The sequence below is a fragment of the Mycolicibacter sp. MU0083 genome (assembly GCF_963378075.1).
Classification (GTDB): domain Bacteria; phylum Actinomycetota; class Actinomycetes; order Mycobacteriales; family Mycobacteriaceae; genus Mycobacterium; species Mycobacterium kokjensenii.
Genome location: NZ_OY726394.1, coordinates 1721626 through 1950458, shown reverse-complemented (window position 1 = coordinate 1950458; position 228833 = coordinate 1721626). Strand labels below are relative to the sequence as shown.

209 protein-coding genes, 2 tRNA genes, 3 rRNA genes and 5 pseudogenes (2 of these 219 only partly in view) are annotated in these 228833 nt (G+C 66.8%); 72 read left to right on the top strand and 147 right to left on the bottom strand.

What is annotated here, in order from left to right; genetic code table 11:
* The 7 genes from eccD to eccB all read right to left on the bottom strand — a co-directional run.
* Window positions 1-573: the 5' portion of a type VII secretion integral membrane protein EccD gene (gene eccD, locus RCP38_RS08980; RefSeq protein WP_308476815.1), read on the bottom strand. It extends 942 nt beyond the left edge of the window; 573 of the gene's 1515 nt are visible here — the first part of the coding sequence; its start codon is at window positions 571-573; its stop codon lies off the left edge, out of view.
* 184 nt (window positions 574-757) lie between these two features.
* Entirely contained in the window at window positions 758-1657 is a 900-nt protein-coding gene (locus RCP38_RS08975; protein ID WP_308476814.1) for an ESX secretion-associated protein EspG, read from the bottom strand.
* Between the two features lie 164 nt (window positions 1658-1821).
* Window positions 1822-2106: a WXG100 family type VII secretion target gene (locus tag RCP38_RS08970; protein ID WP_308473006.1), complete on the bottom strand. Its 285-nt coding sequence runs from the start codon at window positions 2104-2106 to the stop codon at window positions 1822-1824.
* A gap of 20 nt (window positions 2107-2126) precedes the next feature.
* Window positions 2127-2411, bottom strand: coding sequence for a WXG100 family type VII secretion target (locus RCP38_RS08965; protein ID WP_308477142.1), 285 nt, complete (start codon window positions 2409-2411; stop codon window positions 2127-2129).
* 167 nt (window positions 2412-2578) lie between these two features.
* Window positions 2579-2878, bottom strand: coding sequence for a PE family protein (locus tag RCP38_RS08960; RefSeq protein WP_308476813.1), 300 nt, complete (start codon window positions 2876-2878; stop codon window positions 2579-2581).
* Window positions 2879-3241: 363 nt separating this feature from the next.
* Window positions 3242-7456: a type VII secretion protein EccCa gene (eccCa, locus tag RCP38_RS08955; RefSeq protein ID WP_308476812.1), complete on the bottom strand. Its 4215-nt coding sequence runs from the start codon at window positions 7454-7456 to the stop codon at window positions 3242-3244.
* A complete protein-coding gene (gene eccB / locus RCP38_RS08950; RefSeq protein ID WP_308476811.1) occupies window positions 7453-8964 on the bottom strand; it encodes a type VII secretion protein EccB in 1512 nt (503 codons plus the stop codon). Before eccB ends, eccCa begins: the two co-directional genes overlap by 4 nt.
* 466 nt (window positions 8965-9430) lie before the next feature.
* Between eccB and RCP38_RS08945 the strand changes: the two genes are divergently transcribed.
* Window positions 9431-11320 carry a molybdopterin-dependent oxidoreductase gene (locus tag RCP38_RS08945; protein WP_308476810.1) on the top strand — a complete coding sequence of 630 codons (1890 nt, stop codon included), beginning with the start codon at window positions 9431-9433 and terminating at the stop codon, window positions 11318-11320.
* Window positions 11321-11618: 298 nt separating this feature from the next.
* Here RCP38_RS08945 and RCP38_RS08940 read toward each other — a convergent pair whose 3' ends face one another.
* The 6 genes from RCP38_RS08940 to fabG are packed head-to-tail and all read right to left on the bottom strand — an operon-like array spanning window position 11619 to window position 16400.
* Window positions 11619-11915 (bottom strand): hypothetical protein, encoded by a 297-nt coding sequence (locus RCP38_RS08940; RefSeq protein WP_308476809.1) that lies wholly within the window; start codon window positions 11913-11915, stop codon window positions 11619-11621.
* Window positions 11916-11937: 22 nt separating this feature from the next.
* Entirely contained in the window at window positions 11938-12501 is a 564-nt protein-coding gene (locus RCP38_RS08935; RefSeq protein ID WP_308476808.1) for a hypothetical protein, read from the bottom strand.
* A gap of 14 nt (window positions 12502-12515) precedes the next feature.
* Window positions 12516-13238 carry a GntR family transcriptional regulator gene (locus tag RCP38_RS08930; RefSeq protein WP_308476807.1) on the bottom strand — a complete coding sequence of 241 codons (723 nt, stop codon included), beginning with the start codon at window positions 13236-13238 and terminating at the stop codon, window positions 12516-12518.
* Between the two features lie 5 nt (window positions 13239-13243).
* Window positions 13244-14437, bottom strand: a complete 1194-nt coding sequence (locus RCP38_RS08925) for an acyl-CoA dehydrogenase family protein (protein WP_308476806.1) — start codon at window positions 14435-14437, stop codon at window positions 13244-13246.
* A complete protein-coding gene (locus RCP38_RS08920; protein ID WP_308476805.1) occupies window positions 14434-15654 on the bottom strand; it encodes an acetyl-CoA C-acetyltransferase in 1221 nt (406 codons plus the stop codon). Before RCP38_RS08920 ends, RCP38_RS08925 begins: the two co-directional genes overlap by 4 nt.
* Window positions 15651-16400, bottom strand: coding sequence for a 3-oxoacyl-ACP reductase FabG (fabG, locus tag RCP38_RS08915; RefSeq protein ID WP_308476804.1), 750 nt, complete (start codon window positions 16398-16400; stop codon window positions 15651-15653). The genes RCP38_RS08920 and fabG overlap by 4 nt, the downstream gene beginning before the upstream one ends.
* A gap of 83 nt (window positions 16401-16483) precedes the next feature.
* Here fabG and RCP38_RS08910 point away from each other — a divergent pair, with 83 nt between their 5' ends.
* Together RCP38_RS08910 and RCP38_RS08905 are read left to right on the top strand one after the other, a co-directional pair.
* Entirely contained in the window at window positions 16484-17650 is a 1167-nt protein-coding gene (locus tag RCP38_RS08910) for an acyl-CoA dehydrogenase family protein (RefSeq protein WP_308476803.1), read from the top strand.
* A 326-nt stretch (window positions 17651-17976) separates the two neighbouring features.
* Window positions 17977-18648, top strand: a complete 672-nt coding sequence (locus RCP38_RS08905; protein WP_308476802.1) for a C40 family peptidase — start codon at window positions 17977-17979, stop codon at window positions 18646-18648.
* Window positions 18649-18655: 7 nt separating this feature from the next.
* Here the strand turns inward: RCP38_RS08905 and RCP38_RS08900 are convergent, their stop codons facing one another.
* Entirely contained in the window at window positions 18656-19225 is a 570-nt protein-coding gene (locus RCP38_RS08900; protein WP_308476801.1) for a class I SAM-dependent methyltransferase, read from the bottom strand.
* Window positions 19226-19229: 4 nt separating this feature from the next.
* On the opposite strand from RCP38_RS08900, the gene RCP38_RS08895 reads away from it, so the two are divergent.
* On the top strand, window positions 19230-19826 hold the full coding sequence (locus RCP38_RS08895) for a diacylglycerol-binding protein (RefSeq protein ID WP_308476800.1): 597 nt from the start codon (window positions 19230-19232) through the stop codon (window positions 19824-19826).
* Between the two features lie 30 nt (window positions 19827-19856).
* On the opposite strand, the gene RCP38_RS08890 is transcribed toward RCP38_RS08895, so the two are convergent.
* On the bottom strand, window positions 19857-20252 hold the full coding sequence (locus tag RCP38_RS08890) for a hypothetical protein (RefSeq protein WP_308476799.1): 396 nt from the start codon (window positions 20250-20252) through the stop codon (window positions 19857-19859).
* A gap of 110 nt (window positions 20253-20362) precedes the next feature.
* Here RCP38_RS08890 and RCP38_RS08885 point away from each other — a divergent pair, with 110 nt between their 5' ends.
* From RCP38_RS08885 to RCP38_RS08875, 3 genes are all read left to right on the top strand, one after another.
* A complete protein-coding gene (locus tag RCP38_RS08885) occupies window positions 20363-20677 on the top strand; it encodes a DUF732 domain-containing protein (protein WP_308476798.1) in 315 nt (104 codons plus the stop codon).
* A gap of 79 nt (window positions 20678-20756) precedes the next feature.
* Window positions 20757-21446, top strand: coding sequence for a VldE C-terminal domain-containing protein (locus tag RCP38_RS08880; RefSeq protein WP_308476797.1), 690 nt, complete (start codon window positions 20757-20759; stop codon window positions 21444-21446).
* 116 nt (window positions 21447-21562) lie between these two features.
* Window positions 21563-21979, top strand: a complete 417-nt coding sequence (locus RCP38_RS08875; protein ID WP_308476796.1) for a DUF6319 family protein — start codon at window positions 21563-21565, stop codon at window positions 21977-21979.
* On the opposite strand, the gene RCP38_RS08870 is transcribed toward RCP38_RS08875, so the two are convergent.
* Window positions 21980-22612: a TetR/AcrR family transcriptional regulator gene (locus tag RCP38_RS08870; RefSeq protein WP_308476795.1), complete on the bottom strand. Its 633-nt coding sequence runs from the start codon at window positions 22610-22612 to the stop codon at window positions 21980-21982.
* 115 nt (window positions 22613-22727) lie between these two features.
* Between RCP38_RS08870 and RCP38_RS08865 the strand changes: the two genes are divergently transcribed.
* Genes RCP38_RS08865 through RCP38_RS08850 form a run of 4 tightly spaced genes read left to right on the top strand, consistent with a single transcriptional unit; the run spans window position 22728 to window position 27247 of the window.
* Complete coding sequence (locus RCP38_RS08865) at window positions 22728-24305, top strand: bifunctional 3-(3-hydroxy-phenyl)propionate/3-hydroxycinnamic acid hydroxylase (RefSeq protein ID WP_308476794.1); 1578 nt, start codon at window positions 22728-22730, stop codon at window positions 24303-24305.
* The gene (locus RCP38_RS08860) at window positions 24302-25183 is read left to right on the top strand and encodes an alpha/beta fold hydrolase (protein ID WP_308476793.1); all 882 of its coding nucleotides are present in this window, start codon (window positions 24302-24304) and stop codon (window positions 25181-25183) included. Before RCP38_RS08865 ends, RCP38_RS08860 begins: the two co-directional genes overlap by 4 nt.
* Window positions 25183-26199 (top strand): VOC family protein, encoded by a 1017-nt coding sequence (locus RCP38_RS08855; RefSeq protein ID WP_308476792.1) that lies wholly within the window; start codon window positions 25183-25185, stop codon window positions 26197-26199. The genes RCP38_RS08860 and RCP38_RS08855 overlap by 1 nt, the downstream gene beginning before the upstream one ends.
* A 16-nt stretch (window positions 26200-26215) precedes the next feature.
* Window positions 26216-27247 (top strand): amidohydrolase family protein, encoded by a 1032-nt coding sequence (locus RCP38_RS08850; protein ID WP_308476791.1) that lies wholly within the window; start codon window positions 26216-26218, stop codon window positions 27245-27247.
* Window positions 27248-27254: 7 nt separating this feature from the next.
* Here RCP38_RS08850 and RCP38_RS08845 read toward each other — a convergent pair whose 3' ends face one another.
* Complete coding sequence (locus RCP38_RS08845; RefSeq protein WP_308477140.1) at window positions 27255-27779, bottom strand: TetR/AcrR family transcriptional regulator; 525 nt, start codon at window positions 27777-27779, stop codon at window positions 27255-27257.
* Window positions 27780-27998: 219 nt separating this feature from the next.
* On the opposite strand from RCP38_RS08845, the gene RCP38_RS08840 reads away from it, so the two are divergent.
* The gene (locus RCP38_RS08840) at window positions 27999-28853 is read left to right on the top strand and encodes an SDR family NAD(P)-dependent oxidoreductase (protein ID WP_308476790.1); all 855 of its coding nucleotides are present in this window, start codon (window positions 27999-28001) and stop codon (window positions 28851-28853) included.
* Window positions 28854-28877: 24 nt separating this feature from the next.
* Here the strand turns inward: RCP38_RS08840 and RCP38_RS08835 are convergent, their stop codons facing one another.
* From RCP38_RS08835 to RCP38_RS08820, 4 genes are all read right to left on the bottom strand, one after another.
* Window positions 28878-31241, bottom strand: coding sequence for an AAA family ATPase (locus tag RCP38_RS08835; RefSeq protein ID WP_373692474.1), 2364 nt, complete (start codon window positions 31239-31241; stop codon window positions 28878-28880).
* Entirely contained in the window at window positions 31214-31561 is a 348-nt protein-coding gene (locus RCP38_RS08830) for a hypothetical protein (protein ID WP_308476789.1), read from the bottom strand. Before RCP38_RS08830 ends, RCP38_RS08835 begins: the two co-directional genes overlap by 28 nt.
* Window positions 31558-34011, bottom strand: a complete 2454-nt coding sequence (locus RCP38_RS08825; RefSeq protein ID WP_308476788.1) for an AAA family ATPase — start codon at window positions 34009-34011, stop codon at window positions 31558-31560. The genes RCP38_RS08830 and RCP38_RS08825 overlap by 4 nt, the downstream gene beginning before the upstream one ends.
* A gap of 127 nt (window positions 34012-34138) precedes the next feature.
* On the bottom strand, window positions 34139-35146 hold the full coding sequence (locus RCP38_RS08820) for an oxygenase MpaB family protein (protein ID WP_308476787.1): 1008 nt from the start codon (window positions 35144-35146) through the stop codon (window positions 34139-34141).
* 218 nt (window positions 35147-35364) lie between these two features.
* On the opposite strand from RCP38_RS08820, the gene RCP38_RS08815 reads away from it, so the two are divergent.
* Entirely contained in the window at window positions 35365-37581 is a 2217-nt protein-coding gene (locus RCP38_RS08815; RefSeq protein ID WP_308476786.1) for a molybdopterin-dependent oxidoreductase, read from the top strand.
* Between the two features lie 8 nt (window positions 37582-37589).
* Here the strand turns inward: RCP38_RS08815 and RCP38_RS08810 are convergent, their stop codons facing one another.
* Complete coding sequence (locus RCP38_RS08810; RefSeq protein ID WP_308476785.1) at window positions 37590-38396, bottom strand: A1S_2505 family phage non-structural protein; 807 nt, start codon at window positions 38394-38396, stop codon at window positions 37590-37592.
* 114 nt (window positions 38397-38510) lie between these two features.
* Here RCP38_RS08810 and RCP38_RS08805 point away from each other — a divergent pair, with 114 nt between their 5' ends.
* Entirely contained in the window at window positions 38511-39443 is a 933-nt protein-coding gene (locus RCP38_RS08805) for an ARPP-1 family domain-containing protein (protein ID WP_308476784.1), read from the top strand.
* 31 nt (window positions 39444-39474) lie between these two features.
* Here the strand turns inward: RCP38_RS08805 and RCP38_RS08800 are convergent, their stop codons facing one another.
* Window positions 39475-40182, bottom strand: a complete 708-nt coding sequence (locus RCP38_RS08800) for an exonuclease domain-containing protein (RefSeq protein ID WP_308476783.1) — start codon at window positions 40180-40182, stop codon at window positions 39475-39477.
* Between the two features lie 30 nt (window positions 40183-40212).
* Entirely contained in the window at window positions 40213-40794 is a 582-nt protein-coding gene (locus RCP38_RS08795) for a chymotrypsin family serine protease (protein ID WP_308476782.1), read from the bottom strand.
* Here RCP38_RS08795 and RCP38_RS08790 point away from each other — a divergent pair.
* The gene (locus RCP38_RS08790) at window positions 40793-41845 is read left to right on the top strand and encodes a DnaB-like helicase C-terminal domain-containing protein (RefSeq protein WP_308476781.1); all 1053 of its coding nucleotides are present in this window, start codon (window positions 40793-40795) and stop codon (window positions 41843-41845) included. The two genes, RCP38_RS08795 and RCP38_RS08790, sit on opposite strands and share 2 nt — an antisense overlap.
* A 34-nt stretch (window positions 41846-41879) precedes the next feature.
* Here RCP38_RS08790 and RCP38_RS08785 read toward each other — a convergent pair whose 3' ends face one another.
* The 4 genes from RCP38_RS08785 to RCP38_RS08770 all read right to left on the bottom strand — a co-directional run bounded on the left by RCP38_RS08785 (window position 41880) and on the right by RCP38_RS08770 (window position 44962).
* Window positions 41880-42515 carry a sensor domain-containing protein gene (locus RCP38_RS08785; protein WP_308476780.1) on the bottom strand — a complete coding sequence of 212 codons (636 nt, stop codon included), beginning with the start codon at window positions 42513-42515 and terminating at the stop codon, window positions 41880-41882.
* Between the two features lie 34 nt (window positions 42516-42549).
* Window positions 42550-43827, bottom strand: coding sequence for a C40 family peptidase (locus RCP38_RS08780; protein ID WP_308476779.1), 1278 nt, complete (start codon window positions 43825-43827; stop codon window positions 42550-42552).
* A 3-nt stretch (window positions 43828-43830) separates the two neighbouring features.
* Window positions 43831-44160, bottom strand: a complete 330-nt coding sequence (locus RCP38_RS08775; protein WP_308476778.1) for a WXG100 family type VII secretion target — start codon at window positions 44158-44160, stop codon at window positions 43831-43833.
* Between the two features lie 133 nt (window positions 44161-44293).
* Window positions 44294-44962 (bottom strand): class I SAM-dependent methyltransferase, encoded by a 669-nt coding sequence (locus tag RCP38_RS08770; RefSeq protein WP_308476777.1) that lies wholly within the window; start codon window positions 44960-44962, stop codon window positions 44294-44296.
* An 80-nt stretch (window positions 44963-45042) separates the two neighbouring features.
* On the opposite strand from RCP38_RS08770, the gene RCP38_RS08765 reads away from it, so the two are divergent.
* The 4 genes from RCP38_RS08765 to RCP38_RS08750 all read left to right on the top strand — a co-directional run bounded on the left by RCP38_RS08765 (window position 45043) and on the right by RCP38_RS08750 (window position 50521).
* The gene (locus tag RCP38_RS08765; protein ID WP_308476776.1) at window positions 45043-45273 is read left to right on the top strand and encodes a hypothetical protein; all 231 of its coding nucleotides are present in this window, start codon (window positions 45043-45045) and stop codon (window positions 45271-45273) included.
* A 61-nt stretch (window positions 45274-45334) separates the two neighbouring features.
* The gene (locus RCP38_RS08760) at window positions 45335-45952 is read left to right on the top strand and encodes a class I SAM-dependent methyltransferase (protein WP_308476775.1); all 618 of its coding nucleotides are present in this window, start codon (window positions 45335-45337) and stop codon (window positions 45950-45952) included.
* A gap of 81 nt (window positions 45953-46033) precedes the next feature.
* A complete protein-coding gene (locus RCP38_RS08755) occupies window positions 46034-46819 on the top strand; it encodes a DNA methyltransferase (protein ID WP_308476774.1) in 786 nt (261 codons plus the stop codon).
* 486 nt (window positions 46820-47305) lie between these two features.
* Window positions 47306-50521, top strand: a complete 3216-nt coding sequence (locus RCP38_RS08750; RefSeq protein WP_308476773.1) for a P-loop NTPase family protein — start codon at window positions 47306-47308, stop codon at window positions 50519-50521.
* A gap of 1035 nt (window positions 50522-51556) precedes the next feature.
* On the opposite strand, the gene RCP38_RS08745 is transcribed toward RCP38_RS08750, so the two are convergent.
* Window positions 51557-52030, bottom strand: a complete 474-nt coding sequence (locus RCP38_RS08745) for a hypothetical protein (RefSeq protein ID WP_308476772.1) — start codon at window positions 52028-52030, stop codon at window positions 51557-51559.
* Window positions 52031-52116: 86 nt separating this feature from the next.
* On the opposite strand from RCP38_RS08745, the gene RCP38_RS08740 reads away from it, so the two are divergent.
* Complete coding sequence (locus tag RCP38_RS08740; RefSeq protein WP_308477137.1) at window positions 52117-52359, top strand: tyrosine-type recombinase/integrase; 243 nt, start codon at window positions 52117-52119, stop codon at window positions 52357-52359.
* A gap of 85 nt (window positions 52360-52444) precedes the next feature.
* Here the strand turns inward: RCP38_RS08740 and RCP38_RS08735 are convergent.
* Window positions 52445-52518: transfer RNA gene (locus RCP38_RS08735), tRNA-Pro, on the bottom strand.
* Window positions 52519-52726: 208 nt separating this feature from the next.
* Here RCP38_RS08735 and RCP38_RS08730 point away from each other — a divergent pair.
* Window positions 52727-54364, top strand: coding sequence for a patatin-like phospholipase family protein (locus RCP38_RS08730; RefSeq protein ID WP_308476771.1), 1638 nt, complete (start codon window positions 52727-52729; stop codon window positions 54362-54364).
* Between the two features lie 7 nt (window positions 54365-54371).
* Here the strand turns inward: RCP38_RS08730 and RCP38_RS08725 are convergent, their stop codons facing one another.
* Window positions 54372-55154, bottom strand: a complete 783-nt coding sequence (locus RCP38_RS08725) for a sulfite exporter TauE/SafE family protein (protein ID WP_308476769.1) — start codon at window positions 55152-55154, stop codon at window positions 54372-54374.
* A 61-nt stretch (window positions 55155-55215) separates the two neighbouring features.
* On the opposite strand from RCP38_RS08725, the gene RCP38_RS08720 reads away from it, so the two are divergent.
* Window positions 55216-55650, top strand: coding sequence for a hypothetical protein (locus RCP38_RS08720; protein ID WP_308476767.1), 435 nt, complete (start codon window positions 55216-55218; stop codon window positions 55648-55650).
* Window positions 55651-55671: 21 nt separating this feature from the next.
* On the opposite strand, the gene der is transcribed toward RCP38_RS08720, so the two are convergent.
* From der to RCP38_RS08690, 6 genes are read right to left on the bottom strand one after another with little or no spacing between them, the layout of a single operon-like run.
* A complete protein-coding gene (gene der, locus RCP38_RS08715) occupies window positions 55672-57072 on the bottom strand; it encodes a ribosome biogenesis GTPase Der (RefSeq protein ID WP_308476765.1) in 1401 nt (466 codons plus the stop codon).
* Window positions 57069-57758 (bottom strand): (d)CMP kinase, encoded by a 690-nt coding sequence (cmk, locus tag RCP38_RS08710; protein WP_308476763.1) that lies wholly within the window; start codon window positions 57756-57758, stop codon window positions 57069-57071. The genes der and cmk overlap by 4 nt, the downstream gene beginning before the upstream one ends.
* Window positions 57755-58510, bottom strand: a complete 756-nt coding sequence (locus RCP38_RS08705; protein ID WP_308476761.1) for a pseudouridine synthase — start codon at window positions 58508-58510, stop codon at window positions 57755-57757. The genes cmk and RCP38_RS08705 overlap by 4 nt, the downstream gene beginning before the upstream one ends.
* Window positions 58510-59274: an SMC-Scp complex subunit ScpB gene (gene scpB, locus RCP38_RS08700; protein ID WP_308476759.1), complete on the bottom strand. Its 765-nt coding sequence runs from the start codon at window positions 59272-59274 to the stop codon at window positions 58510-58512. Before scpB ends, RCP38_RS08705 begins: the two co-directional genes overlap by 1 nt.
* A gap of 14 nt (window positions 59275-59288) precedes the next feature.
* On the bottom strand, window positions 59289-60137 hold the full coding sequence (locus tag RCP38_RS08695) for a segregation/condensation protein A (RefSeq protein ID WP_373692472.1): 849 nt from the start codon (window positions 60135-60137) through the stop codon (window positions 59289-59291).
* Window positions 60134-60988 (bottom strand): ParA family protein, encoded by an 855-nt coding sequence (locus RCP38_RS08690; RefSeq protein ID WP_308476757.1) that lies wholly within the window; start codon window positions 60986-60988, stop codon window positions 60134-60136. Before RCP38_RS08690 ends, RCP38_RS08695 begins: the two co-directional genes overlap by 4 nt.
* 123 nt (window positions 60989-61111) lie before the next feature.
* Here RCP38_RS08690 and RCP38_RS08685 point away from each other — a divergent pair, with 123 nt between their 5' ends.
* On the top strand, window positions 61112-61867 hold the full coding sequence (locus RCP38_RS08685) for an O-methyltransferase (RefSeq protein ID WP_308476755.1): 756 nt from the start codon (window positions 61112-61114) through the stop codon (window positions 61865-61867).
* Window positions 61868-62008: 141 nt separating this feature from the next.
* Here RCP38_RS08685 and xerD read toward each other — a convergent pair whose 3' ends face one another.
* The 11 genes and pseudogenes from xerD to RCP38_RS08630 all read right to left on the bottom strand — a co-directional run.
* Window positions 62009-62944 (bottom strand): site-specific tyrosine recombinase XerD, encoded by a 936-nt coding sequence (xerD, locus tag RCP38_RS08680; protein ID WP_308477133.1) that lies wholly within the window; start codon window positions 62942-62944, stop codon window positions 62009-62011.
* A gap of 17 nt (window positions 62945-62961) precedes the next feature.
* The gene (locus tag RCP38_RS08675) at window positions 62962-63585 is read right to left on the bottom strand and encodes an NUDIX domain-containing protein (RefSeq protein WP_308476753.1); all 624 of its coding nucleotides are present in this window, start codon (window positions 63583-63585) and stop codon (window positions 62962-62964) included.
* The gene (locus RCP38_RS08670; protein ID WP_308477132.1) at window positions 63578-65359 is read right to left on the bottom strand and encodes a CTP synthase; all 1782 of its coding nucleotides are present in this window, start codon (window positions 65357-65359) and stop codon (window positions 63578-63580) included. Before RCP38_RS08670 ends, RCP38_RS08675 begins: the two co-directional genes overlap by 8 nt.
* A gap of 138 nt (window positions 65360-65497) precedes the next feature.
* Complete coding sequence (locus tag RCP38_RS08665) at window positions 65498-66448, bottom strand: copper transporter (protein WP_308476751.1); 951 nt, start codon at window positions 66446-66448, stop codon at window positions 65498-65500.
* Window positions 66449-66485: 37 nt separating this feature from the next.
* A complete protein-coding gene (gene steA, locus RCP38_RS08660) occupies window positions 66486-67667 on the bottom strand; it encodes a putative cytokinetic ring protein SteA (protein WP_308476749.1) in 1182 nt (393 codons plus the stop codon).
* Between the two features lie 91 nt (window positions 67668-67758).
* Window positions 67759-69573, bottom strand: a complete 1815-nt coding sequence (gene recN, locus RCP38_RS08655) for a DNA repair protein RecN (RefSeq protein ID WP_308476747.1) — start codon at window positions 69571-69573, stop codon at window positions 67759-67761.
* A gap of 12 nt (window positions 69574-69585) precedes the next feature.
* Entirely contained in the window at window positions 69586-70518 is a 933-nt protein-coding gene (locus tag RCP38_RS08650; protein ID WP_308476745.1) for an NAD kinase, read from the bottom strand.
* The gene (locus tag RCP38_RS08645; protein ID WP_308476743.1) at window positions 70515-71321 is read right to left on the bottom strand and encodes a TlyA family RNA methyltransferase; all 807 of its coding nucleotides are present in this window, start codon (window positions 71319-71321) and stop codon (window positions 70515-70517) included. Before RCP38_RS08645 ends, RCP38_RS08650 begins: the two co-directional genes overlap by 4 nt.
* Window positions 71322-71328: 7 nt before the next feature.
* On the bottom strand, window positions 71329-71505 hold the full coding sequence (locus RCP38_RS08640; protein ID WP_308476741.1) for a hypothetical protein: 177 nt from the start codon (window positions 71503-71505) through the stop codon (window positions 71329-71331).
* A gap of 28 nt (window positions 71506-71533) precedes the next feature.
* Window positions 71534-72520: an HAD-IIA family hydrolase gene (locus RCP38_RS08635; RefSeq protein ID WP_308477131.1), complete on the bottom strand. Its 987-nt coding sequence runs from the start codon at window positions 72518-72520 to the stop codon at window positions 71534-71536.
* Window positions 72521-72556: 36 nt separating this feature from the next.
* Window positions 72557-73273, bottom strand: a pseudogene (locus RCP38_RS08630) (tetratricopeptide repeat protein); the annotation flags it as partial.
* Between the two features lie 369 nt (window positions 73274-73642).
* On the opposite strand from RCP38_RS08630, the gene RCP38_RS08625 reads away from it, so the two are divergent.
* Window positions 73643-73816: a hypothetical protein gene (locus RCP38_RS08625; RefSeq protein ID WP_308477469.1), complete on the top strand. Its 174-nt coding sequence runs from the start codon at window positions 73643-73645 to the stop codon at window positions 73814-73816.
* A gap of 180 nt (window positions 73817-73996) precedes the next feature.
* On the opposite strand, the gene rrf is transcribed toward RCP38_RS08625, so the two are convergent.
* The 7 genes from rrf to RCP38_RS08590 all read right to left on the bottom strand — a co-directional run bounded on the left by rrf (window position 73997) and on the right by RCP38_RS08590 (window position 84772).
* Window positions 73997-74109, bottom strand: a 5S ribosomal RNA gene (gene rrf / locus RCP38_RS08620).
* A 141-nt stretch (window positions 74110-74250) separates the two neighbouring features.
* Window positions 74251-77370: ribosomal RNA gene (locus tag RCP38_RS08615) — 23S ribosomal RNA — on the bottom strand.
* Window positions 77371-77724: 354 nt separating this feature from the next.
* A 16S ribosomal RNA gene (locus tag RCP38_RS08610) occupies window positions 77725-79259 on the bottom strand.
* Together the 16S, 23S and 5S rRNA genes form the textbook arrangement of a ribosomal RNA operon.
* A 389-nt stretch (window positions 79260-79648) precedes the next feature.
* Window positions 79649-80917, bottom strand: coding sequence for a tyrosine--tRNA ligase (gene tyrS / locus RCP38_RS08605; RefSeq protein WP_308476740.1), 1269 nt, complete (start codon window positions 80915-80917; stop codon window positions 79649-79651).
* 17 nt (window positions 80918-80934) lie between these two features.
* Window positions 80935-81546, bottom strand: a complete 612-nt coding sequence (locus RCP38_RS08600) for a DNA-3-methyladenine glycosylase (RefSeq protein ID WP_308476738.1) — start codon at window positions 81544-81546, stop codon at window positions 80935-80937.
* Window positions 81547-81560: 14 nt separating this feature from the next.
* Window positions 81561-81785 carry a Trm112 family protein gene (locus tag RCP38_RS08595; RefSeq protein WP_308476736.1) on the bottom strand — a complete coding sequence of 75 codons (225 nt, stop codon included), beginning with the start codon at window positions 81783-81785 and terminating at the stop codon, window positions 81561-81563.
* Window positions 81786-81787: 2 nt separating this feature from the next.
* A complete protein-coding gene (locus tag RCP38_RS08590) occupies window positions 81788-84772 on the bottom strand; it encodes an acyl-CoA synthetase (protein WP_308476734.1) in 2985 nt (994 codons plus the stop codon).
* Window positions 84773-84889: 117 nt separating this feature from the next.
* Between RCP38_RS08590 and RCP38_RS08585 the strand changes: the two genes are divergently transcribed.
* Complete coding sequence (locus RCP38_RS08585; RefSeq protein WP_308476732.1) at window positions 84890-86671, top strand: ABC-F family ATP-binding cassette domain-containing protein; 1782 nt, start codon at window positions 84890-84892, stop codon at window positions 86669-86671.
* A 21-nt stretch (window positions 86672-86692) separates the two neighbouring features.
* Here RCP38_RS08585 and RCP38_RS08580 read toward each other — a convergent pair whose 3' ends face one another.
* The gene (locus tag RCP38_RS08580; RefSeq protein ID WP_308477129.1) at window positions 86693-87340 is read right to left on the bottom strand and encodes a M15 family metallopeptidase; all 648 of its coding nucleotides are present in this window, start codon (window positions 87338-87340) and stop codon (window positions 86693-86695) included.
* A gap of 138 nt (window positions 87341-87478) precedes the next feature.
* Here RCP38_RS08580 and RCP38_RS08575 point away from each other — a divergent pair, with 138 nt between their 5' ends.
* Window positions 87479-87961 carry an MPT63 family protein gene (locus tag RCP38_RS08575; RefSeq protein ID WP_308477128.1) on the top strand — a complete coding sequence of 161 codons (483 nt, stop codon included), beginning with the start codon at window positions 87479-87481 and terminating at the stop codon, window positions 87959-87961.
* 4 nt (window positions 87962-87965) lie between these two features.
* Here the strand turns inward: RCP38_RS08575 and argH are convergent, their stop codons facing one another.
* The 9 genes and pseudogenes from argH to RCP38_RS19965 form a co-directional block, all read right to left on the bottom strand.
* Window positions 87966-89381, bottom strand: a complete 1416-nt coding sequence (gene argH, locus RCP38_RS08570) for an argininosuccinate lyase (RefSeq protein ID WP_308476730.1) — start codon at window positions 89379-89381, stop codon at window positions 87966-87968.
* Complete coding sequence (locus RCP38_RS08565; protein WP_308476728.1) at window positions 89378-90574, bottom strand: argininosuccinate synthase; 1197 nt, start codon at window positions 90572-90574, stop codon at window positions 89378-89380. Before RCP38_RS08565 ends, argH begins: the two co-directional genes overlap by 4 nt.
* Window positions 90575-90614: 40 nt before the next feature.
* Entirely contained in the window at window positions 90615-91103 is a 489-nt protein-coding gene (locus RCP38_RS08560; RefSeq protein WP_308476726.1) for an arginine repressor, read from the bottom strand.
* Entirely contained in the window at window positions 91100-92035 is a 936-nt protein-coding gene (argF, locus tag RCP38_RS08555; protein WP_308476724.1) for an ornithine carbamoyltransferase, read from the bottom strand. The genes RCP38_RS08560 and argF overlap by 4 nt, the downstream gene beginning before the upstream one ends.
* Window positions 92032-93210: an acetylornithine transaminase gene (locus RCP38_RS08550; RefSeq protein ID WP_308476722.1), complete on the bottom strand. Its 1179-nt coding sequence runs from the start codon at window positions 93208-93210 to the stop codon at window positions 92032-92034. Before RCP38_RS08550 ends, argF begins: the two co-directional genes overlap by 4 nt.
* Window positions 93207-94082: an acetylglutamate kinase gene (argB, locus tag RCP38_RS08545; RefSeq protein WP_308476720.1), complete on the bottom strand. Its 876-nt coding sequence runs from the start codon at window positions 94080-94082 to the stop codon at window positions 93207-93209. Before argB ends, RCP38_RS08550 begins: the two co-directional genes overlap by 4 nt.
* Window positions 94079-95281 (bottom strand): bifunctional glutamate N-acetyltransferase/amino-acid acetyltransferase ArgJ, encoded by a 1203-nt coding sequence (argJ, locus tag RCP38_RS08540; protein ID WP_308476718.1) that lies wholly within the window; start codon window positions 95279-95281, stop codon window positions 94079-94081. Before argJ ends, argB begins: the two co-directional genes overlap by 4 nt.
* Window positions 95278-96336, bottom strand: a complete 1059-nt coding sequence (gene argC, locus RCP38_RS08535; RefSeq protein WP_308476716.1) for an N-acetyl-gamma-glutamyl-phosphate reductase — start codon at window positions 96334-96336, stop codon at window positions 95278-95280. Before argC ends, argJ begins: the two co-directional genes overlap by 4 nt.
* Before the next feature lie 125 nt (window positions 96337-96461).
* A pseudogene (locus RCP38_RS19965) lies at window positions 96462-96584 on the bottom strand (hypothetical protein); the annotation flags it as partial.
* Between the two features lie 269 nt (window positions 96585-96853).
* Here RCP38_RS19965 and RCP38_RS08530 point away from each other — a divergent pair.
* Complete coding sequence (locus RCP38_RS08530; protein WP_308476714.1) at window positions 96854-97417, top strand: MDR/zinc-dependent alcohol dehydrogenase-like family protein; 564 nt, start codon at window positions 96854-96856, stop codon at window positions 97415-97417.
* Window positions 97418-97420: 3 nt separating this feature from the next.
* On the opposite strand, the gene RCP38_RS08525 is transcribed toward RCP38_RS08530, so the two are convergent.
* The 5 genes from RCP38_RS08525 to RCP38_RS08505 form a co-directional block, all read right to left on the bottom strand.
* Complete coding sequence (locus tag RCP38_RS08525) at window positions 97421-98869, bottom strand: dihydrolipoyl dehydrogenase family protein (RefSeq protein ID WP_308476712.1); 1449 nt, start codon at window positions 98867-98869, stop codon at window positions 97421-97423.
* Window positions 98870-99051: 182 nt separating this feature from the next.
* Window positions 99052-101535, bottom strand: coding sequence for a phenylalanine--tRNA ligase subunit beta (gene pheT / locus RCP38_RS08520; protein ID WP_308476710.1), 2484 nt, complete (start codon window positions 101533-101535; stop codon window positions 99052-99054).
* Window positions 101535-102587 (bottom strand): phenylalanine--tRNA ligase subunit alpha, encoded by a 1053-nt coding sequence (gene pheS, locus RCP38_RS08515; RefSeq protein ID WP_308476708.1) that lies wholly within the window; start codon window positions 102585-102587, stop codon window positions 101535-101537. Before pheS ends, pheT begins: the two co-directional genes overlap by 1 nt.
* 111 nt (window positions 102588-102698) lie before the next feature.
* The gene (locus RCP38_RS08510; protein WP_308476703.1) at window positions 102699-106847 is read right to left on the bottom strand and encodes a PE family protein; all 4149 of its coding nucleotides are present in this window, start codon (window positions 106845-106847) and stop codon (window positions 102699-102701) included.
* 142 nt (window positions 106848-106989) lie between these two features.
* Window positions 106990-107895: an adenylate/guanylate cyclase domain-containing protein gene (locus tag RCP38_RS08505; protein ID WP_308476702.1), complete on the bottom strand. Its 906-nt coding sequence runs from the start codon at window positions 107893-107895 to the stop codon at window positions 106990-106992.
* A gap of 155 nt (window positions 107896-108050) precedes the next feature.
* Here RCP38_RS08505 and RCP38_RS08500 point away from each other — a divergent pair, with 155 nt between their 5' ends.
* Window positions 108051-109166, top strand: coding sequence for an oxygenase MpaB family protein (locus RCP38_RS08500; protein WP_308476701.1), 1116 nt, complete (start codon window positions 108051-108053; stop codon window positions 109164-109166).
* Here the strand turns inward: RCP38_RS08500 and RCP38_RS08495 are convergent.
* Genes RCP38_RS08495 through infC form a run of 4 tightly spaced genes read right to left on the bottom strand, consistent with a single transcriptional unit; the run spans window position 109163 to window position 111273 of the window.
* Window positions 109163-109945, bottom strand: a complete 783-nt coding sequence (locus RCP38_RS08495) for a TrmH family RNA methyltransferase (RefSeq protein WP_308476700.1) — start codon at window positions 109943-109945, stop codon at window positions 109163-109165. The genes RCP38_RS08500 and RCP38_RS08495 overlap by 4 nt on opposite strands.
* A 14-nt stretch (window positions 109946-109959) precedes the next feature.
* Entirely contained in the window at window positions 109960-110349 is a 390-nt protein-coding gene (rplT, locus tag RCP38_RS08490; RefSeq protein WP_308476699.1) for a 50S ribosomal protein L20, read from the bottom strand.
* A 57-nt stretch (window positions 110350-110406) separates the two neighbouring features.
* Window positions 110407-110601, bottom strand: a complete 195-nt coding sequence (gene rpmI / locus RCP38_RS08485) for a 50S ribosomal protein L35 (protein WP_308476698.1) — start codon at window positions 110599-110601, stop codon at window positions 110407-110409.
* 27 nt (window positions 110602-110628) lie between these two features.
* Window positions 110629-111273, bottom strand: coding sequence for a translation initiation factor IF-3 (gene infC, locus RCP38_RS08480; protein ID WP_308477126.1), 645 nt, complete (start codon window positions 111271-111273; stop codon window positions 110629-110631).
* Window positions 111274-111669: 396 nt separating this feature from the next.
* Here infC and RCP38_RS08475 point away from each other — a divergent pair, with 396 nt between their 5' ends.
* The 3 genes from RCP38_RS08475 to RCP38_RS08465 all read left to right on the top strand — a co-directional run bounded on the left by RCP38_RS08475 (window position 111670) and on the right by RCP38_RS08465 (window position 113879).
* The gene (locus RCP38_RS08475; RefSeq protein WP_308476697.1) at window positions 111670-111909 is read left to right on the top strand and encodes a hypothetical protein; all 240 of its coding nucleotides are present in this window, start codon (window positions 111670-111672) and stop codon (window positions 111907-111909) included.
* Between the two features lie 3 nt (window positions 111910-111912).
* Window positions 111913-113094 carry a winged helix DNA-binding domain-containing protein gene (locus RCP38_RS08470; protein WP_308476695.1) on the top strand — a complete coding sequence of 394 codons (1182 nt, stop codon included), beginning with the start codon at window positions 111913-111915 and terminating at the stop codon, window positions 113092-113094.
* Window positions 113095-113600: 506 nt separating this feature from the next.
* Window positions 113601-113879, top strand: a complete 279-nt coding sequence (locus RCP38_RS08465; RefSeq protein WP_308476694.1) for a hypothetical protein — start codon at window positions 113601-113603, stop codon at window positions 113877-113879.
* A gap of 44 nt (window positions 113880-113923) precedes the next feature.
* Here RCP38_RS08465 and uvrA read toward each other — a convergent pair whose 3' ends face one another.
* Window positions 113924-116839, bottom strand: coding sequence for an excinuclease ABC subunit UvrA (uvrA, locus tag RCP38_RS08460; RefSeq protein WP_308476692.1), 2916 nt, complete (start codon window positions 116837-116839; stop codon window positions 113924-113926).
* Between the two features lie 57 nt (window positions 116840-116896).
* Here uvrA and RCP38_RS08455 point away from each other — a divergent pair, with 57 nt between their 5' ends.
* From RCP38_RS08455 to RCP38_RS08435, 5 genes are all read left to right on the top strand, one after another.
* A complete protein-coding gene (locus tag RCP38_RS08455) occupies window positions 116897-117583 on the top strand; it encodes an MBL fold metallo-hydrolase (RefSeq protein WP_308476690.1) in 687 nt (228 codons plus the stop codon).
* A 93-nt stretch (window positions 117584-117676) separates the two neighbouring features.
* Window positions 117677-118264: a hypothetical protein gene (locus tag RCP38_RS08450; protein ID WP_308476688.1), complete on the top strand. Its 588-nt coding sequence runs from the start codon at window positions 117677-117679 to the stop codon at window positions 118262-118264.
* A gap of 52 nt (window positions 118265-118316) precedes the next feature.
* A complete protein-coding gene (locus tag RCP38_RS08445; RefSeq protein ID WP_308476686.1) occupies window positions 118317-118577 on the top strand; it encodes a hypothetical protein in 261 nt (86 codons plus the stop codon).
* 191 nt (window positions 118578-118768) lie between these two features.
* The gene (locus tag RCP38_RS08440; protein WP_308476685.1) at window positions 118769-118981 is read left to right on the top strand and encodes a hypothetical protein; all 213 of its coding nucleotides are present in this window, start codon (window positions 118769-118771) and stop codon (window positions 118979-118981) included.
* A 213-nt stretch (window positions 118982-119194) separates the two neighbouring features.
* The gene (locus RCP38_RS08435) at window positions 119195-122299 is read left to right on the top strand and encodes an ATP-binding protein (protein ID WP_308476683.1); all 3105 of its coding nucleotides are present in this window, start codon (window positions 119195-119197) and stop codon (window positions 122297-122299) included.
* A gap of 12 nt (window positions 122300-122311) precedes the next feature.
* On the opposite strand, the gene RCP38_RS08430 is transcribed toward RCP38_RS08435, so the two are convergent.
* Window positions 122312-122758, bottom strand: a complete 447-nt coding sequence (locus tag RCP38_RS08430; protein ID WP_308476681.1) for a universal stress protein — start codon at window positions 122756-122758, stop codon at window positions 122312-122314.
* Window positions 122759-122994: 236 nt separating this feature from the next.
* Between RCP38_RS08430 and RCP38_RS08425 the strand changes: the two genes are divergently transcribed.
* Window positions 122995-124566, top strand: a complete 1572-nt coding sequence (locus tag RCP38_RS08425) for a glycosyltransferase family 39 protein (RefSeq protein ID WP_308476679.1) — start codon at window positions 122995-122997, stop codon at window positions 124564-124566.
* On the opposite strand, the gene RCP38_RS08420 is transcribed toward RCP38_RS08425, so the two are convergent.
* Together RCP38_RS08420 and uvrB are read right to left on the bottom strand one after the other, a co-directional pair.
* A complete protein-coding gene (locus tag RCP38_RS08420) occupies window positions 124556-125983 on the bottom strand; it encodes an MFS transporter (RefSeq protein WP_308476677.1) in 1428 nt (475 codons plus the stop codon). The genes RCP38_RS08425 and RCP38_RS08420 overlap by 11 nt on opposite strands.
* Before the next feature lie 70 nt (window positions 125984-126053).
* Window positions 126054-128234: an excinuclease ABC subunit UvrB gene (gene uvrB / locus RCP38_RS08415; RefSeq protein WP_308476676.1), complete on the bottom strand. Its 2181-nt coding sequence runs from the start codon at window positions 128232-128234 to the stop codon at window positions 126054-126056.
* Window positions 128235-128313: 79 nt separating this feature from the next.
* Here uvrB and RCP38_RS08410 point away from each other — a divergent pair, with 79 nt between their 5' ends.
* On the top strand, window positions 128314-128817 hold the full coding sequence (locus tag RCP38_RS08410; protein WP_308476674.1) for a ribonuclease FAU-1 family protein: 504 nt from the start codon (window positions 128314-128316) through the stop codon (window positions 128815-128817).
* Between the two features lie 11 nt (window positions 128818-128828).
* Window positions 128829-129254 (top strand): hypothetical protein, encoded by a 426-nt coding sequence (locus RCP38_RS08405; RefSeq protein ID WP_308476672.1) that lies wholly within the window; start codon window positions 128829-128831, stop codon window positions 129252-129254.
* A gap of 17 nt (window positions 129255-129271) precedes the next feature.
* Here the strand turns inward: RCP38_RS08405 and coaE are convergent, their stop codons facing one another.
* Both coaE and rpsA read right to left on the bottom strand, forming a co-directional pair.
* Window positions 129272-130489, bottom strand: coding sequence for a dephospho-CoA kinase (coaE, locus tag RCP38_RS08400; RefSeq protein ID WP_308476669.1), 1218 nt, complete (start codon window positions 130487-130489; stop codon window positions 129272-129274).
* Between the two features lie 42 nt (window positions 130490-130531).
* Window positions 130532-131968 carry a 30S ribosomal protein S1 gene (gene rpsA, locus RCP38_RS08395; protein ID WP_308476667.1) on the bottom strand — a complete coding sequence of 479 codons (1437 nt, stop codon included), beginning with the start codon at window positions 131966-131968 and terminating at the stop codon, window positions 130532-130534.
* 164 nt (window positions 131969-132132) lie between these two features.
* Between rpsA and RCP38_RS08390 the strand changes: the two genes are divergently transcribed.
* Complete coding sequence (locus RCP38_RS08390; RefSeq protein ID WP_308476665.1) at window positions 132133-133269, top strand: PrsW family intramembrane metalloprotease; 1137 nt, start codon at window positions 132133-132135, stop codon at window positions 133267-133269.
* 93 nt (window positions 133270-133362) lie between these two features.
* Here RCP38_RS08390 and polA read toward each other — a convergent pair whose 3' ends face one another.
* A complete protein-coding gene (gene polA, locus RCP38_RS08385) occupies window positions 133363-136059 on the bottom strand; it encodes a DNA polymerase I (protein ID WP_308476663.1) in 2697 nt (898 codons plus the stop codon).
* 95 nt (window positions 136060-136154) lie between these two features.
* Here polA and RCP38_RS08380 point away from each other — a divergent pair, with 95 nt between their 5' ends.
* From RCP38_RS08380 to RCP38_RS08360, 5 genes are all read left to right on the top strand, one after another.
* Complete coding sequence (locus RCP38_RS08380; RefSeq protein ID WP_308476662.1) at window positions 136155-136598, top strand: Zn-ribbon domain-containing OB-fold protein; 444 nt, start codon at window positions 136155-136157, stop codon at window positions 136596-136598.
* On the top strand, window positions 136595-137794 hold the full coding sequence (locus RCP38_RS08375; RefSeq protein WP_308476660.1) for a lipid-transfer protein: 1200 nt from the start codon (window positions 136595-136597) through the stop codon (window positions 137792-137794). The genes RCP38_RS08380 and RCP38_RS08375 overlap by 4 nt, the downstream gene beginning before the upstream one ends.
* Window positions 137795-137947: 153 nt before the next feature.
* A complete protein-coding gene (locus RCP38_RS08370; RefSeq protein ID WP_308476658.1) occupies window positions 137948-138214 on the top strand; it encodes a type II toxin-antitoxin system Phd/YefM family antitoxin in 267 nt (88 codons plus the stop codon).
* Window positions 138202-138603, top strand: coding sequence for a PIN domain-containing protein (locus RCP38_RS08365; protein ID WP_308476656.1), 402 nt, complete (start codon window positions 138202-138204; stop codon window positions 138601-138603). The genes RCP38_RS08370 and RCP38_RS08365 overlap by 13 nt, the downstream gene beginning before the upstream one ends.
* On the top strand, window positions 138600-138836 hold the full coding sequence (locus RCP38_RS08360) for a DUF167 domain-containing protein (protein ID WP_308476654.1): 237 nt from the start codon (window positions 138600-138602) through the stop codon (window positions 138834-138836). The genes RCP38_RS08365 and RCP38_RS08360 overlap by 4 nt, the downstream gene beginning before the upstream one ends.
* Here RCP38_RS08360 and RCP38_RS08355 read toward each other — a convergent pair.
* From RCP38_RS08355 to arc, 7 genes are all read right to left on the bottom strand, one after another.
* Window positions 138833-140116 (bottom strand): isoprenylcysteine carboxylmethyltransferase family protein, encoded by a 1284-nt coding sequence (locus tag RCP38_RS08355; RefSeq protein ID WP_308476652.1) that lies wholly within the window; start codon window positions 140114-140116, stop codon window positions 138833-138835. The genes RCP38_RS08360 and RCP38_RS08355 overlap by 4 nt on opposite strands.
* Window positions 140113-141069, bottom strand: a complete 957-nt coding sequence (locus tag RCP38_RS08350; RefSeq protein WP_308476650.1) for an SRPBCC family protein — start codon at window positions 141067-141069, stop codon at window positions 140113-140115. The genes RCP38_RS08355 and RCP38_RS08350 overlap by 4 nt, the downstream gene beginning before the upstream one ends.
* A gap of 80 nt (window positions 141070-141149) precedes the next feature.
* Complete coding sequence (prcA, locus tag RCP38_RS08345; RefSeq protein WP_308476648.1) at window positions 141150-141875, bottom strand: proteasome subunit alpha; 726 nt, start codon at window positions 141873-141875, stop codon at window positions 141150-141152.
* The gene (prcB, locus tag RCP38_RS08340) at window positions 141872-142732 is read right to left on the bottom strand and encodes a proteasome subunit beta (RefSeq protein ID WP_308476646.1); all 861 of its coding nucleotides are present in this window, start codon (window positions 142730-142732) and stop codon (window positions 141872-141874) included. Before prcB ends, prcA begins: the two co-directional genes overlap by 4 nt.
* Window positions 142729-142923 (bottom strand): ubiquitin-like protein Pup, encoded by a 195-nt coding sequence (locus RCP38_RS08335; RefSeq protein WP_308476644.1) that lies wholly within the window; start codon window positions 142921-142923, stop codon window positions 142729-142731. Before RCP38_RS08335 ends, prcB begins: the two co-directional genes overlap by 4 nt.
* Window positions 142924-143006: 83 nt before the next feature.
* Window positions 143007-144515 carry a depupylase/deamidase Dop gene (dop, locus tag RCP38_RS08330; protein ID WP_308476642.1) on the bottom strand — a complete coding sequence of 503 codons (1509 nt, stop codon included), beginning with the start codon at window positions 144513-144515 and terminating at the stop codon, window positions 143007-143009.
* 119 nt (window positions 144516-144634) lie between these two features.
* Window positions 144635-146458 carry a proteasome ATPase gene (gene arc, locus RCP38_RS08325; protein WP_308477125.1) on the bottom strand — a complete coding sequence of 608 codons (1824 nt, stop codon included), beginning with the start codon at window positions 146456-146458 and terminating at the stop codon, window positions 144635-144637.
* Between the two features lie 171 nt (window positions 146459-146629).
* Here arc and RCP38_RS08320 point away from each other — a divergent pair, with 171 nt between their 5' ends.
* Genes RCP38_RS08320 through RCP38_RS08310 form a run of 3 tightly spaced genes read left to right on the top strand, consistent with a single transcriptional unit; the run spans window position 146630 to window position 148030 of the window.
* The gene (locus RCP38_RS08320) at window positions 146630-147124 is read left to right on the top strand and encodes an MTB12 family secreted protein (protein ID WP_308476640.1); all 495 of its coding nucleotides are present in this window, start codon (window positions 146630-146632) and stop codon (window positions 147122-147124) included.
* Window positions 147125-147143: 19 nt separating this feature from the next.
* Window positions 147144-147734 (top strand): lipoprotein LppK, encoded by a 591-nt coding sequence (gene lppK / locus RCP38_RS08315; RefSeq protein WP_308476638.1) that lies wholly within the window; start codon window positions 147144-147146, stop codon window positions 147732-147734.
* Between the two features lie 2 nt (window positions 147735-147736).
* Entirely contained in the window at window positions 147737-148030 is a 294-nt protein-coding gene (locus RCP38_RS08310) for a DUF503 domain-containing protein (protein WP_308476636.1), read from the top strand.
* A 46-nt stretch (window positions 148031-148076) separates the two neighbouring features.
* On the opposite strand, the gene RCP38_RS08305 is transcribed toward RCP38_RS08310, so the two are convergent.
* Entirely contained in the window at window positions 148077-148910 is an 834-nt protein-coding gene (locus RCP38_RS08305) for a tRNA (adenine-N1)-methyltransferase (protein WP_308476634.1), read from the bottom strand.
* Between the two features lie 65 nt (window positions 148911-148975).
* On the opposite strand from RCP38_RS08305, the gene RCP38_RS08300 reads away from it, so the two are divergent.
* Complete coding sequence (locus RCP38_RS08300; protein WP_308476633.1) at window positions 148976-149788, top strand: RecB family exonuclease; 813 nt, start codon at window positions 148976-148978, stop codon at window positions 149786-149788.
* Complete coding sequence (locus tag RCP38_RS08295) at window positions 149785-150555, top strand: thioesterase family protein (RefSeq protein WP_308476631.1); 771 nt, start codon at window positions 149785-149787, stop codon at window positions 150553-150555. Before RCP38_RS08300 ends, RCP38_RS08295 begins: the two co-directional genes overlap by 4 nt.
* A gap of 10 nt (window positions 150556-150565) precedes the next feature.
* Here RCP38_RS08295 and RCP38_RS08290 read toward each other — a convergent pair whose 3' ends face one another.
* The 5 genes from RCP38_RS08290 to metH all read right to left on the bottom strand — a co-directional run bounded on the left by RCP38_RS08290 (window position 150566) and on the right by metH (window position 156826).
* A complete protein-coding gene (locus RCP38_RS08290; RefSeq protein WP_308476629.1) occupies window positions 150566-151048 on the bottom strand; it encodes a DUF4126 family protein in 483 nt (160 codons plus the stop codon).
* Window positions 151049-151118: 70 nt separating this feature from the next.
* On the bottom strand, window positions 151119-151979 hold the full coding sequence (gene hisG / locus RCP38_RS08285) for an ATP phosphoribosyltransferase (RefSeq protein ID WP_308476627.1): 861 nt from the start codon (window positions 151977-151979) through the stop codon (window positions 151119-151121).
* 2 nt (window positions 151980-151981) lie between these two features.
* Window positions 151982-152263, bottom strand: coding sequence for a phosphoribosyl-ATP diphosphatase (locus RCP38_RS08280; protein ID WP_308476625.1), 282 nt, complete (start codon window positions 152261-152263; stop codon window positions 151982-151984).
* Between the two features lie 79 nt (window positions 152264-152342).
* Window positions 152343-153071 carry an HAD family hydrolase gene (locus RCP38_RS08275; protein WP_308477124.1) on the bottom strand — a complete coding sequence of 243 codons (729 nt, stop codon included), beginning with the start codon at window positions 153069-153071 and terminating at the stop codon, window positions 152343-152345.
* A 29-nt stretch (window positions 153072-153100) separates the two neighbouring features.
* Window positions 153101-156826 (bottom strand): methionine synthase, encoded by a 3726-nt coding sequence (gene metH, locus RCP38_RS08270; protein ID WP_308476624.1) that lies wholly within the window; start codon window positions 156824-156826, stop codon window positions 153101-153103.
* A 203-nt stretch (window positions 156827-157029) separates the two neighbouring features.
* Here metH and RCP38_RS08265 point away from each other — a divergent pair, with 203 nt between their 5' ends.
* Window positions 157030-157896: a PAC2 family protein gene (locus RCP38_RS08265; protein WP_308476623.1), complete on the top strand. Its 867-nt coding sequence runs from the start codon at window positions 157030-157032 to the stop codon at window positions 157894-157896.
* Window positions 157897-157905: 9 nt separating this feature from the next.
* Here the strand turns inward: RCP38_RS08265 and RCP38_RS08260 are convergent, their stop codons facing one another.
* The 8 genes from RCP38_RS08260 to RCP38_RS08225 all read right to left on the bottom strand — a co-directional run bounded on the left by RCP38_RS08260 (window position 157906) and on the right by RCP38_RS08225 (window position 164281).
* Window positions 157906-158781: an SDR family oxidoreductase gene (locus tag RCP38_RS08260; protein WP_308476622.1), complete on the bottom strand. Its 876-nt coding sequence runs from the start codon at window positions 158779-158781 to the stop codon at window positions 157906-157908.
* Window positions 158782-158811: 30 nt separating this feature from the next.
* On the bottom strand, window positions 158812-160047 hold the full coding sequence (gene mshC / locus RCP38_RS08255) for a cysteine--1-D-myo-inosityl 2-amino-2-deoxy-alpha-D-glucopyranoside ligase (protein ID WP_308476620.1): 1236 nt from the start codon (window positions 160045-160047) through the stop codon (window positions 158812-158814).
* Between the two features lie 55 nt (window positions 160048-160102).
* The gene (locus tag RCP38_RS08250; RefSeq protein WP_308476618.1) at window positions 160103-160888 is read right to left on the bottom strand and encodes a 3'(2'),5'-bisphosphate nucleotidase CysQ; all 786 of its coding nucleotides are present in this window, start codon (window positions 160886-160888) and stop codon (window positions 160103-160105) included.
* 67 nt (window positions 160889-160955) lie between these two features.
* Window positions 160956-161777: an SCO1664 family protein gene (locus RCP38_RS08245; RefSeq protein ID WP_308476616.1), complete on the bottom strand. Its 822-nt coding sequence runs from the start codon at window positions 161775-161777 to the stop codon at window positions 160956-160958.
* Entirely contained in the window at window positions 161761-162354 is a 594-nt protein-coding gene (locus RCP38_RS08240; RefSeq protein ID WP_308476614.1) for a DUF3090 domain-containing protein, read from the bottom strand. Before RCP38_RS08240 ends, RCP38_RS08245 begins: the two co-directional genes overlap by 17 nt.
* A 50-nt stretch (window positions 162355-162404) precedes the next feature.
* Complete coding sequence (locus tag RCP38_RS08235; protein ID WP_308476613.1) at window positions 162405-163091, bottom strand: histidine phosphatase family protein; 687 nt, start codon at window positions 163089-163091, stop codon at window positions 162405-162407.
* Complete coding sequence (locus tag RCP38_RS08230; RefSeq protein WP_308477123.1) at window positions 163088-163942, bottom strand: undecaprenyl-diphosphate phosphatase; 855 nt, start codon at window positions 163940-163942, stop codon at window positions 163088-163090. The genes RCP38_RS08235 and RCP38_RS08230 overlap by 4 nt, the downstream gene beginning before the upstream one ends.
* A gap of 45 nt (window positions 163943-163987) precedes the next feature.
* Window positions 163988-164281, bottom strand: coding sequence for a hypothetical protein (locus RCP38_RS08225; protein ID WP_308476611.1), 294 nt, complete (start codon window positions 164279-164281; stop codon window positions 163988-163990).
* Between the two features lie 130 nt (window positions 164282-164411).
* Here RCP38_RS08225 and RCP38_RS08220 point away from each other — a divergent pair, with 130 nt between their 5' ends.
* Genes RCP38_RS08220 through RCP38_RS08210 form a run of 3 tightly spaced genes read left to right on the top strand, consistent with a single transcriptional unit; the run spans window position 164412 to window position 166724 of the window.
* The gene (locus tag RCP38_RS08220; RefSeq protein ID WP_308477122.1) at window positions 164412-165392 is read left to right on the top strand and encodes an SMP-30/gluconolactonase/LRE family protein; all 981 of its coding nucleotides are present in this window, start codon (window positions 164412-164414) and stop codon (window positions 165390-165392) included.
* The gene (locus RCP38_RS08215) at window positions 165389-165652 is read left to right on the top strand and encodes a DUF5703 family protein (protein WP_308476610.1); all 264 of its coding nucleotides are present in this window, start codon (window positions 165389-165391) and stop codon (window positions 165650-165652) included. Before RCP38_RS08220 ends, RCP38_RS08215 begins: the two co-directional genes overlap by 4 nt.
* A gap of 4 nt (window positions 165653-165656) precedes the next feature.
* Window positions 165657-166724, top strand: coding sequence for a quinone-dependent dihydroorotate dehydrogenase (locus RCP38_RS08210; protein WP_308476608.1), 1068 nt, complete (start codon window positions 165657-165659; stop codon window positions 166722-166724).
* A 98-nt stretch (window positions 166725-166822) separates the two neighbouring features.
* Here RCP38_RS08210 and RCP38_RS08205 read toward each other — a convergent pair whose 3' ends face one another.
* Window positions 166823-167353: a YbhB/YbcL family Raf kinase inhibitor-like protein gene (locus tag RCP38_RS08205; protein WP_308476606.1), complete on the bottom strand. Its 531-nt coding sequence runs from the start codon at window positions 167351-167353 to the stop codon at window positions 166823-166825.
* Window positions 167354-167374: 21 nt separating this feature from the next.
* Complete coding sequence (locus RCP38_RS08200; protein WP_373692470.1) at window positions 167375-168721, bottom strand: M20/M25/M40 family metallo-hydrolase; 1347 nt, start codon at window positions 168719-168721, stop codon at window positions 167375-167377.
* A 126-nt stretch (window positions 168722-168847) separates the two neighbouring features.
* Here RCP38_RS08200 and RCP38_RS08195 point away from each other — a divergent pair.
* A tRNA-Leu gene (locus tag RCP38_RS08195) sits at window positions 168848-168933 on the top strand.
* Here RCP38_RS08195 and RCP38_RS08190 read toward each other — a convergent pair.
* From RCP38_RS08190 to RCP38_RS08175, 4 genes are all read right to left on the bottom strand, one after another.
* Window positions 168915-170561, bottom strand: coding sequence for a recombinase family protein (locus tag RCP38_RS08190; RefSeq protein ID WP_012394803.1), 1647 nt, complete (start codon window positions 170559-170561; stop codon window positions 168915-168917). The genes RCP38_RS08195 and RCP38_RS08190 overlap by 19 nt on opposite strands.
* 186 nt (window positions 170562-170747) lie before the next feature.
* Complete coding sequence (locus RCP38_RS08185; protein WP_095562670.1) at window positions 170748-172277, bottom strand: replication initiator; 1530 nt, start codon at window positions 172275-172277, stop codon at window positions 170748-170750.
* Complete coding sequence (locus RCP38_RS08180) at window positions 172274-173707, bottom strand: FtsK/SpoIIIE domain-containing protein (RefSeq protein ID WP_046284113.1); 1434 nt, start codon at window positions 173705-173707, stop codon at window positions 172274-172276. The genes RCP38_RS08185 and RCP38_RS08180 overlap by 4 nt, the downstream gene beginning before the upstream one ends.
* A gap of 89 nt (window positions 173708-173796) precedes the next feature.
* Complete coding sequence (locus RCP38_RS08175; RefSeq protein ID WP_011893911.1) at window positions 173797-174141, bottom strand: SCO3933 family regulatory protein; 345 nt, start codon at window positions 174139-174141, stop codon at window positions 173797-173799.
* Between the two features lie 240 nt (window positions 174142-174381).
* Here RCP38_RS08175 and RCP38_RS08170 point away from each other — a divergent pair, with 240 nt between their 5' ends.
* Together RCP38_RS08170 and RCP38_RS08165 are read left to right on the top strand one after the other, a co-directional pair.
* On the top strand, window positions 174382-175200 hold the full coding sequence (locus tag RCP38_RS08170; RefSeq protein ID WP_012394806.1) for a hypothetical protein: 819 nt from the start codon (window positions 174382-174384) through the stop codon (window positions 175198-175200).
* Between the two features lie 5 nt (window positions 175201-175205).
* Window positions 175206-175673, top strand: a complete 468-nt coding sequence (locus RCP38_RS08165) for an NUDIX hydrolase (RefSeq protein ID WP_012394807.1) — start codon at window positions 175206-175208, stop codon at window positions 175671-175673.
* Window positions 175674-175683: 10 nt separating this feature from the next.
* Here the strand turns inward: RCP38_RS08165 and RCP38_RS08160 are convergent, their stop codons facing one another.
* Complete coding sequence (locus RCP38_RS08160; protein WP_012394808.1) at window positions 175684-176220, bottom strand: HD domain-containing protein; 537 nt, start codon at window positions 176218-176220, stop codon at window positions 175684-175686.
* A 356-nt stretch (window positions 176221-176576) separates the two neighbouring features.
* On the opposite strand from RCP38_RS08160, the gene RCP38_RS08155 reads away from it, so the two are divergent.
* The gene (locus tag RCP38_RS08155) at window positions 176577-177056 is read left to right on the top strand and encodes a transposase (RefSeq protein ID WP_081288816.1); all 480 of its coding nucleotides are present in this window, start codon (window positions 176577-176579) and stop codon (window positions 177054-177056) included.
* A gap of 135 nt (window positions 177057-177191) precedes the next feature.
* Here the strand turns inward: RCP38_RS08155 and RCP38_RS08150 are convergent, their stop codons facing one another.
* The 10 genes from RCP38_RS08150 to RCP38_RS08105 all read right to left on the bottom strand — a co-directional run bounded on the left by RCP38_RS08150 (window position 177192) and on the right by RCP38_RS08105 (window position 189654).
* Complete coding sequence (locus tag RCP38_RS08150) at window positions 177192-178313, bottom strand: acyl-CoA dehydrogenase family protein (RefSeq protein ID WP_016889182.1); 1122 nt, start codon at window positions 178311-178313, stop codon at window positions 177192-177194.
* A gap of 66 nt (window positions 178314-178379) precedes the next feature.
* Window positions 178380-180005 carry a fatty acid--CoA ligase gene (locus RCP38_RS08145; protein WP_046286959.1) on the bottom strand — a complete coding sequence of 542 codons (1626 nt, stop codon included), beginning with the start codon at window positions 180003-180005 and terminating at the stop codon, window positions 178380-178382.
* Window positions 180006-180019: 14 nt separating this feature from the next.
* The gene (locus RCP38_RS08140) at window positions 180020-180673 is read right to left on the bottom strand and encodes a transglutaminase-like domain-containing protein (RefSeq protein ID WP_012394811.1); all 654 of its coding nucleotides are present in this window, start codon (window positions 180671-180673) and stop codon (window positions 180020-180022) included.
* Window positions 180670-182127, bottom strand: coding sequence for a cytochrome P450 (locus RCP38_RS08135; RefSeq protein ID WP_047037865.1), 1458 nt, complete (start codon window positions 182125-182127; stop codon window positions 180670-180672). The genes RCP38_RS08140 and RCP38_RS08135 overlap by 4 nt, the downstream gene beginning before the upstream one ends.
* 115 nt (window positions 182128-182242) lie before the next feature.
* On the bottom strand, window positions 182243-183778 hold the full coding sequence (locus RCP38_RS08130) for a flavin-containing monooxygenase (RefSeq protein ID WP_046285470.1): 1536 nt from the start codon (window positions 183776-183778) through the stop codon (window positions 182243-182245).
* Between the two features lie 61 nt (window positions 183779-183839).
* Window positions 183840-184805 carry an alpha/beta hydrolase gene (locus tag RCP38_RS08125; RefSeq protein WP_046285469.1) on the bottom strand — a complete coding sequence of 322 codons (966 nt, stop codon included), beginning with the start codon at window positions 184803-184805 and terminating at the stop codon, window positions 183840-183842.
* Complete coding sequence (locus RCP38_RS08120; protein WP_046285468.1) at window positions 184802-186319, bottom strand: flavin-containing monooxygenase; 1518 nt, start codon at window positions 186317-186319, stop codon at window positions 184802-184804. Before RCP38_RS08120 ends, RCP38_RS08125 begins: the two co-directional genes overlap by 4 nt.
* A gap of 47 nt (window positions 186320-186366) precedes the next feature.
* Entirely contained in the window at window positions 186367-187866 is a 1500-nt protein-coding gene (locus RCP38_RS08115) for a flavin-containing monooxygenase (RefSeq protein WP_046285467.1), read from the bottom strand.
* Window positions 187863-188786 carry a hypothetical protein gene (locus tag RCP38_RS08110; protein ID WP_046285466.1) on the bottom strand — a complete coding sequence of 308 codons (924 nt, stop codon included), beginning with the start codon at window positions 188784-188786 and terminating at the stop codon, window positions 187863-187865. Before RCP38_RS08110 ends, RCP38_RS08115 begins: the two co-directional genes overlap by 4 nt.
* A 1-nt stretch (window position 188787) precedes the next feature.
* The gene (locus RCP38_RS08105) at window positions 188788-189654 is read right to left on the bottom strand and encodes an SDR family NAD(P)-dependent oxidoreductase (protein ID WP_046285465.1); all 867 of its coding nucleotides are present in this window, start codon (window positions 189652-189654) and stop codon (window positions 188788-188790) included.
* Window positions 189655-189782: 128 nt separating this feature from the next.
* Between RCP38_RS08105 and RCP38_RS08100 the strand changes: the two genes are divergently transcribed.
* Window positions 189783-190415 carry a TetR/AcrR family transcriptional regulator gene (locus tag RCP38_RS08100; protein ID WP_095562669.1) on the top strand — a complete coding sequence of 211 codons (633 nt, stop codon included), beginning with the start codon at window positions 189783-189785 and terminating at the stop codon, window positions 190413-190415.
* A gap of 166 nt (window positions 190416-190581) precedes the next feature.
* On the opposite strand, the gene RCP38_RS08095 is transcribed toward RCP38_RS08100, so the two are convergent.
* A complete protein-coding gene (locus RCP38_RS08095; protein WP_046285464.1) occupies window positions 190582-191451 on the bottom strand; it encodes a metal-dependent hydrolase in 870 nt (289 codons plus the stop codon).
* Between the two features lie 73 nt (window positions 191452-191524).
* Here RCP38_RS08095 and RCP38_RS08090 point away from each other — a divergent pair, with 73 nt between their 5' ends.
* Window positions 191525-192211, top strand: a complete 687-nt coding sequence (locus RCP38_RS08090) for a TetR/AcrR family transcriptional regulator (protein ID WP_046285463.1) — start codon at window positions 191525-191527, stop codon at window positions 192209-192211.
* 165 nt (window positions 192212-192376) lie between these two features.
* Here the strand turns inward: RCP38_RS08090 and RCP38_RS08085 are convergent, their stop codons facing one another.
* The gene (locus RCP38_RS08085) at window positions 192377-192754 is read right to left on the bottom strand and encodes a PaaI family thioesterase (RefSeq protein ID WP_073916453.1); all 378 of its coding nucleotides are present in this window, start codon (window positions 192752-192754) and stop codon (window positions 192377-192379) included.
* Here RCP38_RS08085 and RCP38_RS08080 point away from each other — a divergent pair.
* Complete coding sequence (locus RCP38_RS08080) at window positions 192722-193003, top strand: hypothetical protein (RefSeq protein WP_163648679.1); 282 nt, start codon at window positions 192722-192724, stop codon at window positions 193001-193003. The two genes, RCP38_RS08085 and RCP38_RS08080, sit on opposite strands and share 33 nt — an antisense overlap.
* 335 nt (window positions 193004-193338) lie before the next feature.
* Here the strand turns inward: RCP38_RS08080 and RCP38_RS08075 are convergent, their stop codons facing one another.
* The 7 genes from RCP38_RS08075 to RCP38_RS08045 all read right to left on the bottom strand — a co-directional run bounded on the left by RCP38_RS08075 (window position 193339) and on the right by RCP38_RS08045 (window position 201138).
* The gene (locus RCP38_RS08075; protein WP_046285460.1) at window positions 193339-194439 is read right to left on the bottom strand and encodes a BtrH N-terminal domain-containing protein; all 1101 of its coding nucleotides are present in this window, start codon (window positions 194437-194439) and stop codon (window positions 193339-193341) included.
* Between the two features lie 277 nt (window positions 194440-194716).
* Window positions 194717-195823: an NDMA-dependent alcohol dehydrogenase gene (locus tag RCP38_RS08070; RefSeq protein WP_046188899.1), complete on the bottom strand. Its 1107-nt coding sequence runs from the start codon at window positions 195821-195823 to the stop codon at window positions 194717-194719.
* A 46-nt stretch (window positions 195824-195869) separates the two neighbouring features.
* On the bottom strand, window positions 195870-197486 hold the full coding sequence (locus tag RCP38_RS08065) for a fatty acid--CoA ligase (RefSeq protein WP_081288818.1): 1617 nt from the start codon (window positions 197484-197486) through the stop codon (window positions 195870-195872).
* A 48-nt stretch (window positions 197487-197534) separates the two neighbouring features.
* Window positions 197535-197945 carry an SCP2 sterol-binding domain-containing protein gene (locus tag RCP38_RS08060; protein WP_016889191.1) on the bottom strand — a complete coding sequence of 137 codons (411 nt, stop codon included), beginning with the start codon at window positions 197943-197945 and terminating at the stop codon, window positions 197535-197537.
* Window positions 197946-198206: 261 nt separating this feature from the next.
* Complete coding sequence (locus RCP38_RS08055; RefSeq protein ID WP_046285459.1) at window positions 198207-199409, bottom strand: NAD(P)/FAD-dependent oxidoreductase; 1203 nt, start codon at window positions 199407-199409, stop codon at window positions 198207-198209.
* Window positions 199406-200746 carry a cytochrome P450 gene (locus tag RCP38_RS08050; RefSeq protein WP_046285458.1) on the bottom strand — a complete coding sequence of 447 codons (1341 nt, stop codon included), beginning with the start codon at window positions 200744-200746 and terminating at the stop codon, window positions 199406-199408. The genes RCP38_RS08055 and RCP38_RS08050 overlap by 4 nt, the downstream gene beginning before the upstream one ends.
* Window positions 200747-200817: 71 nt before the next feature.
* Window positions 200818-201138 carry a 2Fe-2S iron-sulfur cluster-binding protein gene (locus RCP38_RS08045; RefSeq protein WP_012394830.1) on the bottom strand — a complete coding sequence of 107 codons (321 nt, stop codon included), beginning with the start codon at window positions 201136-201138 and terminating at the stop codon, window positions 200818-200820.
* Between the two features lie 162 nt (window positions 201139-201300).
* Between RCP38_RS08045 and RCP38_RS08040 the strand changes: the two genes are divergently transcribed.
* Window positions 201301-202266 carry a helix-turn-helix transcriptional regulator gene (locus RCP38_RS08040; RefSeq protein WP_059087303.1) on the top strand — a complete coding sequence of 322 codons (966 nt, stop codon included), beginning with the start codon at window positions 201301-201303 and terminating at the stop codon, window positions 202264-202266.
* A gap of 68 nt (window positions 202267-202334) precedes the next feature.
* Here the strand turns inward: RCP38_RS08040 and RCP38_RS08035 are convergent.
* From RCP38_RS08035 to RCP38_RS08015, 5 genes and pseudogenes are all read right to left on the bottom strand, one after another.
* Window positions 202335-202759 (bottom strand): annotated as a pseudogene (locus tag RCP38_RS08035) (IS1380 family transposase); the annotation flags it as partial.
* A gap of 147 nt (window positions 202760-202906) precedes the next feature.
* On the bottom strand, window positions 202907-203485 hold the full coding sequence (locus tag RCP38_RS08030) for a TetR/AcrR family transcriptional regulator (protein WP_174682934.1): 579 nt from the start codon (window positions 203483-203485) through the stop codon (window positions 202907-202909).
* Between the two features lie 92 nt (window positions 203486-203577).
* The gene (locus RCP38_RS08025; RefSeq protein WP_046286740.1) at window positions 203578-204489 is read right to left on the bottom strand and encodes an alpha/beta fold hydrolase; all 912 of its coding nucleotides are present in this window, start codon (window positions 204487-204489) and stop codon (window positions 203578-203580) included.
* Window positions 204489-204926 (bottom strand): PaaI family thioesterase, encoded by a 438-nt coding sequence (locus RCP38_RS08020; protein ID WP_046286743.1) that lies wholly within the window; start codon window positions 204924-204926, stop codon window positions 204489-204491. Before RCP38_RS08020 ends, RCP38_RS08025 begins: the two co-directional genes overlap by 1 nt.
* A gap of 53 nt (window positions 204927-204979) precedes the next feature.
* Window positions 204980-205504, bottom strand: a complete 525-nt coding sequence (locus RCP38_RS08015) for a TetR/AcrR family transcriptional regulator (RefSeq protein WP_008256180.1) — start codon at window positions 205502-205504, stop codon at window positions 204980-204982.
* Between the two features lie 275 nt (window positions 205505-205779).
* On the opposite strand from RCP38_RS08015, the pseudogene RCP38_RS08010 reads away from it, so the two are divergent.
* The 5 genes and pseudogenes from RCP38_RS08010 to RCP38_RS07990 form a co-directional block, all read left to right on the top strand.
* A pseudogene (locus RCP38_RS08010) lies at window positions 205780-206148 on the top strand (acetyl-CoA acetyltransferase); the annotation flags it as partial.
* Complete coding sequence (locus tag RCP38_RS08005) at window positions 206145-207281, top strand: zinc-dependent alcohol dehydrogenase (RefSeq protein WP_046286738.1); 1137 nt, start codon at window positions 206145-206147, stop codon at window positions 207279-207281. The pseudogene RCP38_RS08010 and the gene RCP38_RS08005, both read left to right, overlap by 4 nt.
* Window positions 207278-207856, top strand: coding sequence for a carboxymuconolactone decarboxylase family protein (locus tag RCP38_RS08000; RefSeq protein ID WP_036428816.1), 579 nt, complete (start codon window positions 207278-207280; stop codon window positions 207854-207856). Before RCP38_RS08005 ends, RCP38_RS08000 begins: the two co-directional genes overlap by 4 nt.
* A 487-nt stretch (window positions 207857-208343) precedes the next feature.
* Window positions 208344-208798, top strand: a pseudogene (locus RCP38_RS07995) (type II toxin-antitoxin system Phd/YefM family antitoxin).
* Between the two features lie 3 nt (window positions 208799-208801).
* Window positions 208802-209236 (top strand): type II toxin-antitoxin system VapC family toxin, encoded by a 435-nt coding sequence (locus RCP38_RS07990; RefSeq protein WP_046286737.1) that lies wholly within the window; start codon window positions 208802-208804, stop codon window positions 209234-209236.
* Window positions 209237-209488: 252 nt separating this feature from the next.
* Here RCP38_RS07990 and RCP38_RS07985 read toward each other — a convergent pair whose 3' ends face one another.
* Window positions 209489-210475 (bottom strand): isopenicillin N synthase family dioxygenase, encoded by a 987-nt coding sequence (locus tag RCP38_RS07985; protein WP_308476577.1) that lies wholly within the window; start codon window positions 210473-210475, stop codon window positions 209489-209491.
* A gap of 19 nt (window positions 210476-210494) precedes the next feature.
* The gene (locus RCP38_RS07980) at window positions 210495-211565 is read right to left on the bottom strand and encodes a class I SAM-dependent methyltransferase (RefSeq protein WP_308477121.1); all 1071 of its coding nucleotides are present in this window, start codon (window positions 211563-211565) and stop codon (window positions 210495-210497) included.
* Between the two features lie 209 nt (window positions 211566-211774).
* Here RCP38_RS07980 and RCP38_RS07975 point away from each other — a divergent pair, with 209 nt between their 5' ends.
* On the top strand, window positions 211775-212401 hold the full coding sequence (locus RCP38_RS07975; RefSeq protein ID WP_308476575.1) for a GntR family transcriptional regulator: 627 nt from the start codon (window positions 211775-211777) through the stop codon (window positions 212399-212401).
* 29 nt (window positions 212402-212430) lie between these two features.
* Here the strand turns inward: RCP38_RS07975 and RCP38_RS07970 are convergent, their stop codons facing one another.
* The 3 genes from RCP38_RS07970 to RCP38_RS07960 all read right to left on the bottom strand — a co-directional run bounded on the left by RCP38_RS07970 (window position 212431) and on the right by RCP38_RS07960 (window position 215086).
* Window positions 212431-213048, bottom strand: coding sequence for a TetR/AcrR family transcriptional regulator (locus RCP38_RS07970; protein ID WP_308476573.1), 618 nt, complete (start codon window positions 213046-213048; stop codon window positions 212431-212433).
* Complete coding sequence (locus RCP38_RS07965; protein WP_308477120.1) at window positions 213041-214294, bottom strand: cytochrome P450; 1254 nt, start codon at window positions 214292-214294, stop codon at window positions 213041-213043. The genes RCP38_RS07970 and RCP38_RS07965 overlap by 8 nt, the downstream gene beginning before the upstream one ends.
* A gap of 192 nt (window positions 214295-214486) precedes the next feature.
* The gene (locus RCP38_RS07960; RefSeq protein ID WP_308476571.1) at window positions 214487-215086 is read right to left on the bottom strand and encodes a TetR/AcrR family transcriptional regulator; all 600 of its coding nucleotides are present in this window, start codon (window positions 215084-215086) and stop codon (window positions 214487-214489) included.
* Window positions 215087-215250: 164 nt separating this feature from the next.
* Here RCP38_RS07960 and RCP38_RS07955 point away from each other — a divergent pair, with 164 nt between their 5' ends.
* From RCP38_RS07955 to RCP38_RS07945, 3 genes are read left to right on the top strand one after another with little or no spacing between them, the layout of a single operon-like run.
* Window positions 215251-215697 carry an MmpS family transport accessory protein gene (locus RCP38_RS07955; RefSeq protein WP_308476570.1) on the top strand — a complete coding sequence of 149 codons (447 nt, stop codon included), beginning with the start codon at window positions 215251-215253 and terminating at the stop codon, window positions 215695-215697.
* Complete coding sequence (locus tag RCP38_RS07950) at window positions 215694-218564, top strand: MMPL/RND family transporter (RefSeq protein WP_308476568.1); 2871 nt, start codon at window positions 215694-215696, stop codon at window positions 218562-218564. Before RCP38_RS07955 ends, RCP38_RS07950 begins: the two co-directional genes overlap by 4 nt.
* 39 nt (window positions 218565-218603) lie before the next feature.
* Complete coding sequence (locus RCP38_RS07945; RefSeq protein ID WP_308476566.1) at window positions 218604-219293, top strand: phosphoribosyltransferase; 690 nt, start codon at window positions 218604-218606, stop codon at window positions 219291-219293.
* Window positions 219294-219301: 8 nt separating this feature from the next.
* Here RCP38_RS07945 and RCP38_RS07940 read toward each other — a convergent pair whose 3' ends face one another.
* A complete protein-coding gene (locus RCP38_RS07940) occupies window positions 219302-219700 on the bottom strand; it encodes a hypothetical protein (RefSeq protein WP_308476564.1) in 399 nt (132 codons plus the stop codon).
* Window positions 219701-219765: 65 nt separating this feature from the next.
* Window positions 219766-220575 carry a DivIVA-like cell division protein Wag31 gene (gene wag31 / locus RCP38_RS07935; RefSeq protein WP_308476562.1) on the bottom strand — a complete coding sequence of 270 codons (810 nt, stop codon included), beginning with the start codon at window positions 220573-220575 and terminating at the stop codon, window positions 219766-219768.
* Between the two features lie 524 nt (window positions 220576-221099).
* On the opposite strand from wag31, the gene RCP38_RS07930 reads away from it, so the two are divergent.
* Window positions 221100-221885 (top strand): DUF2249 domain-containing protein, encoded by a 786-nt coding sequence (locus RCP38_RS07930; protein ID WP_308476560.1) that lies wholly within the window; start codon window positions 221100-221102, stop codon window positions 221883-221885.
* A 10-nt stretch (window positions 221886-221895) separates the two neighbouring features.
* Here the strand turns inward: RCP38_RS07930 and RCP38_RS07925 are convergent, their stop codons facing one another.
* The 7 genes from RCP38_RS07925 to murG all read right to left on the bottom strand — a co-directional run.
* Window positions 221896-222186: a YggT family protein gene (locus RCP38_RS07925; RefSeq protein WP_308476559.1), complete on the bottom strand. Its 291-nt coding sequence runs from the start codon at window positions 222184-222186 to the stop codon at window positions 221896-221898.
* Window positions 222187-222256: 70 nt separating this feature from the next.
* Window positions 222257-222922 carry a cell division protein SepF gene (locus RCP38_RS07920; RefSeq protein WP_308476558.1) on the bottom strand — a complete coding sequence of 222 codons (666 nt, stop codon included), beginning with the start codon at window positions 222920-222922 and terminating at the stop codon, window positions 222257-222259.
* A gap of 155 nt (window positions 222923-223077) precedes the next feature.
* Window positions 223078-223785 (bottom strand): peptidoglycan editing factor PgeF, encoded by a 708-nt coding sequence (pgeF, locus tag RCP38_RS07915; protein WP_308476556.1) that lies wholly within the window; start codon window positions 223783-223785, stop codon window positions 223078-223080.
* Window positions 223786-223800: 15 nt separating this feature from the next.
* Complete coding sequence (gene ftsZ / locus RCP38_RS07910; RefSeq protein WP_308476554.1) at window positions 223801-224964, bottom strand: cell division protein FtsZ; 1164 nt, start codon at window positions 224962-224964, stop codon at window positions 223801-223803.
* Between the two features lie 250 nt (window positions 224965-225214).
* Window positions 225215-226267: a cell division protein FtsQ/DivIB gene (locus RCP38_RS07905; protein WP_373692468.1), complete on the bottom strand. Its 1053-nt coding sequence runs from the start codon at window positions 226265-226267 to the stop codon at window positions 225215-225217.
* Window positions 226264-227748, bottom strand: coding sequence for a UDP-N-acetylmuramate--L-alanine ligase (gene murC, locus RCP38_RS07900; RefSeq protein WP_308476552.1), 1485 nt, complete (start codon window positions 227746-227748; stop codon window positions 226264-226266). The genes RCP38_RS07905 and murC overlap by 4 nt, the downstream gene beginning before the upstream one ends.
* A gap of 61 nt (window positions 227749-227809) precedes the next feature.
* On the bottom strand, window positions 227810-228833 hold the 3' portion of the coding sequence (murG, locus tag RCP38_RS07895) for an undecaprenyldiphospho-muramoylpentapeptide beta-N-acetylglucosaminyltransferase (protein WP_308476550.1). Its footprint extends 122 nt past the window's final position; the window shows 1024 of its 1146 coding nt (coding positions 123-1146); its start codon lies beyond the right edge, outside the window; the stop codon is at window positions 227810-227812.

The window sequence follows — 228833 nt, the reverse complement described above, 5'->3', positions numbered from 1 at the left end:
CATCAGGATCAGCGCGGCGGCGATCAGCACCAGGAAGGCCAGGCCCGCACTGAAGCCGGCCGTCAGCCAGCCCTCGTGCTCCACCCGCCAGGCCGACAGCAGTCCGGTGGCCAGCAGCACACCCAACACCAGGGTCGACACGCCGACCCGGACGGCGGTCTTCGCGTCGACCGGGGCGAAGCGCTTCGCCAGGTTCACCGATACCGCGGTAGAGATGTGCTCGATGACCGGCGAGCGCTTCTCCCGGTCTTCGATGAAGCGCAGCCACAGCCGGTCACCGTCGTAGACCTCTTGTTCGGTCAACGACTGGTTCGGCCGCAACGCGGTGCCGTCGACCAGACACAGCACCCAGCGGCCTCGGCCCTCGGCCTCCAATGCGGGTTCTTCGAGCTCCCGGAGGCGGCCGTTGATCACCTTCAGCAGCGGGTCGAGCATCACCGAGACCGGTGCGTCGGCGTCCAGCAGCGTTCCGATCTGGATGCCCTCGCCGGCCATGACACCGACCACCACGGCCCGCGGCCCCGACGGTGCGAGCTCACCGCCGGCCTGCGCCCCCTCGATCGCCGCGGTCACAGTTGCTCCACTCGGTCGCCGAATACTGACCCCGCAAAACTCATTGGTGTCGCCTCGCAATTTGTCATTTTTAAAGTCTGTCCAATTCTAAAGGCACTTCATGCTATTCGCACGATTGCGTATACCGGCCGTTTTCCGATACGTCACATGACTTTCGGCGCCCAGTGTTCCCCCACGCAGGCCCCTAGACCCTCCGATGCGTTTTCCAGGCCCCGTAGGGCAGGGTGTCGAGCACGGTCTTGACGCCCACCTGGACCAGTTGGGGGGTGGCCGGGCAGATCGCCAGCCAGGCTTCACCCGAGCCCGCGGTGCGCGCCTGCTGGTAGAGCGCGATCCGGCCGCCGGATCCGTCTTTGAGTGACAGCACCGAGGCGCTGGGCCCCTTGGCGTCGTCGCGGTACTGCCGCGCGTAGACCGCAGCCTCGGCGGCCGGCTCCGACAGCGCCTGGCCCAGTGCTGCGACGGTGGCCGCGCTGATACCCATCCGGCGCAGGTCTCCCCCGGTGAAGATGTTGAATCCGGAGTCCTGCCAGCTCTGGGTGGCCTCCAGCATCTCTTCCATCGGCACGTTGACCGCGGTGATCTGGGCGGGGTCGGCGTGGTGGATGGATTCCATGCCGTCGATCACCAGCGCCGCGATCGACGCCGCGTCGGTCACCGATACGTCGTCGACGGTGATATCGGTACCCACCCGCACCGCCGACACCCAGTGCTCGCCGCGCCGCGCGAGGAGCACGCGGAACTCGTTGTCGGGGATGTCGCGGGTTCCCGGCTCCTGGTCTTCGTCTTCGATGACGCCGTACCGCAACTTGCCCAGCGACAGCAGTGCGATCACTTCGAGGTCGGGGGCGGCCAGCACCTTCATCCGTGCCGCGACCGTCTCGTTGACCTGGTCGTCGACGACGATGCCCTGTTCGCGCATCACGGCCATCCCGGGATGTTCGGACAACCAGTCATTGGAGTCGGTGGAAACGTAAGGACGACACCGCAATTCGGGCGCGACATGGCGAATGTCCAGCAGCGCCTGCAGCATCCAGAAGCCCTCGACGTTGACGGTGATGTCGGTGCGGGTGCTCGGGTCCATCACTACCCTCCTCTACCGGGTTGGTCGCTGTAGTTGGCTAGTGGCGTACGTGGCTATTGGACCACGTGACGGGGCGAGACCGCTCGGCACCACCCGCCGATTGCAGCAAGCGGCAGCACACCCACCGATCGGGTGTGCTGCCGCGCTGCGCGATATACGGGCGCTCAGGCCCAGCTGGAACCGACGGAGGCGTCGGTGTTGGCCATGTTGTTGCCGGCGGTCTGCACCTTCTGACCGTGGGCGTTGGCCTGCTCGTAGATCAGCGCGAAGTTGCGACCCAACTGCGTCACGAACTCCTGGCACGCCACCGAACCCGAACCACCCCAGAAATCACCGGCAGCCATCACATCGTGCACGATCGCCTGATGCTCGGCCTCCAACGACGCCGCCTGCGCACGAATCAACGCACCATGAGCATTGACATCACCGAACTGATAATTGATCGACATCTCTGGACTCCCTCTCGCCTCTAGCTGCCCGACAGGATCTGCTGCGACGCAGCTTCCTGCTGCTCGTAGTGATTCGCATCCCGAATCAACCCATCACGCACGCTGTGCAACATCGTCACAATGTTGCGAAACGCCGTCTGCATCGTCCCCATGGTGTCCATCGAGGTCCGCTCGGCCAGACCACCCCAACCCGCACCGGAGATGTTCGTCGACGACGCCCACATCCGACGCGCCTCATCCTCCACCGTCTGCGCATGCACATCGAAACGACCCGCCATCGCGCGCATCGCATCCGGATCCGTCATAAAACGTGCCACTGTGATTTCTCCTTCTCTGAAGTTCGTTGTTTGTGGTTGGTTTTCTTGGATTGACGTCTTATTGGCACCGATTACATCGGTAGCCGACTACCTGCCTCGAACCTGCGAATGGCTCCCCCTCGACGGTTTCGGCCGGTAATTCGGGTGTCTCCCGATCAGCCCGCCGCGGCGGCGTTGGCCGCCTCGGTGGCCGCGTAGGAGCTCGCACTGGTGTTCAGGGTCGCCACGAACATCTCGTGGATTGCGGCCGCCTGAGCACTGACCTGCTGGTACATCGCAGCGTGCGCGGCGAACTGCGCCGCGGTCAGAGCCGAGACCTCGTCCGCGGCGGCGGGAACCACTCCGGTGGTCGGCCCCGCAGCGGCAGCGTTCTGAGCGTTCAACGCCGACCCGATACCGCTGAGATTCGCGGCGGCCGCCGACAACGCTTCGGGCTGCGCATTCACAAACGACATTCGAATTCCCTCCTCTGGATCGCGGTCAGCAATCACTCCGCTACCGATGGTAGAGGTTCGGCGCACCCGACATGGCCTGCAATGCCGAGTGTTCATCTGCTGATAACAAGTGTTCACCTGGGGTAACGAAGAGGTAACCGGATCGGCGGTCGAAACCGCCGATCACCCCTCCCAACTGCCGAAACACAAAGTTGTCAGCACCGGTGCGGCATCGCACCGCAGAGCCCTCCGGCATCGGGGGGCCGTCGGCCCGGTTAAAAATCAGGCCGCGACAAATCTCGGCCATCGATTCCGGACATGACGTGGCCGACCGCCGCCGCGACACCGTGGTCGGTGTCCTCGGCGATGGCCGGCCACGATCGGTCAACCCGCCGGGGTGGTCGCGCGCTCCGGCGGCGCCGCGCGCCGCAGTTCGGTGGCTGCGACCTGGACGAACACCCCGGTGTCCTCGGCCATCAGCAGGCCGCGGCCGCGGGGCAACGGGCCACCCTTCATCTTTCCGCGGATGAAGCCCTCGTCGGGGTCGGCGTCCATCACCAGCAGCGGCGCGTTCGCCTGGTGCAGGGCCCGCAGCAGCGGGTCCGCGCCCGCCGACGACCAGCCACCGAAGGTGCGGGTGGCGATCACGTGCAGACCGACGTCGGCAGAGCGGGTGACCCAGGGCGCCGCCTTCTGGAACGGCGAGTCGAAGCCGGGCGGGAACTGCTGGATGTCGTCGATGATCAAGAAGATCTCCGGCCCACTCCACCAGGTCCGCGACAACAGCTCCTCGGCCGACAGCCCCGGAGGTGGTTCCCGGTTGGCCAGCGTGGCGGCCAGTTCGTTGACCAGGGCGACGGCCCCGTCCATGTTGTAGGCGAACTTCTCCACGTAATCCGACCCCAGCGTGGTCAGCAGCTGCCGGCGCGGGTCGATCAACCAGACCTGTGCCGAAGGCCGCCCGTCGGGGCTGGGTGCCGGCGCACTGCTGGAACCGGGCGCGTACAGCCGCTCGATCTCGCTCATGATGGTGGCCAGCGTGGTGGTACGACCGCATTCGCGGCGTCCGGTCACCATCAGGTGCCCGTTCTCGGCGAAGTTCAGGTAGACCGGCTGCAGGTCGAGTTCGGAGATCGCCCAGGCGATGCCCCCGGCCCCGACGCCTTCGCGCTGGTCGTTGGCGGCGACCGCGCGTACCTCGTCCAGGCCGAACCGGGCGGGCAGGCGCCGCACCGGGCGGACCCGGCCCACCGCCACCTGGCTGACCGCCGCGGCGACGCTGTCGGACTCGAACACCTTCGCGTCGGTGTCGGCCATCGCGGGCCGTGCGATCAGGGTGTGCAGGCCCGACTGCGGATCGCTGTCGAGGCGTACGTAGTTGACGGCGACCATGCCGCGCCCCGGCTTCACCGGAACGTCCTTGGCGAAGCGAGATCGGACCAGCTTGGCGTCCTCCACCGCGGCCAGACGCAGTTCGACCCGCGACCCGAATCCGCTGCGGACCGGCGGGCGGAGTTCGGATTCGCGGTCGGCGGTCACGATTACGTGCACACCGAACGACGGCCCCTGGTTGATGATCTGGTTGACCTGTTCGACGAGCACCTCGTTGTCCTCCGAGAGCGCACGGTAGTTGTCGACCACCAGGTAGACGTCGCCGAATCCGTCGTTGGGCACGGACCCGGGGGCGCCGTCAAACTTGCGGCGCCGGAACACCTCCATCGACGCGACGTCGTTCTCCAGGAAGCTGCGCTTGCGGGTCCGCACCAAGGCCAGCAGCTCGGCCACCGTCCGGCGGACGCCGTCCGGGTCGGTCGGTCCGCAGACACTGCCGACATGGGGCAGACCGGCGACCGTGGTCAGCGAGGTGCCGCTGTAGGCGAGGCAGTAGAACTGGACCTGTTCGGGGGTGTGGGTCAACGCGGCGGCGCTGATCAGGGTCTGCAACGCCGTCGTCTTGCCCGAACCGCCGGCGCCCAGGATCAGGACGTTGGCGCCGGGACCGGAGGTGTCCACCGTCCACGGCGGCTGGTCGTGTTTGAACGGCCGGTCGATGACCCCGATCGGGAACACCAGGTCCTTGCGGGTGCCGTAGTCCTGTCGCCACGGGTGGCCCAGGTAGCGGTCGACCAACTCTTCGACCGTGACGGGGACGTCCAGCGGCGGCTGCCAGAGCCGGTAGGGCTCGAAGTCGATCTGCCGAAGCTGGTCGATGATGACCGTGCCGACCTTGGGGGTCCGGATGAAGTCCTCTTCTTCGACGGTCTCGGTCGGCGGCCCGGCGGGTTTGGAGTCGAGCGCCGCGATCTCCTCGGCGGCTTCGATCTCCGGCGTGCTGACGCTGACCTCCAGCGGGGTGAACTCGGTGGTGAACAGCTGCGGCCGGATGTAGTCCACGGAGTGCGTCAGCGGCATCTGCTCGTCATCGATCAGTCCGCCGCGGTGGTAGTCGCGCCACAGGAACTCCGCCTGGAAGCGGATCACCTCTTCGCCGCTCTTACGGAAGTAGCCCAGGCCGGCCTTGGCCGGCAGGTTCACCGCGTTGGGGACCCCGGCCGCCTGCGCCGCACCGGCGGTCTGCGCCTTGAGCACCAGGCGGTAGCCCATGTTCTCCATCAGCTTCTCGGCGCGGCTCTCGATGGTCTGCGAGGCCATCATCAGGTGCACCCAGTAGGCGCGGCCCTGCCGGCCGATCGAGTCCAGCACCTCCACCGCGGTCGGCATGATGCGGAACCACTCGTAGAACTCGTCGATGACGACCACCAGCATGGGCAGCGGCGGCAGACTGTCGTCACCGCGTGCCCGCATCCGGGACCGGACCTCGTTGTATTCCTTGGCTCCGTCGACGCCGGCGTTGTCACACATCGTCTTCCGGCGGGCGATCTCACCCCACATGGCCTCCAGGAATCGCTCCATGAGGGCCTGGTCGTCTTCGAGGTCGGTGATGATCCGCGAGACGTGCGGTACCCCGGCGAACGGCTTGACGGCCGATCCACCCTTGAGGTCGGCCAGCACGAACTGCAGCTCGTCCGGCGGGTGGGCCAGCAGCAGTGACTCGATGACCGTACGCACCAGGGTCGACTTACCGGAGCCGGTGGTTCCGGACATGACCCCGTGCGGGCCGTCGCCGCCCTCGTCGAGGGATTTCATGTCCAGGAACAGCAGTTCGCCGTTGTCGGAGCGGTTACCGAACGGGATCCGCAGCCGGCCACGGGTGCCGGAATCGCGCCGGCTGGCCCACAGTTCCTGGAAGTCGATCCGTCCGGCGTCGTCGATGCCGTAGTAGGCCATGATGTCGCGCGCACCGATCTGGTGCGTCACCTTCTGACCGATCTCCTCGTAGGCGGCGGCCAGGCGCCAGTGCGCCATCCGCTGCGCGAACTGTTCGGCGTCGGTGGGGCTCACCTGGTCGGCCAGTGCGAAGAACCACTCGTTGTCGTCGATCACCATCCAGGTGTCGCGGTCGCGGGGCAGCGCGTTGATGATGCCCTTCTCGTCGAAGCGCAGCACCCGCTGCGAGACTCCCCGCCATTCCGGAGCACCGGTGAGGTCGAAGAACGTCACCCCGTCGATGCCCTCGGTGGTGTAGACGTACTCCCACTCCGGGTCCGAGCCGTCGACGATGATCAGGTGGTGCGGGGTCGGGGTCTCCGCCGACGAACTGGCGTGGCGCGGCATGAACGAGCCGCGGCCGGAGAACAGGTCGCCGTGCTCGGCGGCGAAGCCCTGCAGCGAGCTGTACACCATCCGGGCGTTGCCGGCCGCGTCCTGGCGGCGTGGGTCACCGAAGTGCGGCAGCCACTTGACCCAATCCCATTGCGCCACATCAGAAGTCACCACCACCATGCGGAGGTGGTCGGGGCCGTGCGAGAAGGCCAGCTGACAGATGATGGCACGCATCAGCCCGAGCACGTGCTCACGATCGCCCACCAGCGAGTACCACGGCTCGACCAGCAGCGAGATCATCTTGGGCAGGTTGTAGACCACGCTCTGGTAGCGGCCGAACTCCTGCAGTGCCTTACCGGTCACCGGCTCGAGTTCGATGTCGGTGGGCATGTTCTGCGGCTCGCCCCAGGTGACCTCCGGCCGGGTCATTCCCACGCCGACTCGGGCCAACCCGAAGTTGAGGTCTTTGCCGTTGGGCTGGCGCTCCCACATCCGGGCAGAACCCACCGCGGCAGCCAGGGTGGACGGGGCCGGGTGGTACCAGCGGTAGTTGGCGTCCATGCTGTCCGCCGACTCCGCAGCCGACTCCCGCAGCCGGTCCAGCATCAGCATGAACTGGGCCCGCATGGCGTCGAGCTTGGGCCGGCTCAGCTGCTGGGCGCCGCCGCCGAAGCGGCCGCCGAACATCATCATGGCGACGCCGCCGATCATGAAGATCGGGAAGATCGAGCCGGCGCCCAGGAACATCCGGGAGCCACTGGCGACGGTCATCGCGACCATGCCGACCAGCAGGCCGACCACCAGCACGCCGACCACCACCAGCCACCACGGCTTGCCCTCGGGCGGCGGCACGCTCAGCGGCGTGGGCAATACGATGTTCTCCGGCTTGACCACCGGCGGACGTTCCGGCGTCGGCCGGGCGAATCCACGTTTCACTTGGGCACCGCCAATTCTGCTGGGCTCATATCCGTGGGCAGGGTGTCGTGACGCACCAGGGCGTCCTGGCGCGACAGGGTCGGTCCGTGCGCGAGCAGGCGCAACGCCACCGACGGCGCCAGCGCCGGCTCACCGAGCAGGCCCAGTGCCTTGCGCTCGTCGTCGCCGGGGACGCCGAATCGCACGCCCGACGCCGACAGCCACCACAGCGATTCGCGGGTGGAGGCGTCCGGGTCGTTGCCGGTCACGGCGACGAAGTTGCCGAAGCCGGGGCCGAAGTAGACCCGGTCGGCTTGGGGAATGCCGTTGTCGTTGGTCTTCACCAGGGAAACCACGCGGTTCATCTGGTTCTGCGCCACCGGAATCGTGGGGCCGGAGACCACCTGCACCCGGGCCCGGCTGTCACCGGTGGACCGCTCCCACCACCAACAGGTGGACGGGTTCTCCTTGATGTCGACGACCTTGAGCGGGGCGTCCGGGTAGGCCGACAGATCCAGCCCGGTGACCACCGGCATCTTCGCCAGATCCTGCGGCGTCACCACTTTCGGTGCACCGCCCCCGGTGGCGCCGGCGTTCTGCAGAATGCGGGCGACCACCGGCGAGACCGTCTGCACGCCGTTCATCAGCACCACCGAATACTGTTGCGGGCCCGCCAACTGCGGCGTGGTGAACACCGTCCCCACCGGCCCCGGGGCGTCCGGGAATGCGGGCGGCAGACCGGCGTCGGGAACCTGCGGCACGCCCAGCTCCGGTCCGACCGGCAGGGCGTCGAACAACGCCTGGCTCATCGGGCGGGCGTGGTCGACCTGCTCGGGGGTCAGGCCCAGCGGCAGCAGCACGGCCCGGTCGGCGGCGTCGATCAGCGACCGGCGGCCCTGCCGGACCACCCAGGAGTCGTTGCCGTACCGCAACACCACCGCGTCGGGGCCGTCGAGCACCCGGCGGCGGGAGTTGAGTTCGGGGCTGCCGTCGATCACCGTCACCGTCACCGGCGAGGGTGCGCCGACGCCCTGGACGTTGGCGACGGTGTCGCAGATCAGCCAGGACGAGGTGCTGGGGCTGGTGGGCAGGATGTCCGACGGGGCGCCCGGGATACCGACCAGCGGTCCGTGCGGCTGTTCGGCGATCTGCGCGGAGCGCACTTTGTGCGGATTGTCGGCCCGCCCGGCGATCAGCCGCGCCGACGCGAGATTCAACGCCGGATATAAGGTGTCGCCGACCCGGACGTACAGCGCTCCGGAATCGCGGTCGGCGATGATCGGCGATTCGTTCAACTGGCCCGAGGGGCTCAGGAACGACCACAGCAGCGCGCCGAGGCAGACCATCGCACCTGCGGACACCGAGGCGACCACCGCCAGCGCCTGCCGGCGGCCCGGTTCCACCTCCATGCGGACCTGCCAGCGGGTCAACGCCATCGCGGTCCGCCGGGCCAGGAACTGGTACCCGGTCATCTGGGTACGGGTCGACAACCCCAGGCCGTAACCGGGCCCCCGCTGTTCGTCAGCCACGGCGCGCCCCGATCTCCGCCCGTTGCACTGCCCGATCAGAGCGCCGTGCCGATCCCCTGTTGGTCGTCATCTACCCCTGCCTGGTCCCATGATTCTTCTCTGCGCATGCTAGCTGTGTCGCGCAACGACTGCCGGGAGTGCAGATTGCAATCTGGCGGCGATGGCGAATCTCGGTTCGCCGGTACTTGGCCGAAGTATGACCGGGTTAGGTGAACAGTCTGTTAAGCACGAGTTCCCCGGGAGCACCACGCGGGCCGCGCCGGTGGCCGCCGTGGCGGAGACGCAGAAACAATCGTCGCGATCGAAATGCCGGCCCGGTCGGTGCCCCTTGCCCCGCACCCCATCGCACGCACCGCGGGACGACCCCCGAAATTCCGCATCTGCGGTACCTGGCATTCCTGGGAATCGGCTGCACATCTGGTGTCAGAATATCGGGTCACGTCATTTTTCGCGCTAACGTCGAAGTATGACGGCGATTGACGGCACCGGTGCGCACCGACGACTCGACCCGAGAGGTCCGGCCACCTCACCAGCGACGGAAGAGACCACCCACCCTGTTGACCTGCCCGTCGACGTCGTCGACGTCGAACTGGAGTTGGAGCAGGGGTACCGGTCGGAGATTCACAAGAACCACGACGACACCGTCGACGTCGAGACCTACGGCGGCGGTTTCGACCTGAGCCGACGAGCGGTCGCCCCGCACCTGCGCATCGGCAAGGACAGGTGGTTCAACCTGCTGTGGCTGATCCCGATCGGGTTCGTCGGCCTGATCGCGATGATCGCGATCGGCAAGGGCGTCCGTCACATGCCCGGCGTCGAGGAATTCATCGCCCAGTACCCGGGCAGTAGCCCTTCCACGGAAGTCCCCGGCGGTCTGCCCGCGTGGGCGGGCTGGACGCACTTCTTCAACCTGTTCATGATGATCTTCATCATCCGGGCGGGCATCCAGATCCTCTGCGACCATCCGCGGCTGTACTTCAGCCGCAACTCCACCCCCGGTAAGGACGAGTGGCTTCGGGTGGGCCCGCCGGTTCCGGATGACCCGTATTGGACCGCAAACGCCGACACCGTCGCGTTGCCGGCCCAGTTCGGGCTGCCGGGCTTCCGGCATTCGATCGGCCTGGCCCGCTGGTGGCATATGGGTCTGGGGGTGCTGTGGCTACTCAACGGCGCGGTGTTCTACGTGCTGTTGTTCACCACCGGCCAATGGCGTCGTATCGTCCCGACCAGCTGGGACATCATCCCGCACGCCGCCTCGGTGATGATCCAGTACGCGTCTATGGACTGGCCGGATGACCACACCTGGACCAACTACAACGCGCTTCAGCTGATCTCGTACTTCGTCACGGTGTTCATCGCTGCGCCGGCGGCCTTGATCACCGCGCTCGGCATGTCACCGGCACTCTCCCAGCGGCTGGGGGTGGTCAGCAAGCACATGCGGCTCAACCTGCAGATCGCGCGATCCCTGCACTTCGTGGTGCTGTGCTACTTCCTGATGTTCATTCTGGTGCACGTCACGATGGTTTTCGCCACCGATGCGTTCGACAACCTCAACCACATGTTCGCCGCCCGCGGCTGCAATGTCGGCGACGGACCAGAGTGCCACAGCTCGATGGGCTTCTGGGTCTTCGCGCTGGCGTTCGTGATCTGCGCCGTCGGCTGGATCGCGGCCACTCCGCTCACCCTGCGGTACCCGCGTGTCATCCAGAAGATCGGCTACGCGCTGATCGGCCCGTTCCAGCGTGCACTGGAGAAGCTCGACCCCGAACCCGGCACCTTCACCGAGGACGACATCTCCCCGTTCCACTGGCGCAACGGTCGGCTGCCCGAGACCGTGGAATACAAGGAATATGAGGCGAACGATTTCAAGGACTGGCGACTGAAGGTCTACGGCCTGGTGGAGAACCCCATGGAGTTCTCACTCGAGGACCTCAAAGCCCTGCCCTACCACGACCAGATCACCCAGCACATGTGTGTGCAGGCCTGGTCGGGTGTGGCCAAATGGGGTGGCGTCCAGATGTCGACGATCATGGAGATCGTCAAGCCGTTGCCGCAGGCCAAATGGGCGATCTTCTACTCGATGGGTCTGGGTGCCACCGGCGGCATCTTCTACAACGCGCACCCGGTGGACCAGATGTGGCATCACATGTCGATGTTGGCCTACAACATGAACGACCAGCCGCTGCCCTACATGCACGGCCGGCCGCTACGGCTGCGCAACGAGCTACAGCACGGCTACAAGCTGGTGAAGTGGATCAAGGGCATCGAATTCGTGGAGAGCTACAAGGAGATCGGTAGCGGCCACGGCGGTTACAGCGAAGACCACAAGTTCTTCGGTCGTCACCAGACCATCTGATCCACGCCCCTGGGCTGGGCCTGTGTGTCCGGTTGCCGGCTGCCAGGCAACGGCGGTCTTGCGCTGCCGCAGCTGCGGAAGGACCACGCCGCCGGTGCAGGTTCTGTCCGTTGTCCTCGGCAGTGCCACCGAAACCGCCCCCGCGTCGTAGGGTGACAGCAGGCAACCGAACAACGGGAGAACCCATGCGGAATCGCGGTATCGGAAAGTCCGTGGTGTCGATGATCGCGGTCGGTTTCGCTGTCGGTGCGGTGGCGACCGCCTGCGGCGACTGCGACGGCGAAGACGACGGCGGCGCCTACAGCGAGGTCACCCAGGCGCCGCCGGCGCCGGTTGCTCCGCCGGTGGACAGCGGCACCGAACCGGGAACGACAGCCGTCCCGGAGACTCCGCTGACCAGTGCAGCGCCCGCCGTAGAGCCAGCACCGGCCGCTCCCGCCGCACCGGCCGCCCCGGCACCACCTCGGGCACCGTCGGCACCGTCCGTACCTGCGGTGCCGGCAGTGCCAGCGGTTCCGCCTATTCCGGCGATCCCGGCCATCCCCGCGATCCCGCCCATCCCGGCCATCCCGGCGATTCCCCACCCGTAGGGCATCGTCGGCGCCCGCCGGTCAGGGTCAGATCCCGGTCCAGGCCTCGTCCAAGCGTTCGGCCACGTCGATGACCTGCGCTCGTTGTGACTGCGGACTGTCGATCTCGTCGGCGACGTAGGAGGCGATGAAGCGGCGGATTTCGCCGTCGACGCCGGCGAAGATCCGCAGCAGTTCGCCCCGCAGCGACGTCGAGGAGACTTCGACGGTGATATCCGACGGCCGCGGTTTGGGCACGTCGATCACCAGCAGCAACGGCTCGGCGGCCCGCGCCGTGGCCCGCAACGCGATATCGCCGGCCACGGTGAACCGCTGCTTGTCCAGACGCAGGTCGATGAGCAGGTCGATTTCGAGGGGAATGTGAATGGCGAACGTCAGCAGGTCGCCCAGATCTCGCGACACCCGCGGTTGCTGGACCCGGACCTTGGCGGTCACGCGGGCGATCCCGCCCGGCCCCTGGCGCATCGAGGGCATCTCGAATTCGTCACCGGCGATGTCGGCGAACGCAGCGGCCACCCGTTCTTCGGTGACGGCGATCTCGAAGAACTTGCGACCGAACTCTTCGTAAGTCAGGAAGCTGTGGTTCTGCATAGGTTGATACGGTCTCACGTCCCCGCGGGCGACGGGCGTTGATCTGCCTGCGCGTCGCCGCCGTCTTCACACTCGACCACCCCGCGGCAGCTCAGGTGTTCGATCAGCGGAACCACGCCGGCGGCCAGGTGCTCGGCCATCGCGGTACGGGCCCCGGTCTCATCACGGGCCGCCAGTGCGGCCAATACCCGACGGTGGTCCGCCATCGACTGCTCGGGCCACCCGTCGATGACCGGGAACACCGCCTCGGGCGCGTACCGGGTTATCTGCGACATGATCTGGGCCAGTTTCGGTGAGGCGGCGGCGACGTTGATCGCCCGGTGGAAATCGTGGTTGAGCCGCACGGTGCGCTCTTCGTCGTCCCCGGCGTAGGCCTGTTCGAGCTGTTCCTGGATCTCGTGCAGTTCGTTGAGTTGTTCGTCGGTGACGGCCGCGGCGGCGCGCGCCGCCAGTTCCCCCCCGACGAACGCCTGCACCTCGGATACATCGGCGAGGTCACGCCTGGTCACCGGTAACACCACGAAGCCGCGGTGCGGTTGCTGGTCGAGCAGGCCTTCGGCACGCAGTTCGAACAGCGCTTCGCGAACCGGGGTGACGCTGATCCCCAGTTCCGTTGCCAACTGGTCCAATCGGACGTACTCCCCCGCGGCGTATTCGCCGTCGAAGATCCGCTTGCGCACGAAGCGCGCGACGGCCTCCGACAGCTGCGGGCGGGCACTGAAATCGGGCACGGACATGTCGTTCAGATGCGGTAGTCGGCGAGCAGTCGCTTGCTGATGATCTGCTTCTGGATTTCGCTGGTGCCCTCGCCGATCAGCAGGAACGGCGAATCGCGCATCAAGCGTTCGATCTCGTATTCCTTGGAGTAGCCGTAGCCGCCGTGGATGCGGAAGCTCTGCTGGGTGACCTCCGAGCAGAACTCGCTGGCCAGGTACTTGGCCATCCCCGCGGCGACATCGTTGCGCTCGCCGGAGTCCTTGAGCCGGGCCGCATTGACCATCATCAGGTGTGCCGCTTCGACTTTGGTGGCCATCTCGGCCAATTGGAAGGCGATGGCCTGGTGCTCGGCGATCGGCTTGCCGAAGGTCTCCCGCTGCTGGGCGTAGCGGGCGGCGAGTTCGAAGGCGCGGATGCCCACCCCGCAGGCGCGGGCCGACACGTTGACCCGACCCACCTCGATGCCGTCCATCATCTGGAAGAAGCCCTGCCCGGGGGCGCCGCCGAGGACGTCGTCGGCGCCGGCCCGGTACCCGTCGAAGATCAGCTCGGTGGTGTCGATGCCCTTGTAGCCGAGTTTGTCGATCTTGCCCGGAATGGTCAGGCCGGGTGCGACTTCGCCGAAGCCGACCGGCTTTTCGACCAGGAAGGCGGTGAGGTTGCGGTGTGGCCGGTCGGCGCCCTCATCGGTGCGCACCAGAACCGCTACCAGAGTGGAGCTGCCGCCGTTGGTCACCCACATCTTCTGTCCGGTGATGCGGTAGTCGCCGTCGGCTTCGCGGGTGGCGCGCGCTCGGATCGCCGCGACGTCGGAGCCCAGTTCGGGTTCGGACATCGAGAAGGCCCCGCGGGTCTCGCCGGTCGCCATCCGCGGCAGGAAGCGCTGTTTCTGTTCGTCGGTGCCGTGCTGCCGCAGCATGTAGGCGACGATGAAATGGGTGTTGAGCACACCGGAGACGCTCATCCAGCCGCGGGCGAGTTCTTCCACGCACAGCGCATACGTCAGCAGCGATTCACCCAGTCCCCCATATTCTTCGGGGATCATCAGGCCGAACAGGCCCATCTCGCGCATCGTGTCGACGATGGCTTGCGGGTAGGTGTCGCTGTGCTCGAGGTCCGCTGCCGCGGGGATGACCTCTTTGTCCACGAATCGGCGGACCGTCTCGAGGATTTCGGTCTGGACCTCGGTCAGTCCCAGGGTTTGGGCAATTCGTGTCATGAACCGACTCTCTCGAATACGGCGGCCAGTCCCTGGCCGCCACCGATGCACATGGTTTCCAGTCCGTAGCGGGCTTGGCGGCGGTTCAGCTCACGGGCCAGTGTCGCCAGCATCCGCCCGCCGGTGGCGCCCACCGGGTGGCCCAGTGAGATCCCCGAACCGTGCACGTTGGTGCGTTCCCGGTCGGCGGCGCTGAACTTCCACTCCGCCATGACGGCCAGCGCCTGGGCGGCGAACGCCTCGTTGAGCTCGATCAGGTCCATGTCGGCGAGTCGCAGGCCGGCTTTGGCCAGCGCGACCTCGGTGGCCGGGACCGGCCCGATACCCATCACGTTCGGCTTCACCCCGGCGACTCCCCAGGAGACCAGCCGTACCAACGGGGTCAGGCCCAGCTGCGCGGCCTGCTCCGGGGTGGTCACCACGCACATCGAGGCGGCGTCGTTCTGCCCGCTGGAGTTGCCGGCGGTGACGGTGGCCTCCGGATCGCTTTTGCGCAGCACCGGTTTGAGTTTGGCCAGCGACTCCATCGAGGTGTCGGCCCGGGGATGTTCGTCGGTGTCGATCAGTTCCTCGCCGCTGCGGGAGTGCACGGTGACACCGATGATCTCGTCGGCCAGCACACCGCTGCGTTGCGCCGCCACCGCCCGCTGATGCGAGGTGACCGCCAGCTCGTCCTGCTCGGCGCGGGAGATCCCATACTGCCGACGCAGGTTCTCGGCGGTCTCCAGCATTCCGCCGGGCACCGGGTGGTACTTCCCGCCGGCGGTGGTGCGACCGCGTGCCAGGCCGTCGTGCACCCGGATTCCGCCGCGGGATCCGCCCCAGCGCATATCGGTGGAGTGGAACACCACGTTGCTCATGCTCTCCGCGCCACCGGCGATCACCACGTCGTGTGCGCCGCTGCCGACCTGCAGGCAGGCCTGGATCACCGCTTGCAGACCCGACCCGCACCGCCGGTCGACCTGCATGCCCGGAACGGTCACCGGCAGACCGGAATCCAGGGCTACCACCCGCCCGATGGCCGGGGCCTCACTGCTGGGGTAACAGTGGCCCAGCACCACGTCGTCGATGACGTCGGCGGTCAGGCCGGTGCGCGCCAGCAGTCCGGTCAGTGCCGCCACACCGAGTTCGACGGCGGTCAACGACGCGAACATCCCGCCGTAGCGACCGATCGGCGTCCGGACGGGCTCGCAGATCACCGTCTCGCGCAGCGTCATAGGTGCCGGCCTCCGGTCACCTCGAGCACGGTGCCCGTCATATATGAGGAAAGGTCCGACGCCAGAAACAGCGCTACGTTGGCCACCTCGTCGGGTTCGCCGGCACGGCCCAAGGGCACCTCGGCGACCTTCGAGTCCCAGATGCGCTGCGGCATGGCCTCGGTCATGGCCGAGCGGATCAGCCCCGGCTGGATCGCGTTGACCCGCACCCCGAGGTAGGCAAGCTCCTTGCTGGCGGCCTTGGTCATGCCGACGATCCCGGCTTTGGCAGCCGAATAGTTGGTCTGCCCGATCATGCCGACCTTGCCGGATATAGAGGACATGTTGACGATCGCGCCGCGCTTCTGTTCCCGCATGATGGCCGCGGCCGCGCGCAGTCCGTTCCAGGTCCCCTTCAGATGTACCGAGATCACCTGGTCGAAGTCGTCCTCGGTCATCTTGCGCATGGTGGCGTCACGGGTGATCCCGGCGTTGTTCACCATGATGTCCAGCCCACCGAACCGCTCGACGGCGACTCCGACCAGTGCGTCGATCTCGGCGGAGCTGGTCACATCGGTACGCACCGCCACCGCGACGTCGGAGCCGAGTCGCTGCGCGGCGTCCTCGGTGGCCTCCAGGTTCAGGTCGCCCAGCACCACGCGGGCACCTTCGGCGACGAAGCGTTGTGCGATCGCGAAGCCCAGTCCCTGCGCACCTCCGGTGATCACCGCGGTCTGCCCGTTGAGTAATGCCACTGTCGAATCCATTCTCTGTGTGTCGTACCCACCCACCGTCGGGCACATCATATTTCATATATGATTTGTCGGCCAGTGCCGAAAGGGGCCGTGTCATGACGACCGCATCCGTCGACGACGACGTTTTCGCCGACATCCTGTCCCAGACCCGCCGATTCGTCCGGACCGTGGTCGTGCCGCGGGAACAGGAGATCCTCGACACCGATCAGGTCCCCGACGACCTGCGGCAGGCCGCCAAGGATCTCGGCCTGTTCGGCTATGCGATCCCCCAGGACTGGGGCGGCCTGGGGCTGAACCTGGCCCAGGACGTCGAACTGGCCATGGAGCTCGGTTACACCTGCCTGGCGGTCCGGTCCATGTTCGGCACCAACAACGGCATCGCCGGACAGGTGCTGGTCGGGTTCGGCACCGACGAGCAGAAGCAGCGCTGGCTGCCGGCCATCGCCTCCGGCGCGGTCGCCTCGTTCGCACTCACCGAACCCGGCGCGGGCTCCAACCCCGCGGGACTGCGCACCAAGGCCGTCCGGGACGGCGACGACTGGGTGCTCGACGGCCAGAAGCGGTTCATCACCAATGCACCGCTGGCCGACCTGTTCGTGGTGTTCGCCCGCACCCGCCCCGCCGACGAGCACGGGGCCGGAATCGCAGTGTTCCTCGTGCCGGCGGATGCCGCGGGAGTAACAGTCGGCAGCAAGGACGCCAAGATGGGCCAGGAGGGCGCCACCACCGCCGATGTCACCTTCTCCGGCGTGCGCGTGGGCTGCGACACCCTGGTCGGCGGTAGCGAGGACATCGGCTACCGGGCGGCGATGACGTCGTTGGCGCGCGGACGCATCCATATCGCGGCGCTGGCGGTCGGCGCGGCGCAGCGCGCACTGGATGAATCGGTGGCCTACGCGGCCAGCGCCACCCAGGGCGGCAGTGTCATCGGCGACTTCCAGTTGGTTCAGGCGATGCTCGCCGACCAACAGACCGGGGTGATGGCCGGCCAGGCCCTGGTGCGCGATGCGGCCCGCAAATGGGTCGCCGACGAAGACCGGCGCATCGCGCCCTCGGTGGCCAAGGTGTTCTGCACGGAGATGGCGGGCAAGGTCGCCGATCTGGCGGTACAGATTCACGGCGGCACCGGGTATATGCGTGGCGTGCCCGTCGAGCGCATCTACCGGGACGTCCGCCTGCTGCGGCTCTACGAGGGCACCAGCGAGATCCAGCGGCTGATCATCGGATCGAATCTGGTTAAAGGCGCAAAACGCGGATTGTAAGCAGCATCACTTTTTTCCGGCGAGAAACTCGCAACGTGAGTCACATTTTTCACTGGGACCGGCGGTATCGGGTATCCTGAACGCACCCATTGAGCAGGTGATTTGATGGATAAAGTGCAAATTGAGACATGCTTGTGACCATGCGCAACAAACTCATACACAGCCTCTACCAGCACTTACGCCAATAGATCGTGCCTCCCGCGCATTTATGTCGATCTACCTGGTGTTTTCAGGATTAAAAGTTGTGTTTGGCAACATGAATGTCAAACGTGATGGGCACCACAGATTTTGGTAAGTGCAGTTATCCATTGTTAACGTGCTCGCTCATGTTTGGTCTCGAAGCACTGATGGCGCTCATCCACCAGGTTTCCGGCACCCCGTACATCCCCGGTGGGAACACCGCCGCGGGCACGGACTGCTCGGGTCTGGCCTCCTGGGTGTCCAACGTCGCCAGCGGCCGGCCGGCCTTCAGCGGCCGTTTCCACACCGCCAACGAAGAGCAGGCTCTGCTGGCCCGCGGCTTCCGCTACGGCACCGCCCCCAACGCGGTCGTGGTGGGCTGGAACAGCTATCACACCGCGGTGACGCTGCCCGACGGCACGCCGGTCTCCAGCGGTGAACGCGGCGGCGTCCGGATCGGTGGCGGGGGCGCCTACCAGCCGCAGTTCACCCATCACATGTACCTGCCGATCGACGAGGCTCCGGTCGAGGAAGCTCCGGTGGTGGAGTTCGCCGCCATGGTGGAGCCGGCACCCGAGCCCGCGCCCGAACCGATGATCGAGCCGATGGCCGTCGAGTTCGCCCCGCCGGCCGATGCCCCGCCGATGGAGGCTCCCGCCCCCGAGGCGCCCGTCGAGGCCCCCGTCGAAGCACCGGTGGACGGCCCGATCGACGCACCCCCCGCCGAGGCCGCTCCGCTGGATGCCCCGCCCGCCGACCAGGCCCCCGGCGAGCCCGGTCCGGCCCCGGCCGACCGCGAGGCACCCGCCCCCGCGTAATCCCCGCCTAGCCCGCCGGCCGCTCCGCCGTCCGGCGGCGCGCCAGCAACCAGGCCAATCCGTCGGCTTCGCCGTCGGCGATCACCTCGAGGTCGGCGAACGCCACGCGCAGTTCACCGGGTGCGGCCCGGAACCGCCCCGCGGCCCCGCCGACCTCGCTCAGCGCGGTGACCGCCAGCAGCCCCCCGGGCGCCAGGCGTTCCACCATCGGCGTATCCAGTCGGGGGTCCCGGAACCGGGCGCAGTAGACGACGTCGGCGGGCGGCCCCGCCGGGAGACCCTCGTCGAGGTCCACGACTTCGAACCGGCATGTCGCCGCACTGCCGCTGCGCATTGCCAAGGCGCGCGCCTGCTCGATGGCGACCGGCGAGACGTCGTATCCGGTGACCTGCAGACCGCGCCCGGCCAACCAGACCGCGGCGGTACCGGGACCGCAGGCGATGTCGAGCGCCTGCCCGCCGGTCGGGAAATCCTGCGCGAACGGCGCGAACACCGCCGCCGGGCCGATCGCCTCCGGCGCGGGCAGGGCTCGGCCCGCGTATTTGGCATCCCAACGGCTGCGGTCCTGGTCACTCATCGCCATGGACGATACTGCGGTGGTGAAACTGCGCCTCCCGATCGCATTGTTGCTGTTCGTTCTCGGCGGAGCGGCCGGTCTGATCGGTGACCACTCCCACGTGGTCACCGGAACCACCGAATACCTGCCGCGCTCGCAGGCGCTGCCCTTCATCTGGAGCAGCCCGATCTATTTCCCGATCCTGGTCGGGTCGGCCACGGTGTTCCTGGCCGAGTTGCGGCTGCATCTGCCGTCCCCCCGGACCCGGGTCACCCTGCGCCAAGGCGTGGCCGGGGTGGCCGCGGTGCTGGGCAGCTACGTGGTCACCGCAATGCTGCACACCGCGCCGATCGTTCCCATCATGACGCTGATCTGCGCGTTCGCCGCAATCACCTTCTGCGCCTTGGGAGATCGACCGGCGATCCTGTGCGGGACGCTGATCGCATTGGTCGGGCCGGCGGTCGAGATCGGGATCGCCGCGGCGGGCCAGTTCCGCTATGCCCCCGGTTCGGATGGACTGTTCGGGGTTGCGCCGTGGCTGGTCCCGCTGTATTTCGCGTTCGGCGTCATCGCGGCACTGTTCGGTGAGATCGCTTCCGCAGCAACGGATTCACGTCGGTAGGGCTATCCATCCACCGGCGGCGGCCGGGGTTCAGCCCAGTGTCGTCGCCGACGGACAGATATTGGTGCGGGCCGCCTCGACCACCTCGCCGGCGAGGGGCTTGGCGATCTGTAGGTACACCGCTACCTGATCGATGATCAGGCCGGTCGGATGTTTCGGGAACTCCAGGCAGGCGGTACGTCCGGCGGCCAGCCGACGGGCTTCGCTGCCGGGCGGGAACTTCCCGCGGATCGCGTTGAGGTACGCCATCTCGGCGGGGCTGGGGTAGGTCGACTTCTGGTCGTTGCAGACCAGGACGTCGGGACTGTTGCCGCAGTAGTCGGGGTCGCGGGGATTGAGCGGATCGGCCTGAGCGGATGAGGCGGTACCGATCAGTCCGGCCAGCACGCTTGCGGCCAAGACCGCCGCCAGTCCGATTGATTTCACGTCCAGCGCCTTTCTGTCGCCGCTGACGCTAGCAGCAATGCGGGACCGGTCGGCAGCACTTGCCGGGTCTTGTTCACCACCGGCGCCGTGCCGCACGTAGCATCGCCGACATGAGTTGGGCTGCCCGGTTCACCGCGCCTCTTGCCGTCGTCGGCATGGCGGCGGGAGGAGTCTTGCTGGACGCGGCCCCGGCGCATGCCGACGACGCCGGGTTCATGAACTATCTGAACACGCACGGCTACACCGCACGTTATGCCGGCGACGAACCCATCGCCGAGCCCAGCGTGCGCGCACTGGGCCACATGATCTGCGAGAACCTGCGGGTGGGCTGGTCGGTGGAGATTCAGCAGCCCAACTATCCGGCGTGGCCGCAGTTCGGCTTGATCGCCGACGCCGCCCGCCACGAACTGTGCCCGGGCGTGTGACGGTGTCACCCGCTCACCCGGGCCCACCGCTGTGCACCGGTCCTGCGCCGTTCGGCGTCCGTTAACTAAAGTGCTCTAGGTGGACGGACGAAAGATCGCGCGCTTCTGCGGTCGCAGTCTGGCCATTGTGACCTCGCTGGCGGTCTCGGCGGCGCTGATCTATGCGCAGCACACCGACGACGCGGCACCCCAGCCCACGGAGACCGCCACCGCCGCGCCGCCGCCGCCGTCGCTGCCGCATGCGCAACCCTTCGAAGGGATGCGCATCGCCAATCCCGCCGAGGCCGCAGCGCTGGCCGCCAATGTGCCGATGCCCACCGAGGGCCAGCAGTTCGCCTTCCCCCTTCCGCCCGGACCGGCGCCGGAGAACGGCCTGCAGGTCAAGACCATCTGGGCCGCCCGCACCCTGAGCGTGCTGTTCCAAGAGATCAAGACCATTTACGGCTACCGGCAGGACCCGCTGAAATGGCATCCCAACGGGCTGGCCATCGACGTGATGATCCCCGACTATCACAGCGAGTCCGGGATCGCGCTCGGCGACCAGATCGCCGGTTACGCCCTGGCGAACGCCAAGCGCTGGGGGGTCAACCACGTCATCTGGCGCCAGAAGATCTACCCGGGTGTCGGCGGCGGCGATTGGACGTCGGACCTGGGCAACGAAACCGCCAACCACTACGACCACGTCCACATCGCCACCGACGGCGGCGGTTATCCCACCGGGCAGGAGACCTACTTCGTCACCTCGATGACCCCGGCCCCACCGGATTGACCGGCGACCCTCGCCACGCCCGCGCCGCGGACCCCAAATTTGTCGAACGTGTGTTCTAATCTTTGTCGCAGGGCAGCCCGCGCTCGGCGGGCGCCGACGAGAAGGAGTTCGACGCAATGACCGCACCCGCATTCGCCGTAGCTGCGCCGGCCACCGCCCCCGACGACTTCCCGGTGCACCCGACGCCGCAGCCGGGGCCCGCCCCCGAACCCGCACCCGCCGACCCTCAGCCCAAAGCCTCGGGCAGAAAGGGTGCCGGCAAGAAGGCCAAGACGTTCGAGTTGACCCTGGCCGTCACCGGCACCGCCGACGGCGAATGGCGCGGCGAGATCAAGCAGGGCAGCACCTATCTGGTGCGCAACCTCGCCATCTCGGCCGCTGCGGTGTCGCGCGCCGCCAAGGAACTGCACGAGGAGATCTTCGGGCCCATCGAATCGCTGATGAACGAGGCCCGGTCGCAGCAGGCGGCCCGGGTGGCGGCACTGGAAGCCGAGCTCGAGGCTGCCCGCAAAGCGCTGGCCGACTTGGACTGATCAGCCGGCCGTCTCCCGCAGCATGGCCTGGGCGGTGGCATAGACCGCGCGGGCGTGCAGTTCGAACATCGCCACCAGATCGACCGAGTCGCCGCCGATCTCCTTGGTGATGAACAATCCGTCCGCGCCCGCCAAGGCATACGTGGCAACCTGCCGAACCTGGGCGTCGGTCAGGCCAGGGGTCAGTTCGCCGAGGCCGGCGACCAGGGCATCGTGCGCCTGGGCGCGAACGGTCAGGAATTTGGCGCGGGCACGTGGCTCGACGGGACGCCGCTCCAGAGCCAACATCAGGCCGAGCCGGATGAAGTCCGGCGAATCCAGCAGCGCCTTCGCGGTCTGGGCGGCCACGACCTCCAGGCGTTCGCGCGCCGAACCGTCGGCGGGCAGCTCCCACCCGGTGAGCCACGTCGCGAAACTTCGCTCGATGACTGCGGCCAGCAGATCGTCTTTGTCCTTGAAGTGCCAATAGATCGAACTGGCCGGCAGTCCGCATTTGGCGCTGACGGCACTGATGCTGGTGCCCTCGTAACCACGCTCGGCGGCGATCTCGCCGGCTGCGTCCAGGATCCGTCGCCGGGAGATGTCACCATCGGCGCGCCGGCGCCGGGTCGGGGTTGCTTCGTTGTCGGCCATCGCCCCCCCATTCTCTACACACCCTTGACCCTGTAGCGATCACTACATTACCGTAGCGATCACTATAGGCCAAGTGTCGGCGGACGCACGGCTCCGAACGAAATGGACCAGGGGCGTGAGCGAGAAAACCTACGACGTCGCGATCATCGGCTACGGCCCCACCGGCGCCACCGCTGCCAATCTGCTCGGCCAGCTGGGCTTGGACGTCCTGGTCGTGGAACGCGACAGCGACATCTACCAGCGTGCGCGAGCGATCTCCACCGACGAAGAGGTACTACGGATCTGGCAGGCGGTGGGATTGGCCGACCGGTTACAGCGCGACATGCTGCCGGATCGACCCGTCGCCTTCGTCGACGCCCACGGGGTGCCGTTCATCGAGACCACCATCACCTCGCGCGGTAGCGGGCATCCACCGCAGCAGTTCCTCTACCAGCCGGCCGTCGACCGGGTGCTGCGTGCCGGTGTTGCACGGTTCCCGAACGTCGAGGTGCTGCTCGAGCACGAGGCCGTGCAGACCGTGAACGGCGCCGAGCACGTCACGCTGGTACTGGCCTCCGCGGATGGCTCCCGCACGGTGCGTGCCCGCTACGTTATCGCCGCCGACGGCGGATCGTCTCCCACCCGCGGACGGCTCGGCGTCGGTTACTCCGGGACCACCTATGCCGAACGCTGGGTCGTGATCGACACCAAGGTTCACCGGGAATGGGATGCCCACGACCGCTTGCGGTTTCATTGCAATCCGTCCCGTCCCACCGTCGACTGTCCGACCCCGCTCGGACACCACCGGTGGGAATTTCCGGCCCGTGCCGACGAAGACACCGCGACCCTGGTCAGCCATGACTCGGTCTGGAAGGTGCTGAGCGAGCAGGGCATCACCGAGGACCACGTCGACGTGCTACGCGCCGTGGTCTACAGCCATCACGTTCGGGTCGCCGACCGCTGGCGCGTCGGGCGGATCTTCCTTGCCGGTGACGCCGCCCATGCGATGCCGCCCTGGATAGGGCAGGGCATGTCCGCCGGGGTCCGCGACGTGGCCAACCTGTGCTGGAAGATCGCGGCGGTCTTGCGTGGACAGATCTCCGAGCCGCTGTTGGATTCCTATGAGGCCGAACGCAAACCACACGTCATCGAGGTCACCCGCCGAGCGGTGTTCGTCGGACGCGTCATCACCGAACGGCGCCCGATGATCGCGGCGCTGCGCAACCACTCCCTTCGTGCCCTGACCAAGCTGCCCGGCGTCCTGGCCGGCGGCCAGAAGCTCTACTGGATTCCCGACGCCCGCTACCGGGAGGGGTTCTTCGTCCGCACCGGCCGCCGGTCATACCGAAACCGGCAGAGCGCCGCGGGCTGGCAGATTCCCCAGCCCCGAGTGGTCGACCGAATCACCGGGGCCACCGTGCGCCTGGATCAGATCCTGGCGGGACGGTGGATCCTGCTGCACCTCGGCGATCCTCCCGTCGGTGCAGCCGCCTGGTCGACGATCGGCGTTCCGATCTTGCAGATCGGCGGCGAGATCGGCGACCACGACGGCACCCTGACCGCATGGTTGCGCGGCAAAAACGCTGCTGCCCTGGTGATCCGACCGGATGGATTCGTCTATGCCGCGGCCGCGTCGGGACGTCCCCTTCCCCCACCGCCTTGCCAGGTCACCGATCCCATCCGCATGCTCACCCGAGACGGAGTCCGCACATGACCGCGACCGCACTGACCGAACACACCGTCACCGTCGACGGGCGCCCGCTGTTCTACGCCGAAGCCGGCCACGGGCCGGCGGTCGTGCTGCTGCACGGCGGGGGGCCGGGCGCATCCGGGGTATCGAACTACTCCCGCAACATCGATGCGCTCGCAGCCCATTTCCGGGTGGTCGTCCCCGATATGCCCGGTTACGGCCGGTCCACCAAGACACTCGACCAGCGCGACCCTTTCGGTGCTCTCGCACGCGCTGTCTGCGGGCTGTTGGACTCTGTCGGGGTGGACGCCGCGCACCTGGTCGGCAATTCCTACGGTGGTGCGGCCGCCCTGCGTCTGGCTCTCGACGATCCCGACCGGGTAAACAAGCTGGTGCTGATGGGGCCCGGCGGTATCGGTACCACCCGCGGCCTGCCGACCGCCGGACTCAACAGCCTGCTCGGTTACTACCGCGGTGATGGACCCAGCCGGGCCAAACTGGAATCCTTCATCCGCACCTATCTGGTCTACGACGGTTCCTCGGTCCCCGATGAACTGATCGACCTGCGCTACAACGCTTCCGTCGACCCCGAGGTGGTCGCCGAGCCGCCGTTGCGTCGCCCGTCGGGCCCCACCGCGCTGCGCACGCTGTGGCGGATGGATCTCACCCGGGATCCGCGGCTGAAACGCTGCACCGTTCCGACCTTGGTGCTGTGGGGCCGCGACGACAAGGTCAACCGGCCCTCCGGTGGACCGCTGCTGCTCAACACGATGCCGAACGCGGAACTGGTGATGACCTCGCACACCGGACACTGGATGCAATGGGAACGCGCGGAGCTGTTCAATCGGCTGGTCGTCGACTTCCTGCGGCCCGACTCCACGCTTACCCACCGGGAACCGTGATGTCTGAGCCGCAGCAGCGCATCCCGGTTTTCGGCAACGTCCGCCTCGGCTATGTCGTGATCGAAACCCGAAGGTTCGCCGACTGGCGCCGCTTCGGCCGCGACGCCATCGGCATGCACATCGACGAAACCCTGCCCGACGCCATGCGTTTCCGTCTCGACGACCAGCCGTGCCGCTTCCTGTTGCAACGCGGACCCGCCGAAGACGTCACCGCGCTGGGTTGGCAGGTCGACGATCACGACACCTTCACCGAGATCCTGGCCCGCGTCACCGGCCGCGGCGTTCCCGTCGCTGAAGCAAGCGCCGAACAGCGGGCGTTACGTGGCGTCGAACGGCTCGTCCGCTTGCCGGGCCCGAACGGTCTCGCACAGGAGATCTTCACCGGGGGCTGCGGGGACAAGGTTGCGTTGCGCATGGTCAATGTCGGCGGGTTCGTCACCGGCGCATCGGGGATCGGACACGTAGCCCTCACCACCAAGCACCCCCACCAGATGCGCGGCTACTTCAGCACCGTGTTCGATGCACGACTGTCGGACTATATCGATGAGACCATCAGCGGTGTGGGGGTCAAGATCCGATTCCTGCGAGTCAACCAACGCCACCATTCGATCGCGATCGCCGCGGTGAACCGGTTGCCAATCAACCCGATCCGAACCCGCGTCCAACATCTCAACATCGAAGTCGCCGACCTCGAGGACTTGGCCACCGGCTACCGACGGGTCAAGGAGCTGGGCTTCTCGATTGCGCTGGGTATCGGCCAACACACGAATGATCGGGAGTTGTCTTTCTATGCCAAGACACCGTCCGGTTTCGAGTGGGAGGTGGGGTGGAATCCGATCGTCGTCGATGAACGCACCTGGACGCCGACCACCCACCGGGGGATCAGCAGCTGGGGCCATCGTCCCGAAGGCTGGAACCTGATCGACAAACTCGCCCAGGCCAGGAACGGCGCCCAGTCGCTGCTACGCCGGGAGGATCCGGTCCCCGCCCTTTCCGGCGCCGGTATCCCGGACTAAGGAAAGGACACCGACGATGAGTCGCATCGACACCCACCACCACTGCCTGCCGCCGTTGTACCGGGCGGCACTGCAGCGAGCCGGGATCACAGACGCCGGCGGGCGGGAATTGCCGCAGTGGAGTGCCGAGGCATCACTAGAGACGATGATCGCACTCGACATCGATACCGCCATCTTGTCGGTGTCGACGCCGGGCACCACATTTCTGCCCGAGCCCGCCGATGCCACGGCCCTGGCCCGTGACATCAACGATTACTCCGCGGCACTGGTCGCCGAGCACCCCGCCCGGTTCGGCTTCTTCGCCACCGTGCCACTGCCCCATGTCGATGCCGCGGTCGACGAAGCCATCCGGGCCCTCGATGTCCTCGGCGCCGACGGGGTGGTACTGCTGGCCAACAGTTCGGGGACCTACCTCGGCCGGCCGGGACAGGACGACCTGTTCGCCGCACTCGACGCTCGCGCGGCTGTGGTGTTCATCCACCCTGCTCATCTGCCCGGACGCGGGGTCGACGGGATTCCCGCGTTTGCCGCGGATTTTCTACTCGACACCACCCGCGCCGCATACCTGTTGGTACGCAACGGAATCAAACGCCGCTATCCGAACATCAAATTCATGCTCAGCCATGGCGGCGGATTTGTGCCCTACGCGGCCCACCGGATGGCGGTATCCCTGCTAGGCGATACCGGTGCCAGCCCCGCCGACAGCCTCGATGACTTCGCGGACTTCTACTTCGACACCGCACTGTCCTCCAGCCCCGCCGCCCTGCCCAGTCTGTTGGCTTTCGCCAAGCCGGGCCACGTCACGTTCGGTTCGGATTGGCCGTTCGCCCCGTTGGCCGCCTCACAATTGTTCGCGGCCGACCTGGAGAACTATCCGCTGGATCCCGGCACGCGCACTGCCATCGAGCGCACCAATGCGTTGGCGCTGTTTCCCCGGTTGGGGCCTGGCCCCCAGCTACCCAACTCCGTACCGTTACCCGCTCGAATACGGCGCAATGCCGGCCGGGTAGTCATGCGCACGGTGGCACGGATGATGGCTACCCGCTGACCGCCCGTCATCCCCGCGGGGCGCGCAATCCCAGCGTCCGCCGGCAGGTGGACAGCAGTTCGTCGCGAAGCCCGTCGTCGTCGAGCCCGTTGAAGGGCAGTCCGACCGTCGAACTGATTCCCGCCATCACGAGGGCGGCCCGTACCTGGCCGGTCACCCCGGGTTCCGCCCCGGCCAGGATCTCCAACTGCCGACGCACCATGGCGTCCCATTCGGGCCGGGTGCGCAGGTAGGCGACGACGCCGGGATCGCCGCGCAGGATCGGGATGAGCCGGCGATTGGCCACGGCCAGAGAGACGTAGCCGACCAGCATCCGGTCCGCCCGCGCCCGCGCCCCCCGCACGTCGTCGACCGCCTGCAGCAATTCGGCGAGCTGGGCGACGAGCGGCTCCAGAATGGCTCCGAGAAGTTCGTCGCGGGTGCGGAAGTGGTGGTAGATAGCGGATTTCGTCAGGCCCAGCGCATCGGAGATCATCTGCAACGAGGTTCCGGCGACGCTGTGGCGGCCAAAGAGATCCACGGCGGCATCCATCAGTCGCCGACGGGTGAGCCCGTGGGCCGACGGTGGCGTGTCCGACGGGAACCGTCCCGGTGTTGCGTTGCTAACACCGCGCACTTTACTGACCATTCGTACAGGTTACTACTGTACGGTTGGTCAGGTATTGCCTTTACGATTGGTCAGTTTTTGTAGCGGGCGAAGCGCCCGAAGACAGGCGCGGCGCCACCGCCCGAGGAGTCCGAAAGAAGGAACATGTCAGCGCAATTCGGCAACATCGATCACACTCCCTTCGACCTGTCGGGCAAGGTTGTCGTCGTTGTCGGCGGCGGCCAGATGCCGGGTCCCCAGATCGGCAACGGGCGCGCCAGCGCCATCATGGCGGCCCGCCACGGTGCCGAGGTGGTGGTGGTCGACAAGAACGAGGCCGCCGCCCGCGAGACCGTCGACATGATCGCCGCCGAAGGCGGTACGAGCTACCCGGTGATCGCCGACGTCTCCGACAAGGAGGACTGCCGCCGGATCTTCGACGTGACGATGCAGCGCAGCGGCCGCGTCGACGGAATGGTCTACAGCGTCGCGATCAATCCGCCGTTCGACGCCGAAACCGACACCATGACCACCGCCGACTTCGATCACGGCATCAACGTGAACATGCTCGGGGGCTACTACTGCAATCTGTTTGCGGCGCAATGCATGGAACGCAACGACGGCGACACCACGGGCAGCATCGTCAACATCTCGTCGATCGCCAGTGTGAAGAACGAGATCGGCCTGAACATCCGCATCATGCCCTACGCGCTGGGCAAATGCGGACTGAACTACATCACCGAACTGACCGCCGCACAGTTCGCCGCGTCGGGAGTCCGGGCCAACACCTTGATGCTCGGCCCCATCGACTCGAACCTGGCCAACCATGACTGCCAGACCCTGTTCGAGCAGACCCCCGCCGAAGCGGAGCAGGCCCACCGGGACGTGGTGAAACTGAAGATGGGTCGGGCCAGCGCATGGGAGACGGCCTATGCGGTGCTCTACCTGCTGGCCGACGAGTCGCGGTTCATGACCGGCCAGCAGATCCGACTCGACGGCGGGGCCGCACTGCTCCGCTGATCTCCCGGCGCCGGCGGCCGGCGCTCAACGGCGGGTGAGCCACTCCAGGAACTCGTCGACGGTGAACACCGGCTTGCCGTACTCCTGCGCCTTGCGGGCCTTCCCGGACTGCGTCCCGGCCTCGGCGATCACCAACACGTCGCACCGCGTCTTGGTCACCGTGCGCACCGGCGCCAGCCCGGCCGAAGCGGCCAGCCGTTCCGTCTCGTCACGCTCCATGATCCGGCCGTGTCCGTCGACCGCGGTTCCGGTGAAGCAGATCCGGGCGCCGGGCACCAGCACCGTGTCGATTTTCTCCGCCGTCGACGCCGTTGCAACCAGCTCGGCGCTCAACTCGCCGGCGCCCAACGCCTGCAATGCATCCTGCAGACGGGCCAGCACCTCGGCGGGTAACCGGTTCCGGGTTGCCGCCAGCATGAGTTGATCGGCGGCCGATCGGCGGGCGGTGTGTTCCCAACCGGTCTCGGCCTCCGGTGTCACCGCGTCGGCGTGCGCGGTGCCCAACAGGATCGACCCCAGTCCGCGACTGACCCGCAGCAGTGCGGACAGCGCCGGAAGGTGTTCGGCGGCAGGGGTGCTGATGTCGGGATCACGACTGATCAGAAGTCCAGCCACCGCATCGTCATCGTCGGGATCCTCGAACGGCGACGAGCCCCCAACCAGGTCCACGGTATCGAGTGCGGCCAGCGCCGCCGTGGCCCGCTGCAGCGCCGTTTCACCGGTTCCCCGGCTTCCCCGCAGTTCGATTCCCAACGGCATGGGTACGACGCGACCGAGCCGTTTGAGTTCGAAGTCGATCAGTCCCAACGTCTCATCGAGTTTGGGGCCCACCGGCGTGCATCCGGCCAGCATCGGTGCGATCACCGCCCAGGCTTCGCGCAGAGTCGGCGCCAGCAGCACATCGGCCACACCGATGCCGTAGGCCTGCCGGGCGTCGGCCAGATCGCGCTGCGGGTTGATCAGGGTCGAGATCGCGGTGCCGTCGTCGAACGCCACCGCCAGTTCGACCGGGCGCGGTCGCGACATCCGGCCCTCGTCGCCGACGGTCAGCAGACCGATCGCGCAGAACCGCCTCGACCGTTGCGGATCGGTCGAGGCGCGCAGGAACCGGGCGATGCGGCGGTCGACCTTGAGGTCCTTGGGCAGCACCGGGCGTTTGAGCACCAGACCGGCCAACGAGGTGCAGCGGCTCAACGCCACATACAGCTGGCCGGTGGAGAACATGCCGCCGGACAGGTCCACCACCAGCCGGTCCAGCGTCTGTCCCTGGCTCTTGTGGATCGTGATGGCCCAGGCCAGTTTGAACGGCAGTTGGGTGAAGGTGCCCACCACATCGCGACGCAGCGTCGCGCCCTCGATCACCGGGCGGGTGGCCTCCCAGGTGAACGGGGTGACCTCGGCGACGTCGCCGTTGGGGAACTCGACCTCGACCACCGCACCGTAGCGGTCGTAGCCCACCCCGAGCACGCGCCCGATCGAGCCGTTGACCCAGCGGTCGGCCTGGTCGTTGTTGAGCATCATCACCTGGGCGCCGACCTTGAATCGCAGTTCGTCCTCGATCGGCTTCTCGAACAGCGACAGGTCACCGGATTCGGTGGCGCGATGCACCAGTTCGTCGCCGGGCAGGCGCTCCAGGTGTTGGCGGTTGCGGGCGGTCACCAGTCGGTTGGTCGGTGCCAGGGTCAACCAGAATTCGTCGTCGGGTGGGACGAAGTCGGGGTCCACCCGCGCATCCAGGTGTTGCTGGGCGTGTCCCAGCAACACGCCTTCCCGAATCTCGTTGAGGATCGCGGTCATCCGGTCGTCGCCGAGTTGACGGAACACCGTCGTCAACGACACGCTCGGGAAGTCCGCGCGGTTGAACGCCTTGGCCGAGAAGAAATACGGCGTGTCGTAGGTGGTCGAGAAGTGGTGCTGTTCGCCCTCGGTGACCACCGGCGGCAACTGGTAGAGATCGCCGACCAACACCACCTGGACACCGCCGAACGGTGTTCCCGGTTCGGGGCCGAACCGCTGCAATGCCGCGGCGATCATGTCGAACACGTCGGCGCGCACCATGGATGCCTCGTCGATGATCAGCGTCTGCAGCTTGCCCAAGGTGCTGGCGAACCGTCCGGGCCGGTAGCCCCCGCCCAGCACGTCGGCGAGCGTGGTGGTGGGCCGAAACCCGAACAATCGGTGGATGGTGTGGCCGTCGACGTTGAGGGCGGCGATCCCCGTCGGGGCTACCACCACCACGTTGCGGTCGGTGTCGGCCATGAAGTGCCGGATGAGCGTCGACTTACCCGTGCCGGCCTTACCGGTGAGGAACAGGTTCTGCCCTGCCGCCAGCAGTCCCAGCGCCTCGCGGAACTCCTCGGTCAGCAGCACCGCGCCACCGCGTCGCACTGGGACCGGACCTCGCCCACCGTCGGAGACAGTTGATAGGCGTGCTGGTGGCAGAAGCCGGTCAACTGGTGCCAGGCGCCGATCAGGATTCCCCCGGCCGGTGAGGTGTCGAGCGACTTGAGCACGGCCAGTTTGGATTTCCAGCGCCCGCCGATGGCCGGCACACCGCAGAGTTCGGCGCAGCGCGCATCGATGAGGTCCTCCACCGCCTGGCGGGCCAGCACCGCCGCCAGGCGTGCCGAGTTGCCCACTGCCCCACCGTCGGATGCGGCGAGCAGTTCCTCGGCGCGGGCGAGCAGCGCTTTGGCGGTGTCGGTCATCGGTCCGCGATGATGTCGAGGACCGTTCGCCGCAGATCCGCGATGGCCCCGTCGCCGAGTGCCGCACCCGTGTGGACGCCCGAACCGCAGATGTCCAAGGTGGGGCGCCGGTGTTGCCGGTAGACCGACCACCCGGATATGTCGCCGTCGGCGTCGCCGGTGAGGGCCAGCGCGACGCGCTGCCTGGTCTTCTTCGTGTTCTCCCATACTTGTTCGGACTGTTGATAGTTCGCCCCCGCCCGAGCCTGGTCGGTGAAGAAGCGTTGATGTGCGGCGGCCTCGACGGCCATCCGGAACAAGCCCGGGGTCGCCTTCCTCTTCACCGTGTCATCGAGGTTGTCGTCGCGGATGACGGCCTCGGCGTCGGCGATGTAGCGGTGCGCCGGCGAATCGTTCTCCTTGACCATCACCACCGATCCCGGCTCGCGGGTGACGTCGAGGAGCTGCGCCGGCAGGGAGCGGGCACGGATCGCGGCGGGCAATCGATCGTCGTGGGAGAACACGATCACCTGGCGTGTCTGGGCCAGTTCGAGAAGCACGTCGAGGAAGCCGTTGATCTTGGCCGGGTCCATGGCCTGGATCGGGTCGTCGAGCACGATGAAGCGGAACGGGCTGGCCGGCGTCGTCGCACGAGGGATGAACAGGGCAAGCGCCAACGCGTGCAGCTCGCCTTGGCTCATCACCGACAACGCACCGGCGGGCACACCGTCGACGGTTCCTTCCACCACGGCTTTCCGCCGGGTGGCCGTTCCCTCCAGGGAGATACCGCCGAGGTCGACGTTGCTCTCATGGCGCATCTGGCGCCAGATGTCTTGGGCCTGAGTCACGACCGGGGCGATCCGGCGGGCGCGCAACGTCTCGGCGTTGGTGCGTAGCCATTTGACCGCGGTCGTGACCTTGCCCAACCGGTCGTCATCGGTGCGGGCCGCGCTTTCCTGATCCACCCAGGCGGCCACGGCCCGGGCCACCGGCGCCCAGGCGTCTTCCAGCTCACCGGCACGCTGCGCCGCCTCCTCGCGCAGCAGTTCCGCCGCATCGGCGAGCTTCACCGCGGCCGATTCCAGGTGCGTCGGAAGATCCGACAGGCTTTCGGTCCTGGCCTGCGCTTGCGTGAGCGCGTCGTCGAAGAGCGACAGCGCCACCAGCTCGACACCGTCGACCGCCGGGACGGCCGACACCTTCCCGAAAAAGCTCTCCGCCGCCTCGCGTGCCCGCACCAGTCGTTGCGTCACGGCTTGATGCTCGGCGGTGCCGGCGTCGAGTTCCTGCAGCCGCCCCACCGCGGCGTCGTACCACTGCTGGTCGAGGGTGCCGGTCTCACACACCGGGCAGGGCCCACCGGCGATGTTCTGGTGCAGATGCAGCGCTTCGCGCAGCAGGGTCGCCCGCGCCGTCAGCGCCTTAACCGCCGCGTCTGTGCCGGATACGTTGGCGTCGATGGCCGCTCGTAGCTCGTTGGCCACGCCGGCGGCGGTGGCCGGATCGGGCACGACGACTTCGGCGATCGTCCGAAGCCGTGCGATGGCAGCGGCCTGGTCGGTCGTGGTGCCCAGCACGATCGCCGAGACTGCCTCGAGGTCGTAGGGTTTGCGGGCGATCAGCTTCTTAATCTGGTCGGCGCGGGGATCGGCGGCCGCGTCCAGCTGCCGGACCAGTTGTGTCCGTGCGTCGTTGGCGGCTTTGCGCCGCAGGCCGAGTCGTCTTTCGGCGTCCTTGAGACGACGGTCGGCGTCGGCGATCTCGTCGAGGCCCAACAGTCGGTTGAGTGCGTCGTAGAGCGTCGACGGCGCATCCTCCAGCAACCCGCCGAGTTCGTCGTAGGACATCAGCGGCCGGTGGGTCAGGAGCGCCTGCTCCCAGCCGAGTGCTTCGATCCCGGTCTTCTTCTGCCCCTTGATCTGCGCCCAGCGCTGGGCGTCGTCGAGCTCGGCGTCGGCGGCCCAGTCCACGCCGATGGTGGCCGTGGTCCCGGCGCGCTCGTCGTCGGGTTCCATGGCGAACTCCACCCGGACCGCGGCGCCACCGGTGTCGTGCAGGTTGCGCCACGAGTCGCGCCAATGCTTGGACTTCTTGGAGAATCGGTAGCTCGCACCGGTCAACGCGTATTCCATGGCCTCGGCGAAGCTGGACTTCCCCGAACCGTTGCGCCCGCTGACGACCGTCAGCCCGCAGTACGGCCGCAGTTCCAGGGTCGCGCTGGGCCCGATTCCGCGGAAGCCCTCGACGGTGATCGACCGCAGGAAAGCCCGCAGCGGTGTGACCTGTGCCGGCGGCTCGGACTCGGGCCGTTGGGACATGGGCTGGTCACTGCCGAGCTGGTCGACGAGCTCTTCGTCGCCCTGCAACGCCGCGGCCACCAGATAGACGGTGTCGTCGCTGACCGAGTCGTCGGCCTCGAACAGCTTCCAGACTTCCGCCTCGACCGACGTGTCGGGGCCATCGACTGTCACCTCATGCACCTCCTGCTGTGCAGGCAGCTTCGCACATGGTTCCGACACGGTGAGCAGCGTGCAGCGCTGGGATCGGCGGCCGGCTCAGGCCGGGTCGAGCTAGCAGACCGTGCGGCCTGCGCGCGGCTCAGTCCACCTTCGGGCAGTAGAAGTGCGGGTCGTTGCGGTAGGCGACCGGCGGGAGATTGCGCGCCGGGGTCTGCACCAGCGGCGCGTCGATCGGCAGACGGCCCGAGGCGCGGTCCAGCGCCGACCGCTTGCGCGGATGCATCAGCGCACGCTGGGGACCGTACTTGGAGACCAGGGTGATCGCCTTGCACAGATAGTCGTGCAACCGCTGCCGGCCCGGAGACCAGGTATAGCCCATCAGTTCTCGGACCGGCGGGTCGTAGAGGGCCACCGTCATGAACGTCAGGAAGTGCTGCATGACCTTGAGGTTCTGCGCCCACAACCAGTCTGGAATCCATTCCAGCGAAGGATGTTTGGGCATGGTCGACAGATCCATCACCTCACGGGCGGCCCAGGTGTTCTCCAACACCTCGGTGCACATGTGGTCCCAGTACGCTTCGAAGTCCTCCCAGGTCTTGGGCACCGGCCGCATGCTCATGCCGTACATCCGATACCACTGGATGTGCTCGTCGAACAGTTGCCGTTTGTCGGCCTCGGTCAGGCCGCCGCCGAACTTCTCGGCGGCCAGCAGCGTCGACTTGAAGAACGTCGCGTGCGCCCAGTAGAAGACGTCGGGGTTCAGCGCGCTGTAGCGGCGTCCCTGTTCGTCGACGCCCTTGATGCCGATGTGGTAGTCGCGGACCTCCGCGCCGGTCTGCGGGGCCCGGTAGCCGTCGAACACCACGCCGCCGATCGGGTAGATCGACCGCATCAGTCGCGGGATGCGTTCCATGAAGAAGATCGAGTGGTCTTTGACCGCCGCGCCCAGTTGCGGGTGCATGTTCTGCATCGAACCCGCCCAGGTGCCCTGGAACAGCCCGGTCCATTGCCCGAAGTACTTCCAGGTCAGCGAGTCCGGGCCCAGGGGGATCGCCGGTTCGTCATACCCTCCGGTGCTCACCGGACATCCCGCGGCGATCGGCGCTTCTTCGGCGGCCGGGCAGGTGTCCGAGGTCTCTTGAGTCATGAAGGCGTACTCCCCCGTCATTGTCGACCGTTTCTGACAACGTGCGTTATCAATCTCGGCTAGTGTAGGAGCACCCCTAACTGCGGTCAACGACGGAGTCGGCCACCGGACCGCAGCTCAAAGCATGGCGCGGCAGGCAGCGGTGATGCCAGAATTCTCATCGGTGCGCACACCGGAGGCGCGATGATCCGCGATGATCGCCGAGGACGGAGACACCCATGACGACGACCGACCTGCCCCTGCCGAGCACGCGCGGCGCGACGGCCGAGGGCGCGAGCACGACCCACAACACCCAGTGCACGCTGTGCGAGTCGCACTGTGGCATCCAGGTCACGGTGACCGACGGGAAGGTCAGTCGCATCCAGGGCAATCCCGACGACGTCTTCTCCCACGGATACATCTGCCCGAAGGCGACCGCCCTGGCGGGTCTGCACGAGGACCCCGATAGGCTCCGGACGCCGATGCGGCGGGTCGGCGACGGATTCGAGCCGGTGGGATGGGATGAGGCCTTCGCCGACATCGGCGCCCGACTGCGCCGCATCCGCAAGGCGCACGGCCGCCGAGCCTTCGGGATGTATCTCGGCAACCCGTCGGCGCACAGTTCCGCGGCGATCTACGGCCTGCTGCTGCGCGAAGCGCTGAAGACCCCCAACTTCTTCTCCGCATCCTCGATCGACCAGATGCCGCACGAGTATGCGGCGTGGAAGGTCTTGGGCTCCAACGTGTTGGTCCCGATCACCGATATCGACCGGACGCAGCGTCTGGTGATCATCGGCGCCAACCCCGCGGTGTCCAACAGCTCCATCTCGATCATGCCCGGCGCCAAGCGACGCATCAAAGCAGTCCAGGATCGCGGGGGAACCGTCGTCGTCATCGACCCGCGGCGCACCGAAACGGCGAAACTGGCCGACGAATACGTCTCGGTGCGTCCCGGCGGAGACCTGTATCTGTTGCTGGGCATGCTGCATGTACTGATCGAGGAAGACCTCTGCGACACCGCGGCGATAGCCCGGCAGGCGGTGGGGCTTCCACAACTGCGCCGGTTGGTCGCCGACGCCACCCCCGAAGCCGTCGCCGAGCGCGCCGGCGTCGACCCGGAAACGATCTACACCCTGGCGCGCGACCACGCCGCGGCGGAGTCGGCGGTGCTGTACTGCCGCATCGGTGTCTGCCAGCAGGAGACCGGCACGCTGGTGAGTTGGCTGGTGACGGTGATCAACGCGGTCACCGGAAACCTGGACCGCGCCGGCGGCGCGATGTTCTCCACCCCGGTCATGGACGTGCCGCGGCTGGCCAAGTACATGTCGGCGGGCCACGGGGCGTGGACCGACCGGTCGGGCCGCTACAAGTCGTTTCGCGGTGAGCTACCCGCGGTCATCATGGCCGATGAGATCCTCACCGACGGCGACGGCCAGATCAAGGCGATGATCACCGTTGCCGGCAATCCGGTCTCGTCGATCCCCCAGAAGGGCCGGCTGGACGAGGCGATGGCTTCGCTGGATCTGTATGTGGCGGTGGATATGTACATCACCGAGACCTCCCGCCATGCGGACTACATCCTGCCGCCGGTCTCACCGCTGGAACGCGAAGACGTCGGATTGTTGATGCCGGTCTTCGCCGTGCGCAACAACATCCGCTATCAGCACCGTTCCTTCGAACCGCCGGCCGGCACCAAGGACGACTGGGAGATCCTCAGTCTGCTGATGCTGGAGCTGCTTCCCACGCCGCTGCGGCAGATCATCACGCCGCTGCGCAAACCCCTACTGGGGGCGATGAATCCGCTGCGGATGGCCGCTTTCGCCGTGAGCTCCGGACCGTACGGTTGGATCCGAAAGGGGCGCAAGGGAATATCGATGAAACGCCTGCGCGACAGCATCGGCGGACTCGACCTCGGACCGCTGCAGCCCCGGCTGCGCCAGATCATCGCCACCCGCGACCGCAAGGTCCAGCTCGCGCCGGACGAGTTCGTCGACGCCGCGACCGCGCTGCTGGACCGGCCGTCGGGGCCCACCAGCGCCTACGACCTGCAGCTCATCGGGCGACGCCTGTTGCGCAGCAACAACTCCTGGTTGCACAACGTGCCGTCGATGACCAGCGGGTCCAATCAGTGCACCCTGCACATGCACCCCGACGATGCCAAGCTCCGGGGATTGGACCAGGGCGACATGGTGCTGGTGACCTCCGACGTCGGCAAGGTCGAGGTTCCGCTGCACATCAGCGATGACATGCGGCCCGGCACCGTCTCGATGCCGCACGGCTGGGGGCACCGCAAGACCGGGTGGCGCCACGCGGATTCACTGCCCGGCGCCAATGTGAACGATCTGCACGATCCGGGCCGGGTGGACACCTTCACCGGGACGGCCGCGGTCAACAACACCTGGGTGACCGTCGCCGCCTCCACCGCGGTCGATGCGGGGGTTGCCGCGCAGGCATAGGGCGCGTTTCAGGCCTCGCCTTTACCGGCCTCGCGCTGCTTGAGGTCGTCGAGCACCGCGGTGAACTCCGCGGGCAGCCGCACGTTCTCCGGCGCGTCGGCGAACAACGGTGCGACCTGACCGACACGGTAGCCGGCGACGCCGGTACCGATCGGGGTGACCAGGAAGCGGAGTTGGGACTGCCGACGCGCATAGCCCAGGAAGGTCTGCACTTCCTCGGCGAGCGTTGGAAAGTCGCTCATGGTGTCGATGGCATACGACTGGCCGTGATGGCCGTGGCCTTCGCCCCACTCCGCGCCGAATTTCTCGTAGGCCTGCCGTGCCGCTCCCCCGTCGTGTATGCCGTCCTTGTTCGAGCCGAAGACGAACACTTCGTTGGGTTCCAGGCGTTCAATCAAGCGGGTCGATGTCAGACCGCGCACGACGCTCAGCTGGATCTGATTGAGCGCATCCAGGCGTACCGCACTCGGCAGGGACTCGATCTCTGCTACCGCACGGGCGACGGCCGTGCTCAGCGCCGAGCGGTTCGGAGCGGAGACTTCGGGCGTGACAGCCGATACCTGTACCTGGTCCCGCAGTTCTTCCGGCGCGAAGAGTTCATCGAGGCTGACGCCGAGCGCGGTGGCGATGGCCACTTGCTGGCGGTATGAAGCGTTGCGGTACCCGGTCTCGAGCTGGGAGATGTAGGGGTAGGAGACGCCCGCCTCTTCGGCAAGTCGTTTGCGGTCCCATTCGAGTTCTTTACGTCGGGCCGCGATCCTCTGTCCGACGGCATGGTCACCCCGGCGGGAGTCGGGCTTGGCGCGTTCCGTCATGGTCCCCAAATTACCAGGCGTTATGCCACTGGCGAGGTAACGGTTGCGCCACATGCTCGTTTCGATCTATGCTTTGTGCATAGTTTAAGTATTGCCATTGGCATAGGGGGAGCGATGAACCACACCACCGACCCGACCGTCTGCGTCCTCCACGTGGGCAAAGGCACCCAGTACGGGGCTTTGACCCTCTTTCCGGTCTGGGCTGAAGCCGGCGCGGCCCCCGGCCTCACCTGGGATCTCGATGCTCTCGATATCGGCGAACGACACGGCGGCGGGCAGGTGAGTTCCCTGGCCGCGCAGAACCTCGGCGACACACCCGTCGTACTGCTCGAAGGCGACCTGGTCGAAGGCGGCTGGCAGACCCGGATGGTGGCGCGCTCGACGATCCTCGGGCCGCGCGAGTCGTCCACCGTCGAGGTGCTGTGCGTCGAAGAGAAGCGGTGGCACGGCGACCGCGGCCACCGGGCCGCCGGCCGACGTGTCTCCGCTCCCCTGCGGGCGGCCCGGGACCACGCCTACCGGCGCGGCGAGAGCGCCCAGCACGCGATCTGGCACGGCATCACCGCACGCTACGAATCCACCGCGGCGACGGCGACGAGTTCGTTCGCCGACCACCTCGACCGGGTCGCCCGCGAACAGGGCCGGCGCGGTGAACGGCCGCTGCCGACCGAACCGCTGGACGGCCAGCGCGGGGTGATCATCGGTGTCGGCGGCCGGGTGCTCGGAATGGAACTGCTGGCCACGCCCGCCGCGTTGGCCACGCGTTGGACCGGCATCGTCGAAGCCGCCCACTTCGATGCCGCGCACGCCCCGGAGGTGGCGACACCCGGTCAACGGGCCCGTGACTTCGCGGTCAAGGTCGAGCAGACGCACCTGTCGGCAAATAGCGATTCCCCGACGTTCACGGCTCTGGTAGCGACCCGGAACTCCCTGCACCTCAACGGGATCGCACTGCCGGAACCGCAACGCTCGATCGACGGGGAGTTCTGGCGGATCGTCCACCTAGCCGCCCGGGATCCGCGGCACCCGTTGCTGGTGGAGGCATAGTCGGTGCCGACGCCCGCACGTTCTCCGGCCGTCAGCGCGACTCGGTCGGCCATCCGTAGCGCATGGACTGCACGGCATCGAGATAGCCCTGACGCTCGAAGTAGTTCGCCAGGCTGAGCTGGTGCTCCTTACGCCAGAGCTGTTGCGCATCGTGCAGTTCATCGAGCGAATAGGCGCCCAACGCCGGGTAGCGTGCGGTGAGCTCGGGCACCAGCAAGGCGGCGGCCACCGCATCGGCGTCTGATGAGTGCGCGCGTTCCAGTGCGACACCGTAGAGGTCCGCCAAGACGGGCAGGGTCCGTTTGCCGCGCCGATAGGTATCCATCTCCTTGTCAAGAACGAGTGGATCGATCACGGGCCGAATCTCGCTCAGTCGTTGCACGAGGGTGGGGATGCCGTGCCGCGCGTTCTCGGCTTCGAGCATCGTCAGATCGAACGAGGCGTTGAACGCGACGACGGGTTTGGCGGCGGCCAGCCATGCCGCGACTCGTGCGGTGATTTCGGCCAAGGCATCTGCCGGTGCGACGCCCCGTGCGACCGCCTGCGCCGTCGAGATGCCGTGGACGGCTTCGGCACCTGCCGGAATCGGGATGCCGGGATTGAGCAGCCAGGACGCGGTGGCCGGTTTCGCACCCACCGTCACTTCGACGAGCGATGCGGTGACGATGCGATCGGCCCAGGGATCGGTACCGGTGGTCTCAAGGTCTAAGGCCAGAAACGGGCCCGCAGTCCATGTCATGGTCGCAAGCTAACAGCGTGCGCCGACAGGTCAGCCGCCGATCGGCACGAAGCCGCTACCGGGCCCGTCGCCGGCGTTGACGTCCTCGAGGATCGCGCGGAATTTCGTCAGGAACGTGACGAACATCGGCGGGGCGTACCTACCGCGCCAGAGGAGGTCTCCGTGGTAGGCCATGCCGGCCAGCCGACCGTCCATGGTGATTGGGGCGCCCACGTCGCCGGCCTCGAATCGCCCGTACATCGTCGCGTCCGGCCAGCCGTCGCGCCAGATGTGGTTGCAGATGCCGGGGGTGGCGGGTCCCCACTTGCACACGTACGAATCGGCGACCGGGTCCGGTCCGATGCCGTGGATCGCCGCACCGGCGTAGTCCGACACCGGGAGCAGATCAGGGGCATCGAATCGGATCACCGCGTAGCCCAGCCCGCCGTTGGCGGCCACCACGGTGCCCACGGTGGTGTCCGAACCTTCGAGTGCGACGGTCGCCCCGGGACCGCCGCACCGAGACGAGGTGAAACCCACCACGTCACCGGTCCGGTCGTGCCCGATGGTGGTCAAGGTGCAGTGGTTGACACCGTCGACGAGGATGCCGGCCCCACCTCCCACAATCACCATGGCCGCCGCCGGCGAAACCGTGAGCAGGCCTGCGGCAACGATCAGCGCTAGGACAAGCCGGGGCCACCAACGAGTCAGTTGCACGGTGTCTCTCCGTTCGCCGTCGGCCGGTGTCGATGCAGGTCCGGTCGAGACCAGCCTGAATCACCGTAGCCAGGTCCGCGCAGTCGGGTCCGCCGCGGCTTGTCGGGGCTTGTCATACCGGCCCGTTACGGTCCCGCACATGTGCCCACCCCACGACGATCAGCCGGGTAGCCAGATCGGCCCCATACCTACCGGGTTTCGTGATATCGACGCGGCGCTCGACGGCGGACTGCAGCCCGGATCGTTGACCGTGATCGCCGGTCACACCGGGTCCGGTGTCACCGCCCTGGCGACACATGTTGCGACACAGTTGGTCACCCTTGGTGACGGTGCCGCCAACATCCACTCCCTCGACTGCCCCGTGTACCGACTGGATCTTCGGATCAGGACGATCACCGTTCCACCGGCCGACCAGTCCTATGACGACAACCGTCGCGATCTGTACGGCGGACGCCTGCGAATCCTGGGGGGCCACGACCGGAAACCGTGGGACATCCTCCGCAACCTCACCCTGGACCTGTGGACGAGCAAACCGCGAGCGAATCTGATCGTGGTCGATTCCCTCAACATGGTGGGCGTCGTCGGCGACGATCTCGCCTTCCCCCGATCACCGAAGACTCATTCGCCGGTGATGATCGACTTCTGCCGCCACCTCAAAGGCCTTGCCCTGGATGAGAACATAGCGATAATCGCCACCACGACGTTCGGGGTGGACGCCAGAACGGGGACGGAGCCGGACCAGTGGATCCAGCATCTTCCCGCGGTCGGCCCCGCGGCAGTCGCCGCCGACAACGTCCTGCTGCTCTACCGTCCGGACAGGTGGGACCGTCGCACACCGCGCGCAGGAGAAGTCGATTTCGTCCTGGCCAAAGGTTCATTCTCACCGAAGCTGTGCACCGTCGGGCACCAGATCACCCGAGGAAAATTCATCGACTTCCCGATCGGTCCGCAACCCGGGACGACGTGATCGTCGGTGATGCTGCGCAGGTACCTGAGTCCCCTCAGCCACCGACCTGGGCACGCAGCTTCCCCGCGAAAACGCTGACCACGGCAGCGGGCAACGACGAGGAGACCCCGATGATCGATGCACCGACCAACTCGTACTGCACAGCCACGTCGTGGCGGTTGGGAAGCGAACTGTTCGCGCCGGCCTGCCGCTGCCCGAAATGCGCCGATTCTGCCGTGATGTCACCGACCGAGAGGGCCAACGTCGCGTTGCGGTCACGGCCCAGCAGCTCTGCGCACGCCGGAATCTCATGCGCGAGTTGCGCAAACTTCGTCGCGGCCGCCTCGACACTGGCATACCGCGCCACGAGTTGACTGACGAACGTGTTGCCCGCCCCCGCCGTCCACGCACTCGCGTATTCGTCGAACCGAGGCTCACCGCCGCCGAAGTACAACGGCAACACCTGGACACACGGCAGCGGCAGATCCGCCGGCGCGGAATCGGGCTGTCGACGAACGGGATCGAAGTTGGCAAACGGCGGGGTCTGCGGAGCGTGTTGGGCGACGATCGCGTTGACTTCCTCTCGCGTCAACAACACCGACTCGGGATCGGCCCCGGCCGGCCCCGCGCCGGTCAGACTCGCCGTCATCATCGCCATCAAGATCGCAGCGGCGAGGGTCGTCGGTCTCATGGTTCTCCTTGCGGGTCGGTCGATAACGACGGTGTCACGGATTCGGTCGCACCACTCGTACCGATCCGCCGCTCATCGACGGCGTCACCGCCTGCGAGTGCACGGGGGTCCCTGATTCGCTGGTTTCGACGCTCACGCCGTTGCCCATGTAGATCGCGACGTGTTGTCCGGCGACGCCGGAGCTTCCGTCGTAGTAGATGACGTCGCCGGGCTTAAGCGTCGAGGCGTCGAGCGTCTGCCCTGTCTGCAGCACTTGACCGGCCCCGTCAGTCGTCCAGTTGTGGAACTGCGTCCAGGTCCCTTTACCGGGGTCGTAGCCGGTGGCCTGGTAGATCGCGTATTCCGACAGGCCGCTGCAGTCGAAGCCGGTGTGTTCGTAGTCGTGGCGCCGGTCTCCAAGGCCGCCGTCGCGGGTTCCGGGACTGGTGGTGCCGTTCTGGTTGCCGCCGCCCCACACGTACCGGGTGCCCTGCTGGTTTTCGGCGGCCCCGACGATCTTGAGTCCCTTGTCCTGCACCGAATCGGGACGTGGATAGGCCGCCGGCGGTACGCCCGCAGGCCGCATGCTGCCGTCGGCGTTCTTGCCGCTGAGATAGTCCGACCAGTTCTGATCACGTTGCTCCCCCGGCGGCATCGGTGGGTAGCCGGGCGGGTTGACCATTGGCTGCGCGTCGCTCTTCCACCCGGACTCACTGGGATAGTCGGCGGGATCGCCCGGCGCGTGCGGCACCGGGTATCCGGGGTCGCCGGGCTTCTCATTCGGTCCCGGAACCGGGTCGTCGGTGTCCTGTTCATCGGTCGGTGATTGCGGCAGCTCGCGGCCGTCGGGGGTGAGTTTGATGTCACCGACGACGGCACGGATCGCGGTGGCCAGGTCCTGGTCGGTCCGATCCGCCTCCGTCATCAGCTTGGTCAGCCGACGCTGCAGGGTGTCGAAGTCAGCGCGGTTGCGTTCGGTGACCTGCCCGCTCAGTTGTCCGGTCGGGCTGATCGACCAGTTATTGCCGGCCGCAATCGATTTGACGGTGCCCCACTCGTTTTTACAGGCCGCAACCTCGGACCTCGCATAGGTGAAGGCATTCGCGATCGCCGTCGCCTCCACCTGCTGATCGGTGATGTCGACACGGTGCTTACCGAGTTCCTGGCGGAAAGCGTCCCCGCCCTTGCCTTCCCAGTCTTTGAGTCCGTTGCCGGCAGCATCGAGGGCCGCACCGAAGTCGGCCTTACGCGCAGACCGTTCCGTGGCGATCTCAAAGACGGTGTCCAACGTCGTCAGATTCCACCTCTCGATACCGTCGGTGGTGATCGTCATCGGCTACTGCGCGCTCGGCGCCCGCGGAACCAGCACGGTAAAAGCATGGGCGTGCTGCTCTTCCATCGCGGTATAGAGACGGCCACCCTCGCGCATCGCGACAGCGAACTCCCCGACCCGTCTGTGCACCTGCGCGTCGGCCGATTGCCAGTGCGTGCCGAGCTCGGCCAACGCCTCCGCGGAGTCACCCGCCCACGCTGCGGCACATTCCCCCAGGTAGGTGATGTGCCGAGCGGAGAACGTCGCCGACACGTCGGTCGCGTCGGCCAGGCGGGATGCGTGGGTGTCCAGCAGCGCCGGGCGAACCGACAACGTCGCAGGATCGATCGGCACCGCCGCCACGCTCACACCTCCCCGTCCGAGCCCCTAGACAAAAGTTAACAGCGGCTCGGAGCGGACGCTAGGCATACCGGCCTCGGGAACTCGCGCTGCTCCGCGCCAGGGGGTACCACGTCGGACCATCCCGTCACGAAGGCCGGTGGGTGTCGAAATGCAGGATTGCCCCGGTGCACTCCAATGTATCGATCACCAGACCCGCCTCAACGAACCACCGCTCAGCATCGGATCGCGTACCCGACGGTCCAAATGCACCCACAGCACGAAGCGCGATCATGTACACATCAGCCCGTCGCAATTGGCCACGGACAGCGAACTCACCGAGCACCCGGCCGCCGGGACGCAGACACCGCGCGATCTCGGCCACCGCGACCGCCGGATCAGGCACGCAGTGCAAACCGTTGAAGCACACGCACAAATCGAACTCGCCGTCATCGAACGGCATACCCTCGATACTGGCCTTGATGAGATGGATCCGGTCACCGAGTCGCGCCGGAATCCGCCGCTGGGCTCGCTGCAACATCGGTGCTGAAACGTCTACACCCACGTACCTGATGTCCTGATCGGGCCGTATGCGGAGCATCGCAATCCCGCCACCGCACGGTACATCGAGAATCGCTGCGCCATCGGGTATTTCCCCGACCACACTCATCGCCCGGTATACGCGCTCAACATCGGCACCCATCACAAGACGCCCAAACCGGCGCGCAACCGCTTCCTGGCCCATCGCCCAGTCATACGACGCGCCCACGGTCTTCACGAACGCGGGATGCTGCCAAACCCGGCTGACATTGACCACGATGACCAACCTAGCCAGGTGTCCCCTTAGCGCGATGTACGACACAGCGCCTTTCCCGAGACTGCGGACGGCTGCTGCCATTGAGGTGGCTGTCGTTCTACATCAGCGTGCTGTTCGCCTTGTTCGCCGACTCCAGCAACGACTACGCCGACGGATGGAGATCTATCATCCCGTTCGCCGTCGCGACGGGTGGGCTGTTCCTCGCCGGAATCCACCGTCGCCACGAGCCGAGCAGCCAGGACGCCAGTCAGTCAGCGGCGGGCGCGCCCGGCGTGGCCGAAACGTCGATTGCCCGCTGGTCGCGCGCGTGAAACTCCAGTTTTCCCCTGGAGGCAGTCAACCGACACTACGCAGTGGCGTATAATTAAATGTGTGGTCGCACCACCATATCGCGTTAAATTCTCCCCCGATAATCCAGAATTCTCCACCGAAGATTCGGTTGAATTCGGGTTCGCCACCGACGATGACGTGCAAATATTGCAGTTTGACGACTATTCCGAAATCCATAAGATTCCAGGCCGTTGCGAGGAGCCCTTCTACAGTCGGTTGCGGTGTCATTCGCCGGGCGAGGTGATGGACCTGCTCGAGCGAGCGTTACAGACCGACCGGGAGTCGCCGACCGAGTTGCGAATCCTGGACCTGGGAGCCGGCAACGGCATCATGGGTGAGACCCTCACCCGTCATGGCGTGGCCCGGTTAGTCGGCGTCGACCTGGGCAGGATCGGCGGACGCCTGCACGACGCGCTTAAGGAGCGGGACTTCGATTGCCTGACGTGGGTGGCAGCGCCGGGCTCCGGAGACATTCCGGTGCGCGCATTTTCGATGCGATCTGGCTCATCAAGCCGGGCGGTTGGCTCGCGTGCAACATCAAGCATTCATTTCTGGATATCGACGACCGGACCGGGTTCCCCCGTCTGGTGCAGGCCCTCGTTTTTTCGAAATACTTCGATGTCTATCACCTCGAACTACACCGGAATCAGCTCTCAATGAAAGGCCGAAAGCTGTTCTACTACGCGCTGGTCGGGCGATTGACGGCGCCTCTTCCCGACGATTTCCTGGAAAGTCACGACATTGCCGACTAGCACTTTCAGCCAGCCTGCACGGTTCGTCGATGCGGAAAATCCTCTGCCGCTGGATAAGCCGCCAACCGGTGCAGCCATCACGTCCCCGCTGGATTTCGAACTATTCGCCACGCATGACGCGTTTTTGGCTGAACGTCCGCCGGGTGCGGATGAAGATGTGCACATGCTTCCGGCCGTTGTGGATCATGTGATCGAACGGTGCAGCGAGCCGGGCGACTTGGTATTCGACCCATTCGCCGGGTTCGGCACCACGCTTGATCGCGCCGTCGCACTCGGGCGGAAAGCACTCGGTATCGAATTGCTTTCTGAGCGTGTGGATTACGTGCAAAAGCGGGTGCCCCGTGCTCGCGTTCTCCAAGGCGATGCGCGGGAACTCATCACCGTGATACGCGAGAGCGGATGGCAGGTACCCGACGCCGGTGTCGCCCTTATCGTCACCTCTCCGCCCTACATGACCCGGGAGCATCAGGATGCTGATCCGCTCACGGGCTATCGGGAATTCGACATTGGCTACGGCCGCTACCTGGCCCAACTCGGCACGGTTGCGGCTCAGTGCGCGCGTCTGCTGGCGCCCGGCGGTTTCGCCGTATGGAACGTGGCAGATATCCACCACATGGGCTGTACGACACATTTGATCGCCGACTGCGCACACGTTCTCGAACAACACCTCACCCCGGCGGGCCTGACGAAGGTGCGGTGGGATCGGTACCCGCACGATCTGATCGACGACGCATTGCTGGTGTTCGAGCGGACTCCGGTGCCTCAGCACGGATGAGCGCGTCGCGCTTTGCCCCTCGTTTGGACGAGTGCGGCGACCATCGGGCACTGGGCGCCGAGCATCATCGAAGGCGTGCCGTCGAGGACTTGGATCTGACGAATTGACGACTCAGGGCACCAGCTGCAGCACCGAAGACACACCACTTTCCGACGTGCAGCATCGTGCCGCGCAATCCATACAATGCTCCAAAGTCACACATCGGATAAGGCAACAATGAACCTAATCGACCGGATCGCCGCGGCACTCGACAACTCCCGCGCAAAGATCAACCCAGACGTCTTTGAAGAATGTGCCACTGATCTACTTCAAGATCGGTATCCCAACCTAGTCCCCGTCAGGGGCGGATCCGACAGCGGGCGCGATGCCGATTCGCTCGAGCCAGCGGGAGTGCCACCCGTTCGAATGGCGGTAACGTCCTCGCGGACGTACGAAGGCGCAAGAGAAAACTTGCGCGGCGCCATAGCATCGCTGCAAACGCACGGTATGACTGGAACAAAAATCATATCCGTTAGCCTTGCGGAACTGAACCAAGATAAGCGGAAAAAACTAGAGAAGCTAGCTTCTGAGAAAGGTTACACTCTCGAAGCGGTTGTCGACCGTGCATTCTTCGCGGACCGCCTCCGGCAGAATGGCGAGTGGCGAGAGAAGCTCCTCGGCCTTCCTGGCGGTCCGTTCTCACTTTCCAAGTACTCCATACGCGGTGACATCAAGGCACGCAATTTTGACCTTATTGGCCGTGCGGACGAACTTGAAGACATAAACAATTCGCCCGACGACTTGCTTCTGTACGGTGTTCCAGGCGTCGGCAAATCGGCACTACTTGAAAGCGTTCCGGGACTGTACTTCGTTGACGGAAACCCGTCTGTCGAGAGGCTGATGGATGACATCCTAGCGACGCAGCCCGGCATCCTTGTTATCGACGACACGTTACGTCGGACCGATGCCCTGGAGAATCTTCAACTAATCCGTCGCCAGGAAAGTCTTGCATTCCGAATAGTTGCGGTCTGTTGGCCGCACCAGCTCGAAGAACTAAAGGTCCATATTCCTGCGGCTGCTGAAATGCAGATCTTGCCGCTAATTCGGCAAGATATTGGTGCAGTCGTCCGGAACGCAGGTATAAGTCGCGAGTCGATCATTGCGCGGATTCTTGACCAAGCGCAAGGTCGGCCAGCGTGGGCGGCGCGCCTGACTGACCTATTGAAGGACGATGTCGAGTGGCGTCAGGTTCATACTGGCGAAGCCATACGCGGCGAGGTTTCGCAGTACCTGACACGCTCCGGCCTCTCCAAAGAGGCGAAAGACGTGCTCGCTGCGATCGCAGTCCTGGGCTCACTTGCTGAGAGCGAGATAAGCACGCTGGCAGGACAATTAGGTGTTGCTCGATTGACCGTAGTGCACCTGATCGACGACCTAGCAGTCGGCGGCCTTCTCGATGTTCGACAGCAGTGGACCCAACATGGGAGTCAGGAAAATGTGTATGGCGTAGCTCCTCAGATCCTTGCGACGAGCATCGTCATAGACGCGTTCTTCGGTTCGGGGCCAGCTATGTTGCCTGTAGCTGAGCTCTTCGAGTCGTGGCCGGCAAAGCGGACGTCCATAGCTGTCCATTGCATCAGCGCAGCACTCCTGGGCGAACAGGGTGCCTATCCTCTTGCTCGCTTCTTTTTCAACGCACTAGTGGAGCAAGGCGCAATCGGAGTCGATTCTGACGTCTACCGCTACTATCTACATCTCGGCGCGGAAGAAACTCAGGAGATCCTGCAGAGGTCTATAGGGGAGTTTAGCGAAATAGCGCCCAATGAAAGTGACTATCAACGCAAGGCGACATTAGAGCGTCTTGCTATCTTCGTAGCGGACGCAATCCGCGATACGCATAATGTAGCCGTCGTTGGCAGCTTTCTTGATTTCGCTGCTGCCATCGATAAGCCCCCGCTCGTGCAGCTATTTCTCTCTAATATCATTAACGGCATCCGCAATGCCCATATCCCTGATGGCTCGATCAACTTGGGGCCGTTATTCCGGATCTGGGACGCAGCCGTGGCGTGGTTTGCAGCTTCATCTTCGTCACATAAAACTGACACCCTGACGATGCTTGTTAACGAACTACTACGCCCCGCTTTCGAGGCGAACAGTCTCAGCCCCGAGGATAATCGACTACTAAGATTGATATCGGTCGTACTACCTCCCGAATCGATGCGGCAGTTTAGAGATAAAGTATGGACTTCGTTCATCTCACTGGTGACAGAGCCGGGTCACGACGAACTGTCTGCCCTGACCAGTCTCTTTAAACCCTGGGTACAGATTGCGCGAGGATTCAACCCTGTCTTTGGTAAAGAGATCTCGGCAGATCAGATCTCAGAAGCGAAGATTGTCGCCGCAGATATGGCCGATTATATAATCGCGCATTCCGACGATTTTCCGGGCCTGAGAGCTAGCGTCAGAAAGCATTCAGACGCTATTGATCGGGAGTTCCCGGAACCCGATCCTCTGGTTGCGGCGGTCTTCTTTGTATCTGAAGAAGAAGACTGGCATGAACGGAGGGAACGCTTCGAAAACACCCTCCGCGAACAGGTGCGTCAAGGCATGACCCAACCCTTGGAGTTCTTTAGTCGTCTTGCGGCGCTTCGACCTCACATGAACGACTGGGATCAACCGCTAACCAATCCCCTTCATACGATCTTCCGATTGGTCGCAGATGTAGACACGGACTTTCTCCCTCTGCTGTTGTTCGCGAAGGACAATGGGATGTTCCCCGAAGCTGGGCCCCTCGTCGCCCCAACCCTCAACCAATCGGATATCGATGAGACTGCCCTATCGGCATTGCTCGACGACGGAGACACTAGGCCTCATGTCGTGCAGTACGTACTGACGACGGCCTTGGCAGAACGGTATCTCGGCCAAATCGCTGACCAACTAACGCCAGAAGACGTAGCCAACGTGGTTGTTCCTGCGCCAGTTGCCGACCGCCTCCTTCGGCATACCGATTCCGGGGTTCGCGCAAGTGCGGCTGCGACAATTCTTGTCAGCACGGACGGCGAGTTGGGATCCAACCTCCCCGGCGACACCGTGGCCTTAGTTGTTGACGCGCTGAAAGACCTGACGTTGCCAATTCCAATTCATGGGCGGGATTCGACATATTTCTTCGATCGACTCATCGCGTGCGCTCCCGACATCTACGAACATTTGCTTGCCAAGGCTATCACTACGACTCCCGGCGAGAATCTTCATAAGGCTCTGCGCCCGTTCGAACATACGGCGCCGATGCTCACCGCCGACGCCAAGACGCGTTTGCTTGTCAAGTGCGAACCGGGCACGAGGGAGAGAAACCACGTACTCGCGGTGCTGCGCGGCAACGATACGGACTGGCTTGAAAGCTTGCTCGACGCCGATCTGATTAACACTGACCAGGTGGAATCCACATTCAATAGGCCAGGCGCACCGGCACCGATCGAAGCCCTGGCTCGCATACTCGTTCCTCGGGGGGCCGACCCACTGACGATTGCTGCGAAGGTAGAACTTGGTACCCATTGGGGCGAAGATCACGAGCGATTGGAGGGTTATGTTGACCGTATGCGCGGTCTAGCGCAATCGAGCGAACCACCCATTGCTGCGGTGGGCAAAGCCGGCTTGGAGCATTATCTGCCGCGGGTGGAGGCTGCGCGGCTGCGGTTCCGAGAGAGCCAAGTGAGGGGCCGTTAACAAACCCTTGGATCTCTGCTCGACGCAATTACTCATGTATTTTTCGCAGCGCTCGAAAAAATTCTGACTACCGCCGCGGCAGTCAGGACCCCCCCTCAAGAAAAACGGGGTGGGGGGGGTGGTGCCGGGCCCACGTCGGGGAGATAGGCCGACGGAGCGCAACGGGCCCGGCACCGCCGCGTCTGTCAGGTAAGGAACGGCGACGCCGGCGCAGAGGTAACCCGACGAGAACCGGCTCGGGTCACTGCTCGCGAGTGGCGGTGTTCCGCTAAGCGGGCATCCGTTGGCGTGGTCGTCGGGATCGTATGACGGAGTGCCACAGGTGCACCGGGCGAACTCGCGGGGGAACTCGGGCTCCCGGCTCGGCTCAGTAGAACCATCCATCCTCGTGGCCAGCTTCGAGCCGAACCGTTCCGGCTCACCGAGTCACACGGGCTGGTAGCAGACGCGGCACCGGGACCAGTCACCCCAAAGATGAATGAAGTCCAAGTCGTACCGCTCAATGGCGACGTGGGCGATTTCATCGGTGGCCATGCCACTCTCCTTCTGCAAAACCCCGGGATAGATCGGAGGGTGGGGTGACTGCAAGTCCTCCCGGGTGAGTGGCCGCTCAAATTTACGTCCACCCTCCTATTCAGAGACGAGCGCTAGCGGCCGACAGGTTCCACATCTATACACGCCGCTGACCTCGTTCTTTGCCTCCCGGACGAGCTATCCACCAACCCCCGCCGCATCCTTCTGCGCTGACCTCGCCGGTCTCCCGCAGCAACCGCCACCAGCGCCGCTCCGACGCGAAATACTCCACCACCCACGCTGGCAGGTCGACCTCGGGCTCACTCATGTTGGTTTAGACGCGCGGGCACCCCGACCGGCCCCCACCGTCACTCACCCCGGCGCACAATCGAACCGTGCTCCCCGTCGCCGCCACGATCAGCGCCGCCATCGCCGCTGCCTCCTCCCCTGAGCTGCCCCAGTTCGACACCGAACTGTCCGCCGCCGCGGCGACTGCCGCGGGTTCCTGACTCGTGACGGTGACTAGGGCAATTCGGGTGTCTGACCCGCCAGCAAGCGGTCCATTACCCTGTCGAGTTCGTACTGGGCGAAGTCTGCTTCGACACCCACCACGCGGCCACGGGGTTCTTCGAGATTCCAATACAGTTGAACGCCAGGCGAAGCCGGGCGTGACCGCTCCAGCGCTTCATCGATGGGCAACATCCATGCGCGATCACGAGACAGATCGACGACAGCAAGCCACTCCGCTTTGCAGTCAGCGGGGAATGGCCACGCGACCTGCAACTGCCCGCTGGGGCCTACAGAGTAGGGCCTATGTGTCGCCTTCACCTGCACCGTTTGCGCGATGCGCGTTCCGGGCACGTACATCGCGAGATCGATCCCGGAGTCGGTGGTCAATCGTGCGCTGTCGATACCTCGCTTGATCAAACGGTATTGCACAAACAGTTCACCAGCGGCACCGATCGCTTGGGTTCCGAGCTTTGCTTCGGATGCCATCGATTCCTCCCGCAGTTGTGTGGACAGCAAGTCAGGCCGAACCCTATCGCCAGGGTCTGCTGCACGGATAGGTGACATCTTGACCTATCCGTGCAGCAGACCCGATCGCCACACGCAAAGCAGGACTCGATGACATCGGCGTGCGCACTCTGAGGCACGGAGTCGCTGTAGCGCTATTGGAATCGGGTGTGCATATCAAAGCGGTCGCAGACATTCTCGGCCACTCATCCGTCGCAATAACCCGCGAAATCTACGGTCATACCAGCGACGCCGCCGCACGGACAGCCATAGATGGACTCTCGAGCAGGATCAGGATAGCGAGCCTCTAGGCATACGTTGCTATCCAACCGAAAACCAACCGCTACGAATCGTTTATCTCGGCCGAGAAAACACTCCTGACCTGGTAAAACTCTGTCGGGCTGACAGGATTTGAACCTGCGACCACTTGACCCCCAGTCAAGTGCGCTACCAAACTGCGCCACAGCCCGCCACCGCCGGAGTAACCCGGCAGCAGGTCGAAAGCCTACCGCACGCGCCGCGGTGTCCCGAATCGGCGTGAGGACACCTTGACGGGTTAGGCTCGCCACGCGAGCCTGCCTTCCCCCCTCGGCAGCGCCACGACCCTCAGGAATCCCCACTGATGCAGCTTTCCCTGTCACAGCACTGTTCGGCGCCCCCGACCCTGCGCGTGTCCCGATGAGCGCCCCGCAGCCCGGACCCGGGCCCGAGAGCACCGACGAAGTCGTCGACGTCGACACCGGTGACACCGTCTTGCTGCTGCAGAAGATGGAGAACCGGCTGATCCGGCACTCTCTGCGCCATCCCGACGTGTTGACCGCCGAGCAGCTGCGCAAACTGCGCTATCTGCTCAACTTCGCCCGCCTCGACGACTTCGAGCCGGGCGCGGCGGGCCCGGGCGGAACCCGCGGGCGCGGGGACGTCTCGGTGGGTGCGGAGCTGGCGCCGTGGCGGGCCAAGGTGGCCGACGCGCTACGCGGCCCACTGCGCGTCGAACGCGACCCGGTGATGGCGTTGACCGCGGCCCGCGACGCCCTGGGCGTGCTGACCGCCGAACAGGACGCCCAGCGTCGGCAGCTGGCCGAGCGCCATGCCAACGACTTCTCCCTGGCCGAACTCGACGCCGAGGTCGGCCACAAGAAACTGGTGACCGTCCTCGGGGGTGGCGGTGGCGCCGGGTTCGTCTACATCGGCGGGATGGAGGCACTGCTGGAGTCCGGGGCGGTGCCGGACTACCTGATCGGCTCGTCGTTCGGGTCGATCCTGAGTTCGGTGGTCAGCCGCACCCTGCCGGTGCCCATCGAGGAATACATCCAGTGGGCCAAAACGGTGTCGTTCCGCGCCATCCTGGGACCCGAGCGCCAACAACGCAAGCACGGCCTCAGCGGCGTGTTCGCGTTGAACTTCGACCAGTTCGCCGATGCGATGTTCCGCCGCGACGACGGCGAGCGCATGCGGATGTCGGATCTGGCGATCCCGTTCGACGCGGTGGTCGCCGGGGTGCGCAAGCAGCCCTTCGCCGCGCTGCCGTCGCGCTACCGCAACCAGCGCCTAGCCGGCCTGCAGTTGCGGTCCTTCTCCTACCTGCCGATCGGTCTGGGCCCGCAACTGGCGACCCGGCTGTGGCAGACCGCCGCGTTCATCGATCCGCGGATGGTGACCCCGATCGTCATCGGCGGCGACAACCCCGACCGCGACGTCAACGTCGTCGACGCGGCGTCGTTCTCCTCAGCGATCCCCGGTGTGCTGCACCACGAGACCAAGGACCCGGCCATGGAGCCGATGTTCGACGCCTTGTTGGCCGACAACGACGTCGGCGCGCTGGTGGACGGCGGCGCAGCCAGCAACGTGCCGCTGGAGCTGGCGTGGAAACGTATCCGGGCGGGCCGGCTGGGCACCCGCAACGCCTGCTACCTCGCCTTCGACTGCTTTCACCCGCAGTGGGATCCCAAACACCTGTGGCTGGTGCCGATCACCCAGGCCATCCAGTTGCAGATGGTGCGCAACGCGCCCTATGCCGATCACCTGGTGCGGTTCTCCCCGACCCTGTCGCCGGTCAACCTGGCCCCGTCGGCGGCCACCATCGACCGGGCCTGCACCTGGGGACGCAACAGCGTCGGGCATGCGATCCCGGTGGTCTCCGCACTGCTGCAACCCGTCTGGTGGGAGGGCACCGAGCCGGCGACGGTGGCTCCCAAAGCCGTCGAGGTCACCGGGTCCGAGCACCCGCACGCGGCATCGATGGATGCGGTGATGGCGTCGGTCCCGCCGCCGCGTACCCGCTGGGAGCGGTGGCGCCGGCAGAGCACCGCCTGAGGCGGCGCTACACGGTCAGCAGCCGGTACAGCCCGATCAGTCCGACCACCAGGATCACCGCACGCAGCGCATTCGGCGACAACCGGCGCCCGTAATGGCCACCCAGGTATCCTCCGATCAGCGAACCTACAGCGATCAATCCGGCTGCGGCCCAACTGATCCGGTCGAAGGCGGTTCCGATATAGGCCAGCGCGGCGACCACGTTGACCAGCAGCACCAGTAGCACTTTGGCGGCGTTCATCCGCTGCATCGATTCCGGCAGCAGCACACCCATCACACCGATCAGCAGAATGCCTTGCGCTGCAGAGAAATACCCGCCGTAGACCGCGACACCGAAGGTGCCCAGGCTCAATGCGACCATCCGGCCTCGGCTCAGGCCCGTCATCGATCGCCCGGACTCCTCGGCGCGGCGCTGGGCGATGGCCTGAATCTTGGGCCCCACCACCACCAACACCAGCGCCCCCACCAGCAGCGCCGGCACCACCCGGTTGAAGACGCTCTCGGGCAGGTGCAGCAACAGGTAGGCGCCCAGCATCGCGCCCAGGACCGAGCCGGGAATCTGCCAGCGCAGCCGCTCCCACTGGCCGCGCAGCTCACGCCGATAGGCCCAGGTCCCCGAGATTCCCCCGGCCACCAGGCCGATCGCGTTGGAGATGGTCGCGGTCAGCGGCGCAAAGCCCAACGTCACCAGGGTCGGAAAGGTGATCAGCGTGCCCGAGCCGACCAGGGAGTTGATCGCGCCCGCCCCCACCCCGGCCAGAACGATCAACACCATCTGTGAAACCGGCATTTGCAGCACCCTACGCTGGTACTGCAAACGATCAGGACAGCTGAGTTGAAGGGTTGGTGCGATGGTCGGCATTTCGGGAAGGCTGCTCGTCGGTGCCGCCGGTGCGGCGCTGGTGGCTCTGGGGACGGCTCCGGCGGCCCAGGCCGACCCCGAGGTGCCGTCGGGTCCGTACACCTTCACCGCCGAGCACGGGCCGTCGCAGCGGACCTCGACCTGGACGTTCACCCCATGCGGGCCGACCTGCGTCACCGTCGACGGGGAGCGCTGGCTGCAGAACGCGGAGTTTCATCTCAACGGCGACCGCTGGGAGTACAGCGGCCGCGGCTCGATGGACTGCCCGGTCGATCACACCCCGCTGCCGGTGTCCAAGACCGCCAGCTTCGACGCGGCGACCCTGACCGGTCAATGGACCACGGCCACGTTGGAGCAGTGCGGGCGCGGGCCGGCCGGCGGTGTGGTCGGCCAGTGGGATTTCCGGTTGACCAAGGCCGGCTGATCTCGGCCGCGGGCCGGCGCCTCAGCGCTTGGGGCCGCGCTTCTCACGCATACGCACGTTGATCCGGATCGGGCTGCCCTCGAATCCGAACGTCTCACGCAGCCGGCGCTCCAGGAAACGCCGATAGCCGGCCTCCAGGAAACCCGTGGTGAACAACACGAAAGTCGGTGGCCGCGACGCGGCCTGGGTGGCGAACAGGATGCGCGGTATGCGCCCGCCGCGCGCCGGCGGCGGGGTCGCCGAGACGACTTCCTTGAGCCAGGTGTTGAGCTGGCCGGTGGAGATCCGCCGGTCCCACGACGCCAGGGAGGTCTCCAGTGCGGGCACCAGCTTCTGCACGGCCCGACCGGTCTTGGCCGAGATGTTGACCCGGGGGGCCCACGCGATCCGGTGCAGATCGCGGTCGATCTCCTTGTCCAACAGGTAACGCCGGTCTTCGTCGACCAGGTCCCACTTGTTGAAGGCCAGCACCAGGGCGCGGCCCGCCTCGATGACCATCGCCAACACCCGCTGGTCCTGTTCGGTCAGCGGCTGCGACGAATCCACCAGGATGATCACCACTTCGGCGGCGTCGATGGCCCCGTGGGTGCGCACCGAGGCGTAGAACTCGTGTCCGCTGGCCTGCCCGACCTTGCGGCGCAGCCCGGCGGTGTCGACGAACCGCCAGACCTTGCCGTCCATTTCGATCAGCGAGTCGACCGGGTCGACGGTGGTGCCGGCGACGTCGTGCACCACCGAGCGCTCGTCGCCGGAGAGCCGGTTAAGCAGCGAACTCTTGCCGACGTTGGGCTTTCCGACCAACGCGACGCGACGCGGACCGCCTCCGCCGCCGGCGATTTCGGCCACCTCGGGAAGTTTCGCGATCACCTCGTCGAGCAGGTCGGCCACGCCGCGGCCGTGCAGTGCACTGACGATGTGGGGCTCGCCCAGGCCCAGCGACCACAATGCCGCCGCGTCGGCTTCGGCGCGCTCACTGTCGACCTTGTTGGCGGCCAGGAACACCGGCTTACCGGAGCGGCGCAGAATCCGTGCCGCGGCTTCGTCGCCGGCAGTGGCGCCCACCACCGCGTCCACCACCAGGATGATCGCGTCGGCGGTGCGCATCGCCACCGCGGCCTGCTCGGCCACCAGTTGCTGCAGTCCCTTGGCGTCGGGTTCCCAACCGCCGGTGTCCTGCACCACGAATCGGCGTCCGGTCCACAGCGCGTCGTAGGACACCCGGTCGCGGGTGACGCCGGGCAGGTCCTGCACGACGGCTTCGCGGCGGCCCAGGATCCGGTTGACCAGAGTGGATTTGCCGACATTGGGACGGCCGACGACGGCGACGACCGGCGGCGGGCCGGCGTCTTCGACGAGGTCGTCGAATCCGCCTTCCTCGCCGATCTCCCAGTCGCTTTCGTCGTACCAGGTTCCGTCACTCATCGGATCGCCCCGCAATGCTGTTCGACCAGGTTCCGCAGGTGGTCGATCACCTGCTCCTGGTTCATGTCTCCGGTGTCCACGATCACCGCGTCGTCGGCGGGCCGCAGCGGCGACACCGCCCGCGTGGAATCCAACTCGTCGCGGCGTAGCACGTCGGCCAGCACGCCGGCGTAGTCGTCACGCTGCCCGGCCGCGATGTTCTGCTCGTTGCGCCGCTGGGCGCGGACCTCGGGCGAGGCCGTCAGGAAGATCTTCACGTCGGCGTCGGGCAGCACCACCGTGCCGATGTCGCGGCCTTCCACCACCACACCGCCGCTGCCGGCGGCCGTTTGCTGCAGGGCCACCAGTCGGGAGCGGACCGCGGCCACCGCCGCCACCGCCGAGACCGCGCCGGTCACCTCGTCGCCGCGGATCTCCCGCGAAACATCTTCTCCGCCAAGGAACGCACGGTCACCGTCGGGACCGGACTCCACCGACAACTCGACGCCGTCGGCTACCGCGGCGATTCCGTCGGCGTCATCGAGGGCCACCCCGGCGCGCAGCACCGCCAGCGTGACCACCCGGTACATCGCGCCGGTGTCCAGGTAGCGCGACCCCAGCCGCGACGCCAATCCCCTGGCGACCGTGGACTTTCCGGTTCCGGCCGGACCGTCGATCGCGACGACGGCCGCGCTGCCCGCGCTCACAACCCGACTGCCTTGTAGAGTTCCCCGATCTCCTTGCGGGTCAACGCCCGAATGCTGCCGACCCGCTGCTCGCCCAGGGCCACCGTGCCGATGTCGGTACGGACCAGCTCCTGCACCGGGAAGCCGACCGAGGCCAGCATCCGCCGCACGATCCGCTTACGCCCCTCGTGCAGCGTCACCCGCACCAGCGATCTGCCGGGGACGGCGTCGACGACGGCGAAATCGTCGGCCTTGGCCGGACCGTCGTCGAGTTGGACACCCTCGCGCAGCTTCTTGCCCAACCCGCGCGGGACGGCCCCGAGCACGGTGGCGACATAGGTCTTGGGGATCTTGTACGACGGATGCATCAGCCGGTGCGCCAACTCGCCGTCGTTGGTCAGCAGCATCAGTCCCTCGGTGTCGGCGTCGAGTCGGCCCACGTGAAACAGCTTGGCGTCACCGCGAACCCGATGTTCGACGTAGTCGCCGATACACGGCCGCCCGAGTTCGTCGGACATCGTCGAATGCACACCGCGGGGCTTGTTCAGCGCCAGATAGACCCGGGACTCGTCGACGGTGACCCGCGCCCCGTCGACGCGGATCACCGCGGTGTCGGGGTCCACCCGGGTGCCCAATTCGGTCACCACCCGGCCGTCCACCTCGACGCGGCCGTCGCGGATCATCCGCTCGGCGACCCGGCGCGAGGCCACGCCGGCCTGCGACAGCACCTTCTGCAGGCGCACGCCGTCCTGTTCTTCGTCCGGCCACGCCATCAGAGGTGATCCACATCGAAGGCCAGCGGCTGATCGGCCGCCGGTGCGCCACCGAGTTTCATGAAACGCGGTTCACTGTCAAGGGATTCACTCAAATCGTCGATCACGTCCACATCCGGGAGCAGCGGGGCAATGTCGGGAAGATCGGCCAGTGACGACAGTCCGAGCCGCTCCAAGAACAGCTCGGTGGTGGCGAACGTCACCGCACCGGTGTCGGGATCGGCGCCCGCCTCGGTGATCAGTCCGCGCGCCACCAGGGTTCGGATGACGGCGTCGACGTTGACGCCGCGCACCGCGCTGACCCGGGCCCGGGTCACCGGCTGGCGGTAGGCGACCACCGCGAGGGTCTCCAGTGCGGCGCGGGTCAGCTTGGACCGGGCTCCGTCGAGCAGCAGTCGCTCCACATAGGGCGCGAACCGGGCTCGGGTGTAGAGCCGCCAGCCGCCGCCGGCCTCGCGCAGGTCGATTCCGCTGTCGCGGGCGGCGAACTCCTCGGCCATCGTCCGCAGTTTCGCGGTGATCCGGTACACCGGTTGGTCGGTGGCCGCGGCGAGCGCGTCGACGGTCACCGGGGTGTCCACCACCAGCAGCAGCGCCTCGAGCACCGCCCCCAGTTCGGAGTCCTCGAGTTCGGGGGCCACGGCGACGTCGATACCGAGGTTGGAGCCCGACGGGCCGGGTTCCGCCGTCGTGTCGGGATCGGTCGCCGCGGTGTCCTCCGGTGCCTCCTGCGGCACCTCGGGGTCGGGCGTTGGGTCAGTCATCACTTCGTCTCGCACTACTCGGCCAATTCTGCTTTCGCCAGGTCTTCATTGGTGGGGCGTTCCCCCGTCCACGACACCTGGAGCACACCAAGTGGTTCTGACTGCTCAAATGCTACCGCCCGGGCTCGATACAGTTCGAGCAGCGCCAGGAAGCGTCCGACGATCTCGATCGGCACGGTGCAGTCGGCCACCAGTTCGGTGAACGACGCCCACTGGCCGGTTCCGCGGGCCTCCAGCAGGCGCAGCACCACACCGGCCTGCTCGGGCACCGACACCATCACCCGATGCAGGTGCTCGGTACCCACCGTCGGTACCGGGCGCGGGGTGAACGCCGCGGCCGCGATCTGGGCGAACGAATCGGCGTCGACGCCCAGCATCACCTCGGGCAACAGGTTGGCGTAACCGTCTTCGAGCGCCACCGCGCGCGGATAGCTGCGCAGTGCGGCGGCTTCCAGTTCGGCGAACATCTGCGCGACGTGCTTGAACGCCCGGTACTGCAGCAGCCGCGCGAACAGCAGGTCGCGGACCTCCAGCAACGCCAGGTCCTCTTCGTCGTCGACCTGTCCGGCGGGCAACAGCCGCGCCGCCTTGAGGTCGAGCAGGGTGGCGGCGATCACCAGGAAGGCCGTCGTCTCCTCGAGTTCCAGCTGCGAGCCGACGTCGCGGGTGTAGGCGATGAAGTCATCGGTGACCTGGTGCAGCGCCACTTCGGTGACATCGAGGCGATGGGCGAAGATCAGCTGCAGCAGCAGGTCGAACGGCCCCTCGAAGTTGGTCAGCCGGACCTGGAAGCCGTGCGTGTCGGCGGGCGCCTCTGCCGTCGCGTCGGCGGGCGCGTCGGCCGTCTCGGTGTCGACGTTCACGCGCCGAAGCGGTCGATGACTTCGCGGGCCAACGCACGGTAGGCCTGTGCGCCCCCGGACTTGGGGGCCCAGGTGGTGATCGGCTCGCCGGCCACCGTGGTCTCCGGGAACCGCACCGTGCGGGTGATCACGGTGTCGAACACCAGATCGCCGAAACGCTCCACCACCCGCGACATCACCTCGCGGGAGTTGACCGTGCGCGGGTCGTACCGGGTCAGCAGGATGCCGCTGATCGCCAGCTTGGGGTTGAGCCGGTCGCGGACCTTCTCGACGGTGTCGGTCAGCAACGCCAGTCCGCGCAGCGAGAAGTATTCACACTCGGTGGGGATCAGCACTCCGTCGGCGCAGGCCAGACCGTTGACGGTGAGCAGGCCCAGCGACGGCTGGCAGTCGATCAGCAGGTAGTCGTAGCGGTCCAGCACCGGCCGCAGCGCCCGCGACAACGAGTGCTCGCGCCCCACCTCGTTGACCAACTGGATCTCGGCGGCGGACAGGTCGATGTTGGAGGGCACCAGGTCGAGGTTCTCCACCGCGGTGTGCACCAGCACGTCGTCGATGTCGACGCGCGGCTCGACCAGCAGGTTGTGCACGGTGTGCGCCAGCTCGTAGTGCGGCACACCCAGCCCGGCGGACAGCGCACCCTGCGGGTCGAGGTCCACCAGCAGTACCTTGCGGCCGTATTCGGCCAGTGCGGCACCGAGATTGATGGTCGACGTCGTCTTGCCGACGCCGCCCTTCTGGTTGCACATCGCGATGACCTTGGCCGGACCGTGCGTCGAACGGGGCTGCGGCTCGGGGATGTTCCGCGGCGGACGCCCGGTCAAGCCGACACTGGGGTTCTCGTCTTTCATGGCCGATCCGGCGCTGTGGTGGCGGACATCCGCTGAAGTCTAGTAGGTGACCGGGCTCGGTATTGCCCTGTATTGACCACATGACCAGTGATAGTCGGCGCAAAGCGCCATAAACTCGCACCCATGGATCTGAAAAAACGTCTTCCGTTCCTGCGGTGGTCGTTTCTGCGAATCGCGACGGGGGCTCGCAACATCGTCACAACCGGCCAGATCGGCGATGGTCGCGAGGCTGCGGCGGTCGAGTATGTGCTGGCCAACGCCCGTCCCGGTGACGTCGACGACGTTCTGGCCCGCATCGACGAATTCGCCTACGAGAAGTCGCTGCTGATCAATATCGGTGATGAGAAAGGCCTGTTGCTCGACGCCGCGGTGCGTCGCGTCGACCCGGCGCTGGCGCTCGAATTGGGCACCTACTGCGGATACAGCGCACTGCGGATCGCCCGCGCCGCCCCGGCCGCCCGGATCTATTCGATCGAGCTGGCCGAGGCCAACGCCGCCAATGCGCGGCAGATCTGGGAGCACGCCGGGGTGGCCGACCGGATCACCTGCGTGGTGGGCACCATCGGTGACGGCGGGCGCACCCTGGACGCCCTGACCGCCCGGCACGGTTTCGGCGCCGGCGCGCTGGACTTCTTGTTCATCGATCACGACAAGGACGCCTACCTGCCGGATCTGCACGCCATCCTGGATCGGGGCTGGCTGCATCCGGGTTCGGTGGTGGTGGCCGACAACGTCAAGTTGCCCGGAGCACCGCGGTACCGCGAGTACATGCAGGCCCAGCAGGGGGCGCGCTGGGACACCGTCGAACACAAGACCCACGTCGAGTACCAGAGCCTGTTGCACGATCTGGTGCTGGAGTCGACCTATCTGGGCAGTTAGCGAGCCTCGACGGAGGAGAGCCGAAACTGGACCGCCGTATCAACCGAGCGGTTGATGTGCTGCGCGAGCGTGCGCAGAATGCCGGCTTTCGCGGCGTGTCGCCGGACAGACACGCACGCTCGCGACAAGGTGGCCCCGTGGTTAACGGGCGCGGGGGTGGGCCCCGGCCCACACCTCGCGCAGCGCGTTGACGGTGACCAACGTATAGATCTGCGTGGTGGTCACCGAGGCGTGGCCGAGCAACTCCTGCACCACCCGCACGTCGGCGCCGCCGTCGAGCAGATGGGTGGCGAACGAGTGCCGCAGCGTGTGCGGGGACACCTTCGAGGTGATCCCGGCCCGCTCCGCCGCGTCCTGCAACACCTGCCAGGCGCTCTGCCGCGACAGCCGCCCACCGCGCGCATTGAGGAACACCGCCGCGGTCCCACGGCCGCGGCCGCTGAGTTCCGGACGACCCCGCACCAGGTAGGCGTCCAACGCCGCTACCGCCGGTCGGCCCACCGGCACCAGGCGCTGCTTGCCGCCCTTACCGCGCAGCAGCACCGAGCGGTCGGTGACGTCGATGTCGTCGATGTCCAGGCCGACAGCTTCGGAGATCCGGGATCCGGTGGAGTACAACAGTTCCAGCAGCGCACGGTTGCGCAATGTCAGCGGCCCGTCCGAGGCGCTGTCGCCGCCGGCCCCGGCCAGCAGCGCCGTCACCTCGTCGACGGTCAGGCTCTTGGGCAGTCGCCGCCCCGGTGTCGGCGGCTTGACCGCCCGCGCCACATCCACCGGCACCAGTCCCTCGGCGACGGCGAACCGGTGCAGGCCGCGCACCGCGATCAGCGCGCGCCCCGCCGAGACCGCCGACAACTCGGGGATCCCGTTGTCGGGGTCGCCGCGCCGCAGCGCCACCAGGAAGTCGGTGACATCGTGTTCACCGACCGCGGCCAGGTCTTCGATGCCGCGTGCCGACAGGTGCTCCTGGTAGCGACGGAGGTCGCGCCGGTAGGAGCTCAACGTATTGGCGGCGACCCCGCGCTCGATGGTCAGGTGGTCCAGATACCCCTGCAACTGCCCGGCCAGCGGGCCCACCGGCCGGGTCGCGGTGGTCATGGCCGGTTCTGCCTTGCCGCGAACGCGGTCGGCCGGTCCACCCACTCGGCGTCCAGATCGCGCAGGTCGGCAAAGCCCTGAGCGTGGGTGTAGGCGGCCAGAATGCCTGCTACCGCAATGGCATTGACGATCTCGCCGCGAAACACCATCCGGGCCGCCTCGGCGATCGGATACCAGGCCAGGGTGAGGTCGGCTTCCTCGTCGTGGGCTTCGGGACGCTCCACCTCGGTCAGCCCGGTGGCCAGATACACCCGCACCGACTCGTCGGAGAAGCCCGGCGTGGAGTCCAGGTCGACCAGCACCCGCCAGGTGCTCGCCGTCAGCCCAGCCTCCTCGACCAGTTCGCGTCCGGCGGTCAGGTGGGCCGGTTCGCCCCCGACGTCGAGCAGGCCGGCCGGCAGTTCCCACAGTCGCCGTCCCAGCGCGTGCCGGTACTGGTAGATCAGCGGGATCCGGCCGTCGGCGTCCATCGCGACCACGCCGACCGCCCCGAAGTGCTCCACCACGTCCCGGGTCGCCGTCGCCCCGCCGGGCATCAAGACCTCGTCGCGGCGCAGCGCAAAAATCTTGCCGCTGTGCAGCAGCTGCGATGATGTGGTCTCGAAGACGTGGTCAGCCACGGGTGACGTGTTCCGGCAGCGCTTCTTGCAGTGGGTCGGTCAACGGCTGAGCACTTCCGCCCCGCGCCTCGGTGCTCGGGGCGTCGTGGTGCTGCTCGGGGATCTCCACCGGCAGACGCTCGGCGGCCTTGTAGTCCATCACGGCGCCCACGAAGGCCGCGAACAGCGGATGCGCCCGGGTGGGCCGGCTCTTCAGTTCCGGATGCGCCTGGGTGCCCACCAGGAACGGGTGCACCTCGCGTGGGTATTCGACGAATTCGACCAGCTTGCCGTCCGGGGAGGTGCCGGAGAACCGCAGCCCGCTCTCGGCGATCTTGTCGCGGTAGGCGTTGTTGACCTCGAAACGGTGCCGGTGCCGTTCGGACACCTCGGTCGCCTGGTAGGCCTCGGCCACGATCGAATCCGCCTCGAGCACAGCCGGATAGGCACCCAACCGCATGGTGCCACCGAGGTCGGCGGTCCCGGCGACCGCATCCTGCTGGTCGGCCATGGTCGCGATGACCGGGGCCGGGGTGTCGGGGTCGAACTCCGCCGAGCTGGCGTCGGTGATCCCGGCGGTCCGGGCCGCGTCGATGACGATGCACTGCAGGCCCAGGCACAGGCCCAGCACCGGCAGTCCGTGCGTGCGGGCGTAGGAGATAGCGCCGATCTTGCCCTCGATGCCCCGGATGCCGAAGCCGCCCGGGATCAGCACCCCGTGCATATCGCCGAGTGCGGCCGCCGCTCCGGCCGGGGTCTCGCACTCATCGGAGGCGACCCAGTTGATCTCGACCTTCGCGTAGTGCGCGAAGCCGCCGGCCCGCAGCGCCTCGGTCACCGACAGGTAGGCGTCGGACAGGTCGATGTACTTGCCCACCAATGCGATTCGAACGGTCTCGTGGGGTTCGTGGACGCGACGCAGCAGTTCGTCCCACTCGGTCCAGTCGACGTCCTTGAACGGCAGGTTCAGCCTGCGCACCACGTAGGCGTCCAGTTCCTCGCGGTGCAGCACCTTGGGAATGTCGTAGATCGACGGCGCGTCGGGAGTGGAGATCACCCCGTCGACGTCGACGTCGCACATCAGCGCGATTTTGTTCTTCAGCGCCTCGGGCACCTCGCGGTCGCAGCGCAGGATCAGCGCGTCGGGGGTGATGCCGATGCTGCGCAGCGCGGCGACCGAGTGCTGGGTGGGCTTGGTCTTGAGCTCGCCCGACGGGGCCAGGTACGGCACCAGCGACACGTGCAGGAAGAACACGTTGTCGCGGCCGACGTCGTGGCGTACCTGCCGGGCCGCTTCCAGGAACGGCTGGGACTCGATGTCGCCGACCGTGCCGCCGATCTCGGTGATGACGACGTCGGGGCGCCGGCCGTCGGCATCGGGTTCGGACATCGACAGGATGCGCCGCTTGATCTCGTCGGTGATGTGCGGGATCACCTGCACGGTGTCGCCGAGGTATTCGCCGCGGCGTTCCTTGGCGATGACGGTCGAATACACCTGCCCGGTGGTGACGTTCGCCGAACCGGACAGGTCGCGGTCCAGGAAACGCTCGTAGTGGCCGACGTCGAGGTCGGTCTCGGCGCCGTCCTCGGTGACGAACACCTCGCCGTGCTGGAACGGGTTCATGGTTCCGGGATCGACGTTGAGGTAGGGGTCCAGCTTTTGCATGGTGACCTGAATGCCTCGGGCAATCAGCAACTGGCCCAAGCTACTTGCGGTCAAACCCTTACCCAGCGAGGACGCAACTCCGCCCGTGACGAAGAGATGCTTCGGCTCGGTTTGCGGATGCTTTCGCAGTGGTGGCAACACCAACCTCCGTGACGGCGCAGGAACTGAGGGCCTGCCGACCCACGGAATCTCACCCTAACATCGACCGGGCGACTCGGCTCCAGACACGCCCGGACCGGCCTGTGGCGGCGGCCTCACCGGTCGCCGCTAATGCGCCACCGTGACCGATGCGGCGCCGTGGCCGATGCCGTACTGGCCGGGCTGCCCGCCGTTGATCAGGCTGCTCAGCGCCATGACGGTGGTGATCCGCCCCGATTCGATATCCACGTCGTCGACCGTGCTGACGGCGCCGGCCACCGCGGGATCGGTGCGGGCCATCGCCACGGCGGCGGTACCCGAGGCCGACCCGTCCCGGCCGGCCAGCACCGTTCCCGCGCCGTGCGGGGCCAGCGCCGCGGCGAACCGGGCGACGCTCAGCCCTCCGGCGCCGGCGTCCTCGGGCAGCGCTCCCCCGGTGACCACCACCGCCGCGTTGGCCGCGGCGAGACGCGGCTGCGGGTAGGTGATGAACCCGGTGTCGCGCAGCGCGGCCAGCACGGTGTCGCGTTGGGTGTCGTCGACCGGTGCGGCCGGCGGCTCGGAACGGCGGGGGTTGGTCAGCAGCGCGATCCCCAGCAGGTCACCGGTCTGCGCGTCCTGATCGACCAGGGTGGTGCTCAGTTGGGCGCCGGCCGGAACGATCCCTGATTCCAGGACCGCCCGCAGTTTCTCCTCGGCGTTGCCCTCGACGAACTGGGCGGTCAGGCTCACCGTTCCGGTGACCGCTCCCCCGGCCTGGCCGATGATCCGCGATACCGCGTCGACGTCGTCGTCGGAGGCGTCCGGGGCGCGGAAGATCACCACCGATTTCCCGTTCAGTGCGTCGTGCACGATGCGCGGCGCCATCTGGGCGTCGAAATCGTTTGCGCTGTCGAGGCGTTGGCTCGACACTTCCTGCTGCTGCTTCAGCGCGTCGATCTGATCCCGCAGGTCCTGTTTGTCGGTCTGCAGGCCCGCCATCAACGGACCCGAGAGCAGCCCGGAACCCATCACGACGCCGAACACCAGCGCCAACAGCACGGCGGTCAGCGACATCGCATGATATCGGGGGGTGATCATCGCGGTGCCGGCCTCGATCCTTGTCCGTCGAACCCGGTTATGTCACCCAGTGCCGCAGCCACTGCGACAGGTGGTGCCAGTAGTTGCCGAGCCACTCCAACACCACCGCGTCGGTCCGCGACACCCACAGTGCGACGACGATCGCCATCAGCATGGTCAGCACCAGCAGGGCGATCGCGCCCGCCGAGATCCGGTTGCGGTACAGGGTGGCCACCGCGCGGGCGTCCACCAGCTTCTGACCGACCTTGAGCCGGGTCATGAACATCGACGGATTGCTCAACTGCCGCGTCCGGTCGAAGAAGGTCTCGATGTTGGCGGTGTGCCCGGCGGTCACCAGCAGGGCCGCACCGTGGTGGTCGGCCAGCAGCAGCGCCAGGTCCATCGCCGAACCGGCGGCCGGGAACGTCATGGCACCCACACCCAGATCCTGGATGCGCTCCAGGCCGGGGGCGTGGCCGTCGGCGTCGGCCGGCAGCACCACCTGTGAACCGCAGCGCAGCACCTCGGCGCTCATCTGGTCGGGGTCGCCGACGATCAGCTGCGGACGGTAGCCCGCCTTGCGCAGCACGTCGGCGCCGCCGCCGACGCCGACCAGCACCGGCTGGTACTCCTTGATGAACGGCTTGAGGCACTTCAGGTCGTCGGCGGCGGTGGGCTCGTCGCCGACCAGGACCACGTGGCGGCGGCGCAGGTCGACGTCGATCTCGGGGATGCCGATGCCGTCGATCAGCAGCGGGCTCTCACTGCGGATGAACTCGATGGTGTTGCCGGCGAAGGATTCCAGGTGGGCCACCAGCCCGCTCTTGGCCTCGATCATCAGGTCGGCGATCTCGATGTCGCTGCGCTCCATGCCGCGCGCCAGGCGGCGATCCCCGGAGTAGACGCCGCCCTGGTACAGCCGGACCTTGGCGCCGTCGCGGATCTTCTTGAACACCGTCGGGCCGGCTTCGTCGATCAGCACGATCCCGTTGGCGACGAGCACCTCCGGCCCCAGGTTGGGGTAGCGCCCGGAGATCGACGCCGAGGCGTTGACGACGCCGGCGATCTGCGCCTCCACCAACGCGTCGGCGGTGATCCGGTCCAGATCGAGAATGTCGAGGACCACGATGTCGCCGGGGCCCACCCGACGCAGCAGTCGGTCGATGTCGTGGTCGACCCGGGCCGTGCCGACGAGGCCAGGCCGTGCGGTGTTACGAGACAGCAGCGCAGACATCTTCATGGGCGCGATTCTGGCCGGGAATGCCCAGAAAAGCCGGGAGGCGCGCCGTAACACCTGCCCCAGAAGTTCAATCCAGTCACATCAGTAACAGCTAATCGGGGGTGGCTGCGGTGCCCCGATCCTCTTGAGCGGCATCGAGCAATTCGCGCGCGTGGGCCCTGGCCGTGTCGGTCTCGCCGAGCCCGGCCAGCATCCGGGCCAGCTCCCCGACCCGGTCGTCGGGCTCTAAGCGCCGCACTGCGCTCGCGCCGTTGCGCCCGGTGGGTTCCACCATCAGGTGCACGTCGGCGTAGGCCGCCACCTGGGGCAGGTGCGTCACCACGATCACCTGGTGGGTACGGGCCAGCCGGGCCAACCGCCGTCCGATCTGCACCGCGGCACGCCCCCCGACCCCGGCGTCGACCTCGTCGAAGACCATCGTGGTGCCGGCCGAATTGCGCGCCGCCGCCGACCGCGACGACGTGGCCAGCACCACCTCCAGGGCCAGCATCACCCGGGACAACTCACCGCCCGAGGCACTCTTGGCCAGCGGCAGCACCGTCATCCCGCGATGCGGGGCCAAGCCGAACTCGACGTCGTCGATACCGTCGGGCCCGGCGTGCACGCACTGCCCGGACGGCAACCGCAGCGCCGCCGGGTCGCCGTCGGCCGCCGTGCCGGTCGACACCGCGATGCTGAACTCGGCGTCGGCCATCGCCAGCCCGGACAGTTCGGCGCTGACCGCTTTGGCCAGTCCGCGGGCGGCCTTGGTCCGTGCCGCGCTGAGGTCGGTGGCGGTCTTGGCCACCTGCTCGGCCAGCTCGTCGACCCGGCGGGCCAAGCCGGTCAGGGCCTCCTCGGAGACGTCGAGCTGCGTCAGGCGCTCCCGCGATTCGGCTGCCCACGCCAGCACCCCGTCGATGTCGGCGGCGTATTTGCGGGTCAGGGTGCGCAGTTCGGCCTGCCGGGCCAGTTTGGCGTCGAGGGCGTCGGCGCCGGTGGGCAGATCGTCGAGGTAACCGCCGAGTTCGCGGGCCACATCGCCGACGACGGTGAGTGCGTCGCCGAGTTGTGCGCCCAGGGCCTGCAGCGCGGAGTCGTCGGTGCCGGCCAGCGCCGACTTCGCCTGCCCCAGCCGGTCGGTGGCCGAGCTGGGCCCACCGGCGGCGTCGAGGGCGTCGGCCTCTTCCCCCAAGCCGCCGGCCAGTGCCGCACGTGCCGCGGCGGCCGCGGCGCGTAGGGCGTCGAGTTCGGAGAGCCGACGGATGTCGGTGGTCAGGGCGTCGTCTTCGCCGGGCTGCGGGTCGACCGCGTCGATCTCACGCAACGCGAAGGTGAGCCGGTCGGCCTCCAGCGCCAGATCCCGGGCCCGGTCGCGGCGTTCGACGAGTTCCCGGCGCGCCGACTGCCAGGCCTCGCGGGCGGCGCGGTAACGCTCCAATCGGGTGCCGACGTCGGCGTAGCGATCCAATGCGCCGCGCTGTTCCTCGGGCCGCATCAACCGCAGCTGGTCGTTCTGGCCGTGCAGTGTCAGCAGGCTGCCGGTGAAGCCGGTCAACGATTTGGCGGGCACCCCGCGACCGCCCAGGTAGGCCCGCGACGGGCCGTCCTTGCTGACCGAGCGGGCCGCGATCACGGTGCCGTCCTCGTCGCGTTCGGCACCGGCGGACTCCAGCAGTTCGTCGATCTGCGCGGCCGCGGTCTGGGCCAGATCTGCGGTGCAGAACCGGCCCTCCACCACCGCCCGGGCCGATCCCGAGCGCACCCGGTTGGGATCGGCGCGGGCCCCGCCCAGCAGATGCAGTCCGGTGACGACCATGGTCTTGCCGGTGCCGGTCTCACCGGTCAGCACCGTCAGGCCACGGTCGAATTCGGCGGTGGCCGCACTGATCGCGCCCAGGGACTCGATACGGATCTCGGTCAGCACCGGCCGGCGTCCCTACTGTCCGCGCCAGCCGGTGACCGGCAGCCGGAACTTGCGGACCAATCGGTCGGTGAACGGCGAGCGGCCCAGCCGCGCCCATTTCACCGGGGCGACACCGCGTTGCACCTCGAGACGTCCGCCCGCGGGGACCAGCATCTTGCGGCGGCCGTCGCAGAACACCAGTGCGTCGTGGCCGTCGCTTTCCACCTCGATGGCGATCGCGGAGTTCGGACTGGTCACCATGGGACGGGCGAACAGGGCGTGGGCGTTGTTGGGCACCACCAGGATCGCGTCCAGGTCCGGCCAGAGCACCGGGCCGCCGGCGGAGAACGCGTAGGCGGTGGAACCGGTCGGAGTCGACACCAGCACTCCGTCACAGCCGAACGTCGACACCGGCCGCCCGTCCACCTCGACGACGACGCCCAGCACCCCCAGTTGCGGGCCCTTCTCCATGCTGGCCTCGTTGAGCGCCCATCCGCTGTCGACGACCTGCCCGTCGACGCGCACCACCACGTCCAGCGTCATCCGGTCCTCGACCCGGTAGTCGCGGGCGATGATCTTGTCCAGCACCTGGTCGATGGTGTCGGCCTCGGCCTCCGCCAGGAATCCGATCCGGCCCAGATTGACGCCCAGCACCGGAATGCCGGCGCTGCGGGCCAATTCCGCGGCCCGCAGGAATGTCCCGTCGCCGCCGAGCACCAACACCAACTCGCAGCCCTGGGCGGCCCCGCTGTCGGGGTCGGCCCGGTCGGTCTCGCCACCGGGTTCGCCGCGGTCACCGGATTCCAGGTGCAGCGAGCCCTTGTCGACGGCCTCGGAGGTCAGCATGCGTAACGCGATGCCGTGTTCGGCCAGAACCTTCTCCACCCGGCGGGCGGTGTCGGTGGCTTCTTCACGGCCACTGTGCGCGACCAGCAACACGGTGCGCTGTCGTTCTCCGGTGTTCATTGTGGGCCCCTCGCAACGGCTTCGTGGACGGCCGCGGTCAACGCATCGCCGGTCAGTGGCTCGGCAGCGGCGCGCAGATGCAGAAAGTATTCGACGTTGCCGGACGGTCCCGGCAACGGGCTGGCGGTCACGGCGACGGTGCCCCAGCCCAACTCGTGGGCGCGGTGGGCCACCGCGAGCACCGCCTCGGCGCGCAACGCCGGATCCGAGACCACCCCGCCGGCACCGACTTGTCGGCGTCCGACCTCGAACTGCGGTTTCACCATCGGAACGATATCGGCGTCCGGTGCCGCGCAACCGGCCAGCGCCGGCAGCACGGTGGCCAGCGAGATGAACGACAGGTCGGCGACGATCAACTGCGCGGGCGCACCGACCATCTCCGGGGTCAGGCTGCGGACGTTGGTGCGTTCGATCACCACCACCCGCTCATCGGTGCGCAACGACCACGCGATCTGGCCGTAGCCGACGTCCACCGCGACCACCCGGGCGGCACCCCGGTCGAGCAGCACCTCGGTGAATCCGCCGGTCGAGGCGCCGGCGTCCAGGCAGTGCCGGCCGGCGACGCCGATTCCGAAGGCGTCCAGGGCCCCGATCAGCTTGTGCGCCCCGCGGGACACCCAGGTACGTTCGCCGTCGTCGGCCACCGCCAGTGCGGCGGTGATCGCCACCGCGGTGGCGGGTTTGACCGCCGGAATACCGTCGATGGTGACCTTGCCGGCCGCGATCAATTCAGCGGCCTGTTGCCGAGACCGGGCCAATCCGCGTCGCACCAGTTCGGCATCGACGCGAGCACGCCGCGACATGCCAGTTTCAGCCCTTCTCCACCGACTCCAGCGCCCGCACCAACACCTGGTGGGCTTCTTCGAGCCGCTGCGCCAAGGCGTTGAGATCGGTGTGCGCCGGAAGTTCGGCCAGTTCGGCTTCCCCGGGCAGCTCGGCCAGCACCGCGGCGACGCGGGCCCGGACGTCCTCAATCTCAGTGTTCATGGGTGCCACTCACGCTAGTCGATACCGATTACGGCCACGTTCCCAGCAGCGACCACTGCTGTAGCGCGGCCTCGGCGGTGTCGTCGCCGGCGGCGACGGTGAAGGCCTGTCCGACCAGTTCCGCATCGGCTACCGCGCAGGCCAGTGCTCGCACCACCGACAGGCCGTCGCCGTCTTCGTCTTCGGCCTCCGCCGAGCTGACGGTGACGGTCGTGCCGTCCACTTCGACGTTCCAGAACGGCTGCGGGCCAACCGCCAGCGTGCCGGCGTCGACGTTGAGCGCCCGCAGGTCGTGGCCGATATAGGTGGGCCGTTGCTCGGGCACCGCCCCGACCGCGTCGCGTGCGGAGTTCACCCCGGTGAGCACCATCAGGCTGGGCAGCGCCGCGGCGTTGGCGGCGGCGATGTCGGTGTCGAGCCGGTCACCGACCACCAGCGGCGCGTAGAACTCGCCGCGTGCCAATGCGGCGGTCAGCAGCGCCGGTCCGGGTTTACCCGCCACCTGCGGCTCGGCGTCGGTCGCGGCCCGCAGTGCGGCGACCATCGATCCGTTGCCGGGCAGCAGGCCGCGTTCCGACGGCAGCGTCTTGTCGACGTTGGTGGTCATCCACACCGCGCCGGACCGGATCGCCAGGGCCGCCTCGGCCAGGTCCGCCCAGGTCAGTTCGGTGAACAGGCCCTGTATGACCGCGGCCGGCTCGTCGGCGGCCAGCCTGACCGGTTCCAGCCCGGCACCGGTGATCTCCGCAGCCAGCGACTCCGACCCCAGCACCAGCACCCGCGCACCGGCGGACAACTGCTCTGCCAGCAGTGCTGCGGCGATCTGGCCGCTGGTGACCACGTCGTCGGCGGTGGCGGTGAAGCCCAACCCGGTCAAGTGTTCGGCCACCTGCGCGGCGTCGCGCGAGGAGTTGTTGGTGATGAACAGCGCCCGGCTCTCCAGCTCGGCGAGGGTCTCCACCGCGCCGACGGTCGGTTCGCCACCGCGGAACACCGTGCCGTCCAGATCCAGCAACGCGCAGTCGTATTCCTCGGCAAGGGTCGCGGTGCCGCCGAGTTCGGCGATACGGTCTTCGACGTCGGTGACGCCTTCGGTGTCGGCGGCGGCCGCCTTCAGGAACCACTCCAGGGCTTCCTCGCTGCGTCCCAGGGCCACCAGCGTCTCGCCGTGCGCGTAGTGCAGTCGTGCCACCGTCGAGCCGGTGCGTTCCGGGTCGGTCTGCGCGGCCGAGAGCACCGTGAGGGCCTGTTCGAGCTGTCCCAGGTCGGCGCGGGCGCCGGCGGCGACGATCCGCATCTCATCGGCCTCGTCGCCCTCGAGTTCCTCGGCTTCCGGGCCGGTGGCCAATTCGATGGCCCGCTGCGGCCTGCCCAGACCGCGTTCGCAGTCGGCGATCAGCGGCAGCAGCGCCGATTTGCTGCCCATCCGGCGGGCCGCCCGCAGTTCCCCGGCCGCCTGTGACCAGTCGCCGCACTGATAGGCCGCGATCCCGACCGCTTCGCGTACCGCGGTGATCCGCGTCGAACGCGCCCGGGCCGCTTTGGCGTGCAGCAGTGCCTGCTGCGGGTCCTCGTCGAGCAGCATTCCGGCGGCCACCAGATGACAGGCCACCGCGTCCGCGGTCACGCGGTTGAGCGTGCTCAGTTCGCGGCGCACTTCGGGAGCCAACTGCTTGGGTTCGATACCCTCGGGCAGCGGCGGGTCGTCGTAGCGCGTCCCGGATGCTTCGCCGGCCGGTCGCGACGGACGCGACGCAGCGTCGCGGTCCCGCGGGGGACGTGATCCACCGTTGTAGTCCCGCGGGGGCCGCGAACCGCTGTTGTAGTCGCGCCCGGGACGGGAGCCACCGTCGCGGTCTCGCGGGGGACGTGAACCGTCGCGGTCGCGGGGTGTCCAGTTGCCGTCGCGGTCCCGAGGAGGCCGGGACCCGTCGCGGTCGCGGGGCGGACGTGAACCGTCGCGGTCGCGAGGGGTCCAGGAGCCGTCGCGGTCGCGGGGTGGACGCGAGCCATCGCGGTCGCGAGGAGTCCAGGAGCCGTCGCGGTCGCGCGGTGGTCGCGAGCCGTCCCGGTCGCGGGGAGTCCACGACCCGTCCCGGTCCCGCGGCGGTCGCGAACCACCGTCGTCGCGACGTGCGTGCGGACGACGGTCGCGATCCGGCCCGGAGTCCCTCGGTCCACGGCGCTGGTCGCCGGTGGGCGTACGGCGTTGGTCGCCGGATCCCCGTCGTTGTTGCGGGCCACGATGGCCGCCTGCGTCTTCACCTCGCGGTTGACGCCGCTCACCATCTGCTCTGTTGTCGGCCACTGAAACCTTCCGTCCTAATACCTCGTGTAAGGATACGGCCCGCCGGCAATACTCCGGCGAGTGCATCGATGCACGACATAGCGGCTCTGAACCGTATTCCGCTATCCGGGCGGAAATCGATATTTGTGTTGGGGGAATGGGAAACGCCCCCCGACGGTGTCGGGGGGCGTTTCTTTAAATTGTGTTCGGCGGTGTCCTACTTTTCCACCCGTGTGGGCAGTATCATCGGCGCTGACAGGCTTAGCTTCCGGGTTCGGGATGGGACCGGGCGTTTCCCTGTCGCTATTTCCGCCGTAACTCTATTTTTTTGTGGTGGTGGGCCGGCCACACGCGGGTGGTGTGGTGGTGGGCCTACCGGGTCACCAAGTGTGTTTGGTGGCGGGGTGTGGCTTGTTTTTTGTGGTGTGTGGTTGCGGGCAACACATGTTGTTTCTTTGTGTTGTAAGTTTTCGGCCGGTTAGTGCCAGTTCCCTGCACACCTTGCGGTGCTTCCAGGTCTGGTCTATCGATCCCGTGGTCTGCGGGGGGCCTTATCCCTCTAAAAGGGTGAGAATCCTGGTCTTGGAGTGGGTTTCCCGCTTAGATGCTTTCAGCGGTTATCCTGTCCGAACGTAGCCATCCAGCCGTGCTCCTGGTGGAACAACTGGTACACCAGAGGTTCGTCCGTCCCGGTCCTCTCGTACTAGGGACAGGTTTCCTCAAGATTCTGACGCGCGCGGCGGATAGAGACCGAACTGTCTCACGACGTTCTAAACCCAGCTCGCGTGCCGCTTTAATGGGCGAACAGCCCAACCCTTGGGACCTGCTCCAGCCCCAGGATGCGACGAGCCGACATCGAGGTGCCAAACCATCCCGTCGATATGGACTCTTGGGGAAGATCAGCCTGTTATCCCCGGGGTACCTTTTATCCGTTGAGCGACACCCCTTCCACTCGGGGGTGCCGGATCACTAGTCCCGACTTTCGTCCCTGTTCGACGTGTCAGTCTTACAGTCAAGCTCCCTTGTGCACTTACACTCAACACCTGATTGCCGTCCAGGTTGAGGGAACCTTTGGGCGCCTCCGTTACATTTTAGGAGGCAACCGCCCCAGTTAAACTACCCACCAGGCACTGTCCCTGAACCAGCTTCATGGTTCGAAGTTAGAGGTCCAATACGATCAGAGTGGTATTTCAACAACGACTCCACCCACACTGGCGTGCGGGTTTCACAGTCTCCCACCTATCCTACACAAACCGCATCGAACATCAATACCAAGCTATAGTGAAGGTCCCGGGGTCTTTTCGTCCTGCCGCGCGTAACGAGCATCTTTACTCGTAATGCAATTTCGCCGAGTCTATGGTTGAGACAGTTGAGAAGTCGTTACGCCATTCGTGCAGGTCGGAACTTACCCGACAAGGAATTTCGCTACCTTAGGATGGTTATAGTTACCACCGCCGTTTACTGGGGCTTAAATTCTCAGCTTCACCCCGAAGGGTTAACCGGTCCTCTTAACCTTCCAGCACCGGGCAGGCGTCAGTCCGTATACATCGTCTTGCGACTTCGCACGGACCTGTGTTTTTAGTAAACAGTCGCTTCTCACTGGTTTCTGCGACCCCCTCCCGCTGCCGGCCGCGAAGGCCATGACGGTATGAGGGTCCCCCTTCTCCCGAAGTTACGGGGGTATTTTGCCGAGTTCCTTAACCATAGTTCACTCGTACGCCTTGGTATTCTCTACCTGACCACCTGTGTTGGTTTGGGGTACGGGCCGTGTGTGTGCTCGCTAGAGGCTTTTCTCGGCAGCATAGGATCACCGAATTCGCCGCAATCGGCTATGCATCACCTCTCGGAATATATGCCAGACGGATTTGCCTATCTGACTTCCTACGGGCTTGCCCCAGTATTACCACTGACTGGTACGGCTACCTTCCTGCGTCACCCCATCGCTTGACTACTACCCACCCGGGTCCCACGCAGCCGGCAGAAGCTCTCACCCGAAGGATCAAGTCATCCACCATTTGGGTGGTTAGCAGAATGGATTCATCAGGGACGCCCACACACGGGTACGGGAATATCAACCCGTTGTCCATCGACTACGCCTGTCGGCCTCGCCTTAGGTCCCGACTCACCCTGGGAGGACTGGCCTGGCCCAGGAACCCTTGGTCTTTCGGCGGGCAAGGTTCTCACTTGCCTCATCGCTACTCATGCCTGCATTCTCACTCCCACACCCTCCACCACTAGATCACTCTGTGGCTTCACCGGATGCAGGACGCTCCCCTACCCAATACTTACGTATTGCCGCGGCTTCGGCGGTGTGCTTGAGCCCCGCTACATTATCGGCGCACAATCACTTGACCAGTGAGCTATTACGCACTCTTTCAAGGGTGGCTGCTTCTAAGCCAACCTCCTGGTTGTCTAAGCGACTGCACATCCTTTTCCACTTAGCACACGCTTTGGGGCCTTAGCCGGCGATCTGGGCTGTTTCCCTCTCGACGCACGGAGCTTATCCCCCGCCGTCTCACTGCCACGCTTACACTCACCGGCATTCGGAGTTTGGCTGACGTCAGTAACCTAGTAGGGCCCATCGGCCATCCAGTAGCTCTACCTCCAGTGAGAAACACGCAACGCTGCACCTAAATGCATTTCGGGGAGAACCAGCTATCACGGAGTTTGATTGGCCTTTCACCCCTACCCACAACTCATCCCCTCAGTCTTCAACCTAAGTGGGTTCGGGCCTCCACGCGGTCTTACCCGCGCTTCACCCTGGCCATGGGTAGATCACTCCGCTTCGGGTCCACAACACGCCACTACACCAGCTCCTACGAACTGGATACGCCCTATTCAGACTCGCTTTCGCTACGGCTACCCCACACGGGTTAACCTCGCGACGTGCCGGTGACTCGCAGGCTCATTCTTCAAAAGGCACGCCATCACCCCACCACAAGGGAGGGCTCTGACGGATTGTAGGCACATGGTTTCAGGTACTATTTCACTCCCCTCCCGGGGTACTTTTCACCATTCCCTCACGGTACTAATCCGCTATCGGTCATCGAGTAGTATTCAGGCTTACCGGGTGGTCCCGGCAGATTCACAGCAGATTCCACGGGCCCGCTGCTACTCGGGAAACATCACAAGGCAGGTGTCGGATTTTCACGTACCGGGCTCTCACCGTCTACGGCAGACCATCCCAGGCCACTTCCGCTAACCACAACACTTTCTCACTGCCCTCCGGTCGAGTAGAACCAGAAGCAACGCTCCCACAACCCCGCACACACAACCCCTACCCGGTATCACATGCATACGGTTTAGCCATCCTCCGCTTTCGCTCGCCACTACTCACGGAATCACATTTTGTTTTCTCTTCCTACGGGTACTGAGATGTTTCACTTCCCCGCGTTACCTCCCCACCGGCTATACATTCACCGGTTGGTGACACGACATCACTCGTGCCGGGTTTCCCCATTCGGACATCCTCGGATCCACGCTCGGTTGGCAGCTCCCCGAGGCATATCGCAGCCTCCAACGTCCTTCATCGGCTCTCGATGCCAAGGCATCCACCATGCGCCCTTAAACACTTACAAATCACAAAAACCAAGAAACAAAAATTGCAAAACAAACAAGAAAACTTGCTTGTTAGATGCTCGCAACCACTATCCACAAAACAAACACCACACCCCACCACCAAGATGGAGCGACAACACACCCACCCCCACAAGGGAGCGACTACAGGCCTGTTGCCTCAGGACCCAACAGTGTGCCCAGCCAAAGCCGGCCACCAGAAACCCCGAAGGACCCCTGGCGGTTGATGATCAAAGCTGTTGCTGTTCAAAAAACATCTGCACCACCGGACACCCACTACAGGCGCCGGCAAACCTATCCCAACCACCATGAATCCCACACTCTTGCGGGGATGGGGGAAAAAAGGTGCTCCTTAGAAAGGAGGTGATCCAGCCGCACCTTCCGGTACGGCTACCTTGTTACGACTTCGTCCCAATCGCCGATCCCACCTTCGACGGCTCCCTCCACAAGGGTTAGGCCACCGGCTTCGGGTGTTACCGACTTTCATGACGTGACGGGCGGTGTGTACAAGGCCCGGGAACGTATTCACCGCAGCGTTGCTGATCTGCGATTACTAGCGACTCCGACTTCATGGGGTCGAGTTGCAGACCCCAATCCGAACTGAGACCGGCTTTAAAGGATTCGCTAACCCTCACGGGATCGCAGCCCTTTGTACCGGCCATTGTAGCATGTGTGAAGCCCTGGACATAAGGGGCATGATGACTTGACGTCATCCCCACCTTCCTCCGAGTTGACCCCGGCAGTCTCTCACGAGTCCCCACCATAACGTGCTGGCAACATGAGACAAGGGTTGCGCTCGTTGCGGGACTTAACCCAACATCTCACGACACGAGCTGACGACAGCCATGCACCACCTGCACACAGGCCACAAGGGAACCGACATCTCTGCCGGCGTCCTGTGCATGTCAAACCCAGGTAAGGTTCTTCGCGTTGCATCGAATTAATCCACATGCTCCGCCGCTTGTGCGGGCCCCCGTCAATTCCTTTGAGTTTTAGCCTTGCGGCCGTACTCCCCAGGCGGGGTACTTAATGCGTTAGCTACGGCACGGATCCCTAAAGGAAGGAAACCCACACCTAGTACCCACCGTTTACGGCGTGGACTACCAGGGTATCTAATCCTGTTCGCTCCCCACGCTTTCGCTCCTCAGCGTCAGTTACTGCCCAGAGACCCGCCTTCGCCACCGGTGTTCCTCCTGATATCTGCGCATTCCACCGCTACACCAGGAATTCCAGTCTCCCCTACAGTACTCTAGCCTGCCCGTATCGCCCGCACGCCCACAGTTAAGCTGTGAGTTTTCACGGACAACGTGACAAACCACCTACGAGCTCTTTACGCCCAGTAATTCCGGACAACGCTCGCACCCTACGTATTACCGCGGCTGCTGGCACGTAGTTGGCCGGTGCTTCTTCTGTACCTACCGTCACCCCAAGAAAAATCCCGGAGCTTCGCCGATACTGAAAGAGGTTTACAACCCGAAGGCCGTCATCCCCCACGCGGCGTCGCTGCATCAGGCTTGCGCCCATTGTGCAATATTCCCCACTGCTGCCTCCCGTAGGAGTCTGGGCCGTATCTCAGTCCCAGTGTGGCCGGACACCCTCTCAGGCCGGCTACCCGTCGTCGCCTTGGTAGGCCATTACCCCACCAACAAGCTGATAGGCCGCGGGCCCATCCCACACCGCAAAAGCTTTCCACCACACACCATGAAGCGCGCGGTCCTATTCGGTATTAGACCCAGTTTCCCAGGCTTATCCCAAAGTGCAGGGCAGATCACCCACGTGTTACTCACCCGTTCGCCACTCGAGTACCCCCGAAGGGGCCTTTCCGTTCGACTTGCATGTGTTAAGCACGCCGCCAGCGTTCGTCCTGAGCCAGGATCAAACTCTCCAAACAAAAACCATTTGGAAACAATCCCAAAACATCAGTCAAAAACTGACATCAAAAAAACAACCACACCCCCAACACGGGGCGCTGAAAGTGTGGCAAACAACAACAAACAAAAACCACCAAACACACTATTGAGTTCTCAAACAACACGCCCATCTGAACGCGCAGTCAACCCGCGGCTAAAAGCCGCGTATTGGCAGTGCGGGCAGATGAAAACCCCCGGAATCGCTAGTGAATCTCTCTCGATTCCGCGGGCTTGTCGCGCTCCCCCGGCTGGGCCGTGTCGCGGCGACGTCGATAAAGTTACGCGAGGTGAAACTGGGAGTCAAATCCGCTGGTAGAGGGCATTTTCTCGTCGAATCAAGATCAACGGGGCGCCCCGGCGGGGGCCGGATCTAGGCCCGTTGCACCCCCGCGACGTTGCGTTTGCCCCGACGCAGCACCAGCCACCGGCCGTGCAGGAAGTCCGCCGGCTGCGGCGCCCATTCCTCGCTGTCGATTCGCACGTTGTTGACCGACACACCGCCTTCACCGATGGTGCGCCGCGCCGCACCCCGACTGGCGGACAGGCCGGTGGCCACCAGCAGGTCCACGATGCCGTCGGCTCCCCCGGGCTCCAGGCGGGCCACCGAGGTCTCCTCCAGCGCCGCGGTCAGCGTCGATTCGTCCAACCGGGTCAGTTCTCCGCGGCCGAACAGGGCCTGACTCGCCAGTTCGACGGCATCGGTGGCCGCCTGTCCGTGCACCAACGTGGTGAACTCCCGCGCCAAAGCGCGCTGCGCGGCCCGCTCGTGCGGACGTTCGGCCGTCGCCTGCTCCAGCTCGGCCAGCTCTTCGGCCGACAGGAACGTGAACCACCGCAGGTAACGGATGACGTCGGCGTCGGCGGTGTTGAAAAAGTACTGGTACCAGGCGTAAGGGCTGGTCATCTCGGGATCCAGCCACAGACTGCCGCCACCGGTGGACTTACCGAACTTGGTGCCGTCGGCGGCGGTGACCAGGGGCACCGTCAAGGCGTGCACGGTCGCACCCGTCTTCTGCCGGACCAGCCGCACGCCGGCGATGATGTTGCCCCACTGATCGGATCCGCCGATCTGCAGCGAACACCCGAAGCGCTGATGCAGCTGCACGTAGTCGTTGGCCTGCAGCAACATGTAGCTGAACTCGGTGTAGGAGATGCCCTCCTCGAGCCGGCGACGGATGGTGTCGCGGTCCAGCATCACGTTGACCGAGAAGTGTTTGCCCACGTCACGCAGGAATTCCACCGCGGACAGCGGCGCCGTCCAGTCCAGGTTGTTGGCCACCACCGCACCGGTGGGACTGTCGTCGAAGTCGACGAAGCGCTCGAGTTGCCCGCGGATCCGCTCGGACCACTCGGCCACGGTATCGGCGGTGTTGAGGGTGCGTTCCCCGCTGTCGCGCGGGTCACCGATGAGTCCGGTGGCCCCGCCGGCTAGCACGATCGGCCGGTGTCCGGCCCGCTGGAATCGGCGCAGGGCCAGCAACGGCACCAGGTTTCCGGCGTGCAGGCTCGGGGCGGTCGGGTCGAATCCGGCATAGACCGTGATCGGTCCGCGCGTCACTTCGGCGGTCAGTGCGTCCAGGTCGGTGGATTGGGCGATCAGCCCTCGCCAGCTCAACTCGTCGAGAATCGTCGTCGGCATGGATTGATTTTCCCGGATCAGTCCGAAGCACCCGGCGCCGGTGCCCGTGGACTGCGCCGGTACGCCGAAACCTCGGGTGTCGCCGGCCGCCAGAACCGCCACGGACGGTCGGCGGCCTGACTGATCCCCACCCGCGGCCCGCACTGCGCCTCGACCGGTTCACCGAGCCGCAACTGCACCGGACTGCGCGGATCGAACAGATCAATTCCGTTGTCCGCCATAGTGATTCCCAGAGCTGAGCAGAGATTGCCGGGCCCCCGCGCCAGAGCCGCATCGGCTACCGATTCGCCGCGGCGGCCCCGGGCGAGCGGTTGGCCGGCATCGATCACCGCGGCCCGCAGCAGCACCGCCGCGGCCGTCCCGTCCGGTCCGCAGACCACGTTGGCGCAGACGTGCATGCCGTAGCTGCGATAGGTGTACATCCGCCCGGGCGGACCGAACATCACCGTGTTGCGCCCGGTGGGGCCCCGATACGAATGCGCCGCCGGGTCCGGCCACGGACCGTCGGGCACTCCTCCGTAGGCCTCCACCTCGGCGATCGTCGCGGTCACGCCGCGGCAGGTCAACGTGGCGCCCAGCAACAACCGGGCAGCCGCGAGCGGGTCCACCGCGAGCCGGAGAGCATCCACGCCGCGGCGTTACCTCACCGGGAGGTTTCCGGGTTCGCCTGCGCCATGAGTCGGGCGTGCTCGTCGTCTCCGACGGTCTCCGCCTCGTCGATCAGCAACACCGGGATGTCGTCGTCGATGCGGTAGGCCCGCTTCATCCGCGGGTTGTACAGCGCACCGCCGGCGGCACGCTCGACCAGCAGCAGTGGGCCGCGGTCGGCGGGGCAGACCAGGATGTCCAACAGTTCTCGCTCGATCACGGTCATGCCCCTGCCAGATCGGCGCGCACCGCGGCGGTGAGCCGTTTGAACTGCCGGGTCGCGGCATCGAAGTACCAGGCGTTGCGTCCAGCCTTGGGTAACCCGGCGTCGCGCAGGTTCCCCATCTCGGGGCGGTACACCGTGCTCAACTGCAGACTCGGGACGACGTGCACGATGTCGGGGCCGCGGCCCGCGGGGATGTCGGCCACCGCCTCGCTGAGGTCCGCCGCGGTGATGGTGGCACCCGGGCGCACCGTCACCGCCGACACCACCAGGGCCGATCCCGCCGTGGGCACCCGATAGGTGACCGCCAGGTCGACGCCGTTGACGGCGCCGAGCGCATCGGTGATCACCACCGGGTACGCGATGCCCCGGGCGGTGCGGATGCTCGATGACCGCCCGCCGACCAGCCAGTAGTCGCCGTCGGCGTCGCGGCGGAACAGGAACTCCGTGGAGATCCAGGTGTCGGCCGGCGCGAACACGCCGCGCTTGACCGACGCCGAGGGGTCGATGGGTCCGCGCGGTTTGGCCAGCAGCACCCCGACCTCGTTGGCCTCGGCGACGCGTACGAAGCCCAGGTCGTCTTCGAGGATCAGGTCGTGGTCGGCGTCGTAGGCGGCCAGTTCCACATCGACCGCGCCGGGCAGCGGTCGGCCCTTGCTGCCGACCTTGGCGCCGGAGACGTTGGCCAGCACGGCTTGCCCGTCCTTGGTGGCGAAGAACTCGACGACATTGGCGGGCGCGAACACCTCGGTGACCCGGTTCCACACGCCGACGGGCATACCGGAACCGATGAACAGCCGGACCGGGTGATTGCCCTGCAGGACGAAGTTGGGATCGTCGATGACCTCGCCGAGCATCGCCCAGGTGTAGGACACCACGCTGACGCCGTACTGCCGGACCTCGGCGACGAAGCGCTCCGGGTTCAACCCGCGCGACAGTGCGATGCGGGCGCCGCCGACCACCGCGCCGCCCAGGCTGACCAGCAAGCCGGACTCGTGGTGCAGCGGTGTCAGGCAGTACACCGTGTCGTTGGGGCCCAGCGCCGAAGTCGATGCGGTCCCGAACGCCGAGAGCGCCCAGCGGAAGTTGGTGATCTGCTTGGCCACCACTTCGCCGGCCACGTTGCTGAACGCCACGAACGCCAGATCGCGGGCGAAGCCCGGGTTGGCGCGGTACCAGCCGGGCAGTTCGACGGCGTCGGGGTCGATCTGTTCCATGTCGACGACGTCGACGTCGATGTCTGTGGGTAGGTCGAGGTCACGGGCTTCACCGCCGCCGAGCACCAGCACCTGGCAGCCCAGTTCGCGGGCGGCCGGCAGCGCCAGGTCCAGCGAGCCCGGGTCGACGATGATGTCGGAGATGCCGCCGAGGCGGGCCGCCGGCAGCAGGTCGCCGTCGGTGGGCACCAGCACCGCCACCGCACCCAGTCGCGACAGTGCCGCGATGGCGACCAGCGCACTGGGCCGGGTGGCCATCAGCACGCCGACGTGGACGCCCTGCCGGACCCCGACGTCGATCAGACCGCGAACGACGTTGTCAATGCGCTTGTTGACCGCCTCGTAGGTGTGGACCCGCCCGTCGAACAGCAGGAATTCACCGTCGGGTGAGTCCGCCGCCTGCTCATCGATGATGCGGCCCAACGAGATCCGGGTGTGGTCGTTGATCTGTCCCAAGCGGGCCAGCCGGGGCAGGGTGCGCGCGGTCTCGACCGCCATGGTGCGCATCGACTTCTGCGCCGCCAGCACGGCATCGGCGGCGCCGCGGGCCAGCGTCAGCGCCACCTCCGAGGCCTCGCCCAGGCCGTGTGCGATCCGCGAGGTGATCGCGACGCCGCGCTGGGCGCCGTCGGATGAGTCCTCGGCCATCAATGCGACGCCGGCCGGTTGTGCGCCCAGCCCCTCCTGCCACAGCACCCAGCGGGCCACCGTCGGCCAGGTCAGTTCCGCCGCCTTGGATCCGACCACCAGGCCGAAATGCCCTGCCCGCAAAAGATATTCGAAGACCTTGGCGTCGGGCGCGGCACGGCGGATGCCCCGGACCGCGGCGGGTTGGCCGATGTCGTCGACCTCGCCGACGAAGGCCAGCACCGGGCAGGTGATGTCGGTCAGGGTGACCAGTTGGCCGTTGATGGCGAAACCGCCGGTCATCATCCGGTTGTGCGCGATGAACTGTTTGAGTAGCTCGGCGACCGCCGGGCCCGACCAGGCGATCCAGCCCTCGGATTCGAGGAACCGGCGCTGCGCCTCACGCGGCAGCAGGGCTTCCCGGTCGTGCAGTTGGCGCAGGAATTCGATGCGCGCCTTGGCGGTCTTGAGCGGGTCCATCATCTGGAAGCCCAGCCGCGCCTGCCATCCGGAGATGTCGAGCCGGTTGAAGACGTGGTCGGCCATGAAACCGGCCACATTCGACGCGAGGTTGGGCGGCAGGCCCATCGGCAGCGCGGCCAGGGTGTCCACCGGGGAGCCGAACGCGATGATGCTGGCGATGTTCTTCGAATGCCGGTATGCCCCAGTCTGATAGGCGAACATGCCGCCCTGGGAGTAGCCGGCCAGATGCACGTCGCGGCCGGTGGTCTCGGCGACGGTGTCGATGGCCTGGCTGAGCCCGACGATGTGGTCGGCCAGGTTGCGGCGCATCCCGCCTTCGATCTCGTCCGGTGAGCCGAAGTCGATCACCCACGGGTCCACCCCGGCCTCACGCAGGATGCCGACCGCGCCGTCTTCGCGGGTGACGTCCCACATGTTCGCCGACATCATCATCGGGTGCACCAGCAGCACCGGCGGGCCGGGCTGCGGCTGGCCGGGCCGGTTGTCCGGCGGGAAGTACCGTCGCAGCTTGTACATCGGGGTGCTCTCGACGATCTGGAACGGCGACGGCACGGTGCCGGTCTCCAGTCCGCCCCAGCGCAGCACCTCGAGACCGTTCTGAGCGGTGGCCATCAGCCACTCGACCGGCCTGGTCACGGCCGACAAGTTCAGATCCACCGCTGGTTCCCCCCACTTCGCGCGCGATCCCGGAATGACGTGCACATTCTGGCACACCAGACCGGTAGGTCCGGCTCGTTCACCGATCGCCGACCGGCAGGCAGTACCGTTCCTGCGGTGGCACACCTGCTCGGAGCCGAGGCCCTTCACCTGCGCTACGCCACCGGCGTCGTGCTGGAGTCGGTCACCCTCGGGGTCAACGACGGCGCACGGATCGGGATCGTCGGTCGCAACGGCGACGGGAAGTCCTCACTGTTGCGTCTGCTGGCCGGTGCGCTGACGCCGGACTCGGGCCGCGTCACCCGGCGCAGTGATCTGCGGGCCGGTTTGCTGGACCAGGCCGACACCTTGGATCCCGACAGCACGCTGGGGGTATCGCTGGTCGGCGATCAGGCCGACCACGAGTGGGCCTCCAGTCCGCGGATCCGGGACGTGGTCGACGGGCTGGTCTCCGATATCGCCTGGGACGCCAAGATCTCCGGGCTCTCCGGCGGCCAGCGGCGCCGCGTCCAGCTGGCCGCGCTGCTGATCGGCGAATGGGACGTGATCTGTCTCGACGAGCCCACCAACCACCTCGACGTGGAGGGCATCACCTGGCTGGCGGGGCATCTGCAGCAGCGCTGGGCCCGCAACACCGGCGGGCTGCTGGTGGTCACCCACGACCGCTGGTTTCTCGACGAGGTGGCCACCACCACCTGGGAGGTCCACGACCGCATCGTGGAGCCCTTCCAGGGCGGGTATGCCGCCTACATCCTGCAGCGGGTGGAGCGCGACCGGATGGCCGCGGCCAGCGAGGCCAAACGGCAGAACATCTTGCGCAAGGAACTGGCCTGGCTGCGGCGCGGGGCGCCGGCGCGCACGTCCAAGCCGAAGTTCCGCATCGAGGCCGCCAACGCGCTGATCGCCGACGTCCCGCCGCTGCGCAACGACGTCGAGCTGATGAAGCTGGCCACCGCCCGGCTCGGCAAGGACGTGATCGACCTGCTCGACGTGTCGGTGGCGTTCGACGGCCGGACGGTGCTGCGCGACGTCGAATGGCGGATCGGGCCCGGTGAGCGCACCGGGATCGTCGGCGCCAACGGTGCCGGAAAGTCCACCCTGCTCGGGCTGATCGCGGGCACCGTGACACCCGATTCCGGGCGCGTCAAACGTGGCAAGACGGTGCGGCTGGGCATGTTGGATCAGCAGTCCGCCGAGCTGGCGAAGCTGGCCGAGGACCGGGTGGCCGATGTGCTGGGCCGGCTGCGCACCGACTACCAGGTCGACGGCAAGGAGATGACGCCCGCGCAGTTGCTCGAGCGCCTCGGGTTCGGTCGTGCGCAGTTGTCCGCGCGGGTGGGCGAGCTCTCCGGTGGCCAGCATCGGCGGCTGCAGTTGATGCTCACCTTGCTGGCCGAGCCGAACGTGCTGGTGCTCGACGAGCCCACCAACGACGTCGACACCGACATGTTGACCGCCACCGAGGACCTGCTGGACTCCTGGCCGGGCACGCTGATCGTGGTCTCCCACGACCGTTACCTGCTGGAACGAGTCACCGATCAGCAGTACGCGATCCTCGACGGGCGGCTGCGGCATCTGCCCGGCGGCGTCGACGAGTATCTGGAGTTGGCCGCCAATGCGCGCCGATCACCGTCGTCGCGGCCGGCGGCGGCCGCCGAGCCCGGCTCGGGACCGTTGTCGGGGGCGGAGCTGCGCGCCGCCCAGAAGGACCTGGCCGCCGTGGATCGGCGGCTGGCGAAGCTGGCCGAGCAGATCGAGGCCAAGCATCACCAGTTGGCCGCGTTCGACCAGTCCGATCACGTTGGGCTGGCCGAGCTCACCCGCGAGCTGCGGGCGCTGGAGGATGAGGTCGCCGAGCAGGAGGCGCGCTGGTTGGAGCTCTCGGAGCTGGTCGAGTAGGGCCACGGGTTCGGGGCGGGCTCAGCGCCGCTCGAAGTGCTGATAGTCCACCGGCGACTTCCAGTAGCCGCCCCAAGCCCACCCGGCATCGGTGAAGACCCGCACCGCGGGGTCACCGGCGTGCAGCAGACCCGGCTCGATCCGTTTGCGGTCCAGGTAGACCCGGGCGTTGTGCGGCTCGAAGGCACCGTGATCCACCGACGGGTTCAGCAGCGGATTGATGTCGATGGCGCGGCCGTAGGCGTGCAGGGCCCAGTTCCCCGAGCCCGGGATGCGCCGGCAGTTGAACGCCGAGGTGTTGTCGTCCGCCATGGACAGTTCGTCGTCGCCGCCGCGGTAGGTCGCCACCGGGCGCATCTTCTCGATCGGGAAGCCCAGCCGGTACAGCCGATCGAACAACGCGATGACCTGCGCAACCAGGTCCCGGTGCACGATCAGCTCACCGCGGTGCGGCCGGTCGTCGAAGCCCAGGTGGGTCAGGGTGACGCGTCGTAGCTGCGCCGGAGCGACCGGGCAGCCGGGGTGCCAGGTCGGGCCGAGTTCGGCGGCGGTGACTTCGGCCACGGCGGCCGGTTCGACGGTCCGCGGCGGCGATGCCGGCTCCGTCTGCGGCTCCGGAGCTGCGGTGCACTGGGACAGCGCACCGCAGACCACGATCGCCGCCACCAGGCCGCGCGCGGTCGACGTGACCCGGTTGCCATTGATCCGCCCACGCTAGCGCAGGACCGAAATCCTGCCCGGAATGAGGATTGAACCCCGACTGACCGGGCTATCCCTGAAGTCGTCCCTGAACGAGTGGAGGACATGATGAGGATCAATGCGATGACGAAAGCGGCCCTGACCGCAGTCGCCGTGCTGGCCGCGGCTCCGATGGCCGTTGCACCGGTCGCCACGGCCGCCTACCCGATCGTCGGCAAGCTGGGCAGCACCCTGCAGACCACCGACACCGTCGGTCAGGTCACGTACTCGTGGCGGGTCAGCGGCCTTCAGCCCAGCAGCGACCCCACGCCGGGATTCCCGGTGGCCGGCAAGGTCTGGGAGGCGACGGCGACGGTGAATGCGATCCGCGGCACGGTGACACCGGCGATTTCCCAGTTCAACGCCGTCGCGCCGGATCGGGCCGCCTACCGGGTGCTGTGGCAGGTCGCCTCGCCCAGAACCATCAGCGGCGCGACCATCCCCCAGGGCGCTCAGTCCAGCGGCAAGATCTACTTCGACGTCACCGGTCCGCCGCCGACCACCGTGACGATGAACAACGGGATGGAAGACCTGATGATCTGGGGGCCGTGAACCCTCAGGCGTCGTTGAGTCGGCGGCGCATCGCGGCGGCCCGCTCGCGCAGCCCCGCCAACTGTTCGGCGACCCGCGCCGGCGCGGTGCCGCCGCGAGCGTCACGGGAAGCCACCGACCCCTCGACGGTGAGCACCTCGCGCACCTGCGGGGTCAGGTCCGGGCTGATGCCCGCAAGTTCGTCGTCGGTGAGTTCGTCCAGGCCGACGCCGCGCTGCTCGGCGACCTTCACCGCCGCGCCCGCCGCTTCGTGCGCCACCCGGAACGGAACACCTTGGCGCACCAGCCATTCGGCGATGTCGGTGGCCAGCGTGTAGCCGGCCGGTGCCAGCTCCGCCATCCGCTCGGTGTCGAACACCAGGGTGCCCACCAGCCCGGCGGTGGCCGGCAGCAGCAGTTCCAGCTGCGCGGCCGAGTCGAACACCGGCTCCTTGTCCTCCTGCAGATCCCGGTTATAGGCCAGCGGCTGCGCCTTGAGCGTGGCCAGCAGGCCCGCCAGGTTGCCGATCAGCCGGCCGGACTTGCCGCGAGCCAGTTCGGCGATGTCGGGGTTCTTCTTCTGCGGCATGATCGAAGAGCCCGTCGACCAGGAGTCATGCAGCACCGCATAGCCGAATTCCGTTGAGCTCCACAAGATGATGTCCTCGGCGAGCCGCGACAGGTCGACGGCGATCATCGCGAACACGAAGGCGGCCTCGGCGGCGAAGTCCCGCGACGCGGTGGCGTCGATCGAATTGTCGGCAGCCGCCGAGAAACCGAGTTCGGCGGCGATCGCGTCGGGGTTCAGCCCCAGCGACGAACCGGCCAGTGCTCCCGAGCCGTAGGGCGAGACCGCGGCGCGGGCGTCGAAGTCGGCGATGCGGTCCACGTCGCGCAGCAGCGGGTGGGCGTGCGCCAGCAGGTGATGCGCCAGCAGCACCGGCTGCGCGGACTGCAGGTGCGTCTTGCCCGGCATGATCGCGTCCGGGTAGGCGGCCGCCTGGTGTGCCAGCGCGTCCACCACGTCGAGCACCCCGTCGGCCACGCGCCGCATAGCGTCACGCAGCCACATCCGAAACAGGGTGGCGACCTGGTCGTTTCGCGACCGTCCGGCCCGCAGCCGGCCACCGAGGTCGGTGCCGACCCGGTCGATCAGGCCGCGTTCCAGCGCGCCGTGCACGTCCTCGTCGGTGACCAGCGGGCCGAAGCTGCCGTCGGCGACGTCGCTGCCCAGGCTGTCCAGGCCGGCCAGCAGCCCGTCCCGTTGCTCGGCGGTGAGCAGCCCGGCGCCGTACAGCACCTTGGCGTGCGCCTTGGACGCGGCGATGTCGTAGGGCGCCAGCACCCAGTCGAAGTGGGTGGATTTACTCAGCGCGGCCAGTGCGTCGGACGGGCCTTCGGCGAACCGCCCGCCCCACAGCGATCCCTCGTTGGTGCTCACCCCAGGTCCCGGCGGGCGGAGATCTTCGAGCTCAGCCCGTGGATCTGCACGAAGCCCCGGGCGGCGCTCTGGTCGAAGGTGTCGCCCTCGTCGTAGGTGGCCAGGTTGAAGTCATACAGCGACTCCGCGCTGCGCCGGCCGTTGACGATGATGCCGCCGGCGTGCAGCACCAGGCGGATGTCGCCGGAGACGTGCTGTTGGGTGTCCTCGACGAACACCTCCAGCGAGCGCTTGAGCGGGCTGAACCACAGGCCGTCGTAGGTCAGCTCGCCCCACTTGCGGTCCACGCCGCGCTTGTAGCGGCCCAGTTCGCGCTCGAGGGTGACGTGCTCGAGTTCGGTGTGCGCGGTGATCAGCACCATGGCGCCGGGGGCCTCGTAGATCTCGCGGCTCTTGATGCCCACCAGCCGGTCCTCGACGACGTCCAGCCGGCCCACGCCCTGCGCGCCGGCGCGGGAGTTGAGCTCCTGGATGATCTGCAGCACGCTCAGCGGGCGGCCGTCGATGGCCACCGGGCGGCCCTTGTCGAAGCTGATGATCAGCTCGTCGGGGGCGTTGAAGTTGACCGTCGGGTCCTCGGTGTAGTCGTAGACGTCCTTGGTGGGGGCGTTCCACAGGTCTTCGAGGAACCCGGTCTCCACCGCGCGGCCCCACACGTTCTGGTCGATGGAGAACGGCGAGCGCTTGGTGACGTTGATCGGGATGTCGTTCTCCTCGGCGAACGCGATCGCCTTCTCCCGGGTCCAGGCGTAGTCGCGGACCGGGGCGATCACCTCGAGTTCGGGCGCCAGGGAGGCGAAGCCGACCTCGAAGCGGACCTGGTCGTTGCCCTTGCCGGTGCAGCCGTGCGCCACGACGGTGCCGCCGTGGGACCGGGCGGCTTCCACCAGGTGCTTGACGATCAGCGGCCGGCTGATGGCCGACACCAGCGGGTAGCGGTCCATGTAGAGCGCGTTGGCCTTGATGGTCGGCAGGCAGTAGTCGTCGGCGAACTCGTCGCGGGCGTCGACGACGACGGCTTCCACCGCGCCGCAGTCCAGGGCCCGCTGGCGCACCACTTCCATGTCCTCGCCGCCCTGGCCGAGGTCGATGGCGACGGCGACGACTTCCTTGCCGGTCTCCTTACCGATCCAGCTGATCGCCACCGAAGTGTCCAGGCCACCGGAATACGCCAGGATGACGCGTTCGGACATCGAGATCTCCTTGCTCTGTCTTTACTAAGTAGTACTGGTCTTACTGCAGGTCTGTGAGGGTGGCGGCGAGTTCGGCGCCGGTCATCGGCTCGCGGGCCGCCACGAAGATGGTGTCATCCCCGGCGATGGTGCCGACGACGTACGGTAGCGCGGCCCGGTCGATGGCACTGGCCAGGTAGTCCGCCGCCCCGGGCGGGGTACGCAACACGGCCAGGTTTCCGGTGGCGTCGGTGGACACCAGCAGCTCCCCGAGCAGCCGGCACAGCCGGTCGGTGCCGCCGGCCACCGCGCGCACCGGGCTGCCGTCTTCGGGCACCACATACACCCCGGCTCCCCCGTCGACGCCGCGCAGTTTCACCGCGCCCAGCTCTTCGAGGTCCCGCGACAGCGTGGCCTGGGTGACCTCGATACCGTCGGCGGCCAGGATGGCGGCCAGCTCGGTCTGGCTGCGTACCGAGGACGAGGACAGCACCTCGACGATGCGGGCCTGGCGGCCCACGCGTGTGACGGTGCTGTCGGCTCGGCTCATCGTGACCGTTCCAGCAACCACACCAACAGGGCCTTCTGCGCGTGCAGCCGGTTCTCGGCCTCGTCGAACACCGCGCTGCGCGGCCCGTCGATCACCGCGTCGGTGATCTCGTCGCCGCGGTGCGCCGGCAGGCAGTGCAGCACCGTCACATCCGAATCGGCCAGCGCCACCAGCTCGTCGTTGATCTGGTAGGGCCGAAACGGCGCGACCCGGTCCAGGCCGTCGTCCTCCTGGCCCATCGAGGTCCAGGTGTCGGTCACCAGTACGTCGGCGCCGGCGGCGGCTTTGGCCGGGTCGGCGGTGACGGTGACGCTCGCGCCGGTCTGCGCGGCGCGGGCCTGCGCGGCGGCGACGACGGCCGGGTCCGGGGTGAAGCCCTCGGGTGCGGCGACGGTGACGTGCACCCCGGCGGTGACCCCGCCCAGCATCAGTGAGTGCGCCATGTTGTTGGCGCCGTCACCGAGGTAGGTCAGCTTGAGCCCTTTAAGGCCCGACACGCCACCCTTGCGTTCGGCGATGGTCTGCAGGTCGGCCAGCACCTGGCAGGGGTGGAACTCGTCGGACAGGGCGTTGACGATCGGCACCGTGGCGGTGCTGGCCATCGCGGTCAGCCGCTCCTGGGCGAAGGTGCGCCAGACGATCGCGTCGACGTAGCGGGACAGTACCTGCCCGGTGTCCTCGAGGGTTTCGTCGCGGCCCAGCTGGGTGGAGCGGCCGTCGACGACAACGGCGTGCCCGCCGAGTTGGGCGATGCCGATCTCGAAGGAGAACCGGGTTCGGGTGGAGTTCTTGTCGAAGATCACCGCGACCCCGCGGGGGCCCTCCAGCGGCCGGCGGCTGAACGGTTCGGCTTTGAGTTCGGCTGCCAACGAAAGGATTTCGGCCTGCTCGGCCGGGGTGATGTCGTCGTCGCGCAGAAAGTGGCGGATCATTCGGCGGCCTCCTGGGCGGTGTCGAGGATGCCCGGCAGGGCGGTGATGAAACTACCGATCTGGTCTTCGCCGATGATCAGCGGCGGCGCCAGTCGCACCACACCGGCCGCGGCGGCGTTGACCAGGAAACCGGCCTGGCGGGCGGCCAGTTCGACGGCCTTGGCCTTGGGCGCGGTCAGCACCACACCCTGCAGCAGGCCCTTGCCGCGGACGTGATCGACCAGCGGGTGGTGCAGTTCCTCGATGCCGTGGCTCAGGGTCTTGCCGAGCGTGCCGGCGCGGGCCACCAGGTCGCCGTCGGCCAGGGCCTGCAGCACCGCCACCGCCGCGGCGGTGCACACCGGGTTGCCACCGAAGGTGCTGCCGTGCATGCCCGGCGTCAACAGGTCACCGGCGGCGCCGACGGCCAGGCAGGCACCGATGGGCAGGCCACCGCCCAGGCCCTTGGCCAGCGTGATGATGTCGGGGGTGATGCCGTCGTGCTGGTGGGCGTAGAACGCGCCGGTGCGCCCGATGCCGGTCTGCACCTCGTCGAGCACCAGCAGCGCGTTGTGGGCGGCGGTGATGCCGCGGGCTTCGGCCAGGTAGCCGGCCGGGGGGACGACGACGCCGCCCTCCCCCATGATCGGTTCCAGGAACACCGCGGCGGTGTCGGAGTCGACCGCGGCGGCCAGCGCTTTGGTGTCGCCGTAGGGCACGTGCACGACCTCGCCGGGCAGCGGCTCGAACGGGGCCTGCTTGTCGGGCTGCCCGGTCAGCGCCAGCGACCCCATGGTGCGGCCGTGGAACGCCCCTTGCGCGGCAACCACTTTCGTCTTGCCGGTGAGCCGGGTCATCTTGAACGCGACTTCGTTGGCCTCGGTGCCGGAGTTGCAGAAGAACGCCCGCGCCGGCACGCCGAGCTGGCCGACCAGGCCCTCGGCCAGCGCGATACCGGGCTCGGTCGCATACAGATTCGAGGTGTGGCCCAGCGTGTTGAGCTGGGCGGTGACCGCGTCGATCACCGCGGGGTGGCGGTGGCCGAGGACGTTGACCGCGATACCGCCGAGGAAGTCGATGTAGGTCTTGCCCGCGTCATCGGTCAGCACCGCGCCGTCACCGCTGACCAGTGACAGCGGCGGGGTGCCGTAGTTGTTCATCATCACCGCTTGCCAGCGGCTTTGCAGGGTCGTCATGGGTTTACCACCTTGGTTCCGGTGCCGGCGTCGGTGAACAACTCGACCAGCACGCAGTGTTCGACGCGGCCGTCGATGATGTGGGCGCTGGGCACCCCACCGCGCACGGCGCGCAGGCAGGCTTCGACTTTGGGGATCATCCCGGACTCCAGGCTGGGCAGCAGCTGCGCCAGGGTCGCGGTGTCGATCTCGCTGACCAGCGAATCGCGGTCGGGCCAGTCGGTGTAGAGCCCGTCGACGTCGGTGAGCATCAACAGTTTCTCGGCGGCCAACGCTTCGGCCAGGGCGGCCGCGGCGGTGTCGGCGTTGATGTTGTGCACCACCCCGTCGGGGTCGGGCGCCAGCGTGGAGACCACCGGAATCCGGCCGGCGGCAATCAAATCCAACACCGCGGCCGTGTTGACCTGATCCACGTCGCCGACCAGGCCGATATCGGTGGCCACCCCGTCGACGGTGACGCTGCGCCGCACCGCGGTGAACAGTGCGGCGTCCTCGCCGGTGATGCCGACCGCATACGGTCCGTGGGCGTTGATCAGGTTCACCAGTTCCCGGCCGACCTGCCCGAACAGCACCATGCGCGCCACGTCGAGCACTTCCGGTGTGGTGACCCGGAATCCGCCCTTGAAGTCGCCTTCGATGCCGAGCTTTTTGAGCATCGCGCTGATCTGCGGGCCGCCGCCGTGCACCACCACCGGGTGGATGCCGCAGTTGCGCAGGAACGCCATGTCGGCGGCGAACGCGTGCTTGAGGGTGTCGTCGGTCATGGCGTTGCCGCCGTATTTGACGACGACGATCTTGCCGTGCAGTTGTTTGAGCCAGGGCAGGGCTTCGGCCAGGACCTGGGCTTTGACGGTGGTGGTTACTTCGGTCATGAGCTGTAGGCCGAGTTCTCTTCGACGTAGGCGTGCGACAGGTCGGTGGTGCGCACCATGGCCTGCCCGCTGCCCTGGTTGAGTTCCACGGTGACCTCGATGTCGGCCCCGGACAGGTCCACCTCCCGGGCGCCGGGCATCGGCAGGCCGCCGCTGAATACGGGCGAGCCGTTGAACGACACCGTGATCCGGTCCGGGTCGATGGTGAACGGCACCATGCCGACCGCGGCCAGCACCCGGCCCCAGTTGGGGTCGGAGCCGAACAGCGCGGTCTTGACCAGGCTGTCGCGGGCGACGATCCGGGCCGCGGTGAGCGCGTCGGCGTCACTGCCGGCACCGGTGACGGTGATGCACACCCGCTTGGTGACGCCCTCGGCGTCGGCCTGCAGTTGTGCGCACAGGTCGTCGCAGACGGCCAGCACCGCGGCGTCCAGGTCCTCCTGGGCGGGGGTGATCTCGCTGGCCCCGGAGGCCAGCAGCAGCACGGTGTCGTTGGTGGAGCAGCTGCCGTCGACGTCGAGCCGGTCGAAGGTCACCGCGGTGGCGCGCCGCAGTGCGGTGTCCAGGGCGGCGGCGTCGACTTTAGCGTCGGTGGTCAGCACCACCAGCATGGTCGCCAGCGACGGCGCCAGCATTCCCGCACCCTTGGCCATGCCGCCCACGGTCCAGTTGCCGGGGTGGTGCAATGCAACCTGTTTCGGCACGGTGTCGGTGGTCATGATGGCGCGGGCGGCTTCGTCGCCGCCGCCCAGGCCGCCGGCCATCTCCTGCACGATCGCGGTGACCCCGGCCAGCACCTTGTCCATCGGCAGCCGGTCACCGATCAGGCCGGTGGAGCAGACCGCGACCTCAGCGGCCCCGGTCTCGGTGCCCCATTCCGAGAGGGCGGCGGCCAGTGCGTCGGCGGTGGTGTGGGTGTCCTGGAAACCGCCCGGTCCGGTGCAGGCGTTGGCGCCACCGGAGTTCAGGATGACCGCGCGCAACCGGCCGCCGGCGAGCACCTGCCGACTCCACTGCACCGGTGCGGCCTTGACCTGGTTGCTGGTGAACACGCCGGCGGCCGCGTAGTCCGGCCCTTCGTTGAACACCAGGGCCAGGTCGGGTTTTCCGGACGCCTTGATGCCGGCGGCGATTCCGGCGGCCCGGAATCCGCTGGGCGCGGTGACGCCCTGTTCCCGCAGCAGTTTCGGGTCGGTCACGGCGCCACTCCTACGCTTGAAAGTCCTTCGGTCTCCGGCCAGCCCAGCGCCAGGTTCATCGACTGCACGGCGGCGCCGCCGGTGCCCTTGACGAGGTTGTCGATCGCGGCGATCGCGATGAACGTCGAGGCGTCCTCGTCGAGCGCGACCTGCAGTTGCGCGGCGTTGCTGCCGATCACCGATCCGGTCTTGGGCAGTTGACCTTCGGGTAGCAGGTGCACGAATGGCTCGTCTTGATAGGCCTTTTCGTAGGCCGCCCGCAATTCCGGCAGTGCCGCGGTGGTCTTGGCGGTGCAGGTGGCCAGGATGCCCCGCGAGGTCGGGATCAGCACCGGGATGAACGCGACGCTGACATCGCGGTCGGTGAGCGCCCGCAGCCCCTGCCCGATCTCGGGGGTGTGCCGGTGTGCGCCGCCGACGTTGTAGGCCCGCGCCGAGCCGATGACCTCGGAGCCGAGCAGGTCGACCTTGGCGGCCTTGCCCGCACCGGAGGTGCCACTGACGGCGACGACGGTGACGTCGGGTTCGATCAGCCCGGCGGCCACGGCCGGGAACAGCGCCAGCAGGGCCGCCGTCGGGTAGCAGCCCGGGACCGCGATCCGCCGGGCGTCGACGAGCTTGTCGCGACCGCCGGGCAGTTCCGGCAGACCGTAGGGCCAGGTGCCGGCGTGGGGCGAGCCGTAGAAGCGTTCCCAGTCCCCGGAGTCGTCGAGACGGAAGTCCGCGCCGCAGTCGATCACGACGGTGTCGTCGCCGAGTTGTTCGGCCAGCACCGCCGAATGTCCGTGCGGCAGACCGAGGAACACCACGTCGTGGCCGGCCAGCGTGGCGACGTCGGTGGGCTGCAGGACGCGGTCGGCTAGCGGCAGCAGGTGCGGGTGTTGTTCCCCGAGAGTGCTGCCGGCGTTGCCGGCGGCGGTCAGCGCGCCGATCTGCAGTCGGCCGTCGGCGTAGCCGGGATGCCCGAGCAGCAGCCGTAGGATCTCCCCGCCGGCGTAGCCGCTGGCACCGGCCACCGCCACTTTGATCGCTTTCGTCACACGCCGATTCTGCATGATTATGCGTCAATACGCAATCTCATAAGTCTTTGGGCGCGAGCGTGCGTGTTTGCCCAGCAATTTGCGGCGTGTCGCGTACAACTGCGCACCTTCGCCACCGGATAACTGACCGTATCCGACGCTCACCCCACCGTGGAATCCCGGTAGGTCTCCAACAGCCGCAGCCAGACCTCGCTGATCGTCGGGAAACACCGCACCGCATGCCACAGCCGGCCGATCGGCACCCGGCCGGCGGCGATGGTGGAACCCGCCTATTAGCCGCGGTTACGCACTGCGCCCACCAAAAGGGCCTGGTTCCGTAGTGTGATTTCTGTCAGGACATCCCGGCTGCGAAGGAGTATTCGATGAAAGCCCTACGCCAGCATTCTGACGGGTTGCGGCTTGACGAGATTGCCCGACCGGAGCCGGCTCCGGACGAAGTGCTCGTTCGTGTCCATGCGCTGCTATCACACGGGATGAGCTGACCTGGTCGACCGATCGGCTGCCTGCGATTCCCTCCCATGAGCTGTGCGGCGTGGTCGAGTCGACAGGCGAGGAGGTCATCGCGCTGACACCGTTCGATCGCGACGGCGTCGCCGCCGAATGGACCGCGATACCGCGATCCTTGCTCGCGCCAAAACCGTCGGCACTCAGCTATGAACAAGCCGCGGCGCTCCCGATGACCGGGACCACCGCGTGGCAGGGGCTGGTCGTCCACGGCCTACTCAAAGCGGGCGAGCGGGTACTGATCACCGGCGCACATGGCGGAGTCGGACACATCGCCGCCTCTCTCGCACGGCAGCTCGGAGCGGTTCTGGTCGAAGAAGGTGAGGCATGTGACCTGCTCTTCGACACCGCCGGCGGGAAGTCGCTCACCCGTAGTGCCGACAGGGCCGCACGAATCGTCACAGTCGCGGCCGAAGCTCCGGGCGCGCAGTACTTCATTGTGGAGCCGGACGGCGCGCAGCTCAGGGCACTGCCGGAGCTACAGCCGCAGGTCGACAGCGTCTTTCCGCTGGATCAGTTCGAAGCGGCGTTCGCCCGCACCGCCGAACACGGCAAGAAAGGCAAGGTTGTGCTGCGCGTCGCCGAGGCATAGCAGTCACGCCGGCCCGGAATCCCGGTAGGCCTCCAACAGTCGCAGCCACACCTCGCTGACCGTCGGGAAACACGGCACGGCATGCCACAGCCGACCGATCGGCACCTGCCCGGCTACCGCGATGGTGGCCGCGTGCAGCATTTCGACGACGCCGGGGCCCACGAACGTGACACCGAGCAGGTACTGCTGGTCGGCGTCGACCACCATGCGCGCCCGCCCGCGATACCCGTCGGAGTGCAGCGTCGCCCCGGACACCGCGTCGCCGATCTCCACGTCCACCACGTGCACCCGGTGTCCCGCCTGTTCGGCCTGCGCGGCGGTAAGCCCGACAGCGGCGGCTTCGGGATCGGTGAAGAACGCCTGCGGCACCGCGTGGTGATCGGCGGTGGCCGCGTATGCGCCCCACGGTTCGGTGTCCAATAGCCGCCCGGCGGCCCGCGCACCGATCGCATCGCCGGTGATGCGGGCCTGATATTTGCCCTGGTGGGTCAGCAGCGCCCGATGGTTGACATCGCCGCAGGCGTACAGCCACCCGTCGTCGACGGCCCGCACCCGACAGGTGTCGTCAACGTCCAGCCAGTTCCCGGGTGTCAGGCCCACGGTGTCCAGGCCGATATCCGCGGTGGCCGGGCTGCGGCCGGTGGCGAACAGCACTTCGTCGACGACGAGGTCGCCGCCGTCGCTCAGGTCCAGGCGCACCGGACCATTGGGGTCGGGTCGGTGCAGCGCGGTGATCGAGACCCCGGTGCGCACCTCCACGCCGGCCTCGGCCAGTCCGCGGGCGACGTAGTCGCCGACAAAGGGTTCCATCTTCGGCAGTAGTCCCGATCCGCGTACCAGCATCGTGACCCTTGAGCCCAAACCCTGCCAGGCGGTGGCCATTTCGACGCCCACCCCGCCGGCGCCGACGACCGCGAGCCGGTTGGGAACCGAGGTGGCGGCGGTCGCTTCACGATTGGTCCACGGCCGGGCTTCGGCGATGCCGGGCAGGTCCGGCAGTGCCGCGCCGGTTCCGGTGCTGATCACCACCGCGTGCCGTGCTGTCAGCGTCACGGTGGCGTTATCGCCGGTGGTGACCACCACGCGGCGTGGCCCGTCGAGGCGCCCGTGCCCGCGGATCAGGTCGGCACCGATACTGCCGATCCAGTCCCGTTGCCCGGCGTCGTCCCAATCGCCGACGAAGTAGTCACGGCGTTTGAGCACCGCGGCGGCATCGATCGGGGCGGTCACGGCCTCGCGGGCGCCGGCGGTCCGGCGGGCGTCGGCGAGTGCGAGTACCGAGCGCAGCAGCGCCTTGCTGGGTACACACGCCCAGTAGGAGCATTCGCCGCCGGCGAGTTCACGTTCCACGATCGCGACTGTCAATCCGGCGGTTCGGGCGCGGTCGGCGACGTTCTCCCCCACCGGTCCGGCCCCGAGGATGATGACGTCGTAGCTGTCGGGCTGGGTCATCGGGCCGTCTCCCCCTCAGCGGTCGGTGACGCGTGATGCCCTCAGCATGCCGGAATCTGTCAGGCTCCGATAGGCCTCGAGGGTGCGCAGTTGTACGTCTGGCCGCGGCGTGTCGTGTACAGACACGCACGCTCGCGCCAAAGGGAGGCCACGCGCGGTCGCGCCAAAGAAAGGGTCCCGGCCTAGCGCAGGGCGGCGCCGACGGCCTCGCCGGCGCGGGCGACGGCGGCGTCGCGGGCCGCGCTGGCCTCGTCCTCGGTCAGCGTCCGGTCCGCGGCCCGGAAGCGCAGCGCGAACGCCAGCGACTTGCGGCCCTCACCGACCTGCGGGCCGGTGTAGACGTCGAACAGCGCGATGTCCTCCAGCAGTTCGCCGGCGCCCTCACGCACCGCGTCGGCCACCGATGCCGCGGTCACGGTCTCGTCGACCACCAGCGCCAGGTCCTGGAAGACCGCCGGGAACGGCGACACCCGCGGGGCGGGCAGCGTCGCGGCCAGCGGGACGGCGTCCAGGTCCAACTCGACCGCGCAGGTGCCCTTGGGCAGCCCGGCGCGCTCGATGACGGCCGGGTGCAACTGTCCGGCGTAGCCGATCACGGTCTGGCCGACCAGTACCTCTGCGCAGCGGCCCGGATGCCAGGGCAGCCGGGCGGCGGCGCGCAGGGTGACCTCGACGCCGGCGGCGCGGGCGATCACCCGGGCGGCTTCGATGGCGTCGGCGGCCTCGACTGGCCGTCCCGGTCCCCACGGTCCGCGGGGTTCGGCCAGGCCGGTCAGGGCGACGGCGACGTGTTGCGGCTGCTTGGGCAGCGCGGCGTCGATCCCGGCGATCTCGGCCTCGGTGGGCCGCCGGGTGGCGGTGACGGCCGGGAATTCGGCCTGCCCGGTGGCCTGCACCACCTGGGCGATGGTGAACAGCGCCACATCGGACATGCCGCGGGAGACGTTGCGGCCCAAGGATTCCAGCAGGCCCGGCAGCAGGGTGCTGGCCAGCTGGGGCCGGTCGGATTCCAGCGGGTTGAGCACCGAGACGGTGGCGCGACGCGGGTCGTCGTCGGCCAGCCCCCAGGTGTCGAAGACTCCGGCGGGCATGAACGGCGTGGTGAGCACCTCGACGTAGCCGGCCAACGCCAGCGACTTGCCGACCGCGCGGCGGCGGCGCTGCACCGCGCTCAGGCCGCGCCCGGCCGGTGCGGTCGGCAGCACCGACGGGATGGACTCCAGGCCCTCCAGGCGCAGCACGTCTTCGACCAGGTCGGCGGGCTGACGCAGGTCCGGCCGCCAGCTCGGCGGGGTGACGGTCAACGTCGACCCGGAAACCGCTACGTCGCAACCGATCTGGGTCAGGCGTCGCACCGTGGTGCCGTCGGGGTAGTCCACCCCGGCGAACCGGTCGGGCAGGTCCGCGGGGATCTCGATGGGCGCCTGACGCCAATCGGTCACCGGCGGCTCACCGCGCCAGTCGGTCAGCCCGGATCCGATGACGCCCCCGGCGATCTCGGCCAGCAGCGTGGCACAGCGGTCCAGCACGGCCACCGAGATGGCCGGGTCCACCGAGCGCTCGTAGCGGCGGGCGGCCTCGCTGGGCAAATGCAGTCGCCGCGCGGTCCGCGACACCGCGGCGGGATCCCAGATCGCGGCTTCCAGCAGCACGTCGGTGGAGTCGTCGCGCATCTCGGTGCTGCCCGAACCCATCACGCCGCCGATCGCGGCGGTGGCGACGTCGTCGACGATCAGCACGTCGGCGGGTTCCAGCTTGCGTTCGATGTCGTCGAGGGTGGTGACGGTCTCCCCCGCGGTGGCGAAGCGGACGCCGAATCCGCCGTTGATGCGGGCCCGGTCGTGGGCGTGCATGGGGTGGCCGAGTTCGACCATGACGTAGTTGGTGGCGTCCACGGCCGGGGAGATCGCCCGGATGCCGCAGAGCGTCAGGCGGCGCTGCATCCACCACGGGGTCACCGCGGCCGGGTCGATGCCGGTGACGCTGCGCAGCGCGAACCGCCGCACGCCGGTGCCCGGTTGCACGCTCAGCGGCCACGCCTCGCCGTCGGCGGGCAGGGCCGCCACGGCGGCCGGGTCGGCGAAGTCCAGGTCCAGCACGCAGGCCAGGTCACGGGCCAGGCCGCGCACCGACATGCAGTAGCCGCGGTCGGGGGTGATGGCCAGTTCATAGACCACGTCGTCGAGGCCCAGCACCTGCTGACCCTCGGCACCGGGTTCGGCGGTGCCGGCGGGCAGCACGATGATGCCGGAGTGATCGTTGCTCATGCCCAACTCGGAGGCCGAGCAGATCATGCCGTCGGAGGTGCGACCGTAGGTCTTGCGAGTGGCGATGGCGAAGTCACCGGGCAGCACCGCGCCCGGCAAAGCCACCACCACCAGGTCGCCGACGGCGAAATTCCTGGCGCCACAGACGATGTCGCGGGGTTGGTCCTCGCCGACGTCGACGCGGCAGAACCGGATCGGCTTCTTGAACTCGATGAGTTCCTCGATCTCGGCGACCCGGCCGACCTTCAGCGGGCCAGTCACCGGCCCCAGGGTGTGCACCGCCTCGACCTCGTGGCCGATGCGCAGCAGCGCCTGCTCGAGTTCGTCGGCGCTGATATCCGAGCAGCCGGGCGCACCGGCAACCAGGGCTTCTTTCAGCCAGCTGTAGGGAATACGCATCAGGCACCCACTCCGAACGGAACCGAGAACCGGACGTCACCTTCGACCATGTCGCGCATGTCGGGGATGCCGTTGCGGAATTGCAGGGTGCGCTCCAGGCCCATCCCGAAGGCGAAGCCGGAGTACTCCTCGGGGTCGATGCCGACGGCACGCAGCACGTTGGGGTGGACCATGCCGCAGCCGCCCCATTCCACCCAGCCGGGTCCGCCCTTCTTGCCCTCGAACCAGATGTCGACTTCGGCCGACGGTTCGGTGAACGGGAAGAAGTGCGGCCGGATGCGGGTCTTGGCGGCCGGGCCGAACTCCGAACGCGCGAAGGCGTCCAGGGTGCCGCGCAGGTGCGCCATGGTCAGGCCGCGGTCCACCGCCAGCCCCTCGACCTGGTGAAACACCGGGGTGTGGGTGGCGTCGAGTTCGTCGGTGCGGAAGGTCCGCCCGATGGAGACGACGTAGACGGGCAGTTCGCGGGCCAGCAGGGCGCGGATCTGCACCGGGGAGGTGTGGGTGCGCAGCAGTTGCCGGGATCCGTGCGGCGCGATGTGGAAGGTGTCGGAGTCGCTGCGGGCCGGGTGGTCGACGGGGAAGTTCAGGGCGTCGAAGTTGAAGTGTTCGGCTTCGACCTCGGGGCCTTCGGCCAGTTCCCAGCCCATCGCGATGAAGGTGTCGGCGACGTGCTCGGCCAGCATGGTGATGGGGTGTCGGGCGCCGACGGGCTTGCGCGCCGAGGGCAGGGTGACGTCGATGCTCTCGGCGGCCAGCACGGCGGCGTCGCGTTCGGCGCGCAGTGCGGCCAGCCGGTCGTCGTAGGCGCGCTGGGCGTCGGTGCGCACGGCGTTGACGCGCTTGCCGGCGTCGGCCCGGTCGGCCTTGTCGAGTTTGGCCAGGGCTTGGCGCGCCAGGGCCAGCGGCGCCTTGTCACCGAGATGCTCGGTCTTGGCCTGGGCCAACGCATCCAGGTCGGCGGCCGCGGTGAACGCGGCCTGCGCGGCATGCAGCGCCGCGGTCAGGGTCTCGTCGGAGACGACGGACGGGTCGACTGATTGTTCGCCCACGCGACGAGACTCTCCTTGCTAGCTGTGGCTTGGGTTGAGACGCAAGCGTCGATCTTATCGCCTGATGACGAAGGCCCCGCACGGTGTGCGGGGCCTTCGGTCGGCCGGAAGCTAGCTGCCGCTCTTGTCCTCGGTGCCGCCGCCGGTGTTGTCGCCGCTGCCCTCCTCGGCGCCGCCGCCGGTGTCGTCGCCGCCGCCCTCCTCGGTGCCGCCGCCCTCCTCGGTGCCGCCGCCCTCCTCGGTGCCGCCACCGTCCTCGGTGCCGCCACCGGTACCGCCATCGTCGTCACCGTCGTCGTCGGGCGCTTCGTACTGTGCGCCGGCGCCGCCGTCGGTGCCTTCGCCGCCGGTGGTGTTGGTGGGTGCGACGGGCTTGTCGGCCGCCTCACCCGCGACGTCGCCGGACTTACCACCGGTACCGCCGGTACCACCGGTACCGCCGTTGATCTTGTCGATACCGTTGCCGCCCTTGCCGCCCTGGCCGCCATCGCCGCCGTTGCCGGTGGTGTCCTCGCCGGTGCTGCTGCCGCCGTTGCCGCCGTTGCCGCCGTTGCCGACCGTGACCGCGGCGCCGTTGGTGGGCGCCTTGCCGCCGCCGGTCAGCAGCTTGCCGCCCGCGCCACCGTCGCCGCCGTTACCGCCGTCACCGGTCTCGCTGTTGCCGCCGGCCCCGCCGACGCCACCGTTCTGGGCGCGCCAGGTGCCGTCGCCGCCCTTGCCGCCGTTACCGCCGAGGCCGCCATCGCCGCTGCCGCCGTTGCCGCCGGCTCCACCGGCACCGCCGACACCACCGGAGCTGAACATGTTGGCGCTGTTGGAGCCCGATGCTGCGGCGCCACCGTTGCCGCCGGCACCACCGTCGGCACCACCGTTACCGCCGGCGCCACCGGCACCGCCGGCACCGTTGAAGGACAGGATCTGGCCCTTGCCGGCCAGGTCGCCGTTGGAGTCGTTCCAGCCGCTGGCCGTATTGCCGGCGCCACCGTTGCCGCCCTTGCCGCCGTCGCCATCGTCGCTGGCGCCGCCCTTACCGCCGGCTCCGCCGCTGCCGCCGGTGATGGTGCCCTTGCCGCCGTCGCCACCTTGTCCGCCGTTGCCGCCGTTGCCGGAGGTGAAGGTCGGGGCGTCGCTGTCGCCGTCGCCACCACCCGCGTTGTCACCGTCGTCGCCGTCGCCGGTCTCCCCGGCGTTGCCTTCGCCGCCGGTGTCACCGGTGTCGTCGCCCTCGTCATCGTCGGCGGGTGCCGTGGCAACGCCGCCGGCACCACCGGCGCCGCCGTTGCCGCCCCAGATCACCCGGGTACCGGCATCGCCGGCGGCCGAGCCACCGTCGCCACCACTGCCACCGTCACCACCGTGTGCACCATCGCCGATAGCCGCGCCACCGGCACCGCCGGCACCGCCGTTGCCGGAGATGCCCAGGATGGTGCCATCAGCGAAGTACTTGCCGGGGAAGGTGTCGATGCCCCAGTCGCCGCCGGACTTCCAGCCGGTCGCGGTGCCGCCTGCACCGCCGTCACCGCCGGTACCGCCCTTTGCGTTGTCCGCGAGAGCCGCGCCGCCCACGCCGCCGGCACCGCCGTTGCCGCCGTACTGGCTGCCCTTGGCACCGTCACCACCGTTACCGCCTACGCCGCCATCGCCCGCTTCGGTGCCACCGGCACCGCCCTTACCGCCGACGCCGCCATTGCCGCCGGTGGTCGCGCGGTCGATGTTGGTGTCGGGGTCGTTGTAAGCGTCACCGCCGTTGCCGCCGGTACCGCCGGTACCGTGCACGCCACCGGCACCACCGGTTCCACCGGCACCGCCGCTCCAGTGCGTCTCAGTGCCGTCGGCGCCGTCGCCACCGGTACCGCCGGTACCCGCCTTTCCAGGGGCGCCATCTCCACCATCTGTGCCCTCGGTGCTGTCTTCACCACCGGTGCCCGCGGCACCGCTTGCACCGACGTTTCCGTAATCGCCCGCGTTGCCACCGGTGCCACCAGATCCGTAACCGTTCGGGCCTAGCTGAGCCCAGTCGCCCTTGGCGCCGTCACCGCCGTCGCCGCCATCGCCAGCGTTGCCGCCCTTGCCGCCGTTGCCGTTGGTGCCGGACTCGGAACCACCACCGGCACCACCCGCGCCACCGTTACCGCCGTTGTAGCCGTCGCCGCCGCTACCGGTGCCGTCGTTCTCCCAGGTCCCGTCAACACCGGTACTGCCCTTGCCGCCGTTACCACCGGCACCGCCGTTGCCACCTGCACCGGAACCATCGCCGTCGCCGCCGTTACCGCCCGCGCCGCCGTTACCGCCAGCACTGGGCTTGGCGCCGGGCTCGTTGGCACCGTCAGCGCCTTGGCCGCCGTCGCCACCATTGCCGCCCTTGCCGTTGCTACCGGCGAACGCATTACCGCCGTTACCACCGGTGCCGCCGTCGCCGCCGAAGGCGCCATCGCCACCCTGGCCGCCGTCGCCACCGTCGTGATGCTCGGCATCGCCGGCGGCACCGTTACCGCCGTTACCGCCCTTACTGGCCTCGTCGGGATCGTCGCTGCCAGCGGCACCGGTGTTGCCGTCTTCGGCGCCCTCGCCGCCCGCTTTGCCACCCGCGCCACCGTTGCCCGCGATCGTGCCGTTCTCACCCGCCTGGCCGCCGTTGCCGCCGGCACCGGTTCCGTCATCCCAAGTGCCGTTGGCCCCGTTCCCGCCGTCACCGCCGGCACCGACCGCGCCACCGGCACCGCCGTCGCCGCCGTTACCGGCCACACCTTCTTCGCCGTCGTCGTTCTTCAGTTCGCCAGCGGCCCCACCATTGCCGCCCTTTCCGCCGTCGAAGCCGGCGTGGCCCTGCTGACCATCACCACCGTTGGCACCGTCGTCGCCAGTAGCGTGAGTGCCGTTCGTGCCCTTGACACCCGCGTGCCCGGCACCGCCGACGCCGCCGACACCACCGTTACCGGCATTACCCGCCGCGGTGCCACTGGCGCCGCCGGCACCACCGTTGCCGCCCGTGCCACCGACGGATGCATCGCCACCGGCATGGTTGTTGCCATCGGTCCCACCGACACCACCGGCACCGCCGGTACCACCGGTTCCGCCGTTGCCGTACTTACCGCCGTCGCCGCCGACACCACCGTTACCGCCGTTGCCTGCTTCATTGGTGTCGTCGCCGTCGGCACCGACACCACCGGTGCCGCCCATGCCGCCGTTGCCGTTGATCTCGCTGTCTTCACCGGCCGCGCCGTCGTTGCCCAGCGAACCACCGGCGCCACCCGCGCCACCCTTGCCGCCCGAGCCACCGACACCACCGTTGCCGCCGTCACCACCGTCGCGGTGGTCCTCGTCGCCCGCGGCACCGGTGCCGCCCTGGCCGCCCTCGCCGCCGGCACCACCGGCACCACCGGCACCACCGGTTCCGAACAACGACTTCGAGGCGTCACCGCCCTTACCGCCGTTACCGCCGTTACCGCCGTCGTTGCCAACGCCGCCGACTCCTGTGCCGCCATCGGTCCAAGAGCCGACATCGCCCTGTTCACCGGCTGCGCCCGCACCACCAGCGCCACCGGCGCCACCGATACCGAACAGCCAGCCCATCGCTGCGCCACCGTCGCCGCCGTTGCCGCCCAGACCGCCGTCACCGCCGGCGCCACCGATGCCCATGATGCTGCCGCCGGCACCGCCGGCACCGCCGTCCTGACCGTCCCAGCCCGCACCGCCGGCACCACCGTTGCCGAACATGCCGGCGGCGCCACCGTCGCCAGGTGCAATAGCGTCTTCGCCGTCCTCACCGGCCTGGCCGTCAAAACCGGCACCGCCACTGCCGAACCAGATACCGCCCGCGCCACCGTCGGGGTTCTCGGCCGTGCCGTCGGCACCGTCACCGAGGTAGATCTGGCCCTCGGGGGCCCAGTCGTTGATCATCTCGATCAACCAGGAGTTGGCCGGGTTGTCGATAAACGAGTCCACCATCGTGTAGATGGGCTGGTAGACCAGGTCGTTGAAGATCGACGACATGTCGAAAGCGCTGGTCTCGGCCGCGCTGCCGGGCACCGCGTCGAACCACGAGTCGAGGTTCCAAGCGTTGCTGTCCCAGCCGACGGCCGAGTCTGAGACCGGCGTGAACAGGTCATCGAGCCAGTCGAAGTCCCAGTCGGCGTGCGCCGCGGGCGCCGAGGCCAGCGGGGCCATGCCGAACGCCAGGAACGCCGCCACCGTGCTACCGGCACCCACCAGCCGATTCACCTTGCGACCGTTGTTCCGACGGTACTGCCGACCTGACATGATTCCCCGCTTCTGCGTTAAGACGACCTGTGTAGAACCGGTCAAATAGTTACGTTGCTCACCGCAGGGTATTCCAAGGAACAGGGTTCATCCACTCGTAGAACGGATTGCCTGCGGCCCCCGGAACCTCAACGTTGGGTGATCAGTCGGTGTCGACCGGGCTCTGGCGAACCGTCTTGAGCCGAAACATGGTCAGATCGGCCGGGACGCCGCTGGTCTTGGCGGCGAGCACCTGACGGCGCGCCCGCTTGGCAACCACTCCCAGCTCCTCCAGCGCGGCGGGATCGATCCGTTCCAGAGTCGGCCCGGAAACCACGATTCCGCCCTTGGCGGCGCGCTCCATGACGCGGGCGGCGATATTGACGTCCACGCCCAGCCAGTCGTCGGCCAACCGCTGCGGCCGGCCGGTGTGGATGCCGACCCGCATCCGCGGGGTGTGCCCGTTGACCTCGACGGTGCCGATGGCCTCCTGGGCCTGCAGCACCGCGGTCACGGCCACCAGCGGGTCGCGGAACACCGCCATCAGCCCGTCGCCCATGCGTTTGACGATCCGGCCGCCGGCATCGAGCATCGGCGGCTCGATCGCCCGCGCCACCCGGCGCAGCAGGGTCAAGGTGGCGTCGTCACCGGACTGCAGCGACCAGGTGGAGAAGCCGACCAGGTCGGTGAAGACCAGCGTCGACTCGGGATTGCCCGGCGGCCGCGACATCCGCTGGCTCAGCGCCTGCCAGACCTGCAGGGCACCCAGGCTGACCTCTCGCGATGCGGCGGAGCGGTCCCCCATCAGCCGGTCGGCCGCCCGCGCGGCCGCCTCCGGTCCCCCGTCGCCGGCGGTCGACAGCGGGTCGCCGAACTCGGGATCGCCGGGCAGTGCCCGCCGCACCTTGCGCACCAGGTCCACGACCCGGACGTCGTTGGTGGTGCGGTTCAACCAGGCGGCGGCCTCGTCGAGGGAGAAAGTGGGGCGGCGCGTGGATTTCGACTCGTCGGACATCTCCACCGCCTCCCCGAGCTCGTCGGCCCGCCGGCGGCTGGGCTCGAGGTCCATGCGACTCAGCGTATGTGGCCGCCGCGGACACCGGCAACGGCGCCACAAGTGGTGCACGCCACGCTGTCGATCGGGCGTGCGACGCGCCACAGCGGATGTAGACAACGCTTGTTATCACAATTATCGTAGTTTCAGGTTTCGAGACAGGAGACGTGATGACCGTTACCCCCACCGCCTCCGTCGAGCAGGCGCCCGCAAGCCCCGAGCACGACACCGCAGCGCCCGCCCCCAAACCCGCCACCGCCGTGAAACCGCTGAACTCCGATTCGCTGACCTGGAAGTACTTCGGCGATCTGCGCACCGGGATCATGGGCATCTGGATCGGCGCCATCGAGAACATGTATCCGGGCCTGGGCGCCGGCGTCACCGAGCACTCCACCATCTTGAGCGAACCGATGCAGCGGGTGACGCGCTCGGTCTACCCGATCATGGGCGTGGTCTACGACGGGGCGATGGCCCAGCACACCGGCGCCGCCATCCGCGACTACCACCGCGACATCAAGGGCGTCGACGATCAGGGCCGGCGCTATCACGCCCTGGACCCCGACACCTTCTATTGGGCGCACGCCACGTTCTTCATGATGATCATCAAGCTCGGCGAATACTTCTGCGGCGGACTGACTCTGGCCGAGAAGCGTCAACTGTTCGACGAGCACGTGCAGTGGTACCAGATGTACGGCATGAGCATGCGTCCGGTTCCGAAGTCCTGGGAGGACTTCTGCGAGTACTGGGACCGGGTCTGCGAAGACGAGCTGGAACTGACCCAGGCCGCCGTGGACATCCTCAACATCCGGATCCCCAAGCCGTGGTTCGTCCCGATCCCGACCTCGGTGTGGGACCAGATCTTCCGTCCGGCGCTGGCCGCACAACGGTGGGTGGCGGCCGGCCTGTTCGAGCCGGTGGTGCGGGAGAAGGCCGGGCTGCGCTGGTCCGACGGCGACGAGGTGCTGTTCCGGCTGATCGGCAAGGTCGCCCACATGGCGTTCACGTTCGTGCCCGACGAGATCCGGTTGCACCCCCGCGCCCTGGCCGGCTACCGGCGCGAGCAGGGCAAGATCGCCAAAGACGCGCCCCCGATCGAGGCGCCGTGGTTCAGCAGTCCGCCGAAAGAGCGTCGCTCCAGCGGCATGCACTACGTGCCGCCGGTGAGCCCCGCGATGAAACTGGTCGAGCGGGCCGGGGAGTTGATGCACAACACGTTCTCGCTGGCCGCCGGCGGTGGACTGGCCCCGCGTCCGCGTCCGTCGCGGCCCCGACCCAAGGTCGCCTAGGGCCGGGCCGAGCCGGCCAGCACCCGCGAACTCTGGTAGAGGCAGATCGCTGCTGCCGCAGCAACATTCAGGCTCTCGGCGTCGCCGGGCATTTCGATGCGCACCCGCTGGTCGGCGGCTGCGGCGATCTCCGGCGCCAGGCCGTGGGCTTCCGGCCCGAACAGCCACGCGGTAGGTGCGGTCAGGTCGGCGTCGGCCAGGTCCACCGCGCCGTCGAGTGCGGTGGCCAGGATGCGCAGGCCAGCGGCGCGCAGCGCGGCGATCACCGCGTCGGTGTCGGGTTCGACTACCACCGGCACCGCGAAGATGCTTCCGGTCGATGCCCGCAGGCACTTGCCGTTGTAGGGGTCGACGCTGTGGCCGGCCAGCACCACCGCGCCGGCGCCCATCGCATGTCCCAGCCGGATCAGGGTGCCGGCGTTGCCGGGTTCGGAGACACCGACCGCGACGGCGACCAGACCGGAACCCGGCAGCACCTCGGCCAGTTGCGGCTGGGGAAGATCACAGACCGCGACCATTCCGGTCGGAGTGACGGTGTCAGACAGTGCTTTCGCCGCCCGCTCGGTGACCGCCCGGACCGGGACCTGCGCTGAGGTCAGCAGGTCGTGGTGCCGGTCGGCGGCCGCCTCGGTGGCGAAGACCTCGAGGACCAGGCCGCGGGAGATCGCGGCCTCGATCAGATTGGGCCCCTCGGCCAGGAAGCGCTGTTCGCGCTTCCTGGCCGCGTGCCGATGCAGTTTGACCGCCGCGACCACCCGGGCCGAACGTTCGGTCAGCATCGGCTCGGTTCGGGTCAGGCAGCCTCGCCGGCGGGCGCGTTGACGTCCTCGGGCAGCGCGGCCCGGGCGACGTCGACCAGCGCGGTGAACGCGGCAGCGTCGCTGACGGCGATCTCGGCGAGGTTCTTGCGGTCCACCTCGACACCAGCGGCCTTGAGGCCCTGGATCAGGCGGTTGTAGGTGATGCCGTTGAGCCGTGCCGCGGCGTTGATCCGGGAGATCCACAGCTTCCGGAACTCACCCTTGCGGGCGCGACGGTCGCGGTAGGCATAGGTCATCGAGTGCAGCTGCTGCTCTTTGGCCTTGCGGTACAGCCGCGACCGCTGGCCACGGTAACCCTTCGAAGCCTTCAGGACTGTACGACGCTTCTTCTGGGCGTTGACTGCGCGCTTCACGCGTGCCATGGGGTGTTCCTACTCTCGTTGGGCGTAAGGGAATTGCAGTGCAGAAAGCGGCCGGGGTCAGCCGTTCAGCATCGCGTTGACGCGCTTGGCGTCGCCAGCAGCCACGTCGGTGCGGCCGGCCAGACGGCGGGTGCGGGTGCTCGGCTTGTGCTCGAGCAGGTGGCGACGGTTCGCCTTCTGCCGCACGATCTTGCCGGTTCCGGTGCGACGGAACCGCTTCGAAGCGCCGCTGTGGGTTTTCGCCTTAGGCATGTTTCCTCAGTTCTGGTATCGGATTGTTCAGTTCTCGGGCTGCTGCTCGTCCGCTTCCGCTGCGGGGGCGGACGATGCGGAGCCTGCGCCGGCGTCTTCTGCCGCCTTGGCACGGGTTTTGGCACCACGGTGCGGGGCCAGCACCATCGTCATGTTGCGTCCGTCCTGCTTGGCGGAGGTCTCGACGAAGCCGTACTCGGCGACATCGGCGCCCAGCCGCTGCAGCAGACGGAAACCAAGTTCGGGCCGGGACTGCTCACGGCCGCGGAACATGATGGTCACCTTGACCTTCGCCCCGGCTTCGAGGAAGCGGACCACGTGGCCCTTCTTCGTCGCATAGTCGTGGTCGTCGATCTTGGGACGCAGCTTCTGTTCCTTGACGACGGTCTGCTGCTGGTTCTTGCGAGACTCGCGCTCCTTCTGAGCCGCCTCGTACTTGTACTTGCCGTAGTCCATGATCTTGCAGACCGGCGGTTTGGCGGTCGGTGCGACCTCGACAAGATCGAGTTCGGCATCCGCGGCGACGCGAAGCGCATCTTCGATGCGCACAATGCCTACCTGCTCCCCGCCCGGGCCGATCAAACGAACCTCAGGTACGCGAATGCGCTCGTTGACGCGGATCTCAGTGCTGATGGGACCTCCTTGGGTAGTCTTCGGTCGCGGCCGCCGCAGTGCTCGTCCGGACGCAGCGGCGTTAAGCCCACCCACCAGCAAAAAAGCCCTGCACGAAGCAGGGCCCATACCGACCGATCACGGCCTGAACCAACGTCAAGCCGCCTGCGCACCGCGCAGAGCAGGCGATTCGCACCGCCTGCGACCGGACCACTGAGCCTGTGAGGATTGCTCCTCAGCTAGTGGTGGGAGGGAACTCCACTTGCTGTCCTGGCGTACGCCGGGACGGTCGCGTAGGGAAGTCTAGCAGCAGTTCAGCACTGCTTGCGCATCGCCGACCCAGCCACCGGCGATTAGTTCACCTCATAGTTCCCGGCTTCCCCGGCACGTCCGCGGTGACGATAGCGGCGAATCGCCGCCCTCCCCGCCCCTGACGACCGCGGTAACGTGGCGACCATGGGTGACGATCCGAGCGACCCGCAGCCGGACACCGGGTACACCGACGCCGGCGTGCCGACGTTCGAATCGGTGCGCGAGAAGATCGAGCGTCGCGTCCAGACCTCGATCGGAACCCGGGAGCTGGACGCCGAGACCCCGGCGGGGCGCAGCGTCGAGCAGCAGTTCGAGGACCGGCAGCGCGCGGCCGCCGACAAGCTGGAGCAGATCCGCAAGTCGATGCGTGAGGGTGAGCACTGACCGGTGCGGACCTTCACCGTCGCCGAGCGGCGCAACCGGTTGGCGCGTCGCCATTTCCTGGCCGTGGGGGCCGAGGCTGATTCGATCACCGAGGTTGCCGGGACGCTGATCGGCCTGCACGGCACCGACCCGGCGACCCCGTACCTGTCGTTGTGGGCGCGGTCCTCGGGGTTCGCCGTCACCGATTTGAGCGACGCCCTGTATGAGAAGCGGTCGCTGGTCAAGCATCTGGCGATGCGCCGCACGTTGTGGGTGGTCGACCCCGCCGATCTGCCGCTGGTGCAGGCCGCCGCCAGCGACAAGGTGGCCGACACCGAGCGGCGCCGGCTGATCGCCGATGTCGTCAAAGCGGGTGTGGCCGACGACGGCGAACGGTGGCTGGCCCGGGCGTGTGCGGCGGTGCTGGCCCACCTCGATGCGCACGGCCCGGCCACCAGCACCGAACTGCGTGCCGCCCTGCCCGAGCTGGCCGGCACCTACAACCCCGCCCCCGGCAAGGCCTACGGCGGCGAGACTCCCCTGGCGCCGCGGGCGCTGACCGTGCTCGGCGCCCAGGGTGCGATCGTGCGCGGGCCCAACGAGGGCGGTTGGACGTCGTCGCGGCCGCGGTGGGCGACGGCGGAAAGCTGGCTCGGTTCTGCAGCCGATCCGGTGGTGGCCGGGCCGGCGCAGGCCGAGCTGATCCGAACCTGGCTGCGGGCGTTCGGCCCGGCCACCGCCGAGGACATCAAGTGGTGGTTCGGCACCACCAAGACCGCGGTCGGCAAAGCGTTGACCGAGATCGGTGCGGTGCAGGTCGACCTGCACGGGACGCCCGGTTATGCCCTGCCCGATGACCTGGAGCCCGAGCCGGAGCCCGACCCGTGGGGTGCGCTGCTGCCGGGCCTCGATGTCACCACGATGGGCTGGTATCACCGCGACTGGTATCTCGGCGAGCACCGCGGCCGGTTGTTCGACAACAACGGCAACGCCGGGCCGACGGTGTGGTGGAACGGCCGAATCGTCGGCGGCTGGTATCAGAACGCCGCCGCCGAGGTGGTGGTGCAGTTCCTCGAGGATCCGGGTGCGGCGGCGCGTTCGGTGTTGGAGCAGCGGGCGCGGGAGCTCACCGCATGGCTGGACGGGGTGCGGGTGCCGCCGCGATTCCCGTCGCCGCTGGTGAAGGCGGGGAATGCGGGGCGGTGAGGCGGGCTCCGATACCGTGACGATATGACGCCGACGGCTTCTCACTGGCCCGCTGAATGGGACATCCCCACGCTGGACTTTGGGCACCCCGTCTCCGCCGATGAGGTCCACCAGGTGGTCACCGAAGCAGTGACCGATAGCTCCAGATGACCATCACCCCGGACCGCTCCGTCCGATGGCCAACGTCAACGCGACGGATCCCAGCACGGCCGCACCATTGCCAGCGGCGCGAATCGTCCAAAATCGTTGCGAGGACTTGCGTCTCGGCCCGGCCGGTGCCGTCTCGGCAGTACTGGCCGAACAGTACGAAACGGACGCAGTGCTTACTCTCGCCGTCGCGGCTCCCGGGCTATAGTCCCGCTACCCGGTGCTCCAGCATTTCGCTTGCTGCCCGACGACAGCCAGGCCGACTGATCCGGCCCCGTATCCCAGGCTCGGACGAGAGAAGGACAACGTTGTTCAAGGCAATCGCCGTAGGTTTTGGTCTGCTGAGTGTTTCGCTGGCGGTGACTGTTCCGGCGCACGCCGACCCGGACCCGCACCACCCGTCGCTACGCGACAACTACTGCCCGGGCGGCGATGTGCCGATACACACCGGACGTCTGTGTGCCGGCATCCCCTACGCCGATGGCAGTCGATGGACTCAAGCCACCATGCTCTTGGTGGGCTCACCGGATTCGGGCAAAGTCGACCAGAGTTGCCGCATGTCCAACGACGTCTGGACGCGTGCTCGTCCGGGTGCCTGTGGCGGTGAATGGGACGGCTTCTACCAGATGCTTCCGTAAGTCGACACGGCCCGACACCCGCGAATCATCCGGGGAGACAACCGCTACGCGCTGGTCTTCCGCCGACCCTTCGCCGTCTTGGTCGCCTTGGCCGGTTTCGCCGCCGCCCCCAGGATCTCGGCGAGGAACTTGCCGGTGTAGCTCTCCGGCACCGCCAGCACGTCCTCGGGCGTTCCGGTGGCCACCACCGTGCCGCCGCCGGAACCGCCCTCCGGACCCATGTCGATGATCCAGTCCGCGGTCTTGATGACGTCCAGGTTGTGCTCGATGACGATCACGGTGTTGCCCTTGTCCACCAGCCCGTTGATGACCACCAGCAGCTTGGCGATGTCCTCGAAGTGCAGACCGGTGGTGGGTTCATCGAGGATGTAGACGGTGCGCCCGGTGGAACGCTTCTGCAGCTCGGAGGCCAGTTTGACGCGCTGCGCCTCTCCCCCGGACAGCGTCGGCGCCGGCTGCCCCAGCCGCACATAGCCCAGTCCGACCTCGACCAGGGTGCGCAGGTAACGGTGGATCGAGGAGATGGGCTCGAAGAACTCCGCCGCCTCCTCGATGGACATGTCCAGCACCTCGGCGATGGTCTTGCCCTTGTAGTGCACCTCCAGGGTCTCCCGGTTGTAGCGGGCACCGTGGCAGACCTCGCAGGGCACATAGACATCCGGCAGGAAGTTCATCTCGATCTTGATGGTGCCGTCGCCGGTGCACGCCTCGCAGCGGCCGCCCTTGACGTTGAAGGAGAACCGGCCGGGCTGGTACCCGCGGACCTTGGCTTCGGTGGTGGCGGCGAACAGGGTGCGGATTTTGTCGAACACCCCGGTGTAGGTGGCCGGGTTGGAGCGCGGGGTGCGCCCGATCGGTGACTGGTCGACGCGCACCAGTTTGTCCAGGTGATCCAGGCCGGTGATGCGGGTGTGCCGGCCCGGGACCAGCCGGGCGCCGTTGAGCTTGTTGGCCAGCACGGTGGCCAGGATGTCGTTGACCAGGGTGGATTTGCCGGACCCGGAGACCCCGGTGACCGCGGTGAGCACCCCGAGCGGGAACGCCACGTCCACCCCGGACAGGTTGTGTTCGCGGGCGCCGACCACCCCGAGTTGGCGTTTGGGGTCGGCCTTGCGCCGGTTTTCGGGCACTGCAATGGTTTTCGCACCGGACAGGTACGCCCCGGTGATGGAATCGGCGTTGGTCAACAGCTCGGAATACGGGCCGCTGTGCACGATCTTGCCGCCGTGCTCGCCGGCCGCCGGCCCGATGTCGACGATCCAGTCCGCGTGGGCGATGGTGTCCAGGTCGTGTTCGACGACGATCAACGTGTTGCCCAGATCGCGCAGCCGGACCAGGGTCTCGATCAGCCGCCGGTTGTCGCGCTGATGCAGGCCGATCGACGGCTCGTCGAGCACGTAGAGCACCCCGACCAGCCCGGAGCCGATCTGGGTGGCCAGCCGAATGCGTTGTGCCTCACCGCCGGAGAGCGTTCCGGCGGCCCGCGACAGGGTCAGGTATTCCAGTCCGACGTCGAGCAAAAAGCTCAGCCGGGACTGGATCTCCTTGAGCACCTGCCCGGCGATCGCCTGCTCTCGCGCACCCAGGGTCAGCGCGTTGAGGAAGTCCGCGCAGTCCGCGATGGACAGGTCACACACCTGCGCAATGGATTTGCTGCCGTAGTCGCCGGCGGCCATGGTGACCGCCAGGATCTCCGGCTTGAGCCGGGTGCCGGCGCATTCCGGGCACGGTACGTCGCGCATGAACCCGGCGTAGCGTTCCTTCATCTGCTCGGATTCGGTCTGCTCCATCTTGCGTTGCAGGAACGCCATCACACCTTCGAAATCGGTGTAGTAGGAGCGGGTCCGGCCGTACCGGTTGCGGTAGCGGACGTGCACCTGTTCGTCGGAGCCCTCCAGGATGGCCTTGCGGGCCTTGGCGGGCAGCTTGCGCCAGGGGGTGTCGACGTCGAAGCCCATCGCCTCACCGAGACTGGCCATCATCCGGGTGAAGTATTCGCTGGTGGGCCCCATCGACCACGGCACCACCGCGCCCTCGGCCAGGGTGCGTTCGGGGTCGGGAACCACCAGGTCGGCGTCGACCTCTTTGCGGATACCGAGGCCGGCGCATTCCGGGCAGGCGCCGTAGGGCGAGTTGAACGAGAACGACCGCGGCTCCAGGTCGTCGACGGCCAGCGGGTGGGCGTTGGGGCAGGCCAGCTTCTCGGAGAACCGCTGCTCGCGCTGCGGGTGCTCGTCGTCGCGGTCGACGAACTCCAGCACCACGATGCCGTCGGCCAGGCCCAGGGCGGTCTCGATCGAGTCGGTGAGCCGCTGCTTGGCCGATTCCTTGACGGCGAGCCGGTCCACCACGACGTCGACGTCGTGCTTCTCCTGTTTCTTGAGCTTGGGCGGGTCGGTGAGGGAATGCACCACGCCGTCGACCCGCACCCGGCTGTAGCCCTGGGTGTTGAGCTTCTCGAACAGGTCGACGAACTCGCCCTTTCGGGTGCGCACCACCGGCGCCAGCACCTGGAACCGCAGCCCCTCATCCATGGCCAGTACCTGGTCGACGATCTGCTGCGGGGTCTGGCGGGCGATCCGCTCACCGCAGACCGGGCAGTGCGGGGTGCCGGCGCGGGCGTAGAGCAGTCGCAGGTAGTCGTAGACCTCGGTGATGGTGCCGACCGTCGAGCGCGGGTTGCGGTTGGTGGATTTCTGGTCGATGGAGACCGCCGGCGACAGGCCCTCGATGAAGTCGACGTCGGGCTTGTCCATCTGGCCGAGGAATTGGCGGGCATAGGCCGACAGGGATTCGACGTAGCGGCGCTGCCCCTCGGCGAAGATGGTGTCGAAGGCCAGCGACGACTTGCCCGAGCCGGAGAGTCCGGTGAACACGATCAGCGCGTCGCGCGGCAGATCCAGGTCCACACTGCGCAGGTTGTGTTCACGCGCGCCCTTGACGATCAGCCGGTCAGCCACTCGTCCATGCTAGGCGGCGGTACCGACACGCAGCTCACGGCCAGTACCGTGGCAGCCATGACCTCCAAGATCTCGGTCGACGACGACTACACCGGGCACGTCGAAGCTGGCACCGCGGCCCGCCGGGTCCTGCCCGCAGCGTCCATCATCAAAGCCTCGGTGGGCCCGATGGACAACAACGCCTACCTGGTGACCTGCACCAACACCGGCAAGACACTGTTGATCGACGCCGCCAACGACGCCGAGGACCTCGTGGCGCTGGTCCGCGAGCACGCCCCTGACGTGGCGCTGATCGTCACCAGCCACCAGCACTTCGATCACTGGCAGGCGCTGACCGCGGTGGTCGAGGCCACCGGGGCGCCGACCGCGGCGCACGCCCTGGACGCCGAGCCGCTGCCGGTGACACCGGACCGCATCCTGGCCGACGGGGACACCGTGACCGTCGGTGACCTGAGTTTCGACGTGATCCATCTGCAGGGCCACACCGAGGGATCGGTGGCGCTGGCGTTGGACGGTGCGGCCACCGGCGGGGTGACGCAGCTGTTCACCGGCGACTGCCTGTTTCCGGGTGGTGTCGGGAAGACGTGGCAGGAAGGCGATTTCGAGCGCCTGCTCGGGGATGTCAGCCGCAAGTTGTTCGACCGGTTCGGCGACGACACCGTGGTCTATCCCGGCCACGGCGACGACACCACACTGGGCGCCGAGCGGCCGCATCTGGCGGAGTGGCGCGAGCGGGGCTGGTGACCCTTCCGGGCCGCCCCCGCCGCGCTGACGCTGATGCGCTCCCGTCGTCGACGGCGAACGATAAGCGTCGTAACCACCGGATACGGTTCGGCCATGTCCGACGACGACGCCACCGCTGCAGCGCCCGCCGATGAGCCGCTGCCCACCACCGAGCTGGACCCGGCGCACACGGTCGCCGACGGCCCCCTCGCGTACAGCGACCACACCACATCGATACCGGTCGTCGACTACCAGCCGCCGCGGCTCCGGCCGGCGTGGATCGTCGCGCTCGTGCTGTTGGCGGCTGGGGCGGTGGCGGCCGCGGCGTTCTTCCTCGGCCGCAGCACCGCACCGACGCCGGACACCGCCGGCCCCGCGTCGGCTCGCACGCCCGACGTCGCGTTAGCGCCGACCCCGCCCGAGCCGCCGGCAACGGTGACGGTCACCCAACCTGCCCCTCCTCCTACCGTGACGGTGCCCGCCCCGGCGCCACCGCCCGCCATCGCCACCTCGGTCCCGCCGCTGGCCACCCCACAGGCGCGCATCGCCGAGCCCCTCATCTGCTCACTGCACCACAAGCACCCGCAGATGCAACCCGTCGATCTGGCGTTGACCCTGCTCGACCGGAACATCTACGACGACTACGACGAAGCCATGGTGGTCGTCGAACTGGTACTCAAAGACGGTTGCCACGGCATCTGACAGTGGCGACTTGTCGGTGCGACCCGATATACCGGTCGTGGAGGTGTTCACGATGAACCGGATTGCCAGATATGCACTAGTCGCGGCGGTGGGTGCGGCCGTCGGCGCCGGCTTCCCGGCTGCCACTCCCGCGGCCGAGGCGGCACCACGCTGCCTGTTCCAGGGCGACTGGAACTGCGAGGGCACCCCGCCGTACCACGGCCCACTCATGCCCACCTGGAACACACCGGGAACCTACGGCGGTTGGACCACCAACCCGGTCCAGTGCGACGTCGTCACCCGAGAATGTCACCAGGTCACCACCTACCCCTGAGCTGCGCCCGTCGGAACGGGTTTCTCAACTCCTACAACGGAATCGAGCGAATGGTGATGATCGGTATGAAATCAATCCGCATAGCACTGACCGCAGGTATTGCGGCCGCCGTCGCAATCGGGGGCGGCCCCACCGCGGCAGCCGACCCGCATATCCCGAACCCGTCGACCGGCGAATGCGCGGGCGGTTCGATGGGATCCCCCATTTGGATGGGTTTCTGCGACGGCGAACGCTACCCCGACGGCAGCTATTGGCACACCCGCCAGTGGGGTATCCCGCTCTACGGCAACCCGAACGGACTGGCCGGCACCAACGGCGGCCCCAACGGCGCCGAGTGCGTCATCGACAATGGGACGCCGGTGCCGCCGCCGGCACCGCCGGGCGGATGCGGTGGAGCGGTCTGAGCCGTGACCGGATTCGACACCGCTCACAACGCACGGTGAGTGCCGCGGGCCGCAGACGCCGACGACCGTCCCGAACCGGCGCCGCCTGATCCACCCTGCAGAACCCCTTTCCATCAGGCAAGACGCGCCTATACTTATTGATCTTCGGGGGTCGGAGGCAGGGGTCGGATGACCACCACACCGACATGCACAACATGTGGCACAGAACCGCGGGTGGGCGCACGGTTCTGCGATAGCTGCGGGTCCCTCATCACCACCGACGGCCAGCACGCCGAATACAAGCAGGTCAGCGTCCTGTTCGCCGACGTGGTGCATTCGATGCAGATCGCCTCCGCGGTGGGCACCGAACGGTTACGCGAGATCATGGCCGATCTGGTGAAGCGGGCCGCAGTCGTGGTTCATCGCTTCGGTGGCACCGTGGACAAGTTCACCGGCGACGGCATCATGGCAATCTTCGGTGCACCGATGGCGCTGGAAGACCACGCCGTGCGGGCCTGCCTGGCGGCGTTGGGCATTCAGGAACAGAGTCGCCGACTGGCTGCCGAGCTACGCGGGCGCGACGGGATCGACCTGCAGCTCCGGGTGGGAATCAACTCCGGAGAAGTGATCGTCGGTGACATCGGTTCGGGCGCACTGGGTTACACCGCGATCGGTGAGCAGGTCGGGATGGCGCAGCGGATGGAGTCCGTCGCACCGCCGGGTGGCGTGATGCTCAGTGCGGCCACGGCACAACTGGTCACCGCAGTGTCGGTACTGGCCGAACCGGAGATGGTGCGTATCAAGGGCATCGACCATCCGGTCCCGGCCCGCCGCTTGCTCAGCGTGGCACCGCGGCGCGCACGTGACCGGTCCTCGGAATCGAAACTGGTGGGGCGCGACGCCGAACTGGCGGCGCTGGAGGCGATGCTGGGCCGGTCGGTGCACGGGCACGGCGCCGCGGCATGTGTGGTGGGCTCCGCCGGGATCGGCAAGACCCGGTTGGTCGACGAAGTGGTGCAGACCGCCAGACATCTCGGCATCGAGGTGTTCTCGGCGTTCTGCGAGGCGCACACCACCGATATCGCGTTCGTCGCGGTCGCACGACTGCTGCGCGCGGTGGCACGGGTCGGGGCGCTCGACGACGCACAGGTGCGTGCGACCATGCGCGAACGGGCTCCGGGCGCCGATCCCGAGGACATGCTGCTGCTCGATGATGTGCTCGGCGTCGTCGAACCCGGTTCCGAACTGCCCCGAATCGACCCGGATGCGCGTCGCCGCCGCCTGACCGCACTGATCCACACCGTGCAGGTCGCCCGCACCCATCCGGCGATCTTCGTCGTCGAGGACGTGCACTGGATCGACAAGGTCAGTGAGTCGATGCTGGTCGATTTCCTGGCCGTCATCGCCGAAACCTGCTCGCTGGCGCTGATCACCTGTCGGCCCGAGTACCGCGGTGCTCTCCAACAGGCGCCGGGCGTGCGGACGGTGGCCCTGCAACCGCTGAGCGCCCGCGAGACCGCCCTGCTGGTGGACGACCTGGTCGGTGCGCACCCGTCGGTGACCGCCGTCGCCGGGGTGATCGCCGAACAGTCGGCCGGCAACCCGTTGTTCGCCGAGGAGATCACCCGCGAACTCGGGCAGCGCGGGGTGTTGGTCGGTGAACGCGGCAGCTACGTGTGCCATACCGCGACCGCTGAGCTGCGGGTTCCGGCGACCCTGCAGTCGACGCTGGCCGCCCGCATCGACCGGCTCGGTTCGACGGCCAAACGCACCCTGGCCGCCGCCGCGGTCATCGGGTCGCGCTTCAGCGGTGATCTGCTGGCCGCGCTCGGCGTCGACCCGTGCGTCGAGGATCTCATCCACGCCGAACTGATCGAGGCCGTTCCGGTGGCCCCGGACGCCGACTACGCGTTTCGGCATCCGCTGGTCCGGATGGTCGCCTACGAGGCCCAGTTGAAGTCCGACCGCGCCGAGCTGCACCGTCGGGTGGCGGCGGCCATCGAGGCCCGCGAACCCGGGGCAGCCGACCAGAACGCCGCGTTGATCGCCGAACACCTGGAGTCCGCCGGCGACCGCCACGGCGCCTACGGGTGGCATCTGCGCGCCGCGGCCTGGGCGATGGACCGCGACATCAACGCGGCGCGACAGAGCTGGGAGCGGGCCGAGCGGATCGCCGACGCGCTGCCCGCCGACGATCCGGGCCGCGCCGCGATGCGGATCGCGCCCCGCACCATGCTGTGCGGGATCACCTGGAGATCCGATATCACCGATGGCACAACACGATTCGACGAGCTGAGCGAGTTGTGCACGGCACCCGAGGACAAACCGTCACTGGCGATCGCCATGGCCGGGTTGGTGATCGACGACGTCTATCACGACCGGACGCACCGAGCCGCGCAACGCGCCACCGAGGCGATGGCGCTACTCACCTCGATCGGCGATCCCGCATTGACGGTCGGACTGTCGTTTGCACCCATCTTCACCAAGATCGAGAACGGCCATTGGGAGGAGGTGGCGGCGTGGACACAACGGGTGGTCGACCTGGCCGCCGGTGACCCGACGATGGGCGGGTTCCTGCTCGGTTCGCCGCTGGCGGTGGTGCTGTCCGAGCGCGCCATCGCCCGTTGGCGGCTGGGGCACGCCGGCTGGCGCGACGACCAGCAGCGCGCACTGGCGATGGCCCGCACGATCGACCCGTTGTCCTTCGTGGTGGTGGTGGCCTTCGTGTACCAGAGCGGTATCGGGTACGGCGTCTTGGCCGCCGATGACACCGCCGGGCGAGACATCGAAGAAGCCGTCCGTTACGCCGAACGATCCGGTGACGACTACACCGTGGCCAAGGCCCGGCAGACGTTGGGTTTTTGGCTGTTGCACCGCGACACCGCCGCCGAACGCGACCGCGGACAGCAGATTCTGGCCGGAATCACGCAGGTGGGCGAATTCCCGATCACGCTGATATTCCTGGCGCGGGAACTGGGGCGCCACGGCGACCGCGCTCTTGCCATCCCGATGATCCGCAGCATCACCAGACAACTGGTGAACGACGGCCAACTATTCGGCTGGGGATTTCACGCGACGAACATCCTCGCCGAGAGCCTGATCGACAACGGCACCGAAGCCGACCTGGCCGAAGCCGCCACCGCAATCGAATTTCTGGCGACCGCGCCCGCCGAGGACAACCTGGTGATCCGGGACATCTGGTTGCTGCGGCTACGCGCACTCCTGGCCCGCGCGCACGGCGACCACCCGGCCTATACGGATCTCCGCGACCGCTACCGCGATCTGGCCGATGCGCTGGGTTTCGACGGGCATCGCGCTTGGGCAGCCGCGATGCCGTGAGGCACCGCCGGTCTAACCGGTGGTGTGAACGATCAGGACGTCGATCTTGGAGCGCCGCGAGACGTTGGCCGGCACCGAGCCGAGCAGTCGTCCGGCAATGGTGCTCAGGCCGACGTTGCCGACCACCAGCAGGTCGGCTTTGACCGACTCTGCGAGTTCCACCAGTGCGTCGACCGGTGCACCGACGATCGCCTTCTCCTCGACCTGGTAGGCGCCGGCCGCGATGGCCCGCTCCTTGGCCTCTTTGAGGATGGCGTAGATCGGGGCGTTGCCCGCGGCCATGTAGCCCTCGTCCTTGAGCGCGTCGGCAGCCCGGGGGTCGTCCGCGTGCGGCAGATAGGCCGTGGCGATGACCACCTTGGAGCCCTCGGCCGACGCCAGGTGGGCCGCGCGGTCAACGGCGCGCAGCGACGAATCCGAGCCGTCCGTACCGACCACCACGGTCTTGTAGCCGCCCATTGGTAATCCTCCCAAGTGCATGAGTCGCCATGTTCGCAAATTGCGCCATGGCGACATTAACGCGTTAAAGGCCCCCATGGGGGTAATTGGCGCCACATGTCGACTGCGCTGCAACTCACACTGCCGTTTGACCGGCCACAAAGCCCGGTTTTTCGGGTCCGTGATGTAGCTGACACGTCGCGTCCAACGGTAGCGTGGAATGTCATCGCGGTCACCGTTATCGACAGGGCACGCCGGTGGGCCAGATCCTGATTCCGGCACCGGTGAGCACCGCGACGGCCCCGATCCGCCGCCGGCCGCGCATCCCGGATGCGGCCGTAATCGCAGTTATCGCAACGGTGCTCGCCGCACTCGGCGCGAGCCGTCCGTCGCTGTGGTTCGACGAGGCGGCCACCCTGTCCGCGGCGACGCACCGGTCGCTGCCCGAACTGTGGCGAATGCTCACTCACATCGACGCGGTACACGGTCTGTACTACCTGTTTATGCACGGTTGGTTCACCGTGTTTCCCGCCACCGAGTTCTGGGCGCGCCTGCCGAGTTGTCTGGCCGCCGGCGGTGGGGCCGCCGGGGTGGTCGTGTTGTCACGCATGTTCGCCAGTCGGCAGGTATCGGTATGTGCCGGTGCGGTTTACGCGATACTGCCCCGGATCACCTGGGCGGGGATCGAAGCGCGCCCGTACGCGTTCTCGGCGCTGGCCGCGGTGTGGGTGACCGTGCTGTGGGTGACCGCGTTGCGGCGCAACACCCGTGCGCTGTGGGTGGGTTACGCGATCGCGGTGGTGGGCTCGACCCTGCTGAGCGTGTTCGCGGTGCTGATGCTGCCGGTCCACGCGGCGGCCCTGCGGAGAATGCCCGGTGGCCGAGCCGTTCGGCGCCGCTGGGTGGTCGCGGCCGGCGGTGCAGCGGCCGCCGTTGCCCCGTTCCTGTGGTTCGCATCCGGGCAGATCCGTCAGGTCGGCTGGATTCGGCCACCGTCGCCGCACACCGTCGGCGAGATCGTCGTGCAGCAGTACTTCGAACAGAGCACGCCGTTCGCTGCGCTGGCCTGGCTGCTGATCGCTGCGGCCGTCGTCGCGGTACGGTCCGGCGCCCGCCGTCCCCCCGGGGACGATCGTGGCGCCCTGGTGTGGCTGTGTGTGGTGTGGCTGCTGGTCCCGACGGCGGCGGCGATGACGTACTCGGTATGGGTGAAACCCGTTTACTATCCGCGCTATCTGATCGGCACGGCGCCGGCGATGGCGATCGTCCTGGCGTTCGCCGTCACCACCGTCGTCGGGTCACGCCGGGCCGTGATCGGCATCGTGGCGGTGATGGCACTCGCCGCGGCACCCAATTTCGTTGTGCACCAACGCGGCCGGTACGCGAAGGAGGGCTGGGACTACAGTGCGGTGGCCGACGTGATCGTCGGGCACGCCCGGGCCGGTGACTGCCTGCTGATCGACAACACCACCCGGTGGGCGCCGGGACCGATCCGGGCACTGACCGCCGCACGTCCCGATGCGTTCGCCACGCTGACCGATCCCGGCCTGGGGCCGCACCGGCAGGCCCTGGGTCGGCTGTGGGACGGGCATCTGGGGGTGGCGGCGCTGGCCGATCGACTCGACCGGTGCGCGGTCGTGTGGACCGTCACCGATCACGACCGCCTGCTACCCGCCCATCAGGCCGCGGCGATGCTGCCCGCGGGTGCCCGGTTCGCCCGCTCCCCCGACGGCCGGGTGCTGCACGCGCTGGGTTTCCACGTCGTGGAACGCTGGCAGTTCACCTTCGCCCAGGTGATCAGGTCCACCCGGGGCGTGGCTAAGACGTGACGCGGACCAGCGCGCCGGCACCGCGGCTGGCGCGGGTCGCGACCACGCAGCCCAGCACCGCCAGCATCGCGAAGATGGCGAACAGCCACCGGGCCGCGGGGAGACCGGTGCTGATCGCGGTGTTGACCACCAGCCCGGCGAATCCGGCGCCGAATGCGCCACCGATCAGCTGGACGGTGTTGATCGCGGTCGCAGCCGTACCGCCCTCGGCCGGGTCGTCGACGCTGCTCATCGCCCACGCCGACAGGTGCGGCCAACCGGCGCCCACCCCGATGCCGACCACCAGCAGCGCCAGCGCCCAGATGGCGGCGACCGCCGTCGGGTTGTAGCGGTTCATCCGGGCGAACGCGACCACCGCCAGTCCGGCCGCCATCACCAGCGGTGCGGTGATCACCAGGGCGACGATCACCCGCACCTTGTTCACCGAGGCGCTGGCGATCTCGCTGATCGTCCAGCCCGTCGACAGCGCCGCACCGAGGAACCCGGCCATCACCGGTGGCAGGTGCGCCAGCCGCTGCCCCAGCAGCGGGATGTAGAGGTTGGCCTTGGTGGTGGCCATCAGCAGACCCAACGTCAAGTAGATCCACTTCTCCCGGCCGCCGTGGAACACGCTAGGGGGCAGTACGGACGCCGACGAGCGCCGATCCACCAGCAGGAACAGCACCAACAGGACGGCCCCGGCGAACAGCAGCGCCGCCGCCCCGAAGAAGTTGCGCGGCAACTGCGCGACGCTCACCAGCAGCGCGGCACCACCCAGCAGGAGCAGCGAACGGACCGGGATCTGCATCGGCTCGCCCCGGTAGCCGCCACGCCCGGCCGTCAGGACCGCTGTCACCGCGACACACATCACCGCGGAGAGCACGGCCATCACACCGAACGCCCACCGCCAGACACCGAATTGGGCGAACAGGCCGCCGGCGGCGGGGCCGACCAGGGTGCCCACCCCCCACATCGCCGAGACCAGCCCGGACGCCCGGGTCCACAGCCAACTGGGCAATACCGCGTTGATCAGCGCATAACCCAGGCCGGCCAGCAGGCCGCCGCCCATGCCCTGCAGGGTGCGGCCCACCAGCAGCACTTCCATCTGGGGTGCGACCGCGCAGATCACCGCGCCCAGGCCGAACGACAGCAGACCCAGCAGGTACGACGAGCGGGACCCGATCCGCACCAGCACCGCGTTGGCGGTCGCGGCGGCCAGCACGGAGCCGACCAGATACAACGTCGTCACCCAGGCGTAGAAGCGTTCGCCACCGATGTCTTTGACGGTGCTGGGCAGCATACTGATCGTCAGGAATTCGTTGGTGGCATACAGAGCGACGCCGCCGGCGAGCACCGCCGACATACCCAGATAGCGCTTACCAAGCAGCTCACGCCAGCTGCCCGTGCTCACAGCGGGGTCGCTCGTCCCCGCTTCCATCAAATCCACCACCGCTTGCAGTCAATCACGGATGCTCTCGACACGCGAAAATGGCCCGGTTCGTGTCGCGTCACTTGATTCCGGCGGCATCCATGCCGCGTAACTCCTTCTTGAGGTCGGCGATCTCGTCACGAATCCGCGCCGCCAACTCGAATTGCAGATCCCGGGCCGCGTTCATCATCTGCTCGGTGAGGTCCTTGACCAGGTCGGCGAGCTCCGCGCGCGGCATGTTGCGGGTGTCGCGGCCCTCGATCACCCCGGCGCTGACCGCCCGACCGGGTTCGCCCTGGGCGCGCCGCCCACGTGAGGCGTTGCGGCCGGACCCCGCCACCGGGACGGACTCGGCGGCCTCGGTGTCCTCGGCCTCCCGGTAGACCTGGTCGAGGATGTCGGCGATCTTCTTGCGCAGCGGCTGCGGGTCGATCCCGTTGGCCTCGTTGTAGGCGACCTGCTTGGCGCGGCGACGCTCGGTCTCGTCGATGGCCTCGCGCATCGAGTCGGTGATCTTGTCGGCGTACATGTGGACTTCACCGGAGACGTTGCGGGCGGCGCGGCCGATGGTCTGGATCAGGCTGCGGGTGGACCGCAGAAAACCTTCCTTGTCGGCGTCGAGAATCGACACCAGCGACACTTCCGGCAGGTCCAGGCCCTCGCGCAGCAGGTTGATGCCGACCAGCACGTCGTAGTCGCCCAACCGCAGCTGTCGCAGCAGCTCGACCCGGCGCAGGGTGTCGACCTCGGAGTGCAGGTAACGCACCCGGATGCCCATCTCCAGCAGGTAGTCGGTGAGGTCCTCGGCCATCTTCTTGGTCAGCGTGGTCACCAGCACCCGCTCGTCGGCCTCGGTGCGCTTGCGGATCTCGGCGATCAGATCGTCGATCTGGCCCTTGGTGGGTTTGACCACCACTTTGGGGTCGACCAATCCGGTGGGGCGGATGACCTGTTCGACGAACTCGCCGCCGGCCTGGCTGATCTCGTACGGCCCCGGGGTGGCCGACATGTAGACCGTCTGCCCGATCCGGTCGGCGAACTCCTCCCAGGTCAGCGGCCGGTTGTCGCAGGCCGACGGCAACCGGAACCCGAACTCCACCAGGTTGCGTTTGCGCGACATGTCGCCCTCGTACATGCCGCCGATCTGCGGGACCGTGACATGCGATTCGTCGATGATGAGTAGGAAGTCCTCGGGGAAGTAGTCCAGCAGGGTCGCCGGGGGCGTCCCGGCGCCGCGGCCGTCGATGTGGCGCGAATAGTTCTCGATACCCGAGCAGAAGCCGACCTGGCGCATCATCTCGATGTCGTAGTTGGTGCGCATCCGCAGCCGCTGGGCCTCCAGCAGCTTGCCGTGGCGTTCGAGTTCGTCGAGCCGGTCGGTCAATTCCGCTTCGATGGTGGAGATGGCCTGCGACATGCGCTCCGGGCCGGCGACGTAGTGGGTGGCCGGGAAGATGCGCAGCGCGTCGACCTTGCGGACCACGTCCCCGGTGAGCGGGTGCAGGTAGTACAGCGCCTCGATCTCGTCGCCGAAGTACTCGATGCGGACGGCCAGTTCCTCATAGGACGGGATGATCTCGACGGTGTCGCCGCGGACCCGGAACGAGCCGCGGGTGAAGGACATGTCGTTGCGGTTGTACTGCACGTCGACCAGCAGCCGCAGCAGGGCGTCGCGCGGAACTTCGGAGCCGACCTGCAACTCGACGGAGCGGTCCAGGTAGGACTGCGGGGTGCCCAGGCCGTAGATGCACGACACCGATGCCACCACCACCACGTCCCGCCGAGACAGCAGGCTCGAGGTCGCCGAGTGGCGCAGCCGCTCCACGTCGTCGTTGATGGAGCTGTCTTTTTCGATGTAGGTGTCGGTCTGCGCGATATAGGCTTCCGGCTGGTAGTAGTCGTAGTAGGAGACGAAATACTCGACTGCGTTGTGCGGCAACATCTCCCGGAGCTCATTGGCGAGCTGCGCGGCCAGCGTCTTGTTCGGCGCCATCACCAGGGTGGGCCGCTGCAGACGTTCGATCAGCCAGGCCGCGGTGGCCGACTTACCGGTGCCGGTGGCGCCCAGCAGCACCACGTCCTTCTCCCCCGCCGTGATGCGGCGTTCCAGATCGGCGATGGCCGCCGGCTGGTCGCCGGCCGGCTCGTACTCGCTGACCACCTCGAACCGGCCGCCGTCGCGCACGATGCCCTCCACGGCGTCGGCGGTGGGCCGATACTCCGAGTGCGCGACGATGGGGTGTTCCGTTGCGAAGGCCACGGAGACCAGAGTAGGCGCGAGTCCCGACAGCCGGGCGGCGGAAAGACGAGCGGGCGCTCACAGGTGAGAGGCGGTAGTGGTGCATCCCCCCAAGGAAGAGACCTTCGACCTGGTCGGCTACACCAACACCGACCCCAAGGGCATCGTGCGGACCGTGGACGTCTACACCGTCGCACCGTGGGGCCTCTACATGGCGCGCCCCACCCCGGGCCGGGCCCAGTTCCACTACCTGGAGTCCTGGCTGCTGCCCGACCTGGGGCTGCGGGCGAGCATCTTCCACTTCAACCCGGGCCACGAGCGCGACCAGGACTTCTATCTCGACGTCGGCGAATACACCGCGTCGGGGCAGGTCTGGCGCTCCCGGGATCACTACCTGGATCTGGTGGTGCGGACCGGGAAGGGCGTCGAGCTCACCGACACCGACGAGCTGATGGCCGCCGTCGGCGAGGGTCTACTGGGTCACGACGACGCCGAACAGGCGGTGCTGCGAGCCGTCGCCGCCGTCGACGGACTGGCCCGCAACGGCTACGACCTGCACCGGTGGCTGTCCGGCCTCGGGGTAGCACTGTCCTGGTCCAGGTAAACTCGGCCGGTATGAACGCCAACGTGCGAATCGGTGTCGCCGCCGCGACGACCGCCACCCTGCTGGGGTGCGGTCAGCTGATCCCAGCGCCGGCGGCCGCTGCCGAAGAACTGCACAACGTCACCTACATCGCGAAAGTCGATGCCTGGGCCAGCGGCAACGTGGTGACCTTCATGCGCAACGACACCGAGACCGCCAGCGCGGACCTCGACGCGTTCGGCGCGCCGTTCGAGGCCAACACCGTGATGTCGGACCCCAGTAAGGCCGGCATGGTGATCCGGTTGCGCTTCCCGACCACCGCGACGGTGCACTGCGAGATCAAGGTCGACGACGTGACCACGGTCAAGAGCGAGCGTTTCATCAACACCTGGGGCAACACCAACGATCCCCACACCGGCGCCATGCTGTGCGGCGCGCTGATCAGCAGTATGGCCTGATCGGCGCTACGGGGCCGTCAGGGACGCCAGCCGGTGCTGTCGGCCCACGCCCACGCCCGCCGGTAGGCGGCGTCGAACCAGGCTTCCTTGACCTCGGCGTACGCCGCGATGCCGCCGTCGATCCCGGCGCGCTCCGCCTCGCGTTTGACCGCCAGGTAGTCGGCGCGGGCGTCGGCGTCGGCGGACAGCCATGCGGGAAACAGCAGGGCGAACTGCTGATTGGGCCAACCGGCGACCCGGACGTGCACATTGGTGGCCCGCCCCGGATCGGCCGAGGCGTGGATCCGCTTCTGCCACAACGCCGAATCGTCGGAGTGGTCGAACTCGGCGACGGTGCTGCGGGCGTCCGGCTTGCCGTTGTCGGCGGTGATCGCCGCCACCTGTGGGTAGCCCGCCGCCAGCAGTGACTCGGCGACCTCGTCGGCCATCGCCAGGGACTCGACGGTGACCTGCACGTCGATGACGTCTTTGGCGTCCAGGCCGGCCACCGCGGTGGAGCCGATGTGGTCGACGCGCAGCGCCCGGTGGCCGCAGTTGGTGCGCAACCGGGCCAGAATGCGCCGGGCCTGATCCGACCAGGTCGGATCCGCCGCGGTCAGCCGCGTCGGCGACGGCACGGTCCGGCGGGCGGTGAGATTGTGCGCGAACGGCAGGATGCGCTCGTTCCACAGCTCCAGCGCCTGCGCGGCCAGCTCGTCGGGGTTGCCGGAGTTGTCCAGCCACACGTCGGCGACGTCGCGGCGCTGCGGTTCGGTGGCCTGCGCGGCGATCCGGGCCCGGGCGTCGTCCTCCGGCATGCCGCGGTACTGGGTCAGTCGCGTTACTCGTGTCTCTATGTCCGCATGCACCACGATCACCAGCGGGAACATCGGTGCCATCTGGGATTCGACCAGCAGCGGGATGTCCTCGACGATCACCGCATCCGTGCCGGCCGCAGCGATCAACTCGGCGCGGCGCTGCCCCACCAGCGGATGCACGATGCCGTTGAGGATGGCGCGTTTGTCGTCGTCGCTGAACGCGATCGCGGCCAGCGCGGGACGGTCCAACGCCCCGTCGGGAAGCAGAATGCCCGGCCCGAAGGCCTCGACCAATTTGGTGAGGCCTTCGGTACCGGGCTCTACGACTTCACGGGCGATGACGTCACCGTCGACGATGACGCCACCGCACCGACTGAAGGTAGCCGACACCGTCGACTTACCGGCGCCGATACCGCCGGTCAAACCGATTCGCAGCATCTGCGCCCCTTCAACGCTCTTTCAAAGCGTTCCGTCGCGCTGCTAGGCGCTGTTGCCGGCGAGCTTCTCACGCAACGCGGCGAGCTGCTCGTCGCTGGCCAGCGAGCCACCGGCCGGAGCCTCGTCGCGGTGCGAGCCGTTGGCCGAGCGCGGCTCGGCGTGCTCGGCAGCGGCGAACTTCTCCATCTGCGCGGTGTGCATCTTGTGGCGACGCTCGGCCTCGGCGTAGCGGGCTTCCCACTCGGTGCGCTGCTTGTCGAAACCTTCGATCCACTCGTTGGTCTCGGGGTCGAAGCCCTCCGGGAAGATGTAGTTGCCCTGCTCGTCGTAGCTGTCGGCCATGCCGTACTTCGAGGGGTCGAACTCCTCGGTGTAGTCCTCGTTGGCCTGCTTGAGGCTCAGCGAGATCCGGCGGCGGTCCAGGTCGATGTCGATGACCTTGACCATGGCGTCGTCGCCGACGGCCACAACCTGGTCCGGCACCTCGACGTGGTGCTCAGCCAGCTCGGAGATGTGCACCAGGCCCTCGATGCCCTCCTCGACGCGGACGAACGCACCGAACGGCACCAGCTTGGTGACCTTGCCCGGCACGATCTGACCGATCGCGTGGGTGCGGGCGAAGTGGCGCCACGGGTCTTCCTGAGTGGCCTTGAGCGACAGCGAAACCCGCTCGCGGTCCATGTCGACGTCGAGCACCTCGACGGTGACCTCGTCGCCCACCTGCACGACCTCGGACGGGTGGTCGATGTGCTTCCAGGACAGCTCGGAGACGTGCACCAGGCCGTCCACGCCGCCCAGGTCGACGAACGCGCCGAAGTTGACGATCGAGGAGACGACACCCTTGCGGACGGCGCCCTTCTGCAGCTGGTTGAGGAACTCGCTGCGCACCTCGGACTGGGTCTGCTCCAGCCAGGCGCGACGGCTCAGGACCACGTTGTTGCGGTTCTTGTCCAGCTCGATGATCTTGGCTTCGATCTCTTTGCCGATGTAGGGCTGCAGGTCGCGGACCCGGCGCATCTCCACCAGCGAGGCCGGCAGGAAGCCGCGCAGACCGATGTCGAGGATCAGGCCGCCCTTGACGACCTCGATGACGGTGCCCTTGACGGCCTCGTCCTTCTCCTTGAGCTCTTCGATGGTGCCCCAGGCGCGCTCGTACTGGGCGCGCTTCTTGGACAGGATCAGGCGACCCTCTTTGTCCTCTTTGGTCAGGACCAGAGCCTCGACCTCGTCACCGACGGACACCACCTCGTGGGGGTCGACGTCGTGCTTGATGGACAGCTCGCGGGAGGGGATGACACCTTCGGTCTTGTAACCGATGTCGAGCAGGACCTCGTCCCGGTCAACCTTGACGATCGTCCCTTCCACGATGTCGCCATCGTTGAAGTACTTGATCGTTTTGTCGATGGCGGCGAGAAAGTCCTCAGCCGAGCCGATGTCGTTGACGGCTACTTGCGGCGAGGTGACGGTGGGACTTGGCATGTGTTGGGTTGCTCCGGACATTTTGACGTAGTAGGGACGGGTGTTGTCACGCATGCGGTACATGCGGTGGCCCACGAACCCGGTCGAAGACTGGTCGAGGACTACCTGTTGAGGCTACTCGACGCGTTGCACGCTGGACAAACCGGTGGCTACGCTGCCTCGCTATGGCCTCGCTGCGGAACCGCCGAAAGGTTGGAGCGCCGCTTCTCGTCATCGTCCTCTTGAGCATCCTCACGGTGTTGCTGTTGTTGTTGTTCACAGCGGCGAATCCGGGCGGAACCCTCACCGCGCTGGTACTGGCGAGCATGTCGATGCTGGTGGTGCTGTTGTGCTACCGGTGGTTGGACCGGTGGGAACCCGAACCGCGGCGCCTGCTGCAACTGGCGTTCCTGTGGGGGGCGTCGGTGGCCGTGGTGATAGCCGTCGGGCTGGAGACGTTCGGCTCCTCGATCGCCACGGTGCAACCGCTGGTGTCGAAGTCCTTCGACATGGCCGCCATCCAGGCGCCGTTCATCGAGGAGGCCGCCAAGGGCCTGTTCCTGCTCATCATGCTCACCGGCCGACGTCGTCTCCAGATGAACTCACTGACCGACTGCATGGTGTACGCGGGCATCTGCGCGGTGGGATTCGCCTGGATGGAAGACATCGTCTACATCGCGCCGGCCGACTCCCCGGCGAAAATGGCCGCGGTGGCCATCGCGCGACTGGTCTTCGGTCCATTCGCCCACCCGCTGTTCACCACCATGACCGCTATCGGGGTGTTCTTCGCGCTGCGCCGCCGCGGATTCTGGTCGAAGGCCTTCGTCATCCTGCTCGGCTACCTGGCCGCGGTGGGTATGCACGCCTCGTGGAACGCCTCCCTGGCGTTGGGTAGCGGCGAACTGTTCCTGGTGACCTACTTCTTCTGGATGGTCCCGGTCTTCCTGCTGATGGTGCTGCTGGCCGTGCTGAGCCGCCGGCACGAGCAGCAGATGGTCGCGGGCAAGTTGCCCGGCATGGTGGCCAGCGGGCTGATCAGCCCCAACGAGGCGACCTGGCTGGGGTCGATCCGCACCCGCAAACTGGCGATCCGCGAGGCCACCCGGATCGGTGGCGCGGCGGCGGGCAAATCCGTCAAGAAGTTCGCCGTCCAGGTGGTGCGGTTGGCGTTCGTGCGGGACCGCATCGACCGCGGCTTCGGCGATGCCGAGGTGTTCGCGCTGCAGCACGAGGACGCCCAGGGCGTGCTGGCGGCGCGGGCGGCGGCGCCGGTGCTGTACACGATGGCGGGGTACTACGCGCCGGTCCCGTTGCGGCGGTAGTTCTTTGCGTCGACTCTGCACTCAGGGTGACGACACGCCGAGGAGCACCGCCCTGAGCGCAGAGTCAACGGGGTGGGACGGGGTCGAGAGCGGCTAATGCGCCGCGGAATCCCAGCTGCGGCCATACCCGACCGCGACCTCCAGCGGCACACTGAGCGGATAGGCGTTGCCCATCTTGTCGCGGACCAGCGCCTCCAACGGCTCGCGTTCGCCGTCGGCGACCTCGAACACCAACTCGTCGTGCACCTGCAGCAGCATCCGCGACCGCAGCTCGGACGCCTTCAACGCCCGGTCGACGTCGATCATCGCGACCTTGATGATGTCGGCGGCACTGCCCTGGATCGGGGCGTTGAGCGCGGCGCGTTCGGCCGACTCGCGGACCTGGCGGTTGCTGCTGTCCAACTCCGGCAGGTAGCGGCGCCGGCCCAGCACCGTCGAGGTGTAGCCGTCCTTGCGGGCCTGCTCGACGACCTCGTGCAGATAGTCGCGCACCCGGCCGAACCGGTCGAAGTAGGCGTCCATCTGCTCTTTGGCCTCTTCGGTCGAGATCTTGAGCTGCGAGGCCAGCCCGTAGGCGCTCAACCCGTAGGCCAGCCCGTAGGACATCGCCTTGACCCGGCGGCGCATATCGGGGGTCACCTCGTCGATGGGCACACCGAACGCTTTGGACCCGACGAACGAGTGCAGGTCCTCGCCGGTGTTGAACGCCTCGATCAGGCCCTCGTCGGCCGACAGGTGCGCCATGATGCGCATCTCGATCTGGCTGTAGTCCACCGTCATCAACTCGGTGTAGGACTCCCCGACCACGAATCCGTCACGGATCTCCCGGCCGGCGTCGGTGCGGACCGGGATGTTCTGCAGGTTGGGTTCGGTAGAAGAAAGCCTGCCAGTCGCCGCGATCGTCTGGTTCAGCGTGGTGTGGATCCGGCCATCGGAGGCAACGGATTTCAGCAGTCCGTCGACGGTCACCTTCAGCCGGGTGACGTCGCGGTGAGCCAGCAGGTGTTCCAGGAACGGGTGGCCGGTCTTGTCGAACAGAGTCTGTAGCGCGTCGGCGTCGGTGGTGTAACCGGTCTTGGTCTTCTTGGTCTTGGGCATACCCAACTCGTCGAAGAGCACCACCTGCAACTGCTTGGGCGAGCCGAGGTTGATCTGCTTGCCGATCACCGCATAGGCGGCTTCGGCGGCATCGCGGATCTGGTCGCCGAAGCGGCTCTGCAGCCGGCTCAGGTGTTCCTGGTCGACGCCGATGCCGGCGTGCTCCAGCTCGGCCAGCACCGTCTGCAGCGGCAGTTCGATGTCGGCGAGCAGCCCGGCCGACTCGATCCGGGCCAACTCGGCATCCAGGGCGTCGGCCAGGTCGGTGACCGCGCGGGCGCGCAGGATCGCGGTCTGCACGGCCTGGTCGTCGACGCCCTCGGTGTCGTCGAGCAGTGAAAGCTGTTGTTCCTCATCGGATTCGGCGCGTAGCTCGCGACGCAGGTAACGCACCGAGAGATCGTCGAGGCTGAAACTGCGCTGGCCGGGCCGCACCAGGTAGGCGGCCAACGCCGTGTCGCAGGTGACGCCGCCGAGCGTCCAGCCGCGCCCGGTCAGGTCGTGCATCGCCAGCTTGGCCTCGTGCAACGCCTTGGGTTTGGTGGGGTCGGCCAGCCAGGCACCCAGCGCTGCCTCGTCCTCGGCCGTCAGGGCCGCGGTATCGATGTAGGCACCCTCGCCATCGGCCGACGCCAGTGCCAGCGCGGTCGCGTCGCTGTCGTAGCTGCGGTGGGTGCCGATCACGGCCACCCCGGTGCGCCGTCCGTCGCCGGCGTGCTGCTCCAGCCAGGCCGCCACGGTGCCGGCCTCCAGCGCGCCGCCGCGCACCTCGAAGCCCTCTTCTGCTTCGGCCACCGCACCGCCGGCGGTGGACAGTGTGTCGAACAGCCGGTCGCGCAGCACCCGGAACTCCAGGTCGTCGAAGAGCTGGTGGATCTGCTCACGGTCCCACGGCACCAGCCGCAACGTGTCCGGGGTCTGCGCCAGCGGCACATCACGCACCAGATCGGTGAGCTCCCGGTTGAGGATCACCGTGGACAGGTTGGCCCGCAGCGAGTCACCGACCTTGCCCTTGACGGTGTCGACCCGGTCCACCAGGCCTTGCAGGGATCCGTATTCGGTGATCCACTTCGACGCGGTCTTCTCCCCCACCCCCGGGATCCCCGGCAGGTTGTCGCTGGGGTCGCCGCGCAGCGCGGCGAAGTCCGGGTACTGCGCCGGGGTCAGGCCGTACTTCTCGACGACGGCATCCGGGGTGAACCGGGTCAGGTCGCTGACGCCCTTGCGGGGATAGAGCACGGTGATGTTGTCGTTGACCAGTTGCAGCGCGTCGCGGTCGCCGGTGACCACCAGCACCCGGTAGCCCTCGGCATCGCCCTGGGTGGCCAGCGTGGCGATCAGGTCGTCGGCCTCGAAGCCGGGTTCCGACAGCGTGGTGATGCCCATCGCGGCCAGGACTTCCTTGGTGATGTCGATCTGGCCTCGGAACTCGTCGGGGGTGGCCGAGCGGGTGGCCTTGTACTCGGGGTAGCGCTCGGAGCGGAAGGTCTGCCGGGACACGTCGAACGCCGCGGCCACGTGGGTGGGGGCTTCGTCGCGCAGCAGGTTGATCAGCATCGCGGTGAACCCGTAGACGGCGTTGGTGGTCAAGCCGCTGCGGGTTTTGAAGTTCTCGGCGGGCAATGCGTAAAAGGCCCGGTAGGCCAGCGAGTTTCCGTCAAGGAGCAACAGTGTCGGTTTGGTCTGGCTCACGGACCCACTCTAGGCACCGCCGCCCGGTGCCCGACGGTGCCGCCGGAATTGCAACACGTTTCAGTTCTGGGGTCGCCGTTCGGTACGCTGACCGGGTGCCAGACGTAGCCTCGCAGCCCGCGATCGACGGGTGGTTTGCCACCGACGACGCCGGCCTCCCCCACCTGATCGGCGCCAAGTGCCCGCATTGCGGCACCTACGTGTTCCCGCCGCGGGAGAACAACTGCCCCAGCCCGGCCTGTGACGCCGACGTCCTGGAAGCGGTTCCGCTGTCGCGGCGCGGCAAGATCTGGAGCTACACCGAGAACCGGTACCTGCCGCCGGCGCCGTACCCGCCGTCCGAGCCCTTCGAGCCGTTCGCGATCGCTGCGGTGGAACTGGCCGACGAGGGCCTGATAGTGCTGGGCAAGGTCGTCGAGGGCACCCTGGCCGCGGACTTGAAGGTCGGCATGGAGATGGAACTGACCACCATGCGGCTCTACACCGACGAGGCGGGCGTCGACCGCACCGTCTACGCCTGGAAGAAGGTGGAGGCATGAGCCCCGAACCGCTGTACATCCTGGGTGCGGGTATGCACCCGTGGGGCAAGTGGGGTCGCGACTTCACCGAGTACGGCGTGGTCGCCGCGCGCGCCGCGCTGGCCGACGCCGGCCTGGACTGGCGCCAGATTCAGCTGGTCGCCGGCGCGGACACCATCCGTAACGGCTACCCGGGCTTCATCGCCGGTTCGACGTTCGCCCAGAAGCTGGGCTGGAACGGCGTGCCGGTGTCGTCGTCGTACGCCGCCTGCGCCTCGGGGTCGCAGGCCCTGCAGAGCGCCCGCGCCCAGATCCTGGCCGGTTTCTGCGACGTGGCGCTGGTGATCGGCGCCGACACCACCCCCAAGGGCGCGTTCGCCCCGGTCGGCGGTGAGCGCAAGAACGATCCGGACTGGCAGCGGTTCCACCTGATCGGTGCGATGAACCCGGTCTACTTCGCGCTGCTGGCGCGGCGCCGGATGGACCTCTACGGTGCCACCTCCGAGGACTTCGCGGCCGTGAAGGTGAAGAACTCCCGGCACGGGCTTTCCAACCCGAATGCCCGCTACCGCAAGGAATCCGCGGTCGAGGATGTGCTGGCCAGCCCGGTGGTCTCCGATCCGCTGCGTCAGCTCGACATCTGCGCGACGTCCGACGGCGCCGCGGCCCTGATCGTGGCGAGCAAGGAATTCGCGGCGAAGCACCTGGGTTCGCTCGAGGGTGTGCCGTCGGTGCGTGCGGTCTCCACCGTCACCCCGCAGTACCCGCAGCATCTGCCCGAATTGCCGGACATCGCAACGGATTCCACCGCCGTGATGGCCGCCCCGGAGCGGGTGTTCAAGGACCAGATCCTGGATGCGGCCTACGCCGAGGCCGGGATCGGTCCCGACGACGTCAGCCTGGCCGAGGTCTACGATCTGTCGACTGCACTGGAGCTCGACTGGTACGAGCACCTGGGCCTGTGCGCCAAGGGCGAGGCTGAGCAGCTGCTGCGCAGCGGAGCCACCACGATCGGTGGCCGGGTGCCGGTGAACCCGTCCGGCGGGCTGGCCTGCTTCGGCGAGGCGATCCCGGCGCAGGCGATCGCGCAGGTGTGCGAGTTGACCTGGCAGCTGCGGGGTCAGGCCACCGGCCGGCAGGTCGAGGGCGCCACCGTGGGCGTGACCGCCAACCAGGGCCTGTTCGGCCACGGCTCGTCGGTGATCGTCGCCCGCTAGCGCCGGCCACCCCCGCCACCCTCACCACATACTCGCGAGCGTGCGTGTCTGCCCGCCGACACGCCGCAGATGTCGTACAACCATGCACGCTCGCGGCCCGAATTTCTGGACGGCCACCAGGGTCCAATAATCAGATCCGGATAATCTGAATTCATGCGTGAGATCACGGCGTCCGAGGCATCGCGGACCTTCTCCGCCGTCCTCGATTCCGTAGAGCACGGCGAGACCGTTGTCGTCACCCGCGGCGGACGACGCATCGCGTCGATCAGTCCGACCCCCGCCGCCACCGGAGCGGCGCTGAACGCGATCCTGGAACGCTGGAGCGGCAACGACGCCTTCGACGACGATCTCGTCGGCAGAATCGCCGAAGCACGCGACGCCGTATCGACCGCCCTGGACGAGAACCCGTGGACCGACTGATTCTCGACACCGGCGTCCTGGTCGGCGCCGTACGGCGCCGGGTCACCGTGCCCGACGATGCCGACGTCGCCATTCCGGCGGTAGTGAGCGCCGAATACCTTGCGGGCGTTCGGCGGGATCCCGATTCCGGTCGACGTGCGGAGCAAACTGCCCGTCTGGACGAAATCCTTGCGGTGCTACCGGTCTGCGACTACACCCGCGCCGTTGCCGAACACCACGCAGATCTATTGGCCCACACCGCGAGTGAAGGAAAACCCCGCGGTCCGCACGACCTCATCATCGCCGCAACGGCCCGCTCGACCGGTCGCACCATTCCGACCACCGATACCCGCGCACGATTCGGTGAACTCCCCGACGTCAAGGCCCGCATCGCCGGTGATGCGCAATGACCGCCGGCGAAACCGTCTACGTCAAGGTCAAACCGGGCAGTCGCAAGGGCCCGCTGGTGGAGACCGACGACGACGGCCAGCTCACCGTCTACGTACGTGAACCCGCCATCGACGGCAAGGCCAACGCCGCGGTAATCCGGGTGCTGGCAGAGCATTTCGGGGTATCACGCAGCCGGGTCGAGCTGACGTCCGGCGCGGGCGCGCGGATCAAGCGGTTCCGGATCGAGCGCTAGCCGGATCGGTCCGGCCGCGCGATCTCCCGGGGCCCACCGCCGACGGCGTCGGCCAGCACCTGCACCAGCCAGGCCAGGCCGGGCGCTCGGATCAGCCAGCCCAGCACCGCATAACCCAGCGACAGATGTTCCAGCGCCGCACCCAGCGCACGCGTCCCGCTGCACACCAGCCCGTCGGCGTCCTCGTAGCGCACCCGCCGCAGTGGTTCGCGATGGTCTTCGGCGGCACAGATCTCCAGGGTCGGATGGCGGCGCCGCGCAATCCACGCACCGACCGCACTGCACGGATCGCAGTTCACCCCGACATACAGCCGTGCCGATGACCGGCCGGGATACGGCTGCAGGCGGGGCCACCAATTGCGCACGCTGCGCCGGTAGGCCAACCAGCCATCGCCGAATCGTTCTCGCAGTTGCTGGGATTCGTGCCATCCGGCCAGCCCGCTGCCGAACACCGCCCCGATGGCCGCCGCCAGCAACAACGCGGGCCGCCCCGATACCGCGGCGGCGATCACCAGCATGGCAACGGCGCACAACTGCATGGGATTGGCGACGTAGGCATAGGGGCCGCCGGTCACCAAGCGGGAGGGCGGATCCCACGGGTAGGGCGTGCCGCCGCTGCGGACGAAATCGGCGACCGCGCGCAGTGCGATCACCGCCAGCACCGCGGCCACCTGGATCAGCACCAGATCGACCGGCCCGCCGACGCCGGATATGACGGCCGCCCAACTGTTCCCGGTGTAGACGAAAGCGATGGTGGGGAGCACGAAAAGCAGTACCGCACCGAAGATCACCACCTGCAGTACGGCCCGCACCCGCAGCAGCCGGCCGGTCGCGGTGGCCCAGCCCAGCAGCAGACCGGGCAACAGGCATGTCGTGACCGCCGACAGTTCGCCCCACCACCACCGCGACTGCAAGACCACCAGCGGCTCCAGCGCAGCCATCGCGAACACGTCGCCCACGACCAGCACCAGACCCGTGACGAGCGGATTCACCCACGGCGTCAACAGGATCGGCACCGCTCCCCACAGCAATGCCCATCCGACGACGACGTCGGCGGGCACCCCGGACCACATCGAACCGTCCGTGCCGAACGCCCACCACCCGCTGCGCACCGCGATCGCATTGACCACCAGCAGGCCGACGACATTCCACAGCGCCGCCAGTACCGCAGCCGCCCGGACCCGCACCGACGGCGTCACCAGCCACAGCACCGCGGTCAGCATCGCCGGAGCCAGTACCGCTCCCCCACGCAATACGGCGATGCCGAAACCGGTTGTCACGAAACCAGATCGAGAGTGCTCAACAGATAGCCCGCGGCCTGGCCGGCCACCACGCGCTCGATCGGACTGAAGTACCAGGCAGGCGCCAACCGGCGCGTGTAATGCAGCGACCAGGTGACCTCGGTATGGCCGGCATCGACGGGCCGCCAGCTGATGTCGGCGGACCGCCAGGCCAGCCAGGTGGCCAGCGGCGTGTGATCGGAGACCGCCGCCAGCCGTACCGCGTTCTCGCCCCGCCGGGTGACCTCGAATTGCAGGTGCGACGACGCCTCACCCCAGTGGTGGGCCGCCATCACCGGTGGGCGGTGGTGTGCGCCGGTGAACGTGATGTCGCGCCGGTCCCCCACCTTGAGCCCGCCGCCGGAATCCGATGTCGGCCTTGGAAAACCCGCCGCCAGCAGGCCCGTCGGGGCGACGTCGACGAATCGCAGCGGGCGGCTCAGGGCAGCGGCGACCTCGGCCGGGGTGGCCTGCAGCGTCCGGCTGGCGCTGACGGTGTTGTCACCGGCGAAGGTGAACATCGGCACCACGCCTTCGACCGAGAAAGCCAATGCCAGCACCGGCAGGACGGCGATGCGGGCCACTCCGCCGCCGCCGTTCCTGACCCGCTGGACCACCCAGGCGACCAGGATCCCGACCGCATAGAACAGCGGCGCCGCGATGAATACGCAGACGAAGCCTTCCCCCAGTACCGGGATGGCCAGCAGCAGCAGGATCGTGATGGCTTTCACGGTCATGCCGATCGCCCGTCCGGACGGCGCCGACAACGTGAGGACCACCGCCAGCACGGTCGGAATACCGATGTAGAACGCCGACGTCTGCCCCAGTCCGGCGCCCTTGATCAGCTTGACCAGCACCAAGCCCACCATGAAGGCGACGATCAATCCGGCCAGTGTCCATTGCGCGGTGGTCGGCTGGTAGCGGTACTGCGGGGACTCCCCGCCCGTCACCATGACCTGTGTTCTTTCGCCGTTCCCCCAGTCATGGCGACACGATACAACTCAACCGAAAAGAGCAGTAGTCACCGACAAGGTCACTTGTCGGATGCGGTGTCTCCCGGCAACAGTTCGTCCAGCATGGCGCGATTGATCCGCCGGAATGCCCGCTTGGGCCGGTTGGCGTCCAGTATCGCCACCTCCAGGGTGGCCGGGTCGAGCTGTCGCGGTTCGTTGCCGTTGCCGGTGTCGGTCTGCTTGAGCGCGTCGACGGCGATGTGCAGTGCGTCGGCCAACTCTGCGTTCTCGGTGTAGGACTCCTTGAGCGCGTTGGTAACCGGCTCGGTGTTGCCGCCCATCACCATGAAGTTCGGCTCGTCGGCCAGCGTGCCGTCGTAGGTGATCCGGTACAGCTCGGGCGCTTTCCGCTGGCCCGGGTAGGCGACGCCGGCGACGCAGAGTTCCACCTCGTAGGGCTTGGCCTGTTCGGTGAAGATGGTGCCCAGGGTCTGCGCGTAGACGTTGGCCAGTTGCCGCGCGGTGACGTCACGGCGGTCGTATGCGTAGCCGCGGGTGTCGGCGAACTGGATGCCGCCACGGCGCAGGTTCTCGAACTCATTGATGCGGCCGGCGGCGGCGAACCCCACCCGGTCGTAGAGTTCGCTGATCTTCTGCAGTGAGCGGGAAGGGTTTTCGGCGACGAACAACACGCCGTCGGCGTAGGCCAGAGCCACCACACTGCGGCCGCGGGCGATGCCCTTGCGCGCGAGTTCGCCACGCTCCCGCATGGCCTGTTCGGGCGAGATGAAGTACGGAAAACTCATTTGTCGCCCCTAACCGTCCGGCTCTCGACGACTTCGCGGGCCAGTTCGGCGATGCGTTCCTCGGAGATCTCCACGGCACCGTCGGCACCGATGGTGACCGCCGTCGGGAAGATGCCGCGGACCAGATCCGGTCCGCCGGTGGCGGAATCGTCGTCGGCGGCGTCGTAAAGCGCCTCGATCGCGACCCGCAGGGCGGACGCGGCGTCCTCGACCCGGCCGTAGAGCTTCTTGATCGAGGACTTGGCGAACAGTGAGCCCGACCCGACGGCCTGATAGCCCTCGCCGTCGATGTTCCAGCCTCCCGCGGCGTCGAACGTCACGATGCGACCCGCGGACTGCGGGTCGTCGGCATCGATGTCGTAGCCGGCCAGCAGCGGCAGCGCGACCAGGCCCTGCATGGCCGCGCCGAGGTTGCCGCGCACCATGGTCGCCAGCCGGTTGACCTTGCCGGCGAAGGTCAGTGGAACGCCTTCGAGCTTCTCGTAGTGTTCGAGTTCGACCGCGTAGAGCCGGGCGAACTCGACCGCGATGGCGGCGGTGCCGGCGATCCCGGTCGCGGTGTACTCGTCGGTGACATACACCTTCTGCACATCGCGGCCGGCGATCATGTTGCCCTGCGTCGAGCGGCGATCCCCGGCGATTAGCACCCCACCCGGGTACGTCAACGCGACGATGGTGGTGCCGTGCGGCAGTTGGTCACCGACCCCGCCGACCTGTGTCACGCCGATTCCGGTCGGCAGCAGGTCGGGCGCCTGCAGCCGCAGGAACTCCGAGAACGACGACAGACCTACCCCGGTGAGCGGCAGTCCCGAATGTGCAGAGTCGAACGGCAGACGATCACGAGACAACCAGGTCACTGGCCGCCCTTTTGGACGTACGCGCGCACGAAGTCCTCGGCGTTCTCTTCCAGCACGTCGTCGATCTCGTCGAGCAGGTCGTCGGTGTCCTCGGTGAGCTTTTCGCGGCGCTCCTGGCCGGCCGCAGTGCCACCGGCGAGATCGTCGTCTTCTCCGCCGCCCCCGCCGCGCTTGGTCTGCTCCTGAGCCATCGCTGCCTCCTGCATCTCATCGGCCGCGCATGACCGCGGCCGGTTTCTCCACCCTACCGGTCGGCGCCGACGTTGATCGGGGTCTAGGTGGTGAGTTGTTGGACCAGTTCGGCGGCGCTGTCCACCGAGTCCAGCAGCGCACCGACATGGGCCTTGCTGCCGCGCAGCGGCTCCAGGGTGGGGATCCGCACCAGCGATTCGCCGCCCAGGTCGAAGATCACCGAGTCCCAGCTCGCTGCGGCGATATCGGCCCCGAACCGTCGCAGGCACTCGCCGCGGAAGTAGGCGCGGGTGTCGGTCGGCGGGTTGTCCACCGCGGCCAGCACCTGCTGTTCGGTGACCAGCCGTTTCATCGAGCCGCGGGCGACCAGCCGGTTGTAGAGCCCTTTGTCCAGGCGGACGTCGGAGTACTGCAGGTCGATCAGGTGCAGCCGCGGCGCCGACCAGCCCAGGTTCTCGCGCTGCCGGAAGCCCTCCAGCAGGCGCAGCTTGGCCGGCCAGTCCAGCAGGTCGGCGCACTCCATCGGATCGCGTTCGAGTTGGTCGAGGACGCGCGCCCAGGTCTCGACGATGTCGGTGGCCCGCGGGTCCGGATCGCGGGCGTCGACCATCTTGGCCACCCGCTCCAGGTAGATCCGTTGCAGCGCAAGGCCGGTCATCTCACGACCGTCGGCGAGCGCAACGGTGGCCCGCAGGCTGGGGTCACGACTGATGACGTGCACCGCGCGCACCGGCCGGGCCAGCACCAGGTCGCTGAGGTCGATCCCGTGCTCGTGGCCCTCCTCGATCAGATCGAGAACCAGCGCGGTGGTGCCGACCTTCAGATACGTCGAGGTCTCGGCGAGGTTGGCGTCCCCGATGATGACGTGCAGTCGGCGGTATTTGTCGGCGTCGGCGTGCGGTTCGTCGCGGGTGTTGATGATGCCGCGCTTGAGGGTGGTCTCCAGGCCGACCTCGACCTCGATGTAGTCGGCACGCTGGGACAGCTGGAAGCCCGGTTCGTCACCGGCCGCACCCAGCCCGACGCGGCCGGAGCCGGTGACCACCTGCCGCGACACCAGGAACGGGGTCAGGCCTGCGATGATCGCCGAGAACGGTGTCTGACGGCTCATCAGGTAGTTCTCGTGGGTGCCGTAGGAGGCGCCCTTGTTGTCGATGTTGTTCTTGTACAGCTGCAGCTTGGCGGCGCCGGGGACGCTGGCCACGTAGCGGGCGGCGGCCTCCATCACCCGCTCGCCGGCCTTGTCCCAGATGACCGCGTCCAGCGGGTCGGTGACCTCGGGCGCGGAGTACTCCGGGTGGGCGTGGTCGACGTAGAGCCGGGCGCCGTTGGTCAGGATCATGTTGGCCGCGCCGACCTCGTCGGCGTCGATGATCGGCGGCGGACCGCTGGAGCGGCTCAGGTCGAAGCCGCGGGCGTCGCGCAGCGGCGACTCCACCTCGTAGTCCCAGCGGGTGCGCTTGGCGCGCGGGATACCGGCCGCGGCCGCGTACGCCAGCACCGCCTGCGTGGAAGTCAAGATCGGGTTGGCGGTCGGATCCGACGGCGATGCGATGCCGTATTCGACTTCGGTCCCGATGATCCGTTGCATGGCTAGAGCCTAGGCGAGGGTCTGAGCGGCCCATCCGGGTGGCGCGAGCGTGCATGGTTGTACGCCGTTGGCGGCGTGTCGACGTGCAGACACGCACGCTCGCGCGGAGAGGACCGGGGCTACAGGTACTGACCCAGGTTGGACTCGGTGTCGATGGCCCGGCTGGCGCTGGAGCTCTTACCGGTGACCAGGGTGCGGATGTAGACGATCCGCTCGCCCTTCTTGCCCGAGATCCGTGCCCAGTCATCCGGGTTGGTGGTGTTGGGCAGGTCCTCGTTCTCGGCGAACTCGTCGACGATCGAATCCAGCAGGTGCTGGATGCGCAGGCCGGGCTGGCCGGTCTCCAGCACCGATTTGATCGCGTTCTTCTTCGCGCGGTCGACGACGTTCTGGATCATCGCCCCGGAGTTGAAGTCCTTGAAGTACATGACCTCTTTGTCACCGTTGGCGTAGGTGACCTCCAGGAACCGGTTGTCGTCGATCTCGGCGTACATCCGGTCGACGACCTTCTCGATCATCGCCTTGATGCAGGCCGCCCGGTCGCCGGCGAACTCGGCGAGGTCGTCGGCGTGCACCGGCAGGTTCTCGGTGAGGTACTTGGAGAAGATGTCCTGCGCCGCTTCGGCATCCGGCCGTTCGATCTTGATCTTGACGTCGAGGCGGCCGGGCCGCAGGATCGCCGGGTCGATCATGTCCTCACGGTTGGAGGCGCCGATCACGATGACGTTCTCCAGGCCCTCCACGCCGTCGATCTCGCTGAGCAACTGGGGCACGACCGTCGTCTCCACATCCGAGGAGACACCGGTGCCGCGGGTACGGAAGATCGAGTCCATCTCGTCGAAGAACACGATCACCGGGGTGCCCTCGGAGGCCTTCTCCCGGGCGCGCTGGAAGATCAGCCGGATGTGACGCTCGGTCTCGCCGACGAACTTGTTCAGCAGCTCCGGGCCCTTGATGTTGAGGAAGTACGACTTGGCCTCGTGCGCGTCGTCGCCGCGAACCTCGGCCATCTTCTTGGCCAGCGAGTTGGCGACCGCCTTGGCGATCAGCGTCTTGCCGCAACCGGGCGGGCCGTAGAGCAGCACCCCTTTGGGCGGGCGCAGCGCGTATTCCCGGTAGAGGTCCTTGTGCAGGAACGGCAGTTCCACCGCGTCGCGGATCTGCTCGATCTGACGGGTCAGGCCGCCGATGTCGCCGTAGCTGACGTCGGGCACCTCCTCGAGCACCAAGTCTTCGACCTCGGCTTTGGGGATGCGTTCGAAGGCGTAGCCGGCTTTGGTGTCCACCAGCAGCGAGTCGCCGGGCCGCAGCTTGCGCGGCCGGGCGTCGTTGGGCAGCGCGTCCGGGTTGCTCTCGGGCAGGTCCGCGGCGACCAGCGGCTCGGCCAGCCAGACGATGCGCTCCTCGTCGGCGTGACCGACCACCAGGGCACGACGCCCGTCGGCCAGGATTTCGCGCAGGGTGGATATTTCCCCGACCGATTCGAAGTTGCCGGCCTCGACCAGGGTGAGCGCCTCGTTGAGCCGGACCGTCTGGCCCTTCTTGAGGGTGGCGACGTCGATGTTGGGCGAGATGTTCAACCGCATCCGGCGCCCGGAGGTGAACACGTCGACGGTCTCGTCGTCGTAGGTGGCCAACAGCACGCCGTAGCCGCTGGGCGGCTGGCCCAGCCGGTCGACCTCTTCACGCAGGGCCAGCAACTGCTGACGCGCCTCTTTGAGGGTGTCCATCAGCTTGGCGTTGCGGGTGGTCAGCGAGTCGATCTGCGATTCGAGCTGACGCACGTCGCGGCCGACACGGGTGTTGTCCTGCGGGGTGTCCGCAAGTTGCGCGCGCAGCATCGCGGCCTCACGGCGCAGTTCTTCCAACTCCGCGATGTCCTCACCGCGTGTGCCCGGCCCCCCGGACGCGTCGAAAGCCTCAGGACGCGACGACTCTCCCATGGTGCTCATGGTGCGCTCCTTTCCCGAACTGGAAGTTGAAGCGACGGATACCTCAACGCTACCGGCCATTGTGCATTCGCGGGTGCAGAGCCAAACCGACACACCGGTCGCGCTGTTAGCCTGGATTGCGAATCCGGCGATCGCAAGGCCCTCGAAAGGACCCCCGTGAGCGTGAAATCCCTAGCCACAGCCGCGGCCGCCGCCGTCGTCCTCGGCGCCGCGGCAGCGACTGTGAACTTTCTGGCAACCCCGGCCCCCGCCGCCGCCGAGGCGCCGGTGACGGTGTTCTTCGCACCGCTTCCGTTGGATCCGCCCGCCGCCGACGTGCCGGCACCCGAGCAGCTGACCGAGGTGCTCAACGCGCTGGCCGACCCGGGCATCCCGGCCATCGGCAAGTCCCACCTCGTCGAGGGCGGCCTCGGGCCGTTGGAGACGGGCGTGATGGACCACAAGATGCAGAAGGGCCTGCAGAACGGCAAGTTCCCGCTGGCGATCAGCGTCGACAACATCGTGTCGACCGGTCCGGGCGCGGCCACCGCGGACGTCACCGCGTCGGGGCCCAAGATGGCGCCGCGTTCGGTGAACCTGATGTTCGTCGACCAGGGCGGCTGGAAGCTGTCCAAGTCGTCGCTGATGACGCTGTCGCAGATGACCTCGTCGAACTGACGGTCTGACCTCGGGCCGGATGAACCGCTACCGCCTCGCCTTGGCCACCGCCCTCTCCGGGGCGGTGCTGGCGCTGCCGGGATGCGGACATCAGCAGCCCGAGCCACCGGCCGAACCGCCGTCGATCACCACCACCACCGCGGCACCGGCGCCGTCGTCGCCGTTACCGGCGCCCGAGGCCCTGACCGACGTGCTGTACCGGCTGTCGGACCCGGCGATCCCCGCCGCGGACAAGGTGGCGCTGATCGAGGGCGCCAAGCCCGCCGATGCGCAGACCATCGACAAGTTCGCCACCGCGCTCAGAGACGGCGGCTACCTGCCGCTGAACCTGGAAGCGGCCGAGGTCACCTGGTCCGACCGGGTGCCGGGTCACGTGACCGCCGACGTCACCGTCAACACCGCCAACCCGGATACCGGGGCGTTCACCTTCCCGATGGAGTTCGCCCCCGCCGACGGCGGCTGGCAGATGTCGCAGGACACGGCCAAGGCGGTGTTGGCGTTCGGCAAGGCGCACGCGGGTGGCACCGAGCCCGCGCCGGCGTCCGAACCGACGGCGGAGCCCGCACCCGAGCCCGAGCCCGCGTCGCCCCCGCCCCCGCCCGCGCCGTAGCGATGTGGATCGGCTGGCTGGAGTTCGACCTGCTGCTCGGTGACGTGCATTCGCTGAAGCAGAAACGTTCGGTGGTGCGCCCGATCGTCGCGGAGCTGCGGCGCAAATTCGACGTGTCGGCCGCCGAGACGGATTCGACCGATCTGCACCGACGCGCCGGGATCGGGGTCGCGGCGGTCTCCGGGGACCGCAGTCATCTGGTGGACGTGCTCGACGCCGCCGAGCGGCTGGTGGCCGCCCGCCCGGAGGTCGAATTGCTGTCGGTGCGGCGCGGTTTGAGCCGCAGCGACGATTAGGCCCCGCTGAGGCCCCGCCCCAATTCCGGCCCGAGCAGACGCAGGTTCACACCGGGCGCTTGCGCCCCAACCGGGTCGGGGTGACGGTGCCCGGCGCCAGCCGTCGGGCACACACCAGAAACGCGGTGTGCCCGCGCATGGCGTGCTGCGGGCGCACCGCCAGCCCGACGACGTTCCAGCCGCGCTGCATGGTCTCCCAGGACCGCGGTTCGGTCCAGCACTTCTGTTCGCGCAGCGCCTCGTTGACCTGCGACAGCTGGGTCACGGTCGCGACGTAGACAACCAGCACCCCGCCGGGGATCAACACCCGCGACACGGTCTCGAGCACCTCCCAGGGGGCCAGCATGTCCAGCACCACCCGGTCGATGGAGCCGTCGGGCAGATCACTGTCGGCCACATCGCCCATCACCAGCTGCCAGTTGTCGGGCTGACCGCCGAGGAACGTCTCCACGTTGTTGCGGGCGTGCACGGCGTGATCGTCGCGCAGCTCGTAGGAGATCACCCGGCCCTGCGGCCCGACGGCGCGCAACAACGACAGCGTCAACGCGCCGGATCCGGCACCGGCCTCGAGCACCCGTGCCCCGGGGAAGATGTCGCCCTCGTGGATGATCTGCGCGGAATCCTTGGGGTAGATCACCTGCGCGCCGCGCGGCATCGACATGACGTAGTCGACCAGCAGCGGCCGCAGCACCAGGAACGCGTCGCCGCCGGCGGATTGGACCACGCTGCCGTCGGCCAACCCGATCACCGCATCGTGCGGAATGGCCCCGCGGTGGGTGTGGAACTCGCCGCCCGGCGCCAGCACCGTGGTGTAGCGACGACCCTTGGCGTCGGTGAACTGGGCCCGATCGCCCGCCTGAAAAATCCCGGATTCGGACACAGCGCACCAGCCTACGCAGCGTGTGCCGGGCCGGTTGTCAGCGACTGCCCGTAGGGTTCCGCACTATGAGTAGGCCCGCGTTGTCCCCGTCCCGGGCGGCCGACTTCAAGCAATGCCCGCTGCTGTATCGATTCCGGGCCATCGACCGGCTGCCGGAACCGCCGTCGGCGGCGCAGGTCCGCGGTTCGGTGGTACACGGCGCCCTGGAGCGGCTCTTCGCGCTGCCCGCGGCGCAGCGCGGCCCCGAGACCGCCCGCGAGCTGGTGACACCGTCCTGGGAGTACCTGGTCGGCGCCGATCCCGACCTGGCGGACGCATTCGACGCCGCGCAGCTGCTGGCCGAGGCCCGCAAACTCTTGGACGGCTACTACCGGCTGGAGGATCCGCGCCGGTTCGACCCGCAGAGCTGCGAGCAGCGGGTGGAGGTCGAATTGGACGACGGCACGCTGCTACGGGGATTCGTCGACCGGATCGACGTCGCCCCCACCGGCGACCTGCGGGTGGTCGACTACAAGACCGGCCGGTCGCCCTCGGCCAACGGGCGGCGGTCGGAGTCCGCCGAATCCAAGGCCCTGTTCCAGATGAAGTTCTACGCGGTGGCGTTGCTGCGTTCCCGCGGGGTGCTCCCCGCCCGGTTGCGGTTGATCTACCTGGCCGACGGGCAGATCTTGGACTACTCCCCCGACCACGGCGAACTGCTGCGCTTCGAGAAGACCCTGATCGCGATCTGGCAGGCCATCCAAACCGCCGGCGCCACCGGCGATTTCCGCCCCCAGCCGTCGCGGCTGTGCGATTGGTGCACCCATCGCCCGTTGTGTCCGGCGTTCGGCGGGACCCCGCCGCCCTACCCCGGCTGGCCGGCCGAGCCCGCGGCATGACCGGCAGCTACTACCGCCGCGCCGGCGATGCGGTCTATGAATCCGATGACCTGACCCGCAGCAACTGGGGGCCGATACAGCACGGCTCGCCGCCGCTGGCACTGCTCACCCGCGAGATCGAAGGACTGCTCGACGGGTCCGGCCAGCGGATCGCGCGGTTGAGCCTGGACATTCTGGGGGCGATCCCGGTGGCGCCGGTGCGGGTCGCGGCCCGGGTGGCCCGGCCCGGCCGGCGGATCTGCCTGTTGGAAGCGGAGATGTTCCCCGGCGACGACGACCGGCCGGTGGCGCGGGTGGGTGCCTGGGCGCTGAGCACCTCCGACACCGCCGGCGTGGCCTGCGACCGTCATCCGCCGCTGACCAGCGGTCCCTCGTTGCCGCCGCCGGAGTGGTTCGCCAGGGCCGACGGCTACGCCCGTTCGGTGCGGTGGCGCGTCCAGGCCGACGCCCCCGACGGCGCGGCCATCGCATGGTTGAGCCCGCAGGTGCACCTGGTCGACGACGAGCCAACCACGGCTTTGCAGCGGTTGGCGATGGTGGTCGACTCCGCCAACGGCGTGGGCGCCGCACTGGACGTGGACGAATACATGTTCATGAACACCGACACCGTCGTACACCTGCACCGGCTACCGATCGGAGACGATTTCGGGCTGCGGGCCCGCGCCTCGATCGGGCCGGACGGCGTGGGGGCGACCACCGCGGAACTGTTCGACCGCGACGGATTCATCGGGACCTCCGCGCAGGCGCTGCTGGTACAGCGGCGCTGACGGCCGCGGCTCAGGCCACCGCGGTCAACGCGGCGATCGCCAGCCCGCCCAACACCGCGACGCTGTCCTCCAGCAACGCGATCGGCAGGCCGTGACCGTCGTGGGCGGCGACCAGCCGCTGCCGCATGGCCAGACCGATCAGCGTGCCGAACACGGCGCCGATCATCGCCGCGCCGAGAGCGGTCCAGGTGAAGTTCCAGGCGGTACCGAGCACCGCGCCGGCGAAGCCGCCCAACAGGATCCGGGCGGCGAACTGCACGGGCACTGTACGACTGGGGGTGCGGGCCAATTTGTCGTTGGCCAGTTCGACGACCGCAAGCAGCGTCAGGACGGTTACCGTCGCGGGGTGGCTCAGCCACTGCACCCAGGTGCCGTCGAGGTTGATCCAGTGCAGCGCGGCGGCCCAGGCCATGACCGCGGGTGCGGTGAAGGCACGCAGTCCGGCAACGGCACCGATACCGAGGGCGAGCACCAGCACGATGAAATGCGTCACCTGAACCTCCCAGTCCGCACGAGCCGATCACCGGACGCTAACACGGCAACGCCCGAGTCACCGGGACTGCTTAAAATCGGCAGAATCTGATGTCCGAGGCCAGAATGGCCTTCGCCCCGATGGCCGCCAATTCGTCCATGATCGCGTTGACCTCGCGCCGCGGCACCAAGGCGCGCACCGCCGCCCAGTCCGGGTCGGCCAGCGGCGCGATGGTCGGCGACTCCAGGCCGGGGGTGATCGCGGCGGCACGGTCGAGCAGTTCACGCGGGCAGTCGTAGTCCAACATCAGGTACTGCTGGCCGAAGACGACGCCCTGAACGCGGGCCGCCAGTTGGTCGCGGGCGGCCGCGGTCTCGGCGCTGCGACCGTTGGCCCGGGCCCCCTCGATCAACACCGCTTCCGAATCGCACAGCGACTCACCGAAAGCCACCAGGCCGTGCTGGCGCAGTGTCCGTCCGGAGCCCACCACGTCGGCGATCGCGTCGGCCACCCCGAGCTGGATGGAGATCTCCACCGCCCCGTCCAGTCGGATGACGGTCGCCTCGATGTCCTTGGCAGCCAGGTCTTTGCGGACCAGATTCGGGTAGGCCGTGGCGATGCGCTTGCCGGCGAGATCGGTGACGGCCCAGTCGCGTCCGGCGGGCGCGGCGTAGCGGAATCGCGAGGATCCGAAGCCCAACGCCAACCGTTCGGCCACCGGCGCACCGGACTCCGCCGCCAGGTCACGCCCGGTGATCCCGAAGTCCAGTTCCCCGGATCCGACGTAGATCGCGATGTCCTTGGGGCGCAGGAAGAAGAATTCGACCTTGTTGCCCGGGTCGATGACGGTCAGGTCCTTGGCGTCGGCACGCCTGCGGTAGCCGGCCTCGGCGAGCATCGCCGCGGCCGACTCACTGAGCGCCCCCTTGTTGGGGACGGCGACACGCAACATGGTCACAGCTTTCCGTAGACGTCGGCCAGTGTCAGACCGCGCGAGATCATCAGCACCTGGGTCCAATACAGCAGCTGGCTGATCTCACCGGCCAGCGCGTCGTCGGACTCGTGCTCGGCGGCCAGCCATACCTCGCCGGCCTCCTCCAGGATCTTCTTGCAGACGGTGTGCACACCGGCGTCCAGCGCCGCCACGGTGGCGCTGCCGGCCGGGCGGGTGGCGGCACGCTCACCCAGTTCGGCGAACAGCTCCTCGAAGGTCTTCACGAGCAGCGATTGTTTCATGCCGCGTCGGCGGGGTTGACGGCAGTTTCGGTGCGCGGGCATTCCGCGGCCGGCGTGGGCGTGCGCAGTTGTACAGCTTTTACGGCGTGTCTGCGGGCAAACACGCGCGCTCGCGCGGGAGTGACGCGCGCTCGCGCAAGGAAGATCCACCGGCGAGCCCGCCGTGGACGGCGTGCAGGTCCGCCACCGCCAGACCGGCCAGCGAGCCGACCCGATGCCGCAGCGGTCCGTCGGGCACCGGCAGCGCATTGGGGACCACCAGCACCGGGCAGCCGGCTGCCTCGGCCGCCGCGGCCCCGGTCGGTGAGTCCTCCACGGCCAGGCAACTCCGCGGATCCAGCCCCAACAGCTCGGCGGCCCGGAGGTACGGGTCCGGCGCCGGCTTGCCGGCGGGCACCTCGTCACCGCAGACCACCGCCGCGAAATAGTGCCGGCCGATGCTGCCCAGCGCCCGCTCGGCCAGCGCCCGCGGAGTATTGGTGACCAGCGCGGTCGGCACCGCAGCGGCGGTCAGGGCGTCGAGCAGCTCCCGTGCACCGGCGCACCAGGGCAACCCGGCGTCGAACAGTTCACCGGTGTAGGCGTGCATCCAGCGCGCCGACTCCGCCATGGCCGCCGGCTCGTGGTCCAGTCCCAGGTCGTCGTAGACGATCCGCATGGTGTCCTCGGCGCAACCGCCGACCGTCGACGCCCGAACCTCCGGTGTCAGCACGCCACCGAGACGGTCGTAGAGCGCCTCCATCGCGACGTCCCAGATCTTCTCGGAGTCGACCAGGGTGCCGTCCATGTCGCACAGCACCGCCCGCAAGGTAGCCATCAGCCCAGCATTCCCGGGACTCAGTCCTCCGGGTTGTAGCCGAGGTTGGACGCCAGCCAGCGTTCGGCTTCGGGCAGCGTCCAGCCCTTGCGCTTGGCGTAGTCGGCGACCTGGTCCTGGGCCAGCCGGCCGATCACGAAGTACTGCGACTGCGGGTGCGAGAAATACAGGCCGCTGACCGCGGCGCCGGGCCACATCGCCATCGAGTCGGTCAGCTCGATGCGGGTGCGCTCCTGAACGTCCATCAACTTCCAGATGGTCGCCTTCTCGGTGTGCTCGGGGCAGGCCGGATAGCCGGGTGCGGGGCGGATGCCCTGATACTTCTCGGCGATCAGTGCGTCGTTGTCCAGGGCTTCGTCGGGTTGGAATCCCCAGAACTCCTTGCGCACCCGCTGGTGCATCCGTTCGGCGAAGGCCTCCGCCAGCCGGTCGGCGACCGATTCCAGCAGGATCGCACTGTAGTCGTCGAGGTCCGCTTTGAACTCGGCGATCTTCTCCTGGCTTCCGAGCCCGGCGGTGACGGCGAAGGCGCCGATGTAGTCGGCCAGTCCCGTCTCCTTCGGGGCGATGAAGTCGCCCAGCGACCGGTTCGGGATGCCGGCGCGGTGCGCGCCCTGCTGGCGCAGGTTGTGGAACACGGTCAACACCTCGGTGCGGGTGTCGTCGGTGTAGACCTCGACGTCGTCACCGACCGCGTTGGCCGGGAAGAAGCCGATCACCGCGTTGGCCGTCAGCCACTTCTCCGCGATCGCCCGGTCGAGCATCTGCTGGGCGTCGTCGTAGAGCTTGCGCGCGGCCTCGCCCGACGCCGGGTTGTTGAGGATGTCGGGGAAACGGCCCTTCATCTCCCAGGCGTTGAAGAACGGCTGCCAGTCGATGAACTCGCGCAACTCCGACAGGTCGTAGTCGAGGAATTCCCGCACGCCCAGCCCCTGCACGGGCACCGGCGGCGTGTAGCCGTCCCACTCGATCGGCGTCCGGTTCGCGCGGGCCTTCTCCAGCGGCACCATCGGCCGCTCGTTCTTCTGGGCGTGCCGTGCCCGCAGCGACGCGTAGTCGGCCGCGGTCTGCTCCAGCAGCGCCGGGCGTTGCTTGTCGTCGAGCAGCGCGGCGACGACCGGAACCGACCGCGACGCGTCCTTGACCCAGATCACCGGTGCGCTGCGGCGCGGTGCGATCTTCACCGCGGTGTGGGCACTCGAGGTGGTCGCACCGCCGATCAGGAGTGGGATCTCCAGGCCTTCGCGTTCCATCTCGGCGGCGAACCCGGCCATCTCCTCCAGTGACGGGGTGATCAGCCCGGAGAGCCCGACGACGTCGGCGTCGTACTCCTTGGCCGCGGCCAGGATCTTCTCGGCGGGCACCATCACACCCAGATCGACCACGGTGTAGTTGTTGCACTGCAGCACCACGCCGACGATGTTCTTGCCGATGTCGTGGACGTCGCCCTTGACCGTGGCCATCACGATGGTGCCGTTGGTGTGTTCGGCTTCGCCGGGCTGCTTCTCCGCCTCGATGAACGGAAGCAGGTATGCCACCGCCTTTTTCATCACCCGGGCCGACTTCACCACCTGGGGCAGGAACATCTTGCCCGCACCGAACAGATCGCCGACGACGTTCATACCGTCCATCAGCGGGCCCTCGATGACCTCGATCGGACGGCCGCCCGCGGCCGCGATCTGCGCCCGCAGTTCCTCGGTGTCCTCGTCGACGTGGGCGTCGATGCCCTTGACCAGCGCGTGGGTGATCCGCTCGCGGACCGGGAGACCGCGCCACTCGGCCGCCGCGGGATCTTCGCCCTTCTCCGAGGAGTTGAATCGCTCGGCGATCTCCAGCAGCCGTTCCGCGGCGTCCTCGCGACGGTTCAGCACGACGTCTTCGATCCGCTCCCGCAGTTCGGGGTCGATCGAGTCGTAGGGCACCAGCGCGCCGGCGTTGACGATGCCCATGTCCAGGCCGGCCTTGATGGCGTGGAACAGGAACACCGCGTGGATCGCCTCGCGGACCGGGTTGTTGCCGCGGAACGAGAACGACACGTTGGAGATGCCGCCGGAGATGTGCACCCCGGGCAGGTTCTCCTTGATCCAGGCGCAGGCCTCGATGAAGTCGATCCCGTAGGTGGCGTGCTCCTCGATGCCGGTGGCCAGCGCGAAGCAGTTCGGGTCGAAGATGATGTCCTCGGCCGGGAAGCCGACCTCCTCGGTCAGGATCCGGTAGGCGCGCCCGCAGATCTCCTTGCGGCGCTCCAGATTGTCGGCCTGGCCCTGCTCGTCGAAGGCCATCACGACGACGGCGGCGCCGTACTTGCGGCACAGCCGGGCCTCGCGGATGAACTTCTCCTCGCCCTCCTTCATGGAGATCGAGTTGACGATCGGCTTGCCCTGCACGTTCTTCAGGCCCGCCTCGATGACCTCCCATTTGGAGGAGTCGATCATCACCGGGATGCGGCTGATGTCGGGTTCGGCGGCGACCAGTTTGGTGAACCGGTCCATCGCGGCGACGCCGTCGATCATGCCCTCGTCCATGTTGATGTCGATGACCTGCGCACCGACCTCCACCTGCTGCAGGGCCACCGACAGCGCGGTGTCGTAGTCCTCGGCCTTGATCAGATTGCGGAACCGGGCGGAACCGGTGATGTTGGTACGTTCACCGATGTTGACGAAGAGTGAGTCGTCGGTGATGTTCAGCGGTTCCAGGCCCGAGAGCCGGGTGGCGACCTCGATGGTCGGCACCTGCCGCGGCTTCTTGCCCTCGACGACCTTGGCGATCTCGGCGATGTGCTCCGGCGCGGTTCCGCAGCAACCCCCGACCAGGTTGACCAGGCCGGCGTCGGCGAACTCCGCGATGTAGCCGGCCTGATGCTCGGGGTCCTCGTCGTACTCACCGAAGGCGTTGGGCAGCCCGGCGTTCGGGTAGCAGGACACGAAGGTGTCGGCGATCCGCGACATCTCGGCGATGTAGGGCCGCATCTCCGGCGCACCCAAGGCGCAGTTGAGGCCCACCGCGATCGGCCTGGCGTGCCGGATCGAGTTCCAGAACGCCTCGGTGACCTGACCCGACAGCGTGCGCCCGGAGGCGTCGGTGATGGTGCCGGAGATGATGACCGGCCAGCGGCGACCGCGTTCCTCGAACAGCGTCTCGACGGCGAACACCGCGGCCTTGGAGTTCAGCGAGTCGAAGATGGTCTCGATCAGCAGGATGTCCGCGCCGCCGTCGACCAGGCCGTTGGCGGCCTCGAGGTAGGCGGTCACCAGTTGGTCGTAGGAGATGTTGCGGGCGCCGGGGTCGTTGACGTCCGGCGAGATCGACGCCGTCCGCGTCGTCGGCCCGATGGCACCGGCGACGTAGCGGGGCTTGTCGGCGGTGCTGTACGCGTCGGCCGCCTTGCGGGCCAGCGCGGCACCGACGTAGTTCAGCTCGTAGGCCAACGACTGCATCTCGTAGTCACCGAGCGAGATCGTGGTCGCGTTGAACGTGTTGGTCTCCAGGATGTCCGCACCGGCCTCGAGGTACTCGCGATGAATGCCCTCGATGATCTGCGGCTGCGTCAGGTTGAGCAGGTCGTTGTTGCCCTGCAGTGGACTCGGCCAGTCCTTGAACCGCTCGCCGCGGTAGCCCGCCTCATCCGGCCGATCCCGCTGAATGGCCGTGCCCATCGCGCCGTCGATCACCACGATCCGTCGTTGCAGCGCAGCGGTCAGCTCGTCGGTGCAGTCGGGCCGGATGTGTGGCTCAAATGTATTCACGCGGGCTCCTTCCGTGGCGGAAGGCGTCCTTAACTCTGTCGAGCGTGGCGGCTACCGGCAGACCCCGGCGAACCGTTGCAACGCCTCTCGACGGTGGAAAGTCTACGTTGTCGTCCGATGCCGAGACCAACGGCCCGAGATGGAGGCCGACGCGGCCGGTCCGGTCGGACCCGGGAACTTTGTCCACGCCGTAGGCTGATTCTGTGACCCGACCCGACGACGGCACTGCCCTCCCCGACCTGCGCGACACCATCGTCGTGGCGGCGTTCGAAGGCTGGAACGACGCCGGCGACGCCGCCAGCGATGCGGTGCAGCACCTCATCAGCATCTGGGAGGCTCGCCTGATCGTCGAGATCGACGACGAGTCCTACTACGACTACCAGGTGAATCGGCCGGTGATCCGTCAGCTCGACGGTGTCACCCGGGAACTGGTGTGGCCGTCGATGCGCATCTCGCACTGCCGGCCGCCGGGCAGCGAACGCGACATCGTGCTGATGCACGGCGTCGAGCCGAATATGCGCTGGCGGTCGTTCTGCGCCGAACTGCTGGCGGTCATCGAAAAGCTCGATGTCGACACCGTGGTGATCCTGGGAGCGCTGCTGGCCGACACGCCCCACACCCGGCCGGTGCCGGTGTCGGGGGCGGCGTATTCGTCGGAGTCGGCGACCCGTTTCGGGCTGACCGAGACCCGCTACGAAGGCCCGACCGGCATCACCGGGGTGTTCCAGGACGCCTGCGTGGCGGCCGGAATCCCGGCGGTCACGTTCTGGGCGGCGGTCCCGCACTACGTCTCGCAGCCCCCCAACCCCAAGGCCACCGTCGCCCTGCTGCAGCGCGTCGAGGACGCCCTCGACATCGAGGTTCCCCTGGGTGACCTGCCGGAGCAGGCCGAGGAGTGGGAGCTGGCGGTCACCGAGATGGCCAGCGAGGACGACGAGATCGCCGACTACGTGGCCTCGCTGGAGGAACGCGGCGACGCCGAAGTCGACATGACCGAAGCGTTGAACAAGATCGACGGCGACGCGCTGGCCGCCGAGTTCGAGAAGTACCTGCGCCGACGCCGACGCTGAACCGGGCGGCTACTTCTCGATCGACTCGTTGTAAGCGCTGGTGGAGCGACCCAGGGCGGCGACTTCGGCATCCATCCGCGGCAGCAGGTCCGGCACGTCCTTGGTGATGGCCGATTCGATCACCCGCAGGTTCAGCAACGGCTTGATCCAGCGGAACAGTCCCACCCAGCCCGGACAGTAGACCCGGGCGCGGCGCTCTTCAATGCCCTTGACGAACGCGTCGACGCACTTGTCCACCGAGGTGGTCTTGTTCAGCGGCCAGGGCAGCTTGGCCAGCGTCTCCTGGAAGGTCGCCAGGTCGGCCTTGCTGTCGCGCACCAGGGCGGTGTCGATCCAGGCCATGTGCGCGATTCCGACCGTCACGCCCTGGTATTCGACTTCTTGGCGCAGGGCGTTGGCGAAGTGCTCCACCCCGGCCTTGGCCGCGTCGTAGGAGGCCATTCCGGCCAGCGGGGCGAACGCCGCCATCGAGGACACCACCAGCACGTGCCCGCGCCGCTCGATGACCGCCGGCAGCGTCGCCCGCACCGTGTGGAACACCCCGACCAGGTCGACGTCGATCACCCGCCGGAACGCCTCGGGGTCGACGCCGAGCACCGACCCGTAGCTGGCGATGCCGGCGTTGGCCACCACGGTGTCGATCCGGCCGAACCGTTCGACGGCCGCATCGGCGGCGGCCTGCATGGCGTCCAGGTCCCGGACGTCGGCGGCGACGGTCAGCACCCGGTCCCCGCCGAGCTCGTCGGCAAACTTCTCGAGCTGGGCTTTGTCCAGGTCGGTCAGCACCAGTTTGGCGCCCTGGGCGTGCAGTCGCCGGGCCACCTCGGCACCGATTCCGTGCGCGCCGCCGGTGATGAACACGACTTGGGAGTGAATCGAAGGCATTCACTCAACCTACCCGCACCGCGGGGTGGGCTACAGGGTCACGCCCAGCAGCGCATCGACCGCGGCGGCCACCGAACCCGGTGCCGTGGTGTCGTGTCCGCCGTACTCCAGCGCGTCGGTGACCCAGCCGTCCAGCGCCGCCAGCGCCTTGACCGTGTCCAGGTCGTCGGCGAGGTAGCGCCGCACCCGGCCGATGACGTCGGCGGCGTCGGGGCCGGCCGGCAGCTCGGTGGCGGTGCGCCAGCGGTGCAGGCGGGTTCCGGCGTCGGCCAGCGTCTGGTCGTCCCAGAACCGGTCGCTGCGGTAATGCCCGGACAGCAGGCCCAGCCGGATCGCGGCGGGTTCCACGGCCTGGGCGCGCAGCTTGGAGACCAGCACCAGGTTGCCGCGGCTCTTCGACATCTTGTGCCCGTCCCAGCCGATCATCCCGGCATGCACGTAGTGCCGGGCGAAACGTCGTTCCCCGGTGAGGGATTCGGCATGTGCTGCCGAGAACTCGTGGTGCGGGAAGACGAGGTCGGAACCTCCGCCCTGAACGTCGATGCCGGAGCCGATCCGGGTGAGCGCGATCGCGGCGCATTCGACGTGCCAGCCCGGCCGGCCCGCGCCGAACGGTGCGGGCCAACTGGGTTCGCCCGGGCGGGCGGCACGCCAGAGCAGGGCGTCGAGCGGATCGGCCTTACCGGCCCGGTCCGGGTCGCCGCCGCGCTCGGCGAACAGCTCCAACATGGTCGCCCGATCGAGCCCGGATTCGTAGCCGAACTGGGTGGTGGCGTCCGCGCGGTAGTAGATGTCGGCGTGCTCACCGTCGACGACGTAGGCCGTTCCGGCGGCCAGCATCTTCTCGATCACCTCGACGACCTCGTCGATGGCCTCGGTGGCGCCGACGTAGTGCTGCGGCGGCAGCACCCGCAAGGCGGTCATGTCGGCGGCGAACAGTTCGACCTGGTCGGCGGCGAGCGCTTCCCAGGCCACGCCGTCACGTTCGGCGCGCTCGAGCAGCGGGTCGTCGACGTCGGTGACGTTCTGCACGTAGTTGACCTGGTGCCCGGCGTCCAGCCAGAGCCGGTGGATCAGGTCGAACGCCAGGTAGGTGGCGGCGTGGCCGAGGTGGGTGGCGTCATAGGGGGTGATGCCGCAGACGTACATGCCGGCCGTCGGACCCGGCGCCACCGGGCGGACCTGGCGGTCGGCGGTGTCATAGAGGCGCAGCGCGGGGCCGCGCCCGGGCAGGACCGGAACGGCCGGCGCGGACCACGATTGCATGCCCACGACTGTAAAGCCCGACCGGGAAGCGGAGACCGCCGCATCAACCCGACGGTTACAGCACCGTCTGCCGTATCGCGTCGAGCAGCAGCGGCGCCACGTCGGGCCGGCACATGAGCAGGTCGGGCAGGTACGGGTCGGGCCGGTTGTAGCGCAGCGGCGAGCCGTCTATGCGGGAGGCGTGCAGCCCGGCCGCCAGCACCACACCGGCCGGAGCGGCCGAATCCCACTCCCACTGGCCGCCGGCGTGCAGGTAGGCGTCCACGTCGCCGCGCACCACGGCCATCGCCTTGGCCCCCGCCGATCCCATCAACACCGGTTCGACCGGCAGCACCTCGCGCAGGATGCGCACGAACCCGGGCATCCGGGACGCACTGACGGCGATCCGGATGGGGTCGGGGGTCTCGGCGGCCCGGGGGTGATCGGCGACCGTGTCGGTGCGGAATACGACGTTGCTGCGGTTCTCGTAGGCCGGCAGCGACACCGCCGCATCGGTGATGGCCCCGGCGCCGCCGGCCCCGCCGCGCTGCCACAGCGCGATGTGCACCGCCCAGTCCTCGCGTCCGCGCATGGTGAATTCGCGGGTGCCGTCGAGCGGATCGATGATCCAGACCCGGTCGGCGTTCAGCCGCTTGAGGTTGTCCGGCGATTCCTCGCTGAGTACGGCGTCGTCGGGGCGCGCCTCACGCAACCCGCGCAGGATCAACTGGTTGGCCATCCCGTCACCGGTGTCGCCGAGATGCCACGGCTGCTCGAACCCCACCTCGTCACGAACCGCCAGGAGGAGCTTTCCGGCGTCGACGGCCAGTTCGGCGGCTAATGCCGCGTCGGTCAGCGTCACCCTTGGCAGTATTCCCGACTCCGGGCCAGACCAGCGGCGCGGGGACGGCGGTGGGCCGCGAGTCCGCCTAGAACGCCGGCCACGGGATCGGGCGATGCCGGTCGGGGCCGGGCATCACCGGATGCGCCAGCAGGTCGGTGACACGCCGACGCAGCGCGTCGGTCTCCTCGGCCGTCAGGTGCGGGCGCAGGGCGTCGGCCAGCGGACCGTCCAGGGCGGCCAGCAGCCCGGCCAGCGCCGGCAGCGCCTCGGCGTCGAGGTCGGCCACCGACTTGCCCGCCCAGCCCCACAGCACGGTGCGCAGCTTGTCCTGGGTGTGCAGGCTCACCCCGTGGTCGACGCCGTAGACGCGGCCGTCGGTACCCGACAGCACGTGTCCGCCCTTGCGGTCGGCGTTGTTGATCACCACGTCGAAGATGGCCAGCCGCCGCAGCCGGGCGTCGTCGGCGTGCACCAGGGTGACCGGTTCGCCGTCGTGGCCGTAGGCCTGCAGCACCGGCAGGTAGCCGGCCGGGAGGTCGCCGGCGGGCACGACGTCCACCAACCCGAGTGCGGGGGCTTCGCCGTCTTCGTCGTCCTGGGGTTGATCCACCCACCGCTGCACCATCCCCGGCCCGGCAGGTCCGTCCCGAATAATGGTGTAGGGCACCAGATTCCAGCCCAGTTCCGCCGAGATCAGATGCGCGCCCAGCTCGCGGCCGGCCAAGGTGCCGTCGGGAAAGTCCCACAGCGGTTGCTCGCCGGCGACCGGTTTGTACACGCAGTGCAGGCGATGCTCCCCCAGCGATGCCTCGCACAGGAAGGTGGCGTTGCTGGCCGACCGGATCCGGCCGAGGATCTGCAGTTCCCCGGAGCGCAACGCCGCCCGGTCGTCAGATGACGGGGTCATCGGGCTCGTCGTCGGACCCGAACGCTCCCCGCCGATAGCCGTTGGTGCGAACGCAGATGTGGCCGGCCGGGTCCAGGGGTTCCTCGCAGAGCGGACACGGCGGCCGACCCGCCGAGATGACCCGGTTGGAGCGGGTGGCGAACTGGCGGGCGGACTCCGGGGTCAGGAATACCCGCACCGCGTCGGGGCCGTCCTCGGTGTCGTCGAGCACCACCGACGCATCGAACTCGGTGTCGCTGACCGCGAGCAACTCCACCACCACGGTCTGCGCCTCGGAGTCCCAGCCCAACCCCATGGTCCCTACCCGGAATTCGGCCTCCACCGGCGTCACCAGCGGGCTCAGGTCGTCGATCTCGGTGGGCTCGGGTGGTACCGGCGTGCCGAATCGGCGGTGCACCTCCAGCAACAGCGCACCGATGCGCTCGGCCAGCACCGCGACCTGTTGCTTCTCCAGCACCACCGAGACCACCCGCTCCTGATGCACGGCCTGCAGGTAGAAGGTGCGGTTTCCGGGTTGGCCGACGGTCCCGGCCACGAAGCGGTCGGGGGTGCGGAAGACATGGATGGCTCGGGACATGGCAACTCCAAAATACCGGCAGCAACGGCGGATGCCGGTATCACCGTCGACTAGGTGGTGGTCCCGCCGACCACGGCGGCACTGTCGTGACCGGTGTCCGGCGGTGCATCGCGCACCGTGGCGGCCAACGATGCGCCGGTGTGATTGACGTGGATGACGAACGGGCGCAACGGCGTGTAGCGGATCACGCTGGCCGACGCCGGGTCGGCGGTGATCCGCTGGAAACCGTCGAGGTGCACACCGAGCGCGTCGGCGATCACGGCTTTGATGACGTCGCCGTGGGTGCACGCCACCCACAGCACGTCGGCGCCGTGCTCGGCGGCCAGTGCGCGGTCGTGGTCGCGGACCGCGGCGACGGCACGGGCCTGCACCTGCGCCAGGCCCTCGCCGTCGGGGAAGATCGCCGCACTGGGTTGGGCCTGCACCACCCGCCACAGCGGTTCGGAGACCAGTTCGGTGAGCTTGCGTCCGGTCCAGGAGCCGTAGTCGACCTCGGCGAGCCGGTCGTCGACCAGCGGCTCCAATGCCAGCGCCCCGGCCAGCGGTTCGAGGGTGCTGCGGCAGCGCAGCAGCGGTGAACGCACCAGCGCCTTGATCGGCAGGCCGTCGAGTCGGGCGACGAGTTGCGCCGCCTGCTTCCGGCCGCGGTCGTCGAGGTCGACGCCCGCACTGCGACCGGCCAGCACCCCGGAGGTGTTGGCGGTGGAGCGGCCGTGCCGCAGCAGGATGACCGTCACGTCGATGCCGCCAGCACGCCGGTGCCCAGCAGGATCAGGATCGTCGTCCCGGCGATGATCCGGTACCCGACGAACCAGTACATGCTGTGGGTGATCAGGAACTTCAGGAACCAGGCGATCGCCGCCCAGCCCACCGCGAAGGCGATCAGGGTGGCCACCAGCAGTTGCGGCCCGGTGGCGCTCATCCCCTCGCCGGAGGGGTGGAAGGCGTCGGGCAAGGAGAACAGCCCGGAGGCGAACACCGCGGGGATGGCCAGCAGGAAGCCGAACCGGGCGGCCAGTTCGCGGTCCAGTCCGGCGAACAGCCCGGCGCTGATGGTCGCACCGGATCGGGAGACCCCCGGCACCAGCGCCAACGTCTGCGCCGAGCCCACCAGGACCGCGTCGCGCCAGGTCAGCTGCTCGGCGCGGCGGGTCTGCTTGCCGAAGTACTCGGCTACCGCGATCACCACGGCGAACACCACCAGCGCGGTGGCCACCACCCACAGGTTGCGGACGCCGGACCGGATCTGGTCTTTGAACACCAGGCCCAGCACGCAGATCGGGATGGTGCCGATGATGACGTACCAGCCCATCCGGTAGTCGGTCCGCCGCTCCTCGGCCAGCGGGGTCTTGGCCAGCGCCGACATCACCCCGGACAGCCAGGCGGTGGCGATCCGGGCGATGTCCTTGGCGAAATAGACCAGCACCGCGACCTCGGTCCCCAGTTGGGTGACCGCGGTGAACGAGGCCCCGGCGTCACCGGCGAAGAACAACCGCGAGACCAGCGCCAGATGCCCCGATGAGGAGACCGGCAGGAATTCGGTGAGGCCCTGAACGATCGCCAGGACGATTACTTGCGGCCACGACATCACGGCCTGGGCTACCGACACGACGACGACCGTACCGGGCTGGGGTCAGCGGGTCAGCTCGGACACCACGTCGCGGACCGCCGCCGACAGGCTGCGTTCGTCGGCGACGTCGATCTCGAACAGCCGCCGACTGGCCGTGGCCACCACGTCTTCGTCGTGCGGGACCGGGCCGGGCAGGCCGGGCCGGTAGACGTCGACCACCAGCTTCTGGTCCTCGGTGCGGAAGGAGAAGGTGCGGCCGTCACCGACCTCACCGAATCCGCTGGCGAACGCGCCGGTCCAGATCTCTTCGATGAAGAACTCCGGACATGCCAGTTGCCAGTCCTTGGCCACAGTCATGTCCGCGACGTTACACCTGAGCAAACTTATGGCTGCGGAGGACATGCCGCGTTCACCTGGCCGCCTTCCTTAGAATCGGTGCGTGCTGAAGCGCCCCTCCCGCCTGAGTCTTGCGGGCCTGTTGTTGCCAATGCTGCTGCTCACGGCGTGCTCGTCCGGCCCCATCAGCATCGCCCCGCCGACGATCGCGCCGGCCGAGCCCGCCGTCTCCCCGGCCGCCGCCGAACGGCCGGCGGGCACCGTGCGCCCGCTGTCCGGCCGAGCGACGGCCGCGGTGTTCGACGCGGCCACCGGGCTGCTGGCGGTGCTGTCGCCCGGGCCCGACGCGCAGGCCCCGGCCACCGTCGATCTGGTGAGCCCGACGGGCCGGACCACCCCCGCGGTGACCCTGCCCGGACCGGCGAGCGCCCTGGCCGGCGACGGCGCGGGACACGCCTACCTGTCCGGTCGCGGGGGCTACGTCGTGGTCGACCTGGCCGGGCGCGGCGTCACCCGGATCGACGTCGACGGTGCCGCCGATGTCGACTTCACCGCGATCGCCCGGCGCGCCGACGGGCGCCTGGTGTTGGGCAGTGCCGACGGCGCGGTCTACACCCTGGCGTCCGACGGCACCACCACCGCCGAACGGACCAAGATCTTCGCCCGGGTCGACGAGATCGTCACGCAGGGCGATATCGCGGTGGTGCTCGACCGCGGCCAGACGTCGGTGACGTCCCTCAACACCGACGGCAAACCGCAGTACGCCCTGCGAGCGGGGCAGGGCGCGACGACGCTGGCCATCGCCCCGGACGGCCCGCTGCTGGCCGCGGACACCCGCGGCGGCCGACTGCTGGTGTACGGCGTGGGCCCGCTGATGCTGCATCAGGACTATCCGGTGCCGCACGCCCCGTACGGGCTGACCGGATCGGGCGGCTTCGCCTGGGTGTCGCAGACCGGCACGAACACCGTGGTCGGATACGATCTGACCACCGGAATCCCCGTGGAGAAGGTTCGCTATCCGACCGTGCAGCAACCCAATACCCTCGTCTTCGACGACACGTCGGGCACCCTGTACGCGGTGTCGGGCTCGGGGGACGGAGTCCAGGTGATCGCCGATGCGAGGCCACGGTGACCGTGCGGCGGGGCCGGCTGCCGGCCGGCTGGGATACCGACTTATCCGATGACTACGAGTGGATTCCGCTGCGCCTGCCCCCGGAGGTCACCCGGATCGGGGCATCGACGCGGTTGTCCATCGAAGCCGAGTACCGAGGTTGGGAGCTGACCCGAGTGCGGTTGTACACCGACGGAAGCAGGCGGGTTCTGCTGCGCCGCAAGAAGTCTGCTGTGAACCCGGCCGGTACCGGCCGCTGCGTCGACCAGCCGGGCCTGTAATCCGATGGGCTTCTACGACGGGCTGCGCCGGGCGTTCTTCCTGGTGCCTGCCGAACGCATCCACAAGGTCGTGTTCGCGGGATTCCGCGGCGCCACCGCCACCTCCGCGGGCCGCCGGATGTTGGGGCGACGACTGGCGCCGCACGACCCGATCCTGGCCACCACCGTGTTCGGGGTGGATTTTCCCGGACCGCTCGGCCTGGCCGCCGGGTTCGACAAGGACGGCCACGGGCTGAACGCTTGGGGCGCTCTGGGTTTCGGCTACGCCGAGGTGGGCACCGTGACGGCTGCCGCGCAACCGGGAAACCCCGCACCGCGACTGTTCCGGCTGCCCGACGACCGGGCACTGCTCAACCGGATGGGGTTCAACAACCACGGGGCGGCCGCGCTGGCGACCCGGTTGACGCGGCAGCGCGCCGAGGTGCCGATCGGGGTCAACATCGGCAAGACCAAGGTCACCCCGCCCGAGGGCGCGGTGGAGGACTACCGCACCAGCGCGCGGTTGTTGGCGCCGCTGGCCGACTACCTGGTGGTCAACGTCAGCTCCCCGAACACTCCGGGGCTGCGCGACCTGCAGGCCGTGGAGACGCTGCGGCCGATCCTGGCCGCGGTGCGCGGCGAGACCGATAAGCCGGTGCTGGTGAAGATCGCCCCGGATCTAGCCGACACCGACGTCGACGCCATCGCCGATCTGTGCGTGGAACTGGGCCTGGCCGGCATCGTGGCGACCAACACCACGATCTCGCGCGACGGGTTGGCCACCCCGGGAGTGGCCGACCTGGGTGCCGGCGGTATCTCCGGCCCGCCGGTGGCCCGCCGGTCGCTGGAGGTGCTGCGGCGGCTCTACGCCCGGGTCGGTGACCGGCTGGTGCTGATCAGTGTCGGTGGCATCGAGACCGCCGACGACGCCTGGGAGCGCATCACCGCCGGCGCGTCGCTGTTGCAGGGCTACACCGGGTTCATCTACGGCGGCGGCCTGTGGGCACGCGATATCCACGCCGGCCTGGCGCAGCGACTGCGCGACGGCGGGTTCGCGTCGCTTGCCGAGGCGGTCGGCTCCGCCGCGTCCTAGCCCCCTTGACCGCGAGCGTGCGTGTCTGTACGCGACACGCCGGTCGCAACCGTACAAGCACGCACGCTCGCTGAAGGAAAAACGCGGGGGTGTTGGCGCTAGTTCTGCTCGTAGGTGCCGACGATCACCGCGCGGGCGATCGCGTGCATGAACAGGTTGAAGCCCAGGAAGGCGGGGCTGGCGTCCTCGGCCAGCTCCAGCTTCTCGACGTCGACGGCGTGCACCGCGACGTAGTAGCGGTGGGCACCGTGACCCGCCGGCGGGGCGGCACCGACGTACCGGCGCATCCCGGCGTCGTTGACCAGGCTCAGCGCGTCACCGGGCAGCAGGCTGCCGTCGCCGACGCCCTCGGGCAGTTCGGTGCAGGTGGCCGGCAGGTTGGCCACCGCCCAGTGCCAGAAGCCCGAGGCGGTGGGCGCGTCGGGGTCGTAGACGGTGACCGCGAAGCTGCGGGTCTCCTCGGGGAAGCCCGACCAGCTCAGTTGCGGGCTGGCGTCCTGTCCCCCGGCGCCCATGATTCCACTGACCTGCGGGTTGGCCAGCGTCCCGCCGTCGGTGAGCGACGTCGAGGTGAGCGTGAACGTGGGCAGCTTGGGCAGCGCGGCGTAGGGATCGGGAGCAGCGGTCATGTGTGGTCCTCTCGTTTCAGATCAACAGTGTGTCAGGAAGTGGTGCAGCACGCGGGTACCGAACTCCAGCGCGTCAACCGGCACCCGCTCGTCGACGCCGTGGAACAGTGCGGCGAAGTCGAGGTCGGGGGGCAACCGCAGCGGGGCGAAACCGAAACAACGAATCCCCAACTTGGCGAACGCTTTTGCGTCCGTTCCGCCGGACAGCATGTAGGGCACGGTGCGGGCCTCGGGGTCGCAGGCCAGCAGCGCGGCGTTCATCGCCTCGACCAGATCCCCGTCGAACGTGGTCTCCACCGGGGGCTGATGGGTGACCCATTCCCGGGTCACGTCCGGGCCGATCAGGGCGTCGACCTCGGCCTCGAACGCGGCCTGACGCCCGGGCAGCACCCGGCAGTCCAGCACAGCCTCGGCCGTCGCCGGGATCACGTTGGCCTTGTAGCCGGCCTGCAGCATGGTCGGGGTCGCGGTGTCGCGCAGCGTGGCGTTGACGATCCGGGAGATCGGCCCCAGCTTCTCGATCATCCCCTCCAGGTCCGGGGAGTCGACATCGATGGCGAGCCCGGTCTCCTCGCCGACGGCGATCAGGAACTGCTCGACGGCTTCGGTGAGCACCACGGGGAACCTGTGCCGGCCGAGTCGGGCCACCGCCTCGGCCAGGATCGTCACGGCGTTGTCGTCGTTGATCATCGACCCGTGCCCGGCGCGGCCGTGGGCCCGCAACCGCATCCAGCACAGCCCCTTTTCGGCGGTTTCGATCAGGTAAAGCCGGCGCTCGCCGCCGTCGGGCCGCGGCACCGTGAATGAGAAGCCGCCGACCTCCCCGATCGCCTCGGTGACCCCGGCGAACAGGTCGGGCCGGTTCTTCACCAGCCACTGCGCGCCGTAGGTGCCGCCGGCCTCTTCGTCGGCGAGGAATGCGAAGACCAGATCCCTGGGCGGGGTGATGCCGGCCCGGGCCAGGTGCCGCGCCTCGGCGATCATCATCCCGACCATGTCCTTCATGTCGACCGCGCCGCGCCCCCAGACGTAGCCGTCCGCGACAGCACCGGAGAACGGGTGCACGCTCCAGTCGTTCGCCTCGGCGGGCACCACGTCGAGGTGGCCGTGGATGAGCAGTGCGCCGCGGGACGGGTCACTGCCCGCCAGGCGGGCGAAGACGTTTCCGCGCCCCGGCGCGCCGGATTCAAGGTATTCGGTCTCATAGCCGACTTCCTCGAGCTGGGCGGCCACCCAGCGGGCGCACTCGGCCTCGCCTTTGGTGGTGGCCGGTTCGCCGGTGTTGGAGGTGTCGAACCGGATGAGGGCGCTGACGAGTTCGACCACCTCGGCCACTGCGTCGGCGGCAGGATCGGGGACATCGGTCACAGTTACCTTTACTACCACTTCCGCACGCGGCCGTTCCGGGCCCGGTCGGATGGGCGTGGCGGGGCTGGGTTTGGGTCCGGCGGCGGGCATCCGTTAGCCTTAGCTGCCCGGCCGCGCGCCGGGTTGGTCCGAGTGGCGGAATGGCAGACGCGCTAGCTTGAGGTGCTAGTGCCCTATTAACGGGCGTGGGGGTTCAAGTCCCCCCTCGGACACGTCCGGCGACACGACTTAAGTCGGCAGTCGCCGTGACTCGCTGAAGATGCGGGTCGTAGTCGAGGCGCAGGCCCAGGCTTGCGTATACCTGAGCGCGTTCCGCCCCGGTTGCCTCACCAAGCACTGCTGACAGCCCGCCCAATTCCTCAACCAACTCGCTGATTTGTGCGGCAGTCATGACGCGAGGTCGCTCCGCTTGCTCAAGACGGACCTTCAGCTCGTCGCGCTCGGCGGTGCGGCGGCGCAATGCAACAGTCAAATCCTCAACGGCCACACCAGACTCCACGGCGGTAACCAGAGCAGCAACCTTCGCATTCGCCTCGCTGAGCTGGCGCCGCAAGGCCGCGTAGCCAGCCCCTGCTACCGGGTCCGCGTCTTGCCCGCGTGCCAAGTCGGCCGGATCGGCCAGGGTGGCGATCCATTCGTCAAGTCGCGCAGTCACCTCATCTTCACGGAGGTAGACGGTGCGCGGGTGATCACTCAGGTCCGCGGGTACCGAACGCGACTTACCGAGCTCACAACGGTAGAGGATGCGTGTTGTTCGCTTCCCGGCGCGGGCAGCGCCCTGCATCCGCCGTCCACATGCGGCACAGAACAGCAGCCCACGCAGTGCATATGGCACTGTTGACTCTCTGCTGCAAACAAGACCGGGACCCCGCCGCGCCTGCATCCGAAGACGAACAGCCTGCGCTAGTTCGTCACGGATCAGCGCTTCATGCGTGCGGCGTTCTGGTGCGATCCAGTCGGCCTCATCACGCCACCGCATACGAGTCTCATACCCCGCAGCGACATCATCGGGGTTGACCAGAACCTCGTATTTCTCCTGCTTGCCCCAAACACGGATACCGCGGTACGCCGGGTTGTCGAGTATCGCGCGGATCGCCGAATGGGACCATCCTCGTGGGTCACGATGCCGATTCCGTGCCGGGTCGTACTGGCTCGGTGACGGTACACCATCGTCGGTGAGCCGTTGCGCGATATAGCGCAGGCCCGCTCCGTCGGCGTACATGCGGTAGATCCGCTCGACGACCGAAGATGTCGCGGGGTCGGGTTCGAGGCGGTGAAGCCGCTGCCCAAGATTGGCCTTGGCAGGGTTTGGATGCGGGCCGGCATCGACGAGCCGGTAACCGTAGGGTGGTCGACCACCGAGATATCTGGCGGTGTCGTGCGCGAGTGCTGACATCGCCGTACGGACGCGCATCTGGATTCGAGCGCGCTCTCCCTTGCTCATGCCGCCGAACAGAGTCATCACCAGGTCGTGTGCCTCGGAGCCGGGATCGACCGCTCCGCCGACCTCGGGTACCCACAGGCCAACTCCGTAGTGCGTGAGGACAGGGAAGGTGAGCGCGAACTGCGGCCCGTAGAACGCACGGGCGGGTTCCCCAATCACTACGGCATCAAAGCTACGGTCCCGACAAGCGACATCAGCAAGCAGACGTGACGCCTCTGGCCTGCGCTTCCACGGCAGTGAACGGCTCTGTCCCACATCGAAGTAGTCGGCGGCGATGAATCCGCCGTGCGGAGTGATCAGGTCCATGGCACGCCGCTTCTGCCAGCTGCGGCTCGCCTCCGGGTCTTGAGCGTCCTCCGTGCTCACTCGGCCATAGAAGGCGAACCTCAGGCTCACGCCACTCCCCTCCCTGATCCAAGCATCCGGTCCCGCACAGCCATTATCACGTGTACCAGCGCGCGGTTGGCCTCGGACGGAAGTCGATATTGGTTGGGCACAACAATTTCAACACCCCCCTCTGACACCGTCGGCGCATCGGGACGAGCGTCACACCCGGAGCGAGCACGTGCTGCTCGGGACCTGTCAGCCATCGCTTCCCCCTGGCGGATCCCATTGTTGATTGCGGGCTTGGCCACGGACTTCGATCAGTCCGATGCGGCGGGTGTGGATGTGTTGGACGGCCGCGGAGTAGATGAGGGTCCGGTCGCCGAGGCTGGTGGGGCCGGCACGATCGAATTCCCATGCCACCAGATCATCGCCATCGGTGGAGTCGAGGCCGAGATCATGTTGGTGCGCAGTGCTTTTTAAACGTTGTTCACGGGTCCAGGCCGCGCGACGTTCGCGCAGCGCGGTCATCGTGGTGGAATAGCGGCGGGATTTGCTGGTGATGTGGCCCCGGTAGCCCAGGGTGTGCAGCCACCGACCGACACCGGCCAGTCCCTTATCGGCGAGTTGGCTGATGGCGGTCAGGATCGCCCGAACGTGGTCGCAGACATCGAGGTCAGCGATGGCCTCGGTGGAGATGCGTCGCGCGCTGATCCCGACGTCAGCTAAGGATTTGGTGACGTATTTCGCGAGGTAGCGAGCTACGCGGCGGCCTGGAAGAACCCCGCCGTGTGGTGAATCCTCCTGCACAGCAGAGCCGTCCGTGCCGGCGTGCCGGTTGTCGATGGGTTGGGTGTCGACTTGTGTGCCGAACCTGATCACCCGTGTCGCTGTATTTGAGGATGAGCGTGTCGCTGTATTTGAGGATGAGTCGGTGACCGTCACGGCCACGGTTCGAACGGCCTGTTGGATGATGGTGGCCAGTTCGGTTGCCGCAAGGGGCGCATGCCAGTCATGACCGCCAGAGTCATCGCTGTCGGGCGGGTCGAGGCGGATCAGGGCATGAATGTGCGGGATGAGCCGGGCTTGCAGTTCGACGACTTTGATGAAGCTGACCTGCACCGCATCCGGGTCGGCGCCCGAAGCACGTAGCTCTCGGCGCAGTGTGCGTCGCAGGGTGATGGTGAAGCGTCGCCACAGTTCGGGCAGGTGCCATGTGAACAGGACATGCCCGGTGTAGTCGTAGCAGTCCGCGCAGATCGGCTGTCCCGCATAGATATCACCTTCGCCGTGGGTTGTGCTGCACCACAGTGGTTTCCCATGCGGGCATCGGCGGTAGCCGCCAGTGTGGTGGTGGTCGCGACACACACGCTGCTTCTTGTCGCCTGCACGCGCGGCGGCGTGAACAGGCCCGTAGCTAGGTGCGGTGAGGGTGACGAACACCTGCGGACGATCGGCCACTGCTGCGGGGATGTTGTGGTGGCCGCCGGCGGTGCCAGCGTGCACGAGCTGCCACGTGTCGCGGGCGTACAGGTCTGAGCACGATGGGCATACCTGTGCGCGGCGGTTGTTGCACCGTGTCCACACCACCCGATCGCGGCCTATCTCGTCGGTACCTCTGAGTTGGATGGGGTGGGCGCAGAAGCCAACAGATTCCGCGCGCCGCCACCACGATTCGAACCCCGTCGAGGACGCGCGGCGCACCATCTGATCCACCACCGCATTGGTGTCGATCGAGCCGGGAACCCCGGGCAACACCAGCGTGGGGGCTGTCGTTGCAGTAGTCACCGTTGACCCCGGGCGGTGTCGGTGCGCCCGCTGTTGGACTGGTTGGTTCGGGTCGCGGCACGAGGTGGCCGGAATCGTGCTGCCAGAGTGGCGATGTCGTGGTCGGCGACGTGAAATGCCCGTACCCGCACCGGTTGGGCCGTGCCATCGATCATCATGTAGCCCACACCGGGAGTGGTGTCGGGGATGTGATCGCAGTCGGCCCCCGCGTCGCGGGCGCCCTGGCCCAAAACCATGGTGGTTTGGGTGGCTTCGGTCAACCGCAACCCGATTCGCACGGTAAACAGCTGCCGCATCGGCAGGGTGTCTTTGGCCGGATCTTGCACCGCTGCCACCACCGAAATGCCGACGGCCCGGCCTTGGGAGAGCAGCAGGCCCAACAGCTGTTCAATTTCGCTGCGCACCTTGCGGTCGGTCACATACGCAGTCAGCGCGGCGATCTCATCGATCACCACCACGAATAACGGCTCAGTCGGAGTCGGGGTGTGCATGCGCGTCTTGCCCCGTAACCGATTGGCGCGGGCGTGCATCACCTCCACTAGTTGCCGCAGCAGGTACAGGGTGGTGCCAGTGGCGTCGTGGGTGAACACCGTGAACATGGGTGCTCCGGCGCCCAGTTCCATGCCGCCTTTCGGGTCGATGACGCAGAGCCGCACTTGTCCGGTTTTCACGGCGGGGGCGAGGCCAGCGATCAGTGACCACAACACTGAACCTTTCCCCGCGCCGGTCGCGCCAGCCACGAGCAGGTGGTGGCCAAGCAGAGGTAGGTGCCACCAGTGGCGGGTTTCGGTGATCCCGACCCGCAGCGACCCCACATCCACCGCAGTCGCCGTCGTGGGCATGGGCAGGGCAATCGGGTCGGCCAGCACGTCGCCGCGCATCAGGGTGATGCGTAGCTCTCCGGGCGCGGTCGCGCGGATGGCGATCCGGTCGGCACGCCAGGCGGCGGCTAGCGCCTCGGATTGCTTGTGCCAATCAGCCAGGGAGTGGCCGGTGACCACTCGCAGCGCCAGGACGTCGGTCGTCTTGCCGATGCGCACCGACTGCAAGGTCGGCACCAAGGTGCGTTCGCCAAGTGTGGCGGTCAGGCCGTGCAGGGTGCACACCGATTGCCAGGTGCGGGTGTAGCGCGACCAGGTCAACCAGCGCCGCCGCACCGGCTCGGTGACCCATCCGTGAAACGATCGCGGGTCCAGCCACGCCCAGCCCGCATACGCGGCAGCGAAAGCAATACCGATGATCAGACCCGCGCGTGAGCCATGGGTAATGGCCATCGCCACGCTGGCGATGATCGGGATGCTGATGGCCGGGAACAGGACCGCCCACCACAGCAGATACCCGGCCGCTTTGAACAGTGAGAGGATGAGGTCGGTGATCCAGTCGTCGTCGTTGGATTGAGAGTTCTTGCTGTTTTTGTAGTTTGATGCCATGACAAGCGTCCCTCTGGTGAGTGAATGGTCGATAGCAGCTCACGTGCTGGGGCGCGACACCCACGAGCGCCGCGCCCCAGCAAATGGGGTTATTTCTGCGCGCGGGACGCTTGATCGCTCGGCGCAGCCGCGGGGTTGGTGGGGGTGATGGCGTCGGCACGGAACGCCACGCCGCTGCGATCACCTTGAGCCCAAGGGATAGCAACCAGACCCGCGACTGAAACAGGTTGGGTGACTGTCACTTTCGGATCCCCGGCGACGGTGACGTTGAGCACTTCACCACCGGTGTCATCCAACGCCAACAGCTGCGCGGCATACAGTGGCACGCCGGTGGCGGTGTCCACTTTTGGGCTGCCGGTCTCGAAGTTCAGCCGCGGCTCGGCCGCTCGGGTGACGATGAACCGTGTGCCTGATGTGTCGATTCTTAAACGCATTGTCCCGCTGTTCCTTTCGTGATCTGTTTGCGCCCCGTTGCGGCGCTGGGCTCAGTTCACGTGGACATCGCGGACGTAGCGAGGGACGTTGGCAGGCATTGCCGACACTGCCGCAGACATTTCGGACACGACAGGGACATGCCCGTGGGCATCGGACGGGCATCACCGCCGCGGGGCGGCGGCAGTCGCATGGCAAACTAGGAACCACGCGCTGAGGATGGACAGGGATGACACGGAAAGATGTGCGCTGAGACGACGGGCGATCAGGACGGCGACGCCGAGGCCGCCACGATCCCCAACGATCGCCTCACCCAACGGCTGCACGCCAAGGGACTCTCCCCACAGAGGTTCGCCACTGCGGTGGGCGTGGATATCAAGACGGTGCGCCGCTGGCTGGCCAACATCGACTACAACGTCCGCGAGGACAACGCCCGCCGCGCCGCTAAGCTGCTTGGCTGCACACCGCACAACCTGTGGCCCAACCAGTATCCTGCCCCTACCGCGAGCGCGCTGGCGACGACGTCGCTGGGTGGTCCGTTCACCGCGACGCTGTATGCCAGCCGCACCCAGCTGCCGATCACGACGTGGCAGCAGCATTTCGGCGACGCCACCACCGGCATCGACATCCTCGTCCTGGCGGCCACGTTCCTGTTTGACACCCTCGACGGCTTCCTCGACATTCTGCTCGACGCCGCCGCCCGCGGTGTGGCGGTGCGGTTTCTCGTCGGGGATCCTGACACTGCCACCACGATCCTGCGCGGCAAGGAGGAAGGCATCGGCGAGGCCGTCATCGCCCGCTGCCGCACGTCCGTGGAGTTGCTCGCCCCGCATGCCGATACCCCGGGGCTGGATATCCGCACCCACGACACCACGCTCTACACGTCGATCTTCCGGGTCGACGACGCCATGATCGTCAACTTCCACATCTACGGCTCACCCGGGCGCAACAACCCCGTGCTTGTGCTGTCGCGCCACCACGAACCACGGCTCTGGGCCACCCTCGAAGACGCTTTCACCCAGGTCTGGGATCGCGCCAGACCGCTCAGCGCGAAAGGCTGAACCCTATGCGAACCGACTACTACAACGACCCCAACGCCCCGCTGCCCAACAGCGTCGTTCCGTCAGCCTCGGCCATCGTCACCGACGAACAGGGTCGTATCCTGCTGATCAAACGCCGCGACAACACCCTGTGGGCGCTACCCGGCGGCGGACACGACATCGGCGAAACGATTGCCGACACCGCCGTCCGGGAAGTCAAAGAGGAAACCGGGCTCGACATTGAAGTCACCGGCCTTGTCGGTGTCTACACCAACCCGCAGCATGTCGTCGCGTTCACCGATGGCGAAGTCCGCCAACAGTTCTCTCTGTCCTTCACCACCAAGGTGCTCGGCGGTACCCTGGCCATCGATCACGAAAGCACCGACATCGCCTGGACCGATCCCGACGACATCCCCAATCTGGACATGCACCCGTCGATGCGACTGCGCATCGAGCACTACCTGCAACACCGCGACAGCCCCTACCTCGGCTAACCGGCTGGGTTTACAGCCAATCGCGTACCCGTCGGACCGCCGCCAACAGTTCGTCGCGCCCCGCGTCGACCGCGCGGTGCACCGGGTCCTCGGGTCCATAGCGGCCCAACACCTCGATCAATCGATCTCGCGGTGATACCGGCGCCCCGTCCGGCCCGGTCGTCAGATCGCAAAAGGTCAACACATCCAGAACATCGCTGGGCGGATCGCTGAACGCCGCTAAACCTGACAAGCCGCGCTCGGCAGCTTCCGCGTGCGCCCCAGTATGGAACGCCACCAGGGAGGCGACCAGCTCCCGAAAACCCGCCGCCCGGGCAAACTCTGCGCCATCGAGCGGATGAAACCCGGTCCGGCGCAACGACGGTGCGTAGCCGATATCGTGCAGCCACGCCGCTGCCACCAAAGAGTCCGCTGTCTGGGCATCGAACCGCCGACTCAGCCGCTCGGCAGTCGTCGCGACACCCCGCACATGCGCCAACCGCCGCAGCTGCCCCACCAGTCGCGTCTCGGCCTCTCGCCGTGCACGCTGCGCCAGCATCCCGCTCACAACCGCCATCCTACGAGTCCCATCGCCATGGCGCAGACCCGCAACTGATGCTCAGCGGAGCCCGGGCCGCCATAGCCCGCGAGGAACCGGCGGCTACCTGCGGGCTTCGCTACGCTCCCTCTGCTCCCGTCCGCTGGCGCTCCCGTCCGCGCCGCTCGCTACGCTTCGCCCTCCGTCCGCCGCCACACAAGCTTGCACACGACGACGAGCGCTGTACATCTCAACGGCCACGGCATCCTGGCACCACGACAAGCCAGGACTGTCCTCGCTCCTCGCCGCATCGAGACGGCGCGGGCAGCAGGCGCGACCAACGCCCGCCTGACCGCCGCTGGCCTGCGATGTGAGAACTTTCTTTACTGCTATCAAGTCGATGGCGGCACGTTGCCACCAGCTCGACACCGCAGCCGCCCGACTCGAACGCCACGTCGACACCATCACCGCCACCGCCGCACCCGAGCTACAGCGTCGGGCCCGACACCGCTGCCACCCTGCTGACCGCCCTCGGCGACAACCCCGCTCGGATCGGCAGCGACGCCGCTTTCGCCAAACTCTGCGGGGTCAGCCCACTGGAAGCCTCCAGCGGCAAAACGATCCGCCACCGGCTCAATTGGGGAGGCAATCGCGACGCCAACCGTGCCCTGCACGTCATCCTGGTGGTGCGCATGCACCGTCACCAGCCCACCCGCGACTACTTCGTTCACCGCCTGGCCGAAGGCAAAACCAAGAACGAGATCATGCGCTGCATCAAGCGTACATCGCCCGCGAGATCTACCACGCCCTCCGCCAACCCAGCAGAAGAACCAACGAACTCATTGCCTGAAGAACTCATTGCCTGAAGATAGGAGCATCTGGTATCAACTCCCGAAGGGCACCCGATCCGCAATGTCCACCCATTTCGTGGCGATACGGCACCACTGTCGATGCCATCACCCTCACAGGTGAGTAATGTGCAGGTGGCAAATCGTTCAGGGTCATAGGGAACGCGAGATGATTTCCTTCATCACCTCATTTGTGCCGGCGTAGATTTTCTGCACGCGCTGGTCCACCCACAATCTCGAGATGGGATACTCGGTCATGTACCCATATCCGCCGTGGAGCTGCAAACAGTCATCGAGCACCTTCATCGCTCGCTCAGTGGTCCACCATTTCGCCATGGCGACGGTCTGGACGTCGAGTTGGCCCGCGAGGTGTAGGTCGATGCAGTAGTCCAAAAATACTCGTGCGATGCGCGTTTCGGTTGCAGCTTCGGCCAAGATGAATTTCGTGTTCTGGAAGCCGAAGACGGGCCGTCCGAACGCTTCCCGCTCACGGGTGTATTTGAGTGTCTGCTCCACGGCAAGTTCCATCGCCGCGACCGCCCCAACCGCGACGATGAGCCGCTCTTGAGGTAGCTGCGTCATCAGCTGAATGAAACCCTGACCCTCGGTCTCGCCCAGGAGGTGCGAGCGGGGAACTCTTACGTCGTCGAAGAACAACTCGGAGGTGTCTTGTCCGCGTTGGCCGATTTTGTCGAGGACCTTGCCGCGCCGGAATCCGGGTCGATCGGCTTCGGCGACGATCAGCGAGATGCCGGCGGCGCCCTGACTTGGATCTGTCTTGGCGACGACGATGATCAGGTCGGCTTGCTGACCGTTGGTGATGAAGGTCTTTGCGCCGGTGATCACGTACTCGTCACCGTCAAGAATTGCTTTGGTCTTGACACTCTGCAGATCAGAACCGGTCCCTGGCTCCGTCATGGCGATAGCACCGATCATTTCGCCTGAGGCCATCTTGGGCAGCCACTGCCTCCGTAGTTCTTCGGCCGCATACTGGAGGATGTAGTGCGCGACGATTCCGCTGTGCAGCCCTGCGCCCCATGAGCTGTCCCCGACTCGGGCTTGCTCTTCGAGTACGACGGCTTCGTGCGCGAATGTGCCGCCTCCCCCGCCGTATTCTTCGGGTATGGACATGCAGAGCAGGCCTAGTTCGCCGGCTTTGTGCCACAATTCTCGGTCAACTTGGTGCTGGTCTGCGAAACGTTGCGCATGTGGTGCCAATTCGGTCGAGAAGAACTTCGCGGCAAGGTCACGAAGCTCGAGCAATTCGGCGCTCATCCAGGGAGAAATTGATGCTGTCACAGGATTCCCTCTCGGCTGTTCAATATCAATGGGTTTGATTTCTTAGGACGTTTCGATCTGATACTCGCCGGCGGAGTGACGCGCGCGTATGGCCTTCTTGTCGTATTTTCCGACGCTTGTTCGGGGAATCTCAGACACGAAGCTCCACCGCTCCGGGATCCACCACTTGGCGACCTTGTCCAACAGAAACGCGCGCAGTCGGTCGATGTCGACCTCGGCTCCACGGTGAACCACGACCAGGGCGAGCGGTCTTTCCTGCCATTTGTCGTCGGGAACTGCCACCACCGCAGCCTCGTAGATCGCCGGGTGACCAATCAGCGTGTTTTCCAGCTCGACTGAGGAGATCCATTCTCCACCTGACTTGATGACGTCCTTCGCACGATCGGTCAGCGTGAGATACCCGTCTGGGTCGATCCGGCCGACGTCGCCGGTGCGCAGCCACCCTCCGTCGAACTTGTCCGGATCATTTTCGCCGAAGTAGGCGCCGGTGATCCACGGGCCCCGCGCCTGTATTTCACCCACTGATCGACCGTCCCACGGCACGGTCTTCTTATGGTCGTCACGCAACCGGATCTCGACACCGCACATCGGCCGACCCTGGCTTTCGCGCATCTCCCACGCACGGGTCTCGCCTACTCCGTGCGCTGCGCGTGCGACGGTAGCCAGCGGCGAGGTTTCGGTCATGCCCCATGCCTGCACGATAGGCACGTTGTACTTGTCTTCGAATGCCCGCATCAGCGAGACGGGGACTGCCGATCCCCCGCAGGCAACCAGCCGAAGTGAGGAGATATCCCGGGCGGGATTCGATTCCAGGTATCGATCGACATCGTTCCAGATCGTCGGCACTGCACCGGCGATAGTCGGCTGAGTCTCTTCGATGATCGACACCAGCGGCGCGGCCTGCAGATGGCGATCGGGTAATACCAAGTCCGCACCAGACATCAACGCCGCGTAGATCAGTCCCCACGCATTGGCGTGAAACATCGGGACAATGGCCAGGATACGGTCGGCCTCGCTCACTGCCAGGGCGTTCGACGTGCAGGCGGTCAGTGCATGTAGGTAGGTCGAACGGTGGCTGTAGACAACACCTTTGGGATTTCCAGTAGTCCCGCTGGTGTAGCACATGGCCGCGGCGGAACGCTCATCGATCTCGGGCCAATCGAAAGTCTCCGGTTGCTGCGCCAGGATCTCCTCGTAACGCAACACCGTCTTCCCGCATCGCTGCAGCGGAGCGAGGTCGCCGCCCCCGGTGGCGATGACCGTATGCACCGACTCCATCGCTGGTAGCGCACTAGCCAACAATGGCGCAACCGACGCATCCACCAGGATGATCTGATCGCTGGCATGGTTGGCGATGTACGCGAGTTGCTCTGGAGCCAAACGAATGTTGAGGGTGTGCAGCACCGCGCCCATGGAGGGAACCGCGCAGTAGGCCTCGAGATGCTCTTGGTTACTCCACTGAAAAGTGGCCACCCGTTGATCTGCCGTTATTCCCAGCCCGCGCAACGCATTGGCAAGTCGGCCCGCTCGCCCCAGGACGCTACGGTAGGACATACTTCGGCATCCAGTTCCGTCGGGGGTGATCACCTCGCTGTTTCCGTGAATGGAGGCGGCATGGCGGACAATTGCCGAGATTGTGAGCTGGACGTCTTGCATCGTGCTGTGCATTTCGCATCGGCCCTTCAGGCGAACAGGTCTGGATGGCGACTCGCATCGCCTATGAGCGTCCCGTAGTGGGTTCTGAGCGCTTGCAGGATCTCTGCCAGCGGTAGATCGTCGAAGGCGCCTCGATCCCTCAGATATTCCATGTGTTGTGTGCCGTCACCGGCGAACCCGTGCAGCAGGGCGTCTGTGCGCCCGTCGAAATCAATTGGCGGGACGCCGAACCGTGCGCATAGCTCGCGATTGAACGCCGGAGTTGCCTTGACCCAGACACCGCAGAGATGCATGAGGCTGTATCCGTGGTAGACGAATACGTCGGTACCGCCCATCCGCTCACGCAATGTCTCGGTCTGAAGGTGGTTTCGGACATCGGCGAACCCCAGCCGCGCTGGGATGCCTGCTGCTCGGCAGGCCGCCGTCAAGAGCACCGCCTTCGGGACGCAGTAAGCGCGGTCTGCAGTTGCGATGGTGCTGGCGCGATACGCATGCGGGTCATCGGTCACGGTGTAGGGGTCATACCAAATCGAGTCGCGGACCGCAGTGAAGATGGCTATGGCCTTCGTGGTGTCGTCGACCGCGCCGCGGGTCGCCGATGCAACGAAGTCGCGTACCGATTCATGTTGCCAATCGAGGAACTCCGTGGGCTCCAGGTAAGGCGAGTTCTCACCGCTCATCGGTGCCGCAACGTCACAGGCAGTCCGTCCACGGGAATGGGCAGCGAGGTGTTGTCCCAACGCACGTGATAGTCGTTTGGGACCGTCCAAGTGTAGGTACGCAACATCTGGTGCAGGATTGCCTTCACCTCGAGTGTGCCGAACTGCATCCCAATGCATTTGTGCGCCCCCCCGCCGAACGGCACCCAGGCGAATCGGTGCTGTTGGTCCTCGCGCCGGGGCTCATCGAAGCGCGACGGATCGAAACGGTCCGGGTCGCTCCATATTCTGCGGTCGAAGTGATTTACGGCGGGTGTGATTGCGCACAAGGTTTCACGGGGGATGTGATAGCCGTCGATGGCGACATCGCGGACGGTCTTGCGCATCACCAGCGGAACGGGCGCCAGCAGACGCAGAGCTTCTTTGAGGATCAGATCGAGGACCGTCATCTGCTCCAGTTCGTCGATATCTGGCGAATCGTCACCGAAGGACCGCGCCTCCGCCGCTGCCTTCTCCTGCCACTCAGGATGTTTAGCGAGGAAGTAGGTCACAGCAGTGGTGGTGATCGTGGAGGTATCATGGGCGGCCATCATGAGAAAGATCATGTGGTTGATCACATCCTCGTCGGAGAATCGTTCACCGTCTTCCGTGGTCGCCTGGCATAGGGCGGCGAATAGATCGTCGGTCTCGCCTGCACGCGCGGCCGGCAGGTGTCGGGAGAAGTAGTCCTCCAACACGCGCCGCCCATGCACGCCGGCGCGGAACCTGGTGCCCGGGAGTGGAACTCGCACAAAGGAACTCGCCGCGCGAACAGTGGAAATGAACGCCTCGTTGACAGCAGCGCTCTCGTCCTTGCCGCGGCCACCCATGAAGACATCCGTGGCAATATCGAGGGTGAGATTCTTCAACAACGGGTAGATCCGGACCGACGGACCGGTCGGCCACGCGGGCACGGCTGCGCGAACGCACGGGGCCACCTGCCCGACATATCCGGTCAGGCGAGGACGCGTGAACGCCTCCTGCATGATGCGCCGGTGCATCAAATGTTCGTCGAAGCTCATGAGCATCAACCCGCGATGGAAGAAAGCATCGATCAAGAAGGACCAGCCATCCTGAGAAAAGGCCTTGGCTTCGCTTGTGAACGCCTCACGCGTTGCGTCTGGACCGGCGATGACCACCATTTTGGTACCGAATGCGCCCATCCACGACACCGAGCCCAAACGTTCGTAACGCTCCCGACTGAATTCTGAACCAAATCGGATGTAGTCGACAGTGTGCCCCAGCAACGGGAGTCCAGCGTCCCCTAGGACGGCTCTCAGCCCAGATCCGGCGGGGGCCAGCGCAAGTTCCCGGACTCTCCAGTCCCGACTCCACTGTCGCCATTTGTCATCGACGACGCGGGGGGCGGGCGCCAACAGGACAGACGTCAACCGCTCCTTGGGGTGACGCGTGAGTGCGAGAAGCTGATTAGCCACGATGCCTCCTGGGCGCTCTGCTGCACGGGTATCTGGTAACAGTTTACATAGATGTGCTGAATGTCAATATTCGAACAATGAACAGTGAAATGTTAGACACCGCCTGCGACCCGGATCATCTGCGCAGCCTCGCGCCGTTCTCACTCGGGCCGTCTAACTGAAGGCGTTCAACGTGCCTGAATAGATAATCGTGATTGCGTGGTTTGCGGGTGAGGATCCGGTAGGCAAATGTAGGCCCAGGCCAGTTCGTCGGGATCGCGCCACTCGAGGTCGTGTACCAGCTCGCGCAAAGCGCCCACACCGACCTTCGCAGCCGCCGGCCCAATCGTGTGTTGTAGCTTTGCTCGATGTCTGGCCTGACGTCGACCGTACGCCCTGGGGCACTCGCCAAAATCTTGATGAGGGCACCGACATAGCGGACCTGAGACTCGATCATGTAAATGATCGACCCGGAACCGACGTTCGTGTTCGGGCCATAGAGGAGAAAGAGATTCGGGAACATCGGGACTGTAATGCCCAGGTATGCGTGCGCCTGCGTCCCCCACACCTCGTCCAGAGTCACTCCGCCCCAGCCGCGAACACGCATCGGGGCGAGGAAGTCGGTAGCGCGGAAACCTGTTCCGTAAATGACGACGTCCGCGTGGTGGAGTACGCCATCGTCGGTCACGACTCCCTTGTCGCAAAGCTTCGCAACCGCGTTGGTCACCAACGAGACTTCACCGTTGGCAATCGCGGGGTAGTAATCATTCGAGAACAACACCCGCTTGCACCCCGGCGCATCTGATGGCGTGAGTTGCCGGCGCAGCATTGGATCGGCAACCTGCCGATGGAGGTGGTAGCGGGCGACCGCGCCGAGAATGCGTGACAAGGGCTTCGCGTCGACCAACGTCACTGCGAGCACTTCAAAAATCAGCCATACCGCGAAACGCTCAAGACGCGGCCACAGCGGCAGAACCTTAATCAGCTGTTGGTGAAGACGTCCGTACCTGCTGTCCCACTTCGGCAAAATCCAAGGCGCCGTGCGCTGATACAGCGTTACGCGCTGTGCCTCGTGTGCGATCCATGGCACAAACTGTATCGCGCTTGCGCCTGTCCCGATGACGGCTACTTCCTTGCCGCGCAGCGATACCGAATGGTCCCAACGCGCCGAATGAAAACGCGGCCCCTCGAAGGTGTCTTCGCCGGCAATATTCGGCGTATGAGGTCGCGAGAGCTGCCCCACGGCCGAAATCACGACATCGCACCAGATCGTCTCGCTGGATTCGGTCACCAAACGCCAACGGCCGGCCTGTTCATCGAAGGTCATCTCGACGACTTCGGTCCGCGTGCGCAGCTGCAGGTCCATTCCGTCGGCCAGGACGAGTCGGCGAAGATATTGGAGTATCTCGGGCTGTTCTGCATAACGTCTCGACCAACGAGTGTTGGGCTTGTCCGAGAGTGAGTACAACGCTGACGGCACGTCGCAAGCCGCTCCTGGATAGGTGTTGTCGCGCCAGACGCCGCCGATGTCTGCAGCCTTTTCCACCATGGTGAAGTTGGTGAATCCGTCCCTCTTCAGCTGATGGGCCATGGCGATACCCGCGACGCCGGCCCCGATGATCACTATCGACGGATCGTGTCCTCGAGGATCCCTCGCAAAGCCGCCTGTCATGAGACAGCTAAGAAGCAGTTGATGGCGCGGTGGCAGTGGAGCATCCACGGTCCCAACACTTTCACCGGTGGGCCGAAGCTTTCAGGAAGTTTCCAGCGCGGTGGATCGCCTCACGAGCCTCGGGCAGGATTCGGAACATGGCTTGGAACACGTGGATCTGTCCCCGGTACACCTGTATCTCAACGCTTGATCCGGCCGATCGGAGGCGGTCGGCAAGATGCCTCGAGTCATCGATCAACATTTCTCTTCCGCCTACCTGAATCAGGATCGGTGGCATGGACCTGAGGTCTGCGTCGAGCACGCTGATTCGCTCATTGCGGTGATCTGCACCAGCCACGTACAGGTCAAGAGCGCGGGCCGCGGACCGAGCAGAGGCGAAAGGATCACGGCGGCGAAGTTCGCGTGCCCTCGCGAGTTCACATGTCAGATCCAGGACCGGAGACATGAGAAGCATCGAATCCGGCAGCGGAAGTCCGTCACTACGTGCGCCAAGGGCGGTGGCCATCGTGAGCTGGCCGCCCGCCGAGTCCCCGGCCACCGCAACACCGCGTTCGCCGGAAGCCGAAGGCTGCCCTGTGACGAGCCAGCGGTATGCGTTCAGTGCATCGTCGGCGGCAGCGGGAAAGGGATAGCGTGGAGCTAGCCGATACCTCACCGCAAAGATGGGCCGACCGCTCGCGGAGGCAAGTTCACCGAGCAGGCCGCGGTGGGTAGCCGGTGAGCACATGGAGTAGGCGCCGCCATGAATGTAGAGCAACGGAACCGCGTGTGGATCGACTGCAGGAGAAGTGATCCAATCCCCGCGTATCTGATTCCCGGCGAACTCGGTATCTATTGTGCGAACCGCCACGCTTCGGCGGGGCCGCGATCCCACAAGCGCCATCCGGAGTACGCGATCCATCACCGCGAGGCCGTGGGCGTTCGACGGGATGAGTTGCGACAGCGGACGCAGTGTGTTTCGCGAAGTCATTGCCACGAAATGACTTGCAAGACTGGGGCGCCGGTCCGTCGCATCAGTGTCGGTCACCGTGCGCCCACGGATTCTGCGCGACGTTCAAATCGGTAATCGGAGAGCCGGAAGGTGCGGCTACGCCAGTAAGTCTCCAGGGTCGTTGACGGACGCAACGGAACATCGCCGTGTTTGTCGAAATAGTAACTGTTGGCATTGGAACAGCTCGGCTGCCAGAAAACCTGTCGATGTCGGCGGTTAACCATGTCAGCGAAGTAGCGGTCGTTCGCCTGCTGTCTGACCTCTACGTAATCAGCCTTCAGCGTGCGCGCACGACGAAGACAGCGGACGATATGCCGACTTTGCGCCTCGATGAGTGTGAAGTAGGAGGAGCCGTTGTAACCATAGGGACCGAAGATATTGAAGTGATTCGGGAACCCTGGGACGCTCACACCCTCGAAGGCTTGGAGGCGGTGCTCATCCCACCAGGCAGACTGCTCCACTCCACCGCGTCCCTTCAGCACATAAGTCGGCATATTGCCCGACTCCATCACTTTGAACCCGGTGGCCAAGACCATGACATCGATCGGATAACTCTTGCCATCTTCCGTGTGAACCGAGGCATGGTCGACATGGGTGATGCCGCTGGTCTCGAGCGAAACATTGCGACGGTTGTACGTTGCGAGATAGGAATTGTGGAAACTCGGTCGCTTACAACCCAACGAATAGCGAGGAATGAGTTGGTCTCGAGTCACCGGATCGTCGACCGCCCGACGCATATAGCGTTTCGCCGCCTCTTCCATGAGGTCCGACACAGGGATCAACGAGTGAAAATGAGCTGCGATTGGAAATGTGAACTCGACGAACGCCTGACTCGCAGTGCGCGTCATCAGTTGTGCCCCTGGCACCAACCGCATCACTGTCGCGGCCCAGCTCGGTATGGAGAAATCCGGCTTCGGCAAGCAGTAAATCGGCGTTCGCTGGAAGACCGTCAGACTTGATGCGATCTTCGCGATTTCGGGAATCAGCTGCACCGCAGATGCCCCAGTCCCGATCACCGCCACCCGCTTACCGGTGAGATCTTTCGTGTGGTCCCATCTGGCCGTATGCAGCGTCACGCCGGCGAAGTCGCGCACTCCTGGAATATCAGGCCACTTCGGCCGACTGAGAACGCCAGAGCAATTTATCACAAAACGCGCGGTCAGATTCTGACCAGAGGAGCAGCTCAGCCGCCATAGTGCGGCGCCTTCGTCGAAACAGGCTTCGTCCACAGTCGTGTTGAACCGGATGTAATTTTGGAGTCCGTATTTTTCTACACACCGCTCTGCATAAGCCTTCAACTCATCCCCGTGAGCGTAAGTACGTGACCAGGATGTTCGCATCTCATAAGAGAACTGGTAACTATAGGACGGAATATCGACCGCTATTCCCGGATACGTATTCCAGTGCCATGTGCCGCCGACGCCATCGGCGTCATCGACTATAAGAAAGTCCGCAAATCCGGCCTTCAACAGGCTGATGGCTGTACCAATCCCAGAAAACCCGGCTCCGACTATTACAATTTTGTAGTGCTGCCCAGACTCAGAACCCATTACTTCCTCACGTGCGCTTTGATGTTTACCCTATCCGCTGCTGCAGTTCAGCGTGTTTGTGTCAACTTCAGGTCAGCATCGTCACGCCGAGTGATGTCGTAATCCCGCATATCCAGACGGGACAGTTCCCTGGTGAACTGAGTCGCAAAGCCCGGATACATCGTGCCGTTATAGCCGTCCTCCGTTAAATACCAGCTGCTGCAACCCGAGTTCCATGTCGTGCGTCGTAACCGCCGCTGAATATTGGAGTGGTACGCGTTTTGGCTACCCTCTTTCACATCCAGGGTATGGACTCCGTTACCTTCGTCGCGCAAGAGCTCGATCGCTTTTACGATGTAATCGATTGCTGCCTCCATATATAGAAGGGCAGAGTTGTGGCCAGGACCGGAATTAGGCCCGAAAGTGAAGAACAAATTCGGATAGCCGGCCACACTCACGCTCTTGTAGGCAAATCTCCCCTCAGACCACGCGTCTTCGAGTTTTCGTCCGTCGCGCCCTCGGATCGGAAATGGCGTACCGCGTTTACACACATCGAAGCCTGTCGCGAATACTATGCAGTCCACCTCATGCTCGATGCCGTCGGCGGTTCGAATTCCGTTCGGAGCCAGTGTGGCGATCGGCCAGCTGACGAGTTTGCAGTTATCGGCCTGGAGAGCAGGGTAATAGTCGTTAGTCATAAGCATGCGTTTGCACCCAGGTCTGAACTGCGGTGTTAGCTGACGTCTCAACCAGGTATCCTTCACCTGCCGACGCAGATTCGCCTTCGCGGCCGCTTGGATGACAGATGTGGCAGCGGTATCCCAAACCATGCCCACGGCCATGACCTCATGCGCCCAGAACCACGCACCTCGTAGGGCCTGTTCGGTTGCCGGCATGCGCTTGAAAGTCGAACGCGCCCAGGCCGGATGCCGGAAATTCACCCTCGGTAGGACCCAGCCGGGCGTCCTCTGAAACACCTTGACCGACGCCGCCAACTGGACCAATTCGGGAACGATCTGCACAGCGCTCGCCCCGGTCCCGATAACCGCCACCCTCTTACCGCTCATGTCATAGGAGTGGTCCCACCGAGCACTGTGAATCTTTTTCCCCTCGTACGACTCGATGCCACGAATATCCGGGAAACTGGCGTCAGCAAGTGGTCCGCTAGCCATCACGACTGAACGGCCCCTATACCGCCTGCCGCCGGTCGTGTCGACAACCCACTCTCCGGCATCCTCGTCGAATTCCAGTGCACTCACGTCCGCACCGAAATGAATGAACCTCCCAAGATCGTATTTCGCGACAATCGCGTCGATATAGGCGAGGATCTCTGCGCTCCCCGAGTATGCGCGAGTCCAGCCTGGGTTCGGCTCGAACGAGTAGGAGTACAGCAATGACGGAATGTCGCAGGCGGCGCCGGGGTAAGTGTTGTCACGCCAGGTGCCCCCGATGCGATGTGATCGCTCCAAGATGACAAAGTCGTTAATGCCCGCTTGAAGCATTCTCATCGCCGTACCGATACCCGCGAAGCCGGCGCCGACGATCAAAGTCGTTACCGTGTCCGTCATTTAGCGACCGGTTCATAGGTCAGTTCATCCGTCCATGAAGGCGGTCGCCCGAGTACTTGCACGGGGAAGATGTCGATCGCATTGCCTAAGCGCTGGGAAACGAAGTGAAGGGGTTGGGACCGCTTGATCGAGGAGGACATGTGGGCCTTCAAGATGTGATATCCAGGCACCCTCCGCGTGTGCTCACTGCGGTCCCCGACATTGCCATATCGCGTCACCGCGTTGTACAGCTTCTCTTCGGATAGCCCCATCGCGTTGAGATTCATCAACATGCGCGTGAGAAGCGGTATATACAGCAACGCGCCAGTGAGAATACGGGGGTCCATCACAGCGCCGACCGTTTGGATTGCATGGATTCGCATGGGACTGGCGCCGAGGTCATTCAGGACTTGAAAACCTACTGCAAGGTGCCGCGATTCGTCGCTGTTGACCTTATTGAATACTTCCCCGCAAATTGGGTCGTCGACCTCATCAAGGAGAAATTTCAGCAGGGCCCCGTCCAGCGCGGTCTCCAGTGCGGGAATCGCGGCGCCGATGACAGTCAGGGGAAGGGCCTCAGCGTACCGATCTAGCCACTCGATCACGAGACGGATGTTCTTATTCGGTACAGGCTTTTCGCCTTCCTCGATCATGCCCCAGCGACGCATCAGAGCAAGTTCGGCGTTGGCGTGACGCTGCTCCTCGGCGTGAAAGTAACGGTAAATGTCTCCGAGCGCTTCGAAGGGCGCCTTCGGGGCCATCGCAGCAAAGGCGCGCGCTCCGACATGCTCAATCCACACCACGTCGGACATGAATTGCTTGAGTTTGGGACGCTGTTCGTCGGTGATCAACTCCGCACCAGGGGCGTCCCAATCGATATCGGCGAGAGCCCATTGCTTGTTCTTGATCGTCTCGAGCATGTCGCTATATGCGAACGCCATTTCACTGCTCCCTCTGGTCGGCTGGATCGTTCCACGAGGCCATGCGCTCCACCAGCCCCAACGCGCGCGTAAACGGACCGGGTAAAGCTCTTTTCAGTTGCCACAAAATTTTCGCGTCCAGTTGGGGCACGACATAGATTTGTCCGCGATCGTGCGCGTTCAGAGTGGTTCGAGCCACTTGATCCGGCGAAATGCCGGTCCACCTCATCAGGTTGGTCGCGAGTCTCGCCGCCGACTCCTCAATCTGAGGATTATTGGCGATGTTCGTCTTGACGAAGGTGGGGCAAAGCACTGTGACGTTGACGTTGGTACCGCTGAGTTCGGCCGCCAATGTCTCGGACAGAGCGAGCACGCCGGCCTTACTCACGTTGTATGCGCCCATTCGGGGCGCCGAGCCGAAACTTGCGGCGGACGCCACATTGATCACTCCGCCCCGGCCGTTGCTCCGGAGGCGAGGAACAAAAGTCTCGCAACCGTAGATAACACCCCAAAGGTTGACAGAAATCGCAGCGTTCCAGTCCTCGACCGACGTATCGCCGATGCGATTGCCGCCGGCACCGATTCCGGCGTTGTTGATCACCAGACTCGCCGCCTTGCCGAACCAGTCTTCACTGGCATCAGCGAGGTTACGGACCTGCTCAAGTTCGGTGACGTCGCATACGACGTCGAAACCCTCGCCGCCGGCCTGCCTCACCATCTCGGCCGACTCCTTCGCAGTGATGGGGTCTTTGTCCGCACACACAACACGTCCACCTCTGCGAGCAAGCTCAACGGCGAACGCGCGGCCGATACCGCTCCCTGCGCCTGTGACTACTGCGTGGGCGCGGTGGGTTCTACCTGGTGAATTACCGAACGGCAAGAACCTCATCTGCTTGCCCTTTGGATCGCGACACTGATTTCCGGTGCGGGAGGATATTCATTTGGGGGCATCAGCCACCATTGGGGTCGCATGCCACCAGTTTGGGCGTGAGCCCGACGTTTTGTCAAGATGGTGAGGTGAGGTCGAGAAGCAAGGTCTGGGGTGGTCGGACCGGTGCTGAGCGTCGAGCAGAGCGACGGCAGCAATTGATCGAGGCTGCGACCGAGATTTGGAGTGAGAGCGGTTGGGCCGCAGTGACTATGCGCGGCGTTTGCGCCCGGACAGGGCTCAACGATCGATACTTCTACGAGGACTTCAAGACGCGCGAGGATCTTCTCGTCGCAGCGTGGGATGGCGTTCGCAATGACATGCTCGGCGAGGTTTCCGCGCTCTTCGACGAGCGTGTGGATCGGCCGCCGATCGAAACCATCACCGCGGCGATCGCCATCGTGGTTGACCGGATCGCACGCGATCCTGGCCGGGCGCACATCCTCCTCGCTCAGCATGTAGGTAGCTCACCGCTGCAAGATCGCCGCGCTGTGGCGCTGCAGGAGGCAACGCAGTTGGTCGTCGAGGCAAGCCGGCCACATCTCAGAGAAGACGCCGACGAGACGGCCCTTCGTATGGACACTTTGGTTGCGGTGGGGGGGTTCGTCGAAGTCATCACGGCCTGGCACTCCGGTTTGCTTGCGGTGACCGAAAAGGAAGTGGTCGCGCACACTAGCCGACTGGCTGAAACCTTGGCTCAACGCTACGTCGTCAGCGGCTGAGGCTTAACCTTTCCGTGAGTTTCGAGGCCGACTGCATTTGTCTGTATGACTGTCGCCTTGACCCGCCACCGGGCATCCAATCCGTGACGACAGGCGCGCTGTCGTTTGTTTGGAGGAACGACGCAGAAACAGTGTCTTTCTGCGTCGCCCTCCTCACGCACTTTTGCTACCCAGGCTGAGCGATGACCTTCTGTGAGCCGTCTTGGTCGAACAGTTCCTTGCTCCATCGCTCCAGGACCGCGGCACTGTCCCAATCATCAGGGTGGAAGCCGGGGCGGTTGTACGAACGGAATCGCTGCAGCGCATCGGCGGTGAACATCGGGGTGCGACTGAAGCGATGTAGGCTACGCACCAACGTGACCGGGTTATACGAGGCCTTGTCAGAGGCCATCGAAAGCGCAGTCTGCAGAATGAGTTCGCCGAACAGAATTGCAGAGGCGATCCGCATGCCCCGTACGCGGGTGCGCTCGGTGCCTCCAATCAGCCGATAGGCGTCGAAGGCGACGGCTTTGTGCTCCGACTCCTCGAACGCATGCCACAGCAGAATCGGTCGAACCTCTGTCTGTCCGATGAGCTTCTGGGCGTCATCGCTGGTGAGAATGATTTCAGCGAGCGTCGCGGTGTAGTGCTCCAATGCAGAGGTCATCGACAGCCGCATTTCTGGCGAAAAGCGCCGCTCCAATAGCTTGATCAGGCGTGCGACGTGGCGGTCGATCCGCGCGGTCGGATAACCCATGGCCTGGAGCCGTTCGTTGAGGAGCCGATGCTGGTGTCGGTGTGTGGCCTCTTGTCCGATGAAACCCTTGACCGCTGTCAGCAATTGGGGATCGTCGATGGAACTCTGGAAATACTTGACCGAGCGGATGAAGAAGTCTTCCCCTTCCGGGAAGGTCGCAGAAAGCACCGAGATGAAATGGCTCATCACCAGGTCGCCATCCACGAAGTGTTGCCGCTTCGTGGAGGTGGGCATGGGGAAACGAACGCGCCGGGGTTTTGGCAATACACGGCTCTTGGTCGAGGCTCGATCTTCCGGCATCTTGACGGGGTCCTTCCTCCGTAGTCTGATCTGACTTTAGGCCTTGTCACATGAGACTGCCAGAATGTAGGGCATGAGTCCAGCACGTGTTTATGGCGGGCTGTCCGCAACTCAACGCGATGCGCAGCGCCGCGCACTGCTGATTGACGCCGCGGTCGCGCTCATGGGCAAGCAGGGAGCCGCCGCGTGCACCGTGACCGCTGTGTGTACGGAGTCAGGAGTGACGAGCCGGTACTTCTACCAGCAGTTTCGCGACAGAGACGCGCTCCTGCGTGCGATGTTCACCAAGATCTCCACCACCTTCCAAGCCGTGATCACCAAGGCGATACCGGATGACACCGTTGCTCCTCAAGAACTCGCTTACGCTCCGATAAAGGCCCTGGTTCAGATGATCGAGAACGATCCCAGCATGGCCCGCATATTGTTTGTCGAATCGGGCGCTGAACCCCTGCTTCGGCAGCTGCGAAGCGAACTGATGTCCGAATTTGCGGAGCTCGTCCTCAGAGAGGCCCGCCTGCATCTCGATATACCCAGCGAGGTGATTCAGGTCGCAGATCTCGCCGCTACCTACGGTGTCGGGGGCCTGTTCGAGATTCTCCGTCGCTGGATAGACGGACAACTAAACCTATCGACCGAAGTGCTTATCGAGCATTGTGCGGGTTTTCTCGGCAGTCTTGGCCTGTATACCCTCGGCCAGAAACCTGACCCGGCCGCTTCGCACATCCAGGTCGATATCAACTCCCCTGCGGGCCACAGCTGATGAGACCGGCGGTCTTTTCGCCGACACGCTGCGGCGTCACGCTACCGAAGGCTGGTACACCACGATGTGGTCGAGTACGCGTTTGCTTAGCAAACCCGCCTGTCGGCCCCGGTTTAATCCGAGCAGCCTGCGCCGGTTGAAAAATGAGCAGATTTACGGGTTGCGTCATCCCTCCCAGGGTGGTCGCGCAGTGCAGCGTATTGACGACGCCTTCTGTATGGAGCTAGTGAAGTGATCCAGCGTGACGACGACGAATAACCCGGACGCGGACGCGACCAGCTGGCCGGTGGCTTCCTCGCGCAATTCTGCCCGCACTTCGAGTTTCCGGCCGGTTCTGGACACGAGCTCCGCGCTGACCTCGTAGGGAACCCCCAGCAATACCGGCGCGAAGAACTCGGTGTCGAGCTTACGGGTGACGGCCATCTCACCGACGACGTAGAGCAGCATGCCCACCGTGTCGTCAAGAACCGTCATGACTGCGCCGCCATGTGCGATCCCGGGTGCGCCGCGATGTCGGCCGTCGAAGATATGCCTGGCGCCCACCCCGTCGCCACGCCGACGCGCTCGCAGGCGATGACCGTGCGGATTGTCTGTGCCGCAACCAAGGCACCACGGATGGTGCGCATCGAGGTAGTCGCCGTCGGCGGCGATAACACGATTCTGAAAGTTATGCCACCACGCGATGGCCGAATCTTCTGCTTGCTCGTCGATGACGAAATCCTCCTAAATAGGACCACGCAGTGCATGGACCACCATGCGACTGAAGAACTGCGCCGACGTCGGCTGGGCTGATCGCCGGAAGACAGTATGTAAAGGACTCGTTAGCCCGCCGAGATCATCGCTGCGGTACACCTTCCAGTTCGGTCACTATCAGCCATTTGGTCCTGCCCCGCAATACGCCCTCGACGCTGTCGCCGCATAGCTCGCCCGATAATGCTCGGGGTCGTCGTCGGTGCTATAGGGGTCATACCAAATCCTGTCCCCCACAGCGGTGACGGTCAACCTCGCCTTCTGCACAAGGGTCACGAACGTCACCGACCGCGTTCTGGGCGAAGCGCTGAACATCGTCATGCTGCCAATCGAGAAACCAGTAGTCTCCAGGAAACTCGATTGGTTTGAAGTGCCACTCACAGATAGCCTTTCAGATGAGCTTCGATGCCGGTATCGACAGTGCCAACGGATCGACTGGCCGTTTCGAGGGCTTCGACGAGGCGCGTTTCGGCGTCCGGGATCGTCGCGGCGACTTTGGCCGCAGCTAGACTACGACTCCGTAGCGATGTGCCGGCATCCGTGGCTGCGGCCGCAAGCGTAGACCACGCTTTGGAAGCATGTCGGGCCGCGGCAGCCGCTTCGGCAGTGGCGGCGTCATCTAGGAGATCGGCGATGTTCTGGCAACCGTGTGCCTGCAGCGTACGAAAGAGCCCGCCGCCGGTACCGGCTTTCTCGATGAACGCCCCGAGCCCGAACAATGCCGCGGTCAGGGCATCGTCATCGAACAGCGTTGGCCAATGCCCTACGTCATCGGCGAAGTCCTGCACACCCTTCAAACCGGAAGATTCGACTTCAGCTGCCTCGATGCGCAGTAGCGGCGCACCTACGGCACCGCCGCGCATGAACGCTGCGCTCGCGGCGAGTGAAGCGGCCGCGATCGGCCCAAGGTCTGGCACTCGCTCTGGCCAGTCGACGTGATATGTGGTGTGCCGGGTAGGTGTGGGAAACCCGACCGAGGACCGCGCCCGGCGTAGGTCGTCGTAGGCCACCGTCTGGGTTGTCTCGCGGTCATTATCGACCACATAGGCGACCCGTTGTTCGTCATCGTATCCGGTGATGACAATGTCGTGACGGCTCATGTGCAATCGGACGCGCAGGTAAGGAAGTTCGCCGATGTCAGCCCAGACCATGACGGGTCGACCTTTGTCGATTTCGTCGGTCACAAATGCCCATCCCACGTCCGGGTCATCGGTCGATCGCACGACGAACTTTGCGCCAACCCGGGAGAGGTAATCTTGTTCCAGGTCGCTTCCTCGTCCTACCAGGTACACCTGGGGGAACAACTGCGTAGAGCGGACGTACGAGAAGTCCAAGGCTCCGCCGAGGGTGAAGACCAATCCTTCACTGAGTGCTTCTGTCCCCCATCCGAGTTGGGCCCATTCAGTAAGGTCACGAAGCGCACCGGAACCACAGTGCCCTCCCCTCCTATGGGGATAGGGAATTTGAATCCTCGTCATCGCCGCTTCCTCTCTTGTCAGTAGCACTGTTGAGACTCGTCAAAAGCTACGTTTCATCACGGCTTCCCGGCTGACAGTAGGTGCCAACACCAACACGCGTGACCGCAGCCAACCTCAGCCGCGCATCTCGACCGCCTATGGCGATGGGGCACATTGACTTTCGATCGCTAGTCCTGCATCAACACGTCAACGGTAAGAGCCACAGACGCGCAGCACTCAACCGTTGTACTCAGCTCGCTTGCTCCCGTGGTCGCGCTCCCGCGCTTCGGCTGCTTTATCAGAATCGGATGAGTCCTCGGATGTTGCGGCCCGATCGCATATCCGCGTAGCCTTCGTTGATCTGATCGAGGGTGTACTCACGGGTGATCAGCTCATCCAGCTTGAGGTGTCCGGCGTTGTAGAGCTCGACGAGCCGCGGGATGTCGTGGGCGGCGTTCGACGAACCGTACAGAGCGCCGCGGATCTGCTTTTCATACAGCGTCAATTCCAGCAGTGAACCCGACATCGAGGTGTCTTCGGGGTGCCCGATCGCGGTAACGACCACACGGCCGCGTTTACCGACCAAGGACAGCGCCTCGCCGATGTAGGACCCTTCGGCGACATCGGTGGTCAAGACGCAGACATCGGCGAGTTTGCCGCGGGTGATGTCACTGATCAGTGACCAGGCCTCGTCGATCGTGGCAACGGCATGCGTCGCACCGAAACCGCCGGCTTGTTCACGCTTGAACGCCACCGGATCGACAGCCACGATGTTCAACGCGCCCGCGATGCGGGCACCCTGAATCGCATTCATGCCGATGCCACCGGCTCCGATCACTACCACGGTATCCCCGGCACGCACCTCACCGGTGCGCACCGCCGACCCGTACCCGGTCGTCACACCACACCCGATCAACGCCGCCTTGTCCAGCGGTGTCCCCTGGTCGATTTTGACCAGAGACGCCTTGGGGACCACGGTGTATTCCGAGAACGTGCCCAGCAGGCACATCTGGCCGACGTCCTCACCCCGGGCATGGAAACGGTAAGTGCCGTCGATCTGGGGTCCCATCATGAGCGCGGCACCCAAGTCGCACATGTTCCCCATCCCCCGCGCGCAATAGGAACAGTGCCCACACGACGGCAGGAACGTCAGGATCACCGAATCGCCCTCGGCGACGTTCTCGACACCCGCACCCACTTCGACCACGGTGCCGGCACCCTCGTGGCCACCGACGACGGGCAGCGGAATGGGCAGGTCGCCGGTCACGAGGTGTTCGTCGGAATGGCACAACCCGGTCGCGGTCAGCTGGACGAGCACTTCATCGGGGCCGGGAGGATCCAACTCGATGTCCTCGACTTCCCACTTTTCTCCTAGGCCCCACAGCACTGCAGCACGTGTCTTCATATGTGTCTCCTTAACGTCAGTGTTTCGGTCGCAGTGGATTGATGATTCACGCCAGCGTCTCGATGATGAGGTCACCGTCGCCGAACTGGCGGCGCAGCTTCTTCTTGTCGAACTTGCCAGTGGAAGTCAGCGGAATGTCGGTGACGAACGCCCACCGTTCCGGTAGCCACCACTTGGCCACCCGCGCACGCAGAAATTCGGTCAGCTCCGCCGCGGTGGCGGTGCGGTCGGCAGCCAGGACGACCACCGCCAGCGGCCGTTCCTGCCACTTGTCGTCGGGCACTCCAATCACCGTGGCGGTGCGCACCGCAGGGTGAGCGGCCAACTCGTTCTCCAATTCCACCGAGGAGATCCATTCGCCCCCGGACTTGATGACATCCTTGGAGCGGTCGGTCAGCGCGATGAACGCGTCCGCGCTGATCGTCCCGACGTCCCCGGTACGCAACCACCCGTCCGGCGACGCCGCCGGACTGTCATTCTCGTAATACGACTGAGTGATCCACGGGCCGCGGACTTGAATCTCCCCCACCGATTTTCCGTCCCACGGTTGTTCTGCACCGCTGTCATCGACGATGCGGGCCTGCACACCGGCCACCACCCGGCCCTGGGTTGCGCGCAGGTGAAGCGACCTCTCCGGGGTATCAGAACTCCGCGGCAGAGCGACCGAGGCCAGCGGGGAAGTCTCAGTCATCCCCCAAGCCTGCACAATGCGGATGCCCAGCTCGTCATAGGCGGTCATCAACGACCGCGGAACCGCCGAACCACCGCAGGCCACCATCTTCAGCGAACTCACGTCATGGCCGGGATTGTCGCGCAGGTAGTGCAGAACATCGGTCCAGATCGTCGGCACCGCCCCCGCCATCGTCGGTCGCACCGCCTCGATCATCTCCACTAGAGGCCCCGCCTGCAGGAAACGGTCAGGCAGCAGAAGCTGCGCGCCGGCCATCATCGCCGCATACGGCAACCCCCACGCGTTGGCGTGGAACATCGGAACGATCGCCAACACCGTGTCGTCATGACCGATGCCCAAGGCATTCGAAGTGCACGCCGCCTGCGAGTGCAACCACGTCGAACGATGGCTGTAGACAACACCTTTCGGATGCCCGGTGGTACCGCTCGTATAGCACATCGCTGCGGCCGACTGCTCGTCGACGTCGGGCCAGTCGAACGTACTCGACTGGGCGGCCACCACATCGTCGTACCGTAGGACGTCCTTTCCGCACCCCTCGACCGCGGCAAGATCGCCGGTTCCGGTCACTAGCACCGTGCGCACCGAGGTCATCGACGGCAACGCCGCCGCCAAAAGGGCCAGCACCGTACTGTCGACGATGATCACCCGATCCTCGGCATGATTGGCGATCCACGTCAGCTGTTCCGGCGGCAGCCGCAGGTTCAACGTATGCAGCACCGCGCCCATCGACGGCACCGCCGCGTAACAGTCCAGATGCTCCTGGTTGCTCCACTGTAACGTCGCGACACGCTCATCTCCACGGATGCCGATCTGGCGCAGAGCATTTGCCAACCGTGCCGCACGCTCACCCACCTCGCGATAGGACACCCCAGAGATCTGCCGGGGTCCGCGCGCAGTCAGCACCTCGCGATCGCCATGAACTGCCGAAGCATGGGCCACGATCGCGGGCACAGTCAACGCAACGTCCTGCATCGTGCTCCTCATCGCACACCCGCCCTACAGCCCGCGGTGAGGCGAGGGTCACGCATCGATGAGGTCCTGCCGATTCTGGCTCTCCAGCATCAACCGGTACTCGGGGAACAGGTTCTTGGCCTGCGGGATCAACTTGATCAACTTCGGCACCGGACCTTTCGCACGTACCGTTCCCTTGGCCATCGCCATCGTCAAGTTCACCTTCCCCAACCAGAACTTGTTCCCCGTGTCTGCCGACATGAACAACTCCACGTTGGGCACCGCGGTACTGGCCGCTCCGGTCTCCACCACCTTGTTCGGCATGTCCACCGTCACAACCGCATCCGGATCTGTGTAATGCACCCGCAACACCACACCCGAATTCGCGAGCTTGTCCGCCAGACCTTCCTTCTCCAAACCCCGCCGAAAGATCCCGCCCAGGAAGGCATAGACCTCGTCCTCGTCCCTAAATACCGCCACCGTCAACCTCAACTAACCTCATTGTCAGAACAGAACAGAACAGAACAGGCACCGACTTCTGACGCTGCTCCTCCGGAAAGAATCGTCATGCTCGTTGGGAAACCCCACTAGGTCCTGATGCGCTGCGCCAAGGCGACCGCCGGGCAGCCGCTAGCGTTCCTTTGCCAGCGGGGCTGGATGGCAATTGTCACTGAAGTACCTCTCCAAGACACGCGTCGCATCCGCCGTCGTCGTTCCCACCGCCTACGCACCGCCGGCACCTCAGTCCGAGCCGGCGAGCACCAGTTCGGCCCGTTCGACGGCGACTTGCTGCGTGATGACCCGCTTGCTGAACATGAAGTCGCGGGGACGGTTGATGCAGTCGGCGGCAATGAGCTCGCCGGCACGGAGGTAGAAGCAGGTGAAGTCGCGGTCCCGGGTCGGGTCGCCGCTGAGGACGACCTCGTCGTACCCGGTGTTGAGACCGGCGATCTGGAGCTTGAGGTCGTATTGATCTGACCAGAACCATGGAAGGGCCGCAATCTTCTTGGACTTCCCACAGACGGTCGCGGCGGCGACCTTGGCCTGCTCGGCCGCGCTCGGCACGGACTCCAGGCGGATGCGACGGCCGTAACGGGCCATGTCGTGGCTGGCGCAGTCCCCGGCGGCCACGATGTCGGGGTCGCTAGTCCGGGCCCGATCGTCGATCACGACGCCGTTGTCGACGACCAGGCCCGCGGTGGCGGCGAGCTCGGTGTTCGGCTCCACGCCGATGCCGACAATGACGAGGTCGGCGGGAATTGATTCGCCACTGGCCAGGATTACTTCGCGGACCCTGCCGTCGCCGGACAGAGCCTCGACCAGCGTGCCCGTCCGGATGTTGACGCCCTCCTCCCGGTGGATCCGGTCGAAGAACTCCGATACCTCCGGGGCGGTGACCCGTTCAAGGACGCGCCCGGTCGCCTCGAGCAGGGTGACCTCCAGACCCAGTGCACGCAACGAGGCGGCTGTCTCCAGTCCGATGTAGCCGCCGCCCACGATCACCGCCCGACGCCCGGGGCCGGCGGCCTCTCGGATCATCTCGCCGTCCGCGGCGGTGCGTAGGTAGAAGACTCCGGCCAGGTCCGCTCCCGGGGTGGGGAGCCGACGAGGCCGGGCGCCAGTGCACAGCGCGAGCTTGTCGTAGGGCAGTGCGTCGCCGGTACTCAGCACGACATGACCAGCCGAGCGGTCGATCGCCGCCACCGTCGCATCCAGGAGTCGGATCCGCTGCTTGGCGTAGAAATCCGAGTTGCGGATCGCGAGTTCGGCCAGTTCGCATTTGTCGGCCAGGTACGACTTGGACAGCGGGGGCCGCTGGTAGGGCAACGCCGACTCATCGCCGACGAGGACGATCTCGCCGTCCCACCCTTCTCGGCGAAGACTGGCGGCGAGCTGGGTGCCCGCGTGGCTGGCCCCCGCGATGACCGCTCGCTGCACGGTCATGCGCCACCTTTCGGGATGAGGCGGACCATCAGCTTACTGATCCCCCTCACGAAGTTGGACTGCACGTACTCGGGCTCACCGACGACCTCGATGTTCTCGAACCGCGGAAGCAGCTCCTCCCACAGGATCCGCAACTGCATCTCGGCCAGCCGGTTACCCATACAGCGGTGCACGCCGAAACCGAAGGAGATGTGGTTACGGGCGTTGGCCCGGTCGATAATCAGGTCATCGGGCCGATCGAACACGCGCTCGTCGCGGTTGCCCGAGGCGTACCACATCAGGACCTTATCGCCCTTGCGGATGAACTGCCCGTTGAGCACAGTGTCGGCCTTGGCGATCCGGCGCATATGCGCGAGCGGGGTTTGCCACCGGATGATCTCCGAGACCATGTTGGGGATCAGCTCGGGGTTCGCCTTCAGCTTCTCAAACTGGTCAGGGAACTCGTTCAGCGCCAGAACACCACCGCTCATGGAATTGCGGGTCGTATCGTTGCCACCCACGATCAGCAATACCAAGTTGCCCAAGAACTCCATCGGGCGATCGATCAGGTCCTTGGTGCTCTCGTCGCTCTGCAACATGGTGATCAGATCGAAGCCGGGCAGCTCTCCGGCAGCTTTCCGGGCTGCCTTGTCCCGCCAGTGAGCGCTGAGACCTCTAGCCATATCGACCATGCCGCGAAATATCTCGTCGTTGTCCGAGGGCCCACCGTTGGCTTGCTCCATGGAGGTGGCGAGATCGGACCATTGGACGAGCTTGCGCCGCTGCTCGTACGGGAAGTCCAGCAGCGTGGCCAGCATGCGCGCGGTTAGCTCGATCGAGACGTGCTGCACCCAGTTGAACGGTTCGCCAAGCGGCAGAGCGTCGAGCACGTCTACCACCCGCTCGCGGATGAGGCCCTCCATCTCACGCAGGTTCTTCGGTGCGACCACACCCTGGACAGCCTGCCGTTGCCGGTCGTGTTTCGGGGGGTCCATCGCGATGAACATCGCAATGTCGAGGAAGCGCGGCGGGCTCCCGATGACGATGAACGGCTCGGAGGAGAAGACCTCGTGGTTCTTGTCGACGGCCACGATGTCGGCATGCCGCGTCACCGACCAGAACGGGCCGAACGCGCTGTGGGCCTGATAGTGCACGGGAGCCTCGTTGCGTAGGCGCTCGTAATAGGACTTCCAGCGACCCTGACGATAGAGGAAAGGATTGCTAAGGTCGATGTCGGTCAGTTCAACCTCGTCAGCCGGCGGGATCGGTCGCTCGATGAAGATTTTTTCACCGTTGGTGCCGGTGACCCAGCGCCGCGTTCTGTCGTAGAGGTGGGCGCCCTGGATTATTCGGTCCATCGGAATTGTTGCCTGAGCCTTGGCAGTGACTGCCTCGCGAATATTGCTCACGTCTCACCTCTCTTTCGTCATCACAGTTGGAACTCGGGCAGATGGACGATCAAACCGTCCCACGCCTCAGAGACCTGCATCTGGCAGGACAGCCGGGAGGTCGGCTGACGCTCGGGGTTCATCGCGAGCATCTCCTCTTCATTGGCCCCGGAGAGGCCGACCCGATCGGACCATTGCGGATCGACGATCACATGGCAGGTGCCGCACGCGGCTTCGCCTCCGCAGTCGCCGTCGATGCCGGGCACCGCATTGTTGGTCGCGACCCGCATCAGTGACTGACCTTCCTCGAGAGGCGCCTCATACTTCTCGCCGCCGTGGGAGACAAATGTGACAACTGCCATAGCCAGGCTCCTTGCGTGTCCTCAGTTACTTGACACAAGTCTTGCGCCAGATGAGCGCTGCGGCTATGTTCGCCGGAGTCAGAAACTTGTGATTTCGGCTCAAAGGGGCCATGGTCAGTGAACCCCAATGACGCGGGTGTGCCCCCACTCGCATTCGTGCAAATGCTCGAGAGCCCGGCGTTTGACCCAGACGCCGTCGCGCGGCTTCGCAACATCATGGCTCGCGAAGGAACCGACGAGGCGACGCTGATTCAGCGTGATGTCCAGGCCCCGTTACGGTGGTTTCGTGAGGCGTACCCCGGTCTAGACATCGATCAGGCAACGCTGCTCGGATTTGCGTTAGCCGAACAGGCACAGTTGACGTCCTTCGGCCCGCTGAGTGTTCCGCTGGTCAGCGCGGGCTCAGTGGCCGAGATCGTAGAGCTGCTGACTTATCTGCCGTTGATCACGACGGCTGTCAAAGCACAGTTTCATCCAGATGACCAAGGCCTCACCGTCGGGCTCTGGGGACACACCAGCGATCGGGCCCTGGACTGCCTCGCCGTCACGTACGCCGGGTTGGCGTTGTTGCGACTGCTGGACATGCTCGTCCGTGCGGCGCCGACCCTCACACTCCACTTGAGTTGGCCAGCGCCCGCCGCCTTGAAAGATCGCGAGGACGACCTTACCGCCGGGCGCCTGTTCTTCGACGCTCCGATGTCCTTCCTCCATGTTCCCGCGGACACGCTCAACGAGGTGTGCCGGTTCTCCGATCCCGTCGCATACCGACTCGCCATCGTCGATCTGCAGCGAACTCTCGACCAGCGGAGCGAAACCACGTCGTTCTCGGAGAAGGTGAGACGGCTGCTGCAGAAGGAGCCCGGACGCCGAAGTAAACATTGGTTCGCACATGAGCTGTCAATGTCCACCAGCACACTCAAGCGGCGCCTCTCCGAAGAGGAGACCACCTTTCGCGAGTTGCGCCAAGCATTCCTGCGCGAGCGCGCGATGCTGCAGCTACTCGACCGATCCCTATCGGTGAGTGAGATAGCCACGGATCTCGGATACAGCGACCTCGCCAACTTCTCACACGCCTTCAAGCGATGGACCGGCCGCTCTCCGAGCGAGTTCCGGCTCTCACCACATTGAGCTGTCCCGGCGGGTCCGGAGATCCGACCTTTGCGGCGTCTTTCTGCAGCGTCGCCTCTCCCCGGGTGTTCGATGGAGGCCCGAGCCTGCGCGCCGGGCAGCAGATTCACCCGGTCACACAAGCCGGCCAGATGCTCGGCCAGCACCGAATCCAATTGGCGGGCATGACCGAAAGTGAACTCCCGCAACAGCGTTCCCATCGTTGACGGGGGATACACCCGGCGGAAAAAGGGATTTATGCCGCCAGCGCGGACCAGGTCGACATCATCGATGTAATCCGCGCCCGCTTACATGCTCGCGATCAGGGTGGCCAGTTTCGGAGCCGGATTGGCCGACCTCGACTTGACCCTGGGAGCTGCGATGTGAATCTTGTTGGCCAACAACTCCGATAGGCCTGCCTGCTCAGCCAGCGCCATCACCGGCACCAGGCCCGCGCACGACACCAGATATCCTCATCGAACACATCGGACCGCGGGGTGAACGTGTGGGACACTCGCGCCGGAAGTGCCGTTCTCGAACTGGACCGATTGTTGCCTGAACAATATCAATCTTCCCAGCTCAGAACGCACTTTCCTTATCCCGACACCCCGACAAACAGTCCATTGTCAGTGGATCGAGGCCAAGACCGCTCAAGTCACAGCTATCTATAGCCAACGCCGAGGTAGCGGAGCGCCACCCGCGAGATCCGCGCACCCGTGGTGGCGATGTCCGCGGAGGGAAGAACGACGTGACTCACGGTGAGCCGCACCAGAACGTCTGCGACCTCCTCGACGTCTTCGGAGTCGAGATCGGCGAAGTGGTCGTGAAACCACGCGACCAAAGCCGCGGAGGAGAGCTGGAGCAGGGACGCCGATGTCGGCAGGAGAGGAAGAACGCCCGTCGTCGGCGCACCGGCGCGATCATCCCCTGAGTGGTTGGACGTCAGCACCGACTTCAGGAGCGGACTGGCTTCTGCTTCACGCAGGGTGAACCGCACCGCTGCGGTGATGCCGCCCTGAACGTCGCCGGTGTGTTCGGCGAGAATGGCGTGGATACCCTCCAGGAAGCGCTGACCCTCGGCCACCACGAGCGCGTCACCAAGTCCCTGCTTATCGCCGAACTCCTTGTATAGCGTCGGTCGGGAGACGCCGACAAGTTCGGCGACCTCACTCACTCGGACTTGTTCCCAGCCCTTCTCAATGGTGAGTTCCCGTGTCGCCCTCAAGACCTGCTCGCGGATATGTCGGCGAAACGACATCCGCGCCGAATCAGTTGGCATACGAGCAGAATAGGTGGCGAACTGGGATCTCCCGCGCAGCCCGACGACTGGCGTCAAACGGTACGGTCGAGAAAGTCGACGACCGCCGTCGAGAATGCGTCGTTGTTGTCGCCAGCAACCATGTGGCCCGCGCCTGACACGTCAACGGTTTGCGCGTGGGGAACCAAGGTGAGGAAATCCTTCACTGTCTCTTCGGAGACTATGTCCGACAGCAGGCCGCGGACCAGCAGCGCCGGCGCGGACACCTGTCGCGCGCCATCGACAAGGAATGCGCTCATCATCTCGAACTCCTCTGCGCCGTCGTCTGAATCACTCTGCAGGAACTGAAAATTCGACGTCGCAAACGCCGGATCCCATCGCCAGGCCCAGCGACCGTCTCCACGTCGGCGGAGGACTTTTTGAAGGCCGTCGACGTTTTCGGGGCGAGGGCGGTGCGGGTTGTAGGCGGCGATCACGTCAGCGGCCGACTCTAGGCTGTCGAAACCTTCGGGATGGGCCGACATGAACGATAGGACTCGGCGGGCGCCGTGCATCTGCATTCGCGGAGTGATGTCAACCAGGACGACGGCCTGCCATAGCTCCGATGGGGCGAGCAAGTGCGTGCCGAGGATGGTCAAACCGCCCAACGATGCCCCGATCGCGGCAACTGGGCGGGCGGAGCCGGCGTACGCGCGCACGGCCAACAGGTCGGACCCCAGCCGTTCGATGTCATAGCGTCCGTCTGGATCCCAGTCGCTGTCACCATGTCCCCTTGCGTCGTAGGCGGCAACGGTGTAGCCCCGCTGATGCAATCGTTGGGCGGTGACATCCCAGGCGTGCCGGCTCTGACCACCGCCGTGAAGGAGCAACACGACCGCCCGCGGTCCGTCACAGCGGTAGAAGTCGACCGCCAGCGAGAGCCCATCCACCGTGGGCACGCGCTCGACGACAGGAGCGGACAAATCATGTGCTCTGTTTGCAGACATCAAGAGATGGCCTTCGGTGCGACGACGGTGACGGTGCCCTGCGCCGCACACACCGCTCTGCCGTCGTTGCAGATGTCGATACGTGCCACACCGCTGGTTCTGCCCAGCGAGATGATCTCAGCCGTGGCTACACAGGTTCCGCTGGAAACTGGACGAAGCAAATTCAGTTTGAACTCCGTCGTCGCGACCCAGGATCCCATCGGAATCACGGGATAAAACACCACTCCAAGGCAATGGTCGACCATGGCCGACAAGCAGCCGCCATGCAAGTTGCCGAAAGGCGTCTTCAGGTCGTCGCGTGCGTCCATCTCCGCGACGAGCCGTCCAGCAGTGAAGTCAGTGTGCCGGAAGCCGAGGTAACCGGCCAACCCGCCCGTGGTTTCTGCTGCGCTCTGCAGTTGTTCAGCGACCTGCTGGTTGAACGTGGTGAACTGCACAGACATGTCCGGCCTCCTACCTCAGCTGTGGTTGAGACATTACGCCTTGTCTGTCACATCGGTCGACAATGGTCGCTCGCCAGGATTGCGGGAAGGAGAAACCTTGAAAGAAATGTCCGGAGCCCGTCACGACTGCGCTCCCGCGGTCCTCGAACAGTCAGCAGGCTCAGTATCGTGCGGAGAACCCACTCGGCGGCGTCGTCGACGGAGACGCCCGGTTCTACGTAACTCCAGTGTCTCCTGAAGATGGGACGGAGAAACTCGGTGACGAGTTCGAAGAGTGACGTCGAGGTCCCCGCCGCGAGGCCAACGCCGGCGAGTTCCTCGTCGCTGCCGAACAACAATCCGATGATCTCTTCGCGGCGCGCGGCCTCAACTGTGTATTCCACGAAATCGACGAGAGCGGAGCCCAGATCGGTGTGCTCCGCGATCCGGGGGTTGATGCGATCGAGATAGCGCTCGGCGGCGCGAATGATGACGCCCGACATCACCGCCTCCCGATTAGGGAAGTAGCGATACACCGTTGCCCTGGAGACACCCGCTGTTCTGCCGATGTCCTCCATGGTCGTGCCTACCACGCCGCAACTCTCTAGGCACCGCTCGGCAGCATCTAGCAATCGGTCGCGAGCGGAACCACGATCTGACGGCGCGGCGGCACCCCATCGCACCAACTTCGTCGACACAACAGCCAGTATGCCGCGGGCGCACACCATTGTGGCTTGACTGCAGATATGACACCATCGCATTCGTGTCTCACAACAGCCCGTGGCCCTGAGCGAGTGATCGATTGTCGGTAGAAGCGCGTACTCCGGTGGTGGTCGGCGTAGGCGAAGTAACCCATCGCGGGGACGACGTCGTCACCGGCCTCGGTTGGTATTCGACGAAACATTCGGTCGGTGTGTGGTCGGCCACCCCTCCACCAACCGGGTGGCGACTGATCGACACGGCAGACGAACAAGCTCAGATCGATTCATCGCGGCTGGCCGTCGCAGGCGTCGACGAGGCGACCGGTCGCGCGACAGTGGACGGGTACACGGTCGAATACGACCGAGACGGGCGACCTCGATGGACACCGATCATCGCGCACCTGTCCGACGGGCGAAGAGTCGTCGCACGCAGCGACGATCCGCAGATTGCCGAGGCGATGGCGGGCGAGATGTACGTTGGCAGAACGGTTTGCCTCCGAAACACAGGGTCGTCCACGGGATTCGAGCTTCCATGATCGCCGAGGCCATGGTGTTGACCGGACCGCGGAATCTGGAGCGGCGCCAGATGACCATCCCCGACGTCGGTGACCGCGGTGCGATCCTGCGAGTTGAAGCATGTGGTCTATGCGGTACAGATCACGAACAATTCACCGGACACCTGCCTGCCGGCTTCTCATTCGTTCCAGGTCACGAAATCGTCGGCATCGTCGAACATGTCGGCAATGCGGCCAGCGAACGCTTGTGCGTCCAGGCCGGCCAGCGCGTGGCCGTCGAGGTGTTCCGGTCCTGCCGAGACTGCCCGGAGTGTCGCCGCGGCGAATACCGGCGATGTGCGGTGAACGGCATCGCCACCATGTTCGGGTTCGTCGACGTGGAGATCGGCGCCGGGTTATGGGGCGGATACGCCACCCATGTGGAGCTTCCGTGGGACGCGATGCTACTCCCGATTGCCGAAGACATGGACCCCGTTCTCGCCACGTTGTTCAACCCTCTCGGGGCCGGTATCCAATGGGGGAAAACTCTTCCCGACACCAAGGCGGGGGGTATCGTAGCGATACTGGGACCGGGCATCCGCGGGATCTGCGCGGCGGTGGCGGCGAAAGAGGCGGGAGCCGCTTTCGTCGCGATGACCGGCATCGGTCCACGCGACGATCAGCGACTGGCCATAGCCAGATCATTCGGTGTCGACCTGCCCATCGACGTATCGCAGGACGATGCAGTGACAGCGCTCCAGCGTGAGACAGGCGGACAGCTTGCCGACGTGGTCGTCGATGTCACCGCCAAAGCACCCTCCGCGTTCGCCGACGCCGTCGCCCTTGCCAGGCCTGGCGGCACGGTCGTGGTTGCCGGCACCCGCGGCGGAGGCGGCGCGCCCGGCTTTGAACCAGACACGCTGGTGTATAAGGAATTACACATCTCCGGTGCACTCGGCGTGGAGTATCCCGCCTACCGGGCAGCCCTCGAGATTCTGGCCACGCGCCGCTGGCCGTTCGACCGGATCACAAGAGAATCAACCGGATTCGCTGGTCTCGCGCCGCTGCTCAGTTCGCTTGCAGATGAAAATGCCAAATCGAGTGCGGCCCTGCACAACGTCTTCGTGCCCACGCCCTCACAGCATGCGGAGCTTCAACAGAGAAAGGTCACGTGACGAGGACGGAACGCGTACCGATGCTCGACCTTGAGCAGGCCCGGCTGCGGGCTGCCGAGTGTGGGCTGCCCGAAGAGATGGCAGAACTGTCAGTATTTCGCGTGGCACTTCACCAGCCGAGCCTCGCAGTGGCCCTGTACGGAATGCTCGAGGCGCTGCTATTTAACGGTGTGCTCGACGCCCGGCTACGCGAATTGATCATCATGCGCATCGGCTGGGTAACGGGGTCGGTATATGAGTGGACACAGCATTGGCGAATCGCGACGCTGCTCGGTGTGGCTTCGGATGACCTTCTGGCGGTGCGTGACTGGCAAAGTTCCAATCGTCTGGGCCATGCCGAGCGTGCAGTCCTGGCGGCGACCGATGATGTGGTACGTGACGGGGTCATTGCCGAGGAAAACTGGGCCGCGTGCCACAAGGCATTCAATGGCGATCACGCGGTTTTGGTCGAACTTGTCGGAGCGATCGCCAATTGGCGGCTCTTTTCGATCCTGCTTCGATCCTTGAATATTCCGCTTGAGTCGGGTACCGACTCCTGGCCGCCCGATGGGCGAGCCCCTCGACGTGACGATTGAGTAAAAACCGGTTGTTCAGCAATCGCACCCAAGTTGAAGCTCGGTTACCCCTTATGTTCCTAGTCAGTTGTGGGCTATTGAATTTCAAACGGGTAGTTGTGATTTCGGTCTCATAGCCACGGTCTCGGGGTAATGCCACCAACTAAACATGTGGAGCCAACTGTTCTGGGACGCCTACACCAGCTTGAAGCACGCTCCGTCATACGAATACGATCCAAGGCATGTCGAGGTTCTTCGCGACTCAGGCCAACTGTTACTACTGGGAGAGTCGTTCAATCGGGTCGCTGGCAACAGAACGCCAATGAAGGCGATCGCCAGCAGTCACCGCACACAGCACCTCAAGCAGAGAATTCAAGAGCCCGCTGCTGCAAGCTAGACCCGGCGTCCGACACCGAGGCGCTGCCGCCTCCATGCAGCTGACCACGAACGCCAGCTGCGCCGAAGTCCCACCGGGGACGGCAAACACCTTCCGCCGCAACACCTTCGGATGCAGCTTGGACGGAAGGCCACCAGCCACCATGATATCGACCGTCTCGGCGTCGCCAGCACCGCGGACGAATCGGTGTACCGGCCCGTTGCCACCTCGCCTCCGGCTTGCGCAGGTCAATCTCTCAGGTCGTCGTTGCCACACTCAGGAGTGACATGTACAAATCACGGTTCAGCGAGTGTACAGTTCACGGTGTGGAGGTATCCGTGACCGAGTTGCGCGCGCACCTTAGCGATTGGCTCGATCGAGTTCGGGCTGGTGGTGAGGTCGTCATCACCGACCGCGGGATTCCGGTCGCGCGACTCGCTGCGCTGGACAGCGCAGGCACCTTGGAGCGTCTCACGGCCGAAGGCGTGATTGGCAGGGCCACCGCGCAGCGGCCCGTCGCTGCGGGACGGTCCCGGCCCAGGCCGCGGCGGCCGGTGTCTGACCAGGTCAGCGACCAGCGGCGCTGACCGGTGCCGCTCGTCTACTTCGACGCCAGCGCCTTCGTCAAACTTCTCACCACCGAGACAGGGAGCTCGCTGGCGTCCGCGCTATGGGACGGCTGCGACGCCGCATTGTCCAGCCGTCTGGCCTACCCCGAAGTCCGCGCCGCACTCGCTGCAGCAGCCCGCAATCACGACCTAACTGAATCCGAGCTCGCCGCTGCCGAGCGTGACTGGGAGGACTTCTGGGCCGCCACCCGCCCAGTCGAACTCACCGCGACAATTGAACAGCACGCCGGCCGCCTCGCCCGCGCCCATGCCTTGCGCGGAGCCGACGCTGTCCATCTGGCCAGCGCGTTGGCAGTCGGCGACCCCGGCCTGATCGTCGCCGTTTGGGACCGACGCCTGCACGCCGGAGCCCAAGCCGCCGGGTGCCGACTCGCCCCCGCCCAACTCGACCGCTAATCCGACCGCTCGACGTCAGAGGTGGGTCGACCCCGGCATGGATGACGATCAGGTACCGATTCGCCAGGTCAGAACCCGTGTCGTAAGTGGCCAAGTCCCCCCTCGGACACATCACTGAGGAAAGCGATATGCACCCTTGCGATCATTTCCGCGCCGATCGAATGCGTTGAGCGGCGACGCCGCGATGAACTGACAGCACTCACCGGTCAAGCTGCCACGTCCGGATTCGTACCGACACCGACAACGACAGGTCTACGGGCCGTCGGTCAATGCAGCCCCGTGCCACCGCGCGAACACGTCGGGATGGGCACGCCGCTTGGCCTTCCACATGTTCTCGCCGTAAGTTCCGTACAGCCGATTGTTGACATCGTGGCTGATCGGCCTGGCTTCGGCGGCAAGATCGGGTGGTAGCGCAAGCGTAGGAACGACACCATCGAGTGCCGGGCCAAAAAAGTATGGGATCGAGATTCGTGCCGGCGCAGACACCGGGGCCACCACACGATGCGGAGTGGCACGAAGATAACCGCCCGTCGAGACCTCCAGCAGCTCGCCGATATTGACGATGAACGCACCGTCCAACGGTGGCGCGTCCAGCCATTGGCCGTCGAGGTCCTGCACCTGCAGTCCCGTCGAATCGTGCTGCAGGCTCAGCAGCGTCATGACGCCCGGATCCTTGTGTGCGCCCACGCCCTGATCACCGGAGACATGCGCGGGTCGCCGTGGATAGTGGATCAGCTTCATCAGCGAGGCGGGCTCTGTGCCGAACGCGGAGTCGAAGACCCCTGCCGGCGCCCCCAGAGATTGGGCCCAGCGCTGCAACAACTCTCGCGAAATCGCGTTCATCTCGCGTTGATAGCGAACGATCAGTTCCGGCATCGCGGGGATCGCTGCGGGCCACTGGTTGGGCCCACGCAGCCACTGCGGGCCGACGGGTCCGTCGACGGCGTCCGCCTCGGGGCCGAAGTCGATCTGTTCACGCCAGTCCACCTCCCCATTGGTCAGTTCACCGCCGACCCTTGAGTAGCCGCGAAAGTGTGGACTGCGTGCAAGTTCGATCGCCTGCTTGTCCTGGTCGGGCAGGGCAAAGAATTCTCTCGCCATGCCATGCAGGTCGCTGACCAACTCTTCGGAGACACCGTGGCCGACAAGATAGAAGAAGCCCGCGGTATGGGTGACCTCCCGAAGCCTGATGCGCTCAGCGGGGCGGTCGAGGAGTGAAAAGTCTACGACCGGCAGCACAGGATGGCCTCCAGCCCGGTCACCGCTTGGTGGCGATGTAGTAGTAGTTCGACGGATCCTGCTCGATCTCGGTGCACTCGACGTCGACGAAGCCGGCGTCGGCCAGCATCGACATGGCGAGTTGGCGACCCCACATGGTGCCCAGCCCGGCACCGTTCAAGGCCAATGAGACAGGCATGCAGTGCATCAACGAGACCGTGTAACGGTAGGTGTTGCTAGGGACACCGATGTTCTCTTCGAGATGGCTTGATGCCCGAGCATCCGCCATCAAGAAGATGCCCCCGGGCCGCAGACACCGATAGATGTTCTCCAGCACCCGCGCCGGGTGTGCCTGATCGTGTATGGCATCGAACGCGGTCACGACGTCGTACCGCGACGCGGCATCGAACGTCGTCAGGTCTTCGGCCTCGAACGTCACATTGGTCAGTCCCCGCTGGTTCGCCTCCCGTATCGCCCGCTCGATGCCCTCCGACGAGATGTCGATGCCGGTGAATCGACTGTTGGGGAACGCCTGTCCCATCACGTTGACGGCATGGCCGCTGCCGCAGCCGATGTCGGCCACATCCGTACCTTCGCGGAGCCGTTGCGGCAGTCCGTCGACCAGGGGAAGGACGACGTCGATGAGCGCCGTATCGAACACTTCGCCGCTGCGTTCCGCCATCACGGTATGGAAGCGGGGATAGTCGCTGTAGGGCAGCCCGCCCCCGCGGCGGAAACAGGCCAACACCTTCTGTTCGACTTCGCCCAGGAGTGCGATGTACTGCGCGACGCGCGCCAGGTTGGCGGACCCCGCGGCACGGGTCAGCACCGCAGCGTGGTGCGTCGGCAACCGATACGTCGCCGTCTCGGCGTCGTAGTCGACGACGCCGGCCACCACCGTGCCACCCAACCATTCACGGACGTAGCGTTCGTCGAGTCCGGCGGACTCGGCGATCTGCGCGCTGGTCGCCGGCGCGGAGAGGTCGGCTAGTACGTCGAACAAGCCGCTTTGATGCCCGAGACTGAGCAGCAGTGTGAGCCCGGCGGCGTCCAACGCATCGGTGACGCGATCGGCGAAAGCCGTTACCTCCGGAGACGGCTCGCCCGGCAACTGTTGGTCCACTGGTCTGGTCACCGCGCTCCTCGAATCCACTGTGTCACTCGGCGCGGCCGATGACGGTCGACACAGGCAGACTCGCCCGCCTCAACCGGCCGCGCATCTAGGATACTAGCGGTATCCTAGGCAGGACGTGCGGCCGGATAATTCGCTGCCGACTCTGGCTTGCCGGCGACCAGACGATCTACGGACAGGAGGCTCCGGTGCAGGACACCACGACCTCCGCACAACGGGCTCACTCCGTGATACGCGCGGGCGTTCTCAGCGGTGAATTCCCCGCCGGGACCATGCTCAGCGAGTCCGCCCTGGCCTCGTCGATGTCTATGAGCCGAACACCGGTACGTGCGGCCCTGGGCCGCTTGCAAGACGAAGGCCTGGTGCGGATCTACCCCAAGCGCGGTGCGCTGGTGTGCGAGTTGGGCGTCGACGAGATGCGCGAATCAGACCAAGTGCGGCATGCGTTCGAGTGCGCCGGCGTACAACTCGGCGATCCCGAAGCACGCAATCTCTTGGGGCGACGGCTTCGGACGAACCTTGATGGGCAAGAGGACGCCCTGCGCCGGCGCGACTATCCGGGCTTCGCGACGTTGGCCATGCAGTTTCACCGCGCCTTTGTGGAGCTCACGAACAACGCCACGATGCTGGCGTTCTACGACCGCCTGCAAGATCGCCAATACCTGTCGATCGTCCGTAGTCCGACGGTCAGCGGGGACCCCGAACTCGTGCTGGACGAGCATCGAAACCTACTGTGCGATGCCGAGGCCGGGGATTGGACGACCTTCGCAACACGACTCCGCGAACACCAATCACGCGGCAACCACATCGCCTAGCGCACCGACGGCAGCGCCCGGGCCGTCGCCTACCGGGCTATCGACACCAGCCGCGGATACAGGATCGCCGGACCGAGCCACCGGGCGATGAAGCGGCGCAGTTCCGCCCCCTCGCGCCGGCGCTGCCCGGGATCGGTCAGCAGCGATTGCACGGTGCGCAGGGTCATTTCGGCGAGTTCGTGCAGTTCGGCGGCACCGAACCCGTGCAGTCGCCAGTCGACGTCGAGGCGGTCGAAGACCGACAGGCAGAAGGCGATCGCCGTGTCGGAGGTCAGCGAGGCGACGGCGTCGCCGTCCTCGCGGCGGGTCAGCAGCGTCTCCAGTTGTGGGTCACCGGCGAGCCTCTCGACTCCGAACGACAGGCATTCGACCAGCGCGGTGACCGGGTCGCCGAGTCCGGCGGCGTGTTCGACGACCTGGTCGATGAACCCGTTGACCGCGCGCATGGAGCTGGCGATCAGCAGCGCGTCGGCATTGGGAAAGTAGCGGTACACCGTCTGGCGCGTGACACCGAGCCGGCGAGCCACGTCGGCGAGGCGTATCGCCGGCCCGCGCTCGGCGACCTCGTCGTCCACGGCCGACAGGATCCGCGCGATCGCCTCGTCGTCGGTGGCCGGCGTGACCCCCGCCCAGCCCCGGCTACGCATCCGTGGCCACCGCCCTCGCACTGCTGAATTCGATCGTCAGCGTGGTGGGGCCGGTCATGCCCAGCAGGGGTTTCCACGGCGCCGGGCCGACACGCTCGGCGACGGGAAGCCGACGGGTGAGTACGGTCAGCGCCTCGGCCAGCTCACGCCGCGCCAGGTTCGCCCCCAGGCAGTAGTGCGCGCCGCCGCCGAACGTCAGGATGGGCGGCAGGTCGGTGCGGGTGATGTCGAATCGATCGGCATCGGCGTAGATCGCCGGATCGCGGTTGGCGGCAAAGGTGTTCGCGAGCACGAATGTGCCCGCCGGGAACAGGTAGCCGCCGAATTCGACGTCCACCAGGGCGGTCCGCGGCACGATACTGGCCGCCGGCGAATGGCGCATGCTCTCCTCGACCGCCTGCATCGCGAGTTCCGGATGCTCGCGCAGCATCGCCCATTGATCGGGATGGTCGCAGAGCACCTGCACCGACGCGGCCAACTGGTTGCGGGTGGTATCGGTGCCCGCCATCAGGAAACCGGCCACCAGCATGCGCAGTTCGTCGAGGTCGAGACGATCCCCTTCGTTCTCGGCGCGGATGAGCTCGGAGAGCAGATCATCGGTCAGGTCGTCTCGGCGGGCGGCGACCATGTCGTCGACGTATGCGTCGAGCTCGCCCCAGGCCCGCATGATCGCCTGTTCGTCGAAGGTGACATCCGGCTGAAAGTTGAAGGCCTTGAAGACCTCCGCGGTCCAGTCGGCGAACAGCTGCCAGTCCTCGCGCGGTGCACCGAGCAGGGCGCAGATGACCGGGGTGGGATAGGGCCGGGCGATATCGGTCACGACGTCGCAGCGTCCCGCATCCACCACCTGATCGATCAGCCCGTCGATCACCTCGTGGATGGTGTCGTGCAGTCCCGCCGTGGCGCGGGGCGTGAACGCCTTGGCGACCAGTTTGCGCAACCGGGTGTGCGGCGGACCGTCCAGACCCAGCAGGCTGCTCTCCAACTTGTCGAACAGCGGTCCAGACGTGATGCCCTGCGCCGCCAGCGTGATACCGGAGGGCAGACGGAACCTGTTGTCGCGCAGAATTTCCCGAGCCAGATCGTAGGACAGGATCTCCGGGCCGAGGGGTCCGATGGCGATCGGCGCGCATGCCTGCGCCGCCCGGACATCGGCCAAGATGTCGTGCGGCGCGGCCTCGAGGCCGTACTCCAGGGTGGGCAGATCGGCCTCGAAGACGTTGGGTAAGACACTCTGCACGGTCATCGATGCCTCGGCTTCCGTCGCTACCCGCACGGGTGTTGCTCATCGGACGTTTCAACGCAAAGCGTATGATCATCCGGAAAGATCAGTCAAGGATCCGACGTAGATTCCGTAGAAAGACGGCCGACCACCGGTAAGTGGTCATACGTTCTTCAATGATTCGTCGCAGTGCCCATCCCCGCCCGTGAAAGCCGGCTATCCGCCCGCGCTCTTGGCTCGCAGACTGGGCAGCAACACGTCGTCGACCATGATCCGGACCGTTTCGGCGGTCGGCGGCCGGTCGGATACCAGCGCCCGGAACACCAGGTAGCCCGCCAGCAGATCGAAGATCTCGTCGTCGATCGCGCAGGCCGCGATCTCGCCGCGCGTGACGGCATCGGCCAGCACGTTGTCGATCACCACTTTGCGCTGCAGCACGAACTTCTGCCGCATCACCTCTTGCAGCGCCGGACTGTGCGACATCTCGTTGAGCACCGCACGCATGGTGCGCATGTGCTCCAGCGCCTGCTCACAGGTCGACAGGCCGATCGCCATCAGATCCCCGCGCAGCGACCCGGTGTCGGGCGGACTGGCCGTGGACCGGGTGCCCTCGATGAACGCGGCGAGCACCAGGTCGGCTTTGGTGGGCCAGCGCCGATACACGGTGGCCTTACTGGCCTTGGCCCGCGTCGCCACGGCTTCGACACTGAAGCGGTCATAGCCGCGTTCCTGCAGCAGCTCGAGTGTGATCGCCAGCAGTTCGGACTCCCGCTCACTCCACGGGCAGTCCAAGCAGTCCTCAGCGTCGTCAGCCATCAGTCCCTTACCTACCACAGCGGTGCAGCCCCGCAGCAGAGTCGTTCGCCCCTAACATCAACCAGGTTGCGATAGCGGCGTACGGTACCGTACCGTTCTCTCTTACGGGATGTTTTCACCGTACGCCATCGGTGATCGTCCGCGGGGCGTCGGAGGGCTTTGTTGTGAGCAGGCTTTCACTGACCAAACTGATTCGTCGGCAATGGGTGGCGATCGTGGTGATCGTGGTGGTCGCCCTGGTCGGGTTCAGCGTCGACCGGTTGCGCGGCTACTTCGGCTCCCACAACGAAATCTCCCGGCCCGGCTCGGAAGCCCTGGAGAACACCGGATACAACCCCAAGCACGTGTTCTTCGAGGTGTTCGGGACGCCCGGGTCGGTAGCCACGATCAACTATCTGGATATCGACGCCCAACCCCAACGCGTCGAGCAGGTCCCGCTGCCGTGGTCGCAGACGCTGACCACCGACGAGCCGACGATGTATGCCGACCTGCGCGCACAGGGTGACGGCGACACCATCGGCTGCCGCATCACCGTCAACGGAATCGTCAAGGACGAGAGGTCTTCGGACAACGTGAACGGCTACATCTCCTGCTTGGACAAGACCGCATGAGCGAACACCGCACCGCTCCCCCGTCCGACGGCCCGTTGGTGGCCCGGGCCATCCACAAACTCGCGTTGCCGATCCTGCTCGTCTGGATCGCGATCGCCGCGATCACCAACACCGTTGCGCCCCAACTCGAAGTAGTCGGCTGGGAACGCTCGGTGGGGCAGAACGCCCCGGATGCCCCGGGCATTCTCGCGATGCGCCACATCGGCGAGGTCTTCGACGAATTCGACTCCGACAGTGCGGCGATGCTCGTGCTGGAAGGCGATGAGGTGCTGGGTCCCGACGCCCACACCTACTACGACGGCCTGGTCAAGAAACTCCGGGAGGACACCGAGCACGTCGAGCACGTCCAGGACTTCTGGGGCGACCCGCTGACCGCCGGCGGCTCGCAGAGCAAAGACGGCAAAGCCGCGCTGACACAGATCTATCTGCGCGGCAACCAGGGCGAGGCGATGTCGAACGAATCCGTCGACGCCGTCCGTGAGATCGTGGCCGCCAACCCGCCGCCGGCCGGACTCCACGCCTACATCACCGGCGCGTCGCCACTGGTGACCGACAACTTCGAAGTCGGCAGCGAGGGCACCAACGAGGTCACCGCCGTCACCTTCCTGGTGATCGGCCTGATGCTGCTGTTCGTCTACCGCTCCCTGACGACCATGGTGATCGTGTTGCTGGCCGTCGCCGTCGAGCTCGCGGCGGCCCGCGGCCTGGTCGCGGTGCTGGCCCACTCCGGCGTGATCGGCCTGTCCACCTATGCGACGAACCTGTTGACGCTCTTGGCGATTGCCGCCGGAACCGACTACGCGATCTTCGTCGTCGGGCGCTATCAGGAGGCCCGCGGCAAGGGCATGGAACGCCTGGAGGCCTACTACGACATGTGGCGCGGCACCGTGCACGTCATGGTCGGATCCGGCCTGACCATCGCCGGTGCGGTCGCATGCATGGGCCTGACCCGGCTCCCCTACTTCCAGACCCTCGGGATACCCGCCGCCATCGGTGTGCTGGTCACGCTGGCCGCCGCGCTCACGCTGGGTCCCGCGGTGCTGTTGATCGCCACCCGGTTCGGGCTGATGGAACCCAAGGTCGCGCAACGGACGCGGGGTTGGCGGCGGATCGGCACGACGATCGTGCGCTGGCCCGGACCGATCCTGGTGGTCACCATGGCAGTCGCGTTCATCGGCTTGCTGGCGTTGCCCGGCTTGCACACCAGCTTCGACAACCGGCCCTACATTCCCGCCAGCGCACCCGGTGTCATCGGCATGGAGGCGGCCGAAAGGCATTTCACCGAGGCCCGGATCAACCCCGAACTGGTGATGATCGAGACCGATCACGACATGCGCAATCCCGCCGACATGCTGATTCTGGAGCGGGCGGCCAAGGCGGTGCTCCACACGCCGGGAATCGCGCTGGTGCAGTCGATCACCCGGCCGCTCGGGACACCGATCACGCACAGCTCGATTCCGTTCCAGATCAGTGCCTCCAGCGCCAGCCAGATCATGAACCTGGACTATCAGAAGGCCCGGGCCAACGACCTGCTCAAGCAGGCCGGCGAGATCGACAACACCATCGCGGTGCTCCGCCAGCAGCTCGACCTGCAGCGACAGAGCGCCGCCGCCACCCACGAACAGACCCGGGCGTTCCACGACACCGTCGAGACCGTCAACGATCTGCGGGACAAGCTCGCCGACTTCGACGACCAGTTCCGCCCGATGCGCAACTACTTCTACTGGGAACCGCACTGCTTCGACATTCCGATGTGTTGGGCGTTGCGGTCGGTGTTCGACTCCCTCGACGGGATAGCCGAACTGTCCGAGAAGTTCAGCACCATCACCGCCAGCCTCGACACCCTCGATGCCCTGCAGCCGCAGCTGGTCGAGTTGTTGCCGCCGCAGATCGCGATTCAGGAGCGCAACCGCGACCTGACACTGTCGAACTTCGCGACCACCGGGGGCATCAACTCGCAGAGCGAAGAGGCCTTGAACAACGCCACCGCAATGGGCAAGGCGTTCGACGACGCCAAGAACGACGACACGTTCTACCTGCCGCCGGAGGCCTTCGACAACGACGACTTCAAGCGCGGACTCAAGCTGTTCCTGTCGCCGGACGGCCACGCCGCCCGGATGATCGTCACCCATCAGGGGAATCCGGCCGACCCCCAGGCGATTCCGCACATCGATGCGATCAAGGAAGCGGTGTTCGACGCCCTCAAGGCGACCCCGATGTCGGACGCGAAGATCTACGTGGCGGGTATCGGCGCCACCAACAAGGACATCCAGGAGGGGATGAAGTACGACCTGATGATCTCGGCGTTGGCCGCGGTCGCACTCATCCTGTTGATCATGGTGATCGTGACCCGCAGCCTGGTCGCCGCGATCGTGATCGTCGGCACCGTCGTCCTGTCCCTGGGGGCGTCGGTGGGCCTGTCGGTCCTGGTGTGGCAGTACATCTTCGGGATTCACCTGTTCTGGGTCGTGGTGCCGCTGGCCATCATCCTGCTGTTGGCGGTGGGAGCGGACTACAACCTGCTGCTGGTGTCGCGGTTCAAGGAGGAGCTGCATGCCGGCCTGAACACCGGGATCATCCGGTCGATGGGCGGCACCGGCTCGGTGGTCACCGCCGCCGGTCTGGTGTTCTCGGCGACGATGTGTGCCTTCATCTTCAGCGATCTGGTGATCCTCGGTCAGATCGGCACCACCATCGGCATGGGGCTGTTGTTCGACACGTTGATCGTGCGGTCGTTCATGACGCCGTCCATCGCCGCACTGCTGGGCAAGTGGTTCTGGTGGCCGCAGGTTGTCCGGCAGCGGCCGGTGCCCGCGAAGTGGCCCGAGGCCGTCGAATCGCAGCCCACCGAGGCGCTGTCGCACTGACGTCGTCCCGGACCCGGCCGTCGTAAGCTCGATGGGGAGATGACTCGCCCGGGTGCGTTCTTACCTCGGCCGGCGGCCCGCACGTTCCGAGACCGCGGTGACGCCGGTCGAGCCTTGGCGGGGTTGCTCCGCGATCGGCTGCCCGACACCGCGGGCGCCCCGCCACCACTGGTGCTGGGCCTGGCCCGCGGCGGGGTGCCGGTCGCCTGGGAGGTCGCCGCGGCGCTGCGGGCGCCGCTGGATGTGTTCGTGGTCCGCAAGCTCGGTGCTCCACGGCAGCCCGAGTTGGCGATGGGGGCGCTGGCCGGCGGGCGGGTGGTGCGCAACGACCGCGTCCTGGCCGAGCTGGGGATCGACGACGACGTGCTGCAGTCGGTGATCGACCGGGAGACCGCCGAACTGCGTCGTCGCGAACGTACCTACCGTGGCGCGCGAGCGCCCGCGGATCTGCACGGCCGGATGGTGATCCTGGTCGACGACGGGATTGCGACCGGGGCGAGCATGCTGGCCGCCCTGCGGGCCGTCCAGGCGGCCGATCCGCGGTCGGTCATCGTCGCGGTGCCGGTGGGCGCGCCGGCGGCCTGCCGCAGGATCGGGCAGGAAGCCGACGACATCGTCTGCGCGACGATGCCCACCCCGTTCGACGCGGTCGGCCAGGCCTATCTGGATTTCGAGCAAGTCGGCGACGCCGCAGTGCGCGACCTACTGGCCACCGCTGCCGCCGGTTGAACCCGGGATCACTCCGTCGGCTGCGCCGCGGTCTCCTCCGTGGTCGCGGTGTCGGCACCGGCGTCCGCGACCGTGTCGGTCACTGCGGCGGAGTCCGCTTCGGCCGCGTCGGCCGGGCTATCGGCGGCTTCCGTGGCTTCCGTGGTTTCGCTCTCGGCCGCGATGTCGAGGTCGTCGCCGGCCTCGGTGCTCTCAGCGCCCTCGTCGGCGTCCGAGTCCTCGGCGTCCTCGGCTGCGCTCGCCGGCAGGTTGGCCCGCCGTTCGCGCAACGCATCGACGATGAGCAGCAGCACCCCGAGCAGGCTCGCACCGACGCAGACCCAGGCCACCAACGCATTGCTGGTGACCACGGCGAAGACCAGTGCGGCGAGGCCAATGGCCGCCAACACCATCGCGATGATCAGCATCGATCCACCTCCAGTACGACGGCCGAACTACTCGATTCCGCCGGCCGGCGGGTCAGCTCCGACGGTCAGTTGCTGCCGCGGTTGAAATTGTTGAAGCCGCCGCCGTCACCGGGGGCACTGCTGTCCACCGGTGCCGCCGAACCCCGCTGACCCAATTCTTCGAGCTGGGATTCGAGGTAGGTCTTGAGCCGGGTGCGGTACTCGCGTTCGAAGGTGCGCAGCTGCTCGAGGCGACCCTCCAGCACGGTGCGCTGCTGGTTGATGGTGCCCATGATCTCCGAGTGCTTGCGTTCCGCATCGGCCTGCAGCGCGTCGGCCTTCTCCTGGGCTTGGCGCAGCTGGGTCTCCGAGCGCGTCTGCGCGTCGGTGAGCAGGGCGTCGGCCCGCTGACGGGCTTCGGCGACGGTCGTCTCGGCGGTCTGCCGCGCCTCGGTGAGGATCTGGTCGGCGTTGGCACGGGCGTCGGCCATGAGCTTCTCCGACTCGGCCCGGGCGGTGCCCGTCAACCGGTCGGCGGTGTCCTGGGCCAGGCTCAGCACCCGAGCGGCCTTGAGATGCTGCTCCTCCGCCGGCGGCTCCTGGGCGGCCGGCGCGGCGACCACCGGCTGCGGCGCGGCCACCGGCTCGGGGGCGGGCTCGTAGACCGGGATCGAGGGGGCGGCCTGCGCGGCGCCCCCGCCGGCACGAGCCGCAGCAAGCTCCTGGTCGAGCTCGCCGATCCGCTGACGCAGGTCGGTGTTCTCCTCGATGAGCCGGGTCAGCTCGCCCTCCACCAGATCCAGGAAGGCGTCGACCTCGTCTTCGTTGTAGCCGCGCTTGCCGATCGGCGGCTTACTGAACGCGACGTTGTGGACGTCAGCAGGTGTTAGTGGCATCGTCTGCCCCCTCAAGTCAGGTAGTTGGTAGCGCCGATCGGGTACGGGTAGTGCGACCGGGAATCACTAGCCGGGTTGTAACTGCCGTCCATCCTGTCACATCCGCCGCGGCACCCGGCAATGAGAACGATATTAAGAGTGAATTTCAAATAGCTGCCACAGAAATCACGCTTTGGCAAACGCAAGCATCGCGGCGGATCGACGATCCGCGCCGGTGAGCGGTGCCTACCGGCATTTCCCCGCGGCCGACTCGGCCGAGAACAGGTACTTCCCCGACCCGCCGCGCCGCTGCGCCACTGTTCCGCCCAGACCCCCACCAGCAAAAGACTTAACCCTCCCGGCCACGAAATGTGATGCATTTCGCTACCCCGGAAACGTATCGGCCCACCGGCCGGCTCCCCAACCTCCCCGCCCCACGGGACTACCGGCATGATCACCGCCGCCGTATTATTCACAATGACCTCCCGTAGAAATTCGCGGCAGGGGTCGACCCACTCGGAGCCGGACCGGAAGGACCCTCGGGAATGACAACCAACGACGTGATCGTGGCGACCAGTGCAGCAGACTCGGCAGCGGTGGACGAGATTCGTTCCCGATACGCCGAACTGCTCGGGCACCAGACCGCGCTGACCGGTGCGCTGCTCGCCGCGATCGGCACGGCCGGTACCGAATTCGACGAAGCCCGCCGCGCACTCCAGGCATTCCTCGACCGAACCGTCCGCCCCCAGCTGCGCGCCGCCACCGACGTGATCTACCCGGCGTCGGCGACCGTCGAACGGGCCCGCCTGCTCATCGAAGGACTCCTCGGCGAGCAGCAACTGATCGAGCAAGCCGCGGCACGCGTCGCCCGCGACACCGACCGAGTGCAGGCCGTGATGCACGCCGAGGCGCTGCGGGTGCTGCTGGAGGCGGTATTGGGCAAGATCGCCGATCTGCTGCTGCCGGCGTTGGCGGCGGCCAACGGCATCGCGCTGGCCGAGTTGGTGGCCGCCCTTCCCGAAGCCGCATCGGACCCGGCCCGATCGGCCCACCCCGGCCCGGACGGGCATGGGCACGGTGGGTGCGACTGCGGCGAGGAGGACGACGAGATGCCCGAACTCGACGTCCGCGAGGTTCCGCACGCCATCCGGCACGCGACGGTGTTCGGCGCGTTCGACGCGGTCCCGGTGGGCGGGTCGCTGCTGTTGGTGGCGTCGCACGATCCCATTCCGCTGCTGCGCCAGCTCGCCGAGCGCAGCGGCGGTCGGCTGGCGGTCGGTTACGAGGAGCGTGGGCCGGAGGCGTGGCGGCTGCGCCTGACCCGGGTCTGAGCGCCCGCGGCTAGGCCGCGTACTGGCGGACCACCGACATCGCGGCCCACAGGATCAGCAGCAGCACCATGATCGACAGGTCGATGCGGACCGCACCGATGGTCAACTGCGGGATCAGCCGCCGCAGCAGCTTCACCGGCGGGTCGGTGACGCTCATGACCAGTTCGAGGATCACCGCGACGGCGCCCGTCGGATGCCAGTCACGGCTGAACGAGACGACGAACTCGATGACGATCCGCGCAAGCAGCAGCAACCAGAACAGGAACAGCGCGATGCTGAGAAGGGTGAAGAACAGCGCCAACGGAGTGCGACCTTACTGACGACGATGTGCCGGCATCAGCAGCGCTGAGCGGCTCGACTGCCGTTCCAGCCTACCGATAGGCGTAGAAGCCGGTCTCGGCGATCCGGCGGCGCTCCTCCGGGGAGACCACGACGTCGGCCGGCGAGAGCAGGAAAACCTTGGTGGCGACCTTGTCGAAGGAGCCCCGCAGTGCGAACGCCAGGCCCGCGGCGAAGTCCACCAGCCGCTTGGCGTCGGCGTTGTCCATCGACACCAGGTCCATGATCACCGGGGCGCCGTCGCGGAACCGCTCGCCGATGGTGCGGGCCTCGCTGTAGTCCTTGGGACGCAGCGTGACGATCTTCGACAGCGGGCTGCCCTCGTCGAACATCTGCGCCATCCGGCGCGGTTCCATGGCCAGCGCACCCAGGGTCGCCCCGTGCGGTGAGCCGAACCGACCGCGGTCGAGGTCACGGGGACGGTCGAATTCACGGGTGCGGTAACGCGAGTCCCGGGGGGCGTCGTACCCGCCGCGGTAGCCGGCCGGCTCGTCGTCGTAGTCGCGGTCCTCGAACCGGTCGTCGTAGCGACTCTCCGATCGCCCGACCCGGTCGAAGACGTCCTCGTTGAACCGCTCGGCCCGCGGCGCGTAGTCACGCGATCCGGCGCGGTCATCGCCGTCGTCGTAGTAGTCGTCGTCGTAGTCCTCCATAGGAGCCATCCCGAAGTAGGCCTTGACCTTGTGGAGTGTGCTCATCCTTGGACCCTTCTAGGCTGATGACTGTGATGAAGGTGTGACTGAAGTGACTAATAACGGTGACGGTAACGGCAGCGAGGGTCCCGACGCGGCACCGACACGCGGACAGTCACAACCGGTTTCACCGGTGCCCTCGCGCCACCGCGGCCGCGGCGTCATTCCAGCCAGACCAGGGAGGCCAGTCGGCCGGTTCGGCCGTCGCGGCGGTGACTGAAGAGCTTCGGATCCGCCGCCGTGCAGCGCGGATCGACATCGATGGCCTTGATGCCCAATTCCGTTAATTGACGGGCGATTCCGGCCCTCAGATCCAGTCCCGGAGTACCCGCCGTGGTGACGGTCCGACTGCCCGGCAAGGCCGCCTCGACCTCGTCAGCCATCGCCGCGGGCACCTCGTAGTGCGCGCCGCTCACGGCGGGCCCCAGCAAGACCGAGATGTCGCCGGCCCGGGCACCGGCGGCCAGCATCGCCTCCACGGTGCGGGGCACCACCCCGCGCTGCGCACCGACCCGGCCGGCGTGCACCGCCGCGACCACCCCGGCCCGCGCGTCGGCCAACAGCACCGGCACGCAGTCGGCGGTCACCACCACCATCGCCAACCGGGGCACGGTGGTCACCAGGGCGTCGGTCGCCTCGACCACGCCGTCCCGCGGCCCGTCGACGACGACGACGTGGTCACCGTGCACCTGATTCATCCACACCAAGCGGTCGGCACCCAACCCGGTGGCCTTGGCCAGCCGTGCCCGGTTGGCCGCGACCGCGGCCGGATCGTCGCCGACGTGGTCGCCGAGGTTGAAACCGTCGAACGGGGCCTTGGAGACACCCCCGGTCCGGGTGGTCGTCACCCGGCGTACGCGAAAACTCACCTGCGCGACGCCGACTCAGTGGCGCATGAAGGGTGGCACGTCGACGTCGTCGTCATCGCACCCGTCGTCGCCGTTGCGGCCGCCGACGCTGACCGTCGCACCGTTGGTGGGTGCGGGCACACTGACCGCGTCGACCGGGTCGAACAGCGACGAGGTGACCTTGCCGGCCTGGCCGGGTGCCACCGCATGCCGGGGCTGACCGGGGGCGCCGGTCACCGGCTTGCGACTGGGTCCGGCCGAGTCGAAGCCGGCCGCGATCACCGTCACCCGCACCTCGTCGCCGAGCGAGTCGTCGATCACGGTGCCGAAGATGATGTTGGCCTCGGGGTGCGCGGCGTCCTGGACCAGCGACGCGGCCTCGTTGATCTCGAACAGGCCCAGGTCGCTGCCGCCGGCGACCGACATCAGCACACCCTGGGCGCCCTCCATCGAGGCCTCCAGCAGCGGCGAGTTGATCGCGACCTCGGCGGCTTTGAGCGCACGTCCGTCACCGCGGGCCGAGCCGATGCCCATCAACGCGGTGCCTGCGCCGCTCATAATGCCCTTGACGTCGGCGAAGTCCACGTTGATCAAGCCCGGCGTGGTGATCAGGTCGGTGATGCCCTGCACACCGTTGAGCAGTACTTCGTCGGCGCTGCGGAACGCGTCCATCAGCGACACCTGGGCATCACCCATCTGCAGCAGGCGGTCGTTGGGGATCACGATCAGGGTGTCGCAACTCTCCCGCAGCGCGGTGATGCCGTTCTCGGCCTGGTTGCTGCGGCGTTTGCCCTCGAAGGAGAACGGCCGGGTGACCACGCCGACGGTCAGCGCACCGAGTTTGCGGGCGATGGTCGCGACCACCGGGGCGCCACCGGTGCCGGTACCGCCGCCCTCCCCGGCGGTGACGAACACCATGTCCGCGCCGCGGAGCAGTTCTTCGATCTCGTCCTTGGCGTCTTCGGCGGCCCGGCGGCCCACTTCGGGGTCGGCGCCGGCACCGAGGCCGCGGGTGGAGTCACGGCCGACGTCGAGCTTGACGTCGGCGTCACTCATCAGCAATGCCTGTGCATCGGTGTTGATCGCGATGAACTCGACGCCCTTGAGGCCCTGCTCGATCATCCGGTTGACGGCGTTGACGCCGCCACCACCGATACCCACGACTTTGATGACGGCCAGATAGTTGTGCGGTGGGGTCATCGTTCGTCTTCCTCCCTGGTGGGGCTTGATCCGCTCTGGGGCCGGGTCTGGGCGCTGAGCTCGCCGATCTGCATCGGGCAAACCCTCAACCTCAACCAAAGGCTTAGAGTTATGTCAAGTTGTTCTGCGCAACCGCCACAGTAGGGCCGCCCGGTGCGTCATCGGTGCCGACGCGCCGACGCAGACCGGATCAATTTTCGCGGGCGGCCCGGAATCGACGCGAAGCGCGCGATCCTGCGGGCCGGATCCGTCATCGCACGGTGGGCAGATCCGGGCTCGACACGTCGTAGGTGTGCCCCGGTTGGGTGAGCAGCGCCGCGAGCTTCTGCGCCTTCTCCGCGGTGCGATCGGTGCTGCCCCACACCACCACCCTGTTGTCGACCAGGGTCAGGGTCACCGACGCCACCGACTGGGCGGCCACCCGGCTGACCTGGCCGGCGACGTCGGGCGCCAGCGCGGTCATCACCTGCAACGCAGCCAGCGAGGCGGGATCGGTCGGTCCGGGATCCTCGACGTCGAAGTACGGCAGCATCCGCGGCGGCACCGCGGTCGCGAAGTCCACGCCGTCCCGGTCGAACAGATGCGGTCCGTCCGGGAAATCCTTGTACACCACCGGGATCCGCTCCACCACCGCGATCCCGAGCACCGACGGGTACTTGCGCTGCACGCGCGTTCCGGCGACCCGCCGGATGGCGGCTACCCGCTCGGCCACACTGCCGGTGTCGACCTGTAGCAACGGCGTACCGAGCGGAACGCGCACCACGGACAGCACCTCGTCGCGCGTCACCGTCTCGATACCGGTGATCTCGATGTCGCGCACCGACATGACCGGCGTGAAGTACAGGATCAACCCGAGTCCGACGACCGACACCACCGCCAGGAATCCGGCCAACACCATCTTCAGTCCGCGGATGGTCCCCCGCGGAACATCTTTGGGCGGTTCGACCGAACCCGCCCGTAGCCGCCGCTTGGCGTCCCGGCGGGCCTGTTCGATCGCCTCGGCCCGGGCCTGGGCCGCGCGCCGCTCGGCCCGCTCCCGGCGGGCTCGGCGGCGCGGACCCTCCACCTCGGTGGGCTCGGCGGCCGACGCCGCCGTCCCGTCCGCCGACGACGCACCGTCGACGGTTCCGGCGCCGTCGGTGGCGTCGGTGGAGTCGCTGGCATCAGTGGCGAGGCCCTCCCCGCCCGCGTCGGGCGAGGCCGAATCGGCGACGCCGTCGTCGATGCCGGCCTCGAATTCGTCTGCCCCGACCGGATCCGGCTCCTCGGGTACGCCGGCCGGGGTTCCGGGCGGCACCGTCACGGCGCGCCCGGGCTACCGGGGGGTGTCCGGTCGGCGCGCGCCCGCAGCGCGGTGACGATCTCGGGTCCCAGCACGGTCACGTCACCGGCCCCCATCGTGAGGATCACATCGCCGGGACCGGCCGCGGCCGCCACCGCCTCGGGCACCGCCGAGAAGTCGGGCAGGTAGTGCACCGCGACACTGACATGCTCGGCGACGCTGGCGCCGCTCACGCCGGGCAGCGGTTGTTCCCGCGCCCCGTAGACATCGAGAACGAAGACCTCGTCGGCATGGTCCAGCGACCGGCCGAATTCACCGGCGAAAGCCTTTGTCCGCGAATACAGATGCGGCTGGAACACCACCAGGCTGCGCCCGGCCCCCCGCTCCGTCAGCAGGGCACGGACCGCGGTCAGGGTCGCGGTGATCTCGGTGGGATGGTGGGCGTAGTCGTCGAAGACCTGCACCGATCCCCCGGCGCCGGCGGAACCGACCAGCTCGAAGCGGCGCCGCACCCCGTCGAAGCCGGCCAGCCCGTCGAGTACGCCGTCCAGCGGCGCCCCGACCTCGACCGCCGCCAGCAAGGCGCCCAATGCGTTGAGAGCCATGTGCTTGCCGGGCACCGCCAGTCGCATCGTCACGCGATCGCCGGTGGCGGGCAGCGCGATCTCGGCGATCGCACCGGTGCCGTGCTGCTGCCAACTCAACAGCGCCCCGTCCAGCGCCGCCGGACCGGTACCTTCACTGCCGTAGCGCAGCACCCGAATACCCTGTGCCGCAGTGCGATCGGCCAGCTCGGCGGCGCCCGGATCGTCGACGCAGATCACGGCGGCACCACCGGGGGCGATCCGTTCCACGAACGCGTCGAAAACCTCGGTGTACGCCTCGGCGCTGCCGAAGAAGTCCAGGTGGTCGGCCTCGATGTTGGTCACCACCGCGACGTTGGGCGTGTATTCCAGCAACGAGCCGTCGCTCTCGTCCGCCTCGGCGACGAAGAGCGGCCCACTGCCGTGGTGGGCGTTGGTGCCGGCTTCGGCACCGGCGGCGCCCAATTCGCCGCCGACGGCGAACGAGGGGTCCAGCCCGCAGTGCTGAAGCGCCACCACCAGCATCGATGTGGTCGTCGTCTTGCCGTGGGTGCCGGTCACCAGCAACGTGGTGCGGCCGGCCATCAGCTTGGCCAGCACCGCCGGCCGCAACACCACCGGAATACCGCGGCGGCGGGCCTCGACCAGTTCGGGGTTGGTCTTGGGGATCGCCGCATGCGTAGTGACCACCGCGGTGACCCCGCCGGGCAGCAGATCCAGGGCCGAGGCGTCGTGGCCGATCCGCACCTGCGCGCCGCGCGCCCGCAGGGCGTGGATGCCGCGGGACTCCTTGGCATCCGATCCCGACACCAAACCACCGCGGTCCAGCAGAATCCGGGCGATACCGGACATGCCCGCTCCCCCGATACCGACCATGTGCACCCGGCTCAGTTCGGGGGGCAGTTGTTCAGGGCTCATGCCGCTCACCGGCCGTCCCCCGCTGCGCTCGCGACTTCCAGTGCGGCCCCGCTCATGCCGCTCACCGGCCGCCCCTCGCTGCGCTCGCGACTTCCAGTGCGACGGACGCCACACGGCGTGCCGCCTCGGGATGCCCGGCCTGCACCGCGGCGCTGGTCATGGCGCCCAGTCGAGCGGTGTCGGTGAGCAGCGCGGCAACGGTCTCCGCGACGAAGTCCGGGGTCAGCGCCGCGTCGTCGACCAGCACGCCACCGCCGGCGTCGACCACCGGCAGCGCGTTGAGGCGCTGTTCGCCGTTGCCGATCGGCAGCGGAACGTAGACCGCGGGCAGCCCGACGGCCGACACCTCCGCCACCGTCATCGCCCCGGAGCGGCAGATCGCCAGGTCCGCGGCCGCGTATGCCAGGTCCATCCGGTCCAGGTAGGGCACCGCCACATACGGCGGATCACCGGCCGCGGGCTCGGGTAGGTCCAGGGTGTTCTTCGGCCCGTGCGCGTGCAGTACCGAGATTCCAGCGGCGGCAAGCTGTTTGGCGGCCCCGGCGACGGCCCGATTGATCGACCGGGCCCCCTGCGAACCGCCGAAGACCAGCAGTACCCGAGCGTCGTCGGTGAAACCGAACTCGGCGCGGGCTGCGGCGCGCAGCGCGGCCCGGTCGAGGGTGGTGATCGCCGACCGGACCGGTACGCCGACCACCTCGGGACGGGCCAGACCGCAATCGGGGACCGCGGACAGCACCCGGGCGGCGCCCCGCGCCCCGACCCGGTTCGCCAGGCCGGCGCGGGCGTTGGCTTCGTGGATCACCACCGGCACCCGGTTGGCACCGAGTCCGCGCGCCGCCAGATAGGCCGGCAGTGCCACGTACCCGCCGAAGCCGATCACCACGTCGGCGCGCACCCCGCGCAACACCGCGCGGGTCTCCCGGACGGCCCGCCGCACCCGCAGCGGCAACCGGGCCAGGTCGGCGTTGAGCTTGCGCGGCAACGGCACCGGTGTGATCAGCTCGAGGTCGTAACCGCGGGCGGGTACCAGCCGGGTCTCCAGGCCGCGGGCGGTGCCCAGTGCGGTGATCCGGACGGCCGGG

Excerpts from the sequence above, each read along its gene's own strand:
- RCP38_RS08855 (WP_308476792.1), top strand. The coding sequence starts at position 25,183 with ATGTCTGAGCCGCAGCAGCGCATCCCGGTTTTCGGCAACGTCCGCCTC.
- RCP38_RS08930 (WP_308476807.1), bottom strand. The coding sequence starts at position 13,238 with ATGTCCGTGCCCGATTTCAGTGCCCGCCCGCAGCTGTCGGAGGCCGTC.
- RCP38_RS08005 (WP_046286738.1), top strand. The coding sequence starts at position 206,145 with ATGATCGCCGAGGCCATGGTGTTGACCGGACCGCGGAATCTGGAGCGG.
- argB (WP_308476720.1), bottom strand. The coding sequence starts at position 94,082 with ATGACCGAAGTAACCACCACCGTCAAAGCCCAGGTCCTGGCCGAAGCC.
- RCP38_RS08720 (WP_308476767.1), top strand. The coding sequence starts at position 55,216 with ATGGTCGGCATTTCGGGAAGGCTGCTCGTCGGTGCCGCCGGTGCGGCG.
- RCP38_RS08845 (WP_308477140.1), bottom strand. The coding sequence starts at position 27,779 with ATGGATGCCGCCGTGGATCTCTTTGGCCGCCACAGCGTCGCCGGAACC.
- RCP38_RS08850 (WP_308476791.1), top strand. The coding sequence starts at position 26,216 with ATGAGTCGCATCGACACCCACCACCACTGCCTGCCGCCGTTGTACCGG.
- RCP38_RS08900 (WP_308476801.1), bottom strand. The coding sequence starts at position 19,225 with ATGAGTGACCAGGACCGCAGCCGTTGGGATGCCAAATACGCGGGCCGA.
- mshC (WP_308476620.1), bottom strand. The coding sequence starts at position 160,047 with ATGCAATCGTGGTCCGCGCCGGCCGTTCCGGTCCTGCCCGGGCGCGGC.
- RCP38_RS08070 (WP_046188899.1), bottom strand. The coding sequence starts at position 195,823 with ATGAAGACACGTGCTGCAGTGCTGTGGGGCCTAGGAGAAAAGTGGGAA.
- RCP38_RS08525 (WP_308476712.1), bottom strand. The coding sequence starts at position 98,869 with ATGACCCAGCCCGACAGCTACGACGTCATCATCCTCGGGGCCGGACCG.
- der (WP_308476765.1), bottom strand. The coding sequence starts at position 57,072 with ATGAGTGACGGAACCTGGTACGACGAAAGCGACTGGGAGATCGGCGAG.
- RCP38_RS08205 (WP_308476606.1), bottom strand. The coding sequence starts at position 167,353 with ATGACCGCTGCTCCCGATCCCTACGCCGCGCTGCCCAAGCTGCCCACG.
- RCP38_RS08805 (WP_308476784.1), top strand. The coding sequence starts at position 38,511 with ATGAACCACACCACCGACCCGACCGTCTGCGTCCTCCACGTGGGCAAA.
- RCP38_RS07945 (WP_308476566.1), top strand. The coding sequence starts at position 218,604 with ATGACTCGCCCGGGTGCGTTCTTACCTCGGCCGGCGGCCCGCACGTTC.
- RCP38_RS08790 (WP_308476781.1), top strand. The coding sequence starts at position 40,793 with ATGGCCGCCGCCGGCGAAACCGTGAGCAGGCCTGCGGCAACGATCAGC.
- RCP38_RS07950 (WP_308476568.1), top strand. The coding sequence starts at position 215,694 with ATGAGCGAACACCGCACCGCTCCCCCGTCCGACGGCCCGTTGGTGGCC.
- dop (WP_308476642.1), bottom strand. The coding sequence starts at position 144,515 with ATGCAACGGATCATCGGGACCGAAGTCGAATACGGCATCGCATCGCCG.
- RCP38_RS08310 (WP_308476636.1), top strand. The coding sequence starts at position 147,737 with ATGTGGATCGGCTGGCTGGAGTTCGACCTGCTGCTCGGTGACGTGCAT.
- RCP38_RS08730 (WP_308476771.1), top strand. The coding sequence starts at position 52,727 with ATGAGCGCCCCGCAGCCCGGACCCGGGCCCGAGAGCACCGACGAAGTC.
- RCP38_RS08940 (WP_308476809.1), bottom strand. The coding sequence starts at position 11,915 with ATGCCCTACGGGTGGGGAATCGCCGGGATGGCCGGGATGGGCGGGATC.
- RCP38_RS08510 (WP_308476703.1), bottom strand. The coding sequence starts at position 106,847 with ATGTCAGGTCGGCAGTACCGTCGGAACAACGGTCGCAAGGTGAATCGG.
- RCP38_RS08815 (WP_308476786.1), top strand. The coding sequence starts at position 35,365 with ATGACGACGACCGACCTGCCCCTGCCGAGCACGCGCGGCGCGACGGCC.
- RCP38_RS08640 (WP_308476741.1), bottom strand. The coding sequence starts at position 71,505 with ATGAACACTGAGATTGAGGACGTCCGGGCCCGCGTCGCCGCGGTGCTG.
- RCP38_RS08350 (WP_308476650.1), bottom strand. The coding sequence starts at position 141,069 with ATGGTGACGGGCGGGGAGTCCCCGCAGTACCGCTACCAGCCGACCACC.
- RCP38_RS08495 (WP_308476700.1), bottom strand. The coding sequence starts at position 109,945 with ATGCTGACCGAACGTTCGGCCCGGGTGGTCGCGGCGGTCAAACTGCAT.
- RCP38_RS07920 (WP_308476558.1), bottom strand. The coding sequence starts at position 222,922 with ATGAGCACACTCCACAAGGTCAAGGCCTACTTCGGGATGGCTCCTATG.
- RCP38_RS08830 (WP_308476789.1), bottom strand. The coding sequence starts at position 31,561 with ATGACCGACACCGCCAAAGCGCTGCTCGCCCGCGCCGAGGAACTGCTC.
- RCP38_RS08180 (WP_046284113.1), bottom strand. The coding sequence starts at position 173,707 with ATGGCATCAAACTACAAAAACAGCAAGAACTCTCAATCCAACGACGAC.
- RCP38_RS08780 (WP_308476779.1), bottom strand. The coding sequence starts at position 43,827 with ATGACGATCACCACCGACGGTATCGAGAGGTGGAATCTGACGACGTTG.
- RCP38_RS08905 (WP_308476802.1), top strand. The coding sequence starts at position 17,977 with ATGTTTGGTCTCGAAGCACTGATGGCGCTCATCCACCAGGTTTCCGGC.
- RCP38_RS08795 (WP_308476782.1), bottom strand. The coding sequence starts at position 40,794 with ATGGTGATTGTGGGAGGTGGGGCCGGCATCCTCGTCGACGGTGTCAAC.
- RCP38_RS08130 (WP_046285470.1), bottom strand. The coding sequence starts at position 183,778 with ATGACAGGCGGCTTTGCGAGGGATCCTCGAGGACACGATCCGTCGATA.
- RCP38_RS08895 (WP_308476800.1), top strand. The coding sequence starts at position 19,230 with ATGGACGATACTGCGGTGGTGAAACTGCGCCTCCCGATCGCATTGTTG.
- RCP38_RS08110 (WP_046285466.1), bottom strand. The coding sequence starts at position 188,786 with ATGGCGTTCGCATATAGCGACATGCTCGAGACGATCAAGAACAAGCAA.
- RCP38_RS08475 (WP_308476697.1), top strand. The coding sequence starts at position 111,670 with ATGGGTGACGATCCGAGCGACCCGCAGCCGGACACCGGGTACACCGAC.
- RCP38_RS08095 (WP_046285464.1), bottom strand. The coding sequence starts at position 191,451 with ATGCCGGAAGATCGAGCCTCGACCAAGAGCCGTGTATTGCCAAAACCC.
- RCP38_RS08220 (WP_308477122.1), top strand. The coding sequence starts at position 164,412 with ATGCTGCTGCTCACGGCGTGCTCGTCCGGCCCCATCAGCATCGCCCCG.
- argF (WP_308476724.1), bottom strand. The coding sequence starts at position 92,035 with ATGATCCGCCACTTTCTGCGCGACGACGACATCACCCCGGCCGAGCAG.
- RCP38_RS07965 (WP_308477120.1), bottom strand. The coding sequence starts at position 214,294 with ATGACCGTGCAGAGTGTCTTACCCAACGTCTTCGAGGCCGATCTGCCC.
- RCP38_RS08575 (WP_308477128.1), top strand. The coding sequence starts at position 87,479 with ATGAGGATCAATGCGATGACGAAAGCGGCCCTGACCGCAGTCGCCGTG.
- pheT (WP_308476710.1), bottom strand. The coding sequence starts at position 101,535 with ATGCGTATTCCCTACAGCTGGCTGAAAGAAGCCCTGGTTGCCGGTGCG.
- RCP38_RS08785 (WP_308476780.1), bottom strand. The coding sequence starts at position 42,515 with ATGAGACCGACGACCCTCGCCGCTGCGATCTTGATGGCGATGATGACG.
- RCP38_RS08165 (WP_012394807.1), top strand. The coding sequence starts at position 175,206 with ATGCGAACCGACTACTACAACGACCCCAACGCCCCGCTGCCCAACAGC.
- RCP38_RS08120 (WP_046285468.1), bottom strand. The coding sequence starts at position 186,319 with ATGGGTTCTGAGTCTGGGCAGCACTACAAAATTGTAATAGTCGGAGCC.
- RCP38_RS07970 (WP_308476573.1), bottom strand. The coding sequence starts at position 213,048 with ATGCGTAGCCGGGGCTGGGCGGGGGTCACGCCGGCCACCGACGACGAG.
- tyrS (WP_308476740.1), bottom strand. The coding sequence starts at position 80,917 with ATGCCGACGACGATTCTCGACGAGTTGAGCTGGCGAGGGCTGATCGCC.
- RCP38_RS08445 (WP_308476686.1), top strand. The coding sequence starts at position 118,317 with ATGAACCGGATTGCCAGATATGCACTAGTCGCGGCGGTGGGTGCGGCC.
- RCP38_RS08810 (WP_308476785.1), bottom strand. The coding sequence starts at position 38,396 with ATGACGGAACGCGCCAAGCCCGACTCCCGCCGGGGTGACCATGCCGTC.
- RCP38_RS08960 (WP_308476813.1), bottom strand. The coding sequence starts at position 2,878 with ATGTCGTTTGTGAATGCGCAGCCCGAAGCGTTGTCGGCGGCCGCCGCG.
- steA (WP_308476749.1), bottom strand. The coding sequence starts at position 67,667 with ATGAAGATGTCTGCGCTGCTGTCTCGTAACACCGCACGGCCTGGCCTC.
- RCP38_RS08225 (WP_308476611.1), bottom strand. The coding sequence starts at position 164,281 with ATGACTGTGGCCAAGGACTGGCAACTGGCATGTCCGGAGTTCTTCATC.
- RCP38_RS08115 (WP_046285467.1), bottom strand. The coding sequence starts at position 187,866 with ATGACGGACACGGTAACGACTTTGATCGTCGGCGCCGGCTTCGCGGGT.
- RCP38_RS08055 (WP_046285459.1), bottom strand. The coding sequence starts at position 199,409 with ATGACCGTGCAGCGAGCGGTCATCGCGGGGGCCAGCCACGCGGGCACC.
- RCP38_RS08075 (WP_046285460.1), bottom strand. The coding sequence starts at position 194,439 with ATGACGAGGATTCAAATTCCCTATCCCCATAGGAGGGGAGGGCACTGT.
- RCP38_RS08550 (WP_308476722.1), bottom strand. The coding sequence starts at position 93,210 with ATGACGACCCTGCAAAGCCGCTGGCAAGCGGTGATGATGAACAACTAC.
- RCP38_RS08965 (WP_308477142.1), bottom strand. The coding sequence starts at position 2,411 with ATGACGGATCCGGATGCGATGCGCGCGATGGCGGGTCGTTTCGATGTG.
- RCP38_RS08645 (WP_308476743.1), bottom strand. The coding sequence starts at position 71,321 with ATGTCGCGGCGTGCTCGCGTCGATGCCGAACTGGTGCGACGCGGATTG.
- RCP38_RS08450 (WP_308476688.1), top strand. The coding sequence starts at position 117,677 with ATGTCCGACGACGACGCCACCGCTGCAGCGCCCGCCGATGAGCCGCTG.
- RCP38_RS08430 (WP_308476681.1), bottom strand. The coding sequence starts at position 122,758 with ATGGGCGGCTACAAGACCGTGGTGGTCGGTACGGACGGCTCGGATTCG.
- RCP38_RS08970 (WP_308473006.1), bottom strand. The coding sequence starts at position 2,106 with ATGTCGATCAATTATCAGTTCGGTGATGTCAATGCTCATGGTGCGTTG.
- RCP38_RS08300 (WP_308476633.1), top strand. The coding sequence starts at position 148,976 with ATGAGTAGGCCCGCGTTGTCCCCGTCCCGGGCGGCCGACTTCAAGCAA.
- RCP38_RS08560 (WP_308476726.1), bottom strand. The coding sequence starts at position 91,103 with ATGAGCCGAGCCGACAGCACCGTCACACGCGTGGGCCGCCAGGCCCGC.
- RCP38_RS08860 (WP_308476793.1), top strand. The coding sequence starts at position 24,302 with ATGACCGCGACCGCACTGACCGAACACACCGTCACCGTCGACGGGCGC.
- RCP38_RS08210 (WP_308476608.1), top strand. The coding sequence starts at position 165,657 with ATGGGCTTCTACGACGGGCTGCGCCGGGCGTTCTTCCTGGTGCCTGCC.
- RCP38_RS08420 (WP_308476677.1), bottom strand. The coding sequence starts at position 125,983 with ATGGAAGCGGGGACGAGCGACCCCGCTGTGAGCACGGGCAGCTGGCGT.
- RCP38_RS08240 (WP_308476614.1), bottom strand. The coding sequence starts at position 162,354 with ATGTCCCGAGCCATCCATGTCTTCCGCACCCCCGACCGCTTCGTGGCC.
- coaE (WP_308476669.1), bottom strand. The coding sequence starts at position 130,489 with ATGCTGCGAATCGGTTTGACCGGCGGTATCGGCGCCGGTAAGTCGACG.
- rplT (WP_308476699.1), bottom strand. The coding sequence starts at position 110,349 with ATGGCACGCGTGAAGCGCGCAGTCAACGCCCAGAAGAAGCGTCGTACA.
- RCP38_RS08725 (WP_308476769.1), bottom strand. The coding sequence starts at position 55,154 with ATGCCGGTTTCACAGATGGTGTTGATCGTTCTGGCCGGGGTGGGGGCG.
- RCP38_RS07930 (WP_308476560.1), top strand. The coding sequence starts at position 221,100 with ATGACAACCAACGACGTGATCGTGGCGACCAGTGCAGCAGACTCGGCA.
- RCP38_RS08665 (WP_308476751.1), bottom strand. The coding sequence starts at position 66,448 with ATGATCACCCCCCGATATCATGCGATGTCGCTGACCGCCGTGCTGTTG.
- murC (WP_308476552.1), bottom strand. The coding sequence starts at position 227,748 with ATGAGCCCTGAACAACTGCCCCCCGAACTGAGCCGGGTGCACATGGTC.
- lppK (WP_308476638.1), top strand. The coding sequence starts at position 147,144 with ATGAACCGCTACCGCCTCGCCTTGGCCACCGCCCTCTCCGGGGCGGTG.
- prcA (WP_308476648.1), bottom strand. The coding sequence starts at position 141,875 with ATGAGTTTTCCGTACTTCATCTCGCCCGAACAGGCCATGCGGGAGCGT.
- RCP38_RS08045 (WP_012394830.1), bottom strand. The coding sequence starts at position 201,138 with ATGGCAGTTGTCACATTTGTCTCCCACGGCGGCGAGAAGTATGAGGCG.
- RCP38_RS08370 (WP_308476658.1), top strand. The coding sequence starts at position 137,948 with ATGCGTGAGATCACGGCGTCCGAGGCATCGCGGACCTTCTCCGCCGTC.
- RCP38_RS08885 (WP_308476798.1), top strand. The coding sequence starts at position 20,363 with ATGAGTTGGGCTGCCCGGTTCACCGCGCCTCTTGCCGTCGTCGGCATG.
- RCP38_RS08050 (WP_046285458.1), bottom strand. The coding sequence starts at position 200,746 with ATGGACCGAATAATCCAGGGCGCCCACCTCTACGACAGAACGCGGCGC.
- RCP38_RS08170 (WP_012394806.1), top strand. The coding sequence starts at position 174,382 with ATGTGCGCTGAGACGACGGGCGATCAGGACGGCGACGCCGAGGCCGCC.
- RCP38_RS08745 (WP_308476772.1), bottom strand. The coding sequence starts at position 52,030 with ATGGCATCCGAAGCAAAGCTCGGAACCCAAGCGATCGGTGCCGCTGGT.
- RCP38_RS08975 (WP_308476814.1), bottom strand. The coding sequence starts at position 1,657 with ATGGACCCGAGCACCCGCACCGACATCACCGTCAACGTCGAGGGCTTC.
- RCP38_RS08390 (WP_308476665.1), top strand. The coding sequence starts at position 132,133 with ATGGCCTCGCTGCGGAACCGCCGAAAGGTTGGAGCGCCGCTTCTCGTC.
- RCP38_RS08875 (WP_308476796.1), top strand. The coding sequence starts at position 21,563 with ATGACCGCACCCGCATTCGCCGTAGCTGCGCCGGCCACCGCCCCCGAC.
- RCP38_RS08040 (WP_059087303.1), top strand. The coding sequence starts at position 201,301 with ATGCTCGAGAGCCCGGCGTTTGACCCAGACGCCGTCGCGCGGCTTCGC.
- RCP38_RS08705 (WP_308476761.1), bottom strand. The coding sequence starts at position 58,510 with ATGGCGTGGCCGGACGAAGAACAGGACGGCGTGCGCCTGCAGAAGGTG.
- rpmI (WP_308476698.1), bottom strand. The coding sequence starts at position 110,601 with ATGCCTAAGGCGAAAACCCACAGCGGCGCTTCGAAGCGGTTCCGTCGC.
- RCP38_RS08140 (WP_012394811.1), bottom strand. The coding sequence starts at position 180,673 with ATGAGCGGTGAGAACTCGCCTTACCTGGAGCCCACGGAGTTCCTCGAT.
- RCP38_RS08750 (WP_308476773.1), top strand. The coding sequence starts at position 47,306 with ATGACTGGAACAAAAATCATATCCGTTAGCCTTGCGGAACTGAACCAA.
- RCP38_RS08405 (WP_308476672.1), top strand. The coding sequence starts at position 128,829 with ATGAACGCCAACGTGCGAATCGGTGTCGCCGCCGCGACGACCGCCACC.
- scpB (WP_308476759.1), bottom strand. The coding sequence starts at position 59,274 with ATGACTGACCCAACGCCCGACCCCGAGGTGCCGCAGGAGGCACCGGAG.
- RCP38_RS08870 (WP_308476795.1), bottom strand. The coding sequence starts at position 22,612 with ATGGCCGACAACGAAGCAACCCCGACCCGGCGCCGGCGCGCCGATGGT.
- RCP38_RS08920 (WP_308476805.1), bottom strand. The coding sequence starts at position 15,654 with ATGACGCTGCGCGAGACGGTGATCTGCGAGCCCGTCCGGACGCCGATC.
- RCP38_RS08910 (WP_308476803.1), top strand. The coding sequence starts at position 16,484 with ATGACGACCGCATCCGTCGACGACGACGTTTTCGCCGACATCCTGTCC.
- RCP38_RS07960 (WP_308476571.1), bottom strand. The coding sequence starts at position 215,086 with ATGGCTGACGACGCTGAGGACTGCTTGGACTGCCCGTGGAGTGAGCGG.
- RCP38_RS07940 (WP_308476564.1), bottom strand. The coding sequence starts at position 219,700 with ATGCTGATCATCGCGATGGTGTTGGCGGCCATTGGCCTCGCCGCACTG.
- ftsZ (WP_308476554.1), bottom strand. The coding sequence starts at position 224,964 with ATGACCCCACCGCACAACTATCTGGCCGTCATCAAAGTCGTGGGTATC.
- RCP38_RS08335 (WP_308476644.1), bottom strand. The coding sequence starts at position 142,923 with ATGGCTCAGGAGCAGACCAAGCGCGGCGGGGGCGGCGGAGAAGACGAC.
- RCP38_RS08565 (WP_308476728.1), bottom strand. The coding sequence starts at position 90,574 with ATGTCCGAACGCGTCATCCTGGCGTATTCCGGTGGCCTGGACACTTCG.
- hisG (WP_308476627.1), bottom strand. The coding sequence starts at position 151,979 with ATGTTGCGTGTCGCCGTCCCCAACAAGGGGGCGCTCAGTGAGTCGGCC.
- RCP38_RS08650 (WP_308476745.1), bottom strand. The coding sequence starts at position 70,518 with ATGAACACCGGAGAACGACAGCGCACCGTGTTGCTGGTCGCGCACAGT.
- RCP38_RS08505 (WP_308476702.1), bottom strand. The coding sequence starts at position 107,895 with ATGGACCTCGAGCCCAGCCGCCGGCGGGCCGACGAGCTCGGGGAGGCG.
- RCP38_RS08245 (WP_308476616.1), bottom strand. The coding sequence starts at position 161,777 with ATGACCCCGTCATCTGACGACCGGGCGGCGTTGCGCTCCGGGGAACTG.
- RCP38_RS08025 (WP_046286740.1), bottom strand. The coding sequence starts at position 204,489 with ATGTCTGCAAACAGAGCACATGATTTGTCCGCTCCTGTCGTCGAGCGC.
- RCP38_RS08175 (WP_011893911.1), bottom strand. The coding sequence starts at position 174,141 with ATGCGTTTAAGAATCGACACATCAGGCACACGGTTCATCGTCACCCGA.
- RCP38_RS08945 (WP_308476810.1), top strand. The coding sequence starts at position 9,431 with ATGACGGCGATTGACGGCACCGGTGCGCACCGACGACTCGACCCGAGA.
- RCP38_RS08800 (WP_308476783.1), bottom strand. The coding sequence starts at position 40,182 with ATGACATGGACTGCGGGCCCGTTTCTGGCCTTAGACCTTGAGACCACC.
- RCP38_RS08500 (WP_308476701.1), top strand. The coding sequence starts at position 108,051 with ATGACCGTTACCCCCACCGCCTCCGTCGAGCAGGCGCCCGCAAGCCCC.
- RCP38_RS08065 (WP_081288818.1), bottom strand. The coding sequence starts at position 197,486 with ATGCAGGACGTTGCGTTGACTGTGCCCGCGATCGTGGCCCATGCTTCG.
- RCP38_RS08935 (WP_308476808.1), bottom strand. The coding sequence starts at position 12,501 with ATGCAGAACCACAGCTTCCTGACTTACGAAGAGTTCGGTCGCAAGTTC.
- argC (WP_308476716.1), bottom strand. The coding sequence starts at position 96,336 with ATGCAGAATCGGCGTGTGACGAAAGCGATCAAAGTGGCGGTGGCCGGT.
- wag31 (WP_308476562.1), bottom strand. The coding sequence starts at position 220,575 with ATGCCACTAACACCTGCTGACGTCCACAACGTCGCGTTCAGTAAGCCG.
- RCP38_RS08260 (WP_308476622.1), bottom strand. The coding sequence starts at position 158,781 with ATGCCTTCGATTCACTCCCAAGTCGTGTTCATCACCGGCGGCGCGCAC.
- fabG (WP_308476804.1), bottom strand. The coding sequence starts at position 16,400 with ATGGATTCGACAGTGGCATTACTCAACGGGCAGACCGCGGTGATCACC.
- RCP38_RS08685 (WP_308476755.1), top strand. The coding sequence starts at position 61,112 with ATGGATCTGAAAAAACGTCTTCCGTTCCTGCGGTGGTCGTTTCTGCGA.
- RCP38_RS08690 (WP_308476757.1), bottom strand. The coding sequence starts at position 60,988 with ATGAAAGACGAGAACCCCAGTGTCGGCTTGACCGGGCGTCCGCCGCGG.
- RCP38_RS08925 (WP_308476806.1), bottom strand. The coding sequence starts at position 14,437 with ATGACACGAATTGCCCAAACCCTGGGACTGACCGAGGTCCAGACCGAA.
- RCP38_RS08295 (WP_308476631.1), top strand. The coding sequence starts at position 149,785 with ATGACCGGCAGCTACTACCGCCGCGCCGGCGATGCGGTCTATGAATCC.
- RCP38_RS08280 (WP_308476625.1), bottom strand. The coding sequence starts at position 152,263 with ATGAAACAATCGCTGCTCGTGAAGACCTTCGAGGAGCTGTTCGCCGAA.
- RCP38_RS08105 (WP_046285465.1), bottom strand. The coding sequence starts at position 189,654 with ATGAGGTTCTTGCCGTTCGGTAATTCACCAGGTAGAACCCACCGCGCC.
- RCP38_RS08090 (WP_046285463.1), top strand. The coding sequence starts at position 191,525 with ATGAGTCCAGCACGTGTTTATGGCGGGCTGTCCGCAACTCAACGCGAT.
- RCP38_RS08840 (WP_308476790.1), top strand. The coding sequence starts at position 27,999 with ATGTCAGCGCAATTCGGCAACATCGATCACACTCCCTTCGACCTGTCG.
- arc (WP_308477125.1), bottom strand. The coding sequence starts at position 146,458 with ATGGGAGAGTCGTCGCGTCCTGAGGCTTTCGACGCGTCCGGGGGGCCG.
- RCP38_RS08455 (WP_308476690.1), top strand. The coding sequence starts at position 116,897 with ATGACCTCCAAGATCTCGGTCGACGACGACTACACCGGGCACGTCGAA.
- RCP38_RS08150 (WP_016889182.1), bottom strand. The coding sequence starts at position 178,313 with ATGAGCGCCGAATTGCTCGAGCTTCGTGACCTTGCCGCGAAGTTCTTC.
- RCP38_RS08820 (WP_308476787.1), bottom strand. The coding sequence starts at position 35,146 with ATGACTCAAGAGACCTCGGACACCTGCCCGGCCGCCGAAGAAGCGCCG.
- RCP38_RS08145 (WP_046286959.1), bottom strand. The coding sequence starts at position 180,005 with ATGCACAGCACGATGCAAGACGTCCAGCTCACAATCTCGGCAATTGTC.
- RCP38_RS08080 (WP_163648679.1), top strand. The coding sequence starts at position 192,722 with ATGTCGGCCGTCGAAGATATGCCTGGCGCCCACCCCGTCGCCACGCCG.
- RCP38_RS08375 (WP_308476660.1), top strand. The coding sequence starts at position 136,595 with ATGAGCCCCGAACCGCTGTACATCCTGGGTGCGGGTATGCACCCGTGG.
- RCP38_RS08230 (WP_308477123.1), bottom strand. The coding sequence starts at position 163,942 with ATGTCGTGGCCGCAAGTAATCGTCCTGGCGATCGTTCAGGGCCTCACC.
- RCP38_RS08360 (WP_308476654.1), top strand. The coding sequence starts at position 138,600 with ATGACCGCCGGCGAAACCGTCTACGTCAAGGTCAAACCGGGCAGTCGC.
- rpsA (WP_308476667.1), bottom strand. The coding sequence starts at position 131,968 with ATGCCAAGTCCCACCGTCACCTCGCCGCAAGTAGCCGTCAACGACATC.
- RCP38_RS08440 (WP_308476685.1), top strand. The coding sequence starts at position 118,769 with ATGGGATCCCCCATTTGGATGGGTTTCTGCGACGGCGAACGCTACCCC.